At 69.2% G+C, this 228,513-nt stretch carries 210 protein-coding genes, 1 tRNA gene and 1 rRNA gene (1 of these 212 only partly in view); 135 read left to right on the forward strand and 77 right to left on the reverse strand.

The annotated features are described in order from the left end of the window. Positions 1-91: ribosomal RNA gene (gene rrf / locus AB0N59_RS13540) — 5S ribosomal RNA — on the forward strand; the annotation flags it as partial. Between the two features lie 335 nt (positions 92-426). On the opposite strand, the gene AB0N59_RS13545 is transcribed toward rrf, so the two are convergent. Continuing rightward, positions 427-1,215 carry an IclR family transcriptional regulator gene (locus tag AB0N59_RS13545; RefSeq protein ID WP_363484289.1) on the reverse strand — a complete coding sequence of 263 codons (789 nt, stop codon included), beginning with the start codon at positions 1,213-1,215 and terminating at the stop codon, positions 427-429. Positions 1,216-1,266: 51 nt separating this feature from the next. Here AB0N59_RS13545 and hutH point away from each other — a divergent pair, with 51 nt between their 5' ends. From hutH to AB0N59_RS13570, 5 genes are all read left to right on the forward strand, one after another. Beyond that, positions 1,267-2,808 carry a histidine ammonia-lyase gene (hutH, locus tag AB0N59_RS13550; RefSeq protein WP_363484292.1) on the forward strand — a complete coding sequence of 514 codons (1,542 nt, stop codon included), beginning with the start codon at positions 1,267-1,269 and terminating at the stop codon, positions 2,806-2,808. Further along, positions 2,801-4,480: a urocanate hydratase gene (gene hutU / locus AB0N59_RS13555; protein WP_363484295.1), complete on the forward strand. Its 1,680-nt coding sequence runs from the start codon at positions 2,801-2,803 to the stop codon at positions 4,478-4,480. The genes hutH and hutU overlap by 8 nt, the downstream gene beginning before the upstream one ends. Then, positions 4,477-5,643 (forward strand): imidazolonepropionase, encoded by a 1,167-nt coding sequence (hutI, locus tag AB0N59_RS13560; protein WP_363484298.1) that lies wholly within the window; start codon positions 4,477-4,479, stop codon positions 5,641-5,643. Before hutU ends, hutI begins: the two co-directional genes overlap by 4 nt. A 27-nt stretch (positions 5,644-5,670) precedes the next feature. Then, the gene (locus AB0N59_RS13565; RefSeq protein ID WP_363484301.1) at positions 5,671-6,570 is read left to right on the forward strand and encodes an arginase family protein; all 900 of its coding nucleotides are present in this window, start codon (positions 5,671-5,673) and stop codon (positions 6,568-6,570) included. Between the two features lie 63 nt (positions 6,571-6,633). Next, a complete protein-coding gene (locus tag AB0N59_RS13570) occupies positions 6,634-7,278 on the forward strand; it encodes an NAD(P)H-binding protein (protein WP_363484304.1) in 645 nt (214 codons plus the stop codon). Between the two features lie 20 nt (positions 7,279-7,298). On the opposite strand, the gene AB0N59_RS13575 is transcribed toward AB0N59_RS13570, so the two are convergent. Beyond that, positions 7,299-8,582: a DUF445 domain-containing protein gene (locus AB0N59_RS13575; protein WP_363484307.1), complete on the reverse strand. Its 1,284-nt coding sequence runs from the start codon at positions 8,580-8,582 to the stop codon at positions 7,299-7,301. 34 nt (positions 8,583-8,616) lie between these two features. On the opposite strand from AB0N59_RS13575, the gene AB0N59_RS13580 reads away from it, so the two are divergent. The 6 genes from AB0N59_RS13580 (at position 8,617) to AB0N59_RS13605 (ending at position 14,817) form a co-directional block, all read left to right on the forward strand. Then, positions 8,617-8,889 (forward strand): metal-sensitive transcriptional regulator, encoded by a 273-nt coding sequence (locus AB0N59_RS13580; RefSeq protein WP_204974246.1) that lies wholly within the window; start codon positions 8,617-8,619, stop codon positions 8,887-8,889. A gap of 133 nt (positions 8,890-9,022) precedes the next feature. Then, on the forward strand, positions 9,023-10,192 hold the full coding sequence (locus tag AB0N59_RS13585; protein WP_363484310.1) for an ABC transporter ATP-binding protein: 1,170 nt from the start codon (positions 9,023-9,025) through the stop codon (positions 10,190-10,192). A 49-nt stretch (positions 10,193-10,241) separates the two neighbouring features. Beyond that, a complete protein-coding gene (locus tag AB0N59_RS13590) occupies positions 10,242-11,420 on the forward strand; it encodes an extracellular solute-binding protein (RefSeq protein ID WP_363484313.1) in 1,179 nt (392 codons plus the stop codon). Further along, complete coding sequence (locus AB0N59_RS13595) at positions 11,413-12,297, forward strand: ABC transporter permease (protein ID WP_363484316.1); 885 nt, start codon at positions 11,413-11,415, stop codon at positions 12,295-12,297. Before AB0N59_RS13590 ends, AB0N59_RS13595 begins: the two co-directional genes overlap by 8 nt. Then, positions 12,294-13,157, forward strand: coding sequence for an ABC transporter permease (locus tag AB0N59_RS13600; protein ID WP_363484319.1), 864 nt, complete (start codon positions 12,294-12,296; stop codon positions 13,155-13,157). The genes AB0N59_RS13595 and AB0N59_RS13600 overlap by 4 nt, the downstream gene beginning before the upstream one ends. A gap of 1 nt (position 13,158) precedes the next feature. Then, positions 13,159-14,817, forward strand: coding sequence for an amidohydrolase (locus tag AB0N59_RS13605; protein WP_363484322.1), 1,659 nt, complete (start codon positions 13,159-13,161; stop codon positions 14,815-14,817). Between the two features lie 19 nt (positions 14,818-14,836). Here the strand turns inward: AB0N59_RS13605 and AB0N59_RS13610 are convergent, their stop codons facing one another. From AB0N59_RS13610 to AB0N59_RS13625, 4 genes are all read right to left on the reverse strand, one after another. Beyond that, complete coding sequence (locus AB0N59_RS13610; protein WP_363484325.1) at positions 14,837-16,204, reverse strand: aspartate aminotransferase family protein; 1,368 nt, start codon at positions 16,202-16,204, stop codon at positions 14,837-14,839. Between the two features lie 72 nt (positions 16,205-16,276). Continuing rightward, positions 16,277-17,452, reverse strand: a complete 1,176-nt coding sequence (locus AB0N59_RS13615; RefSeq protein WP_363484328.1) for an acyl-CoA dehydrogenase family protein — start codon at positions 17,450-17,452, stop codon at positions 16,277-16,279. Then, positions 17,449-18,198, reverse strand: a complete 750-nt coding sequence (locus AB0N59_RS13620; RefSeq protein ID WP_363484331.1) for an alpha/beta hydrolase — start codon at positions 18,196-18,198, stop codon at positions 17,449-17,451. Before AB0N59_RS13620 ends, AB0N59_RS13615 begins: the two co-directional genes overlap by 4 nt. A gap of 9 nt (positions 18,199-18,207) precedes the next feature. Next, on the reverse strand, positions 18,208-19,416 hold the full coding sequence (locus tag AB0N59_RS13625; RefSeq protein WP_363484333.1) for an MFS transporter: 1,209 nt from the start codon (positions 19,414-19,416) through the stop codon (positions 18,208-18,210). A gap of 376 nt (positions 19,417-19,792) precedes the next feature. On the opposite strand from AB0N59_RS13625, the gene nrdH reads away from it, so the two are divergent. The 7 genes from nrdH (at position 19,793) to AB0N59_RS13660 (ending at position 27,471) form a co-directional block, all read left to right on the forward strand. Continuing rightward, a complete protein-coding gene (nrdH, locus tag AB0N59_RS13630; protein ID WP_182253815.1) occupies positions 19,793-20,026 on the forward strand; it encodes a glutaredoxin-like protein NrdH in 234 nt (77 codons plus the stop codon). A 10-nt stretch (positions 20,027-20,036) separates the two neighbouring features. Continuing rightward, on the forward strand, positions 20,037-20,471 hold the full coding sequence (gene nrdI / locus AB0N59_RS13635) for a class Ib ribonucleoside-diphosphate reductase assembly flavoprotein NrdI (protein WP_363484337.1): 435 nt from the start codon (positions 20,037-20,039) through the stop codon (positions 20,469-20,471). After that, the gene (gene nrdE, locus AB0N59_RS13640) at positions 20,453-22,612 is read left to right on the forward strand and encodes a class 1b ribonucleoside-diphosphate reductase subunit alpha (protein ID WP_363484340.1); all 2,160 of its coding nucleotides are present in this window, start codon (positions 20,453-20,455) and stop codon (positions 22,610-22,612) included. The genes nrdI and nrdE overlap by 19 nt, the downstream gene beginning before the upstream one ends. Before the next feature lie 37 nt (positions 22,613-22,649). After that, on the forward strand, positions 22,650-23,630 hold the full coding sequence (gene nrdF, locus AB0N59_RS13645) for a class 1b ribonucleoside-diphosphate reductase subunit beta (protein ID WP_101188904.1): 981 nt from the start codon (positions 22,650-22,652) through the stop codon (positions 23,628-23,630). Positions 23,631-23,978: 348 nt separating this feature from the next. Continuing rightward, positions 23,979-25,373: a flavin monoamine oxidase family protein gene (locus AB0N59_RS13650; protein ID WP_363484344.1), complete on the forward strand. Its 1,395-nt coding sequence runs from the start codon at positions 23,979-23,981 to the stop codon at positions 25,371-25,373. A 74-nt stretch (positions 25,374-25,447) separates the two neighbouring features. Beyond that, a complete protein-coding gene (locus AB0N59_RS13655) occupies positions 25,448-26,707 on the forward strand; it encodes a helix-turn-helix domain-containing protein (RefSeq protein WP_363484347.1) in 1,260 nt (419 codons plus the stop codon). 74 nt (positions 26,708-26,781) lie between these two features. After that, entirely contained in the window at positions 26,782-27,471 is a 690-nt protein-coding gene (locus AB0N59_RS13660; RefSeq protein ID WP_363484350.1) for a hypothetical protein, read from the forward strand. Positions 27,472-27,510: 39 nt separating this feature from the next. On the opposite strand, the gene AB0N59_RS13665 is transcribed toward AB0N59_RS13660, so the two are convergent. Beyond that, positions 27,511-28,260: a cache domain-containing protein gene (locus AB0N59_RS13665; RefSeq protein WP_363484353.1), complete on the reverse strand. Its 750-nt coding sequence runs from the start codon at positions 28,258-28,260 to the stop codon at positions 27,511-27,513. A 2-nt stretch (positions 28,261-28,262) separates the two neighbouring features. Next, positions 28,263-29,063 (reverse strand): GntR family transcriptional regulator, encoded by an 801-nt coding sequence (locus tag AB0N59_RS13670; protein WP_363484356.1) that lies wholly within the window; start codon positions 29,061-29,063, stop codon positions 28,263-28,265. Positions 29,064-29,234: 171 nt separating this feature from the next. On the opposite strand from AB0N59_RS13670, the gene AB0N59_RS13675 reads away from it, so the two are divergent. The 5 genes from AB0N59_RS13675 (at position 29,235) to AB0N59_RS13695 (ending at position 34,750) form a co-directional block, all read left to right on the forward strand. Next, a complete protein-coding gene (locus AB0N59_RS13675) occupies positions 29,235-30,272 on the forward strand; it encodes an ABC transporter ATP-binding protein (RefSeq protein ID WP_363484359.1) in 1,038 nt (345 codons plus the stop codon). A 70-nt stretch (positions 30,273-30,342) separates the two neighbouring features. After that, complete coding sequence (locus AB0N59_RS13680; protein WP_363484362.1) at positions 30,343-31,521, forward strand: extracellular solute-binding protein; 1,179 nt, start codon at positions 30,343-30,345, stop codon at positions 31,519-31,521. Positions 31,522-31,595: 74 nt separating this feature from the next. Beyond that, positions 31,596-32,504 (forward strand): ABC transporter permease, encoded by a 909-nt coding sequence (locus AB0N59_RS13685; protein ID WP_363484365.1) that lies wholly within the window; start codon positions 31,596-31,598, stop codon positions 32,502-32,504. Positions 32,505-32,518: 14 nt separating this feature from the next. Further along, the gene (locus AB0N59_RS13690; protein ID WP_363484368.1) at positions 32,519-33,325 is read left to right on the forward strand and encodes an ABC transporter permease; all 807 of its coding nucleotides are present in this window, start codon (positions 32,519-32,521) and stop codon (positions 33,323-33,325) included. 48 nt (positions 33,326-33,373) lie between these two features. Continuing rightward, positions 33,374-34,750, forward strand: coding sequence for an aldehyde dehydrogenase family protein (locus AB0N59_RS13695; RefSeq protein ID WP_363485003.1), 1,377 nt, complete (start codon positions 33,374-33,376; stop codon positions 34,748-34,750). Between the two features lie 39 nt (positions 34,751-34,789). On the opposite strand, the gene AB0N59_RS13700 is transcribed toward AB0N59_RS13695, so the two are convergent. After that, on the reverse strand, positions 34,790-36,292 hold the full coding sequence (locus AB0N59_RS13700) for a helix-turn-helix domain-containing protein (protein ID WP_363484371.1): 1,503 nt from the start codon (positions 36,290-36,292) through the stop codon (positions 34,790-34,792). 143 nt (positions 36,293-36,435) lie between these two features. Here AB0N59_RS13700 and AB0N59_RS13705 point away from each other — a divergent pair, with 143 nt between their 5' ends. Together AB0N59_RS13705 and AB0N59_RS13710 are read left to right on the forward strand one after the other, a co-directional pair. Next, positions 36,436-37,548, forward strand: a complete 1,113-nt coding sequence (locus tag AB0N59_RS13705; RefSeq protein WP_363484374.1) for a Zn-dependent alcohol dehydrogenase — start codon at positions 36,436-36,438, stop codon at positions 37,546-37,548. 54 nt (positions 37,549-37,602) lie between these two features. Continuing rightward, positions 37,603-39,051, forward strand: coding sequence for an APC family permease (locus tag AB0N59_RS13710; RefSeq protein ID WP_363484377.1), 1,449 nt, complete (start codon positions 37,603-37,605; stop codon positions 39,049-39,051). 75 nt (positions 39,052-39,126) lie between these two features. On the opposite strand, the gene AB0N59_RS13715 is transcribed toward AB0N59_RS13710, so the two are convergent. After that, positions 39,127-39,651, reverse strand: a complete 525-nt coding sequence (locus AB0N59_RS13715; protein WP_363484380.1) for an Lrp/AsnC family transcriptional regulator — start codon at positions 39,649-39,651, stop codon at positions 39,127-39,129. A 226-nt stretch (positions 39,652-39,877) separates the two neighbouring features. Here AB0N59_RS13715 and AB0N59_RS13720 point away from each other — a divergent pair, with 226 nt between their 5' ends. From AB0N59_RS13720 to AB0N59_RS13780, 13 genes are read left to right on the forward strand one after another with little or no spacing between them, the layout of a single operon-like run. Further along, on the forward strand, positions 39,878-40,921 hold the full coding sequence (locus AB0N59_RS13720) for a hypothetical protein (RefSeq protein ID WP_363484383.1): 1,044 nt from the start codon (positions 39,878-39,880) through the stop codon (positions 40,919-40,921). Between the two features lie 46 nt (positions 40,922-40,967). Next, entirely contained in the window at positions 40,968-42,500 is a 1,533-nt protein-coding gene (locus AB0N59_RS13725) for a pyruvate carboxylase subunit B (protein ID WP_363484386.1), read from the forward strand. Next, entirely contained in the window at positions 42,500-43,039 is a 540-nt protein-coding gene (gene accB / locus AB0N59_RS13730) for an acetyl-CoA carboxylase biotin carboxyl carrier protein (RefSeq protein ID WP_363484389.1), read from the forward strand. Before AB0N59_RS13725 ends, accB begins: the two co-directional genes overlap by 1 nt. Further along, complete coding sequence (gene accC, locus AB0N59_RS13735) at positions 43,036-44,388, forward strand: acetyl-CoA carboxylase biotin carboxylase subunit (RefSeq protein WP_363484391.1); 1,353 nt, start codon at positions 43,036-43,038, stop codon at positions 44,386-44,388. The genes accB and accC overlap by 4 nt, the downstream gene beginning before the upstream one ends. After that, a complete protein-coding gene (locus tag AB0N59_RS13740) occupies positions 44,385-45,731 on the forward strand; it encodes an aminotransferase class III-fold pyridoxal phosphate-dependent enzyme (protein ID WP_363484394.1) in 1,347 nt (448 codons plus the stop codon). Before accC ends, AB0N59_RS13740 begins: the two co-directional genes overlap by 4 nt. Positions 45,732-45,756: 25 nt before the next feature. Further along, entirely contained in the window at positions 45,757-46,509 is a 753-nt protein-coding gene (locus AB0N59_RS13745; RefSeq protein ID WP_363484397.1) for a 3-oxoacid CoA-transferase subunit A, read from the forward strand. After that, the gene (locus AB0N59_RS13750) at positions 46,506-47,171 is read left to right on the forward strand and encodes a 3-oxoacid CoA-transferase subunit B (RefSeq protein WP_363484400.1); all 666 of its coding nucleotides are present in this window, start codon (positions 46,506-46,508) and stop codon (positions 47,169-47,171) included. The genes AB0N59_RS13745 and AB0N59_RS13750 overlap by 4 nt, the downstream gene beginning before the upstream one ends. Next, complete coding sequence (locus AB0N59_RS13755) at positions 47,168-48,343, forward strand: thiolase family protein (RefSeq protein WP_363484403.1); 1,176 nt, start codon at positions 47,168-47,170, stop codon at positions 48,341-48,343. The genes AB0N59_RS13750 and AB0N59_RS13755 overlap by 4 nt, the downstream gene beginning before the upstream one ends. A gap of 25 nt (positions 48,344-48,368) precedes the next feature. Then, positions 48,369-49,004 carry a biotin transporter BioY gene (locus AB0N59_RS13760; protein WP_363484405.1) on the forward strand — a complete coding sequence of 212 codons (636 nt, stop codon included), beginning with the start codon at positions 48,369-48,371 and terminating at the stop codon, positions 49,002-49,004. Further along, entirely contained in the window at positions 49,001-50,101 is a 1,101-nt protein-coding gene (locus AB0N59_RS13765; protein ID WP_363484408.1) for a class I adenylate-forming enzyme family protein, read from the forward strand. Before AB0N59_RS13760 ends, AB0N59_RS13765 begins: the two co-directional genes overlap by 4 nt. Continuing rightward, positions 50,091-51,215: a thiolase family protein gene (locus AB0N59_RS13770; protein WP_363484411.1), complete on the forward strand. Its 1,125-nt coding sequence runs from the start codon at positions 50,091-50,093 to the stop codon at positions 51,213-51,215. Before AB0N59_RS13765 ends, AB0N59_RS13770 begins: the two co-directional genes overlap by 11 nt. Next, a complete protein-coding gene (locus AB0N59_RS13775) occupies positions 51,212-51,892 on the forward strand; it encodes an ABC transporter ATP-binding protein (protein WP_363484414.1) in 681 nt (226 codons plus the stop codon). Before AB0N59_RS13770 ends, AB0N59_RS13775 begins: the two co-directional genes overlap by 4 nt. Then, positions 51,886-52,497 carry an energy-coupling factor transporter transmembrane protein EcfT gene (locus tag AB0N59_RS13780; RefSeq protein WP_363484417.1) on the forward strand — a complete coding sequence of 204 codons (612 nt, stop codon included), beginning with the start codon at positions 51,886-51,888 and terminating at the stop codon, positions 52,495-52,497. The genes AB0N59_RS13775 and AB0N59_RS13780 overlap by 7 nt, the downstream gene beginning before the upstream one ends. Positions 52,498-52,530: 33 nt before the next feature. Here AB0N59_RS13780 and AB0N59_RS13785 read toward each other — a convergent pair whose 3' ends face one another. Then, entirely contained in the window at positions 52,531-53,775 is a 1,245-nt protein-coding gene (locus tag AB0N59_RS13785; RefSeq protein ID WP_363484420.1) for a helix-turn-helix domain-containing protein, read from the reverse strand. Between the two features lie 173 nt (positions 53,776-53,948). Here AB0N59_RS13785 and AB0N59_RS13790 point away from each other — a divergent pair, with 173 nt between their 5' ends. The 5 genes from AB0N59_RS13790 to AB0N59_RS13810 are packed head-to-tail and all read left to right on the forward strand — an operon-like array spanning position 53,949 to position 59,828. After that, positions 53,949-55,469 (forward strand): NAD(P)/FAD-dependent oxidoreductase, encoded by a 1,521-nt coding sequence (locus AB0N59_RS13790; protein ID WP_363484423.1) that lies wholly within the window; start codon positions 53,949-53,951, stop codon positions 55,467-55,469. Next, the gene (locus tag AB0N59_RS13795) at positions 55,462-56,394 is read left to right on the forward strand and encodes an alpha/beta fold hydrolase (RefSeq protein ID WP_363484426.1); all 933 of its coding nucleotides are present in this window, start codon (positions 55,462-55,464) and stop codon (positions 56,392-56,394) included. The genes AB0N59_RS13790 and AB0N59_RS13795 overlap by 8 nt, the downstream gene beginning before the upstream one ends. Beyond that, entirely contained in the window at positions 56,378-57,754 is a 1,377-nt protein-coding gene (locus AB0N59_RS13800) for an FAD-dependent oxidoreductase (RefSeq protein WP_363484429.1), read from the forward strand. The genes AB0N59_RS13795 and AB0N59_RS13800 overlap by 17 nt, the downstream gene beginning before the upstream one ends. After that, positions 57,751-58,446 (forward strand): hypothetical protein, encoded by a 696-nt coding sequence (locus AB0N59_RS13805; RefSeq protein WP_363484432.1) that lies wholly within the window; start codon positions 57,751-57,753, stop codon positions 58,444-58,446. Before AB0N59_RS13800 ends, AB0N59_RS13805 begins: the two co-directional genes overlap by 4 nt. Then, positions 58,443-59,828: an FAD-dependent oxidoreductase gene (locus AB0N59_RS13810; RefSeq protein WP_363484435.1), complete on the forward strand. Its 1,386-nt coding sequence runs from the start codon at positions 58,443-58,445 to the stop codon at positions 59,826-59,828. Before AB0N59_RS13805 ends, AB0N59_RS13810 begins: the two co-directional genes overlap by 4 nt. A gap of 46 nt (positions 59,829-59,874) precedes the next feature. Here the strand turns inward: AB0N59_RS13810 and AB0N59_RS13815 are convergent, their stop codons facing one another. Continuing rightward, entirely contained in the window at positions 59,875-60,333 is a 459-nt protein-coding gene (locus AB0N59_RS13815; RefSeq protein WP_363484438.1) for a hypothetical protein, read from the reverse strand. A gap of 91 nt (positions 60,334-60,424) precedes the next feature. Here AB0N59_RS13815 and AB0N59_RS13820 point away from each other — a divergent pair, with 91 nt between their 5' ends. The 3 genes from AB0N59_RS13820 to AB0N59_RS13830 all read left to right on the forward strand — a co-directional run bounded on the left by AB0N59_RS13820 (position 60,425) and on the right by AB0N59_RS13830 (position 62,682). Next, positions 60,425-61,078, forward strand: coding sequence for a hypothetical protein (locus AB0N59_RS13820; RefSeq protein ID WP_363484441.1), 654 nt, complete (start codon positions 60,425-60,427; stop codon positions 61,076-61,078). A 318-nt stretch (positions 61,079-61,396) separates the two neighbouring features. Then, the gene (locus AB0N59_RS13825) at positions 61,397-61,573 is read left to right on the forward strand and encodes a hypothetical protein (RefSeq protein WP_363484443.1); all 177 of its coding nucleotides are present in this window, start codon (positions 61,397-61,399) and stop codon (positions 61,571-61,573) included. A 137-nt stretch (positions 61,574-61,710) separates the two neighbouring features. Next, complete coding sequence (locus AB0N59_RS13830) at positions 61,711-62,682, forward strand: NAD-dependent epimerase/dehydratase family protein (protein ID WP_363484446.1); 972 nt, start codon at positions 61,711-61,713, stop codon at positions 62,680-62,682. Positions 62,683-62,897: 215 nt separating this feature from the next. Here AB0N59_RS13830 and AB0N59_RS13835 read toward each other — a convergent pair whose 3' ends face one another. From AB0N59_RS13835 to AB0N59_RS13845, 3 genes are read right to left on the reverse strand one after another with little or no spacing between them, the layout of a single operon-like run. Beyond that, positions 62,898-64,421, reverse strand: a complete 1,524-nt coding sequence (locus AB0N59_RS13835) for a helix-turn-helix domain-containing protein (protein WP_363484449.1) — start codon at positions 64,419-64,421, stop codon at positions 62,898-62,900. Then, positions 64,418-65,500, reverse strand: a complete 1,083-nt coding sequence (locus AB0N59_RS13840; RefSeq protein WP_363484452.1) for a DUF917 domain-containing protein — start codon at positions 65,498-65,500, stop codon at positions 64,418-64,420. Before AB0N59_RS13840 ends, AB0N59_RS13835 begins: the two co-directional genes overlap by 4 nt. Beyond that, entirely contained in the window at positions 65,484-66,770 is a 1,287-nt protein-coding gene (locus AB0N59_RS13845; RefSeq protein WP_363484455.1) for a hypothetical protein, read from the reverse strand. Before AB0N59_RS13845 ends, AB0N59_RS13840 begins: the two co-directional genes overlap by 17 nt. A 211-nt stretch (positions 66,771-66,981) precedes the next feature. On the opposite strand from AB0N59_RS13845, the gene AB0N59_RS13850 reads away from it, so the two are divergent. The 6 genes from AB0N59_RS13850 to AB0N59_RS13875 all read left to right on the forward strand — a co-directional run bounded on the left by AB0N59_RS13850 (position 66,982) and on the right by AB0N59_RS13875 (position 74,738). Further along, positions 66,982-67,302 carry a hypothetical protein gene (locus tag AB0N59_RS13850; RefSeq protein ID WP_363484458.1) on the forward strand — a complete coding sequence of 107 codons (321 nt, stop codon included), beginning with the start codon at positions 66,982-66,984 and terminating at the stop codon, positions 67,300-67,302. A gap of 33 nt (positions 67,303-67,335) precedes the next feature. Beyond that, positions 67,336-68,367: a sugar ABC transporter substrate-binding protein gene (locus AB0N59_RS13855; protein ID WP_363484461.1), complete on the forward strand. Its 1,032-nt coding sequence runs from the start codon at positions 67,336-67,338 to the stop codon at positions 68,365-68,367. A 4-nt stretch (positions 68,368-68,371) separates the two neighbouring features. After that, a complete protein-coding gene (locus AB0N59_RS13860) occupies positions 68,372-69,898 on the forward strand; it encodes a sugar ABC transporter ATP-binding protein (RefSeq protein WP_363484464.1) in 1,527 nt (508 codons plus the stop codon). Further along, complete coding sequence (locus tag AB0N59_RS13865) at positions 69,895-70,878, forward strand: ABC transporter permease (protein ID WP_204974226.1); 984 nt, start codon at positions 69,895-69,897, stop codon at positions 70,876-70,878. The genes AB0N59_RS13860 and AB0N59_RS13865 overlap by 4 nt, the downstream gene beginning before the upstream one ends. Before the next feature lie 103 nt (positions 70,879-70,981). After that, complete coding sequence (locus AB0N59_RS13870; protein WP_363484467.1) at positions 70,982-73,030, forward strand: hydantoinase/oxoprolinase family protein; 2,049 nt, start codon at positions 70,982-70,984, stop codon at positions 73,028-73,030. A 1-nt stretch (position 73,031) separates the two neighbouring features. Then, complete coding sequence (locus AB0N59_RS13875; RefSeq protein WP_363484470.1) at positions 73,032-74,738, forward strand: hydantoinase B/oxoprolinase family protein; 1,707 nt, start codon at positions 73,032-73,034, stop codon at positions 74,736-74,738. An 82-nt stretch (positions 74,739-74,820) separates the two neighbouring features. On the opposite strand, the gene AB0N59_RS13880 is transcribed toward AB0N59_RS13875, so the two are convergent. Continuing rightward, positions 74,821-75,888, reverse strand: a complete 1,068-nt coding sequence (locus tag AB0N59_RS13880; protein WP_363484473.1) for a LacI family DNA-binding transcriptional regulator — start codon at positions 75,886-75,888, stop codon at positions 74,821-74,823. A gap of 182 nt (positions 75,889-76,070) precedes the next feature. Between AB0N59_RS13880 and AB0N59_RS13885 the strand changes: the two genes are divergently transcribed. The 6 genes from AB0N59_RS13885 (at position 76,071) to AB0N59_RS13910 (ending at position 81,565) form a co-directional block, all read left to right on the forward strand. Next, positions 76,071-76,940 (forward strand): ABC transporter substrate-binding protein, encoded by an 870-nt coding sequence (locus AB0N59_RS13885; RefSeq protein ID WP_363484476.1) that lies wholly within the window; start codon positions 76,071-76,073, stop codon positions 76,938-76,940. A gap of 60 nt (positions 76,941-77,000) precedes the next feature. Further along, positions 77,001-77,789 (forward strand): amino acid ABC transporter permease, encoded by a 789-nt coding sequence (locus tag AB0N59_RS13890; protein ID WP_363484479.1) that lies wholly within the window; start codon positions 77,001-77,003, stop codon positions 77,787-77,789. After that, positions 77,786-78,556, forward strand: a complete 771-nt coding sequence (locus AB0N59_RS13895) for an amino acid ABC transporter ATP-binding protein (protein WP_363484482.1) — start codon at positions 77,786-77,788, stop codon at positions 78,554-78,556. The genes AB0N59_RS13890 and AB0N59_RS13895 overlap by 4 nt, the downstream gene beginning before the upstream one ends. Further along, on the forward strand, positions 78,556-79,635 hold the full coding sequence (locus tag AB0N59_RS13900) for a Gfo/Idh/MocA family oxidoreductase (protein ID WP_363484484.1): 1,080 nt from the start codon (positions 78,556-78,558) through the stop codon (positions 79,633-79,635). The genes AB0N59_RS13895 and AB0N59_RS13900 overlap by 1 nt, the downstream gene beginning before the upstream one ends. 2 nt (positions 79,636-79,637) lie before the next feature. Next, positions 79,638-80,813 (forward strand): FAD-binding oxidoreductase, encoded by a 1,176-nt coding sequence (locus AB0N59_RS13905; protein WP_363484486.1) that lies wholly within the window; start codon positions 79,638-79,640, stop codon positions 80,811-80,813. A gap of 119 nt (positions 80,814-80,932) precedes the next feature. Beyond that, positions 80,933-81,565, forward strand: a complete 633-nt coding sequence (locus AB0N59_RS13910) for a flavin reductase family protein (protein WP_363484489.1) — start codon at positions 80,933-80,935, stop codon at positions 81,563-81,565. Between the two features lie 120 nt (positions 81,566-81,685). Here AB0N59_RS13910 and AB0N59_RS13915 read toward each other — a convergent pair whose 3' ends face one another. Further along, entirely contained in the window at positions 81,686-82,066 is a 381-nt protein-coding gene (locus AB0N59_RS13915) for a VOC family protein (RefSeq protein WP_363484492.1), read from the reverse strand. 95 nt (positions 82,067-82,161) lie between these two features. Further along, the gene (locus AB0N59_RS13920; RefSeq protein ID WP_363484495.1) at positions 82,162-83,619 is read right to left on the reverse strand and encodes an amino acid permease; all 1,458 of its coding nucleotides are present in this window, start codon (positions 83,617-83,619) and stop codon (positions 82,162-82,164) included. A 172-nt stretch (positions 83,620-83,791) separates the two neighbouring features. Between AB0N59_RS13920 and AB0N59_RS13925 the strand changes: the two genes are divergently transcribed. Continuing rightward, on the forward strand, positions 83,792-84,919 hold the full coding sequence (locus AB0N59_RS13925; protein ID WP_363485006.1) for an acyl-CoA desaturase: 1,128 nt from the start codon (positions 83,792-83,794) through the stop codon (positions 84,917-84,919). 58 nt (positions 84,920-84,977) lie between these two features. On the opposite strand, the gene AB0N59_RS13930 is transcribed toward AB0N59_RS13925, so the two are convergent. Together AB0N59_RS13930 and pgi are read right to left on the reverse strand one after the other, a co-directional pair. Further along, the gene (locus AB0N59_RS13930; protein ID WP_363484498.1) at positions 84,978-85,589 is read right to left on the reverse strand and encodes an NAD(P)H-dependent oxidoreductase; all 612 of its coding nucleotides are present in this window, start codon (positions 85,587-85,589) and stop codon (positions 84,978-84,980) included. Positions 85,590-85,674: 85 nt separating this feature from the next. Then, positions 85,675-87,357, reverse strand: a complete 1,683-nt coding sequence (gene pgi / locus AB0N59_RS13935) for a glucose-6-phosphate isomerase (RefSeq protein ID WP_363484501.1) — start codon at positions 87,355-87,357, stop codon at positions 85,675-85,677. A 109-nt stretch (positions 87,358-87,466) separates the two neighbouring features. On the opposite strand from pgi, the gene AB0N59_RS13940 reads away from it, so the two are divergent. Both AB0N59_RS13940 and AB0N59_RS13945 read left to right on the forward strand, forming a co-directional pair. Beyond that, on the forward strand, positions 87,467-88,396 hold the full coding sequence (locus AB0N59_RS13940) for an aldo/keto reductase (RefSeq protein ID WP_363484504.1): 930 nt from the start codon (positions 87,467-87,469) through the stop codon (positions 88,394-88,396). Positions 88,397-88,413: 17 nt separating this feature from the next. Then, a complete protein-coding gene (locus AB0N59_RS13945; RefSeq protein WP_363484507.1) occupies positions 88,414-89,238 on the forward strand; it encodes a sulfurtransferase in 825 nt (274 codons plus the stop codon). 25 nt (positions 89,239-89,263) lie between these two features. Here the strand turns inward: AB0N59_RS13945 and AB0N59_RS13950 are convergent, their stop codons facing one another. Then, positions 89,264-89,746: an Lrp/AsnC family transcriptional regulator gene (locus tag AB0N59_RS13950; RefSeq protein ID WP_363484510.1), complete on the reverse strand. Its 483-nt coding sequence runs from the start codon at positions 89,744-89,746 to the stop codon at positions 89,264-89,266. Between the two features lie 147 nt (positions 89,747-89,893). On the opposite strand from AB0N59_RS13950, the gene AB0N59_RS13955 reads away from it, so the two are divergent. The 3 genes from AB0N59_RS13955 to AB0N59_RS13965 all read left to right on the forward strand — a co-directional run bounded on the left by AB0N59_RS13955 (position 89,894) and on the right by AB0N59_RS13965 (position 92,242). Then, positions 89,894-90,268 carry a PLDc N-terminal domain-containing protein gene (locus AB0N59_RS13955; protein WP_363484513.1) on the forward strand — a complete coding sequence of 125 codons (375 nt, stop codon included), beginning with the start codon at positions 89,894-89,896 and terminating at the stop codon, positions 90,266-90,268. A 106-nt stretch (positions 90,269-90,374) separates the two neighbouring features. Further along, positions 90,375-91,004 carry a helix-turn-helix domain-containing protein gene (locus AB0N59_RS13960; RefSeq protein ID WP_363484516.1) on the forward strand — a complete coding sequence of 210 codons (630 nt, stop codon included), beginning with the start codon at positions 90,375-90,377 and terminating at the stop codon, positions 91,002-91,004. Further along, a complete protein-coding gene (locus tag AB0N59_RS13965; RefSeq protein ID WP_363484519.1) occupies positions 91,001-92,242 on the forward strand; it encodes an MFS transporter in 1,242 nt (413 codons plus the stop codon). Before AB0N59_RS13960 ends, AB0N59_RS13965 begins: the two co-directional genes overlap by 4 nt. A 6-nt stretch (positions 92,243-92,248) precedes the next feature. Here AB0N59_RS13965 and AB0N59_RS13970 read toward each other — a convergent pair whose 3' ends face one another. The 6 genes from AB0N59_RS13970 to AB0N59_RS13995 all read right to left on the reverse strand — a co-directional run bounded on the left by AB0N59_RS13970 (position 92,249) and on the right by AB0N59_RS13995 (position 99,990). Further along, positions 92,249-93,196, reverse strand: a complete 948-nt coding sequence (locus AB0N59_RS13970) for a DUF1731 domain-containing protein (RefSeq protein ID WP_363484522.1) — start codon at positions 93,194-93,196, stop codon at positions 92,249-92,251. After that, positions 93,193-93,813 carry a DUF4166 domain-containing protein gene (locus AB0N59_RS13975; protein WP_363484525.1) on the reverse strand — a complete coding sequence of 207 codons (621 nt, stop codon included), beginning with the start codon at positions 93,811-93,813 and terminating at the stop codon, positions 93,193-93,195. The genes AB0N59_RS13970 and AB0N59_RS13975 overlap by 4 nt, the downstream gene beginning before the upstream one ends. A gap of 18 nt (positions 93,814-93,831) precedes the next feature. After that, positions 93,832-95,574, reverse strand: a complete 1,743-nt coding sequence (locus AB0N59_RS13980) for a serine hydrolase (RefSeq protein WP_363484528.1) — start codon at positions 95,572-95,574, stop codon at positions 93,832-93,834. Between the two features lie 11 nt (positions 95,575-95,585). Next, positions 95,586-96,905, reverse strand: coding sequence for a DUF1343 domain-containing protein (locus tag AB0N59_RS13985; RefSeq protein WP_363485008.1), 1,320 nt, complete (start codon positions 96,903-96,905; stop codon positions 95,586-95,588). Positions 96,906-96,910: 5 nt separating this feature from the next. Further along, a complete protein-coding gene (locus tag AB0N59_RS13990) occupies positions 96,911-98,716 on the reverse strand; it encodes a glycoside hydrolase family 3 protein (protein ID WP_363484531.1) in 1,806 nt (601 codons plus the stop codon). Between the two features lie 119 nt (positions 98,717-98,835). Beyond that, positions 98,836-99,990, reverse strand: coding sequence for an ROK family protein (locus AB0N59_RS13995; protein WP_363485010.1), 1,155 nt, complete (start codon positions 99,988-99,990; stop codon positions 98,836-98,838). A 165-nt stretch (positions 99,991-100,155) separates the two neighbouring features. Between AB0N59_RS13995 and AB0N59_RS14000 the strand changes: the two genes are divergently transcribed. From AB0N59_RS14000 to AB0N59_RS14035, 8 genes are all read left to right on the forward strand, one after another. Further along, a complete protein-coding gene (locus AB0N59_RS14000; protein WP_363484534.1) occupies positions 100,156-101,265 on the forward strand; it encodes a Gfo/Idh/MocA family oxidoreductase in 1,110 nt (369 codons plus the stop codon). A gap of 43 nt (positions 101,266-101,308) precedes the next feature. Further along, entirely contained in the window at positions 101,309-102,793 is a 1,485-nt protein-coding gene (locus AB0N59_RS14005; protein WP_363484537.1) for a GMC oxidoreductase, read from the forward strand. A 72-nt stretch (positions 102,794-102,865) separates the two neighbouring features. Then, the gene (locus AB0N59_RS14010; protein WP_363484540.1) at positions 102,866-104,143 is read left to right on the forward strand and encodes a sugar ABC transporter substrate-binding protein; all 1,278 of its coding nucleotides are present in this window, start codon (positions 102,866-102,868) and stop codon (positions 104,141-104,143) included. 8 nt (positions 104,144-104,151) lie between these two features. Further along, positions 104,152-105,111: a sugar ABC transporter permease gene (locus AB0N59_RS14015; protein WP_363484543.1), complete on the forward strand. Its 960-nt coding sequence runs from the start codon at positions 104,152-104,154 to the stop codon at positions 105,109-105,111. After that, the gene (locus AB0N59_RS14020) at positions 105,108-105,935 is read left to right on the forward strand and encodes a carbohydrate ABC transporter permease (protein WP_239527967.1); all 828 of its coding nucleotides are present in this window, start codon (positions 105,108-105,110) and stop codon (positions 105,933-105,935) included. The genes AB0N59_RS14015 and AB0N59_RS14020 overlap by 4 nt, the downstream gene beginning before the upstream one ends. Before the next feature lie 37 nt (positions 105,936-105,972). Further along, a complete protein-coding gene (locus AB0N59_RS14025) occupies positions 105,973-106,920 on the forward strand; it encodes a sugar phosphate isomerase/epimerase (RefSeq protein ID WP_363484547.1) in 948 nt (315 codons plus the stop codon). Between the two features lie 7 nt (positions 106,921-106,927). Then, on the forward strand, positions 106,928-108,181 hold the full coding sequence (locus AB0N59_RS14030; RefSeq protein WP_363484550.1) for an MFS transporter: 1,254 nt from the start codon (positions 106,928-106,930) through the stop codon (positions 108,179-108,181). After that, on the forward strand, positions 108,178-109,191 hold the full coding sequence (locus AB0N59_RS14035) for a sugar phosphate isomerase/epimerase (protein ID WP_363484553.1): 1,014 nt from the start codon (positions 108,178-108,180) through the stop codon (positions 109,189-109,191). Before AB0N59_RS14030 ends, AB0N59_RS14035 begins: the two co-directional genes overlap by 4 nt. Before the next feature lie 39 nt (positions 109,192-109,230). Here the strand turns inward: AB0N59_RS14035 and AB0N59_RS14040 are convergent, their stop codons facing one another. The 5 genes from AB0N59_RS14040 to hrpA form a co-directional block, all read right to left on the reverse strand. Further along, positions 109,231-110,136, reverse strand: coding sequence for an NYN domain-containing protein (locus tag AB0N59_RS14040; RefSeq protein ID WP_363484556.1), 906 nt, complete (start codon positions 110,134-110,136; stop codon positions 109,231-109,233). A gap of 1 nt (position 110,137) precedes the next feature. Next, complete coding sequence (locus AB0N59_RS14045) at positions 110,138-111,136, reverse strand: Gfo/Idh/MocA family oxidoreductase (protein WP_363484559.1); 999 nt, start codon at positions 111,134-111,136, stop codon at positions 110,138-110,140. Positions 111,137-111,178: 42 nt separating this feature from the next. Next, on the reverse strand, positions 111,179-112,519 hold the full coding sequence (locus AB0N59_RS14050; protein WP_363484562.1) for an aminotransferase class V-fold PLP-dependent enzyme: 1,341 nt from the start codon (positions 112,517-112,519) through the stop codon (positions 111,179-111,181). Between the two features lie 86 nt (positions 112,520-112,605). Further along, the gene (locus AB0N59_RS14055; protein ID WP_363484565.1) at positions 112,606-113,550 is read right to left on the reverse strand and encodes an NADP-dependent oxidoreductase; all 945 of its coding nucleotides are present in this window, start codon (positions 113,548-113,550) and stop codon (positions 112,606-112,608) included. Positions 113,551-113,573: 23 nt separating this feature from the next. Beyond that, the gene (hrpA, locus tag AB0N59_RS14060) at positions 113,574-117,593 is read right to left on the reverse strand and encodes an ATP-dependent RNA helicase HrpA (protein ID WP_363484568.1); all 4,020 of its coding nucleotides are present in this window, start codon (positions 117,591-117,593) and stop codon (positions 113,574-113,576) included. A gap of 56 nt (positions 117,594-117,649) precedes the next feature. On the opposite strand from hrpA, the gene AB0N59_RS14065 reads away from it, so the two are divergent. From AB0N59_RS14065 to AB0N59_RS14085, 5 genes are all read left to right on the forward strand, one after another. Continuing rightward, entirely contained in the window at positions 117,650-119,065 is a 1,416-nt protein-coding gene (locus AB0N59_RS14065; protein WP_363484571.1) for a heparan-alpha-glucosaminide N-acetyltransferase domain-containing protein, read from the forward strand. Further along, positions 119,062-119,898 (forward strand): aldo/keto reductase, encoded by an 837-nt coding sequence (locus tag AB0N59_RS14070; RefSeq protein ID WP_363484573.1) that lies wholly within the window; start codon positions 119,062-119,064, stop codon positions 119,896-119,898. The genes AB0N59_RS14065 and AB0N59_RS14070 overlap by 4 nt, the downstream gene beginning before the upstream one ends. A 70-nt stretch (positions 119,899-119,968) precedes the next feature. Beyond that, positions 119,969-121,744: a DUF255 domain-containing protein gene (locus AB0N59_RS14075; protein ID WP_363484576.1), complete on the forward strand. Its 1,776-nt coding sequence runs from the start codon at positions 119,969-119,971 to the stop codon at positions 121,742-121,744. Between the two features lie 170 nt (positions 121,745-121,914). Continuing rightward, complete coding sequence (locus AB0N59_RS14080) at positions 121,915-123,324, forward strand: amino acid permease (protein ID WP_363484579.1); 1,410 nt, start codon at positions 121,915-121,917, stop codon at positions 123,322-123,324. Positions 123,325-123,431: 107 nt separating this feature from the next. After that, positions 123,432-124,358, forward strand: coding sequence for a DUF808 domain-containing protein (locus AB0N59_RS14085; protein WP_363484582.1), 927 nt, complete (start codon positions 123,432-123,434; stop codon positions 124,356-124,358). A 21-nt stretch (positions 124,359-124,379) separates the two neighbouring features. On the opposite strand, the gene AB0N59_RS14090 is transcribed toward AB0N59_RS14085, so the two are convergent. Both AB0N59_RS14090 and AB0N59_RS14095 read right to left on the reverse strand, forming a co-directional pair. Further along, complete coding sequence (locus AB0N59_RS14090; protein WP_204974184.1) at positions 124,380-124,598, reverse strand: hypothetical protein; 219 nt, start codon at positions 124,596-124,598, stop codon at positions 124,380-124,382. A 2-nt stretch (positions 124,599-124,600) separates the two neighbouring features. Beyond that, a complete protein-coding gene (locus AB0N59_RS14095) occupies positions 124,601-126,172 on the reverse strand; it encodes a phospholipid carrier-dependent glycosyltransferase (RefSeq protein ID WP_363484587.1) in 1,572 nt (523 codons plus the stop codon). Positions 126,173-126,231: 59 nt separating this feature from the next. Here AB0N59_RS14095 and rsmI point away from each other — a divergent pair, with 59 nt between their 5' ends. The 5 genes from rsmI (at position 126,232) to AB0N59_RS14120 (ending at position 131,087) form a co-directional block, all read left to right on the forward strand. Continuing rightward, entirely contained in the window at positions 126,232-127,053 is an 822-nt protein-coding gene (gene rsmI, locus AB0N59_RS14100) for a 16S rRNA (cytidine(1402)-2'-O)-methyltransferase (RefSeq protein WP_363484590.1), read from the forward strand. A gap of 94 nt (positions 127,054-127,147) precedes the next feature. Next, positions 127,148-127,759, forward strand: coding sequence for a class I SAM-dependent methyltransferase (locus AB0N59_RS14105; RefSeq protein WP_363484593.1), 612 nt, complete (start codon positions 127,148-127,150; stop codon positions 127,757-127,759). Between the two features lie 208 nt (positions 127,760-127,967). Continuing rightward, the gene (gene metG, locus AB0N59_RS14110; protein ID WP_363484596.1) at positions 127,968-129,545 is read left to right on the forward strand and encodes a methionine--tRNA ligase; all 1,578 of its coding nucleotides are present in this window, start codon (positions 127,968-127,970) and stop codon (positions 129,543-129,545) included. 13 nt (positions 129,546-129,558) lie between these two features. Continuing rightward, a complete protein-coding gene (locus AB0N59_RS14115) occupies positions 129,559-130,434 on the forward strand; it encodes a TatD family hydrolase (RefSeq protein ID WP_363484599.1) in 876 nt (291 codons plus the stop codon). A 68-nt stretch (positions 130,435-130,502) separates the two neighbouring features. Beyond that, on the forward strand, positions 130,503-131,087 hold the full coding sequence (locus AB0N59_RS14120) for a GNAT family protein (RefSeq protein ID WP_363484602.1): 585 nt from the start codon (positions 130,503-130,505) through the stop codon (positions 131,085-131,087). Between the two features lie 9 nt (positions 131,088-131,096). Here AB0N59_RS14120 and AB0N59_RS14125 read toward each other — a convergent pair whose 3' ends face one another. After that, complete coding sequence (locus AB0N59_RS14125; protein ID WP_363484605.1) at positions 131,097-132,368, reverse strand: MFS transporter; 1,272 nt, start codon at positions 132,366-132,368, stop codon at positions 131,097-131,099. A gap of 44 nt (positions 132,369-132,412) precedes the next feature. Between AB0N59_RS14125 and rsmA the strand changes: the two genes are divergently transcribed. Genes rsmA through AB0N59_RS14140 form a run of 3 tightly spaced genes read left to right on the forward strand, consistent with a single transcriptional unit; the run spans position 132,413 to position 135,268 of the window. Next, the gene (rsmA, locus tag AB0N59_RS14130) at positions 132,413-133,279 is read left to right on the forward strand and encodes a 16S rRNA (adenine(1518)-N(6)/adenine(1519)-N(6))-dimethyltransferase RsmA (protein WP_363484608.1); all 867 of its coding nucleotides are present in this window, start codon (positions 132,413-132,415) and stop codon (positions 133,277-133,279) included. 4 nt (positions 133,280-133,283) lie between these two features. After that, complete coding sequence (gene mgrA, locus AB0N59_RS14135) at positions 133,284-134,348, forward strand: L-glyceraldehyde 3-phosphate reductase (RefSeq protein ID WP_363484611.1); 1,065 nt, start codon at positions 133,284-133,286, stop codon at positions 134,346-134,348. Continuing rightward, entirely contained in the window at positions 134,348-135,268 is a 921-nt protein-coding gene (locus AB0N59_RS14140) for a 4-(cytidine 5'-diphospho)-2-C-methyl-D-erythritol kinase (protein WP_363484614.1), read from the forward strand. Before mgrA ends, AB0N59_RS14140 begins: the two co-directional genes overlap by 1 nt. A 33-nt stretch (positions 135,269-135,301) precedes the next feature. On the opposite strand, the gene mmsB is transcribed toward AB0N59_RS14140, so the two are convergent. From mmsB to AB0N59_RS14165, 5 genes are all read right to left on the reverse strand, one after another. Further along, complete coding sequence (gene mmsB, locus AB0N59_RS14145) at positions 135,302-136,516, reverse strand: multiple monosaccharide ABC transporter permease (protein ID WP_204974176.1); 1,215 nt, start codon at positions 136,514-136,516, stop codon at positions 135,302-135,304. Next, the gene (gene mmsA, locus AB0N59_RS14150; RefSeq protein WP_363484618.1) at positions 136,503-138,047 is read right to left on the reverse strand and encodes a multiple monosaccharide ABC transporter ATP-binding protein; all 1,545 of its coding nucleotides are present in this window, start codon (positions 138,045-138,047) and stop codon (positions 136,503-136,505) included. Before mmsA ends, mmsB begins: the two co-directional genes overlap by 14 nt. 93 nt (positions 138,048-138,140) lie before the next feature. Further along, entirely contained in the window at positions 138,141-139,262 is a 1,122-nt protein-coding gene (gene chvE / locus AB0N59_RS14155) for a multiple monosaccharide ABC transporter substrate-binding protein (RefSeq protein ID WP_363484621.1), read from the reverse strand. Between the two features lie 50 nt (positions 139,263-139,312). Further along, on the reverse strand, positions 139,313-139,765 hold the full coding sequence (locus tag AB0N59_RS14160; protein ID WP_363484624.1) for a class II aldolase/adducin family protein: 453 nt from the start codon (positions 139,763-139,765) through the stop codon (positions 139,313-139,315). A gap of 189 nt (positions 139,766-139,954) precedes the next feature. Then, positions 139,955-140,959: a LacI family DNA-binding transcriptional regulator gene (locus AB0N59_RS14165; protein WP_363484627.1), complete on the reverse strand. Its 1,005-nt coding sequence runs from the start codon at positions 140,957-140,959 to the stop codon at positions 139,955-139,957. Between the two features lie 78 nt (positions 140,960-141,037). On the opposite strand from AB0N59_RS14165, the gene AB0N59_RS14170 reads away from it, so the two are divergent. Further along, entirely contained in the window at positions 141,038-142,429 is a 1,392-nt protein-coding gene (locus AB0N59_RS14170; RefSeq protein WP_363484630.1) for a threonine/serine exporter family protein, read from the forward strand. Between the two features lie 40 nt (positions 142,430-142,469). Beyond that, positions 142,470-144,272 (forward strand): ABC-F family ATP-binding cassette domain-containing protein, encoded by a 1,803-nt coding sequence (locus tag AB0N59_RS14175; RefSeq protein ID WP_363484633.1) that lies wholly within the window; start codon positions 142,470-142,472, stop codon positions 144,270-144,272. A gap of 18 nt (positions 144,273-144,290) precedes the next feature. Here the strand turns inward: AB0N59_RS14175 and AB0N59_RS14180 are convergent, their stop codons facing one another. Beyond that, entirely contained in the window at positions 144,291-145,295 is a 1,005-nt protein-coding gene (locus AB0N59_RS14180) for a LacI family DNA-binding transcriptional regulator (protein ID WP_363484636.1), read from the reverse strand. 116 nt (positions 145,296-145,411) lie between these two features. Between AB0N59_RS14180 and AB0N59_RS14185 the strand changes: the two genes are divergently transcribed. The 4 genes from AB0N59_RS14185 to AB0N59_RS14200 are packed head-to-tail and all read left to right on the forward strand — an operon-like array spanning position 145,412 to position 148,881. Then, positions 145,412-146,290, forward strand: coding sequence for an ABC transporter substrate-binding protein (locus AB0N59_RS14185; RefSeq protein WP_363484639.1), 879 nt, complete (start codon positions 145,412-145,414; stop codon positions 146,288-146,290). Next, on the forward strand, positions 146,287-147,390 hold the full coding sequence (locus AB0N59_RS14190; RefSeq protein ID WP_363484642.1) for an amino acid ABC transporter permease: 1,104 nt from the start codon (positions 146,287-146,289) through the stop codon (positions 147,388-147,390). Before AB0N59_RS14185 ends, AB0N59_RS14190 begins: the two co-directional genes overlap by 4 nt. 4 nt (positions 147,391-147,394) lie before the next feature. Then, complete coding sequence (locus tag AB0N59_RS14195; RefSeq protein WP_363484645.1) at positions 147,395-148,138, forward strand: amino acid ABC transporter ATP-binding protein; 744 nt, start codon at positions 147,395-147,397, stop codon at positions 148,136-148,138. Positions 148,139-148,143: 5 nt separating this feature from the next. Then, positions 148,144-148,881 (forward strand): type 1 glutamine amidotransferase, encoded by a 738-nt coding sequence (locus AB0N59_RS14200; RefSeq protein ID WP_363485012.1) that lies wholly within the window; start codon positions 148,144-148,146, stop codon positions 148,879-148,881. Here AB0N59_RS14200 and AB0N59_RS14205 read toward each other — a convergent pair whose 3' ends face one another. Genes AB0N59_RS14205 through idi form a run of 7 tightly spaced genes read right to left on the reverse strand, consistent with a single transcriptional unit; the run spans position 148,882 to position 154,415 of the window. Next, the gene (locus AB0N59_RS14205) at positions 148,882-149,742 is read right to left on the reverse strand and encodes a prenyltransferase (RefSeq protein ID WP_363484648.1); all 861 of its coding nucleotides are present in this window, start codon (positions 149,740-149,742) and stop codon (positions 148,882-148,884) included. It lies immediately after the preceding gene. Further along, on the reverse strand, positions 149,732-150,043 hold the full coding sequence (locus AB0N59_RS14210; RefSeq protein ID WP_363484651.1) for a lycopene cyclase domain-containing protein: 312 nt from the start codon (positions 150,041-150,043) through the stop codon (positions 149,732-149,734). Before AB0N59_RS14210 ends, AB0N59_RS14205 begins: the two co-directional genes overlap by 11 nt. Then, on the reverse strand, positions 150,040-150,369 hold the full coding sequence (locus AB0N59_RS14215) for a lycopene cyclase domain-containing protein (RefSeq protein ID WP_363484654.1): 330 nt from the start codon (positions 150,367-150,369) through the stop codon (positions 150,040-150,042). The genes AB0N59_RS14210 and AB0N59_RS14215 overlap by 4 nt, the downstream gene beginning before the upstream one ends. After that, positions 150,366-151,943 carry a phytoene desaturase family protein gene (gene crtI / locus AB0N59_RS14220; RefSeq protein ID WP_363484657.1) on the reverse strand — a complete coding sequence of 526 codons (1,578 nt, stop codon included), beginning with the start codon at positions 151,941-151,943 and terminating at the stop codon, positions 150,366-150,368. Before crtI ends, AB0N59_RS14215 begins: the two co-directional genes overlap by 4 nt. Then, positions 151,940-152,812 (reverse strand): phytoene/squalene synthase family protein, encoded by an 873-nt coding sequence (locus AB0N59_RS14225; RefSeq protein ID WP_363484660.1) that lies wholly within the window; start codon positions 152,810-152,812, stop codon positions 151,940-151,942. The genes crtI and AB0N59_RS14225 overlap by 4 nt, the downstream gene beginning before the upstream one ends. Continuing rightward, positions 152,809-153,855 carry a polyprenyl synthetase family protein gene (locus tag AB0N59_RS14230; protein ID WP_363484663.1) on the reverse strand — a complete coding sequence of 349 codons (1,047 nt, stop codon included), beginning with the start codon at positions 153,853-153,855 and terminating at the stop codon, positions 152,809-152,811. The genes AB0N59_RS14225 and AB0N59_RS14230 overlap by 4 nt, the downstream gene beginning before the upstream one ends. Beyond that, positions 153,852-154,415 carry an isopentenyl-diphosphate Delta-isomerase gene (idi, locus tag AB0N59_RS14235; protein WP_363484666.1) on the reverse strand — a complete coding sequence of 188 codons (564 nt, stop codon included), beginning with the start codon at positions 154,413-154,415 and terminating at the stop codon, positions 153,852-153,854. Before idi ends, AB0N59_RS14230 begins: the two co-directional genes overlap by 4 nt. A gap of 76 nt (positions 154,416-154,491) precedes the next feature. Between idi and AB0N59_RS14240 the strand changes: the two genes are divergently transcribed. From AB0N59_RS14240 to AB0N59_RS14255, 4 genes are all read left to right on the forward strand, one after another. Next, on the forward strand, positions 154,492-155,040 hold the full coding sequence (locus AB0N59_RS14240; RefSeq protein WP_363484669.1) for a MarR family transcriptional regulator: 549 nt from the start codon (positions 154,492-154,494) through the stop codon (positions 155,038-155,040). 72 nt (positions 155,041-155,112) lie between these two features. Continuing rightward, positions 155,113-156,015 carry a MetQ/NlpA family ABC transporter substrate-binding protein gene (locus AB0N59_RS14245; protein WP_363484672.1) on the forward strand — a complete coding sequence of 301 codons (903 nt, stop codon included), beginning with the start codon at positions 155,113-155,115 and terminating at the stop codon, positions 156,013-156,015. A 118-nt stretch (positions 156,016-156,133) separates the two neighbouring features. Further along, complete coding sequence (locus AB0N59_RS14250) at positions 156,134-157,177, forward strand: methionine ABC transporter ATP-binding protein (protein WP_363484675.1); 1,044 nt, start codon at positions 156,134-156,136, stop codon at positions 157,175-157,177. Continuing rightward, positions 157,177-157,836 carry a methionine ABC transporter permease gene (locus AB0N59_RS14255; RefSeq protein ID WP_204974155.1) on the forward strand — a complete coding sequence of 220 codons (660 nt, stop codon included), beginning with the start codon at positions 157,177-157,179 and terminating at the stop codon, positions 157,834-157,836. The genes AB0N59_RS14250 and AB0N59_RS14255 overlap by 1 nt, the downstream gene beginning before the upstream one ends. On the opposite strand, the gene AB0N59_RS14260 is transcribed toward AB0N59_RS14255, so the two are convergent. Continuing rightward, a complete protein-coding gene (locus AB0N59_RS14260; protein ID WP_363484678.1) occupies positions 157,823-158,764 on the reverse strand; it encodes a pseudouridine synthase in 942 nt (313 codons plus the stop codon). The genes AB0N59_RS14255 and AB0N59_RS14260 overlap by 14 nt on opposite strands. 5 nt (positions 158,765-158,769) lie before the next feature. Next, the gene (locus AB0N59_RS14265; RefSeq protein ID WP_363484681.1) at positions 158,770-159,264 is read right to left on the reverse strand and encodes a MarR family transcriptional regulator; all 495 of its coding nucleotides are present in this window, start codon (positions 159,262-159,264) and stop codon (positions 158,770-158,772) included. Positions 159,265-159,376: 112 nt separating this feature from the next. On the opposite strand from AB0N59_RS14265, the gene AB0N59_RS14270 reads away from it, so the two are divergent. From AB0N59_RS14270 to AB0N59_RS14295, 6 genes are all read left to right on the forward strand, one after another. Further along, positions 159,377-159,448 (forward strand) — tRNA-Gln (locus AB0N59_RS14270). 1 nt (position 159,449) lies between these two features. Next, entirely contained in the window at positions 159,450-160,880 is a 1,431-nt protein-coding gene (glmU, locus tag AB0N59_RS14275) for a bifunctional UDP-N-acetylglucosamine diphosphorylase/glucosamine-1-phosphate N-acetyltransferase GlmU (protein WP_363484684.1), read from the forward strand. Between the two features lie 9 nt (positions 160,881-160,889). Next, positions 160,890-161,924: a ribose-phosphate diphosphokinase gene (locus AB0N59_RS14280; protein ID WP_363484687.1), complete on the forward strand. Its 1,035-nt coding sequence runs from the start codon at positions 160,890-160,892 to the stop codon at positions 161,922-161,924. Between the two features lie 63 nt (positions 161,925-161,987). Continuing rightward, on the forward strand, positions 161,988-162,431 hold the full coding sequence (locus AB0N59_RS14285; RefSeq protein WP_363484690.1) for a hypothetical protein: 444 nt from the start codon (positions 161,988-161,990) through the stop codon (positions 162,429-162,431). A gap of 6 nt (positions 162,432-162,437) precedes the next feature. Continuing rightward, positions 162,438-163,343 (forward strand): FAD:protein FMN transferase, encoded by a 906-nt coding sequence (locus AB0N59_RS14290; RefSeq protein ID WP_363484693.1) that lies wholly within the window; start codon positions 162,438-162,440, stop codon positions 163,341-163,343. 25 nt (positions 163,344-163,368) lie between these two features. Then, positions 163,369-164,898 (forward strand): flavodoxin reductase, encoded by a 1,530-nt coding sequence (locus AB0N59_RS14295; protein ID WP_363485014.1) that lies wholly within the window; start codon positions 163,369-163,371, stop codon positions 164,896-164,898. On the opposite strand, the gene AB0N59_RS14300 is transcribed toward AB0N59_RS14295, so the two are convergent. The 3 genes from AB0N59_RS14300 to AB0N59_RS14310 are packed head-to-tail and all read right to left on the reverse strand — an operon-like array spanning position 164,892 to position 167,983. After that, positions 164,892-166,427, reverse strand: a complete 1,536-nt coding sequence (locus AB0N59_RS14300; protein WP_363484695.1) for an ATP-binding protein — start codon at positions 166,425-166,427, stop codon at positions 164,892-164,894. The genes AB0N59_RS14295 and AB0N59_RS14300 overlap by 7 nt on opposite strands. Before the next feature lie 3 nt (positions 166,428-166,430). Continuing rightward, the gene (locus AB0N59_RS14305) at positions 166,431-167,159 is read right to left on the reverse strand and encodes a response regulator transcription factor (protein WP_363484698.1); all 729 of its coding nucleotides are present in this window, start codon (positions 167,157-167,159) and stop codon (positions 166,431-166,433) included. Between the two features lie 44 nt (positions 167,160-167,203). Continuing rightward, positions 167,204-167,983, reverse strand: coding sequence for an FCD domain-containing protein (locus AB0N59_RS14310; RefSeq protein WP_363484701.1), 780 nt, complete (start codon positions 167,981-167,983; stop codon positions 167,204-167,206). Positions 167,984-168,116: 133 nt separating this feature from the next. Between AB0N59_RS14310 and AB0N59_RS14315 the strand changes: the two genes are divergently transcribed. The 6 genes from AB0N59_RS14315 to manD all read left to right on the forward strand — a co-directional run bounded on the left by AB0N59_RS14315 (position 168,117) and on the right by manD (position 174,229). Further along, positions 168,117-169,427 carry a sugar ABC transporter substrate-binding protein gene (locus tag AB0N59_RS14315; protein ID WP_363484704.1) on the forward strand — a complete coding sequence of 437 codons (1,311 nt, stop codon included), beginning with the start codon at positions 168,117-168,119 and terminating at the stop codon, positions 169,425-169,427. Between the two features lie 61 nt (positions 169,428-169,488). Further along, positions 169,489-170,415: a sugar ABC transporter permease gene (locus AB0N59_RS14320; protein ID WP_363484706.1), complete on the forward strand. Its 927-nt coding sequence runs from the start codon at positions 169,489-169,491 to the stop codon at positions 170,413-170,415. After that, the gene (locus AB0N59_RS14325) at positions 170,412-171,293 is read left to right on the forward strand and encodes a carbohydrate ABC transporter permease (RefSeq protein ID WP_363484708.1); all 882 of its coding nucleotides are present in this window, start codon (positions 170,412-170,414) and stop codon (positions 171,291-171,293) included. The genes AB0N59_RS14320 and AB0N59_RS14325 overlap by 4 nt, the downstream gene beginning before the upstream one ends. Before the next feature lie 2 nt (positions 171,294-171,295). Next, positions 171,296-171,823 carry a gluconokinase gene (locus AB0N59_RS14330; RefSeq protein ID WP_363484711.1) on the forward strand — a complete coding sequence of 176 codons (528 nt, stop codon included), beginning with the start codon at positions 171,296-171,298 and terminating at the stop codon, positions 171,821-171,823. Further along, positions 171,820-172,968, forward strand: a complete 1,149-nt coding sequence (gene dgoD / locus AB0N59_RS14335) for a galactonate dehydratase (RefSeq protein WP_363484714.1) — start codon at positions 171,820-171,822, stop codon at positions 172,966-172,968. Before AB0N59_RS14330 ends, dgoD begins: the two co-directional genes overlap by 4 nt. Before the next feature lie 22 nt (positions 172,969-172,990). Continuing rightward, positions 172,991-174,229 carry a D-mannonate dehydratase ManD gene (manD, locus tag AB0N59_RS14340; RefSeq protein ID WP_363484716.1) on the forward strand — a complete coding sequence of 413 codons (1,239 nt, stop codon included), beginning with the start codon at positions 172,991-172,993 and terminating at the stop codon, positions 174,227-174,229. Positions 174,230-174,291: 62 nt separating this feature from the next. Here manD and gndA read toward each other — a convergent pair whose 3' ends face one another. Both gndA and AB0N59_RS14350 read right to left on the reverse strand, forming a co-directional pair. Beyond that, complete coding sequence (gene gndA / locus AB0N59_RS14345) at positions 174,292-175,740, reverse strand: NADP-dependent phosphogluconate dehydrogenase (RefSeq protein ID WP_363484719.1); 1,449 nt, start codon at positions 175,738-175,740, stop codon at positions 174,292-174,294. Between the two features lie 128 nt (positions 175,741-175,868). Then, complete coding sequence (locus AB0N59_RS14350; RefSeq protein ID WP_274606813.1) at positions 175,869-175,994, reverse strand: hypothetical protein; 126 nt, start codon at positions 175,992-175,994, stop codon at positions 175,869-175,871. A 213-nt stretch (positions 175,995-176,207) separates the two neighbouring features. Here AB0N59_RS14350 and AB0N59_RS14355 point away from each other — a divergent pair, with 213 nt between their 5' ends. Both AB0N59_RS14355 and pth read left to right on the forward strand, forming a co-directional pair. After that, positions 176,208-176,834, forward strand: a complete 627-nt coding sequence (locus AB0N59_RS14355) for a 50S ribosomal protein L25/general stress protein Ctc (RefSeq protein WP_363484723.1) — start codon at positions 176,208-176,210, stop codon at positions 176,832-176,834. A 104-nt stretch (positions 176,835-176,938) separates the two neighbouring features. Next, a complete protein-coding gene (gene pth, locus AB0N59_RS14360; protein ID WP_363484726.1) occupies positions 176,939-177,517 on the forward strand; it encodes an aminoacyl-tRNA hydrolase in 579 nt (192 codons plus the stop codon). Between the two features lie 17 nt (positions 177,518-177,534). Here pth and AB0N59_RS14365 read toward each other — a convergent pair whose 3' ends face one another. From AB0N59_RS14365 to sdhC, 8 genes are all read right to left on the reverse strand, one after another. Beyond that, entirely contained in the window at positions 177,535-178,107 is a 573-nt protein-coding gene (locus AB0N59_RS14365) for a hypothetical protein (RefSeq protein ID WP_363484729.1), read from the reverse strand. A gap of 8 nt (positions 178,108-178,115) precedes the next feature. Further along, entirely contained in the window at positions 178,116-179,120 is a 1,005-nt protein-coding gene (gene trpS, locus AB0N59_RS14370; protein ID WP_363484732.1) for a tryptophan--tRNA ligase, read from the reverse strand. A gap of 83 nt (positions 179,121-179,203) precedes the next feature. Further along, on the reverse strand, positions 179,204-180,097 hold the full coding sequence (locus tag AB0N59_RS14375) for an exodeoxyribonuclease III (RefSeq protein WP_363484735.1): 894 nt from the start codon (positions 180,095-180,097) through the stop codon (positions 179,204-179,206). A gap of 10 nt (positions 180,098-180,107) precedes the next feature. Continuing rightward, positions 180,108-181,190: a YihY/virulence factor BrkB family protein gene (locus tag AB0N59_RS14380; RefSeq protein WP_363484738.1), complete on the reverse strand. Its 1,083-nt coding sequence runs from the start codon at positions 181,188-181,190 to the stop codon at positions 180,108-180,110. Between the two features lie 68 nt (positions 181,191-181,258). After that, positions 181,259-182,026: a succinate dehydrogenase iron-sulfur subunit gene (locus tag AB0N59_RS14385; protein WP_363484741.1), complete on the reverse strand. Its 768-nt coding sequence runs from the start codon at positions 182,024-182,026 to the stop codon at positions 181,259-181,261. 2 nt (positions 182,027-182,028) lie between these two features. Then, positions 182,029-183,834 carry a succinate dehydrogenase flavoprotein subunit gene (sdhA, locus tag AB0N59_RS14390; protein ID WP_363484744.1) on the reverse strand — a complete coding sequence of 602 codons (1,806 nt, stop codon included), beginning with the start codon at positions 183,832-183,834 and terminating at the stop codon, positions 182,029-182,031. A gap of 17 nt (positions 183,835-183,851) precedes the next feature. Beyond that, on the reverse strand, positions 183,852-184,295 hold the full coding sequence (locus AB0N59_RS14395; RefSeq protein ID WP_363484747.1) for a succinate dehydrogenase hydrophobic membrane anchor subunit: 444 nt from the start codon (positions 184,293-184,295) through the stop codon (positions 183,852-183,854). Further along, positions 184,295-184,729: a succinate dehydrogenase, cytochrome b556 subunit gene (gene sdhC, locus AB0N59_RS14400; protein WP_338041480.1), complete on the reverse strand. Its 435-nt coding sequence runs from the start codon at positions 184,727-184,729 to the stop codon at positions 184,295-184,297. Before sdhC ends, AB0N59_RS14395 begins: the two co-directional genes overlap by 1 nt. A 189-nt stretch (positions 184,730-184,918) precedes the next feature. On the opposite strand from sdhC, the gene AB0N59_RS14405 reads away from it, so the two are divergent. From AB0N59_RS14405 to AB0N59_RS14445, 9 genes are all read left to right on the forward strand, one after another. Then, entirely contained in the window at positions 184,919-186,031 is a 1,113-nt protein-coding gene (locus AB0N59_RS14405; protein WP_363484751.1) for a mannose-1-phosphate guanylyltransferase, read from the forward strand. Between the two features lie 157 nt (positions 186,032-186,188). After that, on the forward strand, positions 186,189-187,289 hold the full coding sequence (locus AB0N59_RS14410) for a BMP family ABC transporter substrate-binding protein (RefSeq protein WP_363484754.1): 1,101 nt from the start codon (positions 186,189-186,191) through the stop codon (positions 187,287-187,289). Between the two features lie 66 nt (positions 187,290-187,355). Beyond that, positions 187,356-188,909 carry an ABC transporter ATP-binding protein gene (locus AB0N59_RS14415; protein WP_363484757.1) on the forward strand — a complete coding sequence of 518 codons (1,554 nt, stop codon included), beginning with the start codon at positions 187,356-187,358 and terminating at the stop codon, positions 188,907-188,909. Continuing rightward, positions 188,906-190,204 carry an ABC transporter permease gene (locus AB0N59_RS14420; protein WP_363484760.1) on the forward strand — a complete coding sequence of 433 codons (1,299 nt, stop codon included), beginning with the start codon at positions 188,906-188,908 and terminating at the stop codon, positions 190,202-190,204. The genes AB0N59_RS14415 and AB0N59_RS14420 overlap by 4 nt, the downstream gene beginning before the upstream one ends. Then, entirely contained in the window at positions 190,201-191,493 is a 1,293-nt protein-coding gene (locus AB0N59_RS14425) for an ABC transporter permease (RefSeq protein ID WP_363484762.1), read from the forward strand. Before AB0N59_RS14420 ends, AB0N59_RS14425 begins: the two co-directional genes overlap by 4 nt. Positions 191,494-191,501: 8 nt before the next feature. Further along, positions 191,502-191,900: a cytidine deaminase gene (locus tag AB0N59_RS14430; RefSeq protein WP_363484765.1), complete on the forward strand. Its 399-nt coding sequence runs from the start codon at positions 191,502-191,504 to the stop codon at positions 191,898-191,900. Beyond that, a complete protein-coding gene (locus tag AB0N59_RS14435) occupies positions 191,897-193,231 on the forward strand; it encodes a thymidine phosphorylase (protein WP_363484768.1) in 1,335 nt (444 codons plus the stop codon). Before AB0N59_RS14430 ends, AB0N59_RS14435 begins: the two co-directional genes overlap by 4 nt. Before the next feature lie 16 nt (positions 193,232-193,247). Next, positions 193,248-194,333, forward strand: coding sequence for an adenosine deaminase (locus tag AB0N59_RS14440; protein ID WP_363484771.1), 1,086 nt, complete (start codon positions 193,248-193,250; stop codon positions 194,331-194,333). Positions 194,334-194,340: 7 nt separating this feature from the next. Then, positions 194,341-195,186 carry a PfkB family carbohydrate kinase gene (locus AB0N59_RS14445; RefSeq protein ID WP_363484774.1) on the forward strand — a complete coding sequence of 282 codons (846 nt, stop codon included), beginning with the start codon at positions 194,341-194,343 and terminating at the stop codon, positions 195,184-195,186. Positions 195,187-195,188: 2 nt separating this feature from the next. Here AB0N59_RS14445 and AB0N59_RS14450 read toward each other — a convergent pair whose 3' ends face one another. The 4 genes from AB0N59_RS14450 to AB0N59_RS14465 are packed head-to-tail and all read right to left on the reverse strand — an operon-like array spanning position 195,189 to position 199,227. Then, positions 195,189-195,872 (reverse strand): alpha/beta hydrolase, encoded by a 684-nt coding sequence (locus AB0N59_RS14450; RefSeq protein ID WP_363484777.1) that lies wholly within the window; start codon positions 195,870-195,872, stop codon positions 195,189-195,191. Beyond that, complete coding sequence (locus AB0N59_RS14455; RefSeq protein ID WP_363484780.1) at positions 195,776-196,723, reverse strand: sulfite exporter TauE/SafE family protein; 948 nt, start codon at positions 196,721-196,723, stop codon at positions 195,776-195,778. Before AB0N59_RS14455 ends, AB0N59_RS14450 begins: the two co-directional genes overlap by 97 nt. Further along, on the reverse strand, positions 196,724-198,397 hold the full coding sequence (locus AB0N59_RS14460; protein WP_363484782.1) for a phospho-sugar mutase: 1,674 nt from the start codon (positions 198,395-198,397) through the stop codon (positions 196,724-196,726). It lies immediately after the preceding gene. After that, on the reverse strand, positions 198,394-199,227 hold the full coding sequence (locus tag AB0N59_RS14465) for a purine-nucleoside phosphorylase (protein ID WP_363484785.1): 834 nt from the start codon (positions 199,225-199,227) through the stop codon (positions 198,394-198,396). Before AB0N59_RS14465 ends, AB0N59_RS14460 begins: the two co-directional genes overlap by 4 nt. 48 nt (positions 199,228-199,275) lie before the next feature. Here AB0N59_RS14465 and AB0N59_RS14470 point away from each other — a divergent pair, with 48 nt between their 5' ends. Next, positions 199,276-200,724, forward strand: a complete 1,449-nt coding sequence (locus AB0N59_RS14470) for an NAD(P)H-quinone dehydrogenase (protein ID WP_363484788.1) — start codon at positions 199,276-199,278, stop codon at positions 200,722-200,724. Between the two features lie 68 nt (positions 200,725-200,792). On the opposite strand, the gene AB0N59_RS14475 is transcribed toward AB0N59_RS14470, so the two are convergent. Both AB0N59_RS14475 and AB0N59_RS14480 read right to left on the reverse strand, forming a co-directional pair. After that, on the reverse strand, positions 200,793-202,562 hold the full coding sequence (locus AB0N59_RS14475) for a biotin carboxylase N-terminal domain-containing protein (protein ID WP_363484791.1): 1,770 nt from the start codon (positions 202,560-202,562) through the stop codon (positions 200,793-200,795). Between the two features lie 67 nt (positions 202,563-202,629). Beyond that, positions 202,630-203,277, reverse strand: a complete 648-nt coding sequence (locus tag AB0N59_RS14480; RefSeq protein ID WP_363484794.1) for a Maf family protein — start codon at positions 203,275-203,277, stop codon at positions 202,630-202,632. A gap of 50 nt (positions 203,278-203,327) precedes the next feature. On the opposite strand from AB0N59_RS14480, the gene AB0N59_RS14485 reads away from it, so the two are divergent. From AB0N59_RS14485 to AB0N59_RS14500, 4 genes are all read left to right on the forward strand, one after another. Then, entirely contained in the window at positions 203,328-204,527 is a 1,200-nt protein-coding gene (locus AB0N59_RS14485) for a TRAM domain-containing protein (RefSeq protein WP_363484797.1), read from the forward strand. 68 nt (positions 204,528-204,595) lie between these two features. Continuing rightward, positions 204,596-205,258 carry a response regulator transcription factor gene (locus tag AB0N59_RS14490; protein WP_363484800.1) on the forward strand — a complete coding sequence of 221 codons (663 nt, stop codon included), beginning with the start codon at positions 204,596-204,598 and terminating at the stop codon, positions 205,256-205,258. After that, positions 205,248-206,486, forward strand: coding sequence for an ATP-binding protein (locus tag AB0N59_RS14495; protein ID WP_363484803.1), 1,239 nt, complete (start codon positions 205,248-205,250; stop codon positions 206,484-206,486). Before AB0N59_RS14490 ends, AB0N59_RS14495 begins: the two co-directional genes overlap by 11 nt. Beyond that, on the forward strand, positions 206,483-207,481 hold the full coding sequence (locus tag AB0N59_RS14500) for a hypothetical protein (protein WP_363484806.1): 999 nt from the start codon (positions 206,483-206,485) through the stop codon (positions 207,479-207,481). Before AB0N59_RS14495 ends, AB0N59_RS14500 begins: the two co-directional genes overlap by 4 nt. A gap of 285 nt (positions 207,482-207,766) precedes the next feature. Here AB0N59_RS14500 and AB0N59_RS14505 read toward each other — a convergent pair whose 3' ends face one another. Then, positions 207,767-207,985: an acyl-CoA carboxylase subunit epsilon gene (locus tag AB0N59_RS14505; RefSeq protein ID WP_363484809.1), complete on the reverse strand. Its 219-nt coding sequence runs from the start codon at positions 207,983-207,985 to the stop codon at positions 207,767-207,769. Beyond that, positions 207,982-209,580, reverse strand: coding sequence for an acyl-CoA carboxylase subunit beta (locus AB0N59_RS14510; RefSeq protein WP_363484812.1), 1,599 nt, complete (start codon positions 209,578-209,580; stop codon positions 207,982-207,984). Before AB0N59_RS14510 ends, AB0N59_RS14505 begins: the two co-directional genes overlap by 4 nt. Positions 209,581-209,910: 330 nt before the next feature. Here AB0N59_RS14510 and AB0N59_RS14515 point away from each other — a divergent pair, with 330 nt between their 5' ends. Next, a complete protein-coding gene (locus tag AB0N59_RS14515; RefSeq protein WP_363484815.1) occupies positions 209,911-211,146 on the forward strand; it encodes a hypothetical protein in 1,236 nt (411 codons plus the stop codon). A gap of 40 nt (positions 211,147-211,186) precedes the next feature. On the opposite strand, the gene AB0N59_RS14520 is transcribed toward AB0N59_RS14515, so the two are convergent. From AB0N59_RS14520 to AB0N59_RS14530, 3 genes are all read right to left on the reverse strand, one after another. After that, entirely contained in the window at positions 211,187-211,492 is a 306-nt protein-coding gene (locus tag AB0N59_RS14520; protein ID WP_363484818.1) for a hypothetical protein, read from the reverse strand. Between the two features lie 77 nt (positions 211,493-211,569). Continuing rightward, positions 211,570-212,478, reverse strand: coding sequence for a hypothetical protein (locus tag AB0N59_RS14525; RefSeq protein ID WP_363484821.1), 909 nt, complete (start codon positions 212,476-212,478; stop codon positions 211,570-211,572). Positions 212,479-212,573: 95 nt separating this feature from the next. Next, positions 212,574-213,266: an NTP transferase domain-containing protein gene (locus AB0N59_RS14530; RefSeq protein ID WP_363484824.1), complete on the reverse strand. Its 693-nt coding sequence runs from the start codon at positions 213,264-213,266 to the stop codon at positions 212,574-212,576. A gap of 246 nt (positions 213,267-213,512) precedes the next feature. Between AB0N59_RS14530 and AB0N59_RS14535 the strand changes: the two genes are divergently transcribed. From AB0N59_RS14535 to AB0N59_RS14545, 3 genes are all read left to right on the forward strand, one after another. Continuing rightward, positions 213,513-215,657, forward strand: coding sequence for an ATP-binding cassette domain-containing protein (locus tag AB0N59_RS14535; RefSeq protein ID WP_363484827.1), 2,145 nt, complete (start codon positions 213,513-213,515; stop codon positions 215,655-215,657). Further along, positions 215,633-217,198: a hypothetical protein gene (locus AB0N59_RS14540; protein WP_363484830.1), complete on the forward strand. Its 1,566-nt coding sequence runs from the start codon at positions 215,633-215,635 to the stop codon at positions 217,196-217,198. The genes AB0N59_RS14535 and AB0N59_RS14540 overlap by 25 nt, the downstream gene beginning before the upstream one ends. A gap of 67 nt (positions 217,199-217,265) precedes the next feature. Continuing rightward, a complete protein-coding gene (locus tag AB0N59_RS14545; protein WP_099195834.1) occupies positions 217,266-217,532 on the forward strand; it encodes a DUF3039 domain-containing protein in 267 nt (88 codons plus the stop codon). A 12-nt stretch (positions 217,533-217,544) separates the two neighbouring features. On the opposite strand, the gene AB0N59_RS14550 is transcribed toward AB0N59_RS14545, so the two are convergent. Then, the gene (locus AB0N59_RS14550; RefSeq protein ID WP_363484833.1) at positions 217,545-218,864 is read right to left on the reverse strand and encodes a nicotinate phosphoribosyltransferase; all 1,320 of its coding nucleotides are present in this window, start codon (positions 218,862-218,864) and stop codon (positions 217,545-217,547) included. Between the two features lie 85 nt (positions 218,865-218,949). On the opposite strand from AB0N59_RS14550, the gene AB0N59_RS14555 reads away from it, so the two are divergent. The 6 genes from AB0N59_RS14555 (at position 218,950) to AB0N59_RS14580 (ending at position 224,636) form a co-directional block, all read left to right on the forward strand. Beyond that, complete coding sequence (locus tag AB0N59_RS14555; RefSeq protein WP_363484836.1) at positions 218,950-220,416, forward strand: glycoside hydrolase family 3 N-terminal domain-containing protein; 1,467 nt, start codon at positions 218,950-218,952, stop codon at positions 220,414-220,416. Between the two features lie 45 nt (positions 220,417-220,461). Beyond that, entirely contained in the window at positions 220,462-221,397 is a 936-nt protein-coding gene (gene murQ / locus AB0N59_RS14560) for an N-acetylmuramic acid 6-phosphate etherase (RefSeq protein WP_363484839.1), read from the forward strand. An 11-nt stretch (positions 221,398-221,408) separates the two neighbouring features. After that, positions 221,409-222,251: a glutamate racemase gene (murI, locus tag AB0N59_RS14565; protein ID WP_363484842.1), complete on the forward strand. Its 843-nt coding sequence runs from the start codon at positions 221,409-221,411 to the stop codon at positions 222,249-222,251. A gap of 40 nt (positions 222,252-222,291) precedes the next feature. Then, positions 222,292-223,038 carry a ribonuclease PH gene (rph, locus tag AB0N59_RS14570; protein WP_363484845.1) on the forward strand — a complete coding sequence of 249 codons (747 nt, stop codon included), beginning with the start codon at positions 222,292-222,294 and terminating at the stop codon, positions 223,036-223,038. Beyond that, entirely contained in the window at positions 223,035-223,625 is a 591-nt protein-coding gene (rdgB, locus tag AB0N59_RS14575; RefSeq protein ID WP_363484848.1) for an RdgB/HAM1 family non-canonical purine NTP pyrophosphatase, read from the forward strand. The genes rph and rdgB overlap by 4 nt, the downstream gene beginning before the upstream one ends. 90 nt (positions 223,626-223,715) lie before the next feature. Beyond that, positions 223,716-224,636, forward strand: coding sequence for a cation diffusion facilitator family transporter (locus tag AB0N59_RS14580; RefSeq protein ID WP_363484851.1), 921 nt, complete (start codon positions 223,716-223,718; stop codon positions 224,634-224,636). Between the two features lie 18 nt (positions 224,637-224,654). On the opposite strand, the gene AB0N59_RS14585 is transcribed toward AB0N59_RS14580, so the two are convergent. After that, entirely contained in the window at positions 224,655-227,159 is a 2,505-nt protein-coding gene (locus tag AB0N59_RS14585; protein WP_363484854.1) for an ATP-dependent DNA ligase, read from the reverse strand. Between the two features lie 67 nt (positions 227,160-227,226). On the opposite strand from AB0N59_RS14585, the gene AB0N59_RS14590 reads away from it, so the two are divergent. Continuing rightward, positions 227,227-228,135, forward strand: coding sequence for a Ku protein (locus tag AB0N59_RS14590; RefSeq protein ID WP_363484857.1), 909 nt, complete (start codon positions 227,227-227,229; stop codon positions 228,133-228,135). Between the two features lie 42 nt (positions 228,136-228,177). Here the strand turns inward: AB0N59_RS14590 and AB0N59_RS14595 are convergent, their stop codons facing one another. Then, positions 228,178-228,513, reverse strand: the end of a protein-coding gene (locus tag AB0N59_RS14595; protein WP_363484860.1) for a VTT domain-containing protein. Its footprint extends 429 nt past the window's final position; 336 of the gene's 765 nt are visible here — the last part of the coding sequence; its start codon lies off the right edge, out of view — the gene reads right to left on this strand; its stop codon occupies positions 228,178-228,180.

Here is a 228,513-nt window from a genome sequence, read left to right on the forward strand (position 1 = left end):
GCCCGGTCACATTCCGAACCCGGAAGCTAAGCCTCACAGCGCCGATGGTACTGCAGGGGGGACCCTGTGGGAGAGTAGGACACCGCCGGACTTCTTCTGTGAAAGAGCCACCCATTGTTGGGTGGCTCTTTTGCGTTAACGCCCCTTGATTTGACTTCCCTGCAGGCCGGGCTATGGTCAGAGGTCAACCGAACCCGCCAGCCGAAGAGGGGAAGCGAGTCCTATGTCTGGAAAGACGCCGCAGTCACGAGCAGGGAAGAAGGCACCCCAGCTCTCACTCAAGGAGAAGAGAGCTGAGAAGCGCGCGAAGCGCGAACCAGAAGCCTTTCTCAAGCCTCGAAAGGGCGCAGCGGGCTGATCCCGCAGACCGATAAGGCGTCGTCCGGACCCCGCAGAGCGGAGACCGGACGACGCCTTCTGCATATGTCAGCGCCTGTCGTATCCGAGGCGGCTCTGCAGCATCCGGGCGGCGTCGAGCACCTCCTGCGCAGGGTCGCTCGCGCGCTCGCCCTCCCACGTCACGGCCACTGCGGCGACCGGCCAGCCGGCATGGTCGTGCACTGCTGCGGCCACCGAACGGAACCCGGGCGTGACCTCACCGTCTTCGCTCGCGATCCCTGCCTGCCGCACCTCGCGCAGCAGCTCTCTCAGCTCGGCGGGACGAGAGGGTCCTCTGCCCGTGCGATCGGTGAACGATGCGGCATCCGGGTAGAGCGCACGCACCTGCGCGCGGGGGAGCGACGCGAGCATCGCGCGACCCGTTGCCGTGAGATGCGCCGGCAGCCGCACGCCCACGTCCGTCACCAGGGCCGGGCGGCGTACGGCCCGTTCCTCGACGATGTACAGCACGTCGCGACCGCTCATCACGGCCAGATGCGCACTCTCTCCGATGCGGTCAGCCAGGGCGGCGAGCAGAGGTCGCCCGAGCCGCGCCAGCGGTTCCTGGCGGGCATAGCCGCCGGCGAGCTCGAATGCACTGGTCCCCAGACCCCAGCGGCGCTCCTGCGGCAGGTGAACGACGAACCCGTGCTCCTCGAGAGTGGCCAGCAGGTGGTAGACCGTCGACCGGGGGATGCCGAGGTCACGGGCGAGCGCCGTCGCGGCGATCGGCGCCGGTCGTCGCGCCAGGTGCCGGAGGATGCGCAGCGTCTGGTCGGCTGCGGGCACCTGAGGACGGCTCGACCCGGCATCCGGTTCGTCTGGGATCACAGACACAGTCTGTCACTCCGGCCCCCGCGGCGGCAGCCGAGGGTGTGGAATCGAGTCATGCCTGAAACTTCTCCCGTGATCGTCGGCGCGGCCCCGCTGTCGCCGGCCGACGTCGTCGCCGTCGCCCGCCATTTCGCCCCCGTCGCGATCGCCGATTCCGCCCGCGAGCGCGTCGCCGCAGCCCGTACCGTCATTGACGGCATGGCCGCCGATCCGAACCCGCACTACGGCGTCTCGACGGGCTTCGGCGCCCTCGCCACCACCTTCATCGCACCCGAGCGCCGCCGTCAGCTGCAGCTCAGCCTGATCCGCTCGCACGCCGCCGGCACCGGAGCCGAGGTCGAGACCGAGGTCGTCCGCGCTCTGCAGCTGCTGCGCCTGCAGACCCTGGCATCCGGCCACACGGGCGTTCGCCCGGTCGTGGTCGACACGTACGCCGCGATGCTGAACGCCGGTGTCACGCCCATCGTCCGCGAGTACGGCTCGCTCGGCTGCTCGGGCGACCTCGCCCCGCTTGCCCATGTCGCGCTCGCCTCGATGGGCGAAGGAGACGTCCGCAACCCCGACGGCGAGCTGGTCGCCGCCGCCGACGCCCTCTCGGCCGCCGGCATCGAGCCGCTCGTGCTCGTCGAGAAGGAGGGGCTCGCCCTCATCAACGGCACCGACGGAATGCTCGGGATGCTGCTGCTCGCCCTGCACGACCTCGAGACGCTCGTCACGACCGCCGACCTCTCGGCCGCGATGTCGATCGAGTCGCAGCTGGGCACGGATGCCGTGTTCGCCGCCGACCTGATGGCGCTTCGCCCGCAGGTGGGCCAGGCCATGTCGGCGGCGAACCTTCGCGCCTTCCTCGGCGAGTCGCCCATGGTGCAGAGCCACAAGGGCCCCGAGGACGGACGCGTGCAGGACGCCTACTCGCTGCGCTGCTCGCCGCAGGTGCACGGCGCCGTGCGCGACACCATGGCCCACGCAGCCACGATCGCCGAGCGCGAGCTGGCGTCGGTGGTCGACAACCCCGTGGTCACCAGCGATGGCCGCATCGAATCCAACGGCAACTTCCATGGCGCGCCGGTCGCTGCGGTGCTGGACTTCCTCGCCATCTCGGTGGCAGACCTGGCATCCGTCTCCGAGCGGCGCACCGACCGCGCCCTCGACCCCGCCCGCAGCCACGGACTGCCGCCCTTCCTCGCGCATGAGGTGGGCGTGGACTCCGGCCTGATGATCGCGCAGTACGCTGCGGCAGGAATCGTCTCCGAGCTCAAGCGCCTCGCCGTGCCGTCGTCTGTCGACTCCATCCCGTCGTCGGCCATGCAGGAGGACCACGTGTCGATGGGTTGGTCCGGCGCCCGCAAGCTGCGACGCGCGATCGACGGCCTCACCCGGGTGCTCGCGATCGAGATCCTCACGGGAGCCCGCGCGCTCGACCTGCGCGCTCCGCTCGAGGCCGGCCCCGCCACCGGCGCGGTGCGCGACCTCGTCCGCACCGTGGCCGCCGGCCCCGGACCCGACCACTTCCTCTCACCCGACATGGAGGCCGTGACCGAGCTCGTCCGCTCGGGCGCCGTCCTCCGCACTGCGAAGGAGCACGCGAATGTCTGAACCCACTCTCCACGACCCCACCCGCAGCATCCGCGCCGCGCGCGGAAACCAGCGCACCGCCAAGAGCTGGGGCGCGGAGGCCGCCAAGCGGATGCTGATGAACAACCTCGACGCCGAGGTCGCCGAGCACCCCGAAGACCTCGTCGTCTACGGCGGCACCGGCCGCGCCGCGCGCAGCTGGGAGGCGTACGACGCGATCGTGCGGACCCTCGACGAGCTCGAGCCCGACGAGACGCTGCTCGTGCAGTCCGGCAAGCCGGTCGGCGTGTTCCGCACCCACGAGTGGGCGCCGCGCGTGCTCATCGCGAACTCGAATCTCGTCGGCGACTGGGCCAACTGGCCCGAGTTCCGCAAGCTCGAGGCCGAGGGCCTGATGATGTACGGCCAGATGACCGCCGGCTCCTGGATCTACATCGGAACCCAGGGCATCCTGCAGGGCACCTATGAGACCTTCGCGGCCGTCGCGCGCTCGCTGGGCAAGGACTCGCTCAAGGGCACCCTCACCCTCACGGGCGGCGCCGGAGGCATGGGCGGCGCGCAGCCGCTGGCCGTCACGCTCAACGACGGCGTCGTGCTGATCGTCGACGTCGACGAGTCGCGTCTGTCGCGCCGCGTCGAGCACGGCTACCTCGACGAGTACACCACCGACCTCGACGCCGCCGTCGCTCGTGTCATCGCCGCGAAGGAGGCGGGCGACGCCCTGTCGGTGGGCGTCGTCGGCAACGCCGCCGAGGTGTTCCCCGAGCTCAAGCGCCGTCAGGACGCCGGTGAGCTGACGATCGACGTCGTGACGGATCAGACGAGCGCGCACGACCCGCTGGCCTACCTGCCCATCGGCATCTCGGTCGCGGACTGGAAGGCCGAGGCCGAGCGCGACCCCGAGGAGTTCACCCGTCGCTCCCGCGAGTCGATGGCGGCGCACGTCGCCGCCATGGTCGCCTTCCAGGATGCGGGCGCCGCCGTGTTCGACTACGGCAACTCGATCCGCGCCGAGGCCGTGCTGGGCAGGTTCGACCGCGCCTTCGAGTTCCCGGGCTTCGTGCCTGCGTACATCCGTCCGCAGTTCGAAGAGGGCCGCGGCCCCTTCCGCTGGGCTGCTCTCTCGGGCGACCCCGAGGACATCTACAAGACCGACCGGGCGATCGCAGAGCTCTTCCCGGAAGACAAGGCGCTGCACCGCTGGCTCGACAAGGCTGGCGAGAAGGTGCACTTCGAGGGCCTCCCCGCGCGCATCTGCTGGCTCGGCTACAAGGAGCGCCACCTGGCAGGCCTCAAGTTCAACGAGATGGTCGCCTCCGGTGAGCTGTCGGCGCCGATCGTGATCGGCCGCGACCACCTCGACTCCGGCTCGGTCGCATCGCCCTACCGCGAGACCGAGGCCATGAAGGACGGCTCGGATGCGATCGCCGACTGGCCGCTGCTGAACGCCCTGCTGAACACGTCGTCTGGTGCGAGCTGGGTCTCGCTGCACCACGGCGGCGGCGTCGGTATCGGTCGTTCGATCCACGCCGGTCAGGTCACGGTCGCCGACGGTTCGGACCTGGCCGCCGAGAAGCTCGAGCGCGTGCTGACGAACGATCCGGGAACCGGCGTCATGCGTCACGTCGACGCCGGCTACGAGCACGCCCGCGACATCGCTCGCGAGCGCGGACTCAAGGTGCCGATGCTGTGAGCAGCACGCTCATCACGAACATCGGGGAGCTGACGACCAACGTCGGCTCCCCGGGGGACCGGTTCGGCACGCTGGCCGACGCGGCCGTCCTCATCGAGGACGGCCTGATCTCGTGGGTCGGCCCGTCGGTCGACGCGCCGACGGCCGACGAGACGGTGGATGCCGGTGGGCGTGCCGTCATCCCGGGCTTCGTCGACAGCCACAGCCACATCGTCTTCGGCGGCGATCGAGCCGCCGAGTTCGAAGCGCGCATGGCGGGGCAGAAGTACGCCGCGGGCGGCATCCGCTCCACCGTCGCGGCCACCCGCGCGGCGACCGACGCCGAGCTGCGCACCCGAGTGCGCGGGTTCCTCGACGAGATGCTCGCGCAGGGCACGACGACGGTCGAGATCAAGAGCGGGTACGGGCTCGACGTCGAGACCGAGGCGCGCCTGGTGCGTCTCGCCGCCGAGGTGACCGAGGAGGTCACCTATCTCGGTGCGCATGTCGTTCCCGCGGAGTACGCCGACCGCGGCGACGCCTATGTCGACCTCGTGATCGGCGAGATGCTGGATGCCTGCGCACCGCACGCCAAGTGGATCGACGTGTTCTGCGAGACCGGGGCGTTCAGCGTGACGCAGTCGCGCCGGGTGCTCGAGGCCGGCATCGCACGCGGACTGAAGCCGCGGGTGCACGCCAGCCAGCTCGGACCAGGAGAGGGCGTGCAGCTCGCGATCGAGCTCGGTGCCGCATCGATCGACCACGGCACGTACCTGACCGATGATGACGTGACCGCGCTCGCCGCATCCGACACCGTGCTCACCCTGCTGCCCGGCGTCGAGTTCTCGACCCGCCAGCCGTACCCCGACGCCCGGCGTCTGATCGACGCGGGCGTCACGGTCGCGATCGCCTGCGACACGAACCCGGGGTCGAGCTTCACCTCGTCGATGCCGTTCTGCATCGCCGTCGCGGTGCGCGACATGGGCATGACGCCCGCCGAGGCGGTCTGGGCCGCGACGGCCGGGGGAGCGGCTGCGCTGCAGCGCTCGGACATCGGCGTGATCGCGCCCGGCGCGCGGGCGGACCTCGTGCTGCTCGACGCGCCGACCCGCGTGCACCTGGCGTACCGGCCCGGTGTGCCGCTGGTGAAGACGGTCTGGAAAGACGGCGTCGCGACCCGCTGACGCGGGGCGATGATTCAGGAGGACGACATGGCACTCTCACACGACGAGCTCTGGCCGCGCGCCGGGTCCTGGCCTGCGCCCGTGGCGGGCGAGAAGGCAGACGCCGCGATCCTCGGCATCCCGACCTGGCGCACCTCGCTGTCGCCGACCGGCGCGCATGCGACGCCGGCGGCGATCCGCGACGCGCTGCCCCGCTACAGCGCCACGCTCATGGGTCCGCCGGCCGTCGACCTGAACCAGGTGCTGCGCATCGTCGATGCCGGAGACGTGCACGAGCCCGACGGCGACGAGGGCGTGGAGCGCGCCGTCGCGGCGGTGCGTGAGCTCGCCGAGCAGACGCGACTCGTGATCGCGCTCGGCGGCGACAACTCGCTCACCTACCCTGCCGCGCGCGGCGCCGGTGCCGATGGGCTCATCACCCTCGACGCGCACTTCGATCTGCGCGACGGCGTGTCCAACGGCACGCCGGTGCGGCGGCTCGTGCAGGACGCACCCGACGGTGAGCGGATCGACCCGACCCGCATCGTGCAGATCGGCATCGCCGACTTCGCGAACTCCGCGGCGTATGCGCAGCGCGCAGCGGAGTGGGGCATCCGGGTCATCACGCTCGACGAGGTGCGCGAGAAGGGCGTCGCGGCCGTGGTCGCCGAGGCGCTCGCCGTCGCTGGCGCCGGCTCGCGCATCCATCTCGACATCGATGTCGACGTGGTCGACAGATCGATCGCACCGGGGTGCCCGGCGAGCGTGCCCGGTGGCCTCGCCGCCGGGGAGCTGCGTGCGCTCGTGCGCGCGATCGCGGCCGACGAGAAGGTGGTCAGCGCCGACATCGCCGAGGTGGATGCCACAGCGGACGCCGACGACGCCCGCACCGTGCGCCTGGCCGCCCTCTGCGTGCTGGAGCTGCTCGCCGGTCTCGCCTCTCGCTGAGGCCGCTCCATGTCGGTGCGGCGGAGCGGCCCCGCACCCGCGAAGGGCGCGTAGCGTGGAGGCATGTCCAGAATCGTGATCTTCGGCGGCCACGGAAAGGTCGCCCTGCTGCTCGCTCCTCTTCTCTCGGCTCGCGGTGACGAGGTGACCGCCGTGATCCGCAACCCCGACCATGCCGACGACGTGCGGGCGACGGGTGCACAGCCCGTGGTGTTCGACGTCGAGCACCAGGATCGGGCGGCGATCGCCGAGCTGCTCTCCGGCCACGACGCGGTCGTGTGGTCGGCCGGAGCAGGCGGAGGCGATGCGGCGCGCACCCAGGCCGTCGATCATGAGGCCGCCGTGCGGTCGATGGACGCGGCGACGGATGCGGGAGTGCGCCGCTACGTCATGGTGTCGTACTTCGGCGCATCGCCCGACCACGGCATCCCGGCCGACGACCCCTTCCACGCCTACGCCGAGGCCAAGGCGGCCGCCGACGAGCATCTGCGGGCATCCGGACTCGACTGGACGATCCTCGGGCCCAGCCGGCTCACCCTCGGAGAGGCGACGGGGCGCATCGATGCCGCCGCTGACGAGTCGGGCGAGGTCTCACGCGCCGACGTCGCGCAGGTCATCGCAGAGACGCTGGTCGCCGATTCGACGATCCGCCGCACCGTCCGCTTCAACTCCGGCACGACGCCGATCGCCGACGCGCTCCGCGACTGATCCGGCCCGAGTCGGCGACCTCAGCTCAGGCCGACGGGGATGAGGGCGTGGGCGACGGCGTAGATCGCCAGGCCGGCGAGGGCTCCCACGACGGTGCCGTTCAGCCGGATGTACTGCAGGTCGCGGCCGACCATCAGTTCGATTTTCTCGGTGGTCTCGGCCGGATCCCACTTCTCGACGGTCTCGGTGATGATCGACGCGATGTCATGACGGTAGCGGTCGACCAGGAACACGGCGGCATCGGTGACCCAGCCGTCGACGCGGGACTGCAGGGCCGGCTCGGTGGCCAGGCGGTCGCCGATCTCGGCCACGGCCTGTGATGCACGCACCCGCAGTCCGCTCTGCGGATCCGCGAGAGCGGCGAGCAGGCCGGTCTTCGCCGTGTTCCAGAGCTGCGCCGCGAGTTCGCCGACTCGGGGGCTGTCGAACAGGGCCGCCTTCGCGCCCTCGAGTCGCGCCTGGATCGCGGGGTCGTTCTGCAGCCCCTCTGCGAGGCGGGTGAGATATCCGTCGATCGCCCGGCGGGCGGGATGCCGGGGATCGGCGTGCACGGCGCGGACGAACTTCAGCGCCTCGCTGTACGCCGTCTCATCGACGAAGCGGTGCGCGAGGCGCGGCACCCATGACGGAAGGCGCCGCGAGATGAGTCCCTGGAAGGCGACGGCGTTGTTCTCGAGCCACGCGCCGATGCTGTCGACAGCCAGATCGACGGCGCTGCGGTGAGCGTCGGCCTCGACGATCCGCTGCAGCCAGCCGCCGGCCGTCGGCGCCCAGTCCGGCTCGATCAGGTGCTCCCGAGCCAGGTCGGCGATCAGGCCCTGCACGTCGTCGTCACTGAGCGCGTGCAGCACAGCGGTGGCGGCCGTCGACGCCTCGGCGGTCACGCGCTCCGCGTGCGAGGGCACGCGCAGCCACTCGCCGAAGCGCTGTGAGAGCGCCGTGCGCGACAGCTTGTCGCGCACGATGTCGGCCGCGAGGAAGTTGGTCTCGACGAACTCGCCGAGCGTGCGGCCGATCTCGTCTTTGCGGTTGGGGATGATCGCGGTGTGCGGGATGGGGAGGCCAAGCGGACGCCGGAACAGCGCGGTCACGGCGAACCAGTCGGCGAGGGCGCCGACCATGCCGCCCTCGGCGGCGGCGCGGACGTAGCCGAGCCACGGATGCCTGGATTCGAGCCAGAACGAGATGACGAAGACGACGGCCATGAAGATGAGCGCGCCGAGGGCGACGGCCTTCATGCGACGCAGACCGCGCAGTCGCTCCTGATCGGCGGGCGAGAGCAGCGCCATCGGTGTTCGCGACATGCCGACATCCTTTCACGGTGACTACGCTTGAGGGGTGATCGACGACATCAAGAAGCGTGCCCTGCACCGCACCAGCATCCTCGAGGGTCAGCTGCGCGGCATCGCGCGGATGATCGAGAGCGAGGAGTACTGCATGGACATCATCACGCAGTCTCGTGCCGTGCAGCGCTCGCTCGAATCGCTGAACCGTCTGCTGCTCGAGAACCACCTGCGCACGCACGTCACGCACATGTTCGAAGAGGGCGGCGACGAGCGCGAGCAGGCGGTGGGTGAGCTGCTCAAGGCCTTCGACTTCGACCGCAAGTAGACCATATCCGCAGGAAGCGCACCTCTTGACGACGGATATCGTCGCTGGGTTCGTCACATTCTTCGCTTTTCGCTGTACCTCACCGCGTGACTGTGCTTGACTGACGTCAGTCAGAACTCAACGTGGAGGTTTCATGGCACAGCCCGCACCCGCGGCCCCCACCCCGGCCCCCGTCCCGACCGTCGAACCAGGCACCGGCGGCGTCGACATCGTCTCGGTCACCAAGCACTACGGCGACGCGACCGCTGTCGACGACCTGTCCCTGTCGATCCAGCCGGGGGAGTTCCTGTCGCTGCTCGGGCCCTCCGGCTGCGGCAAGACCACGACGCTGCGCATGATCGCCGGCTTCGAGCATCCCGACAGCGGCGACATCCGCATCTCGGGCCGCAGCGTGCTCGGCCTGCCGCCGCACCGGCGCGAGGTGAACACCGTCTTCCAGGCATACGCGCTCTTCCCGCACATGACCGTCGCCGAGAACGTCGCGTACGGTCTGCAGCAGCGCCGGGTGCCCAAGGCTGAGCAGCGCGAGCGGGTCATCGCCGCTCTCGACATGGTGCAGCTGCGCCGCTTCGCCGATCGCAAGCCGACCATGCTCTCGGGCGGTCAGCAGCAGCGCATCGCCCTGTCGCGCGCACTGATCAACCGGCCCAGCGTCCTGCTGCTCGACGAGCCGCTCGCCGCGCTCGACCGGCAGCTGCGTGAGGAGATGCAGGTCGAGCTGAAGCTGCTGCAGTCCCGCCTGGGCACGACCTTCGTGTTCGTCACCCACGATCAGGGCGAGGCGCTGTCGATGAGCGACCGGATCGCCGTCATGCGGGCGGGCCGCATCGAGCAGCTCGACGCTCCCGACCGCATCTACGCGGCACCCGCATCCGCGTACGTCGCCTCGTTCATCGGCCAGCAGAACTTCCTCAGCGGCACCGCGCAGGGTGAGGCGGTGGACACGGGCGTCGGCCTGATCCACGGGCGATGGGGAGCGCAGCAGGTCACGGCGGGCGAAGCGGCTGTCGCGGCCATCCGCCCCGAGTTCATCCGCATCGAGTCCGCTGACGCCGAGGGGTTCGGAGTCGACGGGCGCGTGCTCGGCGTCTCGTACCTCGGCGAGACCCTGCAGGTGGTCGTCGGCATCGCCGGTGATCAGACCCTGCTGGTGCGCACCCCCGCGCCCACCGCCCCGCCCGTGGCGGTCGACCAGCGCGTGCGCTGCACCTGGTCGCCGTCCGACGTTCGCCTGTTCGCCGCCGAAGGCGCGCCGACGGCCGCCACCCATGTGATCGCGCTACCCGACCGGGCCGCTCGCTGAGCCGCATCCACCACCCGCACCGCACCGCACCGCACGAAGGAGTGCTCTCATGAACGACAACAGCATCCGCATCCTCGCCGACAGCAGCATCGCGCCGGTCGTCCGCCACCAGCTCACCCGCCGCGGCTTCATCGGGGTGGTCGCCGCGCTCGGCGCCGCCGGCGTGCTCACCGCCTGCTCGCCCGGCGGTTCGGGCAAGCCCGCCCCCGGCGCCACCGGCGGCGCCGTCGAGGACAAGCTGTCGATCTACAGCTGGGGCGAGTACGACGCCCCCGAGGTCATCGAGGCGTTCACGAACGACGAGGGGGCGAAGGTCGTCATGGACACCTTCAACTCGAACGAGGAGATGATCGCCAAGCTCGTCGCCGCCAAGGGCACCAGCGGATACGACCTCGTCGTGCCGACAGGCGTGTTCATCCCGCAGATGATCGAGAACGGCCTCCTCGCGAAGCTCAACCTCGACCTCATCCCCAACATCAAGCACATGGACCCGGCCTTCCTCGGCCGCGAGTGGGATCCGAAGAACGAGTACTCCATCTGCAAGGCGTGGGGCACCACGGGATTCGTGTACGACAAGACCGTCATCACCCGAGAGCTGAAGACGTGGAACGACTTCATCGACGCGGCCAAGAACGAGGCGTCGGGCAAGACGTCGGTGCTCGACGACCCCGCCCCCCTCGGCGGCATCTACTACTGGGCCAACGGCATCGACTGGAACACCACCGACCCCGAGCATCTCGACGCGTGCGAGAAGTTCCTGGTCGACGAGCTCGCGCCGCACATCTCGGCGTTCGACTCGTACCCGGGCGGTGCGGCGATCCCGCAGGCCTCCCACGTGCTGATGCAGTCGTGGAACGGCGATGCGCGCATCGGCATCCAGGAGTCGCCCGACCCCGACCGCTGGCAGTGGGTGCTCGGCGCGCCCGACACCGAGCTGTGGATGGACAACTGGGCCCTCGTCGAGGGTGCGCCTCACCCCGAGGCCGCCCACGCCTTCCTCGATTACATCCTCACGCCCGAGAACCAGCTCGCGCAGGTCGACTACATCGGCTACGACACGGGTGCGAAGGGCATCCGCGACGCTGCCGAGGAGGCCGGTCTCGAGATGCTCGACATGGTCTTCTTCGACGAGGCGCAGGTGAAGACCATGCACGAGGGCAAGGTGACCGAGGCGCAGGAGCGGATCGTCGAGATCTGGAACAAGACCAAGGCCGCCGCCGGTGCGTAGTCCTCGCTTCGGGCTGGCCGTTCCCGCGTGGGTGTGGCTGGCGCTGTTCTTCATCGCGCCCATCGCGATGGTCGTGTGGTTCAGCTTCGGCTACAAGCCGGGCATCTTCGGCACGCACGCCAACGATGTGCTGTCATTCGACCGCTATGCCGAGGCGATGTCGCCGACGTTCTTCGCGACCTTCCAGAACACGCTCTGGGTCGGCATCCTCGGCACGGTGCTGTGCCTGCTGATCGGCGGGCCGGTGGCGTACTGGATGGCGGTGAAGGCGCCGCCGTCGCGCCGCGGCCTGCTCATCGCGCTCGTGATGGTGCCGTTCTGGACGAACTTCCTCGTGCGCACCCTCGGCTGGCAGGTGATCCTCTCGCCGGAGGGGTGGCTGTCGTCGCTGCTGCAGGGGGTCGGCGTCATCGACGGCCCCATCGAGGTGCTCTACACCCGCACCGCTGTGCTGATCGGCGTGGTCTACAACTACCTGCCGCTGATGATCCTGCCGCTCTACGTCGCCTTCGACCGCGTGGGAACCCCGCTTCGCGAGGCCAGCAAGGACCTCGGGGCGGACGGGCTGCGCACCTTCCTGCAGGTGACCGTGCCGCTCGCGCGACCAGGGATCGTCGCCGGCGTGCTGCTGGTCTTCATCCCGCTGATGGGCGACTACATCACCGCCACCGTGCTCGGCGGCGCACAGGGCAACATGATCGGCCAGCTGGTGGCCAGCCAGTTCGGCACCGCCCAGAACTGGGCGCTCGGCTCGGCGATGGCGGTGCTGCTGATCCTCGTGATCATGCTGACGATCGCGGTCGCCGCCGGCATCCTGTGGCTGATCTCGCTGCCCTTCAGAAACCGCAGCCGACTCGTCCTCGGAGAGGCATCATGAGCGACACCCGCACACGCCGACGCGGCCCCGCCGTCGGCGACCGCATCCTCGGCATCTGGTCGATCGCGGTCTACGCGTTCCTCTTCCTGCCGATCATCGTCATCATCATGGCGTCGTTCAACTCCGGCCGGCTGCTCGTCGCCTGGGACGGCTTCAGCTTCGCGCCGTTCGCGGCCCTGGTCGAGAAGCCGGTGATCCGCGACGCGGTGATGGTCTCTCTGCGCACCGGGCTGATCGCGGCGCTGTTCGCCGCGGTGCTCGGCACGCTCGCCGGCATCGCGATGGCGCGGCGGCCAGGCAAATGGGTGTGGTGGTTCCTCGGACTGCTGCTGCTCGTCTCGGTGACACCGGAGATCGTCGACGCCGTCGCGCTGCTGCCGTGGCTCGTCTTCCTCGGACAGGACCTCGGGCTGTCGATGTTCAACGACGGCACCGTGCGCCTGGTCGTCGGCCACTCCCTCTTCTCGATCGCGATCGTCTCGTACATCGTGCGCGCTCGGCTGGTCGGTCTCGACGCGAAGCTCGAAGAGGCCTCGGCGGACCTTTACGCGCCGCCGGTGCGCACCTTCCTCAAGGTCACCCTGCCCCTGGCGATGCCCGCCGTGCTCGCCGGGTTCCTGCTCTCGTTCACGCTCAGCCTCGACAACACGGTCGTCTCCGCGTTCGTGCAGGTGTCGGGCACGACGCCGTGGCCGGTGTACGTGCTCAGCTCGCTGCGCAGCGGCCTGCGGCCCGAGATCGCGGCGGTGTCGACGGTGATGCTGCTGCTCACGCTCGTCTCGCTCGCGCTCGTCGCGTACGTGCTGAAGCGGGCGGGCGACTCGACCACCGAGATCGCCCGCACGATGGCGGGAGGATGACATGACCCACGCCGACATCGTCTTCACGGACGGCGCGTACGGCGGCCGCGTGTTCGTCTCCGACGCGTCGCGCTCCCGCGCCGACTCCGTCGCCGTGCGCGACGGCCGGATCGTCGCCCTCGACCGGGAGGCGCTCGCGCTGATCGGTCCCGGCACCGAGATCGTCGACCTCGAGGGCCGGATGCTGGTTCCCGGATTCCAGGATGCTCACGTGCATCCGCTCTGGGGCGGGCTCGACATGCTGCGCTGCGACCTCGCCGACCTGTCGACCCAGGACGAGTACCTGGCGAGGATCGCGGAGTACGCGGCCGGGCATCCGGACGACGGATGGGTGCTGGGCGGCGGCTGGCAGATGTCGGCCTTCCCCGGCGGCACGCCGACGGCCGACGCGCTGGACCGCGTCGTGCCCCATCGACCCGCCTTCCTGCCCAACCGCGACGGACACGGGGCGTGGGTGAACTCCCGCGCGCTGGAACTCGCGGGCGTCACGCGAGACACCCCCGACCCCGATGACGGACGCATCGAACGCGATGCGTCAGGTGCCCCCTCGGGCACGCTGCATGAGGGCGCGATGTCGCTCGTCAACCGGTTGCTGCCCGCCGAGCCGCACGAGCGGCTGCGCGAGGCGCTCGCCGTCGGGCAGCGGCACCTGCACTCGTTCGGGATCACCGCCTGGCAGGATGCGATCGTCGGCACGCAGTACAGCGACGCAGGCGACCCGCTGCCGGTGTACATCGCCGCCGACCGGGCCGGCGAGCTCACCGGACGCGTGGTCGGATCGCTGTGGTGGGACCGCACGCGCGGGCTCGAGCAGATCGACGACCTCGTCGCGATGCGCGAGAGCGCCGCGGGCGGACGTCGTTTCGCCGCGACGAGCATCAAGATCATGCAGGACGGCGTGGCCGAGAACTTCACGGCGTCGATGCTCGAGCCGTACTGCGACGGACACGGGCATCCCACCGAGAACGCCGGCATCTCGTTCGTCGATCCCGAGGTGCTGAACGAGGCCGCCGCGCAGCTGGACGCGCTGGGTTTCACACTGCACTTCCACGCCATCGGCGACAGAGCGGTGCGCGAGTGCCTCGACGCGGTCGAGACCGCGCTGCGACGCAACGGACCGCTCGGCAATCCGCACCACATCTCGCACATCCAGGTCGTGCATCCCGACGACGTGCCGCGGTTCCGCCGGCTCGGCGTGACGGCGAACATGCAGATGCTGTGGGCGACCCTCGAGCCGCAGATGGTCGACCTCACGCTGCCCTTCCTCGGCGAGAAGCGCTCCAGCTGGCAGTATCCGTTCGGCGACCTGCTGCGTTCGGGCGCCGCGCTCGCCGCGGGCAGCGACTGGTCGGTCTCGACCCCCGATCCGATGGCGGCGATCCACACGGCCGTCAACCGGCGCTCGGCTCCGTCGGAGTGGGAGGGCGACTACCCGCCGTTCCTGCCGGAGCAGGCGCTCGATCTGGGCACGGCCCTGCAGGCGTACACCGCGGGGTCAGCGCGGGTGAACAGCCTGCCCGAGACCGGCGTGATCCGCGTCGGGATGCTGGCCGACCTGGCCCTGCTCGACCGCGACCCGTTCGAGGGCGAACCAGAGCAGATCGGCGACACCCGCGTGCTCGGCACCTGGGTCGACGGCGTTCGGGTCTTCGAGGCCTGACCCGGCGGGGCCGCGCGCATCAGACGATGCGGGCGGCCTCGCCCAGCACTCCACGCAGGATGTCGCCGATCTCACGGAACTCGGCGGGACCGACGGTCAGCGGCGGCGCGAGCTGGATCACGGGGTCGCCGCGGTCGTCGGCGCGGCAGTACAGGCCGGCGTCGAAGAGCGCCTTCGACAGGAATCCGCGCAACAGCCGCTCGGACTCGTCGGCGTCGAACGTCTGCTTGGTCGCCTTGTCCTTCACCAACTCGATGCCGAAGAAGTAGCCCTCACCGCGCACGTCGCCGACGATCGGCAGGTCGAGCAGGGTCTCGAGCTCTGCGCGGAACAGCGGCGAATTCTCGCGCACGCGGGCGTTGAGCCCCTCCTCCTCGAAGATGTCGAGGTTCGCCATCGCGACGGCGGCCGACACCGGATGCCCGCCGAAGGTGTATCCGTGCGGGAAGAACGTGTCGCCCTGCGCGAACGGCTCGTAGATGCGGCTGGAGATGATGGTCGCGCCGATGGGGGAGTAGCCGCTCGTCATCCCCTTCGCGCAGGTGATCATGTCGGGCACGTAGCCGAACGCGTCGCATGCGAAGGTGTGGCCGACGCGACCGAACGCGCAGATCACCTCGTCCGACACGAGCAGCACGTCGTGGCGGTCGCAGATCTCGCGCACACGCTGGAAGTATCCGGGCGGCGGCGGGAAGCATCCGCCCGAGTTCTGCACCGGCTCGAGGAAGATCGCGGCGACCGTGTCCGGCCCCTCGAACAGGATCATCTCCTCGATCCGATCCGCCGCCCACTTCGAGAAGGCGTCGGGGTCGGTCGGCGCACCCATCTCGTCGGCACGGTAGATGTTGGTGTTCGGCACGCGGAAGCCGCCGGGGGTGACCGGCTCGAACATCTCCTTCATGGCCGGGATGCCCGTGATCGCCAGGGCCCCCTGAGTCGTGCCGTGGTACGCGATCGCCCGCGAGAGCACCTTGTGCTTGCCTGGCCTGCCGCGCAGGCGCCAGTACTGCTTGGCGAGCTTGAACGCGGTCTCGACGGCCTCGCTGCCGCTGGTCGAGAAGAACACCCGGTCGAGGTCTCCAGGCGCCTCGGCCGCGAGCCGGTCGGCGAGTTCGATCGCCGCGGGGTGCGCATACGACCACAGCGGGAAGAACGCCAGCTCCTGGGCCTGCGCGGCCGCCGCCTCGGCGAGACGGCGCCTGCCGTGCCCGGCGTTCACGACGAACAGTCCCGCGAGACCGTCGATGTACCTCTTGCCCGTCGAGTCCCAGATGTGATGACCCTCGCCTTTGACGATCACCGGAACATCGGATGACGCCATCGTCGACTGACGAGTGAAGTGCATCCAGAGATGATCCTTCGCTTTCCGCTGCAGTTCGGTATCCATGTGTCGATATTGACACCGAATGACGGCGAAGACAACAGAATTCGAAGGCTGAGGGCTCTGTTGACCCCGTTCTCAGCGCTCGATCGGCCCCAGCCATGCGGATGCGGCGGTGGAGTGCGCCGACTCGGGATCCGAGGGGTGGAACATGCCGGCCAGCACATCGCGGTACAGCCGGGAGAGCTCGTTCGACGAGAAGTACGACCCGCCGCCCGCGACGAGCATCGCCTCATCGACCACCTGCTTCGCCATCACGACGGCGCGGTGCTTCAGCCCCGAAAGCAGCGTGAACCAGCGCGGACCGTGATCGGCGAGCTCGTCGACGTCGCGAGCGAGAGCGGAGATCTGCGGCGGAAGCGCGTCGTACGCAAGGGCCATGTCTGCGATGCGCCAGCGGATGTCGGGATCCTGACTGTACGACATGCCGGTCTTCTTCGAGCGCCGGCTCTTCGCGGCCTCGACGGCGAGGTCGAGGCCGCGCCGCGCGATGCCGGTGTAGACGGATGCGAGCAGGATCTCGAACACGCTGAAGATGCCGAACACGATCGGGTCCGGATTGGGGCCGGGGTCGATCCGGCGCACCACGTGCCCGGGTGCGGCGACGGCCCCGCTCAGGCGGGTCGTGCGGCTCTGCGTGCCGCGCATGCCGAGAGTGTCCCAGTCGTCGCTCGTGGTCACCGCATCGGTGCGGTCGATGAACGCGAACACCAGCTTCGGGGCATCCGCACTCGTCGTGTCGAGGCCGTGCAGGCCCAGCTTCGTCCAGACCGGCGCGAGCGAGGTGAAGATCTTCGTGCCCGTGAACGCGTAGCCGCCGTCGCCGTGAGGGACCGCCGACGTGTCGCTGCCGAACAGCACGAGATCGTTGCCGCCCTCGCTGATCCCGAAGGCGAAGACATCACCGGCCACGGCGCCCCGCTGCACGAACTCGAGGCCGGGGACCCCGCGGTCGCTGAACACCTTCGCCACACCCGTCCACACCAGATGCATGTTGATCGCGAGCGCCGTCGCCGGTGCGGCCGACGCCAGGCGCTGCTGCAGCACGGCGGCCTCGGCGAGGCCGAGGCCGGCGCCGCCGAGCTCACGGGGGACGAGGATCGACAGGTATCCGGCCTCGCGCAGCTCGTCGAGGTCGTGCTGCGGGAACGTGTTCTCGCGGTCGTGCACGGCAGCCCGCTCGCGGATGCGCTCGAGCAGCTCATCGGGCAGATGGCGAGCGGGGTCGAAGCCGTCGCGTTCGGGTGCGCTCATGAGATTGCCTCCAGGATCTGCCGGATCGTCTCCTCTGGGCGATCACGGTGAGGGGAATGGCCGGCATCCGGCACGACCGACATGGTGATGTTCGGGTTCTCGAGCACGGACTCGGCCAGTTCGCCGGTGAACAGGCTGTAGACGCCGGGGTCGGCACCGACGATGCGGGTCGGGATGCTGAGCCTCGCAGCCTGCGCGCGCACGTCCCACGGATCGTTCTGCGCGCTGGTCTGCTCGACCGCCCAGCGGCTCGCCCGCAGCACGGCGTCCACCTTCAGCTCCACGTCATGAGGGTGCCAGTCCGGGTGCTCGGCGCGCACCGACTCGACGTCGGGCGAGGCGAAGGCGCGCTTCTGGCTGCGCCGGATGATCCCCTCGTCGCGTCCCGCGACGTGGATCGCCGGGTCGATGAGCACGAGTCGTCTCGCCCATCCGGATGCCGTGGTCGCCGCCACCACAGTCGCCGCGCCGCCCAGGGAGTGGCCGATCACGGCATCCCACTCACCGCCGCCTTCAGGACGCACGGCGGCGACGTCTGCGCCGTACGCGGCGACCGTGTAGTCGAGCGCGCGAGGTGCGTCGCCGTGACCGCGCAGATCGACCGCGGTGGCCTGCCACCCGGCATCCGCCAGCGCGGATCCGATGCGCCACATCAGCGCTGCCGATGATCCGAGACCGTGGACGAGCAGGGCGCGACGGGGGCCGCCGCCCCAGACCAGGCGAGGAAGGGTGAGGGGTGCAGGCACGCCACCAGCCTAGAGGCGGGCGGTCTGGATCGGCTCGGTGTCGGGGTACGGCGCGGGGTCGCGGTGACGCAGGTCGGGGAACGCCCGGACGAAGACGATCGAGACCACGAGTCCGACCGCGGCGAACAGGGCGGCAGCGAGGTAGGCGCCCTGCGGGCCGGACTGGTCGATGAGGATGCCGGCGACGGCGGAGCCAGCCGCGGCTCCGATGAGCTGACCCGTGCCGGCCCAGCCGAACGCCTCGGCCGTCTCGCTGAACTTGACGCTCGCGGTGGTGATCGCGAACAGCACGGCGAGGGCCGGCGCGATGCCGACGCCGGCGAGCACGAGCGTGCCGCCCAGCCAGAAGATGTTCAGCGACACCATCGTCAGGGCCAGGCCGACCGTGACGATGAGCAGGCGGCGGGCCATCGCCCAGGGGCCGATCGGGATGTGGCCGAACGCGAGCCCGCCCACCAGGCTGCCGACCGAGAAGACGGCGAGCACCAGGCCCGCCTCGAGCCCGCCGTGCCCGAACGTCGCGACGACTCCGACCTCGACGGCTGCGCACGCGCCGATGAGCAGGAATCCGATGACGGTCGCGAGCATCACCGGCGGCTTCAGCACGACGCGTCCGAAGGCGCGGCGGCTTCGCGGGATGCGCACGCGGCCGACCTCGGGGGAGAGGATGAACCACGAACCGCCCATCACGAGGATCGCCGCGACCAGCAGCAGTCCCTGCACGGTGCCGATCTGGGTCGAGACGACCGTGATCACGACCGGCGCGACGATCCAGATGATCTCCTGCAGCGAGGCGTCGAGCGAGAACAGGGGCGTGAGCTGGCCGGCGTTGACGAGCTTCGGGTAGATGGTGCGCACAGCGGCCTGCACGGGCGGGGTCGAGAGCCCGGCGAGCAGCGCGAAGACCATGTACCCGGCCAGGTTCAAGGGCAGCAGGGCGAGGCAGAGCACCGCGACGATGCATACGGCGAGGGTCAGCGTGAGCACGCGTCGCATGCCCCAGGCGCCCATCCAGCGGCTCGTGACGGGGCCCGCCACCGCCTGGCCGACGGAGGCCGCGGCGAGCACGATGCCCGCCGCGCCGTACGAACCCGTCTGCTGCTCGACGTGCAGCAGGATCGCAAGGCTCGTCATGCCGTTGGGGAAGCGCGCGACGAGCTGCGCGGCGATCATGCGCGCCACGCCGGGAGTGCGAAGAAGGTCACGATAGCCAGCCACCAGACGAGGCTATCCGGGGCCGAGCGGCCGACGCGAGGAGGCGCTGCGGCGACACGCCGCGACACGCCGAAGACGCTTCTCCACAGGAAATCGGATGTCGGTGGCCAGGCGTACGGTCCTGGCTGTGGATGGATCCGGAGAGAGCTCACGCGAGCCGCGTGAATCCGCGGTCCGACCCGGTTCTGCGAGAGCGCCGGGCTGTGGAAGAAAGCGTGGACAACCTGTGTTGTATCTGGGGAAGGCAGTGGAAAACTACACGGATGTAACTACTACCCCTTGTGGTCGCTTCCAATGTCCGTCCCCATATGTAGTATTGAAGTCCCGGCGGGGGCCTGCCGGGAAAACCACCTGGATTAGAGGGGAATCAGACATCACCATGTCGATCACGGTCTACACCAAGCCTTCCTGCGTGCAGTGCAACGCGACCTACCGCGCCCTCGACGCCAAGGGCATCGAGTACGAGATCCACGACCTCTCGGAAGACGCGTCGGCGCTCGAGCAGGTCAAGGCGCTCGGCTACATGCAGGCGCCCGTCGTCGTCACCGACGAAGACCACTGGTCGGGCTTCCGTCCCGACAAGATCGACGAGCTCGCAGCCCGTCTCGCGTAAGCCGCCGACCATGAGCGCTGTCGCGACCGCGGTGCCGCTCCTGGTCTACTTCTCGAGCGTGTCCGGCAACACCGCACGATTCATCGAGAAGCTCGGACTGCCCGCCTGTCGCATCCCCCTGCACCGCATCGAGGATCCGCTCGTCATCGACGAGCCGTTCGTCCTCGTCACCCCGACCTACGGGGGCGGGCAGGGGCGCGGCGAGGAGAAGGGGGCGGTCCCCAAGCAGGTCATCCGGTTCCTCAACGATGAGCGCAACCGGCGCCACATCCGCGGAGTGATCTCCGCGGGCAACACGAACTTCGGCGAGGCGTTCTGCCTCGCCGGCGAGATCATCAGCCGTAAGTGCAACGTGCCGCACTTGTATCGGTTCGAGGTATTCGGCACGCAGGACGACGTCGATCGCGTAAGCGACGGATTGGAACGATGGTGGAAGCGACAGTGACAGACGCAGTCGAGTTCAAGATGAACCCCGCGTACGAGGGGCTCGACTATCACGCGCTCAACGCGATGCTCAACCTGTACGACGCGAACGGCAAGATCCAGTTCGACGCCGACAAGCGCGCCGCACGCGAGTACTTCCTGCAGCACGTCAACCAGAACACGGTGTTCTTCCACTCCCTCAAGGAGCGCCTGGACTACCTGGTCGAGAAGCAGTACTACGAAGGCGCTGTCATCGAGCAGTACTCGTTCGACTTCATCCAGAAGCTCAACGACCTGGCCTACTCGAAGAAGTTCCGCTTCGAGACCTTCCTCGGCGCGTTCAAGTACTACACGAGCTACACGCTGAAGACGTTCGACGGCAAGCGCTACCTCGAGCGCTTCGAGGACCGCGTCGTGATGACCGCCCTCGCGCTCGCCGAGGGCGACGAGCAGGTCGCCATCGACCTCGTCGAGGAGATCATCTCGGGCCGCTTCCAGCCCGCCACCCCGACGTTCCTCAACGCCGGCAAGGCGCAGCGCGGCGAGCTCGTCAGCTGCTTCCTGCTGCGCATCGAAGACAACATGGAGTCGATCGCCCGCGGCATCAACTCGTCGCTGCAGCTGTCGAAGCGCGGCGGCGGCGTCGCACTGCTGCTGTCGAACATCCGCGAGTCGGGTGCCCCGATCAAGCAGATCGAGAACCAGTCGTCCGGCATCATCCCCGTGATGAAGCTGCTCGAAGACAGCTTCAGCTACGCCAACCAGCTGGGTGCCCGTCAGGGCGCCGGTGCCGTGTACCTCAACGCGCACCACCCCGACATCATGCGCTTCCTCGACACCAAGCGCGAGAACGCCGACGAGAAGATCCGCATCAAGACGCTCTCGCTCGGTGTCGTCGTGCCCGACATCACGTTCGAGCTCGCCAAGAAGGGCGAGGACATGTACCTGTTCTCGCCGTACGACGTCGAGCGCGTGTACGGCGTGCCCTTCGGCGACATCTCGGTGACCGAGAAGTACCACGAGATGGTCGACGACTCGCGCATCAAGAAGACGAAGATCAACGCGCGCGAGTTCTTCCAGACCCTCGCTGAGATCCAGTTCGAGTCGGGCTACCCGTACATCATGTTCGAGGACACGGTGAACAAGGCGAACCCGATCAAGGGCCGCATCAACATGTCGAACCTGTGCAGCGAGATCCTGCAGGTGAACACCCCGACCTCGTACAACGACGACCTGTCGTACGACCAGATCGGCAAGGACATCTCGTGCAACCTCGGCTCGATGAACATCGCCCTGGCGATGGATGCCGATGACCTGGGCAAGACCGTCGAGACGGCGATCCGCGCGCTGACCGCCGTCAGCACGCAGAGCCACATCACCTCGGTGCGCTCGATCGAAGACGGCAACGACCGCTCGCACGCCATCGGCCTCGGCCAGATGAACCTGCACGGCTACCTCGCTCGCGAGCGCGTCTTCTACGGTTCGGAAGAGGGCATCGACTTCACGAACATCTACTTCTACACCGTGCTGTTCCACGCGCTGAAGGCGTCGAACAAGCTCGCCATCGAGCGTGGCGAGACCTTCGACGGCTTCGAAGACTCGACCTACGCGTCGGGCGCCTTCTTCGACAAGTACATCGACCAGGCGTGGGCGCCGGAGACCGAGAAGGTCAAGGAGCTCTTCGCCGGCAAGTTCATCCCGACGCAGCAGGACTGGATCGAGCTGCGCGACAGCATCCAGAAGCACGGCATCTTCAACCAGAACCTGCAGGCTGTGCCGCCCACCGGATCGATCTCGTACATCAACAACTCGACGTCGTCGATCCACCCGATCGCGTCGAAGGTCGAGATCCGCAAGGAAGGCAAGCTCGGTCGCGTCTACTACCCGGCGCCGTTCATGACGAACGACAACCTGGAGTACTACCAGGACGCGTACGAGATCGGCTACGAGAAGGTCATCGACACGTACGCCGCCGCGACGCAGCACGTCGATCAGGGCCTGTCGCTGACGCTGTTCTTCAAGGACACCGCCACCACCCGCGACATCAACAAGGCGCAGATCTACGCATGGCGCAAGGGCATCAAGACGATCTACTACATCCGTCTTCGCCAGCTCGCGCTCGAGGGCACCGACATGACCGAGTGCGTCAGCTGCATGCTGTGATCCGCTGATCCGGGATTTTGAGAACAGGAACGATGAATTGACTCCCTCACCGAAGCTCACGCTGGTCGACCACGTGCAGGCGATCAACTGGAACCGCATCGAGGACGAGAAGGACCTCGAGGTCTGGAACCGGCTCGTGAACAACTTCTGGCTGCCCGAGAAGGTGCCGCTGTCGAACGACGTGCAGTCGTGGAACACGCTGACGCCCGACGAGCAGCTGCTCACCATGCGGGTGTTCACGGGACTGACGCTGCTCGACACGATCCAGGGCACCGTGGGGGCGGTCTCGCTGATCCCCGACGCGATCACCCCGCACGAAGAGGCGGTGTACACCAACATCGCGTTCATGGAGTCGGTGCACGCGAAGAGCTACTCGTCGATCTTCTCGACCCTGTGCTCGACGAAGGAGATCGACGAGGCGTTCCGCTGGTCGGTCGAGAACCAGAATCTGCAGAAGAAGGCGCAGATCATCGTCGACTACTACCGTGGCGACGACCCGCTCAAGCGCAAGATCGCATCGACGCTGCTCGAGTCGTTCCTGTTCTACTCGGGCTTCTACCTGCCGATCTACTGGTCGTCGAAGGCGAAGCTGACGAATACGGCCGACCTCATCCGCCTCATCATCCGTGACGAGGCCGTGCACGGCTACTACATCGGCTACAAGTTCCAGAAGGGGCTCGAGAACGAGACCGAGGAGCGCCGTCAGGAGCTGAAGGACTACACCTTCAACCTGCTGTTCGAACTCTACGAGAACGAGGTGCAGTACACGCAGGACCTCTACGACGGCGTCGGCCTGACCGAGGACGTCAAGAAGTTCCTGCACTACAACGCCAACAAGGCGCTGATGAACCTCGGCTACGAGCCGATGTTCCCCTCGACGGTCACCAACGTGAACCCGGCGATTCTCTCGGCCCTGTCGCCGAACGCCGACGAGAACCACGACTTCTTCTCGGGGTCGGGTTCGTCGTACGTCATCGGCAAGGCCGAGGCCACGGAAGACGACGACTGGGACTTCTGAATCGCGTGTGCGGCGTCACCTGCGACGACCCACTCCCCGTCTGACGTGAGATAAGCAGAGCAGCGCGCGGCTCCGGCCGACCTAAGCCCAGGTCGACCGGAGCCGGCGTCGTCTCGCCTTGCGCGGCTCCGCTCGTTTGAGACTCTCGACGGCTCTGCATGCTCTCGCTGGCTGTCCCCGCGCGCTGGCGACACTGATCTGTGGTGCAGTCTGCACCACAGATCGAGACGATCGGTGCGGAACCGCCCTAGTCGGGCTGTGCCGCGCTCGGGAACATGGATGGAGACCGATGCGATATCGCACCGACCGGCCCTGAACCTCAGGACGCCGGCCGACGAAGGAGGAACCATGGCATCTGCACCCATCCGTCACCTCGGCCACGACGATCTCGACGTCATCATCATCGGCGCTGGGTTCGCGGGCCTCACCGCTGCCACCCTGCTTGCGGAGCAGGGTCGATCCGTACTCGTACTGGAGGGCCGGAACCGCGTCGGCGGCCGTGCCTACTCCGGCGAGGTGGCAGGCGTCACGGTCGACCTCGGCGCCACCTGGGTGGCAGAGCGCCACGAGGCCGTGCTCGAACTCGCTCGCTCTGTAGACTGCGTCACGACTCCGCAGTACCACTCTGGCGCCAACCTGCTCTCGATGCATGGGGAGCGCGTCGTCTGGTCCGGTGCCATGCCGCTCAGCGGCCCGATCGATGCCGAGGACGCCGCCCGGGTGCTGGAGGAGTTCAGTGCCCTGGTCGAGACCATCGACGTTGAAGCCGCCTGGGACTCGCCCCGCGCTCGGGAGCTGGACGCGATCTCTTTCGGGGCCTGGCTGGACACCCTGGAGGCCGGGGTCAGCACCCGGGCGCTGATGGGCGTGGTGGCACGGGTGCAGTGGGGCTGCGGCCCCGGGGACGTGTCCTTGCTTCACGCTCTGCGGTATGTTCACGCCGGCGGCGGGCTCGAGCACATGCTCGCCGTCGAGGGGGGTCAGCAGCAGGATCGCATCGCCGGTGGCACCCAGCAGATCGCAACCCGCCTTGCCGACCGGCTCGGCGACCGTGTTGTGCTCGGTGCTGTCGTCGAGGCGATCGAACAGGACGAGGAGCGAGGCACTGTGACCGTGCGCACCTCGCTCGGTGATGCAACCGCGCCGTATGTCATCTCGACCACCGCGCCGGCGCACCGCACTGCCATCGACTTCCGCCCCGAACTTCCGCCACAGGCGCAGGGCCTGGCCCGCACGTGGACCATGGGGTCGCTAAGCAAGGCATTCGTGGCCTACGACCGACCCTTCTGGCGGCAGGAGGGCCTATCGGGAGAATCCATCACCGACGGCGGCACCTTCTTCATCACCTTCGACGTGTCCCCTGGCGATGACGGCCCCGGCGTGCTGATGACGTTCTGCGATGACCGGCTGTACGACGCCTTCACGTCGGACGACCGCCGCGACCGGGTCATCCGTCAGCTGACAGAGCTGTACGGACCGCAGGCCGAGCAGCCCGTGGACTACGTGGACCACTGCTGGGGGACGGACTCCTTCGCGCCAGGCGGTCCCAACCCATCGATCGCCCCCTTTGCGATGACCAGTTACGGCCCCGCGCTGGCACAGCCGCACTGGCGCATCCACTGGGCGGGGAGCGAGACTGCGGGCGCCTGGGCCGGGACACTGAACGGCGCCGTGCTTAGCGGCCGACGCGCGGCCGAGGCGGTCTCTGAACTGCTGGGTGCGGCTCCCGCCGCCCAGGACTGAAGCCACCCGGGCCGTCGCCCCGCGGGGCGACGGCCCGGGTCACCACCGAGACCGGGACACGGCAGACTTGATTCATGGACGAGCCATGGCCGGAGCTCAGCCCGCGGGTGGCCGCGGCGATGAGGGAGCTCTGCGAGACCCTGACCGCCGAGGCAGACGACCTCACCGCCTCCCTGGCCCCGCCCGCGCGGCGCGCCCAGATGGACCCCGGGCTGCGCGCCGACGCCACGCTCGGCGAGGAGGACCGTCGCCTGGACAGCGCGGATATCCTGCACTGGCTGTCCTCGAACATTCAGCATCCGGGACAGCGCGTGGAGCCGCACCTCAGCGCACGCTCCGCGGACTACATCCGAGACCTCGCAGCACGGGGCATTTCCCCCGACTTCGCCGAAGGATGGCGTGTGGCATTGGGGATCGGCTGGCGGCGCTGGGTGGAGAGATGCGTGGCCAGGCACGCGGGGGAGCCGGAGCTGATGGTCGAGCTGCTGGACCTCGCCGCACGGTCGATGATCCAGTATGGGATCGATTCGGTGACGATGTTGCAGCAGGCGCAGGCCACGGCCGCTCGAGATGCTGCGGAACGGGACGAGCTCGCCCTGCTGCAGCGGATCGTCGAGGGGGATGCACCGCCCGAGGAGACCGCCGAGCGTCGTTTGGGGTACGTGTTGCGCCGGGAGCACCGCGGGTGCGTGCTCTGGGCCGAGTCGCCGGACGACGCTCTTGCTCTCGAGGCTGTCGTCGTCGCCGTCCGCGCTGCCGTGCCAGCCGGGACGCTGCTCGCGGTCCCTGCCAGCCGCACCGCCCGCTGGCTGTGGCTTTCAGGAGGCAGCGCGCCGGACGCCGCACGGGTCGAGGACCTGCTGAGGCGACACACCGGCCGCATCCGCGCCGCCGTCGGTCGCCCCGGGAAGGGGATCGACGGATTCCGCGAAAGCCTGGGAGACGCGCTGCGTGCCCAGGCATTCGCGATTCGACTGGGTACGCGTCGCGCCCTGACCTTCTCGGCAGACGTGGAGTTGATCGACCCTCTCACGCAGGACATCGACAGCGCGCGGCGTTTCGTGCACTCGACCCTAGGCGAGCTGGCCCGGGCGGAAGCGGAGCTGCGCCGCACCTTGCTGGTGTATGTGGAGAGCGGGCTCAGCAGCACCCGCGCCGCCGGCCGGCTGTACACTCACCGGAACACCGTTGAACGGCGAGTTTCCCGAGCGAAGGCACTCTCCGGGGTGTCCGTCGACGGAAATCCCACCCAGGTGGCGGTGGCGCTTGCCGTGCTGGAGCAGGTTCCCGACCTGCTGGGCCCGAGCAAGGGGGGACCCCAGGTGCGCCGGTAGACGGCACGCTAGGGTGTGAACAGGGTGCGTCGCCACCGAGCGTCTCGGCCCCGAAAGGCATCGTCGAAGAGACGATGCGCGTCCGCTTCTTTGCGGGGGAGGATCAGCCCAACATGGCCGCGAACCCACACTCGCCGCCGGCAAGCGTCTCGCGACGACACCGTCGTGCCCAGATCATCACGCTTGCGCGTACGGCACTGCCAACCTGGGTCGGGTCCCTTCAAGAACTGATAACGGATCTGCGTAGGGAGACCGGCCTCAGCGAGGGCGCCTTCCGCACTCTGTTCGCTGACGACCGAGACTTGCTTCGCGCAGTCGATCACGAGCTGATCGAAGAGTGCGCACAGCGGGTGCGGTCAGCGGCCATGGCGTTCGACCCCGATCAGCATCCCGAAGAGGCGCTCGAGACCGCCATCTCTGTGGCACTCGCCCGCGCACGTCCGCTCGATTGGAGCTCGCTGACGATCAGGTTGCGGGAGCGTCAGCTCGCCGCATCCACTGGGGCCCGCAGCGAGGATGTCATCGCGTCCGAGCGTGCCTTCCTGCCTGCGCTGCTCGAGGCGTTCGAACTGCTGCTCTCGCGGATCGGCCGCGAGTTCGAATGGCAACCGGCTCTTGCCGTGAGGGTCGTGATCCTGACTTATGAACGATCCTTCGAGTCCTGGATCCTCTCGGGCGGCAGCGAGAGTTCGTTCTCGGAATCCAGCTACATCAACAACACCCTCCCGGCGCTTCTGCTGGGCGTGAGCCGACGGCGCCAGTGATCGGCGCGCCAGCGGTCGACCGAAACGCGCTGCTCGGTGTCAGACCGCCGGAGCGACGACGGCGAATGGGTGATCCGCACTCCGACGGACGATCCAGTGCGCCCCGAGGTCATCCAGCGTGTCGGCAGCGCCCATGTCTGCAAGACGATCCCCGGTCTCGTAGTCAGGATCGGTCGAGATGACGACCCTGCCGTGCTCGTTGACGAGGGTCATCCGGTGCGTCCCGGTGAAGCGGGGGAGCAGTGCCCGCTCGAACTCGCTCACCAGGACATCGGCGCCGGCGATCCCCACGACTCTGCCGTCGACGGTGATCGGCATCGAGACCGTGAGGTTCAGCTGGTTCGAGCAGAGATAGTCGACGAACGGCCCCGCGATGTGCCGTCGACCGGTGGTCTGGGGCACGCGGTACCACTCGAGGCCGTACAGGCTGATCGCCGTGTGACCGGAGCCGAAGATCGATGAGGCGATCAGGGTGCGGTCCTCACCCTGCCACCATGCCAGCGGGCTGCCGTCGCTGATCAGATCGGTGCCGAGACAGAAACCCGCCCCGTACAGCGGCCGCTCCGTCTCGGTCAGTATCGCCAACGTGCGATCCGCGACCATCGACACCAGCTGGGGGCCTGAGAGCGGACCGCTCGTGAGGCGTTCCACGAGCTCGGCGCTGAGCGAGGGCGCCCACGCGTCGAACGGCTCGAACACCCCGGCGAAGAACTCGTCGACGGCCTCTATGGCTTCGGTGAGAGTTCGGGCGTCGCGGTCGTCGCGGTCGTGGCGGAGAGTCGCTTCCATGATCACGCTCCTCGATCAGTGTGCGCGGGGTGCTGCCCGCGGGCGTCATCGGCCGCGAGCAGCCGGCTGCGATACTCGACGAGCCAGCGCACCGAATTGCGGATGGCGGTGCGCACAGCGGATGTGACGACGACCACCTCGCCGCGACGGGTCGCCTCCAGCTGTGCGATCACCTGTTCGTGGGTGAAGCGGCGCTGGAGTCGATCCGAATCCTGAAGCGCCAGAAGCGGAGTGAACTCGGACTGCAGTCGCACGTGGTCGGCGGTGAGACGAACGGACTGGCTGAGCGCCGCCAGCTCGAGTTGTGCGGCGGTGATCCGCTGACGCCAGGCATCGGGAGGGAGCTCCCAGGCGTCCTGCAGAATGCGCTCCACGGTATCGAGGTCTTCAGAGGTGGCCCTGCGGCACGCGTACTCGGCACATCCGGCGGAGACGATCTCGTACTCGGCGCCCAGATCGGACAACTCAAGGCGCGTCATTCGGAGCAGCGCGCGAGTGTTGAAGGCTTCGACCGCACCCGCGCTCGTGCTCACGAAGCTGCCGCCGGTGCGACCGCGGCGGGTCTCGATGAGACCCGCGGAACGCAGCAGTCCCAGCGCTTCGCGCACCGTGTCGACCGACACCCCGAGGTGCCGCGACAGCTCGCTCTCGCTGGGCAGGCGCTCGCCCTCCCGGAACGCGCCCGTGGAGATCGCCTGGACGAGTCGTCCCTCGACGAGTTGGACGCGCCCTTCGTCTCCGATGGGGGCGAAGGCGGCGCTGCGCAGACGATGGGGCGTGAATGTCACCTCGGAGATGCTCATGCGTCCCGGCCCCCTCGTTCGTCGCCGCTTCCCTGCGCGATTGCACCAGTCTTGCACGGCGCGGACGGGCGCTACCGCCGGCGCGACGGAGCCCGCCGTGGAGAAGAGTCATTTAAACATCGGAAAGCCTATGTTATGTTTTCTGCGTCCACCGCATCAAAGGAGATGCCCATGACCGAATCACCGCCGGCAATCCGGCTCCGCGGGCTCACCCGCGCTTTCGGCTCTGTCACAGCCGTCGATCACGTCGACCTCGAGATCGGCCGCGGCGAGTTCTTCTCCATGCTCGGCCCGTCGGGGTCGGGGAAGACCACCGTGCTCCGACTCATCGCAGGCTTCGAGCAGCCGACCTCCGGCAGCATCGAGCTGTTCGGCGACGATGTCACGGCGCGAGCGCCTTTCGACCGCGACGTGAACACCGTGTTCCAGGACTATGCGCTCTTCCCGCACATGAGCGTGCTGGAGAACGTGGCATACGGATTGCGCGTGCGCGGCGTCGGCCGCAGCGAGCGTCAGGGTCGCGCGATGAAGGCGCTCGAGTCGGTGCGCCTCGACCACGTCGCGTCGAGGATGCCTGCACAGCTCTCGGGCGGGCAGCGCCAGCGCGTCGCCCTCGCACGCGCGACGGTGGTGCAGCCGAAGGCACTGCTGCTCGATGAACCGCTCGGCGCGCTCGACCTCAAGCTCCGCGAGCAGATGCAGGTCGAACTCAAGCAGATCCAGCGGGAGCTCGGCATCACCTTCATCTTCGTCACCCACGACCAGGAGGAGGCACTGACCCTGTCGGATCGGATCGCTGTCTTCAGCGCGGGGCGGATCGAGCAGCTCGGCACACCGCAAGAGCTCTACGAGCGACCCGCTTCACGATTCGTCGCCGACTTCGTCGGCACGACGAACCTCTTCGACGGCGCGATCTCGAAAGCGCTCCTCAGCCGCGACGGCGAGCACTCGATCCGCCCGGAGAAGATGCGCCTGTCAGACCAGCCCGCCACGCAACGGGGAATGCTCAGCGCTCCGGGCACCGTTGCAGAGGCGATCTACCTCGGCAACTCCACCCGCATCATCGTCGACCTCGACACCGGCGGACGCGTGAGCGTTCTCGAGCAGAACGCGCACAGCGACCAGACCGACACGCGAGGCAGACGAGTGTTCGTGCGCTGGAGCGAGAGCGCCATCGTGCCCTTGGCTGCACAGGCATCCGCGGCCTGACTTGCCCCGACCCCATCCCCGCACCACCGGTTCAGCAGAGTCGCTGAACCGACGACATCAAGGAGAGAGAATGATCCGCACCATGACCCGAGGCCGCGCCGCGGCCGTCATCGCGGGAGCCGCCGCCCTGAGCCTCGTGCTCGCGGGCTGCGGCACCTCGAACGGCGGAGGCAAGGGCGGCGAAGCCGTCGAGAAGCTCGGTGAGAACGAAGGCAAGATCTCCATCCTCGCCTGGCCGGCACTCGCCGAAGACGGCACGAACGACCCGAGCGTCGACTGGGTGACGCCGTTCGAGGAGGCGACGGGCTGTCAGGCCGAGATCAAGACCTTCGGCACGTCGGACGAGGCCTTCAGCCTGATGAAGACCGGCAGCTACGACGTCGTCTCGGCATCGGGCGACGCGTCGCTGCGCATGGTCGCTGCCGGGATCGTCCAACCCGTCAACACCGATCTGCTGAAGAACTACGACGGCATCTACGACTATCTCAAGGACAAGCCCTGGAACACGGTTGACGGCGAGTCCTACGGCGTGCCCCACGGCTACGGCGCCAACGTGCTGCTGTACGACAAGACCGCCTTCCCCGAGGCTCCCACCTCCTGGGACGTCGTCTTCGACAAGGCGTCACAGAATTCCGGCAAGATCACCGCCTACGACTCGCCGATCTACATCGCAGACGCGGCCGTGTACCTGATGGCGCACCAGCCCGAGCTCGGCATCGAGAACCCCTACTCGCTCGATCAGAAGCAGTTCGACGCAGCGGTCGACCTGCTCAAGCAGCAGCGCGCGCACGTATCGGAGTACTGGGCCGACTATCTCAAGGAAGTGCAGTCGTTCCAGTCGGGCGCCACCGTCGCCGGCACGAGCTGGCAGGTCATCCAGAACACCCTCGACGCCGAGGGCGGCAATACGGCCGTCACTCTTCCCGAGGAGGGTGCCACCGGATGGAGCGACACGTGGATGATCTCGTCGAAGACCGAGGCGCCGAACTGCTCGTACGCCTGGCTCGACTACATCGCCAGCCCCGAGGCGAATGCGGCTGCGACCGCGTACTTCGGCGAGGCGCCCTCGAGCCAGGCCGCCTGCGACTTCCGTGACGACTGCGAGCTCTATCACGCCGGAGACGCGGAGTACGCCGACCAGATCTGGTACTGGACCACGCCGATCGAGGAGTGCCTCGACGGGCGCACCGACGTGACGTGCGTCGACTACGCGGCGTGGACCAAGGCCTGGCAGGAGATCAAGGGCTGATATCGATCGCGTGCCGGTGGGACGGAGACGCTCCGCCCCACCGGCATGGGACGAGCCGCGAAGAGGATCTGAACATGACCAGCACCACCACGGCGCCGCCGACTCACCGTGACACGAGTCCTGCGAGGCGCGTCTCGTCCTTCCTGCACGCTCACCCCGGGGTGAGGCTCACCCTGCTGCTCACGGCGCCGCTGACGTGGCTCGGTGTCGTCTACATCGTCGCCCTGGCGCTGCTTCTCGTCACCGCGTTCTGGAGCACCGACAGTTTCACCGGCGACATCGACACGTCGTTCACACTCGAGAACATCGTCAGTCTGTTCACCGAGTCGCTCTATCAGACCGTCACCCTGCGCACCCTCCTCGTCGCCATCGCTGTGACGGCGATCGACGTGATCGTCGCGCTTCCCATCGCCTTCTACATGGCCAAGGTCGCGTCGCCGCGCACCAAGCGGATGCTCATGATCCTCGTGCTCATGCCGCTGTGGGCGTCGTACCTGGTCAAGGTGTACGCCTGGCGCTCGGTGCTGGCTGAGAACGGTCTGCTCTCCTGGCTCGTCGCCCCGGTCGGAGGCGACACTCCCGGCTACGGGGTGACGGCGACGATCATCGCGATCTCGTATCTCTGGCTGCCGTTCGTCATCCTGCCCATCCAAGCGGGTATGGAGCGCGTGCCCGACTCCCTGCTCGAGGCGTCGAGCGACCTCGGCGCGCGCAGCTGGCGCACCTTGTTCTCGGTGGTGCTGCCTCTCGCGGTGCCTGCGATCATCGCCGGCACGATCTTCAGCTTCGCCCTGACGCTCGGCGACTACATCACAGTGCGCATCGTCGGGGGCACAAGCCAGATGCTCGGCAACCTCGTCTACGACAACGTCGGCGCCGCGAACAATCTGCCGCTCGCATCCGCGATCGCGCTCATCCCGATCGCGATCATCTTCCTCTACCTCTTCATCGTGCGGCGCTCCGGTGCGCTGAACAACCTCTGAAGGAGGCCGTCGACATGCGACTGTCCAAGTCCGCGCGAGTCACGCTCGCCATCATCACCGGGGCGATCCTGGTGATCGTCTACGTGCCTCTGCTCGTCGTCGTGCTCAACTCGTTCTCGACGTCGAAGTCCCTGACCTGGCCCCCGCCGGGGTTCACCCTCGAGTGGTGGGGGCGTGCGTTCACGAACCCCGGTGCGATCCAGGCGACACTCACCAGCGCAGTGATCGCGGCGATCGCCACGGCGATCGCCCTCGTGCTGGGCACACTCGCGGCGTTCGCTCTGCAGCGCTTCGAGTTCTTCGGACGTGAGTCCGTGAACCTGCTCGTCATCCTGCCGATGGCGCTTCCAGGCATCGTCACCGGTATCGCGCTGAACAACTTCTTCCGTACGATCATCGGGATCGATCTATCGCTGTGGACGATCGCCGTCGCGCACGCCACGTTCTGCATCGTCACCGTGTTCAACAACGTCCTCGCGCGCCTGCGCCGCACGGGAACGAACCTCGAAGAGGCGTCGTCAGACCTTGGTGCGGGCGTCTGGACGACCTTCCGCCTCGTGACCTTCCCGCAGCTGCGCTCAGCCCTGCTGGCAGGCGGGCTGATGGCCTTCGCGCTGTCGTTCGACGAGATCATCGTGACCACGTTCACCGCAGGGCAGGGCGTCACGACGCTGCCGATCTTCATCCTCAACAACATGCTGCGCCCGGGACAGGCTCCCGTCATCGCGGTGATCGCCGTCGTGCTCATCGTCGTCTCGATCGTTCCCATCGCGATCGCCCAGAGGCTCGGCGACGGCGCGGAAGAGCGTGCGACGAGATAGCGCGACCACCACAGCCCGAATACACCACAGAGAAACAGGAGCATGAGCATGTCGAAGTACCGCGTCCAGAACCCCGCGACAGGTGAGGTCACCGAGTCGTTCGAGTCCGCGACAGATGCACAGGTCGAGGAGGCGCTCGCCGCGGCTGACGCCGCCTACCGCGAATGGCGCGAGCAGGGCGTTCAGCACCGGGCAGGCGTCGTGCGGCGGATCGGCGAACTGTTCACCGAGCGTCGTGACGAGCTCGCGAGAGCCATCTCGATCGAGATGGGCAAGTCCATCGAAGCCGCACTCGAAGAGGTCGATTTCGCCGCATCGATCTTCGACTACTACGGCGTCTACGGTCCGGGCTTCATCACCGACTACGAGATTCCAAGCTCCGTGCCTGGGCGCGCGGTGATGGAGCAGCTGCCTCTTGGCGTGCTGCTCGGCGTGATGCCGTGGAACTTTCCGTACTACCAGGTGGCGAGGTTCGCTGGACCGAACCTCGTGCTGGGCAACACCATCCTGCTCAAGCACGCCGACATCTGCGCGCGCTCGAACCTTCTGATGCAGGAGATCATGGAGCAGGCCGGCGTCCCCGTCGGCGGGTATCAGGCGATGTTCGTGTCGCACGATCAGATCTCGACGATCATCGCCGACGCGAGAGTGCAGGGCGTCTCACTGACGGGGTCTGAGGCGGCCGGAGCCATCATCGGGGCGCAAGCAGGCGCGAACCTGAAGAAGTGCGTGCTCGAGCTGGGCGGTATCGACCCGATGGTCGTGCTCGACTCGGACGACGTGCCTGGTATCGCCCGAGCCGCATGGGAGAACCGCATCTACAACGGCGGTCAGGTCTGCAACTCCAACAAGCGTCTGATCGTGATGGACGACATCTACGACGAGTTCGTGGCCGAGCTCGTGAAGCTCGCCGAGGGGCTCGAACCCGGCGATCAGCTCGACCTCCGAGACGGGGAGTTCACCCCGCTGTCGACGCGCGCGGCCGCGGAGACGGTCGACGCCCAGGTGAAGAGAGCGGTATCGGAGGGGGGTCGGCTGCTCGCCGGAGGCGTGCTCTCGGACGGACCTGGCGCCTACTACTCGCCTGCCGTGCTCGTGGATGTTCCGCGCGACTCCGCCTCGTACCGTGAGGAGATCTTCGGACCGGTCGCCCTGGTCTACCGCGTGCACAGCGACGAGGAGGCGCTGGAGCTCGCGAACGACTGCGCACTCGGTCTAGGCGGCTCGGTGTTCTCGACAGATCAGGCGCGGGCCGCCCGAGTGGCGTCCCGCCTCGAGGTCGGCATGGCGCACGTCAACATCATCGCCGCAGAGGGCGCGGACATCCCTTTCGGAGGTGTGAAGCGCTCGGGCTTCGGCCGCGAGATGGGGCCGGTCGGCATCGGTGAATTCGCCAACAAGCGGCTGTACTTCATCGCCGAATGAGATGGGCGGCGCCGCGCCCGTCGGTCAGGTGCGGCGCCGTCACCGCCCCAGGGTGATGCCGAGCGCGCGCAGCGCGAGCCAGGCGGCAGCGCGGTCGTCGGCACGCTCCATCGAGAGGCCGGTCAGGTGCTCGATTCGGTGGATGCGCGAGATGAGCGTCTGACGATGGATGCCAAGGCGTGCGGCGCTCGTGGCCTGAGCGCCGTTCTCGGCGAGGAACACCCGCAGCGTCTCGGTGAGAGCGCCGTGCTCGCCTCTGGCATCGCGCAGGTCGTCCAGCGCGGCCGAGAGGTGGGCCGAGCCATCGCCGCCCAGAGCACCGAGCACGAGATCGACAGTGGGCAGCTCGGTGTAGCGCAGAACCTTGTGGCCGTCCTCGATCGCGGAATCCAGCGCCTGCTGGGCCTGGATCGCACTGCGCCGCAGCAGCTCCGCCGGTGCGGGAAGCCCCAGGCCGAGATGCGCCGTCCCGCTGCCGAGGGGAGTGAAGGCCGTGACGCGCGCCGCGAGCTCTTCGCTGAGATGGTCAGGCAGGAAGCCGCGCACGCGCCCCGGTTCGCCGACGAAGATGTGCTCGATGCTCAGCTCGTCGAACCATCGCGCCACGAGCGGCTCCGGATCGATCGTGCGTGTCCTCGTGCCGAACTGGAACGCCGTGAGTCCGCTCTCGCGCACGCCCCAGCGCCGCAGAAGCGCCGTCGCCGCTGGGCCCCCTTCGAGCAGCACGCCGAGGAGCGCCTCGCGTCCGAGGTGCTCGGTCAAGGACGGATCACGCGTGCGAAGCAGCAGATCGAACAGTGCAGCCGACTGAGACGCGAGGTCGCGGCTGCGGCTGATCACCCGCGACCTGGTCGCGATCACGAGATAGCCGGAGAGGTCGCGGTCGGAGCCGACCTGATGCACCTGAATGCCAGGGTGTCGCACTCGCACGGGTCTGCCGAGCGCTGCGGCGACGGCGTCGTCGACGTGGAGGCGGCCGGCGCCTGCACTCGCGATGAGCTGGCCGTGCGGGTCCAGCAGCACTGCCCAACCGTCGATGCGATGCGCGAGCTCTGCGATGACGGCGGTGACTCCGCCGCGTCTGGCGACCTGAGTGAGGACTTTGGTGCCCGTGGTGACGATGCGGTCGGCGGCGGCCTGGTCCTCGGCGATGAGCGCCGACAGGCGAGCGTGCAGCGCGGCGTCGACGATCGCGGGGTCGGCGGCCGTGTCGGCGCCGACTGCGCTCCAAGCCGGCCCGATCCGCGTCGCGCCGAGGATGGCGGTCATGCTGTGCTGAGCCGTCATCGCCCGCAGCTCGTCGTCGTCGGCGCTGCTGATGTAGACCGCCCGAGTCGTCACCTCGGTGACATCGCCACCCGCGGCGAGGCGAGCGCGCAGCTGCGCAGGGGGTCCGATAAGGAGGGTGACGAAGTCACTGCTGCCGGCGACGACGTACCCGTCGAGCGCGGCGACTCCGTCGACGGGCGTGCGGGCGCTGACCCCGTGCTCGAGGCACTCACCGCCGACTGCGCGGGCGATGGCTCGCAGGTCCAGGCTCATAGCGAGAGTGTACAGAAAGTAGTGGTCCCGAGCCGCTTTTCGACATCTTCGACAATGACAGGCCGTGTCTCCCGTCCTTAGCATCGCTGTAGCCCTCACGTGCGGCCGCTGTTCGCACACCGCCATTCGAAGGAGAAGAAGCCATGAAGGCAGTCGTGTTCCGCGACCCGCAGACCCGCGTCGTCCTCGCAGACGTCGAACTCGCAGCACCGAAGGCCGGCGAGGTGCGGGTCAAGATCGCCGCAGCCGGCGTGTGCCACTCCGACCTGCACGTACGCCAGGGTGACTGGCCGGCTCCGGTGCCGATGGTCATGGGCCATGAGGGCTCCGGCATCGTCGTCGAGCTCGGCGAGGGTGTCACTTCCCTCGCGGTCGGCGACCACGTGGTGCTCAGCTGGGTGCCGCCGTGCGGCGAATGCCGATACTGCCTGCAGGGCCACGAGGCGCGGTGCCAGAAGGTCGCGACGGTCGTGGCCCCGAAGGGCGTGCTCTTCGACGGCACCTCGCGACTCAGCATCGCCGACGAAGACGGCGACGACGAGACGGTCCACCACTATCTCGGCGTCTCGTCGTTCGCGGAAGAGGTCATCGTGCCGGCATCCGGAGCGATCAAGGTGCGCGACGATGCTCCCCTCGATGTCATCGCCGTCGTCGGCTGCGCCGTCGCGACCGGTGTAGGCGCCGTCACCAACACCGCAGCCGTCGAGCCCGGATCGACCGTCGCGGTGATCGGATGCGGAGGTGTGGGGCTCAATGTCGTCCAGGGCGCAAAGCTCGCCGGAGCCGAGCGGATCGTCGCGATCGATGTGGTCTCGGACAAGACCGACATGGCGATGCAGTTCGGTGCGACCGACCGCATCGACGCATCGAATGGCGACGCGGTCGAGCAGCTGTTCGCGCTGATCCCCGACGGCGTCGACTATGCCTTCGACGCGATCGGCCGCACGTTCACCACCGAGCAGGCGATCAGCATGCTGGGCCTCGGCGGGGCCGCGGTCATCGTCGGCCTTCCGCCGACGGGGGCGAAGGCGTCCTTCGAACCCCTCGTGCTCGCCGAAGCGGACCAGCGCATCCTCGGCTCGAACTACGGCTCGGTGCGCCCCTCGATCGATATCCCCGCGCTCGTCGATCGGTACATGGACGGGCAGCTCAAGCTCGACCCGCTCATCTCGGGGCGTCGCCCCCTCGCCGAGGCTGCCGAGGCGCTCGAAGACCTCCAGGCCGGCGGCGTGCTGCGCACCCTGCTGATCCCCTGACCCCGACCTGCTGCCCGATCCATACCCTGAAACGCCAGCTCAAAGGAGAGCATCATGTCCACTGAAACGTCTGCCGCGGCGCCGGCGCCGTCGCATTCCGAGAACGCGCTGCACCGCGGGCTCGGTGTCTCGTCGATCGTGGCGATGGTGGCCGCCGGTGCGGCCCCACTCGCCGTGGTCGCCCTGACGACCCCGATCATCATCGCCCTGAGCGGGAGCGTCGCGGCGCCTCTGCTGTTCATCGTGGCGGGCATCGTGCTGCTGCTCTTCTCGGTGGGCTTCACCTCGATGAGTCGTCATGTGCGCAACTCCGGGGCGTTCTACTCGTACATCCAGGCGGGCCTCGGCCGCATCGTCGGCATCGGAGCAGCGGTGCTCGCTCTCGTGTCGTACTTCCTGCTGCAGGTGGGCCTGTACACGTACGTCGGTGTGGCCGTGACCGGCGCGATCAGCCGGTTCTCGGGGGTGGAGACACCGTGGTGGCTGTGGACGCTCGTGTCGTTCGTGATCATCAGTGCCCTCGGTTACCGCGACATCGAGCTCAGCTCGAAGATCCTGCTTGTCGCTCTCGTCGCCGAGGCGGGCGTGGTACTGATCCTCGACGCGTCGATCTTCTTCCGAGGTGGCGCCGAAGGGCTGTCGGCCGCGCCGCTGAACGCCGCGGACCTGCTCGCCGGCACGCCCAGCATCGGTCTGATGTTCGCCTTCTTCTGCTTCATCGGCTTCGAGGCGACCGCGGTCTTCCGCAACGAAGCCCGCGATCCCGATCGCACGATCCCGCGCGCCACCTACATCGCCGTCGGAATGATCGCCGCCCTCTACGCCGTCTCCGCGTTCGCACTGGTCATCGGCGTCGGTCCCTCGCGTGCACTGGATGTCGCCGCGAACGACACGGCGAACATGACTCCAGACCTGTTCATGCAGTACACCGGCGTCGTCGTGCACGACATCACGAACGTACTGCTGGTGACCAGCACGTTCGCCTGCGCTCTCACGTTCCACAATGTGCTGACCCGCTACCAGTACACCCTCGGCTCGCTCAAGGTGCTCTCCCCGCGTCTGGCCGAGGTGCACCCGAGGTTCCGTGCACCATCGTTCTCATCGATCGTCGTCACGATCATCACGGGCATCCTGGTGCTCGCTATGACGATCACCGGGCTCGATCCCATCAACGAGATCTACACCTGGTTCTCTGGCGCGGCCACCCTGGGACTTCTCACGCTGATGACGCTGACCAGCATCGCCGTCGTGGTGTTCTTCCGTCGTCACGACGACCGGCGCATCACCCGCACGGTCATCGCGCCGATCATCGCCGCGTTGGCCCTGGCGACCGTGGTCATCATCGCCCTGGCCAACATCGAGCTGCTGATCCCCGATTCGGTGGCCACGGGCATCCTGCTGACCCTCCTCGTGCTCGCCTTCATCGCCGGCACCATCCTCGCCGTCCGCATGAGGCGCGCCAAGCCCCAGGCCTATGCCCGCCTGCACGACCAGGAGAGCTGACCAGCACCCGCACGCAGAGGCGCCCGGGATCCCGTCAAGACGGGACCCCGGGCGCCTCTGCGTGCGAGGTCGCAGTCACTCGAGAGGGCGTTCGCCGCGCATCACAGGGAATCCGTCCACGTGGTCCATGTGCTGCGCCGCGATGAGGTGCTCGAACACGATATGGGCCTGCGCAGAGGCTACCACCGGATCGGCGGCGATCTTCTGCGCGACGAGTTGCTGCAGCTGATCGCTCGAGGTGCATGCGACGTGCACCAGCAGGTCGTAGGAGCCGCCCATGAGGAAGACGTTGATGACGTTCACGAAGGTCACGGCGCGTTCCGCGTAGTCACGGCTGCTGCTCTGTGCGCCGGGCTTCAGGCGGACGAAGACGATCGCGTGCAGGTCGAGCCCTAGGGCGGTCATGTCGTACTGCGCGTGGGTCGAGGTGATGATCCCGGATTCGCGCAGGGAGCGCAGCCTGGTCAGTGCGGTGGACGGGGACACGTTCACTCGCGCGGCCAGTTCGTTGTTGCTGATGCGCGCCTCTCGGCGAAGCTCCCACACGATCTTCTCGTCGATGGAGTCGAGGGTGCGATCGCCACGTCTGCGCTGGGTCATGGAGGTCTCCGAAGATATTTCGATAGGGCCGGGGCAGCAAGCTGCGGTTCAGAAAAAAATGCGGCACATGAGCCGTTCAAAGAATTATCCCGCAGACAATCGTCTTTGCATAGAATTTTTTGAGCCAAAAGGCGAGACTCGACGCATCACGTTCCACCTCGACGATGACGGGAACCCCCGGCCGTTCCGCCGCCCGCACCGTCGATGCCCATCACAAGGAGCCGTCGTGCGCGCATTCGACACCCCCACCGTCCTGCTCATCGGCCTCGGTGCCGTCGGTCGGGCGGTCGGCGGCCGTCTGGCCGCCTCAGCAAGCGCTGAGATCATCGGCGCCGTCGACCTCGCTCCGGCCCTGAACGGGGCGGAACTCGCATCGATCGTCGAGGGCGCCGCTCCGGGTGCGCGTGTGTCGACATCCATCACCGATGCACCGGATGCCGACGTCGCCTTCGTCGCCACGACGTCGTTCGCCGCGCAGGTCGAGCCGATCATCGCCGAGCTGCTCGATCGCGGAATGAACGTCGTCACCATCTGCGAGGAGCTCGGCTACGGCTTCTACGACCACGAGCCGATCGCGCGGCGTCTGGACGAGCACGCGCGCCGCGCGGGTCTCACCGTCCTCGGCACCGGCTGCAACCCGGGCATCCTGCTCGACACGCTCCCGCTGCTCCTCAGCAGCCTGACCCTCGGGGTCGACCGCATCACCATCCGCCGCACCGCCGAGATGTCGGGCTATGGCGGAATCCTGTCGAAATTCGGCTTCGGACTCGACGCCGACCAGTTCGCGCAGCGGCGTGAAGCGGGAGAGGTCATCGGGCACGTCGGCTTCCGGGAGTCGATCGCGGCCCTCGCCGGCGGACTGGGCTGGGCGCTCGACGAGATCGTCGTCGACGCTCCGGAGCCCGTGCTCTTCACGTCACACGAGCGCACCACCTCACAGGTCGTCCTCGCCGCAGGCACGATCGCCGCTCTGCGGCATGCCGCCCGGGGCATCGTCGACGGTCGTGTCGTGGTGGACACATCCATCGACTTCGGCATCTTGGAGCCCGCAGACGGCTTCCCCGACGGCGACCGCTGGATGATCGAGAGCGGCGCCCAGACGCTCGAGTTCTCCAGCAGCCGCATCGACAGCGCGAGCTCCACAGTCGCCGTCGCCTCGAACGTCATCCCCTCGGTCCCCGCAGCCCTTCCGGGGCTGCTCACCATGGCGGATCTCCCGCCCAGGCACGTCGCTGCCCGAGCGCATACCGCCGGTCGAGCCGGCCGCTGATGCGGCATCTCCAACGTCACCAACAGCAAGCAGAGGAGCTGAGCACATGACCCAGACCCCACCGGTCAACATCGCCGAGGTGATGAGTCTCGGCGGGCGCCCCCCGGGCAGCCGCCGCGAGATCAAGATCATCGACACCACGCTGCGCGACGGTCACCAGAGCATCTGGGCGACGCGCATGCGCACCTCGCACATGCTCGAGATGATCGAGGACTTCGACGCTGCCGGGTTCGAGCACGTCGACCTCGTCGCGCCGATCCAGTTCGACGTCGCGGTCCGCTACCTCAAAGAGGACCCGTGGGAGCGGGTGCGCCTGATGCACAAGCACGCGCCGAACACGACGTTCCGTGCGCTGATCCGCTCGAAGAACCTCGCGACTTTCGACTTCCTTCCCGATGACGTCATCGCTGCATGGGTCGATCGCCTGGTTGCGAACGGCTTCCGGGAGATCGGCGCCTTCGACGGCCTGAACGATGTCGACAACATCTCGACTGCGCTGCTGCGCGCCAAGCGCCTCGGTGCCGAGACCTTCGGTGCCGTGTCGTTCTGCGAGTCGCCCGTGCACACCGACGAGCTCTTCGTCGCGAAGGCTCAGGAGCTGATCGAGAAGGCGGATGTCGACCGGATCATGCTCAAGGACGCCGGCGGCCTGCTGACCCCCGACCGCATCCGCACCCTCGTCCCGGCGCTCAAGGCCGTCATCGGCGACCGCCCGCTCGAGGTGCACACCCACAGCCTCACGGGCCTCGCGCCGCTGGTCTGCCTCGAGGCGGTGGAGCTCGGCGCCGACTCGCTGCACACCTCGATCGCTCCGCTGGCGACGGGCAATGGCCAGCCGTCGACGCAGGGGATCGTGCGCGACCTCCGCGCGCTCGGGTACACGGTCAACGTCGACGACGAGCGGATCGCGTCGATCAGCCGCAAGCTCCTCAAGATCACCGAGGAGGAGCCGGACAAGCCCGTCGGCGTGCCGCACGAGTACACCGGGCTGCACTACATGCATCAGACGCCGGGCGGAATGCTCTCGAATTTCAAGTCCCAGCTCGAGGCAGCCGGGCTCGCCGACCGCTTCGACGAGCTCATGCTCGAGGTGGCGCGCGTGCGCGCCGAGCTCGCCTACCCGATCATGATCACCCCCTTCGCCCAGCATGTGGGCACCCAGGCGGTCATGAACGTGATGAGCGGAGAGCGCTACAAGGTGGTGCCGAACGAGGTCAAGAAATACGCCCTCGGCTACTACGGAAAGCCCCTCGCCGCCCTCGACCCCGAGGCGCTCGAGAAGATCCTCGCGAACGGCTCCGCGAACATCGCGGAGGAGCCGGCGCCCATCCCGCCGATGATGCCGTCTCTGCAGGAACGGTACCCGGACGAGGACATCGACCTCTGGCTGCTGCGTGCGCAGTTCGCCGGCACCCAGGTCGACGACATGAAGCGAGTGATGGCAGAGGGCGGGGCTGAGCGCGAGAAGCGGATGCCCACGCTCGACCTCATCACGTCGCTGTACGACAGCACCCCGGCAGGTCGGCAGGTGCTCAGAAGCGGTGATCTGCAGATCACTCTGGAAAAAGGAGAGAAGTGATGGCTGACAACCTGCCCGACATGCGCGAGCTCAAGGCGATCGTCGACTGGGTGAACCTCGCGAAAGACGTCCGTGAGCTGTCGCTGAAGGTCGGCGACGTCGAACTGCACGTCTCGCGCGACAACGGCGCCCCCGCAGCCGCTCCCGCCCCCGCCGCCGCGGCGGCTCCGGCTTCGGCCGCTGCTCCCGCAGCCCAGGCGCCCGCGGACGCAGCGGCGGCAGCCGCTCCGGCTCCGGCTCCGGCCGCGACGCCAGCCGCGGCGCCGCAGGAGGATGCCGCTCTCGCGGCCGACGAGGTCATGATCACCGCGCCCATGCTCGGCACGTTCTACGCGTCGCCGCAGCCCGGCGCGCCCGCCTTCGTCTCGGTCGGTGACGCCGTGCAGCCGCACAGCGTGCTCGGCATCGTCGAGGTCATGAAGCTCATGAACAACATCGAGGCCGGCGTCACCGGCACCGTCGTGCGGGTCCTCGCCGAGAACGAGGCCGTCGTCGAGTTCGGCCAGCCGCTGATGGTCATCAAGAAGGACTCGGCATGACGCTGTCGAGCGTGCTGATCGCCAACCGCGGGGAGATCGCCCTGCGGGTGATCCGCGCGTGCAGGGAACTCGGCATCCGCAGCATCCTCGCCCACTCCGAGGCGGACCGCGACTCGCTGCCAGTGCGCCTCGCCGACCAGGCGATCTGCATCGGACCCGCGCCGGTCAAGCTCAGCTATCGTGACTCGGCGGCCATCGTGACGGCCGCGCAGCTCACCGGCGCCGATGCGATCCACCCCGGTTACGGCTTCCTCTCGGAGAACTCCGACTTCGTCGCGCTCTGCGAGGCGGAGAAGGTGGGCTTCGTCGGGCCGTCGTCCGAGGTGATCCGCCGCATGGGCGACAAGATCGAGGCGAAGAAGATCGCCCGACGTGCCGGGGTCCCCACGGTCCCGGGCTCCGACGGAGCCATCGCGGACCAGGACGAGGCCTTCCGCGTCGCCGAGCAGGTGGGCTTCCCCCTGCTCATCAAGGCGGCAGCGGGCGGCGGTGGGCGAGGCCTGCGCGTCGTGCGCAGCGCGGACACCCTCGCCGCAGACCTCTCGGCCATCATGGCCGAGGCCGAGGTCGCCTTCGGGGACCCGTCGGTGTACATCGAGCGGTACCTCACCGACATCCGCCACATCGAGATCCAGGTGGTCTCCGACGGCACCACCGTGCTGCACTTCGGCGAGCGCGACTGCACCGCGCAGCGGCGCAACCAGAAACTCGTCGAAGAGGCGCCGTCGCCGGTGATCGACGCCGCGACCCGTGAGGGGCTGGCGCAGGCCGCGATCGCGCTGTGCCGCGAGGTGGGCTACGTCAACGCCGGAACCGTGGAGTTCGTCTACGACAACCCGACGGGCGAGTACTACTTCATCGAGATGAACACCCGCATCCAGGTGGAGCATCCGGTCACCGAGATGATCACGGGCGTCGACCTGATCAAGCTGCAGCTGCGGATCGCCGGAGGTGAGTCGCTCGACATCACCCAGGACGAAATCGAGATCCGCGGTCACGCCATCGAGTGCCGCGTCAACGCCGAGGACGCCGATCAGGGCTTCGCGCCGAGACCCGGCACCATCCGCGAGTTCCGTGCCCCCGGCGGGTTCGGCGTGCGGCTGGACACCCACCTCGAGAGCGGCGCGAGCATCCCGCCGTTCTACGACTCCATGGTCGGCAAGCTGATCTGCTGGGGTCGCGACCGCGACGAGGCCATCGACCGCGCGCTCCGAGCGCTGGGCGAGATGCGCATCGAGGGCGTCGTGACCACGGCCGGCTTCCATGAGCAGGTCATCGACAGCGCGAAGTTCCGCAGCGGAGTCTTCAACACCGGATACATCGCAGAGTTCATGGAGGAGCGGTCATGACCATCGCTCAGAGCACCCTTCCCACGACGGTGCCGCAGACGCGGCACCTCGAGACGGAGATCCCCGGACCGCGGTCGCGGGAGCTCATGGAGGATCGTCGAGCGCAGGTGTCGAACGGCATCGGCGCGCAGCTGCCGGTCTTCATCGAGCGCGCCGACGGCGGCATCCTGCTCGACCTCGACGGCAACCGCATCGTCGACCTGGCCTCGGGTCTCGGCCCGACGGCGCTGGGCGCGTCGAACCCGCGGGTGCGCGAGCGCATCCTCACCCAGCTCGACCGGTTCACGCACACGTGCTTCATGACCACGGAGTACGAGAGCTACGTCGACGTGTGCCGCTGGCTGAATGCGAACACCCCCGGCGATCACGAGAAGCGCTCCGCGCTGTTCACCACCGGGGCCGAGGCCAACGAGAACGCGGTGAAGATCTCGCGCTACGTGACCGGCCGCCGCAAGGTCATGGCGTTCACGGGCGCCTACCACGGCCGCACCCACATGACGATGTCGCTCACCTCGAAGTCGCACCCGTACAAAACCGGCTTCGGCCCGTTCTCCGACGACGTTGTGCACGCTCCTGTGCCGACCTCGCCTCGCAACGACCCGAGCGAGGTCGGCTCGTACCTCGAGCAGGTGCGCGCGGTGCTCGCCGAGAACGATCCGTCGAGCTTCGCCGCCATCATCATCGAGCCGATCCTCGGCGAGGCGGGATGCCTGATTCCGCTGCCTGGATTCCTCGCCGGCCTGCGCGAGATCGCCGACGAGTTCGGCATCTTCCTCATCGCCGACGAGGTGCAGAGCGGCATGGGCCGCACCGGCCGCATCTGGGCGATCGAGCACGAGGGCGTCGTGCCCGATCTGCTGGTCGCCGCGAAGGCGCTCGCCAACGGGATGCCGCTGAGCTCGGTCACCGGACGCGCCGAGCACATGAACGCCATCCACTCCGCCGGGATCGGCGGCACCTACATCGGCAATCCGCTCTCGTGCGAGGCGGCGCTCGCCGTGTTCGAGCAGATCGACTCCGACGGAGTCCTCGACAGGGCTGCGGCTCTGGGCGAGATCGCGATCGAGATGCTGCGACCGCTGGTCGGCTCGGGGGTCGGAGTCATCGATGTGCGGGTGCGCGGCGGGATGATCGGCATCGAGTTCGGCGCAGACGAGACCTTCGAGCCTTCGGGCGAGCGGGCCAAGGCCGTGACCCGGTACTGCCACGCCAACGGCGTGCTCGCGCTCACCAACGGCGTGCACGAGAACGTCATCCGATTGCTGCCGCCGGTGGTCATCGACCACGACCTGTTCCGCGACGGCCTGCAGGTGATCATCGACGGCATCCGCAGCACCATCTGAGACACCACCCGACGGAAGGCAGAAGATGATCGACAAGACCGTTGAGACACTGCAGGACGCTGTCGACGGCATCGCCGACGGGGCGACCGTGATGATCGGCGGCTTCGGCCGCGCCGGTCAGCCGGTCGAGCTGATCGACGCGCTGATCGCGCACGGTGCGGGCGATCTCACGATCGTCAACAACAACGCCGGCAACGGCCGCACCGGCCTCGCTGCGCTTCTTGCGGCCGGACGGGTGCGCAAGATCATCTGCTCCTTCCCGAGGCAGTCCGACTCGTGGGTCTTCGACGGTCTCTACCGCGAGGGCCGGATCGAGCTCGAGCTGGTGCCGCAGGGCAATCTCGCCGAGCGCATCCGCGCCGCCGGTGCCGGCATCGGGGCCTTCTACACCCCGACCGGCGTCGGCACGCTGCTCGCCGAGGGCAAGGAGATCCGCGAGATCGACGGGCGCACCTACGCGCTCGAGTACCCGATCAAGGCGGACTTCGCTCTGATCAGCGCCCTGCGGGCCGACCGATGGGGCAACCTCGTCTACCGCGAGACGGCCCGCAACTTCGGACCGATCATGGCGACGGCCGCCCAGACCACGATCGCGCAGGTCGACGAGACCGTGGAGCTGGGATCTCTCGACCCCGAGACCGTGGTCACCCCCGGCATCCACGTCGACCGGGTGGTCGCCGTCGGCCCACGCCGCTGGCTGCGTGACGGCGCGTTCGTGGGCGGAGTGGACCTCGACGGCACTGCGCTGCCGTCCGACATGGAGGAGGCTCTCCGATGAGCACCCGGATCAGCAGACAGGCACTCGCCGCACTGATCGCGGCCGACATCCCCGAGGGCGCGGTCGTCAACCTCGGCATCGGCGCACCCACACTGGTCGCGGACTTCCTGCCGCAGGACGAGGAGATCATCCTCCACACCGAGAACGGGATGCTCGGCATGGGCCCCGCACCGGCGAGGCGCCAGGTGGACCCTGACCTCATCAACGCCGGCAAACAGGCGGTGACCGCGCTGGCGGGGGCCGCGTACTTCCACCACGCCGATTCGTTCGGCATGATGCGCGGCGGGCACCTCGACGTCTGCGTCCTCGGCGCCTTCCAGGTCGCTGAGAGCGGCGATCTCGCGAACTGGTCGACCGGCGCCCCGGATGCGATTCCCGCCGTCGGCGGAGCCATGGACCTCGCGATCGGTGCCAAGGCGGTCTACGTGATGACCGATCTGCTCACCAAGCAGGGTGAGTCGAAGCTGGTGCAGACCTGCACCTACCCGCTCACGGGCGTCGGCTGCGTCTCGCGGGTGTACACCGACCACGCCGTGTTCGACGTGACGCCGGACGGATTCGCGGTGCGCGACGTGTTCGGCGAGAACACTGTCGAGCTGCTGCGCGAACTCACAGGACTCGCGCTGGTCGACACGACGGATGCCGGGGAGGCGCACTCGTGAGCGGCACCTACATCTACGACGCTGTGCGCACCCCCTTCGGACGGGCCGGCGGGACGCTGTCGGCGGTTCGACCCGACGATCTCGCCGCCGTCGTGATGCGGGCGGCGGTCGAGCGGACCGGGGTGGATGCCGAGCGCATCGCCGACGTCATCTTCGGAGACGCCAATCAGGCGGGGGAGGACAACCGCAACGTCGCCAGGTTCGGGGCGCTGCTGGCCGGGTTCCCCACCTCCGTCACCGGCGTCACGGTCAACCGTCTCTGCGCCTCCTCGGTCGAGGCGGTGATCCAGGGCGCCAGGGCCATCGAGTCGGGCGATGCCGAGATCGTGCTCGCCGGCGGTGTCGAGTCGATGTCTCGTGCACCGTTCGTCGTCGAGAAGTCGGCGAAGCCGTGGCCGGCTGTCGGCAATCAGACCATGTGGAACACCTCGATCGGCTGGCGCATGGTCAACCGCGCTCTGCCGAAGCCGTGGACCATCTCGAACGGGGAGTCCGCCGAGAAGATAGCCCGAGAGTGGGACATCTCCCGCGAGCAGCAGGACGAGTTCGCCGTGCGATCGCATCGGCTCGCCGCTGAGGCATGGGCTGCCGGTCGCTACGACGCCGAGATCGTGCAGGTGCCCGATCACGAACTCGCCAGAGACGAGGGGATCCGCGACGGCAGCACCGTCGAGAAGCTCGCCGGTCTCGATGCGCTCTTCGCGTCCGATGGCGCAGGCACCGTGACGGCGGGCAACTCCTCGTCGATCAACGACGGCGCCTCGGCCGTGCTGCTGGGGGCGGAGGGCGCGATCGACGCCGAGCCCCTCGCCAGGATCACGGGTCGCGCGGCGCACGGCGTCGATCCCGATGTCTTTCCCATCGCTCCGATCGACGCAGCGAACAAGGCGCTTGCCCGGGCGGGACGCACGTGGGCGGATGTCGACCTCGTCGAGCTCAACGAGGCGTTCGCCTCACAGTCGCTCGCCTGTCTGAAGGGCTGGCCGGAGCTGGACCCGGCGAGGCTCAACGCCGACGGCGGGGCGATCGCCATCGGGCATCCGCTCGGGGCATCGGGCGGGCGCATCATCGGCCATGCCGCGCACGAACTGAAGCGCCGCGGCGGACGAGTCGCCGTGGCCGCGATATGCATCGGCGTCGGACAGGGCCTCGCGGTCGTGATCGAGCGCTGACCCCTAGACCATCGAGAGGATCATCATGACCAGCACGACATCCGCCAGCGGCGAGCAGGCGCGCGACCACGCCTTCGACGCGACCGCACTGGCTCGCATCGCAGTCTTCGCCGCGATCATCGCCGTCCTCGGGCTGCCCGGCGGCTTCACCGTCTTCGGCGTCGTCCCGATCACCGCGCAGACCCTCGGTGTGATGCTCGCCGGGGCCATCCTCGGGCCTCGGCTCGGGGCGGCGTCGGTCGCCGTTCTCCTCGCACTGGTCGCGGTGGGCCTGCCCCTGCTGGCGGGCGGGCGCGGAGGCGTCGGGGTGTTCTTCGGCCCCTCGGCAGGCTACCTGCTCGGCTGGCTCGTCGGGGCGGCGGTGATCGGGCTCATCGTGCATCGCGCAGGTCGCAGGCCCACGCTGTGGCGCACCGTCATCGGCATGCTCGTGGGCGGCATCGTGGTCGTCTACGCACTGGGCATCCCCGTGCAGGCACTCATCACCGGTCTTCCGCTCGGGGCGACCGCCCTGACGAGCCTGGCCTTCCTGCCGGGTGACCTGCTGAAGGCGGCGCTGGCCACGGCCATCGTGCTCTCGCTGGTGCGCGCCTACCCGCGGGCGTTCGGCCGCGGGTGGACCCCGCGCGCGACCCGCCAGGATCTCACCCGCCTGCCATGATCGTCGTCCTCGGCGGTGAGACCCCCGGTCTGCTGGAGCGGATCAGGGAGGTTCGCGCCGCCGGCGACGCACCTCTCGTCGGGGACCCGCGCTGGTCGCCGGCGCAATGGGAGGCCGTGACCCGGGCGGCCGCCCGTGCCGGGGATCTGCCCGGCGTGGCGTGGGCGACGCTCACCTCCGGCAGCTCCACCAGTCCCCGGATCGTGCTGCGCCGCGCCGCGTCGTGGGAGGAGTCATTCGCCGCCGTGGCCGAGGCGATCACGATGCAGGACGGCGACGTGATCGCCCTCCCGGCGCCTCCCGCATCATCGCTGACGATGTTCTCGCTCGCTCACGCGCTCGGCGGCGGCCCGGCACCGGCGCTGGGCGCCGACGTGCTCCGGCGGCACGACGTGACCTGCATGCACGGCACCCCTCAGGCGCTGCGGGTGGCGCTCGAGGCGGGCCGTCCGCCCCGGCTGCGCACCGCCCTGGTCGGCGGCTCTCACCTGGACGCCCGCCTTCGCACGCAGGCGAGCGATGCGGGCATCCGACTCGTCTCCTACTACGGAGCTGCGGAGCTGTCGTTCGTCGCGATCGACCACGGCGACGGACTGCGTGCGTTTCCCGGGGTGGACCTCGATGTACGCGACGGCGTGCTGTGGGTGCGCTCGCCGTTCATCGCCGCCGGGTGCCTGGGCAGCGACGGCTCGCTGCGCCGCGACGGCGCATGGGCCACGGTCGGCGACCGGGCGGAGCTCGTCGGCGGGAGGCTGCGGCTGCTCGGTCGCGCCGACGACGCCATTCTCAGCGCGTCGGCGACGATCGTGCCGGAGGAGGTCGAGGAGACACTGCGCGCGATCCCCGGCATCCGGGATGCGGTGGTCTTCGGGCTGCCCAGGGAACGCGTCGGCGCGCTCGTGGCCACTCTGATCGAGTTCGACGACGAGCATCCGCCGGCACGGCTGCGCGACGTGATCCTCGATCGCCTCGCCCCCGCACACCGCCCCAAGCAGTGGTTCTGCGGAGAGCTGCCGCGCACCGCTGCGGGCAAGCCCGCGCGCGCCGAGGCGCTGCGCCGCGCACTGGAGGGCGAGGTGACGCGCCTTGAACTCTGATCGCGACCCCATCATCATCTCCGCCCGTCGCACGCCCATCGGAACCCGGGGCCGCGCGCTGGCCGGTCTCGACGTTGGCGCGCTCGGCGCCGCAGTGATCGATGCAGCGCTGACGGACGCGAACGCGGCGTCGGGGTCGCCGCTCACCATCGCCGACGTGCTGCTCGGCAACTGCATGGGCCCAGGTGGGAACCCCGGGCGGGTCGCGGCGCTCGGCGCGGGCCTCGGCCACGAGGTGCCCGGCGGCACGGTCGACCGCCAGTGCGGCAGCGGGCTCGCCGCCGTGCTCGATGCCGTGCAGGCCATCAGAGCGGGGGATGCCCGTCCTCGCGTGGCTGGGGGCGTCGAAAGCGCCTCGACGGCACCCATCCGCAGCATCGGGGGCACAGCATACGACCGGGCTCCCTTCGCGCCGCCCGGCTTCGCCGACCCGGAGATGACGAGCGCTGCAGAACACCTCGCGGCTCTCGATCACATCGACCGGGCTCGTCAGGATGCCCATGCTGCCCGCAGCCACGCGCGCGCCGCCAGCGCCCTTGCGGTCGGCCGGTTCGAGGCCGAGCTGGTGCCTCTCGCAGGCCTGCGTCATGACGACTCGATCGGCAGGGCCGAATCCCTGCTGGCGCGCCTGCCGGCACTCTTCCCGCACGGCACGGTCACCGCCGGCACCTCGACGCGCGTGAGCGACGGGGCGGCAGCCGTCGTGATCGCCCCCGCCAGCACCGCGCCAGGACTCGCTGTCAGAGCCGCCGCGATCGTCGGCTGCGAACCAGGCCTTCCCGGAATCGGCGCGGCACCCGCCATCCTCGCCGCGCTCGGCTCAGCGGGCAGGACCGTCGCCGAGATCGAGGCGTTCGAGATCGTCGAAGCGTTCGCCGCGCAGAGCCTCGCGGTGCTGGGGCGGATCGGCCTCGCCGACGACGACCCGCGCGTGTGCGCCGACGGCGGGGCTCTCGCACTCGGGCACCCCTGGGGCGCCAGCGGCGCGATCGCGGTGGTGCGCCTGTTCAGCCGGCTCGTGCGCGCAGGACGACCGGCGGGCTCCCTCGGAGTCGCCGCCGCGTCGGTCGGCGGCGGGCTGGGCGTGGCCGCGCTGGTCGAGGTGGTGCGATGACCATCCGTATGGACGCGGCGCGCGTGCGTCTCGGTGACGCGGACGTGCTGCGCGACGTGTCGATCGAGCTGACCGGCCGCACGATCGCCGTGCTCGGCGAGAACGGCTCGGGCAAGTCGAGCTTCGCGCGGGTGGTGGCCGGCCTTCTGCGTCCCACGTCGGGCTCGGTGAGCGTCCTCGGGCTCGACGCCGACAAGCAGGCGAGCGAGCTGCGTCGCCGCACGGCCATGGTGTTCAGCAACCCCGACGCGCAGATCCTCATGCCGACTGTCGCCGAGGACGTCGCGTTCTCGCTGCGCGGCGAGAAGCGGCGGGCCGACGAGGTGCGCGAGACTGTCGCGGCAGCGCTGGCTGAGTTCGATCTCGCGGCGCTGGCCGATCGCTCGGCGCACGACCTCTCGGGTGGGCAGAAGCAGCTCCTCGCACTGTGCGATGCGCTCGTGCGCCGGCCCGACCTGGTGATCGCCGACGAGCCGACGGCCTACCTCGACGCTCGCAACGCCGCCCGCGTCGCCGACCATCTGTTCGACGGTCGACATCGGCTGCTGCTCGTGACGCATGATCTTGTGCTCGCCGAGCGGTGCGATGAAGCCGTGCTGTTCGTCGGCGGGCGGATCGTCGCGGCGGGCGATTCGCGGTCGATCGTGGCGCAGTACCAGGAGAGCCTGCGATGCTGACGCTCTACAACCCTGGCGACGGGTGGCTGCACCGGATGCCGGCCGGCCGCAAAGCACTGCTGCTGATCGCCGTCATGCTCGGGGTGCTTCTGCTTCCGCCGCGCTGGTGGGCGGTCGGCGTGATCGCCGGAGTCAGTACGGGGGCGTACCTCGCCGCCGGTCTGCGCGATCGAGCGCACGGACTGCACGAGCTCGGCCGGCAGGTATGGAGCCTGCGCTGGGTTCTGATGATCACGCTCGCAGGGCAGCTGGTGTTCCTCGGCCCCGAAGCCGCCGTGTCCAACTCCGCGCGCGTCGCAGGGGCGCTGGCGCTCGCCGGGCTGCTCGTGCTCACGACCCGCATCACAGATCTGCTCGACGCCTGCGAGCGGGCGCTGAGCCCCCTGCGATGGGCGGGTGTCGACGCTGAGCGCGTGTCGTTGCTGCTCGCGGTCACCCTCGGCACAGTGCCTGTCATGTCGAGGCTCGCCGGGATGGTGCGTGATGCCCAGCGAGCGCGCGGCGTGAGGGCGAGCGCTCGCACCTTCATCGTGCCGTTCCTCGTCGTCGCACTCAAACATGCGGACGAGCTCGGTGACGCGCTCGCCGCGCGCGGAGTGCGCTGAAGGGGGATGCGTCCCCTGAGTGAGCAGACGGCCTTAGTGCTGGGAGCGGGGGCTCGAGGGGAGGAGATCGGGAACGAGGTCGAGCACGAGCAGGGCCGCCGACACATGGACAGGGCTGTCGTCCAGCTTGACGACGGACAGCTCGTCCGCCTTCGACACTCGACGCTCGATGGTGTTTCGGTGCAGGTAGAGGCGGGCCGCAGCTCTCGTGGCGCTGAATCCGCACTGCACGTACGTCAGAAGGGCCTGCCGCAGGGTCTCGTCCGCATCGGCCAATGGGCCCAGCGTGTTGGCGACGAAGCGCGCGGCGCTCTCCCGATCCTGGGTCAAGGCGTCCACCAGCTCGAGTTCGGCGTACCGGATGAACCGACGCTCAGACCCCAGACGGGTGAGCAGCGCCTGACCGGACAGAGCGTCCTGATAGCTCGAGCGGAAGCCGTCGAGTCCGGCACCGGTTCTGCCGACGGATGCGCGGACGTGAGGGATGCCTGTGACGACTGGTTCCAGAACGTCCAGGTCGGGGAGATTGGGCTCAGACAGCCAGACCCACCTCGCGGCTGCGCTCGCCCGGGCCACAAGAGTCGTTCGAGCCGCTCTGCCATCGCGCAGCGCGGTCACGGCCTCATCGACGGCATCGGCGTCATCCGGGTCGTCCACCCAAACGACCACGGCGGTGTGCCGGCGTTCGAGCCGGTAGCCCAGGCGGTCCTCCGCGAAGTCCTGCGAGAGCGGCGTGCCGCCGGCGATCAGCTGGATCATCTCGAGAGCGTCAGCTCCCGCGTTGCCCATCGCCGATGACAGGCTCACCTCGCGCAGGATCGATACGGAATCAAGTGCGTACTGCATCAGGGAGTGCGTTGAGACCTCCAGCACCTCGGTGAGGACCGCGCGGTCGTCGATGCTGTCGAGGCAGCTCTCGAGCCAGTGACGCCAGCCCACCACCAGGGCCGCACGCCAGCCCGCCCCGAACTGCGGGGCAATCCCTCGCGAGACCAGGTCGCCGATGTACGCGACCGTTCGAGGGCTGATGTATGGCTCGACGCGGGATCCGGGATGCTGGATGTTCGCCGTCAGCCACTGGAGAAGGTCTGAGCGGTTCAGCGCCCGATCCTCGGCGAGCAGAGAGGCGTCGCTGAGCAGCTCGGGCTGTGCCTGCGCGACGACGGCGGACTCGGCGATCACCTCTGCCAGCTCGCCGGCACGGGCGAGAAGTGCCTCGCAGACCGACCGCATCGCGGCGGCAGCTGCCGGACCCGGCGGCTTCCACAGTTCATCCATATGGCGAGTCTGCCCTCGTCCGGCCTCCCTGTCAGTGAGATGAAGCGAATCGGAGTGTCAGATGGTGCACAGTGCACCGGAAACACCGAAGATCGGTGCGTGCTGGCGTAGCCCGCGAGGCAACGTGCTGACGACACTGAAGGATCAGCTTTCTCAAGGATGAGGAGTCATTGATGACCAGTGAAGCTGTCGAGCAGTTCGACATCGTCGTGATCGGCGCGGGAATCTCCGGAATCGGCGCCGCGACTTATTTCAGCCGGGAGCTGCCCGCCAAGTCTTTGGTCGTGCTCGAGGGTCGTGAGAGCATCGGCGGCACCTGGGATCTCTTCCGCTACCCGGGCATCCGCTCCGACTCGGATCTGCACACCTTCGGGTACGAGTTCAAGCCCTGGCGTCACGAGAACGCGATCGCCGACGCCCCGCTGATCCTCGACTACCTCCGCGAGACCGTGGACGAGAACAGGCTCGACCGTTTCATCCGCACCGGCCACCGTGTCACGCGGGCCGAGTGGTCGTCGGACGAGGCTCTGTGGACGCTGACCGTCACGGTGACGAACCCGCGCACCAGCGAGACCAGCACCAAGACCGTCAAGGCCGGGTGGGTCTTCGCGGCATCCGGGTACTACAGGTACGCCGAGGGCTACTCGCCCGCCTTCCCCGGCAGCGAGGACTTCGAGGGCACGCTCGTGCACCCGCAGCACTGGCCGGAGAACCTCGACTACCGCGGCAAGCGCGTGGTCGTCATCGGCAGCGGGGCGACCGCGGTCACGCTGATCCCCGCGATGCTCAAGGGGCCCGGGGCAGCGGCGCACGTGACGATGCTTCAGCGCACCCCGACGTACATCGTGCCACTGCCGCGCGTCGATCGGGTGGCGCTGGCTCTGTCGAAGCTGCTCGGTGAGCGCCGGGGCTATGCGGCGACTCGCTTCAAGAACATCTGGACCGAGCATTTCCTCGTCGAGTGGCTGAGGAGATTCCCGCGAGCGGGGCGGCGATTCGTCCGTTCCGAGAACATCAAGCAGCTCGGCCGCGACTTCGACGTCGACAAGCACTTCAACCCGCCTTACGACCCGTGGGACCAGCGCCTCTGCGTCGCCCCCGACGGCGACTTCTTCGCTGCGATCAAGTCCGGACAGGCGTCGGTGGTGACGGACACGGTGACCCGGTTCAGCAGGCGCGGCGTGATCCTCGGCTCAGGCGAGGAGCTCGAAGCCGACGTCATCGTGACCGCCACCGGACTGAACCTGCAGCTCTTCGACGGGATGCCCATCGTCGTCGACGGCACGCCGATCCAACTCGTCGACACCATCGCCTACCGGGGCACCCTGCTCAGCGGCATCCCGAACTGGGCGATGGCGATCGGGTACACGACCTCGTCGTGGACGCTGAAGGTCAGTCTGCTCTGCCGCTACTTCATCGACCTGATCCGGCACATGGACGCGCATGGCTATGACACCGTCGTACCCGTGGCGACGCCGGGCATGCAGACACGACCCGTCATGGACCTTCAGTCGGGTTACGCCAAGCGCGGTGAGGGCCGGCTTCCACGTCAGGGTGCCGAGAAGCCGTGGCGCACGATGATGTCGTACCCGCAGGATGCGAAGGCGCTGCGCGGGCCCGTCGTCGACGACAACCTCCGGTTCGGAGTCCGCCCGACGCGCGTCCGAGATGACGAGAGCGTCGCTCATGCCTGACACGGCGGGGGCCGAGGCGGATCGCTTCGCCATCCTGCCCTCGGGCATCCGGATCTGCTACCGGGATGCCGGAAAGCGCGGCGCTCCGGTCATCCTGCTCATCCCCGGCATGGGGGAGGACCTCACCTACTGGACCGATTCTGTGCTCGACGCCTTCGTCGAGCGCGGCTTCCGCGTCATCTCGATGGACAACAGGGACTCGGGCCGGTCGACCTTCATGCGCACGCCGCCCCCGGCGGTCTGGCGGCAGGTCATCGCACGCCCGCGGCCGGACGGCTACACGCTCGCCGACATGGCGACGGACGTCGCCGACCTGCTCGATCATCTCGGCATCGACCGCGCGCATCTCGTCGGTCGTTCGATGGGCGGCATGATCGCCCAGACGGTCGCCGCCGCCGAGCCCGAACGGGTGCTCACGCTGTCGTCGCTCTACTCGACGACCGGGCACCGCAAGGTCGGGCAGCCCGCATGGTCGACGATGAAGATCCTCGCAGGTCCCGCCGCACGCAGCCGCACAGACGCCGTGCGCGCCCACCTGCTGATCACCAAGCACATCGCCGGCGCAGCGTACCCGATCGACGACGCCGCCGAGGCCGCGATCGCAGCGAATGCCTGGGACCGCGCCGCGGGGGACATCGCAGCCGGCTCCGCCCGTCAGATCCAGGCCATCCAGCTCTCGGGCGACCGTACCGAGCAGCTTCGGCGCATCAACGCGCCGACGCTGGTCATCAACGGCGACCGTGACCTGCTCGTCTCTCCGAGCGGGGGAGCGGCGACTGCTGCAGCGATCCCATCCGCGCAGCACATCGTCGTCCCGGGCATGGGGCATCACCTGACCGAGGCGCTCGTCACCCCCATCACCGATCACATCGCTCGTCACATCGAGCGTCAACGCCATGGAGGCGCACATGTCCGGCACCCCTGAAGCTGAACGGACCGACGTCGACGTCGTCGTCATCGGGGCAGGTCTCTCCGGCCTGAGCGCGGCGGATCGCCTCGCGAGCATGGGGCTCTCCGTGCTCATCCTGGAGGGCCGCGACCGAGTCGGAGGGCGCGTACGAAGCGGCGAGATCGCCGGCGTACCCGTCGACTTCGGCGGCACGTGGGTCTCTCCCAAGCACACCGCCATCAGAGAACTCGCCCGACGGGTCGGGTGCACGATCACCCCGCAGTTCCACGAGGGACGCAACACCCTGTGGATCGCGGGAAGGCGCCGCACCTACAAAGGCACGATTCCCCCGGTGTCGCCGCTGGCGGTCGTCAACATGGCCCGCGTGCAGATGGCACTCGAGAAGCTCGTGCGCACGATCGATGTCGACTCGCCGTCGTCGTCGCCCGACGCCGCTGAACTGGACTCCATCACCTTCGGATACTGGCTGGGGCAGCAGCGTGCGTCGACGGCGACCCGAATGCTGATGAACGTGATCAGCCGCGTGCAGTGGGGAGCCAGCTGCGACGACCTGTCGATGCTGTCGGTGCTCGCTTACATCCGTGGGGCGGGCGGCGTCGATCACATGCTCGACGTCGAGAACGGCATGCAACAGGACCGCATCACAGAGACGACCCACGAGATCGCCAAGCGCGTTGCCTCACAGTTCGACGATGGTCGCCTCCTGCTCAGCACACCTGCACGACGCATCGTGCAGGACGACACCGGGGTGACGGTGAGCGCTGACTCGCTGACAGTCACTGCGCGCTACGCCATCGTGACCGCCGCCACGATGCACCGCAAGGACATCGAGTTCGAGCCCGCCCTCTCGGAGCAGGCGAAGAGCCTCTCGAACTTGTGGCGGCTCGGCGGGCTGAGCAAGGCGTACGTCGCATACGAGAAGCCGTTCTGGCGTGAGGAGGGCATCTCGGGTGAGGCCGTCGCCGACACCGGCGCCGTCTTCATCACCTTCGATGTCGGACCGGAGCACGGGCCCGGCGTGCTCCTCGGATTCTGCGACCCCGTGCAGTTCGACGGCTTCGACGCCGAGCACCGGCGCGAACGCATCATTGAGCAGATGGTCCAGCTGTACGGGCCGAAGGCGCAGCACCCCATCGACTACGTGGACCACTGCTGGCTGCTCGAGGACTTCGGGGCAGGCGGACCGAACCCCGCGCTGCCTCCGTTCGCGCTCACCGCGTACGAGGCCGAGCTGCGCAAGCCCCATGGACGAGTCGAGTGGGGAGGCACGGAGACGGCCGGCGAGTTCTCGGGGTCGATGAACGGAGCCGTTCTCACCGGGCAACGGGCCGCCGAACGCGTGGCCGCAAGGATTCGAAAGGACTCACAGCGATGAACGAGATCCTCTTCCTGATCGCCGATCTGTGGCTGATATTCGCCGGCTTCTTCTTCGGCTGGCGATTCATCCGCCGCTATCAGAACTACTTCCTCGGCATCGAGTGCCTCGTCGTGGCGACGTCGGCGACCAACTTCCTGCTCTGGTCGCTGCTGAGCGGGGACCCGGACAACCCGATGTACACGATTGCGTACTTCCTCGACGCGTTCTCGCGCTCGTTCGGGTTCACGCTGGTGCTCATCCTCGGCCTCATGATGGTGACTCACCGGTACCGCCCGCGTCTCTGGCACGAGATCGGCGCGTTCGCCCTCGCCTTCCTCGGCGGCTTCGTGCTGATCGCGCTGCACCAGGACGGCGTGTACGGGGTGGGACCGGCGACGTTCTTCCTGGTGACGAACGTGATCGCATCGCTCTTCGTCCTCTACTTCGCCGTCCGGGTCTGGCAGGCGGGAGCCCGGGGGTGGGCTGTGGCGACAGTGATCATCACCGTCGTCGCGATGTATATCGCCCTGATCTACGACTTCTTCCCCTGGCCGTTCGACGACGCCCAGCGAACACTGTTCTACGCGGCCGCTCTCGCGACCTGGGGAACCCAGGGATTCGTCTACTACTACGCCTACAGGGCGCTGCACGCCCACAACGCGCGAGTCGGCACGCGGCGGGCGGCGCGTCCGGAAGCAGCACGAGCATGAACCCCAGGTACCGAGACGTCGAGTACACGAGCTTCTCGGGCTGGATCGACCCGCCCACCGACCTGGTCGCTCCCGTGCAGGGCACGGTGCAGTGCGACGTCGCGGTGGTCGGCGGGGGCGTCGGCGGCATGGCCACCGCCCTGAGACTGGCCGAGCGCGGTGTCGACGTCGCGCTCATCGAGTCGGAGTTCTGCGGTTACGGCGCGAGCTCACGCAACGGCGGCCAGATCGCCTCGGCACCCGGGGGAGATCTGCGGATGCTGAAGGTGCTCAGCCCGAAGAAGCTGCCCGGCATGGTGCGCTTCGCCGACAACGCTGCCAGCTACGCCGAGAAGCTGATCGAGGATCATCGAATCGACTGCGACTACGAGCCCAACGGCATGGTGTGGGCTGCCGTCTCACCGATTCAGATGCTGCGGGTGAAGACGTTCGCCGCCATCCTCTCGTCGCTGGGTGTGCACGGCGAGCTCGGCACCGCGAAGGAGATCGGGATCCCGGAGGCCTTCGTCGGCGGCATGCGGGAGCGCCGGGGAGGGATGCTGAACCCGGGCAAGCTGAGCCGAGGCCTGCGTCGCGCGGTGATCGATTCTTCCGTTCGGCTCTTCGAGCAGTCCCGCGTCGTCGACGTGCAGCGGCGCGACGGCATGGTCATCATGACGACCACCGGGGGCGAGGTCATCGCGAACAGCGCCATCCTGTCGACCAACAGCTACTCAGGCGAGTGGGACATCATCCCGAAGAACTTCACCACTCCGGCATGGATCATCGAGGTCGAGACCGCTCCGATCGATCCGGAGCGCATCGCCGCGCTGGGGTGGACGAGCCGATCGGGGATGGTCACTCAGCACCAGATCATGGAGAACTACCGGCTCACGGCGCACAACACCATGGTGTTCGGTGTGCGCCGACTCGAAGCCGGAGGGCAGACGTATCCACTGCTGCCGAGGAATCCGGATCCCGGGATGATGCGCGAACTGGCCGAGACGTTCTACAAGCGCTTCCCGACCCTGTCGGACGTGCCCATCGCCCGATGCTGGGGAGGCTGGATCTCGTTCTCGTCCTCTTGGACCACGGTCGCAGGCCGAGTCGGAGACAACGTCTACTACTCGTCGTCATGCAACGGGCACGGTCTCGCGCAGGCCGCGTACCTGGGGTCGCTGCTCGCCGATGCCGCGGTCGACGGCACGCGGTCGGAGGACCTCGACTCGGTGTGGGAGGTGAAGGGCAGCTATATGCCGTCCCCGGCCATCAGGCCGATTCCGCTTCGAGCTGTCTGGCTCTTCGACCGGATCAGCGACGTCTTCAACGGCGGTTACCGCCGAGCCCGTCGCGCCGCGTCCGCGGCTCGATCTTCGGACGCCGGTGCGGGTCCGGTCGCATGAGTCGGGCCGTGTGATCGGAGGAACGCGAACGTGCGGGACGGCGCCGTCATCGTTGCGGCTCTGTCGGTGCGGTTGCGCTGCCATCGCCGCTCACGCTGTCGCGGATGTCCGACGATGCCTCGCGCGCCAGAGCCTTCACCAGTCGCCGGTTCTCGGCGACCCGCCTCTGGAACACGAGCTCCATGACGAACGCGACGGTGGCGGCGCCGAACACCTCGATCGAGACGGAGAACAGCACGTTGGTCAGCAGATCGTGCACCACCACGAACTGCTCGAGAACGCGGGTGTACTCGATCGTCTTCGACGCCAGGGCCATCGCCAGCGCGGTTCCGAACAGCACGTACAGGTAGCGCTTCTTCACCTCGAGAGGGTCGGAGAGCTTGCGCAGCACCTGCGGGTTGCGTCGGGCGAACTGCACATCGTCGTCACTGAAGTCTGTTCGATCGCCGGTCAGGTCGCGCGTGACGAGCCTGTCGATGAAATCGTCGCCGCTGTCTCGCCCCATGTGCTCAGTGTACGAGCGGAGACGGGCAGTAGCCTGGGGCGCCACTGGGTCGATGCGCCTCGTCGGCGCTGTACATGAACGGAGACGACGCATGGAACTCGCCCTCGAAGATGCGACGGTCATCCTCCTCGGCGTCGGCGACGAGCTGGATCGAGTGGTGCTGCGAACCCTGGCGTCCGAAGGAGCGTGGACGTACGCGACCAAGCCGAGCCGGTCCACGGCCGACCTGACTCAGCACGGCGACGCATCCAGCCATTGGGTGAGCGTCGAAGACCACCTCACCCTGTCGACCGTCACCCGCATCGAGGACTTCCTGCATGAGCGGGGGCGGCCGGTCACGACGATCGTCCTGCACATCGACGTGATCGCTATGGCGACCTCGCAGGGACCGCTCCGCTGGTGGCGGCTGCGGTCCGAGGCGAAGAAGGTTCTGCGCTCGGCGACGGACATCCTCGGCACGGCCACCCCCGCGCGTGGCCAATCGCTGCTGCTGCTGTATCAGCTTCACGACCACACGGAGCTGAAGTCCGCGTCACGATGGATGCGACGCACCATCTCGGCCATCGCGAAGCGGGCCGGGGCAGGTGCACGGGTCAACGGCGTTCTCGTCGGGCCAGGGGACGTCGATTCGAATGCCGCCGCGATGATCGCGGTGTTCTGCTCATCGGTCACCGAGCGGATCACCGGCGCCCTTATCCCGATGGACGACGGCATGCTGGTGAACGATCTGCCACCCGAGCCATGAACCCAGCTCATCTGGATAGAGCGCGCGTCACACGATCTTGTGGACTCTAGTGCCGCTGGACGAGCGTGACCTACGTGTGCGAACACAAGGTCAAGTTGTGTGATCGGATGCTGGTGCCGACTCTCGCAATCGATCACGTGTTTCCGCGGGTCAACTATCTGATCCTGGATCATCCGCTTTGCGAACGTACAATCGCGTGTAGTTTCGGCTGAGATCCTTAAAAAGCCATGTGCGATCTTGCAAGGGCCGCGGAGCACTTCAATTCCGCGGCCCTTCTTGCACCTTCAGCGGAGGTGTCGTTCGCTGCACAGCCACTTCGTGTGGCTCTCGCCCGATGAGCTCAGCGGCACCACGAAGGTCGAGGCTCTGGCGATGCCCGAGCACACCTCATCGGACGTCGTGAGCGCCGTTCGCGAACACATCGCCGACCGCAAGGTCAACAACTCCCGACCCGTAGACACCACTGACCCCTCTCTTCTGCAGCCGGTCGGCTGAGCGATTAGTGCCGCGTCGGATGGCGCCGATCGGTACAGATCCCGCCCGCGCTGGATATGCTTCCGACACCACCGTCCGTCCTGCAAAGGCCGCGGACGACGACGCCATCCCCGCGACGAACCAGTAGGAGACAACTCATGCGTGTGCTGGTCATCGGTGGCTCGGGCCACATCGGTTCTTTCCTCGTCCCTCGCCTTGTGCGAGCCGGACACGAGGTGATCAACATCAGCCGAGGCACCTCCGTGCCCTACACGGACTCCGCCGAGTGGCGGCACGTTGCCCAAGTGGCCGCAGACCGGGAGAAGGAAGACGCGCAGGGCGTATTCGCCGACCGTGTCGTCGAGCTGAGCGCCGACGTCGTCATCGACCTCGTATGCTTCACGCTCGAATCCGCCACGACGCTCGTGGAGCGCTTGCGCGGAAACGTCGGCCACTACTTGTTCTGCGGATCCATCTGGCGAGCCGGTCCCAGTCACGTGCTTCCGATGTCCGAGGACAACGCCCCCGCGCCGTTCGGCGAGTACGGCGTTGCCAAGCACGACATCGCTCGCATGCTCAAGGCAGAGACCGCGGAGAGCGGAGTGGCCACAACAACCATCCATCCGGGCCACATCAGCGGGCCCGGCTGGGCGCCCATCGGACCGACCGGAAACCTGGACGCTCGCGTATGGCAGAAGCTCGCCGCCGGCGAAGCGCTGCCCATCCCTGGGCTCGGTGCGGAGTCGATGGCACACGTGCACGCCGATGACGTCGCCCTCGCTTTCGAGCTCGCCGTGAACAACCGCGAGGCGGCTTCGGGAGAAGACTTCTTCATCACCGCGAACGACGCCCTCACCGTCCGCGGCTACGCGGAGGCGGCAGCCACCTGGTTCGGCAGGTCCGCGACGCTGGAATCCGTCACCTGGGACGAGTTCCGAGCCGATGTCGGGGCGGAGAACGCGGGCCTCAGCTGGGACCATCTCGTCCGCAGCCATTTCATCAGCACCGAGAAGGCACATCGCCTCCTCGGGTACGTCCCTCAGCACTCCGCCGCCGACACGGTGTTCGAGTCCGTCAGATGGCTCATCGACAACGACAAGGTGGAGGTCTCCTCACCTCTGGTCGACTGACCGCTCTAGGGGCGGCGTCGATCAACGACGGCATCATCGATTCTCTCGTCACACGCCGACCATCTCGGGCCGAGCCATACACGGGGCCGATGTTCGTGCTCGGCTGGACTGTGCACAGAGGGCAGCGGCAGAGCGGTCTGCTCCATGCCGAGATGCGTCAAGACCGGCAGCTCTCGAACTCGGTACCCAGGTCTAAGCCACCCCGAAGCTCGCGCTCAGCGGTCGCTCTCGAGAAACGGCGACTCATTGCGCCGGACGGCCTCGAAGAGCAGGTGGATCGGCAGCACGTTCGCTGGCTCGGTGAGGTCGACGTCGAGCTCTGCCGCGCGGTGGAGCCTCGACTGCACGGTGTTGCGGTGCAGGCCGAGGCGTGCGGCGGCGGTCGACACCGACCCGTTCGCCGACAGGTAGCCGATCACCGCCTCGATGAGGCGAGGCGCCGAAGGGTCGGCGAGCAGGCGGGGGAACAGCGCTGCGACGAGCTGCTCGGCGAGGTCGAGCGGAACGAGGCGGCTCAGCAGGCGGAGAGGTGCGGACTCGAATTCCACGAAGGCATCGGTGCCCGGCCCGTCGGCCGCCGCCGTGCGGGGGTCTGCCAGTCGCGCAGCCAGCCACGCCTCTCGGACGGCGTACCGCGCCTCGGCAGGGGAGCGGTGGATGCGCGAAGAGCCTCCGGTGATCGGGACTCCCGCGGCGCGCACGAACCCGCTTCTCACTCTCTCCAGTGCCCTGGTGCGCTGGCTGGGATCCTCCGCGGGCAGGAACCCGATCCAGCCACCGTCGAACCGGGCGAGCGGGGCTTCGGGGAAAGCCATCAGCCAGATCTGATGGACGAGTGCGCCCACGCGGTCCGGCTCGGACGTGAGCAGGCATACCGCGAAGAAGGAACCGTCGAGGGGCGCCTGTGGCCAGGCTGTGGTCTTTCCCGCCTCCGGTTCCTCGAATGACGTGACGGAAGCGGAGCCCGTGAGGGCGGTGATCGAGATCGCCGGCAGCGACGAGCGGGTCGCCGTGAGTCTCTGCTCGAGCAGCAGCGCCCTGACCGAGGGCGCTGCTCCGGCGAGCAACTGCTCGCCGAACACCACGGCCTGTGCGGGGACCCTGGCCAGAAGCAGGTCGGAATCCGCGTCCGGCCCCTCTGCGCCCATCCCGAGGCGCGCCCTCACCAGCGGTGCACGCTGCGATGCGGAGTCGATGCTCGCTGGCGTCGGCGATGCGAGGGTGCGAGCCCCCGACGATTCGATCCACACCTCGGCACCACCGAGCTCGTCCGAGAGCAACGCGATCGCCTGCGCGGGGCCGGGCACATCGGCCAGGCGGTCGACGACGGCACGCACACGCACCATCACCTCGGCTCGTGCGGCGCCGATCCGGATGGCCGCGTCGATCGCGAGGCGGGTCATGTCGCGACGGGTGGTGAGCAGTGAGACCTCCAGCCGCTTCGCCAGTTCGATGACGGATGCGGTGAACGGCTGCTCGGGGACGATGAGCGCGCATGCCCGCCGCTCCCACGCGTAGCGCAGGGCCGCCGAGATCATCCAGCCTCCGCGCGCGGCGCCTCGCGCGAGCAGCACCACCGTGTCGGGTCCGACCGCTCCGATGTCCTCGAAGTCGGAGACCAGGGCCAGGTCTCGAACGGGACTGCGTTCCGAGACGAGGTGCAGCACAGAGAGTCCGGTGAGCTCGCGGGCATCGATCAGGTCGCGCAGCTCGACGGCTCCCGCAGACGATCGGTTCATCTCGGGCCTCTTCCGCGGTCGGGGAGCAGCGAATGCAGTGTCTCTGGAGCGGCCAGGCGGCGGCCCTCCGGCGTGTACCACTGTGCGGCGGCCGGGAGGACGACGAGGTCGAGGGTGTTGCCCACCCACAGATCGTCGAGGCTGGCGACGCGACCGTCATCCGGATGCAGCATCGTGATGATGTCGGGGATCACCGCCTCCGGCGTGCCGTCGACCATGAGCAGAAGCAGCTCGTTCTGGATCTCCAGCTGCACGAAGCGACCCTGTGACTCCTCGATGAGCACGACGCTGGAGGGATGGTCGGGCTCGCCGGCGGGCGCGGGACGGGAGAGCCCCGCGACATCTGCGACCCGCGCCCGGATGATCCGGCGCACGCCCTCGCTTCGGCGGAGCTGCTGGTGCTTCTCGCCCGTCGTCGCGTCGGAGTCGAGGATCCTCCCGATGCGCACCATCCGCGACACACTGCCGAGCACCCCCGTCCGCGCAAGATCCCTTGCGGTCATGGGGTAGAGCGCCGTGGCCGACCACCCCCCGAACTCCTCGGCCAGCGCTCTGACCAGACGCTCCGCCCGTCGCGGCTCGCGCACCCGGAGGAGCGCCGATTCGCCGACGGGCCCCGTCGCGGCCAGCGGGCCCGCAGGAAGGCCGGCAAGCGTGAACACCGACTGGAACAGCAGGGGGAAGACCCGGCCCATCGGATCGGCATCCACGACGGGACGCCCGAGCTGCATCCCGGTGAGCAGAGGAACCATCGAGTTCACATTCGCCGCCGCGAGCGGGAACAGGCCCTCGATGCGCTTCCCCAGCTCGCGTTCGAGCAGCTCGACGCTGCTGACGAACTCGTCGCCGGCCGGGCGCAGCTCCGACAGCGGGAGCCCGTTGTTGACGAAGCCGACGGCGGCGACGAGCGCGTCCCCGGCGAGGTCCTCGACGCCGAGCAGCTCTGGTGCCTCATCGCCGCTCGCCATGCGCGCGAGGATCCGATCCTGCTGCTCATCGCACCACTCAGGATCGGCCGCGCAGGCCAGGAAGAGTGCGCCGGTGCGCAGGTGCCGGACGTCGTCAGCGCTGAGCTGCACGGCGCACCCCCCTGTCGAGCAGGCCTCCCACGGGATCTCCGGCCACGCCCCTGACGCGCACCGAGACGACCCGCGCGTGCTCGTAGGTCGTGGCCACGAGCTGCGACTCCAGGATGCGAACGGACGAAGGCAGCGCCCCGAACGCTGCGAGCCTGCCACGGACCCGTGCTTCGGCCGCCTGCAGTTCCTGCGCCATCTCTGCCGCGTTCACGGCGCCGACGGTCCCTAGTGCCCAGTCGGAGAGCGGCGCGCAGGCGGCTCCGAGCGCCCGCAGGTCGTCGTCGGTCTCCACCGCTCCTTCGTCGTCGAGCCAGATGGGCAGCGGCGCTCCGGCCACGCGGACGAGCCGGGGAGCTGGCGTCCGTCCGTGGAGCAGGATCTCGGTCGCTGGAACGAGGTGCGCGGCCTGCGTCGACAGGCGGGTGTGATCCCAGCGCAGCCGCGGAATCACGGCGGGGGCACCCGCGCGCAGCGTCCCCAGGGTGAGGCCGTCCTCGGTCGCGAGCAGAAGATCGCCGTCATCGAGCCCGCAGAGCGCCGCCGCCCCGAGGAACTCGACCGGAGCGCCCGAGAAGGCCGAGTGGATGGGCTCGGCCGGGAGCCGGCTGAGCGGCACACGGCCGCCGTCGTTCCGCGTGACGGAGAGTCGGGCCTCGGGGAACCGACGCCCTGAGACGAGAGCGAGTGAGGTGGCGAGCGTCTCGGCGTCGGGCACGAGCGCGTCGTTGAGGATCGCGGTGTGCTCCCGCGTCGCGAAGGAGTTGCTGTCGAAGGCGTGCGAGAACACCACGTTCAGTGGTCCCCCGTGTTCGAGCAGGATCTCTCCGGCGGCGAGTTCGTGCGAGGGGTTCACGAGCGCGCCGACGCTCGTGATCACGACGCGGGAGCCTGCCGGGATCCCTGCGGCGGCCGCCCGGAAGCCGTCCGTGTCGAACGGCGCGAGCTCCTCGCCGAGCGTGGTGTGCCCACCGCGGACATGAAGGATGGGCGCATCGCCGGCGCGAGGCTCATCTTCGAGGGCCACAGGCGGCCTCGGCGCGATGCGGACGAGGGCGAGCGGCGCGCCCTCCGTGCGGTGCAGCACGTCGCTCAGGTCGAACGCGATCGACGACACCGTGTCAGCAGAGTGCGCGATCCGACCGAGCAGCCGGTCGACGGACCGCTCGATCCCGGCGCCGGTGACGGCGTCCACCAGCATCGAGTGCGATCCGTCGGGGCGCAGCAGTGCGGCGGCTACGCGCCGTTCCTGCACTGCGATCCCGACGCGCATGCATCCGCTCCCTTGCGATTCTTGTTTCGGGCGACGGTAGGTCCGCCCGAGACTCAGCGATTTCATTCTTTTGCATTTCGAGATGCCTCCGCAATATGCAACATGCACAGAGGCCCGAAACGGAGGGTGGATAGTTTCATGGGGCAGCGTCGCGGATCGACCGAGCCGCACCGCCGCACCAGACGATCGAGACAATGGAGTACGAGACCTGATGATCCGCTCAGTCCTGACCCTGCATACCTCACCAGAGCAGGCGGATTCCGTGCTGGGGCTCTACCGCCGCGAGGCGATTCTGCAGGAATCACTCGACCTGACCCGTGCCGTCAGCTCGGAGATCGCCACGGCGATCGACGGATCGGGCGAGATCATCGTGACGGCTGTGTGGCCCGATGAGGCCGCGTATCAGGAGTGGCTCGACCACCCGAATCGCGGGCGCACCGCCCCTGAGCTGTCGGCGCTGCTCGCCGACGCCCGGATCGGGGTCGGGCGGCTGTACGAGGTCGACCACCGCGCATCCAGAACCGAGATCTGAGCCCACCCGAACCCCTCACGAAAGAAGAATGCAATGACGCACCTCCCACGGATCATCGCCGGCGCCGGCGTGCTCGCGCTCGGCGTCTCCCTCGCCGCCTGCAGTGCTGACGGCGGCGGGGCCGGTGACGGCGACGGCTTCTCGATAGTGTTCCTCGCGTCCTCGTCTCAGAACGGCTACAACCAGGCCGTGTACGAGGGTGTGCAGAACAAGGCGAAGGAGCTCGAGAAAGAGCTCGGCATCAGCATCACGACCAAGATCCAGGACGGCCAGTTCGACGCCAACACGCAGCTGTCGCAGTTGCAGAATGCCGGGACGACCGGTCAGGCGAGCGGCGTCATCGTCGTGCCGCAGGACGGGCCGGGCCTCGCCGCAGCGTTCCCACTGGGCAATGACATCCCCGTCGTCTCCGTACTGAACCCGATCGGCCCCGACATCGACAAGATGGAGCCGCAGACCGAGGGAGTCGTGTCGACCGTGGCATCGCCGCCCTCGGCGGGGGCCGAGCGCCAGGCGGAGACCGTCGTCGAGTACTGCAAGGACATCGATCCGTGCAAGATCGGCCTGCTGGCGGGACTCCTGAACTCGCCGCTCGACGTCGCTCGCATCGCGGCGTGGAAGGACGTGCTCGGCGCGCACGACAACATCGAGATCGTCGGCACCGTCGAGGGTGCATATGATCGCGACAAGTCGCTCACGGCCGTGTCGAACCTGCTGCAGGCGAACAAGGACATCAACGGCATCCTGAGCAACGCCGATCAGCAGACGATGGGCGCGCAGATCGCCCTGGAGAACGCAGGAATCGACCCGTCCTCCATCTTCCTCACCGGCGGAGGCGGCACCACCGAGGCCGTGAAGGCGGTGCGCGAGGGGAAGTGGACGAACGACTACCTGAACTACCCGGTGAGCATGGGCGAGGCGGCGCTCGAGCAGCTGATCAACAAGCTGCGCGGAGAGAAGGTCGAGGCCGTCGTCGACGCGGACACGCTCGTCGACCTCCCGCCGATGGTCACCAAGGAGGACCTCGAGGCGGCGCCCGACTTCACCGGTGAGTGGAACGGCTGATCCGATGCAGGATGCTGCCAGCGGGCCGATCCTGGTCGAACTGCGCGGAGTGGGCAAGCGGTTCGGCGCGACCCAGGCGCTCGACGGTGTGTCTCTCGAGGTCCGCGGGGGTGAGATCCACGCCTTCGTCGGCGAGAACGGTGCAGGCAAGTCGACTCTCGGCAAGGTGATCGCCGGCATCTATGCGGCCGACCACGGCGAGGTCGTGGTCGACGGCGCCGTGGTCGACCGATGGAACCCGGCGATCGCTCAGCGGCGGGGGATCGTGATGATCGCGCAGGAGCTCGCGCTCGTGCCCGACCTGACCGTAGGACAGAACGTCTTCCTGGGTGCCGAGGAGCACCGCTTCGGGATCGAGCGACGCAACGTCGCAGAGCGATTCGAAGCGCTGGACGCGCAGGTCGGATTCGGCCTGGACCCGGGGGAGAAGGTGCGTGACCTGCGCATCGCCGACCAGCAGAAGGTCGAGATCCTTCGAGCCCTCGCCCGCGACGCACGGATCATCGTGATGGACGAACCCACCTCATCTCTGACTGCGCACGAGATGGAGCAGCTCGAGGACCTGATGCGGACGCTGCGTGATCGCGGCTGCTGCGTGATCTACGTCTCGCATTTCCTCGACTCGGTTCTCGGGGTCGCCGACCGCATCACGGTGATGCGGGACGGTCGCCGCATCGAGACCGTCGACGCGACGTCGGTGTCGAAGCAGGAGCTGGTGACCTCGATGCTGGGCCGGGAGATGGATCAGGCGTATCCGGATCGCCCGCCACGACCCCAACTCGTCGACCCGCTCGTCTCGGTGCGGGAGCTGCGCACCGCGACGGGCGTCGAGCGGATGAGCTTCGAGGTGCGCCCCGGTGAGATCGTCGGGATGCTCGGTCTCGTCGGCAGTGGGCGCACCGAGTGCCTGCGTGCGGTGTTCGGCCTGGACCCGGTGGTCTCGGGCGAGATCCGCTTCGACGGCCGCGACTGGGGTCGCCGAACACCGAAGGAGTCCATCGACGCGGGTCTGGTGCTCGTCTCGGAGGACCGCCATAAGGACGGCCTGGTGCTGCAGCGATCGGTGCGCGAGAACATCGGGCTCTCGAGCCTGCCGGCCCGCGCGCGTGGCGGGATCATCGACCGGAGGAGCGAGAAGCGCATTGCGCGGGATCTCGCTGAATCGCTCGAGATCCGGCCGCCTGACATCGAGCTGCCCGTCGGATGGTTCTCGGGAGGCAATCAGCAGAAGGCCCTATTGGGGAAGGCGCTCGCCGCGCAGCCGAAGCTGATCATCCTCGACGAGCCGACACGCGGCGTCGATGTCGGCGCGAAGCGGACGATCTACGAGCTCATCGTCCGGCTCGCAGCGCAGGGCATCGGGGTGCTGCTGATCTCGTCGGAGCACGAGGAGATCATGGAGCTCGCCCACCGCGCCTACCTGGTCTCGGAAGGCCAGACCTTCGGGGAGATCGTCCCCGAGCAGACCACTGTGGAGGAAGTGCTGTTCCGGCTCTTCCACGTGACCATCGGAGAGGAGCCGGCAGCATGACGGAAGCCGCAAACACCACCGTGACGCGAACCCGCGCCCGCAGGAAGTTCTCGGCGAAGGAACTCGTCATCGAGTACGCGGTGCTGCTGCTGCTCGCCGTCGTGCTCGTTGCGCTCGCGATCCTGTCGCCGTCGTTCTTCACCTTCGGCAACATCGTGAACATCCTGAACCAGAACGCACCGCTCGTGATCATCGCCGCGGCCGGGACGTTCGTGATCATCTCGGGGAACTTCGACCTCTCGACCGGCGCGATCTACAGCGTGGCCGGCGTCGTGGCCGCGTGGCTCGCGGTGACCACGGGCAATGTGGCGCTGGCCCTCGGCGCGGCGCCCGTGATCGGCATCGTTCTCGGGGCCTTCAACGGCACGGTCATCACCCGCCTTCGAGTGCACTCGTTCCTCGCGACGCTCGCGTCGTCGATGATCTTCACGACGATCGCCGTGCTCATCACCGGAGGCAGCCTGATCACCGTGACGACACCCGGGTTCACCGCTCTCGGGCGCAACCGTGTCGGCGGCGTCTTCATCGCGGTGCTGGTGATGATCGTCGTGGTGGCGATCCTCTGGTTCGTGCTGTCGCGGACGCTGTTCGGTCGCCGCGTGTACGCCGTCGGCGGCAACGCGGAGGCGGCTGAGCTCTCCGGCATCCACGTGGATCGCACGCGCATCCTGGTCTTCGTCATCAGCGGTCTCGCGGCCGGCACGGCCGCGGCGATCGGTGTCTCGCGGATCGCATCCGGACAGCCGCTTGCCGGCGCCGGTCTCGAGCTGAGCGCGATCGCGGCGGTGATCCTCGGCGGGACGAGCATCTACGGCGGCATCGGCGCGGTCTGGCGGTCGGTGGCTGGCGTCTTCCTCATCGCCCTGATCGGCAACGGCTTCGATCTGCTGAACCTGAACCCCCAGCTCAAGGACATGGTGACCGGCTTCATCATCCTCGCGGCGGTCGGCCTCGCCGCGGCCGGGCGAGGCAAGCGCTAGCAGCACCACCTCCTCGCAGCTCTGCCGGAGACGGCCCGGGTCACCCCGGGTCTCCACGGGCTGCCCGAAAACATCACCCATCCCTCACGGAAGGACCCCTGCAATGTCCGAGAACGTCCGAATCGCCATCGATGTCGGAGGCACATTCACCGACGTGGTGAAGCTCGTGCCCGAGACGGGCGAGCTCCGCTTCGAGAAGGTGCCGACCACGCCGAGCGAACCGACGGCCGGGGTGCTCGCCGCGTTCGAGAAGGCCGACGCCGATCCGGCCGTGGTCTCGACGTTCAACCACGGCAGCACCCTGGGACTGAACTCCCTGCTGACCCGCACGGGTGCGCGCATCGCGACGATCGCGACGCGCGGCTTCCGAGACGTCTACCTGCTCGGACGAACGGACCGGCGGGTGATGTACGACATCGCCTACCGCAAGCCGGAGGCTCTGCTCGAGCGGTACGACACCTTCGAGGTGACCGAGCGCAGCATGTTCGACGGCTCGGTCGCGACGCCGTTCGACGACGACGACGCCCGCGATGTCGCTCGTGAGATCCTCCGTCGCGGGTACGACGCGGTGGCGGTCGCCTTCCTGCACGCGTATGCGAACCCCGCTCACGAGCTGCGCATGCGCGAGATCCTCGTCGAGGAGGCACCGGGAGTCGAAGTCACCCTGTCGCATGAGCTCTCGCGCGAGTACCGGGAGTACGAGCGCACGAGCACCGCCGTGCTGGATGCCTACATCAAGCCCATCATGCGCAGCTATCTCAAGGCGCTGGAAGGCGAGCTCGAACGGCGCGGTTTCGACGGGCGCTTCCTCATGTCGCGCTCCGGAGGCGGGGCGATGACCGCGTCGGCCGCGCGCGAGCAGCCCGTGAACCTGATCCTCTCGGGTCCTGCCGGCGGTGTCGTCGGTGCAGCCGCCTTCGCGAAGCTGATCGACAGGCCCAACCTCATCACGATCGACATGGGCGGCACCAGCCTCGACGCGTCGCTGGTGCAGGACGGCAGCCCCGTTCTCTATCACGGTGCGGAGTTCGAGGGGCTCCCGATCAATACGCCTTCGCTCTACATCCACACGATCGGGGCCGGCGGCGGGTCGCTCGGCTACCTCGACGAGGCCGGCGCCCTGCAGGTCGGGCCGAAGAGCGCCGGCGCCATGCCTGGACCGGCCGCGTACGGCCGTGGCGGTACCGAGCCCACGTTCACCGATGCCGCGCTCGCCATCGGCTACCTCGGAACGGACACCCCGCTCGGCGGCGAGCTCACGCTCGACCGGGAGAAGTCGCTGACAGCGCTCAGCCCGATCGCCGAGGCCCTGGGGCTGAGCGTCACCCAGCTGGCGCGGGGCATGGTGAAGATCTCGAACACCAAGATCATGGGCGCGGTACGCGCGATCACCATCGAGCTCGGACACGACCCCAAGGACTTCGCACTGCTGTCATTCGGCGGCGGCGGTGGCTTGGTCGCCGTCGACGTGGCGCGTGAGCTCGGGATTCCAGAGGTGATCGTCCCGCCGGGGCAGGGAGCCTTCTCTGCGCTCGGGATGCTGATGGCCGACGTGCAGCACGACTACTCGCGCACGAGCCTGCAGGCTCTCGACGAGCTCGACGCCGACGCGGCCGATGCGCTCTACGCAGGCATGGAGGCGGAGGCGCGTGAGACGCTGCGCGCCGAGGGCTTCGACGACGCGCGCATGCTCTTCCATCGGGTCGTCGCAGTGCGGTACTCCGGGCAGGAGCACTCGGTCACGGTCGATTACCCGGACGACAGCACGGACCCCCGAGCGGCCATCCGCTCGGAGTTCGACCGCCTGCACCTGCGTCAGTACGGCCACACCATGGACGACCCGATCGAGACGACGACGCTGCGCCTCGGCGCGGTCGGCGTCGTCGACAAGCCGGATCTGCCGAAGGCGGCGCGTCGTCCGGAAGGCGGAAGGCCCGAGCTGCGAACGCGCACGGTCGTGCTCGACGGCGACGAGACAGCGGAGTACGGCCTGGTCTCGCGCGAGGAGCTCTTGGCCGGGGACGTCATCGAAGGGCCTGTGGTCGTGACCGAGCACACGGCGACCACTGTGCTGCACGCCGGCGACCGAGTCGAGGTCGGCGCATACGGCGAGCTCATCATCTCGATCCAGTACGCGAAGAAGGGGGCCTGACGTGGCCGACGCCATCACCACCGAGATCATCAGGCACGGCCTGCTGGCCGCCGCGGAGGAGGTCGCGCGCAACCTGTGCCGCACCGCCTACAACACCGTTGTCTACGAGATCCACGATTACGGGATCGGGATCCACGACGCCAACGGCGACGTGGTCGCGGACGCGCCGGGCATCGCGGTCTTCACCAGGGGCAACGATGCCGGCATCAAGCACTCGGTCGAGTTCCTCGGCGCCGACGCGATCGAACCAGGTGACGTCTTCATCATCAACTTCCCGTACTGGTCGAGCGCTCACACCCTCGACCCGCTCGTCTTCGCCCCGATCCATGTGGACGACGAGCTGATCGGGTTCGCCTCCTGCCGTGTGCATGTGACCGACCTGAATCAGAAGGATCCGGGGTACGTCCTCGACTCGACCGACCGCTCGCAGGAGGGGCTGATGCTGCCCGCCTCGAAGCTGTACCGACGGGGGGAGCGCAATGAGGACGTGTTCAACATCATCCGGTTCAACAGCCGCATGCCGAAGCACACGATCGGCGACATCCAGGCGCAGGTGTCGGCGTGCGTGACGGGCGTGCGCCGCACGCAGGAGCTCGCGGACAAGTACGGCGTCCGAACGCTCACCGAGGCGATGGTGACCATCAACGAGCACGGTGAGAGGCTCGCCAGGCTGGCGCTCGCCAAGCTGCCCAAGGGTACCTGGAGCGCGGTCGACTACGTCGACGACGACGGCATCAACAAGGACGACCTCGTCAAGCTGCAGTGCACAGTGACGGTCACGGACGAGGAGATGATGGTCGACTGGACAGGCAGCGCCGAGAACGTCGAAGGCCCCATCAACCTGCCGCCCGGCCAGACCGAGGCGTTGTCGAGCCTCATCTTCAAGTCGCTCACGACTCCGGACTCCCCGGTCGTCGCGGGAAACTTCGCCCCGTTGCGGGTGGTCACGGTGCCGGGGTCGGTGATGCACGCCGTGCCGCCCATGCCGACCTTCACCCTGTGGACCGGTCTGCTCGCCGGCGAGGTCATCCTGAAGGCCCTCGCCCAGGGCATGCCGGAGCTGGTTCCCGCCTGCTCGGGCGGTGACGTGTGCTCGATGATGGGCCTCGGCGTCAACCCGCGCACCGGCGAGCCGTGGCAGGAGGCGACCAATGAGGCGGTCGGCTTCGGCGGCACCGCGCACCACGACGGCGAGGACGGGATCATGCACCTCTCGGAGCCGGGCTGTCGCAACAATCCGGTCGAAGTGCTGGAGGCGAAGTCCTCGATGATCATCGATCACTACGGCTACCGCCCTGACACAGGTGGTGCCGGGGAGCACCGCGGCGGGGTCGGCGTGAGCCGGTCGTATCGCTTCACAGCCCCCGCCACGGGCATCTGCCTCGTCTACAAGACGAAGACGGAGCCCTGGGCCATCGACGGCGGGTCGGAGGGCAAGCCGAACAGGGTGGTTCTCAACCCCGGCACGGACCGGGAGGTCGTGCAGGGCGGCAGCTACAACCGGCTCGCCGCGGGAGATGTGCTCGTCAACCAGACGGGCGGCGGAGGCGGCTACGGCGATCCGCTGCGGCGAGACCCCGCTGCCGTCGCGCACGACGTGCGCAACGGCTTCGTGTCACGACGGTCGGCCGAGCAGGACTACGGCGTGGTGGTGACGGACGATTTCACGGTCGACGCACCCGCGACGGCGGCCATCCGAGGCAGATGAATGGTCGAAGGCGGTGCGCTCGCAGATGCCGGCGCGCCGCCTTCGTTCCATGCCCCGCTCCGTCCGCCACGCGGGGCGCGTCTCAGTCCTCCGGCGGTGCCGCCACCGACCCGCGCTCGACGAGGGTCTGAGGCAGCACGGTCGTCTCGGGAGGGCGACCGTCGCCGCGGATGCGGTGGAGCAGGGTGCGCGTCGCCTGCGCGCCGATCTCGTGGATCGGCTGCTCGACCACGGTGACGCCGGGGGTGGTCAGGCTCATCCACGGAGCGTCATCGAACCCCGCGAGCGACAGCTGCTGGGGGATCAGGACACCACGCTCCTGTGCGGCCTTGAACACCGCCAGCGCGATCAGGCTGTCGGATGCGATGATCGCGGTCACCGCGGCTTCGCCGTCGAGCAGCCGGGCGGCGAGCACGTCGACACCGTCGCGGCGAGCGTTGAGGTGGACGAAGGATTCCGGGTGCGCGATGCCCGCGGCGGCCAGAGTCTCGACGAAGCCGATGACGCGGTCGGCCACCGCCGATGACGACAGCTCTTCTCCGGCGCGGAAGGCTCCGTCGTGGGCGAGCGTGGAGATGAACGCTATGCGGCGGTGGCCGGCGTCGAGCATGAGCTCTGTGAGCTGCCGCGCGCCCGCGCGGTTGTCGGTGATCACCGCGTCGACGTCGACGCCGGGCACCGTGCGGTCGAAGAGCACGAGTGGTCGGCCCGCGTCGAGCACGGGCTGCAGATTGCCGGGCTCGAGCGACGATGCAGGTGCGATGAGAAGACCGTCGACCTGCTTGGCGAGCTGCACGGCGACGGCCTTCGCCTCGACCGACGGCTCTTCGTCGGAGTTCGACAGGATGAGGTCGTAGCCGGCCTCGGCGGCGACATCCGCCGCCCCGCGGGTGGCCTTGGCGAAGAACGGGTTCTCGATGTCTCCGATGATGATGCCGAGAGTGTTCGACCGTCCGGTGCTCATGGTGCGTGCGAGCGCATTCGGCCGGTAGCCGAGCTCATCCGCCGCCTTCTGCACCCGGTCGCGTACGGCATCGCTGACGGCGCCGTAGTCGCCGAGCGCCCGTGCCGCCGTGGCCTTCGATACCCGCGCGACCCGAGCGACATCGCTGACCGTGGCCTCTCGGCGCCCGGTTCCCGTTTCGCTCATGTCGTCCTCTCGTGTCTCCGCGCCAGCGGTGGATCGCTCTCGAACCTATCGGTTGACGTCGCGTCGGAAGCCGTGTAGCGTCCATCGAAACGAATTGAGACCGGTCTCAATCTAGCAGTTTGAGACCGGTCTCACCACAAGCCCCCTCCACCCCGTGGATCTGCAGTTCAGAGAGGAACACCATGAGCATCCGCTCCACCCTCCGCCGCACGGCGCTCGCCGCCGTCGCGGCCACCGCCGCGATCGCGCTCGCCGCGTGCTCGCCCTCCGCCGCCACCGGCGGCGACGGCGCCGATGCGTCGGGAGACAACCCCTACGGGCTCATCACCCCCGGCGAGATCCGCGTCGCCAGCCTCGGCGACTCCAAGCCCTACACGTTCACCGACGAGTCCGGCGAGTTCACCGGCTTCGACGTCGAGCTGTTCACCGACGTGGCGAAGCGCATCGGCATCGACAAGGTCGTCTTCACCGGTCAGGACTTCTCGGGCCTGCTCGCCGCCGTCGCGAACGGCCAGTTCGACGTCGGCGTGGCCGCGATCGGCATCACCGACGAGCGCAAGCAGACGGTCGACTTCTCGGACGGATACCTCGCCGGCTACCTCACGGTGATGGCGAGCCCCGACAGCGACATCACCGACGAGGAGAGCCTCGCCGGCAAGCGTCTCGGCGTGGTGCAGGGCACCCTGCAGGAGGCCTACGCCGTGAAGAACTTCACCGACACCGAGCTCGTCCGCTTCCCGGACAACAACTCGGCGATCTCCGCAGTCAACAGCGGCTCGATCGACGCGCACTTCCTCGACTACGAGGCCGCCAAGGAGTACGCCGAGCAGTACGGCCTCGAGAACGCGATCGACATCCCGTCGTTCGACGCGCCGGCCGGCTTCGCGATCGCGAAGGGCAAAGACGAGTTCAAGGAGGCGCTGAACGACGCCCTGCACGACGCGATGGAGGACGGCACCTGGAAGGAGCTCTACGAGAAGTGGTTCCCGGGCTCCCCGATGCCCGACCAGTATCTGCCCAGCGACGAGCAGGGCGAGGGCGACGGCGAGTAATCGCCTCGTCGGTGCGGGGCCTCGGGCGACCGTGGCCCCGCACCTCGAACAGGAGATCCCATGGACTGGCTCGACAAGCTCATCAAGACGTTCCTCGACTTCGAGGCGATGTGGAAGGTTCTTCCGCAGCTGCTCGGCACGGGGCTGGTGAACACCCTGATCATCTCGGTGGCCGCCACCGTGCTCGGCATCGTCATCGGCATGATCCTCGCGGTCATGGGCGTCGCCCGCACCGCGTGGCTGCGCGTTCCCGCCCGTATCTACACCGACGTCTTCCGCGGGCTGCCCGCGATCCTGACGATTCTGCTGATCGGGCAGGGCTTCGCCTCGATCAGCCGGCAGATGTTCGGTCCCTCGCCGTACCCGCTCGGCATCCTGGCCCTGAGCCTGATCGCGGGCGCGTACATCGGCGAGATCTTCCGCGCCGGCATCCAGTCCGTCGAACGAGGTCAGCTCGAGGCCTGCCGGGCTCTCGGCATGAGCTACGGCTCGGCCATGCGCCTGGTGGTGGTCCCTCAGGGCATCCGCCGGGTCCTGCCGGCGCTGGTGAACCAGTTCATCGCCATCGTGAAGGACTCCTCGCTGGTGTACTTCCTCGGGCTGCTGGTGACGGAGCGGGAGCTGTTCCGCGTCGGCCAGGATGCCGCAGTGCTGACCGGCAACCTGTCACCGCTGGTGATGGCCGGCATCTTCTACCTCGTCATCACCGTGCCGCTGACCCACCTGGTCAACTACTTCGACAACCGGTTCCGCACCGGCCGCCGCAAGCCCACCCCGCCCAAGAGCGGCCTGGAAGAGGTCGCCGAGCAGTCCCTCAGCCCGGTCTACACCCGTGGAGAGAACACATGACCTACACCTCGCCCCTGCCCGTCACCGAGGGTCGCTTCTACGAGGGCTCCCGGCTTCGGATCGAGAACCTCCGCATGGCGTACGGCGACATCGACGTCATCAACGACGTCTCGCTCACCGTCGAGCCCGGCACCACGACCTGCATCATCGGACCCTCGGGATCGGGCAAGTCCACGCTGCTGCGGGGCGTGAACCGCCTCCACGAGCCCAAGGCCGGCCAGGTCCTCCTCGCGGACGACGACGCGCTGACCCTCAAGCCCGACGTGCTGCGCCGCCGGGTAGGACTCGTCTTCCAGCACTTCAACCTGTTCCCCGACCACACCGCGCAGCAGAACGTCGCTCTTGCACTGCGCAACGTGAAGCGCCTCCCGAAGGGCGAGGCCGAGCGCATCGCCCTCGCCAGGCTCACCGAGGTCGGCCTGGCCGAGCGCGCAGATCACCGACCCCGAGACCTCTCGGGCGGGCAGCAGCAGCGCGTCGCGATCGCCCGTGCCCTGGCCATGGAGCCCGAGGTCATGCTCTTCGACGAGGCGACCAGCGCTCTCGACCCCGAGCTGGTCAAGGGCGTGCTCAACCTGATGGCTGAGCTCGCCCAGCGCGGCATGACGATGCTCGTCGTGACGCACGAGATGGGCTTCGCACGCAAGGTCGCCGACCAGGTCGTCTTCATGGACGAAGGGCGAGTGGTCGAGGCGGGCACGCCCGAGCAGATCTTCGACGATCCCCAGAGCGACCGCCTGCGCCTCTTCCTCTCGGAGGTGCTGTGATGGCGACGACGTCAGCCGACCCGATCCGCACCGCCGTCATCGGCTACGGAGTCTCCGGCCGCGTGTTCCACTCGCCGTTCCTCGACGCCGATCCGGCGTTCTCGCTCGGTGTCATCGTCACCGGCGACGCGGGCCGCGCGGCGGATGCCGCAGCGCAGCATCCGGATGCCCGGGTGCTCGCATCCGTCGAGGAGATGCTGGCGGGCGCAGGCGACCTCGACCTGGTCGTGATCGGCACGCCGCCGGCCACGCACGCCGGCATCGCGACCGCCGCGCTCGATGCAGGCCTGGACGTCGTCGTCGACAAGCCGTTCACGCCCACCTCGGAGGAGGGCCGCGCGCTGATCGCGCACGCCCAGAGGCTCGGCCGCCGGATCACGGTGTTCCAGAACAGGCGCTGGGACGGCGATTTCCAGACCGTCCGCGAGCTGACCGAGACCGGTCGCCTCGGCGCGGTGCGTCGCTTCGAGTCGCGCTTCGAGTGGTACAAGCCCGAGGTGCGGGCGAGCTGGAAGGCCGAGGCGTCAGCGGCTCAGGGCGGCGGCATCCTGTTCGATCTCGGCACGCACCTCATCGATCAGGCCGTGCAGCTGTTCGGGCCGGTCGCCGAGGCGAGGGCCGAGCTGGCGGTGAACAGGCCAGGCGGCCTCGCCGATGACGACGCTTTCGTCGCGCTGCAGCACGAGTCGGGCACCATCTCGCACCTGTGGATGAACTCTCTCGCGCCGCAGTTCGGGCCTCGATTCCACGTGCTCGGCTCGCTCAGCGGGTACACGAGTCATGGCCTGGACGGGCAGGAGGCCGCGCTGGGCGCCGGAGCCTCGCCCGCCGACGAGGACTACGGCGTCACGCCGGCCTCGCGATGGGGGCTCTTCGGTGTGGAGGGCTCGCTGGAGCCGCTGCCGATGCGCCGCGGAGACTATGGCGCCTTCTACCGCGCCCTCGCGGACGCGCTCCGCCACGACGCCGACCTGCCGGTCGACCCGGCCGACGCCGTCGCGGTGCTCGAGATCATCGAGCGTCTGCACGCCGAGACGCCCCTGCGTCGCCCCGACCTCTCCGAACAGAACGAAGGATGAAGATGACCAACTCGCAGCCACTGCACGTCGTCGTGATCGGCGCCGGGATCCTCGGCGCGTCGACCGCAGCGCACCTCGCGCGCTCCGGCGCCCGGGTGACGCTCGTCACCGCCGGGAAGCCGGGCGACGGGGCATCCGGTCGCTCGATCGCCTGGCTGAACTCCTCGGGCGCGCGCTCAACGGAGTACCGCTATCTGCGCCTGATAGGGCTCGACCGCTACCGCACCTGGCGGGAGCGGCACCCCGACAGCTCCTCTTACCTGCGCTTCGACGGGGCTCTGAAGTGGGGCGGCGAGGATGAGAGCTTCCGCGACACGTTCGACTACGAGCGCGCGGGCGGCTATGACTCGCAGTGGCTCGACAAGGAGCAGATCGCGATTCTGGCGCCCGATGTGGATGCCGATGCGGTCTCGAGTGAGGGCGCGATCTTCAACAGGGGAGAGGGCTGGGTGAACCTGCCCGACCTCATCGCCGCCCTGCTCGCTGAGGCGGCAGCGGACGGGGCGGAACTGATCGAGAACGCCGGAGAGGTGCGCGTGGATGTGCGCGATGGCGCCGCTGCCGGCGTCGTCCTCGGCGACGGCACTCCGCTGGCGGCCGACCGGGTGGTGCTGGCCACCGGCGGCGACGTTCCCGCCCAGCTCGCGGCCCTCGGCGTGACGGTGCCCGACGCCACCCCCGCGGCGTTCGTCGTCATCACCGAACCGGTCGAGCCTCGGGTGAGGACGGTGCTGAACACCCCGCGCGTCGCCGTGCGCCCCATGCCCGACGGACGCCTCGTGCTCGACGCCGACTGGGCCGAGCGGTCGATCGTCGTGGAGCCCGACGGATCGCTCACCGTGCCCGAGGAGTCGGTGCGCGGTCTGCTCGACGAGGGATCGCGCGTGCTCGCCGGCCACCCCACGCTCGTCGCACAGCGCGTGGCGGCCGGCCTGAAGCCCATCCCGGGCGACGGCGAGCCCGTGGTCGGGCCGGTGCCGGGCATCGACAACCTCTCCACGCTGTTCACGCACTCGGGCGCCACCCTCGGGCTCATCCTCGGGGAGCTCGTCGCAGAGGAGATCGTCACGGGCAAGCCATCGCCGGTGCTCGACGCCTTCCGGCTGGACAGGTTCGCCGCGGGTGCCGAGCTCGACGAGGTGGGCATCGGCGCGTGGGCGCCGGTCACCAGCTCCTGATCGGAACGGGCGGAAGAGGGCGGATGCTGTGCAGCATCCGCCCGCTTCGCGTCTGAGAGCCGCGACTGCCGAACCCGTGCGCGTCCTCGGCCGACGCGGCGCTGGCCGAGAATGGAGGGATGGAGAGAACCAGGAATGTCGATCTGCCGGTGCTGTACTTCGGGACACCTGTCGCCTTGATCACCACGGTCAACCCGGACGGATCGTCGAACATCAGCCCGATCTCATCGGCATGGGCCCTGGGCGATCGCTACATGCTCGGACTGGGCGCGGAGGGTCAGGCATACGCCAACCTGCAGCGCGTCGGCGAGCTCGTCATCAACCTGCCCTCGGCCGACCTCGCGCCTGCCGTCGAGGCGATCGCCCCGACCACGGGCCGCACGCCCGTTCCCGACGAGAAGAAGGCGAGCTATCGTCACGAGAGCGACAAGTGGAGCCTCGGCGGCTTCACGCGCGTCGGCTCGCAGGACGTCCTTCCAGCTCGGATCGGCGAATGCCCCGTGCAGATCGAGGCGCGCGTCGCGCAGCTCATCGAGATCGACGGCGGCAGCGCGGTCGCCGTCGAGGCCGAGATCCTGCGTGTTCACGCGTACGAGAGCATCCTGAGGCCTCAGGGCCCCGATCGCGTGGACACCGACAAGTGGCAGCCGCTGTACTACAGCTTCCGTCACTACTTCGCCCAGGGGCCCCGTGTGGGCTCGAACTTCCGCGCCCCTCTGCTCGACGAACCCGCGCCCGTCACCAGCTCCTGATCGAGCCCGGGCAGAAGAGGGCGGATGCTGTGCAGCATCCCCCTCTTCTCGTCCGCGCCCTGCGGCTGCTCAGCCCTGCGCGCCGTAGTCGGGCAGCTGCTGCAGCCGCCCTGCGGCTGCTCAGCCCTGCGCGCCGTAGTCGGGCAGCTGCTGCAGCGTCCAGGTGTTGCCGTCGGGGTCGTCGAAGGTCACGAAGCGGCCCCAGGCGAGCTCATCGACACCGCGAGCGTCGACGCCGACCGACCGCAGGTGCGCCAGCGCCTCATCGGCATCAGGCACGACGACCTGGATCGTGTTCTGCTGCCCGGGTTCGAGGTCGACGCCGAGGCCCGTGCCGAAGGCGATCGAGCACGCCGACCCCGGCGGGGTCATCTGCACGAAGCGCAGCTCGTCGTTCACCTGCTGATCGTGGTCGGGGTTGAAGCCGATCTTGACGTAGAACTCCTTCGAGCGGTCGACATCGGTCACCGGTACGAAGATGAGCTCGATCTTCCAGTCCATGCTGCTGCGCCTTCCTCGAGATCGCGGGAGCACGCGCCCCCGTCGTCACGCTACGCCTGGCCACCGACATCGGACGCAGAGGGCGCAGGCCGGGATCAGGCGCTCGGCACCCCGGCGTCGGCCGCCGCCCTGCGCTTGCGCAGGTTGCGCCTCACCAGCGGCCAGACCGCGATGAGCACGCCCGTCGCGATCAGGCTCGTCCACACCTGGGTGCGTCCCGCCTCGGTGGTGAGCATGACGACGAAGACGGCGGCGATCGCGACGATGAGCAGGATGTTCAGCCACGGGTGCAGCCACATGCGTAGCTTCAGGCCGGCGACCTCCTCGGGAGTCATCTTCTGGCGGAGACGCATCTGGGTGAGCGCGATGAAGACGTACACGAACAGCGCGACCAGGCCGGCCGAGTTCATGATGAAGTCGAAGACGCCCGAGGCGGGGGCCGCGAAGTTCACGATCGTGGCGACGACAGCGCCGCTGGTCGACGCGACCAGGGCCCACAGCGGCACGCCGTTACGAGACCGCTTGGCGACGAACCGCGGTGCGAAGCCCTGATCGGCGAGCGCTGCGAACATGCGCGATGCCGAGTACAGGCCCGAGTTGAGCACCGAGATCACGGCGGTGAAGATCACGAGCTGCATCACGACGGCGGCGCCGGGCAGCCCCAGCAGCGAGAACACCTGCGTGAAGGGCGCGGCCGCCACGTTCACGGGCTCGGGAAGCTCGTTCCACGGGATGACCATGGTGATGATCAGCACAGCGCCGACGAAGAACAGCAGGATGCGCCAGATCACCGTGCTCGTCGCCTGGCGGATGCCCTTGGCGGGATCCTCCGACTCGGCGGCGGCCATCACGGCGATCTCGGTGCCGAAGTACGAGAAGATGACGAGCGCCACTCCCGTCAGCGCCACGCCGATGCCGTTCGGGGCGAAGCCGCCGTGCTCCCACAGGTTCGGCACGGAGAAGGAGGCGTTGGGCCACAGGCCCAGAGCGAACAGCAGACCTGCGCCGAGGAACACCACGATGGCGATGACCTTGATGCTCGCGAGCCAGAACTCGACCTCGCCGAAGGTGCGCACCGAGATGGCGTTGGTGCCGATGAAGATGAGGATCAGCAGCAGCGACCACGCCCACGACGGGAGGAAGGCGAACCACTCGTGCAGGGTCTCGCCGCCGAGCACCGCCTCGTACGCGAGGACGCCGACCCAGAAGTACCAGTACAGCCAGCCCACGAGATAGGCGGCCCAGTCGCCCAGTCCGACGCGGGCGTACTCCATGAACGACCCGATGGTCGGACGCGCCGCCGCCATCTCGCCCAGCATGCGCATGGCGAGGAACACCAGCAGGCCGCCGAGCAGGTACGAGAGGATGGCCGCCGGCCCGACCGAGCGGATGACATTGCCGGAGCCGACGAAGAGGCTCGCGCCGATGATCCCGCCCAGGGTGATCATCATCACGTGACGGGAGCGGAGCTTCTTGCCTGCAACCGCGTGGCCCGCCGACGTCTCGGGAGAGACGGGTCGCGAGTAGGGGGAGGACGGGGAGTCGTCGGTCATCCGAACAGTCTTCCTGCTCGCCGCCGCGATCACCAAGTCCGTGTCCGCCCCCGGAGAAAGATGACGACGTATGCGCCCGCACGCATACCGACCCGCGTAGCGTGGGCACCAGCGATCGGCATCCGCCTTTGGCTGACGCAGCTCAAGGGCATCCGATCGGCAGGAGAGCATCATCAGTTCCACCCACATCGACACCGACGTCGACAGCGGCGCAGCGATCCTCGGACCGGTCCGCCAGACCTACTCGGGCACGGCCGAGTTCCCCCCGATGGCACACGCCTACAAGCAGGTGTCGCAGGTCGTCCGCGAGACCGGACTGCTGCAGCGCGCCTCCTGGTTCTACATCCTCGTCGCCGCCGGCATCGCCCTCGCGCTGGGTGGAGCCGTCACGGGGTTCATCCTGCTCGGCGACAGCTGGTTCCAGCTGCTGATCGCCGGAGCACTCGGCATCATCTTCACCCAGATCGCCTTCCTCTCCCACGAGGCCGCCCACCGGCAGATCCTGAGCTCGGGGCCGGCGAACTTCCGGCTCGCCCGCATCCTCGCGGGCTCGATCGGCATGAGCTACTCGTGGTGGGACTCCAAGCACACCAAGCATCACGGCAACCCGAATCAGGTCGGCAAGGACCCCGACATCGAGGTCGACACCATCTCGTTCCTCGAAGAGGACGCCGCGAAGTCGCGCGGACTGATCCGCCTCATCACCCGCAAGCAGGGGTGGCTGTTCTTCCCGCTGCTGACGCTCGAAGGCCTGAACCTCCACTACATCGGGCTGAAGCACCTCCTGACGAAGAAGAAGGTCAAGGGACGCTGGACCGAGCTCGCCATCATCGCCGTGCGCTTCGCGATCGTGCTGATCCCGGTGTTCATGATGCTTCCGCTCGGAATGGCGTTCGCGTTCATGGGCGTGCAGCTGGCTGTCTTCGGCGTCTACATGGGGGCGTCTTTCGCGCCGAACCACAAGGGGATGCCGATCATCGACCCGAACGCCCGCCTGGACTTCTTCTCGAAGCAGGTGCGCACCTCTCGCAACATCCGCGGCGGCTGGTGGGCGACCGCGCTCATGGGCGGTCTCAACTACCAGGTGGAGCACCACCTGTTCCCGAACATGCCCCGCCCGCACCTCGCGAAGGCACGCGAGATCGTTCGCGACTACTGCCTCTCGAACAACGTCCCGTACACCGAGACGAGCCTGGGCCGCTCGTACGCGATCGTCATCGAGTACCTGAACCGCGTCGGCCTCGCCGCCGGGGCCGACCCGTTCGACTGCCCGGCGGCCGCGCAGCTGCGCCGCGCCTGACGAACGGAGGAAGGCGGATGCCCACGGGCATCCGCCTGCCTCTGTCTCTGCGTGGCGATCAGGCCTTCGGGTACGCCTGCTCCTTGAGCATCCGGGCCAGGTGCGCGGCGTTCGCCGCCGCGGTCGTGATCGTCTGCGCGACCTTCTCGGGCGTCTCGTCGAGGTCCTTGTAGTCGGTCGAGCCCATCGCCTCGCCGTTCCAGTAGATCGAGCCCTGCGCGGGAATCGTGAAGCCGACGTCGTTCAGCGACTGGAACAGGATCGCCGCGATGTGGTGCGCGCCGTCTTCGTTGCCCACGATGACGGCGAGCGCCACCTTGTCGAACAGCGTCGGGCGGCCCTGCTCATCGGTCTCGCTGAGCTCGGCGTCGAGCCGCTCGAGCACGCGCTGCGCGACGCTCGAATGCTGACCCATCCACGTCGGCGTCGCGAACACGAGGATGTCGGCCGCGAGCACCCGCTCTCGCAGCGAAGGCCACTGATCGCCGTCGCCCATGTCGGCCTGAACGCCGGGCCGGATGTCGTGGTCGACCGCGCGGATGCGGTCGGCGGTCACCCCGTGCTCGGCCAGGGCGTTCAGCACCTGCTCGCCCAGAACGTGGGTGCTCGAGCCGGAGGGCGACGGCTTGAGGGTGCAGTTGATCAGAAGTGCGCTGAGCGTGTCATCCATGCACCGCACGGTACGCGCGGCGGCTGCCGTCGAGCAGGGGGTTCCGGATGCCCGGCTGCTGCGCTACGGGCATCCGGTGCGGGAATCAGCGGGCGCGGTTCGCCTGGTAGTAGGCGAGCAGGGCCTTGGTCGACGGGTCCTGCGCCGCGAGGGCCTCTTCGTCGCCCTCGATAGCCGGGGCGATCTGCATGGCCAGCTGCTTGCCCAGCTCGACACCCCACTGATCGAAGGAGTTGATGCCCCAGATCACGCCCTGCGTGAACGTGATGTGCTCGTACAGCGCGATGAGCTGGCCGAGCACGGCCGGCGTGAGCGCGGGAGCGAAGATCGACGTCGTCGGGCGATTGCCGGGGAACGTCCGCGCGGCGACGAGGGCACCGGTCGTGCCCTCGGCCTCGACCTCTTCGGCCGTCTTGCCGAACGCGAGGGCCTTGGTCTGCGCGAGGAAGTTCGCCAGGAACAGGCCGTGCACGTCGGTGCCGCCGTCGGTCAGCGGGTAGGCGGGGTTCACGAAGGCGATGAAGTCGGCCGGGATCAGACGCGTGCCCTGGTGGATCAGCTGGTAGAACGCGTGCTGGCCGTTCGTGCCCGGTTCGCCCCAGAACACCTCGCCGGTGTCGGTCGTGACGGGCGTGCCGTCCCATCGCACAGACTTGCCGTTCGACTCCATCGTCAGCTGCTGCAGATATGCGGCGAAGCGGCTCAGCTGCTGCGCGTAGGGGAGCACGGCGTGCGACTGCGCGCCGAGGAAGTTCACGTACCAGACGTTCAGCAGCCCCATCAGCACCGGCACGTTCTGCGCCAGCGGCGTGGTGCGCACATGCTCGTCGACGGCGTGGAAGCCGGCGAGCAGCTCGCGGAAAGCGGATGGTCCGAAGACGATGGCGAGCGACAGCCCGATCGCCGAGTCGACCGAGTAGCGGCCGCCCACCCAGTCCCAGAAGCCGAACGCGTTCTTCGGGTCGATGCCGAACGCCTCGACCTTGTCGAGGGCGGTCGAGACCGCGACGAAGTGGTGGGCGACGGCGCCCTTGCGGCTCGCGTCGTCGTCATCCATCACACCGGATGCCGAGAGCCCGGCCCACAGCCAGTCGCGCGCGAGGCGCGCGTTGGTCAGCGTCTCGAGCGTCGTGAAGGTCTTCGATGCCACGATGAACAGAGTCGTCTCGGGATCGAGGTCGGTCGTCTTCTGCGCGATGTCGGTCGGGTCGATGTTCGACACGAACCGCGCCTCGATCCCGGCATCGGCCAGCGGCTTGAGCGCCTCGTAGACCATGACGGGGCCCAGGTCCGAGCCGCCGATGCCGATGTTCACGACGTGCGTGACCTTCTTGCCCGTGACGCCGGCCCAGTCGCCTGAGCGCACCCGGTCGGCGAACGCCGACATCGAGGCGAGCACGGACTGCACGTCGTCGTCGACGTCCTGCCCGTCGACGACCAGCGCAGGAGACGCGCCCTCAGGGCGACGCAGCGCCGTGTGCAGCACAGCGCGGTCTTCGGTGGTGTTGATGTGCTCGCCCGCCAGCATCGCCGCATAGCGCTCGGCGACACCCGTCTGCTCCGCCAGCCGCACGAGCGAGGCGACGATCTCGTCGGTCACGAGGTTCTTCGACAGGTCGACGTGCAGATCGGCCAGCGGCAGCGAGAGACGCTCGACGCGGGTCGGGTCGTCGGCGAACCAGCCGCGCAGGTCGGGTGAGAACGAGTCCCGGATGGCCGACAGCTCAGCCCAGGCGGACGTGGACGTGGGATCGATCGGTGCGCTCATACACGCAACGTTAGCGTCGTGTCCGAACCGCTGCGCGGCCGATGTCGCACCCCAGGGGCCGGGTGTCGACGGTGGCGGGTAGCGTGGTCACCGGACCTCAGGAGGAACGATGAAGACAGTGCCGTTCGGAAACCGCACCGCCCCCGCGGTGATCGCCGGGATGATGCGCATCCCCGACAAGACCGATGTCGAGGTCCGCGAGCTCTACGACACCGCGCGTTCGGCCGGTGTCGACTTCTTCGATCACGCAGACATCTACGGCGGCGCCATGCACGTCTGCGAGGCGCGCTTCTCGTCGGCCCTGCAGCTCAGCGCCGCGGAGCGATCCGAGATCGTGCTGCAGACCAAGTGCGGCATCGTGCCGTCGCAGCAGATGTTCGACTTCTCGTACGAGCACATCACGACCCAGGTCGAGGGCTCGCTGAAGGCCCTGCGCACCGACTACATCGACGTTCTGCTGCTGCACCGCCCCGACGCGCTGGTCGAGCCGGATGAGGTCGCCCGAGCCTTCGACGAGCTCGAGGCCGCAGGCAAGGTGCGCGCGTTCGGCGTCTCGAACCACACTCCCCGTCAGATCGATCTGCTCCGCACGGCGGTGAGCCAGCCCCTCATCGCGAACCAGCTGCAGCTGTCGATCACCCACTCGCCGATCATCGCGCAGGGGATCGCCGCGAACATGGCGGGGGAGGAGCAGAGCGTCGTCCGCGACGGCGGGGGCATTGTCGACTACTGCCGCATCAACGGCATCACGGTTCAGGCGTGGTCGCCGTTCCAGGCCGGGTTCTTCGACGGGGTCTTCCTCGGCAATCCGAAGCACCCCGAGCTGAATGCAGTCATCGACAGGCTCGCCGCGAAGTACGACGTCGCCCCGATCGCCATCGCCACGGCCTGGATCACGCGCCACCCGGCGAAGATGCAGGTCGTGCTCGGCACGACCACCCCGCAGCGCGTCGCCGACGCCGCCGCCGGAGCAGACGTCGAGCTCACCCGCGCCGAGTGGTACGAGCTGTTCCGCCTCGGCGGCCACATCGTCCCCTGACCGGAGGAACGCTCGCCATGCATCCGATCATCTCCGCCGCCGAGCTGCGCGAGCGGCTCGACACCGTGCATGTGCTCGACGCCCGCTGGTCGCTCGGCCGCACCGACGGTCACGACCAGTACCTCGCCGGGCACATCCCCGGAGCGGTCTTCGTCGACGTCGAGCGTGACCTCACCCGTCACGGGGAGCCGCACGAGGGCCGTCACCCGCTGCCCGACGACGCCGCGCTCGCCGCGGCCGCGCGCCGGTGGGGTGTGCGGCAGGGTGCGTCGGTGGTGGTCTACGACGACGACCGGATGCTTCCCGCGTCCCGCGCCTGGTGGGCCCTGCGACGCGCGGGGCTGGAGGTGCGGGTGCTCGACGGCGGCTGGCAGGCCTGGCTGAGCATCGGCGGGGAAGTCGAGACGGGTGAGGTCGTCGTGGCCCCGGGGGACATCGTTCTCGGGTCGCCGGGCGACGACGGCGTGATCGACACCGAGGCCGCCGCCGGCTGGCCAGACAGGGGCACGCTGCTGGATGCCCGGGTCGCTGAGCGCTACCGCGGCGAGACCGAGCCCATCGATCCGATCGCCGGGCACGTCCCTGGCGCGAAGAACCTGCCGATCGGGCAGCTGCTCACCGATGATGCGCGATTCCGCCCGGCATCCGACATCGCGGCTGCTTTCGACGCCGTCGGAGCCACGGCCGGCACGGCGACCGCCGCGTACTGCGGGTCGGGCATCACCGCAGCCCAGCTGGCACTCGCCGGCGCGATCGCCGGAAGAGACGTGACGGTCTACCCCGGCTCATGGAGCGCGTGGTCGAACACCCCGGGGCGGCCGGTCGCGACCGGCGCGGAGTGACAGGCCGGCCGGCTCGGCGGGGTGATCAGAGGCCCCTCGCGCCCGGCGCCTGAGCGAAGATCAGGCTCGTGCTCGTCGACGCGACTTCGGGGCGGAGGCTGATCGTGTCGGACACCAGCTCGCGCAGGACGGTCGCATCGGCTACGGCCACGTGCACGAGGAAGTCGCGGTCGCCCGCCAGGAAGTAGACGCGCTCGGTGGCGGGCAGGTCCTCGAGATAGGACTGGAACCGACGAAGATCGCCCCGGGCGTGCGCGTGCAGCCGGATCGAGATGAGCGCTTCGAGGTGCAGCCCGATGGCCGCCGGGGAGATCTCGGCGTGGAAGCCGACGATGACCCCGTTGGCCTGCAGTGCCCGCACGCGCTTGAGGCAGGTCGACTCGGCGACTCCGACGATCGCCGCGAGATCCGAGTTGGAGATGCGGCCGTTCCGGCTGAGCTCAGACAGGATGAGGCGGTCGGTGGCGTCGAGCTCGTTCCTCGGGGCCGCGGATGATGCGACGGGCATGGGGCTGCTCCTGGGGTGTGCGCGAAGATCATGGTCGATGCACGACGATCCTATGCACGATCTTCGGCCTGCGCGCTTCTGCGTCGACGGATCTGCGACGTCGATGCCGGAGGGTCCCGTGCGCCGAGGACGGTCTAATCTGAGATCATGCCGTTCCTGTTCACGCTGATCACCATCGCCCTGATGGTGTTCGCGCTCGTCGACATCATCCGTCGCGACGACAGCCAGGTGCGGTTCATGCCGAAGTTCGTCTGGCTGCTGCTGGTGATCCTGCTGCCGCTCATCGGCAGCGTGCTGTGGTTCGCGATCGGCCGTGAGTATCCGGAGGGCGGGATCCGGATCGGTCGGCCCGCGCGACTCGATACCTCCGCCGCGCCCCCGGTTGCGACAGCCCCTCCGGCCGATTCGCGCACGACGGAGCAGCAGATCGCCGACCTCGACCGCGAGATCGAGGAGTGGCGGCTTCGGCAGGAGATCGAGAAGCGCAAGCGGGAGCGCGGAGACGACCTCGGCGACGCCTGAGGCCGCGCCTGATCCTCCGGATGCCGGCTCCACCGACGTCACCACTGTGCATAGAAACTATGCAAAGAACTTGTGCATACCGCGGGTGGGCTGACACCATGGGTCTATGACTGAGGACGAGGGTCGCGGGATCCGTCTCGATGAGAAGCAGATCCGGGTGCTCGCGCATCCGCTGCGGGCGCGCATCCCCGGACTCCTGCGGATGCGCGGTCCGGCGACCGCGACGGACCTGGCGCGCCTGCTCGACACGAACTCGGGGGCGACCAGCTACCACCTCCGGCAGCTGGCCGAGGTGGGCCTGGTCACGGACACGGGGGAGGGTGTCGGCCGGCGCAGAGAATGGCGGGCGACGAGCGACTTCCACTCCTGGTCGCCATCCGACTTCGACGATCGACCCGACGCCGCAGCCGCCGTCGGCTGGCTTCAGCGAGCGTACCTGCGGGACTTCGTCGAGCGCGCCGAGCGGTGGGAGGAGGCCGCTCCGGGCTGGTCGGCCGAATGGCGCGATGCTCTCGGCCTCAGTGACACCGTGGTGGAGGTGACCCCGGAGCAGGCCCGGGCGATGCACGCCGAACTGGCCGAGGTGCTCGACCGCTATCGCACCGTCGGCGCCGGTGACCAGGACGCGGTCCGGCTGCACGTCACCACCCACGCCGCCCCCTTGCAGTTCTCGTCGGGCGGCCGTCCGGCAGGCCCGCCTCCCCATGAGGCCGGCCAGGGTCCGACCCGACCATGAGCGCGCTCACGCTGCGCCAGGCCGAGCGGCGATTCGTCCTGCTCACCGCGATGCGCTGGCTGCCGGCGGGTCTCACGTTCGGCATGATCGTCCTGCTGCCACTCGAGCGCGGACTCAGCCTCGCCGAGATCGGCGTGCTGATGTCGCTGCAGGGATTCGTGGTGCTCGGCCTCGAGCTTCCCACCGGAGGACTGGCGGATGCCATCGGCCGCAGGCCGCTGCTGCTCGCAGGCGCCGCCATCGCCGTCGCATCCACCTGGGTGTTCCTCATGGCCGAGTCGTTCGTCGTCTTCGCCGTCGCGCTCGTGCTGCAGGGTCTGTTCCGCGCGCTGGACTCGGGCCCGCTCGAGGCCTGGTTCGTCGACGCCGCGCTCGCCGACGATCCGGATGCCGAGCTCGACAGGTCGCTCGGCCGGGCGGCCGCGGCGCTCGGTACGACCATCGCCCTCGGCGCAGCAGCCGGCGGCGCGCTGGTGGCCTGGCATCCGATCGCGGGCTCTTCGGCGCTCGTGCTGCCGTACATCGTCTCGGCCGCCGTCTACGCGCTGTTCGGCGTGCTGGTGGCGCTGCTGGTGCGCGAGCCGCACCGCGAGCGTGCGTCGCTGGCCTTCGCCGTCCGCGAGACGCCGCTCGCGATGCGCGGGGGGCTCAGGCTTCTTCGCGGTTCGCGGGTGCTGCGGGGGCTCGTGCTCGTCGAGGTGTTCTGGAGCATCGCCATGATCGCGTTCGAGTCGCTCGCACCTGTGCGTCTCACCGAGCAGTTCGGCAGCGAGAGCGCGGCGGCCGCCGTGTTCGGGCCGGCCTCCGCCGTCGCGTGGGGACTGTTCGCCGTCGGCTCGTCATCGGTCGTCTTCGTGCGACGGCGGCTGGGACCCGCAGGAGCGGCGATGCTCGTGCGGCTCCTCAACGGCGCCGTCGTGGTGGTGATGGGCGTCGCCGCAGGACCGGTCGGTCTGCTGATCGGCTACGGGTTCGCGTACCTCACGCACGGAGCGGCGGGGCCGCTGCACAACGCCCTGCTGCACAGGCAGAGCGGCCCGGAGACGAGGGCGATGGTGCTGTCGATCAACTCGATGATCGCCGGCGGCGCATACAGTCTCGGACTGCTCGCGCTCATGCCGCTCGCCCAGTCGACGAGCACCATCATCGCCATCGTCGCGGCCGGCGCCTTCAGCATGCTCGGCGTCGTGGGCTACCTGCCCGCCTTGCGCCAGCAGCGGGCCGCTGGCGCCGACTGAACCGGATCAGACGAGGGAGGCGCGCAGCGCTCCGTCGAGATCCGGATGCCGGAAGACGTAGCCGGCGGCGATGAGCTTCTCCGGCAGCACCCACCGGCTCTTGAGGATCAGCTCTGTCTCGGTGCGGATGCCCATGGCGCCCAGCTCCAGCATCCACCGAGGCAGGGGAGGGCCGATGCGTGCGCCGACGGCGCGGCGCACCGCAGCCATGAAGGTGCGGTTGTCGGCCGGGTTCGGCGTGCAGGCGTTGATCGGACCGTCGAGATCGGGATGCCGTTCGACGAAGTCGATGATGCCGAGCACATCGTCGACGTGGATCCAGCTGAACCGCTGCCTCCCGCCGCTCGCACCCGGAAGGTGCGCAGTGCCCGCCGCCCGTCGTGCGGCCGAGACCGGCCACCGGCCGTCGAGCTGCGTGCCGCCGAGGCCCAGCCGGGCGAGGTTCCGCAGCGGGCCGAGCACACCCGCGTCGCCGAGCACGATCGCGGTGCGCAGCGCCACTCGGCGGGTCGCCGGAAGGACATCCGCCATCAGCGCCCGCTCCCACGCCCTCGCGACCTCCACCGAGAATCCGGTGCCGAGCTCGCCGCCGGATTCGGTCATCGGGCGGTCTTCTGCGTGCCGGTAGATCGTCGCCGTCGAAGAGTTCACCCACAGCGCCGGAGGCATGGCCGCCCGACGGATCGCCGTGCTGAGCGCGGCGGTCGTGTCGATCCGGGAACGGAGGATCTCCGCGCGGTTCTCGGGCGTGTACCGGCAGCTCACGCTCTTGCCGGCGAGCCCGATCACGAGAGCCGCGCCGTCGACGGCCGCGTCGATGCCGCCCTGGTCGCCCCAGGTCAGATCTGCGCCGGACCGCGAGATCGTGATGACCTCTCGCCCTTCCGTGCGGTACTTCTGCAGAAGGTGCCGACCGATGAAACCCGTCGATCCGCCGACGACGACGCGCGTCACTCCCGCTCCTGCTCGATGCGGAACGAGAACGTGCCCGAGTACTCGTAGATGCGGCCGATCAGCGGCACATCGACCGTCAGCTCGATCCGCTGCAGACCCGCCTGCTTCTCGGCGCTCTCGCGCAGGCGCACGACCGGCGCGGCGATGCGCGGGATGCGCACGCGGGCGCCCGCGAGGCGCACGCCGACCGCTCGGCTGCGCAGGGTCAGCGCATGCTCGGCGATCGCGACGTCGAACGCGACAGCCAGCGCCGTCGGCTCGCCGATCTGATCGATGACCCGCCCGCCGGGGCGCGCGGTGACGGTGTCCTTCATGACCCAGTCGCCGTCGGGCAGGTGCAGGGTTCGCACGCTGACGGCCCGACCGGCGATCGTGCGGTTGCGGATGGTGAACGGCACGTTCTCGTGCCATCCGGAGAGCACGGCCCCGCTGCCCTGCAGCACCCGCAGCACGGGCCACAGCCAGCGCCGCGGCGTGCCGACGCGCTCGAACACGCCCTCGCCGATGCCGACGCTTCCGCGCGGCACCGGCGAGAAGTACGTGTGCAGGGCCGGGTGCAGACCCGGCCGCTGCTCGCCCAGGGCCCGCAGATACGGGGACTGGGGCACGTGATCCATGCTTCGACACTACCCGCGTCAGCGGTCGGTCACGATGAAGCCCTCCGCGACGAAAGCGTCGGGCGACGCCTCTCCGTTGACGACGACCTTCCTGCCCTGACGCAGCTTGACGCCGTCGACGTACAGGCCACGGCCCTGGGTGTTCGCATCGGTGGTGTAGCGCCAGCGCAGCACCGTGGTCCCCGCGGGAACGGCCGCCTCGGCTCTGCCCCACGTGCGCGCACCCTGGTTCTCATAGGTGCCGTCGGTGGTGATGGATGTGCCGTCGCGCCGCACCGTGAACGGCAGCGGCGACCAGGTGCGGCCGCCGTCAGCAGAGCCCTCCAGAGCGAACACGTCGGTGGCCTCGATGTCGGCGAACACATCGAACTCCAGCGTGCCTGCCGCGGCGTTCGGCACGTCCAGCGAGAGGGTGTGCTCGGCCGCGTCGTCGGTCCCGCCGAACCACGCCGTCCTTCCCTTCTGCGGTGAGACCGCGAGTGCGAGCGCGAGCCCCTGCGCCGCTGCGCGGCGGGCGGGATTGTTCGAGCCCCAGCTGCGACTGGGATGCACGCGGTTGGTGAGCAGCACGACGAACGACCGCGACGTGAAGTCGATCACGAGCGATGTGCCGGTGTAGCCGGTGTGCCCTGCGGTCGACGGCGCCGCGAGGCCACCCATGTACCAGAGCTGGTTCAGCTCGAACCCCAGTCCGTGCGAATCGCCGGGGAACTCGGTGTTCTCGTCCGTCACCATCGCCAGGACCGACGCCTCGGAGAGGATGCGGCTGCCGCCGTAGACGCCTCCGTTGAGCATGGTCTGCGCCAGCACCGCCATGTCGCGCGTGGTCGAGAAGATGCCGGCGTGGCCCGCGACGCCGCCCAGGCTCCAGGCGTTCTCGTCGTGCACCTCGCCCCAGACCATCCCGCGATCGGGGGAGGACTGGAACTCGGTCGCCGCGATCCGCTCGCGCTGAGACGCGTCGGGGTTGTACCCCGTGTCGCTCATGCCCAGCGGTGCGGTGATGCCCGCCTCGACCAGCTGATCGAGAGTCGAGCCGGTCAGCCGCTCTGCGAGCACGCCGAGGGAGATGAGGTTGAGGTCGGAGTACTCGTACACCGTTCCCGGCGGGTTCTTCACCTTCACGTCCATCACGGCGCCGATCCGTGCGGCCTTGTCGTCGTACGCGCTCCACAGCGGAAGCCACGAGACCAGGCCCGAGGTGTGCGTGAGCATCTGCCGGACGGTGATGGTCTCCTTGCCGCCGTTCGCGAACTCGGGCACATAGCTGCCATAGGTCGCGTCGAGATCGACCAGGCCCTTCTCGACGAGCTGCATGATCACGATCGAGGTGAAGAGCTTGCTCACCGATGCCATGTCGTAGATCGTGTCCTGCTGGGCGGCGATCCGCTCATCGGCCGGCAGCTTCGTGTCGGCGTCGGCGTAGAGCAGCGAGTACCCGGTGTGGTGCTCGCTGACGATGCGCCCCTGATGGCCCATGACCCCCACGGCTGACGCGTACATCGGCTTGGTGCCGGGCGTCGACGGCGACGCGAAGGCGTCAATCGATGCCCACGCCGCGTCGATGGGCGCCGGATCCAGACCCAGCGCGGCAGGCTCTGCCTGCTGCAGCACCGTGCGTGCGTCCATGAACCCTTCGGCCGGCGCGTCGTACTGGCCGGTGCGACCGCCGGCGCCCGCGGCGTCGGCGTACGCCGGGGTGAGGCCACCGGCGATGAGGAGGCCTGCTGTCGTGACGCAGACGAGGCCCAGACGTGTCACTCGCGGCCGCATCATTCGCGCGGTCCCGGGTAGAGCAGGAACGGTTCCGTGTCGTCCCGGAAGCGAGCGAGCTCGGGCTGCCAGGCCGCGATGATCTCCTCGGCCGATGCGCCGGCTTCGAGCTGCTGCTGGAAGCGTCCCGACCCGGTGAGCAGGCCGATCCACCTGCCGCCGTCCCCGCGCCATGCGAAGTCGGGGTAGAGGCGACGCGCCTCGACCAGCATGTGGGTGGCCACGGCGATGGCATCCACCTTCTCGGCATCCATGATGTGCACCTGCACGCCCGCGCACACCTTGTTGGCGTTCTTCGAGAACGTCGGCGTGAAGTACGCCTCACGGAACTCGACGCCGGCCAGCTTGCGCTCGTTGAGAGCCGCCGCCCACCGGTAGTCGAGGTACGGTGCTCCGATCAGCTCGAACGGGCGCGTCGTACCCCGCCCCTCCGACCAGTCGGTGGCCTCGACCATCCCGGTGCCGGGATAGAGCACGGCCGTCTGCGGCGTCGGCATGTTCGGCGACGGCGGGATCCACCGCTCGGCCTGGTCCGGCCCGACCATCTGACGGCGCCAGCCCTCGGCCTCGACGACCTGCAGATCGGTCAGGGGCTTCTGGCCGGCGCGCTGCATGAACGTCGCGTTGAAGTAGCGCGCGAGCTCGCCCACCGTCATGCCGTGCTGCTGCGCGATCTCCAGCAGCCCGACGCCCGAGGTGAAGCCGGGCTGCAGCACCGGGCCGCGAGCCCGGCCGCCGAGCGGGTTCGGGCGATCGAGCACCACGAAGCGCAGGTCTCCCGCCTGCGCGGCCGCCTGCATAGCCGTCCACATGGTCCAGATGTAGGTGTAGAACCGCACGCCGACATCGCGGATGTCGAACACGACGGTATCGACCTCGGCCTGGGCGAAGAAGCCGGCGAACTTCGCGACCGTGGCACCGTACGCGTCGTACACCGTGACTCCGGTGCGGGGGTCGACCGAGGTCTCCTCGGCCTCGCCCGCCTGGGCCGTGCCGCGGAAGCCGTGCTCGGGGCCGAACACCGCACGCAGGTCGACGTCGTGAGCCACCATGTCGTCGACGATGCTCGTGAAGTCCTCGAGCACGCCCGTGGGGTTGGTGATCACGCCGACCCGTCGTCCGGCGAAGATCCGCCAGCGATCGGCGGCCGCGATGTCGGCTCCGTTGCGAACCGGACGACCCTTGCCGGGCTTATCCGGCTTTCCGGGCTTGTCGGGCTTGCCGGCGGCGAAAGCCGATCCGCCGGTGGCGACCACTCCCGCCGCGCTCGCCGCGGCGATGCCGGCGGCACGGAACACTCCTCGTCTGCTGATGACCATCGTGCTCACCACCCCAGTCCGTGGCCGAACGGGTAGAGGACCTCACCCGAGCCGGCGCTGCTGTAGATGTCGACCGGCAGCTTGCCCTGCGGCTCGATCTCGCCCGTGATCAGCTTCGCGAGCGACGCGAGGGCGGGGGTCGCGTACGAGTACGTGGCGATGAAGTTGTCGACGCCGGGCAGCTGGTTGACGTCGTAGGGGTTGCGCACCCCGGCAACGACGAGGTGGGTGTCGGTGCCGTCGAGGGCGGCGACGAGCTGCTTCTGCCTGCTCGTCGCGGTGACGCCGTTGGTGAGCACCACGGTGACGTCGTGCTCTGCGGCGGCCGCGGTGGCCTGGTCGATGAGACCCGCCGAGGGGGCGGTTCCGGTGGGGAGAGTCGTGACGGTCGCGCCGCGAGCGGTGAGCTCGGCGGCGAGCGTGCGTCCGGTCGCCTCTCCGTATCCGGTGACGAGCACCGACTTGCCGTCGACCGCGACCGGCAGTGCGTCGTTCTCGTTGCGCACGAGGGTCGTGGTGCGGTCGGTGATCTTCTCGGCGGCACGCAGGCTTCCCTGGCGCCCCACGACGTTCATCACCTTGTCGACCTCGACGGTGGGACGCTTGATGACGCCCTGGTCGTACTTCATCTTCAGGATGCGGGCGACCGACTCGTCGATCCGCTCTTCGGTGAGACGTCCCGAGTCGAGCGCCTGCTCGACGGCCGCGTACGCGGCGGGCGGGTCGGCGGGAAGCAGCAGCTGGTCGACTCCGGCTTCGATCGCGCGCACCGCGACCTCGCCGTCGCCGTACTTCTGCCGCACGGCGGCCATCTCGAGGCCGTCGGTGACGATGACCCCTTCGAATCCGAGCGCCTCGCGCAGCTGACCGGTGACGATCTTCTTCGAGAGGGTGGCGGGGTCGCCGCTGTCGTCGAGCGAGGGCACCACGATGTGGGCGGTCATGATCGAGTCGACCCCGGCCGCGATGGCGGCTTCGAACGGCGGTGCGTCGATCCGCTGCCACTCCTCGAGGGTGTGGGTGATCACGGGCAGGCCGGTGTGGGAGTCGGTGGCGGTGTCACCGTGACCGGGGAAGTGCTTGGCGGTCGCGACGATGCCGGCGTCGTCCTGATAGCCGCGCACGGCTGCGGCGGTGAGCTGTGCGACGAGGTCGGGGTCGGACGAGAAGCTGCGGACGCCGATCACAGGGTTGTCGGGATTGACGTTGACATCTGCATCGGGGGCGTTGTTCTGGTGGATGCCCATGGCGAGCAGCTCCTGGCCGGTGATGGCGGCGGCGCGGCGGGTGTCCTTCGCGCTGCGGCCGGCGCCGAGGGCCATGTTGCCCGGGAAGAGCGTCGCGGGTGATCCGATGCGGGTGACGAGACCCTGCTCCTGGTCGGTGCTGATCAGCATCGGGATGCCGGCGCCGGCATCCGCGGCTGCCGCCTGCAGGCCGTTCGAGAGCGTGGCGACCTGCTCGGGGTCGGTCACGTTGTCGCGTGCCGAGAACAGGATGAAACCACCGGGCTCGTACTCGTCGACGATCTCGGCGGCACTCGCCTCGCCGTACATCTTGGTGTTGCGCGGGTCTGCCGTATCGGCCGACGGGCCGTAGGCGAAGAGGATGAAGAGCTGTCCGATCTTCTCCTCGAGCGTCATGGACTCGAGAGTCCGGTCGACGTACTGCTCTGCCTGGCGCTCCTTGCCCGGAGGGGCATCGCCTGCGCCCCTGCCCTGCGCGGCCGATGCGGCGGCCGGTGTCAGAGTGGCGGTGAGCGCTACGGCCGCAGCGGCGGCCACAGCGCGATGAGCAGGTCTTCTCAGCATGACGTCTCCTCCTTGAGTCGCGTCCCCGGCTTCGTCCCCCCAGACGTGCCCGCCAGCCTAGCAACGCACTCGGCCGAGCGACAGGGTCAGCCGCTGCGCCCGTCTGCGGGACGCGATTCTCAGCCGGCTCTGCTCGCGCCGCGCGCGACGAGGGCGTCCACGTTCGCGGGGGACAGCACCTCCCGGGCGACCATGATCGCGGCGCCGAGCACACCGGCGCGTTCGCCCGCCTGCGTCTGCACGATCGCCAGGTGCTGCGTGGCGAGCGGAATGGAACGCCGGTACACGACCTCGCGTACGCCGGCCAGCAGATGCTCTCCGGCCCGGGCGACGCTGCCGCCCAGCACGATGATCGACGGATTGAGCAGGTTCACGACCGTCGCGAGCACCTCGCCGACCTCGCGTCCCGCCTGCCGGGTGGCGTCGATGGCGGCCACGTTTCCCGAGCGGACGAGCTCGACGACGTCTGCGCTGCTCTCCGCCTCGAGACCCTGCGCGCGCAGCGCCCCTGCGATGGCGGTTCCGCTGGCGAGCTCTTCCAGCTCCCGCTCGTCGCCTGGCTGCAGCGAGGAATCGGGGGAGTAGGGCACGCGCACGTGGCCCAGGTCGCCCGCCGACCCCTTGGCGCCGCGCTGCAGCTGACCGCCCGAGATGATTCCCGCTCCGATGCCCGTCGCGACCTTGACGAAGATGAGGTCCGAGGCATCCGGAAAGCTCATCGCCTGCTCGCCGAGCGCGAGGATGTTGACATCGTTGTCGACGAGCACGGGCACGTCGAAGGTGCGCTGCACGTATCCCGGCACGTCGAATCTGTCCCAGCCCGGCATGATGGGCGGGTTGTACGGGCGTCCCGTCGAGTGCTCGACCGGGCCCGGCACGCCGATGCCGACTCCGACGACCGGCATGCCGGCCGCGCTCATCTCATCGAGCAGCAGCGCCCAGTCCGACAGCGCCGCCTCGAGCACGGCCGTCGGCCCCGAGGCGATGTCGATCTGCCGCGTGCGCGATGCGAGGATGCGGCCGCTGAGATCGGCGACGGCGGTGGTCGCGTGCGAGGCGCCGAGATCGGCTGCGAGCACGGCGCCGGCCTGCGGATTGAACGCGACGCGCGACGGCGGGCGGCCGCCGGTCGAGGCGCCTTCGCCTGCGGGCGTGATCAACCCGGATGCCAGCAGCGCGTCGACCCGTGAGGAGACCGTCGACCTGGCCAGCCCGGTGAGGTGGACGAGATCGGCCTTGGTGCGCGCTCGCCCGTCCAGCAGCGTCTGCAGCATGTCTCCGGCACCTGGCGCGGCGCTCGCGGAAAGCCTCTCGACGTCACTCACGGAGTCAGTAAAGCACACGCTTCCGTGCAGAACAGGACCGACATATGACGACGACAGAAATACTTTTGATTTTGATCTAGCAAAAGTGTGTCGAGTCGTGTCAGAATCATCCACATGACAACGGATGTCACAGCAACAGGCGTCGGAACGATCCGATCCGGTTTCCTCGGCGGGGGCTTCATGGCCCAGGTGCACAGCCGCGCGGCACGCGCGGCCGGTGCGATCACAGCCGTTCTCGCGAGTTCGACTCCCGAGCGCGGTTTCGCGGCGGCGCAGGATCTCGGCATTGCGAGGGCCGCCGCCGACATCGCGGAACTGCTCGCGGACGACATCGACATCGTGCACGTCTGCACGCCCAACGCCACGCACGCCGAACTGGCCCTCGAGGTGATCCGGGCCGGCATCCACGTGATCTGCGAGAAGCCGCTGGCGACCCGTGCGGAGGACGCGCGCGCTCTCGCGGCCGCTGCCGAGGAGCGCGGCGTCGTCGCCGCTGTGCCGTTCGTCTACCGCTACCACCCCATGGTGCGCGAGGCGCGCGCGAGAGTCGCGGCCGGCGAGATCGGCGAGCTCCTCACTGTCGACTGCGGGTACCTGCAGGACTGGATGCTGCGACCCGGAGACGACGACTGGCGTGTCACAGCGGCCGACGGAGGGCCTTCCCGCGCCTTCGCCGACATCGGCTCGCACCTGTGCGATCTGCTCGAGTTCGTGGCAGGCGAGCGCATCGCGCGGCTGACCGCACGCACACGCAGGGTGTACGACGAGCGAGGCGGTCGTCCGGTCACCAACGAGGACGCCGTCTCGATCCTCGTCGAGATGGCCTCGGGAGCGATCGGCACGCTGCTCATCTCGCAGATGGCAGCCGGCCGGAAGAACGCGCTCACCCTCGAGCTCCACGGCGCCCACGCGAGCATCCGCTTCGATCAGGAGCGTCCGGAGGAGCTGTGGGTCGGTCAGCGGGAGGGCAGCAGACAGCTCTTCCGCGACCCCGAGACCGCCCACCCCGGAGTGGCTCGCTTCTCGACGGTGCCCGCCGGTCACGCCCAGGGCTACCAGGACGCATTCAACGGTTTCGTCGCCGACGCGTACGCGGCCATCCGGGGCGACGAGCTCCCCGACGGCCTGCCGACGTTCCAGGACGGCGTCCGCGCCGCCCAGCTCACCGAGGCGGTGCTCCTCGCGGCCCATGAGGAGCGCTGGGTCGACACCCCGGTCTCCTGAGCACACGCAGCGCTTCCTGATTCAACGCAGACAAGGAACACAGATGACAGAGAACTACGACCTCGTGATCGTCGGCTCCGGCCCGAACGGCGCGATCATCGCCCGCGAGGTGCACGAGCGCAGGCCCGAGGCCCGCATCCTCGTGCTCGAGGCCGGCTCCCGCATCACGGGCGTCGACGGCGAGCACCTCGTCGAGGTCGACGAGAACGCGATGAACGCCTCGTACGAGGACCTCATGCGCCGCGCGCGGCAGATCGAGTACGTCAAGGGCGCTGCCTCGATGAACAGCATCGAGGGCGACAGCTGGGACCCGTCGTCGACCGGCGTGTTCCCCGCCGCGTTCTTCGGACACAACTTCGCGCAGTTCCCCGGCGCCTCGCTGGCGTGGAACATCGGAGGGATGGGCGTGCACTGGACCGCGGCCACGCCCTGGCCCTACGCCGAGGAGATCCCCGACTTCCTCCCGCGGGCGGAATGGGATGCCGACCTGGAGACCGCTCGCAGCCTGCTGCGCACCTATGTCGGACCGCTCGTCGAGAACCCCTTCACCGAGCCGATCTTCGAGGCGATCCGTGCCGCGGTGCCCAGCCCCGACCCGGAGCGCGAGTTCGGATACATGCCGATGGCCGGCATCCCGCACGTCGACCGGCCGTTCGCCCGCACCGGCCCGCGTGACATCACCCCCTCCCTGTTCGACGCCAGCGAACCAGCGCTGCAGCTGCGCACCGGGGTGTTCGTCACCCGCCTGGAGCACGACGGCTCCCGCGTCACCGGCGTCGTCGGCCGCGACCTCGCCAGCAGCGAGGAGACGGTCTTCTCGGCGCGCGAGGTGCTGGTCGCAGGCGACGCCCTGCGCACGCCGCAGCTGCTGTGGGCATCCGGGATCCGGCCCGAGGCGCTGGGAGTGCGCCTCAACGAGCACGCCTCCATCGACGGCGACGTCGTCATCGACGCCGCGCGCCTGGGGCTCAGCGACGCCGACATCCCGAAGCCGCCGGCGGGCGAGCCGTTCATCGGCTCGTACTGGAGCCCCTCTATCGGAGCCGAGCGGCCCGCGCACGGGCAGCTCATGGAACGCGAATTCGACGGACAGCATGTGCTGGGCGTCGGCTGGTACTGCGCCACGGAGATCCGGCCCGAGAACCGGATCGAATTCTCGGACGAGCTCACCGACACCCTGGGGATGCCGCACATGACCGTGCACTTCTCGTACTCCGAGAAGGACATGGAGGTGATCCGCCAGACCATGCAGGTGCAGCGGGCCGCCGCGAACGCCATCGGCTCGTTCCCCGACGGAGACTCCGAGATCCTGCCTCCCGGCGCCTCTCTGCACTACACCGGCTCCGTGCGCATGGGCGCGGAGGACGACGGCACCAGCGTCGTCGACACCGACGGTCGCGTCTGGGGCTTCGACAACCTCTTCCTCGCCGGCAACGGCGTGATCCCGACGGCGCTCACCTGCAACTCGACGCTGACCGGCGCCACCCTCTCCGTGCGGATCGCCCGCGCGGTCGCCGCTTCCCTCTGACCCGACGCACCACCCAACACCAAGGAGATGATCGCGATGTACCCCCTTTCCCCTTCGCGACGCCGAGCGACGATGCTCGGGATCGCACTTCTGACATCCAGCGCCCTGCTGCTCACCGGCTGCGGCCGCGCGGCGGAAGACGGCGGGACGGCCGGCGGCGACGCCATGACCGTCGACGAGAAGCCGGCCACCGGGACCATCGAGATCTGGACGCAGGGCGCCGACGGTGCTGAGCTGCCCCAGATGTTCGACGAGTTCAAGAAGGACAACCCCGACGTCGAGATCAACATGACGCAGGTGCCCGAGGCGGAGTTCGCATCGAAGATGACGGCGGCGATCACGGCCGGCACGGTGCCGGACCTGATCTACGCGTTCACCGAGACGCAGTCCTCACTCATCGCGACCGGCGGCTTCGACGCCGTGCCGGAGAAGCTGGTCGATCCGGACGACTTCTTCGAGGTCATCTGGGACAACTCGGTCTACGACGACGTCGCGTACGGCGTGCCGTGGTACGCCTATGCGAACATGCAGATCATCCGCACCGACCTCGCCGAGAAGGCGGGTGCCGAGGTGCCCACCGACTGGGACAGCCTGCGCACCTTCGCCGAGAAGCTGAAGGACGCCGGCACCGAGTACCCCCTCGCGCTGGACTCGAGCTACGACGCCTACACGGCGCGCCAGCTGCTCGCGTTCTCCGTGCAGAACGGCGGCGGCTTCATCTCCGACGACCTCTCCACCTGGACGATCAACTCGGAGGAGAACGTCGAGGCCCTGGAGTTCCTCTCCGGCCTCAAGACGGATGGACTCGCGTCGTCCGACGGCCCCGCGTTCCTCGACACCGTTCCCTGGACGAGCAGCGGCAAGAACGCCGAGATCGTCGACGGCGGACCCTGGTTCATCAGCTGGTTCGACGACGCGAACGGCGCCGGCTGGTCGGACGAGCACCTGACGCTCGCCCCGATGCCGACCGGTCCCGACGGCGACGCCGCGACCACGGTCGGCGGCGGCAGCTGGATGGTCCCCTCCGACTCCGAGAACAAGGACGGCGCCTGGAAGTTCGCGCGCTTCATGTCCGAGCCCTCGAGCCAGGTCAAGTGGTTCGAGATCTTCAAGAACATGCCCGCAGTGAAGGCGGCATGGGAGGACCCCGCGCTCGCAGACAACCGCGTGCTCGAGACGGTCGAGAAGGGCCTCGAGTCGGGCGTCAACCTGCCCAAGGTCTCGACCTGGACACAGGTCGGCACCGTGATCGGCGAGCAGATGGAGAAGGTCGTCCGTGGGGGTGCATCCGCGCAGGAAGCGCTGGACGCGGCGCAGGCACAGGCCGAGTCCATCGGGATGGGCAACTGACTCCGATCATGACCACCACCACCTCTGCGACTCGCACTGTGGTCACCCCGGGGGCGCCGGCACGGCGTCCCCGGGGGGTCCGGAAGGCGCACGAGGGCTCGCGGGCGGAGGCCACCACCGCGTGGCTCTTCCTCGCTCCGTTCCTCGTGATCTTCCTCCTGTTCACGGGTGTCCCGGCTGTCCTCGCCATCGGCGCCAGCCTGACGGACATGTCCGCGCGGGACATCCGCGACCCGCTCAACGTCAACTTCACCGGTTTCGACGGGTTCGCCGCCATCATCGGGAACCCGGGATTCCAGAGCGCCTTCCTCAACACCGTGCTCTTCGTGGTGCTGTGCGTGCCCATCAGCATGGGGCTGGGTCTCGCTCTCGCGCTCATGCTGAACAACGGCATCCGCCGGCTGAAGACGTTCTTCCGCGCTGCCGCCTACATCCCGGTCATCACGAACATCGTGGCGGCCGCCGTGATCTGGCAGTACGCGTTCTCGATCACCGGCCCGGTGAACAGCGTGCTCGGCAGTCTCGGGCTTCCCGAGCCGAACTGGCTGGGCGACCCCGGCTGGGCGGTCACCACCGTCGTCGCCATGGGCGTCTGGCGCACCACCGGCACCTGCATGATCCTCTTCCTCGCCGGCCTTCAGGCGGTTCCGGAGGAGATCTACGAGGCCGCAGCCACCGACGGCGCCGGCCCGTGGCGCCGCCTGTGGTCCATCACCCTGCCGCTGCTGCGCCCGACCACCCTGCTGGTCACGGTGCTGCAGACGGTGTCGTTCCTGAACATCTTCGAGGAGCCCTATCTGCTGACCAAGGGCGGTCCGCTCGGCTCCACGAAGTCGATCGCTCTGTGGGTCTACGAGCAGTTCGGCTTCGGCAACGTCTCCGCCTCGATGGCGGGGTCGGTGCTGCTGCTGGTGCTCGTCGGCGTCGTCGCGATCGTCCAGTTCCGAATTCTGAGGCCGAAACATTGAAAACCCTGTCTCCGACGCGTCAGGCGCTCAACTACACCGCCCTCGCCGTCATCACCGTCTTCATGCTCCTGCCGTTCGTCTGGGTCTTCTTCGGCTCGTTCAAGACGCAGGGCGAGTTCCTCGCGAACCCGGGGGCATGGTTCCCCGAGACCTTCCAGATCGACAACTACATCCAGCTCTTCCGTGACCGCGGATTCGGCGACTACATGATGAACAGCTTCATCGTGTCGAGCGTCGCGATCGCAGGCAACGTCGTCTTCAGCGCGATGGCGGGGTACGCCCTGGCGAAGCTGCGCTTCCGCGGCAAGAACGTCGTGTTCCCGCTGGTGATCGCCTCGATGATCGTGCCCTACGTGGCACTCTTCGTGCCGCAGTTCGTGATCGTCGTGCAGATGGGCCTGGTCGACTCGCTGATCGCCATCATCCTGCCGGTGCTCACCCTGCCGCTGTGCGTGTTCATCATGCGTCAGTTCGCGCACGGCGTGCCGTACGAGCTGATGGAGGCGGCGCGCCTGGACGGCGCGGGGGAGGGCCGGATCTTCTTCAGGGTGTTCCTGCCGCTCACCGGGCCAGGGCTCGCGACCGTCGCGATCCTGTCGTTCCTCACCTCCTGGAACAACTTCCTCTGGCCGCTCGTGGTCGCCCAGTCGCAGGACACCTACACCGCCCCGGTGGGGCTGTCGGTGGCCTCCCAGGCATCCAACTCCATCTCCTTCGGCCTGCTGCTGGCCGGAGCCATGGTCGTGCTGCTGCCGATCCTCATCCTGTTCCTGTTCCTGCAGAAGTACTTCATCCAGGGCGTCGCCGCCACGGGTCTGAAGTGACCACCTCCCTCTGACGAGAAAGACAAGGACCATCGCAATGCCGCTCTCGGAACTGAAGTTCGCTCTCAACGCCATCCAGTGGATCAACGTGAAGGAGGATCCTGACGACCTCGACAGCGCGAGTCTGTGGCGGTTCGCCGACCCGGCCTTCGTCGCCGAGTACCCCGAGGTGCTCCGCGCGATCAAGGACGCCGGGTTCGGCGCCACGATGATGGAGGTCCTCGACACCCAGACGCTGCAGAGCTACGCCGCGATGGTGGCCGACTCCGGCCTCGCTCTCGCCCCTGGCTACGTGCAGGTTCCGCTGGCGAGCGACCATGGCGGACGGCTCGAGCGCGGCACGTTCGAGCGCATCCACTGGTTCGACGGCGTGCGCCGCAAGGCCGAGGAGTCGAACTACTTCGGTCTGAAGACCGTCTTTCTCGCGGCCGAGGTCGACCAGACCGCCATCCGCTGGACGAAGCCGGCGGTGGGACACGATTTCCGCCAGGACCGCCTGGACGAGCTCACCGACCTCATCGACGAGGCGGTCGACGTGCTCAACGCCGAAGGCGTGAAGCCCGGCCTGCACAACCACGTGGGCACCTGGATCGAGACGCAGCACGAGTACGAGCACGTGCTGAACGCCATCGACGCGTCGCGCCTGGGCGCTGCTTTCGACATCGGCCACCTGGAGTGGGCGGGGATCAGCGCGAAGGATGCGATCGCGACCTGGGCGGACCGGGTGCAGGACCTGCACCTGAAGGATCTCGACCTCGACCTCGCCCGCCGCACCCGTGACGGCGAGCTCACCTACGAGCGGGCAACCGATCTCGGCCTCTACCGCGAACCGGGCCTCGGCGACCTCGACCTCACCGGCACGCTCGCCGCGCTGCCGGACGGCTGGGACGGCTGGGTCATCATCGAGGTCGACCGCGCCAGCATGGACCCGTTCGAGAGCGCCCACCACACCGCCCGCTGGGTCGCCGACGTCACCGGGCGCTGACGCGTCCATGACGCCCCCGACCTCCGCCTTCGGCGAGCTGCGCACCGCGGCCGGCTGGCACTTCTTCGTCATCGCCTTCCTCGGTCGCCTGCCGGTGGCGATGAACGTCGTCGGAGTGCTGACGCTGGTGGCCGTGGCGCGCGGATCGCTGGCGGAGGCCGGCATCGCATCGGCCACGCTCGGCATCGCCTCCGGAATCGGCGCACCGCTGCTCGGCGCCGCGGCCGACCGCTGGGGGCAGCGGCCGGTGCTCACCGCGGTCGCGCTCGTGAACACCGCCGCGCTGATCGGCGTCGTCACCGCCGCCTTCGCCGAGGTGCCGCTCGTCGTCCTCTCCGCTGCGTGCCTGCTCGCCGGCGCGACGATCCCGCAGATCTCGTCGATGGCGCGCACCCGCTGGATGGCGCTGCTCGTGGGCGACGACCGCAGTCGCAGGCGCATGTCCGCCGCGATGAGCTACGAGGGCATGGCCGACGAGCTGTCGTTCGTCGGCGGTCCTGTGCTCGTGGGCATCCTGGGTGCGGGCTTCGGCCCCGCCGTGCCGATGCTCACCGCAGCGGCGATCACCCTGGTGTTCGTGCTCGCGTTCGCCTGGCACCCGACGGCGGCGGCTGTGCGTCCGCATCCGCACGCGACGGCACCGGAGCGAGGGGGACGACCGCTGCTGCTGCGCCCCCTCGTCGCGCTGCCGATCGGCGGCATGTTCTTCATGGGCGCATTCTTCGGCGCTGCGCTGGTCGCGCTCACCGCATTCCTTCGCGCTCAGGGCCTCGAGGAGCAGACTGGCCTGGTGTACGGCTGCATGGGAGTGACCAGCGCTGTCTCGGCGATCGCGCTGGTCGCGCTGCCCGAGCGGGTCGCTCTCGCGACACGCTGGGCCGTGTCCGCCTCGGTGCTCGTCGTCGCGGCCGTGTGCATGTCGTTCGTGAATGCCGTGTGGAGCATGATCCTCGTCCTCCTGCTCGTCGGGGCCGCCGCCGGCGCCCTGCTCGTCACCCTCAACAGCGCGGGTGCGGCCGCTGCTCCGCCCCGCCGCATGGCGACCACCATGACGCTGCTCGCCAGCGGCATCATCGTCGGCCAGGCGATCGCCTCAGCCGTCACCGGCGGGCTCGCCGAGCACCTCGGCTTCGCCGCAGCCGTCGGCTGCCTGCTCGCCGCCGCCGTCGGCGGTGTGCTCGTCGCAGCACTGAACATCCTCGTCGTCCGGCGCACCCGCGCGTCCGCATCGTCCGATCGTCTCGAAGGAGAACCCGCATGACCGCCAGCACGCACCCCGTGACCCTGTTCACCGGGCAATGGGCAGATCTGCCGTTCGAGGAGGTCGCGCGTCTCGCCGCCTCGTGGGGCTATGACGGCCTGGAGGTGGCTGCATCCGGCGATCATCTCGATCTGAAGCTCGCCGACGAGGACGACGCCTACGTCGCGTCGAGGAAGGAGATCCTCGACCGTCACGGACTGCAGATCTTCGCGATCTCGAACCACCTGGCGGGGCAGGCCGTCTGCGACGCCCCGATCGACTTCCGGCACCAGGCGATCCTGCGCGACTACGTGTGGGGGGACGGCGAGGCGGAGCGCGTGCGGCAGCGTGCCGCCGACGACATGAAGCGCGCGGCGCGCGTGGCGCGCAAGCTCGGCGTCGACACGGTGGTGGGCTTCACCGGATCGTCGGTCTGGCCCTATGTGGCCATGTTCCCGCCCGTACCGGCATCGGTCATCGAGAGCGGCTTCGAGGACTTCGCGAACCGGTGGAATCCGATCCTCGACGTGTTCGACGCCGAAGGCGTGCGGTTCGCCCACGAGGTGCACCCGGGCGAGATCGCCTACGACTACTGGAGCTCGGTTCGCGCCCTGGAGGCGATCGAACACCGCGAGGCCTTCGGCTTCAACTGGGACCCGTCGCACATGATGTGGCAGAACATCGACCCGGTCGGGTTCATCTGGGACTTCAAGGACCGGATCTACCACGTCGACTGCAAGGACACCCGCATGCGTCCGCACAACGGCCGTGCCGGCGTGCTCGGCTCGCACCTGCCGTGGGGCGACCCCAGACGCGGCTGGGACTTCGTGTCGACCGGACACGGCGACGTGCCCTGGGAGGACTCCTTCCGGGCCCTCGACGCGATCGGGTACACCGGGCCGATCTCCATCGAATGGGAGGATGCCGGCATGGACCGCCTGCACGGCGCTGCGGAGGCCGTGAAGTACGTGCGCTCGCTGCTGTGGCCTCAGCCGCAGGCGTCGTTCGACGCCGCCTTCAGCAATCAGTGAGCGGCGGAGGGGCGGGAAGCACCGCGCCGCCCGCGAGCGTCACGCCTCTTTGAGGCGCACGAGCCGCTCGTGACCGCTCTCCTCGAGCTCGGCGGCGTCGTCGCGCGAGCGCAGGAAGTCATTGAACGAGCGGTACCCGAGGGCCTTCTCGCTGAACGAGGGATCCATCCGGCGCATCTGCGTCTTCACGGCAGAGGCGTGCAGCCATTCGTCGGAATCGGTCTTGTCATGGCCCAGGCGCAGCGCGCGCACGAGCAGCGAGGTCGCCTCGGACTGCTCATCCTGCTTGGGCGCCGTGGTGCGTGCGCGCCGTGTCTTCGTGGCGCTCTTCGGCTCGGGCTTGTCCTTCGTCGACGCGGCGGCCGGGGCATCCGGGGTCGGACGGACGACGCCGGGAAGCGAGTCGTACGATTCGAACTCATCGCAGGCGGCGGCGAGCGACTTCGCCGTCGAGCCGGCGACCCCCACGCCGATCACGTAGCGGCCGAGCCGCTTGCAGCGCTGCGCGAGCGGCACGTAGTCGCTGTCGCCGGCGACGATCACGACGTGAGTGAGATCGGGCAGACGGAACATGTCTTCGACGGCGTCCACGGCCAGTCGGATGTCGGCGCCGTTCTTGGCGTACGCCGCTGCGGGGAACAGCTGCACGAGATCCACCGCGCGGGCGACGAGCTGCGAGCGGTACTCCGCGTTCACCGGAGACGACCAGTCGGCGTAGGCGCGGGTGAGCACCAGCGTGCCGAACGACGACGCGTAGTCGATGATCGCGCCGACCTCGATCGTCGCCTGCTTGAGGCGCTCGGCGACCCCGGCGTCGTGCGGGTCGTCGATGATGCGCTGGCGGTCTTTGCCGTAGGCGTTGCGACCGTGCACCCGGTCGTACCAGGAGATCACGATGTTGTCGAAGTCGAGGTAGACCGCCACGCGGCCCGATGTCTCAGCCATGTCAGCTCTCGCTCGGGTAGACGACGCCGATCTGCCGGCGGACCTCATCGAGGGTGCCCATGATGGCCACGGACTCGGCGGTGGGGAGGGCGAGCTGCGAACCGTCGGTGTCGCCCGCCGCGACGGCGCGCTCAGCGGCCAGCGCCTGATAGTGCATGCCGCGGCCCTCACCGTCCTTCATGCTTCCGTCGAACTCCTCGATGACCGTTCCATCCGGGGCGATCACGCGCACCGCGCAGGGAGCGAGGAAGAACGGTCCCACCTCGATCCGGGCCTCGGTGCCCAGCACCACCGCGGCGCTCGGGCCTGCGGCGCGCGACGACGACAGCGAGGTCGAGATCACGCCGCCGGCATGGGTCATGATCGTCGCGACCTCGGCATCCGCCCCCGTCTCGAGCAGACGGCCGGTCGCGGTGATGTCGACGGGCTCGCCGAGCACGTCCCAGATGAACGAGATCGGGTAGATGCCCAGGTCGAGAAGGGCTCCGCCGCCGAGTGCGAGATCGTTGAGCCGGTGCGCTGGGTCGGTCGGCAGATTCTGCGTGTGCTCGGCCGACACCGAGCGGATCTCGCCGAGCGTGCCCTCGGCGATGATCTCGCGGACGCGGATCATGTGCGGAAGGTAGCGCGTCCACATCGCCTCCATGGCGAGCAGGCCCTTCTCGGCGGCGAGGGACTGCAGGTCCTCGGCCTCTGCGCGATTGACGGTGAACGCCTTCTCGACGAGAACGTGCTTTCCGTTCTGCAGGGCGAGACGCGCATCCTCGTGGTGCATGGGATGCGGTGTGGCGACGTAGATGATGTCGACGTCGGGGTCTTCGGCGAGGCCGGCGTACGAGCCGTGCGCGCGGGGGATGCCGAAGCGCGCGGCGAACGCGTCAGCCGATTCCTGCGAGCGCGAGCCCACCGCGACGAGGTCGAGACCGGCGGCGCGCAGGTCGGATGCGAAGGCGGTGGCGATGCCGCCGGTGGCGAGGATGCCCCATCGGAGTCCGGTCATGCCTTCAGCGTATCGGGGCCCCGGACATCGTCGGCGCTCGTGTCAGCGTGCGCCGACGAGAGCATGCTCCCGCAGTGGCGCGAGCACGCGGTCGAGGTCGGCGATGAGATCGGCGGGGTCTTCGAGCCCCGCCGAGACGCGCACCGTGTTCAGCGAGATCCCCGCGGCCTCCCGCTGGGCCGCCGTCAGGTGCGAGTGGGTCATCGACGCCGGATGGGCGACCATGCTGCGCGCGTCGCCGATGTTCGCGATGAGACGGAAGACCCGCAGCTCATCGACGACGCTCGCCACACGGGCGAACGCATGCTCATCCTCGGCGCCGACGAGGTCGAACGAGAAGACCGACGGGGCACCTCTCGGCAGATACCGCGAGGCGAGCTCGTTCCACGGGTTGCCGCCGAGCGAGGGGTGATGCACCCGGGCGACGGCGGGATGCTGCGCCAGGTGCTCGGCGAGCAGGCGCGCGGTCGCCGACTGCCGTGCGACCCGCAGGTCGAGCGTCTCGATTCCCTGCAGGATCTGCCAGGCGTTGAACGGCGATAGCGACGGGCCGAGATCGTGCACGTACTTCGACTTCGCGAGGGCGGCGAATGCGCCTCCGCGGCCGAAGCGCTCCCACAGCACGAGGTCACCGAAGCGCGTGTACGGTCCGGTGAACTGCGGCCAGCGCTCGGGCTGCGCACCGAAGTCGAAGCTGCCCTGATCGACCACCACGCCGCCGAGAGAGCTGCCGTGCCCCGACAGGAACTTGGTGGCCGAGTGCACGACGAAGTCGGCGCCGTGCTCGCCGGGGCGCACGAGATGGGGAGTTCCCACCGTGTTGTCGATGACGAGCGGCACGCCGGCCTCGTGCGCGATGTCGGCCACCGCCCGGATGTCGAGCACCTGGGCGATCGGGTTCGCGACCGACTCGGCGAACAGCAGGCGGGTGCGCGGGGTGATGGCATCGCGCCAGGCGCCGAGGTCGTCCTGGTCGACGAAGGTCACCGAGATGCCGAAGTCGTCGAGCGTCTCCTGCAGCAGGTCGATCGTGCCGCCGTACAGCTGGTCGGCTGCGACGACGTGTCCGCCGCGGTGCACGAGCGCGAGGATCGTGACCGCCACGGCGGCCTGGCCGGAGGCGACGGCGACTGCGCTCGCCCCGCCCTCGAGCAGCGCGACCCGCTCTTCGAGGATCTGCTGGGTCGGATTGGCGTTGCGGCTGTAGATGATGCCCGTCTTGCGCAGGGCGAACAGGTCGGCCGCCTCGGCGAGCGAGGAGAACTCGTACGCCGCTGTCTGATGGATCGGCGGGACGGCGCTGATCACCCCGGTCGGCTGGTAGCCGCCCTGCACCTGCGCGGTCGCGAAAGCCGGCGTCGTCTCGGCACCAGGGGAAGTCATCTGCTCATGATGCTCCGCCGGGGCTCCGCCGTGCGCGTCGTGTGTCGAACTGTTGCGGCGTGCGACGCAGTGCGTCTGCGATCGGCTCAGGGGACGAGGATGATCTTGCCCTCGGCGGCATGCCGCTCGATCAGCTCGTGCGCTCTGGCCGCCTCGGCCAGAGGCAGCTCGGGGCCGAGCTCGACCTGGAAGTCGCCGGCTTCGATGAGGTTGATCGTCAGCGGGATCGCCTCCTGCCGCCACGCCTGCTCCTCTTCCGTGAGAGGGACGGGGCTGCCGCCCGAGAACGCGCGGATGCCGAAGTCGGCCGCGTCAGGGCCCCGGACGATCGTCGCGATGCGATCGCGGTCGTCGACGAGGTCGAGCGAGGTGCGGATCGCCTCATCGGTGCCCGCGCAGTCGAGGGCCACAGTGACGCCGTCGGGGGCGACCTCGCGCACGCGCTCGGTCAGTCCCTCTCCGTACGCGACGGGCTCGGCGCCGAGCGCGCGCAGCTGGTCGAATCGCCCCGGGCTGCCGGTGGCGATGACTCTCGCACCCCACAGCGCGGCGTACTGCACGGCGGCCTGGCCGACGGCTCCCGACCCCGCGTGCACAAGGAGGGTGTCGCCCTTCGCCACCTCGAGCGAGCGCAGGCACTGGTAGGCGGTTCCGACCGGTATGCCGAGCGCGGCGCCCTCGGCCATCGTCACGCCGTCGGAGAGGCGGAAGAGCTTCGAGACGGGAACAGCGAGGGCGCTCGCGTAGGTGCCGAGCACGTTGTCGACGACGACGCGGTCGCCGATCGCGAAGCCCGAGACGCCCTCGCCGAGGCCCGCGACGACACCCGCTCCGTCGAAGCCGACGCGGCGCGGCTCGACGATGGGGGGCGAGGGTCGGGCGCCGCGGCGCAGCTTGGCATCCAGCGGATTCACTCCGGCCGCCTCGATGCGCACGACCACCTCGCCGGGGCCCGCGACGGGCTCGGGGATCTCGGTGAGGTGCAGGACGTCAGGCGTGCCGATCTCGGTGTAGACGATTGCGTGAGCCATGCGCCCCACGCTACCTCGACGCATCAGGCGCGGGACGCGAGGGCCTTCACGATGCGCTGCGGCGAGACCGGCTGCGCCGTGCCGAGCCGCTGGGCGAAGACGCTGACGCGGTACTCCTCGAGCAGCCAGCGCACCTCGACGAGGTCGGCCGGAGCATCCGGGCCGAGCGGCACGGTTCCGCCGACGTCGGCGAACGCCTTCGCGACCCGCTCGTACTCCGTCATCCGCGTGCGGTCCCTGCCCGGTTCGTTCGCGAGGGTCTTCAGCCGCTCCAGCATGCCGTCGAGGTAGCGGGGCAGGTGAGCGAGCCGCTCGACGCCGGTCGCCGAGATGAAACCGGGACGGATCAGCGCGCTCAGCTGCGAGCGGATGTCGTTCAGCGGACCGAGCAGAGCGAGCGAGTTCTGCGACTTGATGCCGCGCTCGACGTCACGGCTCTTCGTGAGGATCTTCGCGACGAGCGACACGCAGGCGAAGAGCCTGTCGACGAGCTCGGCGTTCACCTCGTCGCGCACCCGGCGGAACTCCGCCTCGGCACGGATCACCCCGCCCGGCACACGTGCGTCGATGAGCGAGCGCACCACGGCCGTGCGCGCGTCCTCGATGAGCGCGGCGACGTTCTCATACGGCGATGCGGCGAGCGCGAGCTTCTCAGGGGCGGTCAGGTGGTTCTGCACATACGAGGCGGGGGAGGGGATGTTCAGCAGCACGAGGCGCAGGACGCCCGCACGAGTGGCCGCGGCCGCGGCATCCGCCGTCGCCTCGACCCGAACCGAGACCGACTTCCCCCGGTCGACGATCGCCGGGTACCCGCGCACGGTGCCACCGGCGACACGGGTGTCGAGCACCTCGGGCAGGTCGCCGAAGGTCCAGTCGGTCAGGTCGTCGCGCTCGATCGGACCACGGGTCGACGCCGCTGCGACGCGCTCGGCCTCACGTCGGGGGCCGGCGGTGCGGCCCTGATCCGGCCGGTTCAGCGAGCGGGTCACGCTCTGCCGCGACCGATCAGACAGGCGCTGCTGCAGGGCCTGCAGATCGCGGCCGGACCCGGCGATGCGGCCCCGTTCGTCGACGGCTCGGAAGTTCACCAGCAGGTGACCGGGCACCCGTGCGTCGTCGAAGTCGGTGGCCGAGACAGGCTGGTTGGCGAGCGGCTGGATGAGCTTCGCCAGCGCCTCTTTGAGCGTGCGCGCAGGCACGCCGGAGTGGTGCTCCGGACCCTCGGCGGCGAGCTGCTCGCCGAACTTCTCCGCCCAGTCGGCGGCAGGCACGACATGGCGGCGGATCGCCTTGGGCAGGGCGCGCAGCAGCGCGGTGATCAGCTCGGCGCGGAGCCCCGGCACCTGCCAGTCGAAGCCGGCGTCGCGGATCTGCTGCAGCAGCGCGAGCGGCATCACGACGCTGACGCCGTCGTCTTCGGCACCGGGCTCGAAGCGGTACGCGAGGCCGAGCACCTGGTCGTCCTGCTGCCACCGGGTGGGGAACTCGCTCTGATCCGAGCGGCTGTCGTCGTCGACGAGGTCGCTCTCGCGCATCACGAGCAGCTTGGGCGTCTTCTGCAGCGCGTCGCGCCACCACTTCTCGAAGGAGCGCACGTCGAACACCTCGCGCGGGATGCGCTCGTCGTAGAACGCGAAGACCGTCTCGTCGCCCGCCAGGATGTCGCGGCGGCGCTCGCGCTCCTCGAGCTTCTCGAGCCGGCGGCGCAGCTCGGCGTTCGCCCGCCAGAACGCGCTGACACGCTTGTCGATCCGCGACGGATCCCATTCGCCCTCGACGAGCGCGTGACGCAGGAACAGCTCGCGCGCACCTGCGCGATCGATCCGCGCGAACTGCACTCGTCGCTTCGGGATGATCTCGACCCCGAACAGCGTCACCTTCTCGTAGGCGACCGCGGCACCTGCGTCCTTCGACCAGTGCGGCTCGGTGACCTGTCGCTTGGCGAGATCGCCGGCGAGAGCCTCGGCCCACGCCGGATCGATCGCCGCGACGGTGCGCGCGAAGGTGCGCGAGGTCTCGACGATCTCAGCGGCCATCACCGCCTGCGGCGACTTCTTGCGCAGGCCCGAGCCCGGGAAGATCGAGAACCGGATGCCGCGGGCGCCGCGGTACTCGGCGATGCGGCGCTTCTCGCCCTTGGCCTTGTTGGCGCTCGGCGAGGCGGTGCGCTCGTCGAGGATGCCGATCTGCGAGAGCAGCCCGGCCAGGATCGCCCGGTGGATGGCATCCGGGTCGGTCGCACCCTCGCCCCGTGCCGTGCCCTTCGGGGCCTTCACGAGCGTGCGCAGCTGACGGTGCACGTCGAACCACTCGCGCACGCGCACGTAGTTCAGGTGCTCGCTGCGGCACATGCGGCGGAAGGCGCTCGAGCCGAGCTCCTTCTGCTGCTCGCGCAGGTGGTTCCACAGGTTCAGCAGGGTGAGGAAGTCGCTGGTCGGATCGACGAAGCGCGCGTGCATGCGGTCGGCCTCGTCGCGCACCGACTGCGGGGCATCGGCGCTGGGGCGCTCGCGAACGTCCTGGATCGACAGCCCGGCGACGATCGCCATCACGTCGGCGAGCACCTGACCGCCCGAGCGCGTGGCCTCGATCAGCATCCGCGCGAAACGGGGATCCATCGGCATCCGGGAGATGTCACGGCCGATCCTCGTGAGACGGGGCTGCCCGGATCCCGAGCCCGATGGAGAGCGCGTGAGATCGACGGCGCCGATCTCGGTGAGCAGGTCGAGAGCGGCCTTCACGCCGCGGGAGTCGGGCGGGGTGAGGAAGGGGAACGCGGCGATGTCGCCGAAGCCCAGCGACAGCATCTGCAGCACGACCGACGCGAGCGAGGTGCGCAGGATCTCGGGCTCGGTGAACTCCGGCCGCTTCTCGAAGTCGTCCTCGCCGTACAGGCGGATCGCGATGCCGTCGCTGGTTCGGCCCGCGCGGCCGGAGCGCTGATTCGCGGATGCCTGCGACACGGCCTCGATGGGCAGCCGCTGCACTTTCGAGCGGGCGCTGTACCGCGAGATGCGGGCGGTGCCGGTGTCGACCACGTACTTGATGCCCGGCACGGTGAGGCTCGTCTCGGCGACGTTGGTGGCCAGCACCACCCGGCGACGCACACCGGCGACCTTCGACGGCTCGAAGACCCGGTGCTGCTCGGCGGCCGAGAGGCGGCCGTACAGGGGCAGCACCTCGACGGGCGATGTCGACGAGCGGTACGCGCTGCGCACGGCATCCGCCGCATCGCGGATCTCGGCCTCGCCGGGCAGGAACACGAGCACGTCGCCCGGCGCCTCGCGGTCGAGCTCGCGCAGCGCCGACACGATCGCCGCGACCTCGTCCTCCGGCTCGGGGGTGCTGCCGTCAGAACTCCGGAGATTCGTCGACGAACCGCGCCGCTCGGGTCGTCCCGCTCCCGATTCGCGTGGTTCTTCCGGAGTTGTGACGTCGTCGACCAGCGGCCGGTACCTGACCTCGACCGGGTAGGTGCGGCCGGAGACCTCGATGATCGGCGCGGGCTCGCCGTCGGCGTCGGCGAAGTGCGCCGCGAAGCTCTCGGGATCGATCGTCGCGGAGGTGATGATGACCTTGAGGTCGGGCCGTTCGGGCAGGATCCGCCGCAGATAGCCCAGCAGGAAGTCGACGTTGAGCGAGCGCTCGTGCGCCTCGTCGATGATGATCGTGTCGTAGCGGCGCAGCAGCCGATCGCGATGGATCTCGTTCAGCAGGATGCCGTCGGTCATCAGGGCGATGCGCGTGGCATCCGACACCTGGTCGGTGAAGCGCACCTTGTAGCCGACCAGGTCGCCGAGCTCGACGTGCAGCTCCTCTGCCACGCGCTCGGCGATCGTGCGGGCCGCCAGGCGCCGCGGCTGGGTGTGGGCGATGCGCTCGCGTCCGAGCTCGAGACAGATCTTCGGCAGCTGGGTCGTCTTGCCCGACCCGGTCGCACCCGCGACGATCACGACCTGGCTGTCGCGGATCGCCGCGGCGATCTCGTCGCGCGCCGCGCTGACCGGCAGCTCGGGAGGGTAGGTGATGACGGGCGAAGACATAGCCCTCCATCGTATCGCCGCCGACCCGGGTCGCGACCGGTCGCTACGATCAGTGAGTGACCGCTGCGCCGCCCGTCTCCCAGCCGGAGTCGCCCTTCGCCCGCCTGTCCGCCCTCTCGGCTCTCGCACGGTGGTGGCAGGGCTTCGGCCGTGCTCCGCGCATCATGGGACTGGACGTCGCGCGTGCGCTCGCCGTCCTCGGCATGGTGGGCGCGCACGTCGCGACCACGGCAGAAGAGGTGCGCGTCTTCGAACCGGACACCTGGAACGCCCTCGTGCACGGGCGCTCCTCCATTCTGTTCGCCGTGCTGGCCGGCATCTCGATCTCGCTGATGACGGGACGCACCCGCATCCCTCGTCGCGACGACCTGCCCCGCCTGCGGCTGAACCTGATCGGCCGCGGGGCGGCAGTGTTCGTCATCGGCATCGCCCTCGAGCTGCTCGGCACGCCCGTGGCCGTCATCCTCACCGTGTACGGGCTCGTCTACGTCGCGGCGATCCCGATGCTCAGATGGCGTGTGCGGCACCTGCTGCTGGCGGCGGGCGTCCTCGCGGTCGCCGGACCGCCTCTGCTCGCCCTCGCACGCGTGCTGTCGCTGGGCGCGACGGGACCCGGCACCGACATGGTGCTGTTCGGCACCTACCCGATCACCGTCTGGATGGCGCTCGTGCTGGTGGGGATGGCGATCGGGCGCCTGCGGGTGGATACGGCGCGCACAGCCGGAGCCCTGCTGGTGGCCGGCATCGTCTTCGCCGTCGGGGGATACGGTCTCGGTGCGCTGGGCGGCGCTCTGCAGCCGGCCGACGGCGACGAGGGCTCGAGCATCGTCGACGGCAGCGGCTCCGAGGAGATGCCCGCACCGATCCCCGCCTCGGAGGTGGACTTCGGCGACGCGGTCTGCGACTCCTGGGGCGACGGGGAGTTCTCCTGCTACCCCCAGCCGTCGCAGAGCGAGCTCGACGCTCCGCCATCCGGCTCGCCGTCGAGCTCCGAGATCGACGAGGGGTACGACGGCGGAGGCGGCTGGTCCTCATACCCGCAGGCTCTCGCCGAGCAGCTGCCCGGGGAGGCGGTCGTGAGCGCGCTCGTCTCGTCGGGCCCGCACTCCGGCGGCACGGCCGAGATCCTCGGGTCGGGTGGCTTCGCCGTCGCGGTGATCGGGGCGTGCCTGCTTCTCAGCCGCCCGCTGCGCTGGGTGCTGCTGCCGTTCGCGGCGCTCGGCTCGATGCCCCTGACGGCGTACTCCGCCCATATCGTGGCGATCGTCGCCATCGCCGGCCCCGCAGGGCTGCCCGACGGCGAGCACGCCTGGGGCTGGTTCTCCCTGTCGCTGCTGGTGGCGACGACCGGCTGGGCGATCATCGTCGGCCAGGGGCCGCTCGAGAGGCTCGTCGCCCGCGCGGCCGCGGCCATGTCGGCGGGTGCCGCCCCCGCGCCCGCAGCACCGGACCGACCTAGGGTGGATGCATGACGATCCCCACTCTCGAACTCAACGACGGAAACACGATCCCCCAGCTCGGCTACGGCGTCTTCCTCGTGCCCGCCGATGAAGCGGAGCGCGCGGTGAGCGAGGCTCTCGAGGCCGGCTACCGCCACATCGACACCGCGGCGATCTACCGCAACGAAGAGGGGGTGGGCGCCGCGATCGCCAAGAGCGGCATCCCGCGCGACGAGCTCTTCATCACCACCAAGCTGTGGAACGACCGCCACGACGGCGACGAGCCCGACCGGGCGATCGACGAGAGCCTCGAGAAGCTCGGTCTCGACGCCGTCGATCTCTATCTCGTGCACTGGCCGACGCCCGCGAACGACAACTACGTCCACGCGTGGGAGAAGATGATCGGCATTCGCGAGCGCGGCCTGACCCGCTCGATCGGCGTCTCGAACCACCTCGTGCCGCACCTCGAGCGCATCGTCGCCGAGACGGGCGTCACCCCTGCGGTCAACCAGATCGAGCTCCACCCCGCCTACCAGCAGCGCGACATCACCGACTGGGCCGCCGCGCACGGCGTGCGCATCGAGTCGTGGGGCCCGCTCGGGCAGGGCAAGTACGACCTGTTCGGCACCCAGCCGATCGCGGATGCCGCTGCCGCCACCGGCCGCACCCCTGCCCAGGTCGTGCTGCGCTGGCACCTGCAGAAGGGATTCATCGTCTTCCCGAAGTCGGTGCGCGCCGAGCGCATGCGCGAGAACCTCGACGTGTTCGGCTTCGAGCTCGACGAGCAGCAGATGGCGGCGATCGACGGCCTCGACCCGCTCGACGGCTCGGGCCGGGTCGGCACGCACCCGAACGACCTGAACTGACGCGCATCCCGAGACCCCCTGCCCCCGCCTCACGGCCCCTGGGCAGGGGGTCTCGGCGTAGCGTGGGGGAATGACGAACCGGCTCGCCGACACGCTCAGCCCCTACCTTCGCGCACACGCCGACAACCCCGTCGACTGGCATCCGTGGGGCGACGAGGCGTTCGCCGAGGCGCGGCGCCGCGATGTCCCGCTGCTCATCTCGATCGGCTACTCGACCTGCCACTGGTGCCACGTGATGGCGCGCGAGTCGTTCGCCGACGAGGCGACCGCCGCGCAGATCAACGCGGACTTCGTCGCGGTCAAGATCGACCGCGAAGAGCATCCCGACGTCGATGCCGCCTTCATGGCCGCCGCGTCCGCCTTCACCCGCAGCCTCGGCTGGCCGCTGACCGTCTTCACCACGCCCGCCGGGCGCGCCTTCTACGCCGGCACGTACTTCCCGCCGCAGGCCCGCGGCGGGATGCCGTCGTTCCGCGACGTGCTGACGGCGGTCAGCGAGGCGTGGACCGATCGCCGCGGCGAGGTGAACGAGTCGGCGGATGCTGTGGCCGACGCCCTGCGGCACGCGGCGGCCGGTGACGCCGGCGGCATGCCCGATGCGCCCGCGCTGCAGGCTGCGGCCGCGACGATCCTGCAGCGCGAGGATCGCGTGCACGGCGGCTTCGGCGGGGCGCCCAAGTTCCCGATGGCGACGACGCTGCGGTTCCTCCAGCATCCGGTCGCGGACGGCGCGGATGCCGCTCGCCGAGCCCTCGACGCGATGGCCGCGTCGGAACTGCGCGACCAGGTCGACGGCGGCTTCTTCCGCTATGCGACGCAGGGCGACTGGACGGTGCCGCACTACGAGCGGATGCTGATCGACAACGCCCAGCTGATCGACGTCGCGCTCGCCGCCGGGCGTGACGACGTCGTGCGCGGCATCGCGGGGTTCCTGCTCGGCGTGCTGCGCCGCGACCAGGGCGGGTTCGCGGCAGCGCAGGACTCGGAGTCGTGGATCGACGGCCGGCGCAGCGAGGGCGGCTACTACCGCGCGGACACCGCGACGAGGGCATCCCTCGCCCCGCCCGCCGTCGACGGCAAGGTGCTCACGGGCTGGAACGGCCTCGCGATCGGCGCGCTGGCCCGCGCCGGGGCGCGGCTGGGGGAGCGGGAGTGGGTGGACGCGGCGGCCGCGGCGGCCGAGCACGTGCTGCGGGTCAACCGCTCGTCGGCGGGGGCGATCGTGCGCTCCTCGCTCGACGGCGTCGCGGCGTCCGCCGTCGCCACCGCGGCCGACATCGGGCTGCTCGCCGACGGGCTGTTCTCGCTGGCGCTCGCCACCGGCGACGCGAACTGGGCGACGAGGGCGCTCGCGGTGCTCGACGAGCCGCTCGCCGCCGACCCCGTGCTCTCCGCGCAGGGGCTCGCGGCTGCCGGTGACGACAGCGACGGAGATCTGCCTTCGGGGCCCGCGGCGCGCGCATCCGCTCATCTCAGCGCATGGCTTCTCGGCGCGGGCGACGAGCACCGCGAGCGGGCCGTCGCGCTGTGCGCGCCGCTCGTCGGGCGCGCCCTGCAGCATCCGCTGGCGTACGGCACCCTGCTGCGCGTCTCGGCGGCGCTCGCCGGGCCCTCCCGTCAGGTCGTCGCCGTCACCTCTCGCGGCGGGGCACTCGCAGATGCCGCTCACGCGGTCGACGCCGATGTGGTCGCCGTGGTGACGCCGGCTCAGGCTCGTGCGTTCGCGGATGCCGGGTTCGCGCTCTTCGAGGGCAAGAACGCGACCGACGGTGTCGCCTACGACTGCCGCGACTTCGTATGCCGGCTTCCCACCGCGCGGCCCGAAGATCTGGCGTCTGCTCGATAGCGACCGCGGGTGCGCATTCTGATCATTGGAGGACGCGCACGCCGTGCCGCAGCGCGCACGGTGCGCGCTGATCTGGCGGCATTTTGCATCGAGGCGGCGCGCCGTTCTAGTGTTGCGCTTCGGAGCGACGCGCACGCCGCGCTTCCCGCGACCGGACGAGGAGGTCCGCCATGGCCGAGGTGCCACTGACCACGACGACCACGAAGGGCCTGCATCCCGGGCTCACCCGCCGGCAGATCTCGATGATGGGCCTCGGCGGCGCCATCGGCGCCGGTCTCTTCGTCGGGTCGGGTCAGGCGATCGGCATCGCAGGACCCGCCGTGCTCGTGTCGTACCTCATCGCCGGCACCGTCGTCATCCTCATCATGGCGATGCTGGCCGAGATGGTCGCCGCTCGCCCCAGCTCCGGCGCCTTCAGCTCGTTCGCGCAGCGCGCCATGGGCCGCAGCGCCGGCAGCGCCGTCGGGTGGCTCTACTGGATCCAGCTCGTGGTGGTGATCGCCGCCGAGGCGACGGGCGCCGCGGGCATCATCGAGGGCTGGGTTCCCGGCATGCCGGCCTGGCTGTGGGTGCTCATCTTCGTCGCCGCACTGACCGCGGTGAATCTGTTCGGCGTGCGCAACTACGGCCGCTTCGAGTTCTGGTTCGCGGCGATCAAGGTGTTCGCCATCATCGCGTTCCTCGTGGTGGGCGCGTGCGCGATCCTCGGCTTCATCCCCGGCGTCGCCGCGACGGGCATCGGCAACCTCGTCGACCACGGCGGCTTCGCACCGCGCGGCATCGCCGGAATCGCCGCCGCGCTGCTGGTCGTCGTCTTCGCCTTCGGCGGCACCGAGGTCGTCGCGATCGCCGCCGCCGAGTCCGACGACCCGGCGCGCAACATCAAGCGCATCGTGCGCGAGGTCATGGTGCGCATCCTCGTGTTCTACCTGGGCTCGATCTTCGTGATCGTCGCCGTGCTGCCGTGGAACTCGCCCGAGGTGCTCGACGGTCCGTTCTCGGCCGTGCTGTCCACCCTGCGCGTGCCCGGCGTCGACCTCGTGATGTCGCTCATCGTCGTGATGGCGCTGCTGTCGGCCATGAACGCGAACATCTACGGCGCCTCGCGCATGGCCTACTCGCTCGGCGAGCGGGGGCTGGCGCCGCTGGCATCCACCCGCACGAGCGCCGCCGGCGTGCCCTACGTCGCCGTGCTCGCGTCGGTCGCCTTCGGCTTCGTCACCGTCGTGCTCAACTGGGCCTTCCCCGAGACCGTCATGGGGCTGCTGCTGAACATCGTCGGATCGACCGTGCTCATCATCTGGACCGCGACCGCGGTCTCGCAGATCATCCTGCGCCGCCGCGCCGACCGCGACGGCGAGGCGCTGCCGATGCGCATGTGGGGCTTCCCGTGGCTGTCGTGGGCTGCGCTCGTGCTGCTCGCGCTGATCATCTCGCTCGCGATGATCGATCCGGCGGCGCGCACCCAGCTGCTGCTCACGCTGGCGCTCACGGCGGCTCTGCTCGGCCTCTCCCGGCTGACGAGGGGGCGCTCGCGCCAGGGCGTGATCAAGCAGACCGACGACACGTCGGCCGGCTAGGCGACCCGCGGGGCCGCCCGTCCGCGGCGATTCTCCTGGCGGCCGCGCGAGCACAGTAGTCTTGCAGGCCGGAGCGCGCTCACCGAGCGTGCGGGGGAGGAGCCCGAATGTCGGTTGGTCTGCTGGCGGTCGTCGACGACATCCTGAGCGCCGCGATGAAGGCGTCCGCGAAGGCTGCGGGCGTCGTCATAGACGACGCCGCCGTCACGCCGCAGTACGTGCAGGGGCTGACGCCCGCGCGCGAGCTGCCGGTCGTGGGCAAGATCGCCCTCGGGTCGATCGCGAACAAGTTCCTCATCATCATCCCCATCGCGATGCTGCTGACCGCCTTCGCGCCGTGGGTGCTGCCCTATCTGCTGATCATCGGAGGCACGTACCTGTGCTTCGAGGGCGCCGAGAAGGTGCTCGAGTGGTTCGGCTTCGGTCACGGGCACGACGACGAGGGGGCGCGCGATGAGAAGCGGCTGGTGTGGGGTGCGATCCGCACCGACCTGATCCTGTCGACCGAGATCATGCTCATCTCGCTCGCGAGCCTCGATCCCGGTCTGGGCATCTGGCAGACCCTGGGCGTGCTGGCCGTGATCGCCCTGCTGATGACGGGAGTCGTGTACGGGGCGGTCGCCCTGCTCGTCAAGCTCGACGACATCGGACTGCGCATGGCGAAGAACCCTGCGCGCAATGTGCGGCACACGGGCACCCGCATCGTGCGGTCGATGCCGGCCGTGTTCCGCGTGATCAGCGTCGTCGGCACGGTCGCGATGCTGTGGGTGGGCGGTCACCTGGTGGTCGTGAACCTCGGGGAGGTCGGGTGGCATGCCCCCGCCGACCTGCTGCACGGCGTCGACGAGCTGCTCGCCTCGCTGGGCGGCTTCGTCGTCTGGCTCGGCAACACCGCGATGTCCGCCGTCGCCGGCATGCTCGTCGGCCTGGTGGTCGTCGGCGTGGTGCTGCTGATCGGCAGGCTGATGGGCAAGCGGCCCACGTTCGACGAGGCGCACCGCGCGGGCCACACAGCCCCTGAGACGGTGGCCTGACCGAGCTCGGCTCGGCCCGGCTCAGCCGGCGTTGCGCGGATGCCGCCGAGCGGCCCGCTCGTTGCCCCGGCGGTAGTCGCCGGTGAGACGGGCCATCAGCAGCTGCGGATCGTCCGTCTCGACGCGGCTGAGGAAGTCGGCCGCTCGCGCGCCGCGCAGGGTGGCCGCCCGGATGCCGTGATGCAGGATCACGACCTCGTCGCCTCGGACGCGGTGCTCGAACCCGTGCGGTGAGGGCATGGTCAGATCCAGCCGGGAAGCCAGTTGTGGATGAGCCAGAACGGGTAGGGCACACTCATGCCCGTCCACACGGGGTAGAAGAACGCCGAGACGAGCACGACCACCACCAGATACACCGCCACGATGTGCTGACCGGCCTTCCGGCGGTGCAGCGGATCGGTCCGCCGTCCGGCGAGATCGCGCAGCGCGACGGCGAGCGCGAGGACGACGAAGGGCAGCATCACGACCGTGTAGAACTGGAAGATCGTGCGGTTCGGCACGAGCAGCCACGGCACATAGGTGGCCAGCAGGCCCACCAGAGCGGCCGTGTGCAGCGGGCCCGCCGGCGCACGGTCGATCAGACCTCGCACGAAGCGGTACAGCAGGTAGACGGCCGCGATGACGCCGCCGTACCAGATGAGCGGATTCGGCACCGACGAGATCACCGCGATGCAGTGATCGGTGCCGCAGTCGGCCGGCTCCGAGCCGACCCAGATCGCGGTCGGGCGCAGCAGCAGAGGCCACTGCCACGCCGGGCTGGCATAGGCGTGCGGCGTCGCGAGCCCGATGTGGAAGCCGTACATCGACGCGTGATACTTCCAGAGCGCCACCAGGGGGTTGGCATCGGCGCCGCGGTCGTAGCCGCCCGACGTCACGAGCCACCCGCTCCACGAGACCAGGTACGTCAGCATCGCAGGGCCCACCATCAGCAGGAACGACACCGGACCCTGTCGCAGCACGGCGTCGGTCGGCCACAGCGGAACGTTCGCGCGGCGACGGGCCAGGGCGTCGCTGACCACGGCGTAGAGGCCGAACACGGCGAGTGCGTACAGACCCGACCACTTCACGGCCGACGCGGCTCCCAGTGCGACGCCCGCGGCGATCAGCCACGGCCTCGACCACAGCACGGGCCCGATCAGCCGCTCGGGTGCATCATCGGCATCCGCCCTGCGCTGGGCGACGATCCGCGCGTCGAGCAGCGGCAGCGACCGGTTGCGATCCAGCAGCACGAACAGGAAGCCGACCAGGATGAAGAAGGTGAGGGCGCCGTCGAGCAGCGCGATTCGGCTCAGCACGATGCCGAGCCCGTCGACGGCGAGCAGGCCGCCCGCGATGGTGGCGAACACACGGGAGCGGGTCAGGTGCAGGGCGACCAGATACAGCACGAGCACGGTCAGCGAGCCGAGCACGGCCGTCGTCAGCCGCCAGCCGACGCTCGAACCGGGACCCAGCAGGGCCATGCCGATCGCGATGATCCACTTGCCGAGCGGCGGATGCACGACGTACGAGCCGGCGGTCTGCATCGCGGAGTCGTCGCCCTTCGGCAGCGCGGCGTCGGCGCCGTCGCCCCACTTGCCCTCGTAGCCGAGGTTCCACAGCGACCAGGCGTCTTTCACGTAGTACGTCTCGTCGAACATGATCTCGTGCGGGTGGCCGAGGTTCGTCAGACGCAGCACGGCGGCGAGAAGGGTGACGAGCAGAGGGGCGAGCCAGCCGAGAGCTCGGGCACGCGCGGCATCCGCACGGCCCCAGGCCGCGACGCGCTCTCCGCGCGTCGCGGGGCGAGACGGCGTCGACGGTGCGGGCAGGGTCACCTGATCAGCCTAGGCAATCACCTTCGGATCGGCCGACGGCGCCCGCCTAAGCTGGTCGGGTGATCATCCTCGCGGCGACCCCGATCGGCAATCTCGGCGACGCCTCCCGCCGTCTGATCGAGGTGCTCGAGAACGCCGAGGTCGTCGCCGCAGAAGACACCCGCACGACCCAGCGGCTGCTGCAGGCGCTGAAGATCGAGAACCGTCCTCGGCTGATCGCGCTGCACGACCACAACGAGAAGCACAAGGCCGCCGAGCTGGCGCAGCTCGCCGAGCAGCAGGATGTGGTGGTCGTCAGCGATGCGGGGATGCCCGCGGTGAGCGACCCCGGCTACGGGGTCGTCGCCGCCGCGGTCGAGCGCGGCGTGACCGTCACGGCGATCCCCGGGCCGAGCGCGGTGCTCATGGCCCTCGCGATCTCGGGGCTGCCCACCGATCGCTTCACGTTCGAGGGTTTCCTTCCGCGGAAGCCGGGGGAGCGCCGCTTGATGCTGGGCGCGCTGGCGAGCGAGCCGCGCACGATGGTGTTCTTCGAGTCCCCTTCGCGGCTCGCGTCTTCGCTCGCCGACATGGGAGCGGCGTTCGGCGCGGACCGGCGCATCGCGGTCTGCCGGGAGCTCACCAAGCTGTACGAAGAGGTGCGCCGCGGCACCGCGTCGGACCTCGTCGCCTGGGCCGAGCAGGGCGTCAAGGGCGAGATCGTCGTGGTCGTCGACGGCGCGGCCCCTGTCTCGGTCTCGGCGGACGACGCGCTGGCGCAGGTGCAGGCGCTCGTGGCATCCGGCACCCGGCTCAAAGACGCCTGCGCCGAGGTCGCCGCCGCCACAGGCCTGTCGTCGCGCGACCTGTACCAGGCAGCCCTCGCCGCGAAGCGGGCATGAGGCGCAGTGTGCTGAGCGCACCGCATCGCGTCGGGCGCACCGCCTGCCGACGCCGGCATGTGGTGCACTCGACGGCAACCGGTACGGTCGGCGCGTGACCGATGAGATGATCTCCGCCGCGTACGACGCACGAGCGGAGGAGTACGCCGCGCTGATCGGCGACATCGCGCAGACGGATGCCCGTGACCGTGCGCTCATCGCCGCGTGGCGCGATGCGACGCAGGGGCGGCTGCTGGATGCGGGATGCGGGCCGGGTCTGTGGACGCGGTTCCTCCACGACGGCGGCCGCGCCGTGCTCGGCGTCGACCTGTCGGAGGAGTTCGTCGCGCGGGCCCGCCTGCGGCATCCGGACCTCGAGTTCCACCACGGCTCGTTCGCCGCACTCCCGCTGGCAGACGCGTCGCTCGGCGGCATCCTCGCCTGGTACTCGCTGATCCACACGCCTCCCGAGGCGCTTCCCGCGGTCCTCTCCGAGTTCGCCCGGGTGACGGCGCCCGGCGGCAGCATCCTGATCGGCTTCTTCGACGGACCGGCGCGCGAGTCGTTCGACCACGCCGTCACGACGGCGTACTACTGGACCCCGGATGCCCTGCAGCCGCTGCTCGCGCAGGCGGGCTTCACCGTCACGGTCGCCGAGCGCCGCGCGCGCACTCCCGGCGAGCCCAGCGCTCGTCCGCACGCCTCCCTCACCGCCACCCGCACCTGACCCGATCGTCTTCGTGCGGTTCGCGCGGAGATGTGCGCTCCGCGCGGATGAATCAGCGCATTCTCTCCGCGGCAGGCGCACATCTCCGCGGCAGGCTCGCACACCCTGCGCCCGGCACCCGCCCCGCAGCGCTCCGGCCACGAGCATCCGGATTCCTAACCAGGTCACGAATCAGAACGGCCCGCCGTTCCCGCCTAGAATCGATCGCATGCCCGCAGGCGAATCGTTCTACATCACCACGCCCATCTACTACCCGTCCGACGTGCCGCACATCGGCCACGGGTACACGACGGTGGCCGTCGACACCCTGTCGCGCTGGCACCGCCAGGCGGGTGATGACGCATGGATGCTGACCGGCACCGACGAGCACGGTCAGAAGATGCTGCGTGCGGCCGCGGCGAACAACGTCACCCCGCAGGAGTGGGTCGACAAGCTGGTCGGCGAGAGCTGGTTCCCGCTGCTCGAGACCCTCGACGTCGCGAACGACGACTTCATCCGCACCACGCAGGAGCGGCATGAGAAGAACGTGCAGGTCTTCTTCCAGAAGCTGTACGACGCGGGCTACATCTACGCCGGCGAGTACGAGGCGCTGTACTGCGTCGGCTGCGAGGAGTTCAAGCCCGAATCCGAGATCGTCGACGGCACCGGGCCGTTCGAGGGGCTGAAGGTCTGCGCGATCCACTCGAAGCCGCTCGAGCTGCTGCAGGAGAAGAACTACTTCTTCAAGCTCAGCGAGTTCCAGGACCGCCTGCTCGAGCTGTACAAGACCCAGCCCGACTTCGTGCGCCCCGACTCGGCGCGCAACGAGGTCGTCTCGTTCGTGAGCCAGGGTCTGAAGGACCTGTCGATCTCGCGGTCGACGTTCGACTGGGGCATCCCGCTGCCGTGGGACGAGTCGCACGTCATCTACGTGTGGGTCGACGCTCTGCTCAACTACGCCACCGCCGTCGGCTACGGCGAGGACGACGAGAACTTCGCCCGTCGCTGGCCCGCGTACCACGTGGTCGGCAAGGACATCCTGCGCTTCCACGCCGTCATCTGGCCCGCGCTGCTGATGGCCGCAGGGCTCGAGGTGCCGAAGGGCATCTTCGCGCACGGCTGGCTTCTGGTCGGCGGCGAGAAGATGTCGAAGTCGAAGCTGACCGGCATCGCGCCCACCGAGATCACCGACGTGTTCGGATCGGACGCCTACCGCTTCTACTTCCTCTCGGCGATCGCGTTCGGGCAGGACGGCTCGTTCTCGTGGGAGGACCTCTCGGCCCGCTACCAGGCGGAGCTCGCCAACGGCTTCGGCAACCTGGCTTCGCGCACGGTCGCGATGATCCAGAAGTACTTCGACGGCGTCGTGCCGGCGCCGTCCGAGTACACCGAGCGCGACCTCGTGGTGCAGAAGAAGGTGGCGGATGCCGCGGCCGCGGCCGATGCGGCGATCGAGAGCTTCCGCATCGACGAGGCCATCGACGCGATCTGGACGATCGTCGACGACCTGAACCTGTACATCACCGAGAACGAGCCGTGGGCCCTGGCGCGCGACGACGAGCAGCGTGAGCGTCTGGGCACCGTGCTGTACACCTGTGCGGAGGGGCTGCGTGCGCTGGCCGTGCTGCTCTCGCCGGTGATGCCCCAGTCGACCGCGAAGCTGTGGGGCGCCCTCGGCGTCGAAGGCTCGCTCGGCGAGATCACGGCTCAGCCGATCCGCGAGGCGGGCACCTGGGGTGCGCTGCAGCCAGGCACGACCGTGTCGACGCTCGCGCCGCTGTTCCCGCGCGTCGAGCAGACCGCCTGACCAGCGAGGCGAGATGGCCGACACGTACGTGCAGCGCCGCGATGCCGACGGCCGCAAAGACCTGCGTTACCCGCCGGCTCCCGAGCCGCTGACCGTCGCGGTCTACGACAACCACGCGCACCTCGAGATCACCGACGGCGTCGAGCCGCTCTCGCTCGCGGAGCAGCTGGATCGCGCGGCCGAGGTCGGCATCGCCGGCGTCGTGCAGGCGTCGGGCGACATCGAGTCGTCGCGCTGGGCGGTGGAGGCCGCCGCATCCGACCCTCGGGTGCTCGCAGCCGTCGCCATCCACCCGAACGACGCGCCGACGTACTCGGCTGAGGGCCGCCTCGATGAGGCCATCTCCGTGATCGACGAGCTCGCGGCGCATCCGCGCGCCCGTGCGATCGGCGAGACCGGGCTCGACTACTTCCGCACCGACGAGGCCGGTCGCCCCGCGCAGCACGAGTCGTTCGAGGCCCACATCGCGCTGGCGAAGAAGCACGGCATCGCGATGCAGATCCACGACCGCGATGCACACGACGACGTGCTCGAGACCCTGGCGCGCGTCGGCGCACCAGAGAAGACGGTCTTCCACTGCTTCTCGGGTGACGATGCGATGGCGCGGATCGCTGCGGATGCCGGATACTGGCTCTCGTTCGCCGGCAACGTCACGTTCAAGAACGCCCAGAACCTGCGCGATGCGCTCGCCGTCACACCGCTCGATCGGATCCTGGTCGAGACCGACGCGCCGTTCCTCACTCCGGTGCCGCTGCGCGGCCGCCCCAACGCGCCCTATCTGGTGCCGATCACGGTGCGCTTCATGGCTGCCGAGCTCGACGTCGACGTCGATGAGCTGTGTGCGCAGCTCGCCGCCAACACGCTGGCGGTGTACGGCTCGTTCGCGTGACCCCGGCGGTCGCACCCGCGCGGCAGGCGTGGCAACGGCGTGAAGCACCCGTCCCGTAGCCTGGACGGGTGCGCTTTGCCGATGAGATCACCCTGGATGACGGACGCGTGCGGCTCGAGCCGCTCGGCCACCAGCACGCGGACGACCTGAGCCGAGCCGCGGCGACGCTCACCCCCGCCTGGTACACCTCGGTGCCGAGCGCCGACGAGGTGCCGGCCGAGATCGACCGCCGGCTCGCACTGCGCGACGCGGGAGCGATGAACCCGTTCGCCGTCCGCCGGCTGCAGAGCGGAGAGGTCGTCGGCATGACGACGTTCTGCACCATCGATCAGCCGAACCGCCGGGTCGAGATCGGCTACACCTGGCTCGGCGCCGCCGCGCAGGGCACCGAGGTGAACCCGGCCATGAAGCGCCTCATGCTCGGGCACGCCTTCGACGCATGCGACGCGATCGCCGTGTCGCTGCTGACGCACTTCCACAACAGGCAGTCGCGTGCCGCGATCGAGCGGCTCGGCGCCAAGCTCGACGGCATCCTGCGCAATCACCGCATCATGCCCGACGGATCGCTGCGCGACACCGCGAACTACTCGATCCTTCCGCACGAGTGGCCGGCGGTGCGCAACGGCCTCGACGCGCGGCTCGCGGGCCGCTGAGCGACGAGCTCACGCCGTCGCGGCGGCTCCTTCATCGAGCGCCGGCTTCGCGGCGGCGATGTGCGAGATCTGCCGCCACATCAGCAGCAGCGTGATCGCCGAGCCCGCGAACGCGAACCACCACGGGGCGGTGAGCCCCCAGGTCTGCGCCAGCACGCCGCCGAGCGCCTGGCCGAGCACCATGCCGCCGAAGACCCCGACCATGTTCACCGAGCCCACCCGGCCCTGCAGCTCGTGCGGCACCAGCCGCTGCCGCACGGTCGTCGAGATCGTGCCCCAGACGAAGGCGTACGCCCCGAACCCGAACATGATCACCAGGGCGACGACGCCGTTCGTGGTCAGCGCGAACGCGAGGTGCATGAGAACCTCGAGCGACAGACACACCTTCATGATGGTGGCGAACGAGACGTGCCTCTCGAGCCATCCGAAGCTCAGCGTGCCGAGCAGGCCGCCGATCGCCGAGGCGGTCGTCAGCGCGCCGAAGCCCACCGGGCCCATGCCCAGGTGCTCTGTGGCGTAGAGCACGAGGATGCCCCAGGGCGCAGCCCACGTGACGTTGAACGCGAGGATGATGACGATCAGCGTGCGCACGGGCTTGTTGTGCCACGCCCAGCGCAGCCCCTCGCCGATCTCGGTGTGCACGGGCTTCTTCTCGGCCGTCTCGACCGCACCCGATCGCGGAGGCACCGGCTGCCGGGAGATCCGCGAGATCAGCACGAGCGCCATCGACACCGCGAGCACCTGCGCGAGGAAGGGCCAGAACGATCCGACGGCGAACAGGAAGGCCCCGAGAGGCGGACCGGCCAGCTGATTCGCGACGAGGAACCCGGCCTGCAGGCGCGCGTTGCCGATGCCGAGGTCGGCCGGCTTCACCATCATCGGCAGCAGCGTGCTCGTGCTCGTGTCGGCGAAGACCTCTGCCGTGCCGTACAGGAACGACACGACCAGCACGATCGCGATGTTCGCGGTGCCGGTCACGAGGAAGGCGACGAGACCGGCGACGACGAGGGCCCGGATGCCGTGCGCGAGCATCACGAGCATCCGCCGCTCGACGCGGTCGGCGATCGCGCCCGCGTGCAGACCGAACAGCAGCCACGGCAGGAACTGCAGCATGGCGCCCGAGGCGACCAGGACGGGCGACGAGGTCATCGAGGCGATCAGCAGGGGAGAGGCGGCGAGGGCGATGCCGTCGCCGATGTTGCTCGTCCACGCGGCCGACATCAGCCAGCGGAAATCGCCGCCCAGGCGGCGCGGGGCGATGAGCTCTCCGAGTGCGGTCACTCGCACGATCTTAGGGGCGGGGCGGGATGCGCGAGAATGGACGCATGACCGTCTCCCTGCTCGGCGCCACCGAGATCCGCCGTCTTGCCGCCGAGCTCGACGTCACCCCCACGAAGAAGCTGGGGCAGAACTTCGTCGTCGACGCGAACACGGTGCGCAAGATCGTCACCGCGGCGGGCGTGCAGGCGGGCGAGCGCGTCGTCGAGATCGGTCCGGGGCTCGGTTCGCTGACCCTGGCGATCCTCGAGACCGGAGCATCCGTCACCGCCGTCGAGATCGACCATCGTCTGGCCGAGCGGCTGCCGCAGACCGCCCGGGAGCGGGGAGTGGCCGACGGCGCCCTGACAGTGGTGGATGCCGACGCCATGCGCGTCACCGAGCTGCCCGGCGAGCCCACCGTGCTCGTCGCCAATCTTCCCTACAACGTCTCGGTGCCCGTGCTGCTGCATTTCCTCGAGACGTTCACCTACCTGCAGCGCGGCGTCGTGATGGTGCAGGCCGAGGTCGCCGAGCGCCTCGCCGCCAAGCCCGGTTCGAAGATCTACGGCGCCCCGAGCGTCAAGGCCGCCTGGTACGGACCGTGGCGGCTGTGCGGCACCGTCTCCCGTCAGGTTTTCTGGCCGGTGCCGAACGTCGACAGCCTTCTCGTCGGCTTCGTGCGCGATGAGCTCCCGCGCGGCGATGAGGACGAGCGCCGGCGCACCTTCGAGATCGTCGACGCGGCCTTCAACCAGCGGCGCAAGATGCTGCGCCAGGCGCTCTCGGGTCTCTACGGCGGGTCTGCTGCGGCATCCGCCGTGCTCGAAGCGGCCGGCGTCGCCCCGACCGCCCGCGGTGAGGACCTCACGGTCGACGACTACCACCGCATCGCGCGCGTCCAGCCCGATGCCGTCCCCGTGCCGATAGCCTGACAGCGTGACCGAACCGCGCTTCCGCCCCGACGTCCCCGAGATCCACCGGCCGTATGTCGCTGCCGCGGATCGCTACCAGCGCTTCGAGTACCGCCAGGTCGGCACGAGCGGACTCTACCTGCCGCCGATCGCGCTGGGCCTGTGGTGGAACTTCGGCGACAACATCCCCCTCGACAACCAGCGCGAGCTGCTTCGCCACGCGTTCGACAGCGGCATCACGCACTTCGATCTGGCGAACAACTACGGCCCGCCGTACGGCTCGGCCGAGAAGAACTTCGGTCGCATTTTCGCAGAGGACCTGCGGCCGTACCGCGACGAGCTGATCATCTCGTCGAAGGCCGGGTGGGACATGTGGCCGGGGCCGTACGGCGACCTCGGCAGCCGCAAGTACATCCTCGCCAGCGCCGAGCAGTCGCTCACCCGCATGGGGCTGGAGTACGTCGACATCTTCTACTCGCATCGGGTCGACCCGGTGACCCCGGTGGAGGAGACGATCGGAGCGCTCGACACGCTCGTGCGTCAGGGCAAGGCGCTCTACGTCGGCATCTCGTCGTACAGCGCCGAGCGCACCGAGGCGGCGGTCGCCGTGGCCCGCGAACTCGGCACGCCCCTGGTGATCCACCAGCCCTCGTACTCGATCCTCAACCGCTGGATCGAGGACGGTCTCACCGACACCCTGCGCTCGACCGGCGTGGGCGCGATCGCCTTCACGCCCCTGGCCCAGGGACTGCTCACCGGCAAGTACCTCGGTGACGGCACGGCCGAACGGGCTCAGAAGCGCAGGTCTCTGCCCGACCGACCCCTCTCGGAGGAGGGGCTGGCCGTGCTCAGGGGCTTGAACGACATCGCCGCGGATCGCGGGCAGACGCTGGCGCAGATGGCGCTGCAGTGGACGCTGCGCGACCCTGTCGTCGTCTCGGCGCTCATCGGCGCCTCGCGCCCCGAGCAGCTCGACGAGAACATCGCGGCGCTCGACGGCCCGGAGTTCAGCGACGATGAGCTCACGGCGATCGATGTCCTCGCGCACGGGGTCGACGTGAACCTCTGGTCCGTGTCGTCGGAGCTGTGATGGCATCACGACCCGTGCACGTGCGGGCCCCTGGCAAGATCAACGTCTACCTCGGTGTCGGTCCTCGCCACGACGACGGCTACCACTCGCTCGCGACGGTCTTCCAGGCGGTGTCGCTGTACGAGGACGTCTATGCGAGCCCCTCGGACGCCTTCACCCTCGAGGTCGACGGAGACGTCGACGTCTCGGGTGTGCCCCTCGACGACCGCAACCTGGCGATGCGCGCGGCGAAGCTGCTCGCGCAGACCGCGGGGGTGGATGCCGGGGTGCACCTGCGCATCCGCAAGGGCGTGCCTGTGGCGGGCGGAATGGGCGGCGGGTCGGCCGACGCCGCCGCCGCGCTGGTCGCGTGCGACGCGCTGTGGGGGACCGAGCTCGGCGCCCACCGGCTGCATGAGCTGGCCGCGCGGCTCGGCGCGGATGTGCCGTTCGCGCTGTACGGCGGAACCGCGGTCGGCGCCGGCCGAGGCGACGAGCTCACGCCCGCGCTGGCCCGCGGGCGGTTCGACTGGGTGCTCGTGCTGAGCGAGCAGGGCCTGTCGACCCCGGCCGTGTACGGCCAGCTCGACCTCCTGCGTGCGCAGGACGGCGCCGTGGCCGACGATCCGCCGATGTCGCTCGACGTGCCGCTTCCCGTGCTGCAGGCGCTGCGTGCGGGGGATGCCCGTGATCTCGCCCCCGCTCTGCTGAACGATCTCGAGGTCGCGGCGGTGGTCGACCGGCCCGACCTCACGTCGACCCTCGTCGACGGCATCCGGTTCGGCGCCCTGGGCGCGATCGTCTCGGGCTCCGGCCCGACGATCGCTCTGCTGTGCGACGGGCCGGATCAGGCGCGTCTGGTGCAGGATCTGCTGCGCGACACCAGCCGCACGGCGCTGCACGTGCACGGGCCGGTGCCCGGCGCCCGCCTGATGGGGTGATCGCCGGGCACCGGCCCGTGAGTGCGCCGCGCGTCAGACGCGCTGGCGGCGCTTGTTCCAGACGTCGAACGCGACGGCCAGCAGCAGCACCATTCCCTTGATGAACTGCTGCGAGTCGGTGCCGACGCCCAGCAGTGACATGCCGTTGTTCAGCACGCCCATGATCAGGCCGCCGGTGATCGCGCCGATGATGCGGCCGACGCCGCCCTGCACGGCTGCTCCGCCGATGAAGGCTGCGGCGATGGCATCCAGCTCGAACAGGTTTCCCGCACCGGGGCCGGCCGAGTTCAGGCGGCCCGTGAAGACGAGGCCGGCGAGGGCCGCAAGCACTCCCATGTTCACGAACAGCCAGAAGTCGATCCGGCGGGACTTGATGCCCGACAGGTCGGCCGCGTGGCGGTTGCCGCCGATCGCGTAGATGTGCCGGCCGAAGACGGTGCGCCCCATCACCATGGTGTAGCCCACGATCAGCGCGGCGAGCACGATCAGCACGATCGGGGTGCCGCGCGAGCCGTCGGCCATGCCGAGCAGGTAGGTCAGGTACCCCAGCAGCACCACGCCGCCGATGAGGCGGACGAGGAACCAGGTGCGCGCCTCGGGCTCCAGGCCCATCTTCCGCACCTTCGCGCGCTCGCGCAGCTCGTAGCCGACGAAGAGCACGAGCGTGAGCACACCCAGACCGAGCGTGATCCACTCGACCGGTGAGGTCGATGCGGGGAACAGCTGGGGGAAGAGATAGCCGCCGCCCAGCTGGCGGTACTCGCGAGGGAACGGGGTGATCTGCGTGTTCGAGAGCACCATCTGGGTGAGACCGCGGAAGATCAGCATGCCCGCCAGCGTGACGATGAACGCCGGGATGCCCACCACGGCCACCCAGAAGCCCTGCCAGGCTCCCACGAGTGCACCGACCAGCAGGGCCGCGATGATGCCGATCCACCAGGGCCAGCCCCAGTGCACGACCATCACGCCGGATATGGCGCCGACGAACGCCGCCACCGAGCCGACCGAGAGGTCGATGTGCCCGGCGATGATGATCATCACCATGCCGATCGCGAGGATCAGGATGTAGCTGTTCTGGACGATGATGTTCGCGACGTTGCCTGCCGTGAGCAGCTTGCCGCCTGTCACGACCTGGAAGAACACGACGATGGCGATCAGGGCAAGGAAGATCCCGATCTGACGCATCCGTGAGGTCAGCTGGGAGAGCACCTCGTTCGCACGGGGCGCGGTCTCGCTACGGGTGGACATGGTCGGGTTCCTTCTCCTTGGTCATGTAGTGCATGAGGGTCTCGGGGGTGGCGTCGGCGATGGCGACCTCCCCGGTGATGCGCCCTTCTGACAGGGCGTAGATGCGATCGCAGATGCCGAGCAGCTCGGGCAGCTCGGAAGAGATCACGATGACGCCCTTGCCCTGAGCGGCGAGGCGGTTGATCAGCGAGTAGATCTCGTACTTCGCGCCGACGTCGATGCCGCGCGTGGGCTCATCCAGGATGAGCACCTCGGGGTCCGAGAACAGCCACTTCGACAGCACGACCTTCTGCTGGTTGCCGCCCGAGAGCTTGCCGACGACGGAGGCGACAGACGGAGCCTTGATGTTCATGCTCTTGCGGTAGCCCTCGGCGATCACGACCTCTTCGTGGCTGTTCACCCAGCCGCCCCTGGCGATCTTGCCCAGCGCGGCCACCGAGATGTTGCGCTTGATGTCCTCGATGAGGTTGAGGCCGTAGCGCTTGCGGTCCTCGGTCGCGTAGGCGATGCCGGCCGCGATGGCGCTCGACACGGTGCGCGTGTTCACCTCACGGCCGCGCACGTAGACGCGCCCGGAGATGTTGGTGCCGTAGCTGCGGCCGAAGACGCTCATGCCGAGCTCGGTGCGTCCTGCGCCCATGAGTCCGGCGATGCCGACGACCTCTCCGGCCTTCACGGTCAGGTTGGCGCCATGGATGACGGTGCGGCTCGGATCGGCCGGGTGGTGCACCCACCAGTCCTCGATCCGGAACACCTCTTCGCCCACGTCGACCGACCGGTCGGGGTAGCGGTGCGCGAGGTCGCGCCCGACCATGCCCTTGATGATGCGGTCCTCGCTGATCTCCTCGCTGGTGAGGTCGAGCGTCTCGATCGTGCGGCCGTCGCGGATGATCGTGACCTTGTCGGCGATGTCCTTGATCTCGTTGAGCTTGTGGCTGATGATGATCGACGTGATCCCCTGGCCCTTGAGGTGCCGGATCAGATCGAGCAGGTGCGCCGAGTCGTCGTCGTTGAGCGCGGCCGTGGGCTCGTCGAGGATGAGGAGCTTGACCTCCTTCGACAGGGCCTTGGCGATCTCGACGAGCTGCTGCTTGCCGACGCCGATCTCGTTGACCGGAGTGGACGGGTCGTCGCGCAGCCCGACGCGAGCGAGGAGCTTCTGCGCCTCGAGGTTGGTCGCGGCCCAGTCGATGACTCCGCGCCTCTGCCGCTCGTTGCCGAGGAAGATGTTCTCGGCGATCGACAGGTAGGGGCTCAGCGCGAGCTCCTGGTGGATGATGACGATGCCGTGGCCCTCGGAGTCGCGGATGTCGCGGAACTGGGCGACCTCGCCTTCGAAGACGATGTCACCTCCGTAGGTGCCGTGCGGGTACACACCGGAGAGAACCTTCATGAGCGTGGACTTGCCGGCGCCGTTCTCGCCGCAGATGGCGTGCACCTGCCCGCGCTCGACCTCGATGGTCACGTTCTGCAGCGCCTTGACGCCGGGGAACTCCTTCGTGATGTCGCGCATCTCGAGGATCGTGCTCATTCGCTCTCCTCCCTTCTGCCTGTTGGTTGCGTGATGGACTGGTGATGGATGCCCGGTTCGGGCCCGCCGCGAGGGCGGGCCCGAACGCGGAGGTCACTTCAGATCGTCCTCGGTGTAGTAGCCGCTGTCGACCAGGACCGACTTGTAGTTGTCCTTGGTGACGATGACCGACTCGAGCAGGTACGACGGCACGACCTTGACCGTGTTGTCGTAGGTCTCGGTGTCGTTCACCTCGGGCTCCTCGCCCTTGAGGATGGCGTCGACCATCTCTGCGGCGACCTTGCCGAGCTCGCGGGTGTCCTTGAAGATCGTCGAGTACTGCTCGCCGGCGATGATCGACTTCACGCTGCCGGCCTCGGCGTCCTGGCCGGTGACGACGGGGAGGTCGCTTGCCGCGTATCCGCCCGAGGTCAGAGCCGAGATGATGCCGATCGACAGGCCGTCGTACGGCGAGAGCACGCCGTCGAGCGTGGTGCCGCCGATGACCGTGAGGATGTTCTCCATGCGCTTCTGCGCGGTCTCGGGCAGCCAGCGCAGGATCGCAGCCTGCTCGAAGTCGGTCTGGCCGGACGGAATGGTCAGCACGCCCTTGTCGAGGTACGGCTTGAGGGTGTCCATCGCGCCGTCCCAGAAGAACTTCGCGTTGTTGTCGTCGGGGCTGCCGGCGAACACCTCGATGTTCAGCGGGCCCTCGACGCCGGTGTCCTTGCCGTTCTCGTCGAGCACTCCCAGGCCGGTCAGCAGGCTGGTCGCCTGCTGCACGCCCACCTGATAGTTGTCGAACGTCGTGTAGTAGTCGACGTTCTCGGTGCCGTTGATCAGACGGTCGTAGGCGATCACGGGCACGTCGTTGTCGGCCGCCTGCTGCAGGACGTCGGTGAGCGTGGTGCCGTCGATCGAGGCGACGATCAGGGCGTCGGCACCGGTCGAGACCATGTTCTCGATCTGCGAGACCTGGGTGGGGATGTCGTCGTTGGCGTACTGCAGGTCGACCTTGTACCCCATCTCCTCGAGGGTCTTCTTGACGTTGTCGCCGTCGGCGATCCAGCGCTCGGACTGCTGCGTGGGCATTGCGACGCCGACGGTGAAATCGGACGCGGGCTTGTCGCCGGCGCCGTCGCCGCCGTCTCCGCCGCCGCCGCGCGTGCCGCTGCAGCCGGCCAGGACGAGGGCGGCCGTGGCGGCGATGCCGACGAGCGCGAGAGACCTCTTCATCTTCACTGTGTGCTCCTTCATTGGGTGGTCGGGTGAGTGAGGACCCGGGATTACGGGTGGTGCGGAGTCCTGCTGGACTCGTTCGGGGGCGCTGTGCCCCCGGGGTCCGCCACGGCTTCGAGAGCGGCGGCGGGAGTCTGGCCGTGCACGACGTGGCCGTCGCGACTGGCGACGGCGGGGGCCTGAGTCGTGCGGTGTGCGCCGGCGTGCTGCGCGGTGGCGGCGGATGCTCGCGTGCGGCGGTCCCAGGCTGCACTCACGACCCGGCCGTCGAGGTCGGCCAGCGAGGTCTGGGCGGGGCCGACGCTCGCGAGGTCGGCGGTGTCGGGCGTGATCACGAAGAGCTCGGTGCCGTCGACGCGCAGCGAGAGGGCGGTCGGGCCGGCGACGACGGGTGCCGCTGCGCACGCCTCGCAGAGCTGCTCGCGCGTGCGGGCGATGATCACGGCCGCGACGGCCGCGCGCGCGTCGCCGCGGTCGCGGGAGGCGGGGGCGTGCGGCATCGTGGACTCCATCGTCGTTCTGCAGGCGGCCGTTTCGGGGCTGCGGACTTTGTGACCGTTCACAAGTCGTGCTTGATAGTAAATGTGAAACGGTCACATCTGTCAAGAGGGGAATGTCGCTCCGACGAGCCGCTCAGTGACCGAGCATGATGATCTTTCGCGCCGGCCGTGATCCGGGGCGCCGCGAGGTCACGCTGACGGGGGTGCCGTCGAAGCGCGGCGCACGAGCTCGGGCGTGATCCGCGAGGGGGCCGCATCGCCGCCCGCGATCAGGTCGAGCAGCATGCTCATGGTGCGCCGGCCGATCTCGGCGAAGTCCTGCCGCACGGTCGTCAGAGGCGGTGCGTAGTGCGCGGCCTCGGGGATATCGTCGAAGCCCACCACGCTGATCTCCCGCGGTGCGTCGATGCCGAGCTCGCGACACGCGTGCAGGAATCCGAGCGCCATCTGGTCGTTGCCCGCGAACACAGCCGTGAAGTCGCGGTAGCGCAGCAGCTCCATGCCCGCGTAGTAGCCGAACCCCGCACTCCAGTCGCCGAGGATCGGCGCCCTGGTGCGCAGGTCGGCATCCGACAGCGTCTCGAGGTAGCCCTGCATCCGGGCATCCGCCTCGATCCAGTCGCGGGGGCCCGCGATGTGCACGATGTCGGTGTGTCCGAGGTCGATCAGATGCTGGGTCGCCAGCCGGGCCCCGGCGACCTGGTCGACGCCGACGCTGTGGGCCTTGGCGCGCCCGCTCGTGTCGAGCGTGATCGTCGGTATCGACATCGCGACGTCGTCGAGAGCGTGCACGATGCGCTCCTGCGGTGCGATGACGACGAGAGCCTCGATGTTCTGCGACATCATGAAGTCGAGACTGCTGCGCACCGAGGCGTCGTCTCCCGTCGCCAGTGTCGTCAGGCTGATGCGATAGCCGGCCTCGCGGGCCGAGACCTCGAGGGCGTTGATCGCGGTGGTCGGACCGTAGTGCACCGACATCGAGGTCAGCACGCCGATCGTGCGCGAACGGCTCGTGACGAGCGCGCGGGCCGCCTGATTCGGGCGGTAGCCGAGCTCGTCGATCGCGGCGAGCACGCGATCCTTCGTCGCCGAGCGGATGTTGGGGGAGTCGTTCAGCACTCGCGACACCGTCTGATACGAGACGCCGGCGAGGCGTGCGACATCGCGGATGTTCGGTGCACGGACGCGATCCACGTGTCGGCCTCCCTGATGTGTACGTTCACACGGTGATCTCCATTATGAAGGTCAGGCTCGTCCTGTGAGGATGGACTGATGGCTGCACAGAAGAACTGGCGCGTGCGTCTGGTCGAGGCCATCCGCGTCGACGCCTCGTCCCGCCCTGAGACCCAGGCGATCCTGTCGGTCGACGAGATGTATGCCCGACGCGTGATCGAACTCGCGATGCGCATCGCGGAAGCGCTCATCGCGGTGGGTGCGGCGGCCAACGAGGTGGTGCTCTCGGCGACCCGCGTGGCCGCGGCGCTCGGCATCAGGCCGGTGCACGTCGACATCACGTTCAACTCCATCGCGGTCTCGTACCAGGGCGGCGAGTCCGACCCGCCGTTCACGGCGATCCGGGTCGTCCGGGCGCCGGTTCCCGACCACGCCAAGCTCCAGCAGCTGCAGGCGCTCGTCGTCGAGATCGAGGGCGGTCTCGCCCTGCCCGAGGCGCGCGTGCGCTTCCATGCCATCCGGCGCATGCCTTTCCGCTACCGCCCGACGGTGATCGTCCTCGCGCAGGCGCTGCTCGCAGTGGGCGTCTGCCTGCTGTACGGAGCGTCGTGGGTCACGACGCTCATCGCCTTCCTCGCGGCGTGCGGTGCCGCGCTCACCCAGCGGTGGATGGCCCGCATGCATGTGCCGTTCTTCTTCTCGCAGGCCGGAGGAGCGCTCGTCGTCACCGCGTTCGCCGCGGCCACCAACGCGCTGCGCAGGAGCGGGGTCGCACCCTTCGACGAGGCCAGCATCGCCGTGATCGTCGCCGCCGGGATCGTGCTCATGCTCGCCGGGATGTCGGTCGTGGGAGCGGCGCAGGACGCCATCGACGGCTTCGCGCTGACAGCGGGCGGACGCATACTCGACCTCGCCCTGCTCACCCTCGGCGTCGTGATCGGCATCGTCGGCGGGGTCGCCCTCGCGCAACGGCTCGGAGTGGGCTTCCCGCTGTCGACCGAGCCGCCGGCCCTCGGGCCATGGGCCATGCAGGTGGTGGGTGTCGTTCTGATCGCCGTCACGGTCGCGGTGTGGAACGGGGCGACGTCGCGCACGATCCTCGTCTCGGCCGCGCTCGGTGCGATCGCCTGGGGCGGATTCAGTGCCGCCGCGGCGGGCGGGTTCGGCGTGCCGATGGCGAGCGCCGCCGGCGCCCTGATCGCGAGCTTCGTCGGCACCTTGATCGCGCACAGGCTGCACGTGCCGTCCATCGCGGTGACCACGGCCGCGATCGTGCCGATGGTGCCGGGATCGGTCGTGTACCGCGGCCTGCTGGGCATCGTCGAGGCGGAGCAGGACCCGATCGGCCTCATCCTCGGCTTCGCCGACCTCATGCAGGCCGGTGCGGTCGGCCTGGCGCTCGCGTCCGGGGCATCCCTCGGCCTCGTCCTCGGCGCACCCGTCCGCGACACGCTGCAGAGCGTCGTGCGCCGCCGCGGCCGCATCCGCTGAGAATCCCGGCGGCCCGCCGTCGCCTACCCTGGAAGGCGACATGGCACATCTTCTCGGAGCCGAAGGGCTTCATCTCGAGTTCCCCACCCGCGTCGTCTTCGACTCCGTCACCATCGGCATCGAGGAGGGCGATCGCATCGGCATCGTCGGCCGCAACGGCGACGGCAAGTCGAGCCTGCTCGGCATGCTCGCGGGCAGGCGAGAGCCGGATGCGGGGCGCGTGACCGTCCGCGGCGGCACGACGATCGGCGTGCTCGACCAGGCCGACACCCTCGACGACGACCTCACCGTCGGACGCGCCGTCGTCGGCGACACCCCCGAGCACGAGTGGGCGGGCGACGCGAAGGTGCGCGACGTCATCGCCGGACTCGTGTCCGACCTCGACTGGGACGCCTCGGTGGCCTCGCTCAGCGGCGGCCAGCGGCGCCGCGTCTCGCTGGCGAAGCTGCTCGTCGGAGACTGGGACATCATCGCCCTCGACGAGCCGACCAACCACCTCGACGTCGAGGCGATCACCTGGCTCGCGGCCCACCTCAAGAGCCGCTGGGCGAAGACCGCGGGCGCTCTGCTCGTGGTCACGCACGACCGCTGGTTCCTCGACGAGATCTGCACCGCCACCTGGGAGGTGCACGACCGCATCGTCGAGCCCTTCGAAGGCGGCTACGCCGCGTACATCCTGCAGCGGGTCGAGCGCGACCGGATGGCCGCGGCATCAGAGGCCAAGCGGCAGAACCTCGCCCGCAAGGAGCTCGCCTGGCTGCGCCGCGGTGCCCCCGCCCGCACGAGCAAGCCGAAGTTCCGCATCGACGCCGCGAATGCCCTGATCGCCGACGTGCCGCCGATCCGCGACACGGTCTCGCTGCAGTCCCTCGCCGTCTCGCGGCTGGGCAAGGACGTGGTCGACCTCCTCGACGCCGGCGTCTCCTATGGCGACCGGGTCGTGCTCACGGACGTCGAGTGGCGCATCGCGCCGGGGGAGCGCACCGGGATCCTCGGTGTGAACGGCGCGGGCAAGTCCACCCTGCTGGGGCTCGTGGCCGGCACCGTCGAGCCGACGAGCGGTCGCGTCAAGCGCGGCAAGACCGTGCAGGTGCGCACCCTCACCCAGCGGATCGACGAGCTCGAGCAGCACTGGAACGATCCGGTGCGCACGGTCATCAACGGGCTGCGCACCTCGTACACCTTCGGAACGGGCTCCAAGGCGGCCGAGCTCACCCCGGGGCAGCTGCTCGAGCGACTCGGATTCACCTCGGCGCAGCTGTCGACTCCGGTCAAGGACCTCTCGGGCGGACAGCAGCGCCGCCTGCAGCTGCTGCTCGTGCTGCTCGACCAGCCCAACGTGCTGATCCTCGACGAGCCGACCAACGACATGGACACCGACATGCTCGCCGCGATCGAGGACCTGCTCGACTCGTGGCCGGGGACGCTGCTCGTGGTCAGCCACGACCGGTACTTCCTCGAGCGGGTCACCGATCAGCAGTACGCCGTGCTGCGCGGGCACCTGCGGCACCTGCCGGGCGGCATCGACGAGTACCTGAGACTGCGCGATCTCGAGAAGCACGACAAGACCGTCGCCGGCGTGGCGGGCGGGCAGTCCGCACCGGCGAAGGCATCCGGACTGGAGGGCGCGGCGCGGCGAACCGCAGAGAAGGAGCTCTCGGCCCTCGAACGGCGCATGCAGAAGCTGAACGATCAGATCGACAGGGCCAAGCACGCGCTCGCCGATCACGACCAGTCCGACTACACCGGCCTGGGCGAGCGGATGCAGAAGATCCAGGCGCAGCAGGACGAGGTCGACGAGCTCGAGATGCGCTGGTTCGAGCTGACCGAGCAGCTCGACTGACGCCGCGCGACGGCGGGATCAGGCGCTCGCTCGTGCGTTCAGAACCCGCACGGGGAGCAGCTGATCTGCGGGGGAGCGCCCCTCGATGAGATCGATGAGCAGCCGCACGCACGTGGCGCCCGACTCCACGGGATCCAGGGCGAGGTAGACGAGCCTCGGATCGACCGCGGCCTCGTGCGCCTCCGCGGCCGCGGCGACGTGCAGGCGATCGGGGATGCCGAGCCCGAGCTCGGCGGCGGCAGCGACGGTCGCGCTGCCGTAGGTGTTGTTCAGGCAGTAGACGGCGTCGAGCTCTCCGAGCTCTCCTGACAGCAGGCGGCGGGCGCCGTCGATGGGCCGATGGTCCTCGGGCAGGGTGTACTCGATCGGGTCGACGGCGTGAGCCGTGCACCACGCGCGGTACGCGTGCAGGGACAGCTCGGTGTAGAGGTCGTCCGATGGTCCGCGGAAGAACGCGGGACGGCGAGCCCCCTTCTCACGGAGCTCATCGAGCACCAGGGGGACGCCGGTCTCGACATCAGCGCGCACGGAACGGATCCGGCCCTCGGGCTGATCGCCCAGGCATCCGCCCTCGGCGATCACGGCGATGCCCTGCGAGAGGGCCAGCGTGACGGCGGGGTCGTCGCGCCGCGGGTCGACGATCACCATGCCGTCGAGAGAGAACCTGTCGTCGAACGATCCGTCGGCCGCCACGCGCACGGCCGTCACCGTGTAGCCGTGATCCAGGGCCTCCAGAGCGGCTCCCGCGATGATGCCCCGGTAGTAGGGCAGGTACGTGCGCTCCCACGCGCTCGTCGTGCCGTGCTGAACCGCGATGCCGAGGATGTTCGTGCGCCCCGAGCGGAAGACCTTGCTGATCCAGCCCGGCTGGTAACCCAGGCGCCGACCAGCCTCGAGCACCCGCTCACGCGTGGCAGCGGCGACCTCGCCCTTGTCGTTGTAGACGAGCGAGACCGTCGCGGGCGACACGCCTGCGGCGGCGGCGACGTCTCGGATCGTGATCTTCCCTGAGGTGCTGGTCATGGCATCCTTCGCAGCGCTGCCCGCGGGATTGACACCCGCGGGATTCGTCCCATACTATCGCCGAGTGCTTAAACCGGTTTAGGTCGACACGCACACTCATCCGAAAGAGGTTTTCAATGAAGAAGCGCATTCTTGTCGGGCTGGTCGCCGTCAGCTCCGTCGCCGCCCTCCTGACCGGCTGCACGGGCACGTCGGGAGACGCAGCGGGCGGAGCCGACGCCAAGCCGTACGGCGACTGCGAGGTGTCGGGCAAGAAGGGGGAGTTCACCCTTCAGACGCTCGAAGAGGGCAAGCTCACCGTCAAGGCCGACCTGCCCAGCCGCGGCTGGTACAACGGCGACACCGTCGACTCGATCAAGGACGGCGTGGACTACTGCATCCTCGCCAACATCGCCTACCGCTCCGGCATCGACGAGATCGACCTGCAGAACTCGTCGTTCGACGGACTCATCGCCGGCAAGGCGGGCGACATGGATCTCACGCTGAACCAGATCACCATCACCGACGAACGTGCCGAGATCTTCGACTTCTCGGAGCCCTACTTCTCGTCGACCGCCGGCGTGGTGGTCAAGAAGGGCGCGGATCTCGACGCCGACTCGCTGCGCGACGCCAAGATCGGCGTCAAGCAGGGCACGACGGAGCAGATCTTCGTCGAGAGCACGCTGAAGCCATCGCAGCAGGTGTCGGTCTTCCCCGGCGACCCCGAGCTCGACGCCGCTGTCGCAGCCGGCCAGATCGACGCCGCAGTGCAGGACCTCAGCGTCGCCCTCGGATCCGCGACGGCCTCGAACGGCGCGATCGAGGTGATCGGGCAGTACGACAGCGGGCAGAGCATGGGCGTGCTGCTGCCCAAGGGATCGCCGAACACCGCCGTGGTCAGCGAGATCATCGAGCAGATGAAGCAGGACGGGACGATCGACGAGCTCTCATCGAAGTACCTCAGCGTCGCGTACGGCGTCGACCCGACCGAGATCCCCCTGTGGAGCATCGAATGACCCTGAGCTCGGCCACGCAGCCGGTGCGCGTGCGCGAGCGCATCACCTCCGAGCACGACACCTCCGGCACGGCGCTGCTCGTCGGCGCCCTGGTGTGGGCATCGGCGGTCGCGGCCTCGACGATGACGGCGCTGACCCTGCCCGCCGTCGCCACCGGAGTGTGGTCGCTGATCATCGGCGGCGTGCTCTGGGCCGTCGTCGCCCTCGCGCTCGCCGCGGGCCTGCCTCTGGCGCGGGGCCTCGCGGAGCGAGGACGCGCTGCCCGTGCTCGCAGCGCAGGCGACGAGACGGTGGCGCGCGCCGCACGCCACCGTGCGCGCCAGGCGGGATGGATCGGGGCCGGATACTCGGTGCCGATCCTTCTCGTGACCGTGTTCGCGCAGTTCCTCGCCGCGAACGACCACGCGGTGCAGACCACGTTCTTCGACGTGCCCTTCATGCTCAGGAGCCTGGGCGACATCGCCGTCGGATTCTGGCAGAACGTGCAGATCGCGGTCATCGCCGAGGTGCTGGTGCTGGTCTGGGCCATGCTGATCGCGCTCGGCCGGATCCTTCCCGGTCGGGCCGGCCGCCCCATCCGGTGGCTCGCGACGGCGTACATCGACATCTTCCGCGCGGTGCCGTCGATCATCGTCATCTACCTCGTCGGCTTCGGCCTGCCGCTCGCCGGCATCCCGTTCTTCAGCGACCTGGGTCCGTTCTGGTCGTCGATCCTCGCCCTCACGCTCACCTACGGCGCCTACGTCGCCGAGGTGTACCGGTCGGGCATCGACAGCATCCACTGGTCGCAGGTGGCGGCCGCCCGCTCGCTCGGGCTGAGCTACGGCAAGACCATGCGCTTCGTCGTGCTGCCGCAGGCGGTCCGTCGGGTCATGCCGCCCCTGCTGAACGACTTCATCGGACTGCAGAAGGACACCGCGCTGGTCACGATCATCGGCATGGTCGATGCGTTCACGCAGGCGAAGATCCTCTCGAGCAACTACTTCAACCTGTCGTCGGTGACCGTCGTGGCGATCCTCTTCATCATCATCACCATCCCGCAGACGCGGTTCGTCGACCGTCTCATCGAGCGCGACAACCGCGCCAAGACCAGGAGCTGATCCCGTGGCCTTCCTCGAACTCAACGGCGTGCGAAAGTCGTACGGCGACCACCAGGTGCTGCGCGGCATCGATCTGCACGTCGAGCAGCACCAGGTGGTCTGCCTGATCGGCGCATCCGGATGCGGCAAGTCGACCCTGCTGCGGACCATCAACGCCCTGGAGGACATCCAGGACGGAGAGATCCGCCTCGACGGCGAGACCGTCTCGGGCGAAGGCGTGGATCTCGATCGCCTTCGCACGCGCATCGGCATCGTCTTCCAGAGCTTCAACCTCTTCCCGCACATGACCGTGCTCGAGAACGTGATGCTCGCGCCTCGCAGAGTGCTGGGGGTCGACGCACGCGAGGCGGAGACCTTCGCCCGCAAGCTGCTCTCGCGCGTGGGACTGGAGGAGAAGGCGGATGCCTATCCCGACCAGCTCTCGGGCGGACAGCAGCAGCGGGTGGCGATCGTGCGCGCGGTGGCGATGAACACCGACGTGCTGCTGCTCGACGAGATCACCTCCGCTCTCGACCCCGAGCTGGTCGCCGAGGTGCTCAACATCGTCAAGGACCTCGCGGCAGACGGACTGACCATCCTCATGGCGACGCACGAGATGAACTTCGCGCGCGAGGTCGCCGACTCGATCGCCTTCCTCCATGAGGGACGCGTGCTCGAGCAGGGGCCGCCCGAGCAGATCTTCGGCGCTCCGCGGGAGGAGCGAACCCGGGAGTTCCTCGGGCAGATCGTCGCGGCGGGCCGGCTGTGAGCGCCATGCGGGTGCTCGTGGTCGAGCACGAGGCCGACACCGGCATCCAGCGTGTGGGCAGGGCGCTCACGGCCGAGGGCGCTGACCTCGACATCGTGGGCCCTGAGGTCGGAGCGCCTCTGCCCGCCGACCTGCGCGGCTACGATGCGCTCGTGGTGCTCGGCGGTTCGCCGGGGCCCGAGGACGACGATATCGCGCCGTGGATGCCGCAGACGCGGGAGCTCGTGCGGCAGGCGCTGGAGGCCGAGATGCCGTATCTCGGCATCTGCCTCGGCGCGCAGGTGCTCGGCGTCGTGGCGGGGGGCGCGGTCGGCGATGCCGTTCAGCCCGAGGTCGGGCTGTGCGAGTTCGAGCTGACACCCGCCGCCGCCGACGACCCGCTGCTGAGCGGACTGCAGGAGGATGCCGGTCGGCTGCGCGCCCTGCAGTGGCACTTCCTGGAGGTCACCCGGCTGCCAGGGGGCAGCGTCTCGCTCGCGCGCAGCGGCGCGTGCGCGAATCAGGCGTTCCGCGTGGGGCGCAATGCGTGGGGACTGCAGTTCCATCTCGAAGCAGACGCGGAGATCGCCCGGGGCTGGGCCGAGCCCGAGAGCACGAAGCTCGCGGGACTCGGTCTGACCGCTGACGAGATCGTCGACGGGATGGCCGCAGACGAGGAGTGGCTGGAGAGCACATGGGGCGGCGTCGCCCGCCGCTGGCTCGCCATCGCTCGCGCGTCGGCTCCCTCCGTGACGCGGAGCTGATCAGCCGGCGTCGAGCGCGTAGACGATCAGCAGCATGGTCACCACGAAGCCGCAGGCGTAGTTGATCCACAGGAAGTGCCGCCATCCCCGGTTGGCGGTGCCGGAGTCGGCGTCGGACACCGAGCGGAAGGGCGCGGCTGCCCAGAGATAGGGCAGCGCGAGCACGGCGGCCAGAGCGCCGGGCCAGCCCGTCAGCAGCATCAGCAGGCCCGCCGCGGTCCAGCATGCGAGTGCAAGGCGCACGGTGCGAGCAGCCCCCAGTGCGGTGGCGATCGACGAGATCCCGCCCTCGCGATCGGGAACGACGTCCTGCACCGCGCCGAACGCATGGCTCGCCACCCCCCAGAGGAAGAAGGCGCTCAGCAGCGCGACGAGCCCCGGTGTGACCTCGCCGCCCGCCAGGGCGAACCCGTAGACGGCCGGGCTCACGAAGTGCACGCTCGACGTCACGGAGTCGAGTACAGGGACCTCTTTGAAGCGGAACGGCGGTGCCGAGTAGGCGATCACCGCGAACAGGCTGATCGCGAGGATCAGCCACGACACCGGGGAGCCCCATGCGACCAGCGCCACGACGAAGGGCACGCACAGCGCGACGGAGGTGACGAGCACGGTGCGGTGCCGCTGCGGAGAGAGCAGGGCCCCCTCGACGCCGCCCTTGCGGGGGTTGGCGAGGTCGGAGGCGTAGTCGAAGACGTCGTTGATGCCGTACATCGCGAGGTTGTACGGCACGAGGAAGAACAGCGTGCCGATCACCCAGCGGGCGTCGACGCCGCCCGCGACGAGCAGATACGCGGCGGCGAACGGGTACGCCGTGTTGATCCAGCTGAGCGGCCGGGACGCCGCGAGCAGGTCACCGATCATCGTCCGCCTCCTTCCTGCGCAGTCGCGACCACAGCGCCGGCAGCAGGATCACTGCGGCGAGAGGGTAGGCGAAGTCCTCGATGGGGGCTTCGCCGATCCGGATGCCCGAGATGTGCGCACTCGAGTAGTCGAAGAGCCCTACGGCGATCATGACATTGTCGAACACCGCGGTGAGCAGCACGAGGACACCGGCCGCCGCCGCCAGCGCGGCGGGGGAGGGCATGCGGTCGCGGCGCCGCACGACCAGAGCGATCGCTCCGGCCGCGACGAGGAACGCGGCGCACAGCAGCACGTAGCTCATGCGTCGTCCCTCCGTCGCGCCGCCAGCAGCTTCTCGGCGCCGCACACGAGAACCATGGTGAGCTGGCACAGGAAGAGCAGGAAGATCGGCTCCTCGAGCGGCAGCTCGGGGGCCAGCAGGATGCCGGTGGCGAACTCCCCGTCGTCGCGGAAGAAGATGCCGAGCCCGATGCCCGCGACATCCCAGAGCAGGAAAAACACGGTGCCCGCGGCCAGCACGATCGCCGCGCGCAGCGGATCCCTGCCGAGGAACAGACGGTGACGCACGTCGAGAAGCACCATGCCCGCGAGCGAGACCAGCAGGGCGATCAGGTAGGCGGCGCTCACAGGCGCCCCGCCACCGGCTCCGTCAGCGGCTCCGCCAGGGGCCCGGCCGACACGTCGCCGCGCAGGCGCTTGACCACCAGCTCGGCGCTGATCAGGCACATCGGCAGACCGATGCCGGGGATCGTGGTGGCGCCGGCGTAGAGCAGGCCGTCGACCTTCGACGAGGTGTTCGCGCCGCGCAGGAAGGCGCTCTGACGCAGCGTGTGCGCGGGGCCGAGCGCGCCGCCGCGCCAGGCTCCGAACTCGCGCTCGAAGTCGGCCGGCCCGACGGTGCGCCTGACGACGATCCGCTCCCGCAGATCGGCGATGCCGCACCAGCCGGCGATCTGATCGATCGCCGCATCGGCTGCGCGCTCGACGCGGTCATCGCCTGCGCCGTCGACGCCACCAGCGCCGATCGAGGTGTCGGCGGGCACGGGGATGAGCACGAACAGGTTCTCGTGCCCCTCGGGCGCCACGTCGTCGGTCGCGCTCGGGCGGCACACGTAGAGGGAGGCGGGATCGGGGATTCGCTTGCCCGCACCGCGCCTGCCTCTGCCGTAGATCGCGTCGAAGCCCTCTTCCCACGCCTCCGTGAACAGCAGCGTGTGGTGCGCGAGCTGCGGCAGCTCGCCGCGCACGCCGAGCAGCGCGAGCACGGCCCCCGGCCCGGGGTCGCGGCCCTCCCACCAGCGCTCCGACCGCGTGCGGTGCTCGGGCGACAGCAGCTGCTGCTCCGTGACGTGCAGGTCGGCTGTCGAGACGACCACGTCGGCGGGCAGCAGCTCGCGCGAGCCGTCGGCGAGCTCGACCTCGACCCCCGTGGCGGCGCCGGCCTCGACCGCGATGCGGCGGGCCGGGCATCCGGTGCGGATGTCGACCCCTTCAGCGGCTGCGAGCCGGGCGATGGCGGCGATCACCTCGGCGAAGCCGCCTCTCGGGTACAGCACTCCCTGTCCGACGTCGAGGTGGCTCATGAGGTGGTACATGCCCGGTGCCTTCGCGGGCGACGTGCCGAGGAACACCGACGGGTAGCCGAGGATCTGCTGCACGCGCGGCTCCCGGCTGTGCCGGCGGATGCGCCGATCGAGCGGCTCGGCCAGCAGACGGGTCAGCGTCGGCAGCCCGCGGACGGTGCGCGGAGTGAGCAGCGGACGCAGCGACTCGTAGGTGCTGTACAGGAAGGTCGAGGTCGCGAGATCGTACGTGTCGGCGGCCGACTCGAGGTAGCGGTCGAGCTGCTGCTCGGCCGCGGGGTCGAGCGCGACGAGGGCATCCCTTGCGCCCTCCGCAGGCAGATCGAACGGCGCATCCTCGCCCTCGAAGTAGACCCGGTACGCGGGGTCGAGACGGACGAGGTCGAGCTGCTCCGCCGACGACGTGCCGAGCAGGCGGAAGAAATGATCGAACACCTCGGGCATCAGGTACCACGAGGGCCCGGTGTCGAAGCGGAAGCCGTTCGACTCCCAGCTGCCGGCACGACCGCCGAGCTCGTCGCGCGATTCGACCAGGGTCACGGAAGCGCCCTCGCGGGCGAGCAGAGCGGCGGTGGCGAGCCCTGAGATGCCGCCGCCGATGACGACCACGCGCCTCATACGGCCGTCCTGCCGGTCGCGGCGCCGAGCAGGATGGCCAGCTTGCGCCGGAGCGGCACCGAGACGCGCGTGGTGCGCAGCCTCGATGCGGGTGTCTCGCGCAGCTGCTCGTTCAGACGACCGAACAGCGCGGCGGCCGCGGTCGTGGCCCGCCGAGCCCCGCGGGGCAGGCGTGCGATCGCCGATCGGGCGATCGCGAGGTCCTCGGCGATCTCATCCACCACGGCCTCCTTCTCCTGGTCGGTGAATGTCCTGGGGTCGAGTCCGGGGATGTACGAGCGGCCGAGACGCCCGGCATCGTCGGCGAGATCGCGCAGGAAGTTCACCTTCTGAAAGGCGGCCCCGAGGCGACGGGCGCCCTCTTCGAGGTGCTCATCGAGCACCATCCCCGGCTGCTCCAGCGCGAACACGCGCAGGCACATCGAGCCGACGACCTCGGCCGAGCCATGGATGTAGCGGCGATACTCGTCTCGGTCGAAGCGCGTGTGCGCGGTGGCGTCGACGCGCATCGACTCGAAGAACGGCCGGATCAGATCCTCGCCGATCCCCGTCCGCCGCGCGGTGTCGGCGAAGGCATGCACGACGAGGTTCGCACTGAATCCGCGATGCAGGGCGGCGAGCGTGTCGCGTTCGAGCTCATCGAGGATCGCCACGACCTCGGGCCGCTCGAGACCCGCCTCTGCGGCCGGGCCGTCGACGATCTCGTCTGCGACGCGGACCAGCGCGTACACGTCGGCGATCCCCGCGCGCACCTCGCGCGGCAGCAGCCTGCTGGCATAGCCGAACGACGTCGAGTAGCCGCTGATCACGTGGGCCGACGCCGCGTGCGCCGTGCGCGTGTACAGGTCGAGGGCAGGAGCCGGCCTCATGACTGCCGCTCCGCGCATCTCTCGGCGATGAGCGCGAGCTCGGCCCGCAGCCCGGTGGGCAGCGGGGCGATCGCGACCTCGTGCAGCACCTCGCGCAGGACCTCGTCGATGATCCGCTGCATCCTGTCGACGGCTCCGCACGCGATCAGCGCGGCGCGCAGCCTGTCGGCATCCGCGGCGTCGAGCGGAGCCTGCCCGAACAGCGGCCGCACGGCCTCCCACTCCTCCGTGCCCTCGGCGAAGGCGACGAGCATGGTGCGCTTGCCCTCGCGCAGGTCGCCGATGACGCTCTTGCCCGTCGTGCTCTCGGCGCCGAACACGCCGAGAGCGTCGTCGCGCAGCTGATACAGCAGACCGAGACGCGACCCGATCCGCTCGAGGGCCTCGACGACCTGGTCGGTGCCGCCGGCGAGCAGCGCCCCTACACGCAGCGGGGCGGCGAACGAGTACGCGGCGGTCTTCTGCTCGATCATCCGGAGGATGTCGTCGGGGTCCGCGGGCATGATGCCCTTCGCGTAGCCCACGTCGGCGTGCTCGCCGGCCGCCGTCAGCATCAGGGCGTCGTCGACCACGCGGTGCAGTGCCGCGGCCGCCGGGTGGGTCACCTCGGACACGAGCACGTGCGCGCCGCTGATCAGCAGATCGCCCGCGAGCAGCGCAGACGCCTCGCCCCATGAGGTGGAGGTCTCAGGATCCAGTCCGTCATCGAGCGCGGCTGCGGCGAAACGGCCCGCGAGGTTGGGCTGGCCTCGGCGCACGAGGTCGCGATCGAGCACGTCGTCGTGCATCAGCAGGGCGGTGTGCAGCACTTCGAAAGCCGCCGCGGCGTTCAGGGCCGATGCGTCCTCGACGCCGCCGAGCCGGTCGTGCGCGAGCAGCAGCATGCGCGGGCGCAGCCGCTTGCCGCCCTGGGTCGCGTCAGCCGCACGCCGCCACAGCTCGCCGTAGCGGCCGCCCATGGCATCGGCGCGCGCGATCCGGGTGGTGAAGAAGCGGTCGATGATCTCGTCGAGTCGCGGATCGACCGCCGTGTCGAGTCTCACGCGACGCTCCGCCACGCGGTGGCCTGGATGGTCCCCGCGGTCGCCGAGAGCTGCTGCGCCTGCAGCACCAGCCAGGGGCTGAACGCCCACGGCGCGGCGGTCAGGGCGTCGGCGAGGTCTTCGGGGCTGACCCACCTGGCATCCATCGCCTCGGCAGGGTTGAGCGAGGGCTGGCCGACCGCACGCGCGGTGTAGACCGGGCAGATCTCGTTCTCGACGATGCCCGAGGCGTCGATCGCGCGGTAGCGGAAGTCGGGCAGCTCGAGCTGCAGGTCGGTGATCTGCAGGCCCAGCTCCTGCTGTGCGCGGCGATGCACGGCATCCGGGATCGCCTCGAACGGTCCCGGGTGTCCGCAGAACGCGTTGGTCCAGGTGCCCGGCCAGGCGCGCTTGCTGAGCGCGCGGCGGGTGAGCAGGAGTCGTCCCTCGTCGTCGCGGACGTGGCATGAGAACGCGAGGTGCAGAGGAGTCGTCTCGTGGTGCACTTCGTCTTTGCGGGCGACTCCGCGGGGATTCCCGTCGTCGTCGAGAAGGATCACGCGCTCGGGGGAGTGGGACACTTCGACCTCCTGGTTGATTGCTAGAAAGGCTAGCTTTCAACTGGAGAAATATCCAGACGCGACATAAAATCGATCCATGCCTCAGGAGAAGCCGCGTCAGGCGCGGATCGTCATGCACGATCCGCGCCTCAACGACCCGGCGCAGGAGATCGTGCGCACCGGCGATCTCGCCGCGGGCGAACTCGAGAGCGTGCTCGAGGTGCTCGAGGCGATGCGTCGCTGGCGCGAGGCCGAGCGCGAGACGAGCGAGGCCTCGCAGCGGTACATGAAGCTCGGCGCCAGCGACATGCGGGCGCTGCGCATGCTGATAGCCGCAGGCAATCAGGACGTGCCGATCACGCCCAGCACCATGGCCGGGCACCTCGGCATCTCGGCCGCGTCGACCACCAAGCTCCTCGACCGTCTCGAGCGGGGCGGCCACATCGTGCGGCTCGCCCACCCCGACGACCGCCGCAGCCTCGTCATCCAGGTGACGGAGCACACCCGGCACGCCGCCCGTGCCACGGTCGGCAGGGAGCACGCCAGGCGCTTCGACGCGATCGCCGCGCTCAGCTCCGAGCATCGCCGGGTCGTCGCCGACTTCTTCGACGCGATGACCGCGACGGCTCAGCGTGACGCTGTGTGACGATGCGATTCTGAGCGCCACCACCTCGCCGCGTACGTTTTCGGAGTCCCCCACGAGAGGAAGAACCCGAAAATGTCCCGCCGTTTCACCACCCTCGCAGCCGCAGCCGCAGCGGTCGCCCTCGCAGCCGGCCTCGCAGGCTGTGCCTCCGCCGACGCCGACAAACCAGCCTCGGGTGCCGACGGCGATGTCATCAAGATCGGCGTGGTCGGCAAGAGCGACCCCCAGTGGCCGGCATTCGAGAAGGCCGCCGAGGCCGCGGGCATCGACATCGAACTCGTCGACTTCGGCTCCTACGAGCTGCCCAACCCGGCACTGACCGAGGGCGAGATCGACCTCAACCAGTTCCAGCACGTCATCTACCTGGCGCAGTACAACCAGGCATCCGGCGAGGACCTTGCCGCCATCGGATCGACGCAGACCTACCCGCTCGGGCTGTACTCGTCGAAGTACGACGACGTGAAGGACATCGAGAAGGGCGAGACCGTCGCCGTCCCGGACGACGCGTCGAACCAGGCCCGCGGGCTGCTCGTGCTCCAGTCGGCGGGTCTCATCGAGCTCAAGGACGGCGGATCGCCGTTCTCCGACCTCAACGACGTCGACGAGGCGAAGTCGAAGGTCAAGGTCACCGCCCTCGAGGCGGCGCTCACCCCCGAGGCTCTGCCCGACGTCGCCGCGGCGATCATCAACAACGACTTCGTCGAGCAGGCGGGTCTCACGTTCGACGACGCGCTGTTCACCGACGACGCCTCCGACCCGGCCGCCGCGCCCTACGTCAACATCTTCGCCTCGCGCGCAGAAGACGTCGACAACAAGACGTACCTGAAGCTCATCGAGATCTTCCAGACCGACGAGGCGGTCCAGAAGGGCCTCTCGGAGTCGTCCGGTGGAACCGGCGTCACGGTCCAGCTCCCGCAGGCCGACCTCGAGAAGACGCTGGCGAAGGTCCAGAAGGACGTCGCGGACAACAGCTGATCCAGGTGGGTCTGAGAGAATCGGGCGGCGCGATCTGCGCCGCCCGATTCTCCGTGTCGCACGACAGCCGCCTGCCCCTGCTCGCATCCCGCACCCATCCGAAGCCGGAGTGAAACCCATGCCCATCGTCTCGCTCGAGAACGTGTCGAAGCGATACCCGTCCCCGCAGAGCGCGGGAGACCAGGTCACCGCCGTCGACGACGTCACCCTGCACATCGAGAAGGGAGACGTCTACGGGATCATCGGCTACTCCGGCGCGGGCAAGTCGACTCTCGTGCGCCTGATCAATGCGCTCGAGCCGGCGACCGCCGGCCGGATCACGGTCGGCGACATCGAGATCACCTCCCTCGGCGAGCGGCGGCTGCGCGAGGTGCGCAGCGGCATCGGCATGATCTTCCAGCAGTTCAACCTGTTCTCGGCGAAGACCGTCAGGGCGAACATCGCATACCCCCTCAAGCTCGCCGGCTGGTCGAAGGCCGACATCGACGCGAGGGTCACCGAGCTGCTCTCGTTCGTCGGCCTGAGCGACAAGGCGCGGTCGTACCCCGAGCAGCTCTCGGGCGGGCAGAAGCAGCGCGTCGGGATCGCGCGTGCGCTCGCCACCCGGCCCGCGATCCTGCTCGCCGACGAGGCGACCAGCGCGCTCGATCCCGAGACGACGCACGAGGTGCTCGCGCTGCTCAGGCGCGTCAACGAGGAGCAGGGCGTGACGATCGTCGTGATCACCCACGAGATGGACGTGATCCAGACGATCGCGACCAAGGTCGCCGTCATGGACCGCGGTCGCGTCATCGAGCACGGCGATGTCTTCGACGTGTTCTCCGCGCCCCGGCATCCGGCTTCGCAGCGTTTCGTCGGAACGGTCGTGAAGGGCATCCCCTCGCCGTCCGAGAGAGCGGTGCTGCGCGAGCGGCACAGCGGGCGTCTGGTGACGTTCTCGTTCCGCGACGGAGGCTCGTCTCAGGCGCAGCTCTTCGTCGACCTCGCCGAGGCCGGTCTCGACTTCGAGCTGGTGTTCGGCGGCATCAACGACATCCGAGGGCGCGCCTTCGGCCATCTGACCCTCGCGATCCGCGGAGACGAGCAGCGCATCGACGCCGCGCTCGCACGCATCGCCGAGCAGGTCGAAGTGACCGACATCGATCGGGAGGAGGAGCGCTGATGGATCGTCTCATCGAGCTCTCGCCGGAGTTCTGGCAGGCAGCGGTCGAGACGCTGTACATGGTGTCGCTGACGCTGCTGTTCGGCGGCATCCTGGGCGGGCTGATCGGCGTCGGCCTCTACCTGACCCGACCGGGCGGGATGCTGCAGAACCGGCCGGTGTCGTTCCTGCTCAACCTGTTCATCAACTTCTTCCGCCCGATCCCGTTCGTGATCCTCATCACCGTCCTGATCCCGTTCTCGCGCCTGGTCGTGGGCAGCGGCATCGGCACGAACGCGGCGATCGTCGCGCTCGTGGTGGCATCGATGTTCGCGATCGGCCGCATCGTCGAGCAGCATCTGGTCGGCGTGTCACCCGGCGTGATCGAGGCGGCGCGCGCGATGGGGGCCGGTCCGTGGCGCACGCTGTTCACCGTCGTGATCCCCGAGGCGCTCGGCCCGCTGGTGCTCGGCTACACCTTCGTCATCGTGGCGCTGATCGACATGACGGCGATGGCCGGCTACATCGGCGCGGGCGGACTGGGCAACTTCGCGCTCACCTACGGGCGTCGTCAGTTCGAGCCCGTCGTGATGTGGGCTGCCGTGCTGCTCATCGTGGTCTTCGTCCACCTGGCGCAGACGCTGGGAACATGGCTCGCCAGGCGGATCATGCGCCGATAGGCGCGAAGCGCAGGGTGCGCCGGGTGGTGAACTCGCGCGGCGCGCCGCTGAGCGGGTCGGTGAACCGCAGCTCGCGGGCGAGCAGCTGCAGCGGCCTGTCGAAGTCGTCCGGAGCCTCGGGCAGCAGGTCGGGGTAGAAGCCGTCGTGCAGGATGCCCGCGCCGAGGGCTGCCAGATGAACCCGCAGCTGGTGCATGCGCCCCGAGTGCGGGCGCAGCAGCGTGTGCACGACCCGATCGTCGAAGCCTCGCAGCTCGATGAGGGTCTCGGAGTTGGGCTCACGGGTGTCGTCGACCTTCACGCACACGTGCGCGCGCAGCTTCTCGATGTGGTTGCGGTGCACGATCGGGAAAGGACGACCGGCGAGAGAAGGGGATGCCGGATCCCACTCCGCGGGCAGCGCCGAGACAGCCTCGTACACCTTCTCGACCTGCCGGCGCTCGAACAGCAGCTGGTAGGCCCCGCGGGTCTCCGGCCTGGTCGAGAACATCAGCAGCCCGGCGGTCGCGCGGTCGAGGCGGTGGATCGGGGTCAGCTCGGGGATGCCGAGCAGGTTGCGCAGCCGGACCAGCGCCGAGTTCTGCAGGTACTTGCCGCCGGGAGTGGTCGGCAGGAAGTGCGGCTTGTCGGCGACGACCAGGTCGCGGTCGTGATGCAGCACCTCGATCTCGAACGGGATCTCGCGCTCGACCGGCGGCTCGCGGTAGTACCAGACGAACTCGTGTGCCCCGAGGGGGGTCTCGCGGTTCAGCGGCGTGCCGTCGCGGGCGACGATCTCGCCGCGGTCGAACCTGGCCAGCAGCCGTTCGGGCTCGAGGTGGAAGAAGCGCTCGGCCATGTATGCGCCGACCGTCGCCCAGGGGCCCGACATCGGCAGGTGCAGCCGTGTCGCGCCGACGCCGTCGCGCACCGGCAGAGGCGATGCCATCGCCATCAGGAATCGAAGCTCAGGCTGAGCTTGCGCAGCAGACCGGCGAGCCGCTCGCGGTCGCCGCGGGGGAGGGCACGCAGCAGCACAGCCTCGGCGTCGACGAGGCGGGTGATCGCGGCATCCACTCGAACCCGTCCGTCGTCGGTCAGGGTCACCAGCACGCTGCGGCCGTCCTGCGGGTCCGACTCGCGGCGGACGAAGCGGCGACCGACGAGACGGTCGATGCGGTTGGTCATGGTGCCGCTCGAGACCAGCGTCTGCTGCAGCAGCTGCTTGGGGGAGAGCTGGAAGGGTGCCCCCGCTCGGCGCAGCGCCGACAGCACGTCCCACTCCCACGGCTCGATGTCGCTGCGGCGGAACACGTCTCGCCGTGCGCGGTCGAGATGCCGCGAGAGACGGTCCATGCGCGAGAGCACCTCGAGCGGCGAGAAGTCGAGGTCGGGGCGCTGGGTGTTCCAGGCGCCGACGATCCGGTCGACCTCATCCGCCTCGCTCATCCGTCCATTATCGCGTGCCGCCGCTGCCGCCCGCTCCGTGCACGGCGGGGGCGTCAGGTGCGCCGTGGCAGAATTGACGAGCGGTCGCCGTCTCGGGCGGCAGAGACCGTGGTCCGCCGTGGTGTAACGGCAGCACGACAGCCTTTGGAGCTGTGAGGTTCAGGTTCGAATCCTGGCGGCGGAGCATGACGCAGAACAATCTGGCCATCGTCGTGCTCGCCGCAGGGCAGGGCACGCGCATGAAGTCCCGTCGTCCGAAGGTGCTGCACGAGATCGCCGGGCGCCCGCTCGTCGGTCACGTGCTCACCACCGCGCGCTCGCTCGGCGCCGCGCACATCGAGGTCGTCGTGCGGCACGAGCGCGAGCAGGTCGTGAGCGCTCTCGCCGCCGACTATCCCGACGCGATCTTCGTCGACCAGGACGACGTGCCCGGCACCGGTCGCGCCGTGCAGGTGGCGATAGATGCGCTGCCCGCCGACTTCGACGGCGACGTGCTCGTGCTCTCGGGCGACTGCCCGCTGGCCGACGCCGACACGCTCTCGGCCTTCCTCGACGAGCACCGCGCCTCCGGCGCGCCGGCGACCCTCATGACCGCCGTCGTCGACGACCCGACCGGGTACGGCCGGGTGATCCGCGACGCCGACGGCGGCGTCGACCGGATCGTCGAGCAGAAGGATGCCAGCGACGACGAGGCAGCGGTCAGCGAGATCAACGCCGGCATGTACGTCTTCCGCTCGGAGACGCTGCGTCGCTACCTGCCCGAGATCGGCGTCGACAACGCGCAGGGCGAGATGTACCTCACCGATGTGCCGGGGCTTCTCCGCCGTGACGGCGACCGCGTCGCGGCATCCGTCGTGTCCGACGTCTCGGTCACCTTCGGCGTCAACGACCGCGCTCAGCTCGCGCTCGTGGGCCGTCTGCTCAACCAGCGCATCGTCCGTCGCTGGCAGCGCGAGGGCGTCACGATCGTCGACCCCGAGACCACGTGGATCGACGACGACGCGAAGCTCTCGGCCGATGTGACGATCCTGCCCAACACCCAGATCCTGCGCGCCACGGTGATCGCGGCAGGCGCGACGGTCGGCCCCGACACCACGCTGGTCGACTGCGAGGTCGGCGAGGACGCCGTGGTCAAGCGCACGGATGCGAACCTCGCGGTCATCGGCGCGAACGCCACCGTGGGCCCGTTCTCCTTCCTGCGGCCGGGCACCGTGCTCGGCGCGGGCGGCAAGATCGGCGCCTACGTCGAGACGAAGAACGCCGAGATCGGCGAGGGCAGCAAGGTGCCGCACCTGTCCTATGTGGGCGATGCCACGATCGGGCGCGGGGTGAACCTCGGCGCCAGCACGATCACCGCGAACTACGACGACGTGAACAAGCACCGCACCGTGGTGGGCGACGAGGTGCACACCGGCTCGCACACGGTGCTTGTCGCGCCCGTTAGGCTGGGAGCCGGTGCGAAGACCGGTGCCGGCGCCGTCGTCCGCAAGGACGTCCCCGCGGGTGCCCTGGCCATGAGCGTCGCCCCCCAGAGGAACATCGACGGGTGGGTCGAGAAGAACCGAGCAGGCACGGGGGCAGCGGACGCTGCCGCCCGGGAACGATCAGCAGAATAGGCGACTGGCATGGGGCGCAAGAAGAAGACGGCTGCACTCGACCGTGAGAAGGGCGTCGCACCCGGACTCATCGCGAAGACGAAGAAGCGGCTGGTCGTCGCGGGCGGACGCTCGCATCCCGAGCTGACCGCGGCCGTCGCCGCGGCTCTCGGCCAGGAGGTCGCTCCCGTCGAGCACCGCACCTTCGCCTCGGGCGAGATCTACGCCCGGTTCGAGGTCTCGATCCGCGGCTGCGACCTGTTCATCGTGCAGTCGTTCGGTGAGCCGGTGAACGAGTGGCTCATGGAGACGCTGATCATGCTCGACGCGGCCAAGCGCGCGTCGGCGAAGCGGATCACCGTGGTCGCGCCGTACTATCCGTACTCGCGCCAGGACAAGAAGGGCCGTGGCCGCGAGCCGATCTCGGCCCGTCTCGTCGCCGACATGCTCAAGGTCGCCGGCGCCGATCGCGTCATGAGCGTCGACCTGCACGCCGCGCAGATCCAGGGCTTCTTCGACGGACCGGTCGATCACCTCTTCGCCAAGCCCGTGCTGCTCGAGCACTTCGAGGGAACCCTCACCGCCGAAGACCGCGAGACGCTCACGATCGTGTCGCCCGACATGGGCCGCGTGCGCGTCGCCGACACCTGGTCGGACAGCCTCGGCGCCCCGCTCGCGATCATCCACAAGCGCCGCGACCCGAAGGTCGCCAACCAGGTCTCGGTGCACGAGATCGTCGGCACCGTCGACGACCGCACCTGCCTTCTCGTCGACGACATGATCGACACCGGCGGCACCATCGTCAAGGCCGCACAGGCGCTCAAGGCGAACGGCGCCCGCAAGGTCATCGTCGCCGCGACGCACGCCGTGTTCAGCGACCCGGCATCCGAGCGCCTGCAGGACGAGTCGATCGACCAGGTCGTCATCACCGACACCATCCCGCTCACCGAATCGCGTCGCTGGGAGGGGCTCACGATCCTGCCGATCGCGCCGCTGCTCGCGACCGCGATCCGCCAGGTCTTCGAAGACGGCTCGGTCACGAGCATGTTCGGCGGAGACGCCTGAGTTCTGCTGCAACGCATATCGGGCACCCGGAATCCTCATAGCCGGATGCCCGAAGCTGGAGGCATGAACCAGCATCCCGTCGCCCGTACCGGAACCGCTCTGCTCGGCATCGCCGGCGCCCTCGTGCTCGCGGGATGCTCCGGCGCGGCAGACGCCGAGACGGGCGACGCGGCTCCGGGCACGTCGAGCGACGTGACCGCGCCGTACGCCGACGGCACGTACACGGCCGAGGGGTCGTATCAGACGCCCGAGACGGTCGAGACGATCGAGGTGACCCTCACGATCGCCGATGATGCGGTCAGCGATGTCACGGTGGTCGGCGACCCGATCGCCCCTGAGTCGAAGAACTACCAGGGGCAGTTCATCGCGGGCATCTCGGACGAGATCGTCGGAGTCAAGGTCGACGATCTCGACGTCGACCGCGTCGCCGGGTCGTCGCTCACGAGCGAGGGCTTCGACCAGGCTCTCGCGAAGATCAAGGACGAGGCCGCCGCCGCGGCCGAGTGAGACCGCATGCACGCCTGGCGGTTCGACGCCATCGGGACGCGCTGGGAGATCGAGACCGTCGACCCGCTCGACGACGGCGATCGTGCCCGGGTGCAGAGCATCATCGGCTCGTTCGACGAGACCTGGTCTCGTTTCAGAGACGATTCGGTCGTCTCTGCGCTGCGGGAGCGGGGCGGATCCGCGCCGCTGGATCCGGATGCTGCCGCCGACGCCCAGGAGATGCTCGACGTCTACCGTGAGCTGGATCTCGCGACGCACGGCGCGGTCAATCCGCTGATCGGCGCGGCGCTCGAGGCGCTCGGCTACGACGCGGCTCTGAGCCTGGAGCCAGGCCCCGCGCGGGAGGCGCCGGGCGACTGGCGCACTCGACTGCGTGCCGACGACGGGTCGCTGATGCTGGACGGCGCTGCCGTCATCGACGTCGGGGCGGTGGGGAAGGGCCGGCTGGTCGACCTGATCAGCGACGCGCTCGATGGCCTCGCCGGGCGGGTCACGGTCGACGGCAGCGGCGACCTGCGCGTCCGAGGCGGGGCGGCACGGGTGGCGCTGGAGCACCCGTACGATCCGAGCTCGGCGATCGGGGTGGTGGAGGTGGCGGATGCCGCCCTGTGCGCTTCCGGCGTCACGCGTCGCTCCTGGGCCGGCGGGCTGCACCACGTGCTCGACGGGCGCACGGGCCTGCCCGTTCGCACCTGGGCTGCCACCTGGGCGCTCGCGGGCGACGCGCTGCACGCGGATGCCGCGGCCACGGCGCTGTTCTTCGACGGGGGCGCGCCGCTCGCCGATCGATGGGGCGTCGAATGGGTGAGGATGTCGACGGACGGGCGCGTGGAGCGTTCGGCCGGATTCCCCGGTGAGGTGTTCACCGCGGGTGGTGGGCGGCGCCGGCGCCGTGAGGATACGGAAGAGTAGAACGGTGATCACTGCGTTTCTCGCCATGCGGCAGCGGGTGCTGGCCGTGCTGGGCGCCATCTCGATGTACCGTCTCGTGCTCTTCGCTCTCGCCGCACTGGCGGTGATCGCCCTCGGGCTCTCGCTCGCGGGTCTCGTCGGGCCCTCGGCGGGCGAGATCCTCGCGTCGTTCGCGGTGCTGACCGTGGCCATCTCCGTGGTCGACGCGGTCGCGCAGCGCGTGCTGCGCCTGCCGTGGCGCATCGAGTCGTCACTGGTCACCGCGCTCATCCTGCTCTTCGTGCTGCAGCCCTCGCTGACGCTCGCGGGTCTCGGCGGCACGGCGCTCGCCGGCGTGCTCGCCAGTCTCTCGAAGTACCTCATCGCGTGGCGCGGGCGCCACATCGTCAACCCGGCCGCGTTCGGCGCCGCGGTCGTGACGATCCTGGGGCTCGGTACCTTCTCCGCCTGGTGGGTGGGCACGCCGTGGCTGTCGCCGTTCGTCGCGCTGCTCGGACTCGTGGTGCTGTGGCGTACCGAGAAGGTGCGCCTCGTGCTCGTCTTCCTGGCCGTGGTCGTGATCGTCTCGGTGGTGCGCCAGGTGGTGCAGGCGCAGGCGTTCGGCGTGCCGTTCGACGCGGGCGATGCGCTCGTCAGCGCGGTGACGCAGACCCCGTATCTGTTCCTCGGGGCGTTCATGCTCTCCGAGCCGCTCACCCTGCCGCCTCGGCGGTGGCAGCAGTTCAGCGTCGCAGCGCTCGTGGGCGTGCTCGCCGGCTGGCCGATCGCGGTCGGCACGCTCTTCACTCTGGGGCAGGAGCGCGCGCTGCTGATCGGCAACCTGCTCGCCTTCGCCTTCGCGCTGCGCGGCTCGGTGCGTCTCATCCTCACCAAGCGCGAGTTCATCACCCCCACCGCACAGGAGCTCACCTTCCGGGCCAAGGGCCGCGTGCGGTTCATCGCCGGACAGTACGTCGAGCTGGAGGTGCCGCATCGCAATCCGGATGCCCGTGGCACGCGCCGCGAGTTCAGCATCGTCTCCGCTCCTGCCGACCTCCCGACGCTGCGCATCGCCTACAAGGACGGCGACCAGAAGCATCCCTCGAGCTACAAGCGAGCGCTCAAGGCGGCTGAGCCGGGGGCGGCGCTCGCGGTCACGGGCACCTGGGGCGACTTCGTGCTGCCGCGTGGCTCGTCACCCGTGCTCATGGTCGCCGCGGGCATCGGCGTGACGCCGTTCGTGTCGCAGCTGCGGCAGCTGCAGGCCACCGGCGTGAAGCGCGATGTCGTGCTGGTCTACGTCGCATCGGAGGCGGCAGAGCTCGCCTTCCGTGACGAGCTCGCCGCGACCGGTGCGCGAACGATCGTGTTCACGCGCGACGAGCCGGTCGATCTGCCGGCCCATTGGACCTGGGCGCAGGGCATCCGCCTCGACGCCGAGGGCCTGCAGCGCGTCGTGCCCGACCTCGCGAGTCGCCATGCGTTCATCTCGGGACCGCCGCGGCTCATCGCCGATCTGGCACCGGCGCTGCAGAAGGCGCGCGGCGTCACCACCGACGCGTTCGCCGGCTACTGAGGCTCCTGCCGCGGTCGCCCCGCCGCGCCCGCCTGCTCGGGTGCGAGCGGCTCTCGCGAGTCCGCGGTTCGCGGCAGGCGCACGGTGAAGACCGTGTCGCCGGGCTCGCTCTCGACCGAGATGGTGCCGCCGTGGCCCTCGACGATCGCCTTGGCGATCGCGAGCCCCAGCCCCGTGCCGCCCGTCTGGCGTGCGCGTGAGACGTCGCCGCGGGCGAAGCGGGCGAAGAGCTCTTCGCGCACGGCCGGGTCGATACCGGGCCCGTCGTCGTGCACGCGCAGCTCGGCTCCCGTCGGGGTGGCCGACACCGAGAGCGTGATCGTCGTGCCCTCGGGAGTGTGGGTCCGGGCGTTCGCGAGCAGATTGCCGACGACCTGATGCAGGCGACCCACATCGCCGGTCACCGTGATGGGCTCGCCAGGGGTCTCGAGCTTCCAGTGGTGGCCGGGGGCGGTGGGCTGCGCATCGGCGAGCGCCTCGACGGCGAGCTGTGAGAGGTCGACCTCGCCGTGCACGAGCTCCGCGCCCTCGTCGAGGCGGGCGAGCAGCAGCAGATCCTCGACGAGCCGGGTCATGCGCAGCGACTGCGCCTGGATGCGCTCCAGCGCCGAGGTCGTGTTCTCGACCGCGGGCGCGTCCTGCGACTGCCTGAGGGCGCGCAGCGACAGCTCGGAGTACCCGCGGATCGATGCCAGCGGCGTGCGCAGCTCGTGACTGGCGTCCGCGACGAACCGGCGCATGCGCTCCTCATTGCGCTGGCGAGCGGCGAGCGACGAGTCGACGTGGTCGAGCAGGGTGTTCAGCGCAACGCCCACCCTGCCCACCTCGGTGCGGGGGTCAGCCTCGTAGTCGGGCACGCGCTCGGTGATGCTCACCTCGCCTCGGTCGAGTGGCTGTCCGGCGACCCGGGATGCGGTGGCCGCGACGGCGCGCAGGGGGCGCAGCCCCATGCTGATGGTGAGCGCGGTCGTCAGCGCGAGCAGGATGAGCCCGCCCAGGGTCGCGAGAGCGATCACGGTGAACAGCGAGGTCATGGTGCGCTGCACCTCGGCCCGGGGGAGCCCGGTGATGACGACCACGTCGTTCTCGGTGCGGTCGACCGTCACACGGTACGAGCCGAAGTCGGGCAGGATGACGGTCGCGGATGTGGAGTCGTGCAGCGCCGAGGTGAGGGTGAGCAGGTCGGCTGCCGGAAGGCTCCGGCGGGTGTCCGGTGTCGCGATGACGCCGGAGGCGGCGGCGCTCGGCGGCAGCACGGCCACCAGCAGGCTGCCGTCGGAGACGATGCCGCCCTGGATCGCGGTCTCGGCCGTCAGCGCCTCGCCGCGCAGCGCGGCCCGCTGCGCGCGGTCGGTGACCAGCGCGGTCGTGACGTTCGACGTCGCGTCGAGCTGCTCCTGCAGGCCGTCCTCGAGCGTCTTGCCCAGCGTGGCGCTCGTGATGATGGCGACGATCACCAGGATGAGCGAGACGAACCCGATCACCGCGGCCATCAGCCGCGCCTGCAGGCTCAGCGGGTGGGGGAGCATGGGCTACTGCGGTGACTTGATCATGTAGCCGACCCCGCGCACGGTGTGCAGCAGGGGAGTGCGTCCGGCATCGATCTTCTTGCGCAGGTACGAGATGTACAGCTCGACCACCGACGACTTGCCGCCGAAATCGTAGCTCCACACGCGGTCGAGGATCTGCGCCTTCGACAGCACGCGCCGCTCGTTGCGCATGAGGAAGCGCAGCAGCTCGAACTCGGTCGCCGTCAGCTCGATCTCGTCGTCGCCGCGCATGACCTCGTGACTGTCCTCGTTCAGCGACAGGTCGGCAACGCGCAGGATCGACTGCTCGTCGTCTGCGTGGACCTGGCCGGAGCGGCGGATCACCGCGCGGAGCCGCGCGATCACCTCCTCGAGGCTGAACGGCTTCGTGACGTAGTCGTCGCCGCCGGCGGTGAGCCCGGCGATGCGGTCGGCGACGGCGTCCTTCGCGGTGAGGAAGACGACCGGCACGAGATTGCCCGACTCGCGCAGCCGGCGCAGCACGCTCATGCCGTCCAGGTCGGGCATCATGACGTCGAGCACCAGGGCATCCGGTTCGAACTCGCGCGCGACCTGCAGGGCCTCGAGTCCGGATGCCGCTGTGCGCACCTCCCAGCCCTCCATGCGCAGCGCCATGGCGAGCAGGTCGGTGAGCATCGGCTCGTCGTCAACGGCGAGGATGCGCAGCGGGGTTCCGTCAGGGCGACGAAGGTCGGGGTGCTCGGTGCTCATGCGACCATTCTCCGGTGCGTTTCATCGAGAATCCATAGGTTTTGCTATGAGCGCTCTGAGTCCGACTCGGTCGAAGGCAGCTCGGTCGCCTGCTGCTCCCATATCGAGCGCATCTCGTTCATGGTCCGCTCCATGATCGCGATCATCGCGGAGGCGGCCTTCTCGGCGTTGCCGGCCTGGATCGCGGTGGCGATGTCGACGTGCATCTGCAGCGCCTCGTGAGCGGGGTACTGGGGCATGAGCCCGTAGTGCGTGCGCCCCGAGAGCACCTCGTCGACGAGGTGATGCATCTTGGCGAACATCTCGTTGCCGCTCATCTCGAGCACCAGCGCATGGAACTCGCGGTCGAGCTGCAGGAACCCCTCGGTGTCGCCCTCGCGGCCGGCCGCCCACAGCCTGCCGGAGAGCCCGACGAGCTCGCTGGCCTGATTGAGGGGCGCTCGCAGGGCCGCGAGCCGAGCGGCAGCCGGCTCGATGGCGCCGCGCAGCTCGGTCAGCGAGCGCAGCTGAGCCACTCGGCTGGGGCCCGCCAGCCGCCAGCGGATCACCTGGAGGTCGTAGACGTTCCACTGGGCGAGCGGCTGCACGCGCACGCCCACCCGTCTCTTCGACACGACCAGGCCGAGGGCCTCGAGGGCCCGCAGGGCCTCCCTGACGACCGGGCGGGACACCTGGAAGCGGCCTTCCACCGACTCCGTGGTGAACGTGGATTCGGGCCCGATGGCTCCCGAGCAGATCTCGCGGCCGAGGGTGTCGAGCACGAGGTTGCGCAGGTCGCCCGTGACAGCGAGGGGCACGTGCGGCGGGGTCAGAGACGACGGCATGTGTAGAGCATATCTTTTCGGCAACAGGGGTTGAATAGTCATACTTTTGGTGGTTATCGTGTCAATAGGGCAGATGTAACCCCGCATCTGAACAGTGCCGCAGCGAGGAAGCCCGGCACAGGATGGAGTCACAGTGAAGTACGGATCCAAGCCCGCCCGCGTCATCGCGGCGGCAAGCATCGCCATGGTGGCAGGAGCGCTGGCAAGCTGCAGCTCCGCACCCGAGGTCGACCCGGAGGCCGGTATCGAGGGTCAGACGATCAGGGTCACTCTCGCCAACCACGTCTGGACCGAGAGCATCAAGGAGCTCATCCCGGAGTTCGAGAAGGAGACCGGCGCGAAGGTCGAGATCACGCAGCTCGCCGAAGACCAGCTCTCCGACCAGTACAACGTCAAGCTCAACGCGGGAACCGACGAGATCGACGTGATGATGTACCGGCCGCTGCAGGAGGGCAAGCTCTTCGCAGACAACGGCTACCTCGCCGACCTCACCGACCTCGCGGAGGGCGACAAGGAGTGGGACTGGTCCGACTTCCAGAAGGGCCCGGCCGAGCTGACGACCTACGATGACGAGATCGTGGGCGTGCCGATCATCACCGAGCGCACGGTGCTGTACTACCGCAAGGACCTGCTCGAGAAGGCCGGCCTCGAGGTGCCGACCACGCTCGAGGAGCTGGACGCGGCCGCGGCCAAGATCCACGAGCAGAACCCCGACATCGCCGGATACATCGGTCGAACCGGAAAGTCCGCCGCGGTCACCCAGTTCAGTGCCTTCCTCTTCAGCTTCGGCGGCAAGTGGATCACCGACGACGGCGAGTCCGCGATCGACAGCGACGAGGCGCGTGCCGCGTACAAGTTCTACGGCGACCTCATCAGCACGCACACCAGCGCGACGGTCAACCCCGAGATGAGCTGGCCCGAGGCGTTCGCCGTGTTCCAGCAGGGCAAGGCCGCGTTCATCGCCGACGCGGACAGCCTGTACAAGAACATGACCGATCCTTCGCAGTCGACCGTCGCGGACAGCGTCGGATTCGCGGCGTTCCCCGCGGGCGACGCCGGTGCGAAGCCCTACAACATCGCATCGTGGGGCCTCGCGATCAACGACGCCACCGAGAAGAAGGACGCCGCCTGGCAGTTCATCGAGTGGGCGACCTCGAAGCAGACGATGCTCGAGATGTCGAAGCTCGGCGTCTCCGGATCGCGCACCTCCGTCTGGGATGACGCGGATGCCACGGCCGACTACCCGGAAGAGCTGATCGAGGCCATCAAGATCAACGGCGAGAACGGCGTCGGCCAGGATCGCCCCCTGGTCATCCAGGTCGCGCAGGCGCGTGAGATCGTCGGCGACCCGATCGTCACCGCCATCGCCGGCGGCGACGTCGACGCGGCCGTAGACACCGCTGCCAAGGCCTTCGACGAGTTCCTCGCCGAAGACGCCGAGTAACGATCCGATCCCGCACCGCCCCGCCGTCGCGGGGCGGTGCGGACCGACCTTTGGACGCATCATGACCGCATCCCCGACCGTTCCCGAGGTGGGCGCTCGCGAGCGCTTCAGCCGCTGGGCCGACCGTCATCGCAAGTGGGTCCTCGCCGGCCCGTCGATGGTCTTCACCCTGCTGATGCTCGCCATCCCGCTGGGATGGACCATCTACCTCGGCTTCACCGACTCGAAGCGCTCGGTCCGCCGCGACTTCGACTTCATCGGCTTCGAGAACTACGCGGAGGCGCTGACCGACACCGAGCGCTTCTGGCCCTCGGTGGGCCGCACGGTGTACTTCACGGCCGGCGCCCTCTTCTTCGAGCTCATCCTCGGCATGATCATCGCCCTGCTGCTCTGGAAGCCGTTCCGCGGTCAGGGCGTGGTCCGCACGATCGTGCTGCTGCCCCTCGTCGCCACCCCCGTCGCCGTGGGCATGATGTGGCGCCTGCTGTTCGAGCCCAACATCGGGTTCGTCAACGAGATGCTCTCGTGGGTCGGCATCCCCCCGCAGCCCTGGCTCGCCGATCCCGCCACCTCGCTGTCGACCCTGATCTTCGTCGACGTCTGGCAGTGGACGCCGATGGTCGCCCTCATCCTGCTCGCCGGTCTCACCGGACTGCCCGAGGAGACGCAGGAGGCAGCCCGCGTCGACGGCGCGAACGCCTGGCAGCGCTTCTGGTTCGTCACCGTTCCTCTGATGCGTCCCGTGATCATCGCGGCCGTGCTGCTGCGCGGGATCGACGCGCTGAAGACGTTCGACATCCTCTACGCCACCAAGGGCAAGGGCGGCGGGTCGTCGCACGACGTCGAGACCCTGAACGTCTACGCGTACGGCCTGAGCTTCGACTACAACGAGTACGGCCTCGCCTCGGCGGTGCTGATCCTCTTCTTCCTCATCATCCTCGCTGTCATCTGGGTGCTGCAGATGCAGAGAAAGGGCCGGGAGTCATGACCTCCGCCACCCACACCCGCGCACTGGTCGCACCCGGGCCCGCGCCGCTGATCCGTCGCCGCAGGTTCCGCTGGAGCTCGGTGGGCCGCTTCGTCGGACTCGCCCTCATCGTGCTCGCCTTCCTCGGCCCCATCGTGTGGATGGTGCTCGCGAGCTTCAAGCTCAACGTGCAGATCTACGACGCCAGCCAGGCGCTGCTGTTCGAGCCGACGCTGCAGAACTACGACACGGTGTTCGACCCGAGCCGCGGCAACTACCTCGTCTACATCTGGAACTCGTTCTTCGTCGCGTTCATGGCGACGGGGCTCTCGCTGCTGCTCGCGGTGCCGGCCGCGTACGCCATGAGCCGGTTCCTCATGAACCGCTCGGCGCTGGTCGTGCTGCTGGCCCGCATCATCCCCGGCGTCAGCCTGCTGGTGCCGTGGTACTTCATCTTCGCCCAGCTGAAGATGACCGGCGGCTACCTGCCGCTGATCCTGTCGCACATGTTCGTGTCGCTGCCGCTGATCCTCTACATCATGATGTCGTTCTTCGACCAGCTCCCCGAGGAGCTCGAGGAGTCGGCGCAGGTCGACGGACTCACGGCGATCGGCGCGTTCTACCGCATCACGCTGCCGCTGTCCGTGCCCGGCATCGCGACCGCGACGATCCTGTCGTTCATCTTCTCGTGGAACAACTTCATGTTCGCGCTCGTGCTGGCCGGGCAGTCGACCAAGACGCTGCCCGTGGCGATCTTCGACTTCATCGGGTACGCCTCGATCGACTGGGGCGCGCTGATGGCGGCATCCGTCGTCGTCACCACTCCGATCATGCTGATCGCGCTGTTCACGCAGCGCTACATCGTCTCGGGCCTGACCGCCGGCGCGACGAAGGGATGACCATGTCGCACAGACCACCCGTCGCCATCGTCGTCATGGGCGTGCAGGGAATCGGCAAGACCACCACGGGACGGATGCTCGCGTCCCGCCTCGGGGTGCCGTTCACCGACGGCGACAGCCTGCACCCCGCCCGCAACGTCGCGCTGATGGCAGCCGGAACGCCGCTCGACGACGCCGACCGTGAGCCGTGGCTGCGGCTCGTCGGCGACACCATCGCCTCGCACGCCGCCACGGGCGGAGTCGTCGTCGCCTGCTCCGCGCTCAAGCGGGCGTACCGCGACACGCTGCGCGCTCATGCGCCCTCGCTGTACATCGTCGAGCCGTGGGGGCCCATCGAGCTGATCGCCTCGCGCATCGCGGCGCGCAGCCACGAGTACATGCCGCCGACCCTGCTGCAGTCGCAGTACGACACGCTCGAGCCCCTCGAGCCCGACGAGCGCGGCATCCGGGTGAGCGTCGAGCAGAGCCCGGATGACGTGGTCGAGGAGATCCTCTCCGACTACCTCGCACACGCGGGGGAGGCGGCATGAGCGCCATCGCCAGGGTCGAGGCGCTGCCGGTCGCGCCCCGCTGGCTGTTCGTGAGAATCGAGACCGATGACGGCCTCGTGGGCTGGGGAGAGGGCTCGCTCGAAGGGTACGCGGACGTCGTCGCGGCCGCTGTCGTCCAGTTCGCCGGCTATCTCGTCGGCAAGGACCCCGATCGCATCGAAGACCACTGGCAGGTGCTCACCAAGGGGCAGTTCTACCGCGGAGGAGCCGTGCTGGCCAGCGCGGTCGCCGGCATCGACCAGGCGCTGTGGGACATCAAGGGCAAGCGCCTCGGGGTGCCCGTGCACGACCTGCTCGGCGGCGCCGTGCGCGACCGCATCCGCGCCTACGGCTGGGTCGGAGGAGACGACCCCGACGAGGTCGCCGATCACATCTCCGCGCAGGTGGCCGTGGGTCTCACCGCCGTGAAGATGAACGCCTCGGGCCGGATGAGCAGAAACGGCTCCGTGGCCGAGCTCGATCGCGTCGTGGCCAGGGTGGCCAGCGCCCGCGAGGTGCTCGGCCCGGATCGCGACGTGGCGGTCGACCTTCACGGACGCTTCACGATCGCGACGGCCCGCCGGCTCGCGCCGCTGCTCGAGCCCCTGCATCCGTTCTTCCTGGAAGAGCCCGTCGTGCCTGAGAACACGCACATGATCGAGCGGATCGTGGAATCGACCAGCATCCCGATCGCGACGGGGGAGCGGCTGTACTCCCGCCAGGAGTTCATCCCGTCACTGCAGGCGGGCGTCGCCATCCTCCAGCCCGACCTGTCGCATGCCGGCGGCATCTCGGAGGTGCGCCGCATCGCGGCGATGGCGGAGGCCTTCGATGCGATGATCGCGCCGCACTGCCCGCTCGGCCCCATCGCGCTGGCGTCGTGCCTGCAGGTGGCGTTCGCCGCGCCCAACCACCTGATCCAGGAGCAGTCGATCGGCATCCACTACAACCAGGGCGCCGAGGTGCTCGACTACGTGGTCGACACCGAGCCGCTGCGCTTCGTCGACGGCTGCTTCGAGCGACTGACCGCCCCTGGGCTCGGCATCGAGGTCGACGAGAGCGCGGTCCGCGACGCGACATCCCGCTGGCAGCCATGGCAGAACCCCCTCTGGCGTCATCCTGACGGATCGGCGGCGGAGTGGTGAACGAACGAGAGGACAACCCGCAGTGATCATCGACAAGGCCGAGGTGATCGTCACCAGCCCCGACCGCAACTTCGTCACGCTCAAGCTCACCACCGACGACGGTCTGACGGGCCTGGGCGACGCCACCCTCAACGGACGCGAGATGGCCGTCGTCTCGTACCTGACCGAGCACGTCGTCCCGCTGCTCATCGGCCGGGACGCGCATCGGATCGAGGACACCTGGCAGTTCCTCTACCGCTCGGCGTACTGGCGCCGCGGCCCGGTCACGATGGCGGCCATCGCCGCCGTCGACGTCGCGCTGTGGGACATCAAGGCGAAGGCCGCAGGGATGCCGCTGTACCAGCTGCTGGGCGGAGCGAGCCGAACGGGTCTGCTCGCCTATGGGCACGCATCGGGGAAGTCGCTGCCCGAGCTCTTCGACAGCGTCCGCAGCCACCTCGACCAGGGCTACCGCGCGATCCGCATCCAGACGGGTGTCCCGGGTCTGAAGTCGATCTACGGGATCGCCTCGAACGCGACCTTCGAGGCGAACGCCGGCACGCGGTACGACCACGAGCCCGCCCAGCGCGGCGCCTACCCGTCCGAAGAGGACTGGGACACCCGCAGCTACCTGCGGCACGTGCCGACCGTCTTCGAGGCCGTGCGGAACGAGTTCGGTCCCGAGCTGCCGCTGCTGCACGACGGCCATCACAGGATGACCCCGATCCAGGCCGCGCAGCTCGGCAAGTCGCTCGAGCCGTACGATCTGTTCTGGCTCGAGGACTGCACGCCCGCTGAGAACCAGGAGGCGCTCCGCCTGGTCCGTCAGCACACCACGACCCCGCTGGCGATCGGCGAGATCTTCAACACCGTCTGGGACTATCAGCAGATCATCCGCGAGCAGCTGATCGACTACGTGCGCAGCGCGGTCACCCACACCGGCGGCATCAGCCACCTCCGACGCGTGCTCGACTATGCGGCGCAGTACCAGATCCGGTCGGGCATGCACGGGCCGACCGACATCTCGCCGGTCGGCATGGCGGCGGCGATGCACCTCGGCCTGGCGATCCACAACTTCGGCATCCAGGAGTACATGCAGCACGGCAGCAGGACCGATGCCGTGTTCCAGCAGTCGTTCACCTGGCAGGGGGGAATGCTGCACCCCGGCGACGAGGCCGGGCTGGGGGTGCAGCTCGACCTCGATGAGGCGGGGAAGTACCCGTACCAGCAGGCCTACCTGCCCTACAACCGTCTCGCCGACGGCACCGTGCACGACTGGTGAGCTGAGACAGAGAGAAGGGGGCCGCGGCGATGCCGCGGCCCCCTTTCTGCTCAGTGCGTCGCTCAGTGCGTGTCGACCGCCGGGATCTCGGTGCGGTCGCCCGACCACAGGGTGTGGAAGGTGCCGTCCTTGTCGATGCGACGGTAGGTGTGCGCGCCGAAGAAGTCGCGCTGGCCCTGCACGAGCGCCGCAGGCAGGCGCTCCGCGCGGATGCCGTCGTAGTACGACAGCGACGACGAGAACGCCGGAGCAGGGATGCCGGCCTGAGCCGCTGCGATGACCACGCGGCGCCACGAGGCCTGACCCCGCGAGAGGGCCTCGGCGAAGTACGGTGCGGTGAGCAGCGCGGGCAGGTCGGGCTCGCCCGCATACGCCTCCGCGATGCGGTTGAGGAACTGGGCGCGGATGATGCATCCGGCCCGCCAGATCTTCGACACCGCGCCGAGGTCGATCGTCCAGCCGTACTCGACGGCGCCGGCGCGGATCTCGTCGAAGCCCTGGGAGTACGCGACGATCTTCGACGCGTACAGCGCCAGGCGCACGTCCTCGATGAAGGCATCTGCGTCGTCGACGACGAAGTCGCCCTCCGGGCCGGGCAGGTGGGCGGCGACGGCGCGCTGCTCGGGGTGCGATGAGAGGGAGCGGGCGAAGGTGGCCTCGGCGATGCCCGATACAGGCACGCCGAGAGCGAGGGCGGTCTGCACGGTCCATGCGCCGGTGCCCTTGGCGCCGGCCTGGTCGACGATCACGTCGACCAGCGGCTGACCCGTCTCGGCGTCGATCTGACGCAGCACCTCGGCGGTGATCTCGATCAGGTACGACTCCAGCTCGCCGGTGTTCCACTCGGCGAAGATGTCGGCGATCTCGGCGGGCGACTTGCCCGTGCCGCGACGGATGAGGTCATAGGCCTCTGCGATGAGCTGCATGTCGGCGTACTCGATGCCGTTGTGCACCATCTTCACGAAGTGGCCGGCACCGCCGTGTCCGACGTGCGTCACGCAGGGCTCGCCCTCGGCGACTGCGGCGATCGACTTGAGGATGGGGCCGAGGGTCACCCACGACTCGTCCGACCCGCCGGGCATGATGCTCGGGCCCAGCAGGGCCCCCTCCTCGCCGCCCGAGATGCCCGCACCGACGAAGTTGATGCCGGTCTCGCGCACCGCCTGCTCGCGACGGATCGTGTCGGGGAAGTAGGCGTTGCCGCCGTCGACGATGATGTCGCCTGGTTCGAAGACCCGCACCAGCTCGTCGATGACGGCGTCGGTTCCGAGTCCGGCCTTGACCATGATGATCGCGGTGCGCGGCTTCTGCAGCGACGCGGCGAACTCCTCATAGGAGAACGTCGGCACGAAGCCCGCCTCCGGATGCAGCGACACGAGCTCGTCGGTCTTCGCCCGCGAGCGGTTCAGGACCGCCACCGTGTTGCCCTCGCGGCTGGCGAGGTTGCGGGCCAGGTTCGAACCCATGACGGCGAGTCCGACGACTCCGATGTTGGCTGCGGCTGTGGGCACAGGGATCTCCTCGGTGGTGAAGGGGTGATCCCAGAGTATCGGTGCTGAACGGTCGGGATCCGTTCGTTTCATCGGCTCGCGCGCACGATCGGCGCATGGGCCGTGAGGCGGAGCCGGCCGCCCGGCGGTCAGTCCTTGCGGTAGCCCGAGCGTCCCATCGAGAACATCGCGGCGAACGAAGACACGACGCCGCAGACGGCGATCGCGCCGATGATCCAGAGGACGACGTGCGAGAGGAAGGCGGCATCGAGCATGCCCACAGCCTATCGACCTTTCGGGTACCATGGAGGAGTTCCTCGGCGAGGGAGCGCGCTCATGCGCGCATCCGTTATCGACGCGGTGACGTGAGCCCGGTGGTCGGCTGGATATTCAGCCGCACAGCGTCTCGCCTCCTCGTGTCCGCACCCGAGGCTTCCGAGACCATGACCATCGCGCGGCCCCGTCCCGCGTGCCTGAAGGAGAACAACATGTCTGACGAGAACAAGGTCGTCGCCGAGACCCGCACCAGCTTCGGCAAGGGCTTCGCCCGCCGCCTGCGCGCTGCAGGCAAGATCCCCGCCGTCATCTACGGCCACGGCACCGAGCCCGTGCACGTCGCGCTGCCCGGCCACCAGGTGTCGCTCATCATCCGTCGCGCCAACGCGCTGCTCGACCTCGACATCGACGGCACCTCGCAGCTCGCCCTCGTGAAGGACGTGCAGAAGGACCCGGTGCACCAGATCATCGAGCACATCGACCTCCTGGTCGTGAAGAAGGGCGAGAAGGTCTCGATCGACCTGCCCGTCGTCGTGACCGGCGAGTCGTTCGCGGGCACCATCGCGACCCTCGACGCCACGACCCTCGCGGTCGAGGCGGAGGCCACGCACATCCCCGAGAACGTCGAGGTCTCGGTCGAGGGCCTCGAGGAGGGCGCGCACATCACCGCCGCCGACGTGAAGCTGCCCAAGGGCGTCACGCTCGTCGCCGACCCCGAGACCCTCGTGGTCGCCGTCTCCGTCCCGGCTGCACCGGTCGAGGACGAGGCTGAGGGCGACGCCGAGGCTCCGGCCGAGGACGCCGCTGAGGCTCCGGCCGAGGAGGCCGCCGCGGAGTGATCCGCTGACGAACCTGACGGAGGGGGCGCGATCTGATCGCGTCCCCTCCGTCATATCCCGCAGTCCTCCACCATCCCCGATCCGCCCGCCCGAGAGGAACAGGCATGACCACCACCTGGCTGATCGTCGGCCTCGGCAACCCCGGCCCGCGCTATGCGCCGACCCGCCACAACATCGGGCAGATGGTCGTCGACGAGCTGGCCGATCGTCGCGGTGAGCGGTTCCGCGAGCACAAGGCGGGGGCACGTGTCGTCGAGACGCGTCTTCGGCCAGGCGGCGATCGCATCGTCCTCGCCAAGCCCAACTCCTACATGAACACGTCGGGCACCCCGGTCGCTGCGCTCGCACGCTTCTACTCGGTCGAGCCCGAGAACGTGATCGTCGTGCACGACGAGCTCGACATCCCGTTCGACAGCATCCGCCTGAAGATCGGGGGCGGCCATGGCGGGCACAACGGGGTGCGGGACATCGCGCGCACCCTCACGACACCCGACTTCCTGCGCGTGCGCGCGGGCATCGGCCGTCCGCCCGGCAGGCAGGATCCTGCAGACTGGGTGCTCGCGCCGTTCGGCTCAGTGGAGTCGAAGACCCTGCCGATCTTCATCTCCGACGTCGCGGATGCCGTGGAGCAGCTCGTCGAGGATGGTCTGCTGGCGGCCCAGCAGCGGCATCACTCCCGCTGAGCCGCGTCGCCCGACGGTCAGATCGTCGAGCCGAAGGCGATGCCGTTGCCGATGCCGTACATGAGGGTGACGGCGAGGAAGAAGAGCACCGGCCCCAGTGCCGCGATCACGATCGCGGCGATGCCCATCCCTCGTCCGCGGCGGCGCGCGATGGCGATGATCCCGGCGACGATGGCGAAGATTCCGAGCGCCGTGCCGAGCCAGAACATGATCTCCGCCCACAGCGTCTCGATGCGGGCGGGGGAGAGGGCGGCGATCACGACGTCCCCCGTCACGCTGACGAGTTCGTCGACCGAGACGAGGAGTCCGATCTGCAGGGCGAGCACGCCGGCGACGATCGGGGTCACGAGGGTCGCGACGATCGCAGAGGCGAGCGCCAGCGCTCCCGTCCGGCGCGACGGGCGCACCGGCGCGGGCACCGCGTAGCCGCCGATCGGAGCGTGGTAGCCGCCGACCGGAACGCGGTACGCGCCCGGCGGCGGCGCCTGCGGCACAGGCGCACCGGAATCGATCGTCGGCCCCTGCGGCGTCGGCCGAGCTCCGTCTGCCGACGGCAGAGGCCCTCCGGGCGGAACGAACGGATCGGACATCAGGCTCCTCAGACGCGGCGCAGCAGGCCGACGCGGTCGTAGACGTCGGCGAGGGTGGCGTCTGCAACGGCGTCGGCCTTGGCGGCGTTCACCGCGAGCAGACGGTCGAGCTCTGCGGGGTCATCGAGCAGTGCGTTCGCGCGCTCGCGCACAGGACCGAACTCGTTCACGACGACCTCGGCCAGGCCCTTCTTGAAGTCGCCGTAGCCGCGGCCCGCGTACTCGTCCTCGATCGAGCCCACCTGGCGCCCGGTGAGGGCGGCGTAGATCGTGAGCAGATTCGAGACGCCCGGCTTGTTCTCGCGGTCGAACCGCACCGATCCCTCGTTGTCGGTCACGGCACGCATGATCTTCTTCGCCGACTTGGCGGGATCGTCGAGAAGCCACAGCACTCCCGCGTCGCTCTCGGCGGATTTCGACATCTTGGACGTGGGGTTCTGCAGGTCGTAGATGCGCGCAGTGTCCTTCTGGATCACCGGGGTGGGAACCGTGAAGGTCTTGCCGAACCGGCTGTTGAAGCGCTCGGCGAGATCGCGCGTGAGCTCGACGTGCTGCTTCTGATCGTCGCCGACTGGCACCAGCTCGCTCTGGTAGAGCAGGATGTCGGCGGCCATCAGCACCGGGTAGGTGAACAGGCCCACCGAGGTGGAGTCCTGCCCGTACCGCTGCGACTTGTCTTTGAACTGCGTCATGCGGCCGGCCTCGCCGAACCCGGTGATCGTGCTGAGGATCCAGGCCAGCTCTGCGTGTGCGCGCACATGCGACTGCACGTAGAGGGTGGACTTCGACGGCTCGATGCCCGCGGCGATGTACTGCGCTGCGGTGCGGCGCGTCTTCTCGCGCAGCTCTTCCGGGTTCTGCGGCACGGTGATCGCATGCAGGTCGACGACCGAGAAGAACGCGTCGTACGAGCTCTGCATGTCACGCCACTGCAGAAGCGCCCCGATGTAGTTGCCGGCCTGGAGGGAGTCGGCGGAGGGCTGCATTCCTGAGTAGAGGCGTGGTTTCGTCACGGGTCAATCCTATGGGGCGGTGTCGTGCGCTTCCGCGCGGCGGCGGGCACCGTGCAGCGCTCGCAGCCGTGATCGTGTGGTGATCAGTACGTGTAGTCGACGATCACGGGCGCGTGATCGCTCCAGCGCTCGGCGTAGGTCGCGGCGCGCGCGACCGTGTAGCCGGTGGCGCGTCCGGCGAGGGGCGGCGTGGCGAGGTGATAGTCGATCCGCCATCCGCTGTCGTTGTCGAATGCCTTGCCGCGCATCGACCACCACGTGTACGGGCCGGGCACCGGACCGTGATGCGCTCGCCCCACGTCGACCCACCCGAGGCCGAGACCGCCGCCCTCCGTCGCGAACGAGCGGGTGTCGCTCAGTTCACCGACCATGCCGCGGCCGATTCCCTCCTGCCCGAGCACGACCTCGCCTGCTGCCCCCAGGAAGCGATCGAAGTACGCCCGCTCGCGCGCGAGGAAGCCGGACTTTTTCACGTTGCCCTTCCAGTTCAGGATGTCGAAGGGCTGGTGGCCCACGTTGAGGTCTCCCGTCACGAGCGCGTGCGCGTCATCGGCGCCCAGCTGCGCCATGCGCGACCCCATCGCGTCGAGGAACTTCCACTTCTCGATCTGCTTGGGGGTGTCTGCCTCGCCGGAGTGCACGTAGGCGCTGACGACGGTCAGCGGCACACCGCCGATCTCGAAGTCCGCCTCGAGCCAGCGGCCGGCCGAGTCGAAATCGTCGGGACCCAGCGCAGTGCGGGAGGCGAGTGCGGGGGTTCGGCTGAGCACGGCGACGCCGGCGCGGCCCTTCGCGGTGGCGGCGTCGTGGAGCACCGACCAGTCGGGGAACGCCTCGAGAAGATGCTCGTCCTGGCCGCGCACCTCCTGCAGCGTCAGGATGTCGACGTCGGCTGTCTCCAGCCAGGAGTGCATCCCGTTGCGCACGGCCGCGCGGATCCCGTTGACGTTGACAGAGGCGATACGCAGATGGGGCATGGCATCCAGCCTAATGAGGGCTGCCGACACCGCGGCTCTGCTCCGCCTCGTCCAGCTCGGCCGCCGCATCCGCCCACTCCGCCTGCGCGGTGAGCAGCTCGGCTCGTCGCGCTCGGCGCCGCCACCATGACGCCCGCTGCAGCTCCGCGCCGGCGGCCCGCACCCGCTCACGGGCCCGACGCTCGGCCTCGACCAGCCGGGCTCTCTGCTCCGCAGCGGGATCCGGTCGCTCGAGCGGCTCGTCCCGATCGTGCGCACTGAGCGCGATCCACGTCGCCGCCAGCAGAATGAGCACCGCGACGATCCGGCACCACAGCAGCAGCGCCACCATCACGGCGAACGTCGCCAGCAGCGGATTGCCCGGACTGTGCGCGAACAGCAGGCCGGCGCCGAGCTGCGACGCGGCCACCAGGACGCCGCCCAGTGTCGCCCCCGGCCAGATCCGTCGCCAGCGGATCGAGGTCCCGGTCAGGAATCGCACGAGAAGAGCGATCGCGGTCGCGTCGATGCTCACGATGACGAGCACCGACGAGGCGCGCACGAGGGCTGCGTACGGCACGCCGCCGAGCTGCCAGCCGAGCAGCTCGAGCAGGCCGCCCAGCGCCCACACTCCGGCGACAGAGAGCACTGCACCCGCGAGCAGGGCGATGCCGAATGCGAGCGCGCCGAGCGCGTCGCGCAGCTTGAGCAGCAGGTAGCTGCGCGAGTCGAAGGGAAGGCCGAACATGTTGCGCACGGCGCGGCGGGTGAAGGTGACCGCGCCGATCGCAGCCCAGATCGACACGGCGGCCGCGATCGCGCCGGTGACGGTGAAGCTGCTGGTCGCCGCCACGGCGATCTCGCGCACATCGTCGGGCGTGGCGAGGCCCGTGCCCGCCTCGTCGATGATGCCGGGCAGGTAGCTGTTCGCGATCCGGATCAGCGCCTCTACGGCGGGTTCGCTGCCGCCCAGCCATACACCCACGACGGCGAACGTCACGTAGATCAGCGCCGACAGCGCGAACAGAGCCTGATAGGCCATTCCGGCCGAGAGCAGGAACCCGTTGCGGCGCAGGAAACGGCGCCAGACGCGCACGGGGAACAGCGCGGCCACCCGACGCGCCCATACAGCAGCGCGCCCGGCTGAACGAGTCAGTCGGGCGCGCACGGTGCTGTCTGCGCTCAGCGGCCGCCGCCGCGCAGCACTGCCTGCTTGACCTCGGCGATCGCCTTGGTCACCTCGATGCCGCGGGGGCATGCCTCGGTGCAGTTGAAGGTGGTGCGGCAGCGCCACACCCCCTCCTTGTCGTTGAGGATGTCGAGACGCACGTCTCCGGCGTCGTCGCGCGAGTCGAAGATGAAACGGTGGGCGTTCACGATCGCCGCCGGGCCGAAGTACTGGCCGTCGGTCCAGAAGATGGGGCACGACGAGGTGCACGCGGCGCACAGGATGCACTTGGTAGTGTCGTCGAAGATCGCGCGGTCGGTGATCGACTGCACGCGCTCCTTGCCCTTCTCGGGGGTGGAGTTCGCGATCAGGAAGGGCTGCACCTCGCGGTAGGAGGCGAAGAACGGCTCCATGTCGACGATGAGGTCCTTCTCGAGCGGCAGGCCCTTGATGGCCTCGACGTAGATGGGCTTCGAGATGTCGAGGTCCTTGATGAGCGTCTTGCAGGCCAGGCGGTTGCGGCCGTTGATGCGCATGGCGTCGGAACCGCAGATGCCGTGCGCGCAGGAACGACGGAACGAGAGCGAGCCGTCGACCTCCCACTTGATCTTGTGCAGAGCGTCGAGCACACGGTCGGTCGCGTAGAGCTCGACGTCGTAATCCACCCAGCGCGGCTCCTCGTCGACCTCGGGGTCGAAGCGGCGGATGTTGAAGGTGACCAGGAAGGACTGCACCCCCGAGTCGTCGGCGGCGTCGGCTGGTGCCTCTACGACATCGGTCATGATCAGTACTTCCTCTCCATGGGCTGGTAGTTCGTGACGACCACGGGCTTCCAGTCCAGCTTGATGTGGTCCGAGGCGTCGGAGGAGTGCGCGTCTCCCACCAGGTACGCCATCGTGTGCTTCATGAAGTTCTCGTCGTCGCGCTTCGGGAAGTCGTCGCGCATGTGGCCGCCACGGCTCTCCTTGCGGTTGCGGGCGGCGTAGACGACGACCTCGGCGATGTCGAGCAGGAAGCCGAGCTCGACGGCCTCGAGCAGGTCGGTGTTGAACCGCTTGCCCTTGTCGTCGACGTGGATGTTCTTGTAGCGCTCGCGCAGCTCCTCGATGACGCCGAGCACGTGGGTCAGCGACTCCTCGGTGCGGAACACCTGGGCGCCCTTGTCCATCTCGTCCTGCAGCTTCTTGCGCAGCACGGCGATGCGCTCGGTGCCCTGGTTGTTCCGGAGACCCTCGACCATGTCCTTGACGAATCCGGCGGGGTTCTCGGGCAGCGGCACGAAGTCGGCGGTCTTGACGTACTCGACCGCGTTGCGCCCTGCCCGCTTGCCGAACACGTTGATGTCGAGCAGGGAGTTGGTGCCGAGGCGGTTCGAGCCGTGCACCGACACGCATGCGCACTCGCCGGCGGCGTACAGGCCTGGGACGACTGTGGAGTTGTCGGAGAGCACCTCGGCGTCGTTGTTGGTCGGGATGCCGCCCATCGCGTAGTGCGCCGTCGGCATCACGGGGACGGGCTCGACGACAGGGTCGACACCGAGGTAGGTGCGCGCGAACTCGGTGATGTCGGGGAGCTTGGTCTCGAGCACCTCGGCGCCCAGGTGCGTGCAGTCGAGCAGCACGTAGTCCTTGTGAGGGCCGGCGCCGCGTCCGTCGAGCACCTCCTGCACCATGCTGCGCGCGACGATGTCTCGCGGGGCGAGGTCCTTGATGGTGGGGGCGTAGCGCTCCATGAAGCGCTCACCCGAGGCGTTGCGCAGGATCGCGCCCTCACCACGGGCGCCCTCGGTGAGCAGGATGCCGAGGCCTGCGAGGCCCGTCGGGTGGAACTGGAAGAACTCCAGGTCCTCGAGCGGCAGCCCCTTGCGCCAGACGATGCCGACGCCGTCACCGGTGAGGGTGTGCGCGTTCGACGTGGTCTTGAAGATCTTGCCGAAGCCGCCGGTCGCGAAGATCACGGCCTTGGACTGGAAGACGTGGAGGTCGCCGGTGGCGAGGTCGTACGCGACGACACCCGCGACCTGCGTGGCGCCCGATGCGTCCTTCACGGTGATCAGGTCGAGGACGTAGAACTCGTTGAAGAAGTTGATGCCGAGCTTGACGCAGTTCTGGAACAGGGTCTGCAGGATCATGTGACCCGTGCGGTCGGCTGCGTAGCAGGCGCGGCGGACCGGGGTCTTGCCGTGCTCGGCCGTGTGGCCGCCGAAGCGGCGCTGGTCGATCTTGCCGTCGGGCGTGCGGTTAAACGGCAGACCCATGTTCTCGAGGTCGATGACCGCGTCGATGGCCTCCCTTGCGAGGATCTCAGCCGCGTCCTGGTCGACGAGGTAGTCGCCGCCCTTGACGGTGTCGTAGGTGTGCCACTCCCAGTTGTCGTCCTCGACGTTCGCCAGGGCCGCAGCCATGCCGCCCTGCGCCGCGCCGGTGTGCGAGCGCGTGGGGTACAGCTTGGTGATGACGGCCGTTCTGGCGCCGGGGCCGGCCTCGATGGCGGCGCGCATGCCGGCGCCGCCGGCGCCGACGATCACGATGTCGAACTGGTGGTAGTGCACGCCGTCGCGCACGACGGAGTCAGAGGTCTGCGTAGTCAATGATCTGCCTTCTTCGCTTACTTGCCCAGTGCCTGGCAGGTCTCCCACATCGAGCCGTCCTCGAGGACGCCCGCGCAGGGGTCGAACGTGAACACCACGAGGGTGCCCAGGATGATGAGGAGCGCCGCCGCCAGGCCCAGCGCCCAGACGAGCGCCTTGCGGGCCTTCTCGTTGGTGACGTAGTCGTTGACGATGGTGCGCATGCCGTTGGAGCCGTGCAGCAGCGCCAGCCACAGCATCAGGACGTCCCACCACTGCCAGAACGGCGTGGCGAACTTGCCGGCGATGAACGCGAAGTCGAGCTGGTGGATGCCCTCGTCGACCATGAGGTTCACGAACAGGTGGCCGAAGATCAGCACGACGAGCAGCACGCCCGAGCCGCGCATGAACAGCCATCCCCACTTCTCGAGGTTGACTCCGCGCTGACGACGGGCGACGGGCACAGCGGTCTGCGTGGTCATCAGTGACCCCCTCCGAATCCGGCGAACGCGAGCGACAGGTGACGCGGCACGAAGCCGAGCATCACCACCGCCCACAGCCCGAGCACGATCCAGAACAGCTGACGCTGGTACTTCGCGCCCTTCGACCAGAAGTCGACGATGATGATGCGCAGGCCGTTGAACGCGTGGAACGCGATGCCGGCGACCAGCACCACCTCTCCGAAGGCCATGACGGGGTTCTTGTAGGTGCCGATCACCGCGTCATACGCCTCGGGCGACACGCGGATGAGCGAGGTGTCGAGGACGTGCACCAGAAGGAAGAAGAAGATCGCGACGCCGGTGATGCGGTGCAGCACCCACGACCACATGCCTTCGCGGCCTCGATACAGTGTGCCGCGCGGGGACCGTGAGGTGGTCTCCGAAATCGACGGTGTCAAGCGTGTGCTCGTGGACACGTCGTCCTCCCTGATCGATGAGACGTCGTGCATGCATCCGGGCACGCCCGACCTCACTCATCCTATTCCTGTCAGAAGGCTGGGTGCGACGAAGGGCACCCTTAGCCGCCGATCCCTGTCTCACGGCCGGGGGTCAGGCGGACGGGCGCTGCGAAGGGCGCCCCCAGCGGCCCGGCTAGGGTGTGAGGCATGTCGCGAATCGATGACTTCTACGCGGTGATCCCCGCGGGCGGGATCGGCAGCAGGCTGTGGCCGCTGTCGCGCGCGGATGCCCCCAAGTTCCTCCACGACCTGACGGGCTCGGGCCACTCGCTGCTGCGCGACACGTGGGACCGGCTGGCTCCGCTGGCGGGGGAGGACCGCATCGCGGTGGTGACGGGGCGCGCGCACCGCGCCGCGGTGGAGGCGCAGCTGCCCGGCATCCCGGACGCGAACGTGTTCCTCGAGTCCGAGCCGCGCGAGTCCGCCGCGGCGATCGGGCTGGCCGCCGCCATCCTGCACCGGCGCGATCCGGATGTGATCATCGGCTCATTCAGCGCCGACCACGTCATCCGCGGCACGCGCGTGTTCGAGTTCGCCGTGCGAGACGCCGTCGAGGTGGCCCGCGAGGGGTACATCTGCACCATCGGGATCACGCCGACCGAGCCCGCCGTCGGCTTCGGGTACATCGAGAAGGGGGAGGAGCTCGTCGTCGACGGCGCGCGCGAAGCCGCCCTCGTGAAGCGCTTCGTCGAGAAGCCCGACCTCGAGACGGCGAAGGCCTACGTGGCCGATCGCGCCCACCTCTGGAACGCCGGCATGTTCATCGCCAAGGCGAGCGTGCTGCTCGACGAGCTGCGGGAGAACGAGCCGGAGCTCCACGCCGGCCTCATCGAGCTGGCCGAGGCCTGGGACGACCGCGAACGCCGCGGGCCCGCGGTCGACCGCATCTGGCCGAGGCTGAAGAAGATCGCCATCGACTACGCCGTCGCCGAGCCGGCCGCGGAGCGCGGGCGTCTCGCCGTCGTCCCCGGCCACTTCGACTGGGATGACGTGGGCGACTTCGCCTCGCTCACCAAGCTCATCACCAACGGTCGCAAGAACGACCTCGCCGTGCTCGGACCGCGAGCTCGGGTGCTGTCGGATGCCGCGAGCGGGATCCTCGTGTCTCAGACGACGCGCGTGATCAGCCTCGTCGGAGTGCAGGACATCGTGGTGGTCGACACCGACGACGCCCTGCTGGTCACGACCGTCGAGCACGCCCAGCGGGTCAAGGGGGTCGTCGAGTCGCTCAAGCTCACCGGTCGGGATGACGTGCTCTGACCCGCGGCTGTGAGGCACGTCCAAGCGCTCTCGCCAGTCATGATTGCGGATTTGTAACCTTTCGCCAGCACTTCCGGGCCGGGCGTGCACGAATCCCGTAACACTGGGTAACCTCGATCGATCCGCGATGTCCGCGGAACTTTCCCGGGAGGCATGAGTGTCCATCTCCATCACCAAGAAGCTGCTCGGCGTCACAGTCGCCGCCGGTGTCGTTCTGAGTCTCGCCGCGTGCGGCCAGGCTCCCGCTGACAAGCCGGCAGGCGACGGCGACAACCCCGCCGCATCCGACTTCCTGCCCTGCATCGTGTCCGACATGGGCGGCTTCGACGACAAGTCCTTCAACCAGCTCTCGTTCGAGGGTGCGAAGAAGGCCGCCGACGAGCTCGGCGTCGAGCTCAAGGACGTGCAGTCGAACGCCGAGACCGAGTACGGCCCCAACGTGACCAACCTGGTCGACGAGGGCTGCGACGCGATCGTCGCCGTCGGCTTCGCGCTGTCGCAGGCGACCGTCGAGGCGGCCACCGCGAACGAGGACATCGACTTCATCCTGGTCGACGACGCGGCCGACAACGACTTCAACGGCGAGAAGGACGCGGCCAACGTCAAGCCGCTGCTCTACAACACGGCTGAGGCCGCGTTCCTCGCGGGCTACCTCTCGGCCGGCTACTCGAAGACCGGCAAGGTCGGCACCTTCGGCGGCATGGAGTTCCCGACCGTCACGATCTTCATGGACGGCTTCAAGCAGGGCGTCGACCACTACAACGAGGTCAAGGGCAAGGACGTCAAGGTCGTCGGCTGGGACGGCAAGACCGGCTCGTTCACCGGCGGCTTCGAGGCCAACCCCGACGCCAAGCAGGTCGCCGTCAACATCCTCAACCAGGGTGTCGACGTGATCCTGCCCGTCGGCGGCCCGATCTACCAGTCGGCACAGCAGGCGATCAAGGAGTCCGGCAAGGACATCGCCCTGATCGGCGCGGACGCCGACCTCTTCGTCACCGACCCGAGCACCAAGGACGTCGTGCTCACGTCGGTGCTGAAGGCCATGGACCTGTCGACCTACCAGGCCGTGCTCTCCAGCGGTGAGGGCGAGTTCGACGCCGAGGCGTACGTCGGCACGCTCGAGAACAAGGGCGTCGGAATCGCCGAGCTGCACAACTTCGCAGACAAGGTCGACTCGGGCCTGCAGGACGAGGTCACCCAGCTGCAGCAGGACATCATCGACGGCAAGGTGAAGGTCACCTCGTACCTGAGCAAGTAAGACCGTCCGGATCGGGGAGGTCGGCGAATGCCGGCCTCCCCGTTTCTGCCTGAATAGGATCAGAACATGAAGCTTGAACTGCGCGGCATCACGAAGAGGTTCGGCGCGCTGACAGCCAACGACCACATCGATCTCACCGTGGAAGCGGGTGAGATCCACTGTCTTCTCGGTGAGAACGGCGCCGGCAAGTCGACGCTGATGAACGTGCTCTACGGCCTCTACCAGGCCGACGAGGGCGACATCCTGCTGGACGACGTCGTCCAGCACTTCGCCGGCCCCGGCGACGCGATGGCGGCGGGCATCGGCATGGTGCACCAGCACTTCATGCTCATCCCCGTCTTCACCGTCGCCGAGAACGTCATGCTCGGCAACGAGCAGACGACCTTCGGCGGGCGTCTCGACCTGAACGCGGCACGCGCCCGGGTGCGCGAGATCTCCGACCGATTCGGCTTCGACGTCGACCCGGACGCCCTCGTCGAAGATCTGCCGGTCGGCGTGCAGCAGCGCGTCGAGATCATCAAGGCCCTCTCCCGCGAAGCGCGCGTGCTCGTCTTCGACGAGCCGACCGCCGTGCTCACGCCGCAGGAGACCGATGAGCTGATGGCGACCATGCGCCAGCTCAAGGAGCAGGGCACCTCCATCGTCTTCATCACGCACAAGCTGCGCGAGGTCCGCGAGGTCGCGGACCGCATCACGGTCATCCGGCTCGGCAAGGTCGTCGGCGAGGCGTCGCCGACCGCCTCGAACGAAGAGCTCGCCTCGCTCATGGTGGGTCGAGCCGTCGAGCTGACCGTGCACAAGGAGACGCCGTCCGTGCGCGGCAACGGGCTGGTGGTCAGCGACCTCACGGTCACCGACCCGGCCGGAACCGTCGTCGTCGACGGCGCCTCGTTCGAGGTGCGCGGCGGCGAGGTGCTCGCGATCGCAGGCGTGCAGGGCAACGGTCAGACCGAGCTCACCGAGGCGATCATCGGCCTCCAGGACAACGTCCGCGGCAGCATCCGCCTCGACGGGCAGGAGCTCGTCGGTCGCAGCGTGCGGCAGATCCTCGATGCGGGCGTCGGCTTCGTGCCCGAGGACCGCAGCATCGACGGTCTGGTCAAGGAGTTCTCGATCGCCGAGAACCTCATGCTCGACCGCTCCCACGGCGCCCCCTTCGTCAAGGCCGGCACCGTGCAGCGCTCGCTGCTGCACGACTTCGTCCACGACCGGATCGCCGAGTTCGACATCCGCACGCAGGGGCCGCACCAGGCTGCGGGGCGCCTCTCCGGCGGCAATCAGCAGAAGGTCGTGCTGGCTCGCGAGCTGAGCCGCGATCTCGCGCTGTTCGTGGCCGCACAGCCCACCCGCGGCGTCGATGTGGGCTCCATCGAATTCATCCACAAGCGCGTCATCGAGACGCGCGACGCAGGGGTGCCGGTGATCGTCATATCCACCGAGCTCGACGAGGTGGCCGCCCTCGCCGACCGCATCCTCGTGATGTACCGCGGCCGGATCATGGGAATCGTCCCCGGCGACACGTCGCGCGAGAAGCTCGGTCTCATGATGGCCGGCATGTCCGAGACGGCGGCCGCGACCACGGCGAGCCCGATCACCTCCACGAACGGAGAGAGCGCATGAGCGCGACCCAGACGCCGGCACCGCAGACGCCGGCCCCGCTCGCCGAACCCGAGACCAAGGTCGCCCCCTCGCGCTGGCAGACGGCGCTGCAGGCGATCGTCACGGGCAACGGCATCATCTCGCTGCTGGCCGTGCTGCTCGCGGTGATCGTCGGATCGATCATGATCGCCGCGACGAACGAAGAGGTGCAGGCCGCATCGGGCTACTTCTTCGCGCAGCCCGGAGACACCTTCGCCGCCATCTGGGAGGCCGTCACCGGCGCGTACGCCGCGCTGTTCCGCGGTGCGATCTACAACTTCAACGCCGAGACGTTCGACAAGGGCATCCGGCCCCTCACCGAGACGCTGAAGTTCGCCACCCCGCTGATCGCCGCCGGTCTCGGCGTCGGTCTCGCGTTCCGCGCCGGGCTCTTCAACATCGGCGGCCAGGGGCAGATGCTGATGGCCGCAGCCGCCGCAGGCTACGTCGCCACGGCGATGGATCTGCCTATGGGCCTGCACCTCATCGTCGCGATCGTCGCCGGCCTCGTGGCCGCGGCGATCTGGGCGGGCATCGCAGGTCTGCTGAAGGCCCGCACCGGTGCGCACGAGGTGATCACGACGATCATGCTCAACCACATCGCGTTCTACCTGCTGGCGTGGATGCTGGCCACCCAGGGTCTGCTGCAGGCGCCTGGTTCGAGCAACCCGAAGACCGCTCCGATGGCCGAGACCGCAGTGCTGCCGCAGCTTCTCGGCCCCAGCTACAAGCTGCACGCCGGCTTCCTGCTCGCGCTGATCGCCGTCGCGTTCACCTGGTGGCTGCTCGAGCGCTCGTCTCTCGGCTTCCGATTCCGTGCGGTGGGAGAGAACCCCTCGGCGGCGAAGGTCGCCGGCATCGACGTCGGGCGCATGTACTTCGTCGTCATGCTCATCGCCGGCGCGCTCGTCGGCATCGCCGGCGTCAGCCAGGTCCTGGGCACCGAGGTGCGGGGCTTCAGCGGCGGCATCGACGCGGGCATCGGCTTCGACGCCATCACCGTCGCGCTGCTCGGGCGCTCCTCGCCGATCGGCATCCTCTTCGCCGGTCTGCTGTTCGGCGCGTTCAAGACCGGTGGCTTCACGATGCAGTCCTCGCAGGGCATCCCGGTCGAGATCATCCTCGTCGTGCAGTCCCTGATCGTGCTCTTCATCGCCGCGCCGCCTCTGGTGCGCGCGATCTTCGGACTGCCGCAGCCGGGCCGTCCGAGCCGCAAGGCCAAGCGGATCGCCAAGGCCCGTCGCAACCAGACCGAGGGAAAGAAGGTGTCGGCATGAGCATCACCGCTCCCGTGACCGGTGCGCCGCAGGGCGACATCGACCAGCCGCGCGTCGTCACCGTCGTCTCGTGGAAGGCGCCGATCATCTTCGGCATCTTCACCGTGCTGTTCGCCCTGCTGCCGCTGCTCGTGCCGCGGCCGGGTGACACGACGTTCCGGCTCGCCGAGCAGAACGCCGCGATCGCCGTGCCGGACGTGCTGCTGCCCGCCACCCCCACGGCGTGGATCGCGGTGCTGCTGCTGGCGCTGTGCACCGGGTATGCGGCCATTACGGTCAAGGCGCACCGTCGTCTGCCGCTCTGGCTGATCGTCGTCTACGTCGCGGTGCTGCTGATCGGCTTCCTCGCCTGGGCAGGCGCCGGCGCGACGCTGCCGATGATCGGACTGCTGGCCGGAGCCCTGGCGCTCGCGACTCCGCTCATCTTCGGTGCCCTCGGCGGCGTGATCGGCGAACGCGCGGGCGTCGTGAACATCGCCATCGAGGCGCAGATGCTCGCCGGTGCCTTCACCGCCGCTGTCGCCGGCTCGCTCGCGGGCACGCCATGGGCCGGTCTGGTCGCCGCGATGCTCGCGGGTGTGCTCGTCGCTCTCGTGCTCGGCGTCTTCACGATCACGTACTACGTCGACCAGGTCATCGTCGGCGTGGTGCTGAATGTGCTCGTGATCGGCATCACCACGTTCCTGTTCCGTCAGGTGCTCGCGCCGAACACCGAGACCATGAACAGCCCCGACACCTTCTCGGTGGTTCCGATCCCGGTGCTGAGCGAGATCCCCCTGATCGGTCCGATCCTGTTCCAGCAGTCGTTCATCGTCTACCTCATGTACGCGGTCGTGGCACTGGTCTGGTTCGGCCTGTACCGCACCCGGTGGGGTCTGCGGCTGCGCGCCGTCGGCGAGCACCCGCAGGCGGCCGACACGGTGGGAATCAAGGTCGCGGCGACCCGCTACCGCGCGGTGCTGCTCGGCGGTGCCGTGGCCGGTCTCGGTGGGGCTTTCTACACGCTCGTGTCGGTTCCCCGGTTCAACCAGGAGATGACGGCTGGTGCGGGTTTCATCGCCCTCGCCGCCGTGATCTTCGGCAAGTGGGACCCGATCCGCGCGACCCTCGCGGCGCTGCTGTTCGGCTTCGCCACGAACCTGCAGGGCGTGCTCAGCGTCATCGGCTCGCCGGTGCCCAGCCAGTTCATGCTCATGCTGCCGTACGTCGTGACGATCTTCGCCGTGGCCGGCCTGGTCGGGCGCTCCCGCCCGCCCGCAGCCGACGGCGAACCGTACATCAAGTCATAGGAGAAGACGTGACCGACATCGATTGGGACGAGCTGAGACAGGTCGCCACCGAGGCGATGCACAAGGCGTACGCCCCGTACTCGCGCTACAAGGTGGGAGCGGCGGCGCTCGTCGACGACGGACGACTCGTCTCCGGCTGCAACGTCGAGAACGCCTCGTACGGCGTCGGACTCTGCGCCGAGTGCGCTCTCGTCGGCGATCTGCACATGTCGGGCGGCGGCCGGCTCGTCGCGTTCGTGTGCGTGAACAACGAGGGGCAGACGATCATGCCGTGCGGCCGCTGCCGTCAGCTGCTGTTCGAGCACTCCAGCCCCGAGATGCTGCTCGAGACGGTCTCGGGCATCCGCACCATCGATGAGGTGCTGCCCGACGCCTTCGGCCCGCGCGATCTGGAGGATGTCCGATGAGCACGCAGGAACCGCTCGCGCCGAGTGAGCGCCAGGCAGTCGAGGCCTTCGACGCGATCGACGTCATCCGCGCGAAGCGCGACGGCGGGACCGTGCCCGAGAGCGCACTGCGCTGGATGGTCGACGCCTACACGCGCGGGTACGTCTCCGACGCGCAGATGGCATCGTTCGCGATGGCGGTGTTCCAGCGCGGCATGCAGCGCGACGAGATCCGCGTTCTGACCGACGCCATGATCGCGTCGGGGGAGCGGATGAGCTTCGCCACCCTGGGCAAGAAGACCGTCGACAAGCACTCGACCGGTGGTGTCGGCGACAAGATCACGCTTCCGCTGGCACCGCTCGTCGCCGTGTTCGGGGTCGCGGTGCCTCAGCTCTCTGGGCGCGGTCTTGGTCACACCGGCGGCACGCTCGACAAGCTCGAGTCGATCCCCGGATGGCGCGCGGCGCTCAGCAACGACGAGATGTTCGCGCAGATGCAGAGCGACGTGGGCGCGGTGATCTGCGCCGCCGGATCGGGCCTCGCCCCGGCCGACAAGAAGCTCTATGCGCTGCGCGATGTGACCGGCACGGTCGAGGCGATCCCGCTGATCGCGTCGAGCATCATGTCGAAGAAGATCGCCGAGGGCACCGACGCGCTCGTGCTCGACGTCAAGTTCGGCAACGGCGCGTTCATGCAGGACATCGACCGCGCCCGTGAGCTCGCTCGCACGATGGTCGAGCTGGGCACCGACTCCGGAGTCGCGACCACCGCGCTGCTCACCGACATGAACGTCCCGCTCGGTCTCGCGATCGGCAACGCCAATGAGGTGCGCGAGTCGGTCGAGATCCTCGCCGGCGGCGGCCCCGCCGACGTGCGCGAGCTGACGATCGCTCTCGCTCGCGAGATGCTCTCCCTGGCTGGTCAGCCGGATGCCGATGTCGAGGCCGCTCTCGACGACGGCCGCGCGATGGACAGCTGGAAGGCGATGATCCGCGCGCAGGACGGCGATCCGGATGCCGCGCTTCCGACCCCACGCGAGACGCACGTCGTCACCGCCGACCGCGACGGCGTCGTGACCCGGATGGACGCTCTGCCGTTCGGCATCGCGGCCTGGCGTCTCGGCGCCGGTCGTGCGCGCGCCGAGGATCCGGTGATCTTCGCCGCCGGCATCGACCTCGCCGTCAAGCCGGGCGAGCGGGTCACCGCCGGTCAGCCCCTGTTCACGCTGTCGGCAGACGACGACGCCCGGTTCGCCCGCGCGCTCGACGCCCTCGAGGGCGCATACGAGATCGGCGACCCCTCGGCGGCGCCGACCGCTCAGCCCATCGTGCGCGAGCGCATCACTGCCTGAATCCCGGAGGATCACCATGAAGATCGACGAACTGCGCGCTCTGCCGAAGATCTCGCTGCACGACCACCTCGACGGCGGCGTGCGCCCCGCGACGATCCTCGAGCTCGCCGACGCGGCGGGGATCGAGGCCCCGGCGCAGGATGCCAAGGGCCTCAGCCGCTGGTTCGCGAAGCAGAGCGACGCGGGCTCCCTCGTCGAGTACCTGAAGACGTTCGACCTCGTCACCTCTGTGATGCAGACCGAAGCGGCCCTGACCCGGGTCGCGCGCGAGTTCGTCGCCGACCTCGCCGCAGACGGCGTGATCTACGGCGAGATGCGCTGGGCGCCCGAGCAGCATCTCGCCGGCGGCGTCAGCCTCGACGACGCGGTGCGCGCCGTGCAGCGCGGCATCGAGCAGGGTGAGGACGAGGCGGATGCCGCCGGCCACAGCATCCGGGTCGGGCAGATCCTCTCGGCGATGCGTCAGAACGAGCGCGTTCGCGACATCGCCGAGCTCGCCGTCCGGCACCGCGAGGCGGGCGTGGTCGGCTTCGACACGGCGGGCCCCGAGGACGGCTTCCCCGCATCGCAGCACCGCGAGGCGTTCGACTACCTCGCCGGCGAGTTCATGCCCGTCACCGTGCACGCGGGCGAGGCGGCCGGACCGGCATCCATCCGCTCGGCCCTGATCGACGGGCGTGCGCTGCGTCTGGGCCACGGAGTGCGGATCGCCGAGGACCTGCAGGTGATCGAGCGCGAGGGCGACGAGGTGCAGGTGCAGTTCGGTGATCTGGCGCGCTGGGTGCGCGATCGTGAGATCCCGCTCGAGCTCTCGCCGTCGTCGAACCTGCAGACCGGGGCGATCGCGCAGTGGGGCGACGAGCTCGCCGACCACCCGTTCGACCTGCTCTATCAGCTGGGCTTCTCGGTCACCGTGAACGTCGACAACCGCACGATGAGCGGCACCTCGCTCACCCGTGAGCTGTCGCTGCTCGTCGACGCGTTCGGCTACGACCTCGACGACCTCGAGGCATTCCAGTTCAACGCCGCCTCGGCCGCCTTCCTGCCGGTCGAGGAACGCGAAGAGCTCGTCGAGATGGTGGCCGAGGGCTTCGAGCGCTGAGCCGCAGATGAGCTCGGTCTTCATCGCGGGCCCCGCGGCGTGGAACACGCTCGTCGTGCTCGACAGGCTTCCCGAGCCGGTGCCGCACATGCAGTTCGCCGAGGACTCGTGGGAGACCGTCGGCGGCACGAGCGCGGGTAAGGCACTGAGCCTCACCGCCCTGGGGCGCGAGGTCCTGCTGTACGCGACGAGCGCGGAGGACGCTCCCGGTATGCGGGTGCGCGCGGCGCTGGCGGATGCCGGGGTCCCCACCCTCTGGGCCGACGGAGAGGTCACCGAGCGGCACCTCAACCTGATGACGCGAGGCGGCGAGCGGGTGTCGCTCTACCTCGCGTCGCCGCCGCCGGCCGATGGTGCGGACGACGCGGCGATCGAGGCGGCCATGCGGGCCGCTGACGCGCTCGTGCTCGATCTCGCCGCCGAGCCTCTGCGGCTTCTGCCGCTCGCGCAGCGCACGGGCCGTCCCATCTGGGTCGATGTGCACGACTACGACGGCGAGGCGGAGTTCCACAGACCGTTCCTCGCTGTCGCCGACGCGGTGTTCTGCAATGCCGATCGGCTCGGCGACCCGCTCGCCTTCCTGCGGTCGCGGGTGGCGGCGGGCGCATCGCTGGCGGTGTGCACGCTCGGCGCCGATGGTGCGGTGGCCATCGACTCCGACGGCGAGGAGCATCGCGTCCGTGCGGTGCCGGTCGATGTCGTCGACACGAACGGCGCGGGCGACGCCTTTCTGGCGGGCGTGCTCGACGCGCGCCTGTCGGGTGCGACGGTTCCGCAGGCGCTGTCGGCGGGTGCCCGCTCAGCATCCGCCGTGCTGGCCTCCCGGAATCTGCACCCGCTGCTCGACGCCTGACGTCAATCGAGTCCGGCCGCGAGGGCCCCGACCGACTCGGTGATCTGCGCGCGCACATCGTCGTCCGGAATCGTCGGAGTGCCGTCGCCGGCCTGCGGGCCGTAGGCTCCGAAGGATGCGTGCGACGCGCCGTCGATCTCGATGAGCTCGGCGCTCTCGGGCAGCAGGTGCCTGGCATCCGCGATCTTCTGCGGCGTCGACAAGCCGTCTTCACTGCCCGACAGGCTCAGCACGGGCAGCGCCGACGCCGACAGGTCGTTCGCACAGTACGAGGCGAAGAGAGCCAGCGCATCGGCATCCGGGGCCAGCTGGCAGGCGCGCACTCCGCCCAGGGAATGCCCGCCCACGATCCAGGTGCCGATCTCGGGTGCGGCCGACGTGAAGGCGTCCAGCCCTCGCGGGTCGAAGAAGGCGAGGTTCAGCCACGGCCGCGTGATGACCACGGTGATGCCGTCGTCTGCGGCGAGACCCTGAAGCGTCGAGATGTAGCCCTCGGGCTGCACCTTCGCGCCGGGGACGAACACCAGGCCGACCTCCGAGTCGCCGTCGGCGGGGGAGATCACGACGCCTTCCGGCGTCTGCTCGATCGTCACCGCGGAGTTCTTCTCCGCTTCTGCGAGCGGGCCCGGCTCGGCGCCCATGACGCCGACCTGGCTCCACACGATGGTGCCGACGACGAGAAGCACGACGAGGGCCCCCAGAGACCACACGACGCGGAGGAGTATGCGCTTCGAGCGCGTGCGGGCCATGGATAGAGACTATCGTCGTGCGACGCCGTGGCAGGGTGCCGCCCCAGAGGCACGCCGATGAGTGGATTCAGGCGAGCAGAGACGCGGTCGCACGCGCGAGCATGACGAGCGTGCCGGCCCACGCGCACAGCAGCATGACCCGGCGGGCGAGCGCGAGCGGCACCCGTCGTGCGATCAGCCCGCCGAAGCAGGATGCCACCGGCCGTGCACGCTCCCAGCACCGACAGCTCGGGCGGCGGTGACCCCGGAAGCCCGCGCAGAGCGACCGACACCAGTCCGTAGCCGAGGAAGACCACCTGAGCGCTCGCCGCGAACCGGCGCTGCGGCCAGTCGTCGCCCAGGGCGAAGGATGCCAGTGCCGGCCCCGACAGACCGCTCGACGCATGCATGAACCCGGCCAGCGCGCCGGCACCGATCGCACCGGGTCGACCGCGAACATGCCGGGCGATCGCGCCCAGCCGCTGCACACTGAGCGCGAGCACGCCCATCGCCCCGATGAGGAGCAGAAGCGCCGTCTCAGGAAGGACGGCGGCCGTGAGCGCGCCGATGGGCGCGGCGGCGAGTCCGGCGCCGAGCAGCCACAGTGTGCGCGGCCAGTCGACGTCGCGCCACGCGCCCGGCACCGCGAAGAGCGAGGCGATCACCGCGAGGAACACGGCGACCGTCACGCCCTCCACGGGGCCGTACACGAGTACGACAGGCCCGATGAGCACCAGCACGAACGCCAGCCCCGTGACGCGCTGGATCACCGCCGCGACGACGGTCGCGGCGGCGACGACGACCAGCACTCAGCGACGCTCGGAGAGCAGATCCCGCACGGCGGACTCGAGCTCGGCGACGGCGGCCGCCGCTGCCGCCGGGCTGTCGCCGCGAGCGTCGATGTACACCTTGAGCTTGGGCTCGGTGCCGCTCGGGCGGACGATCACCCGCGATCCGTCGTCGAGCCGGTAGCGCAGCACATCGCCGGCCGGCACACCCGCGTCGCCGGCGGCGAGGTCTTCGGCGGATGCGACGGCCCGAGTGCCGAACGACGCCGGCGGCTGCGATCGCAGGGAAGACATCGTTCCGGCGATCAGCGAGAGGTCATCGACACGCACCGACACCTGGCCGCTCGCGAAGTGCCCGATCTCGGAGCCCAGCTCGTCGAGCAGGCCGGCGATGCTGCTCTCGCGCACCCTGGCCTCGGCGGCGAGTCCGAGCAGTGCGACCGCGGCCGAGATGCCGTCCTTGTCGCGCACCGTGCCCGGGTTCACGAGATAGCCGAGCGCTTCTTCGAAGCCGAACACCATGCCGGGCGCACGCGAGATCCACTTGAATCCCGTCAGCGTCTCGTGGAAGCCGAGCCCGTACCGCTCGGCGACGGCCCCGAGACCGGGCGACGAGACCAGCGAGCAGGCGAGGGATGCGCCCTCTTGCCCCTGGGCCGCACGAGCAGCGCGCCACCCGAGAAGCAGACCGACCTCGTTGCCGGTGAGGCGGCGCCAGCCGCCGTCAGCGGAGGCATCCGGAATCGCGACCGCGAGACGATCGGCATCGGGATCGTTCGCGATGATGAACTCCGCGTCGGCCTCACGCGCTCGGGCGAAGGCGAGATCCATCGCGCCCGGCTCCTCGGGGTTCGGGAACGAGACGGTGCGGAACGTCGGGTCGGGATCGCGCTGCGCGTCGACCATGCGCGGCGCCGGATACCCGGCCGCCTTCACGACGCGCGAGAAGGTCTCCCAGCCCACGCCGTGCATGGCCGTGTACACCCAGCGCATCTCCTGCACGCCGAATGGCGCTGGTGCCACGGCGGCGGTTGCGGCGATGTACGCCTCGACGACGTCCTCGCCGGCCACCTCATAGGCATCCGAACGGGGAAGCAGCCCGACGTCTCCGGCGTCGGCGACGCGCTGGATGTGGGCGGCGATCTCGGCATCAGCGGGTGCGACGATCTGGGATCCCTCGTCTGCGCCGCCGAGGTACACCTTGTAGCCGTTGTCGTTCGGCGGGTTGTGGCTCGCGGTGACCATGACTCCGGCATCCGCCTGCAGATGCCGCACAGCGAAAGCGAGCACGGGAGTCGGCAGCAGCCGGGGCAGCAGGACGGCGCGCAGACCCGCGCCGGCGAAGATCTCGGCGGAGTCGAGGGCGAAGCGGCGCGAGTTGCGGCGTCCGTCGTAGCCGATCACCACGGTCGGGCGTGGCCCGGTGCCCGAGCCTCGCTGCAGCAGATAGCCCGCGAAACCGGCCGCAGCCTGCGTCACGAGCACCCGGTTCATGCGGTTGCTGCCGGCGCCGAGCTCACCGCGCAGGCCGGCTGTGCCGAAGGCGAGGCGGCTGCCGAAACGGTCGTCGAGATCCGCTGCGGCGGCGGGGTCGCCGCTCGCGGCGCGGGTGATGATGCCGGCGAGCTCGTCGCGCGTCTCAGCATCCGGATCCTGTCGCAGCCAGGCGCGCGCCTGGGAGAGGCGCTCGTTCACAGCGCCTCGATCACCCGGGCGAGCAGCGCCGAGATCACCGGCTCCGCCTCACGGCCCGCCTCGATGACCTCGTCGTGGCTCAGCGGGGTCTTCTGGATGCCCGCGGCCAGGTTCGTGATGAGTGAGAAGCCCAGGATCTCCATGCCGGCCTGGCGGGCCGCGATGGCTTCGAGGGCGGTCGACATGCCGACGATGTGGCCGCCGATCGCCTTCGCCATCTGCACCTCGGCCGGGGTCTCGTAGTGCGGACCGCGGAACTGGGTGTACACGCCCTCGTCGAGGGTGGGGTCGACCGTTCGCGCGATCTCACGCAGGCGGGTCGAGTACAGGTCGGTCAGATCGATGAACGTCGCGCCCTCGAGCGGCGAGTCCGCGGTGAGGTTGATGTGATCGCTGATCAGCACCGGCTGGCCCGGCTTCCACGTCTCGCGGATGCCGCCTGCGCCGTTGGTGAGCACCATGATCCTGGCGCCGGTGGCCGCGGCGGTGCGCACTGAGTGCACGACGCGGCGCACGCCGTGGTCTTCGTAGTAGTGGGTGCGCGCGCCGATCACGAGCACGTTCTTCCCATTCGGGGTGCGGATGCTGCGCAGTGTGCCGACGTGGCCCTCGAGAGCGGGCTTCGAGAACCCGGTCACCTCGGTCGCGGGGACCGTGGCGACGGTCTCGCCGATCAGCTCAGCGGCCTTGCCCCAGCCGGAGCCGAGGGTCAGGGCGATGTCGTGGTGGTCGACCCCGGTGAGGCGCGCGATGTCGGCGGCCGCATCGGCTGCGACGGCGAAGGGATCCGCCGTCGGGTCGTCCAGTGGGTTCAGGGTGGTGTCACGCATGAGTCCACTCTAGGAAGGTGGCAGGGCGGGTGCCAGGATTGCGGAAGAATGGAGTTCATGTCTCAGACTTCCTTCGCGAACAGGCAGTGCGTCGCCGTCCTCGGCGGCGGCCCCGGCGGATATGAGGCGGCGCTCGCCGCCGCCCAGCTGGGAGCGGATGTGACGCTCGTCGAGCGCGTCGGGGTGGGCGGCTCGGCCGTGCTCACCGACGTCGTGCCGTCGAAGAGCCTCATCGCGACCGCCGACGCAGCGGTCGCCATCGCCGGGGCGAGCGACCTCGGCGTGCAGTTCTACGCACGCGGCGCGAACGACAAGCCGCTCAAGCCCGAGATCGCGATCAACCTCGCCGCCGTCAACAAGCGTCTGCTGGCCCTCGCCGGCCAGCAGTCGGAGGACATGCGCGCCACCCTGCTCGAGGCCGGCGTGCGCATCATCTCCGGCCACGGCCGCCTCGAGGGTCCGAACGCGATCGTCGTGGCCACCGGGCCCGGCGGCACCGACTTCGACCGCGTCGAGGCCGACACGGTGGTCGTCTCGGTGGGCGCGTCGCCGCGCGAGCTGCCTTCGGCGAAGCCGGACGGAGAGCGGATCCTGACGTGGACGCAGCTGTACGACATGAAGGCGCTGCCCGAGCACCTCATCGTCGTGGGCTCGGGCGTCACCGGTGCGGAGTTCGCGTCGGCGTACATGAACCTCGGCGCGAAGGTCACTCTCGTGTCGAGCCGCGACCAGGTGCTTCCCGGCGAGGATCAGGACGCCGCGAAGGTGCTCGAGAAGGTCTTCACCCGAGGCGGCATGCAGGTGCTCTCGAAGGCGCGTGCCGAGAGCGTCGAGCGCACCGACGACGGCGTTCTCGTCACCCTGGCCGACGGGCGCACGGTCGAGGGCAGCCACTGCCTGATGGCGGTCGGATCGATCCCGAACACCGCCGGGATCGGTCTCGAGGAGGCCGGCATCGAGCTGACCGAATCCGGTCACGTGCGCGTCAACCGTGTCGCACGCACCTCCGTGCCCAACGTCTACGCCGTCGGCGACTGCACGAACTTCTTCCCGCTGGCATCCGTCGCGTCGATGCAGGGCCGCACGGCCGTCTTCCACGCCCTCGGCGACATCGTGATCCCGCTCGAGCAGCGCAAGATCACCGCGAACATCTTCACGGCTCCCGAGATCGCGACGGTCGGCTTCTCGGAGCAGGACATCGAGAACGGCGAGGCCGACGGCATCGCGCACAAGCTGCCGCTCGCCGCCAACCCGCGTGCGAAGATGCTCGGCATCAAGGACGGGTTCGTGAAGGTCATCGCGCGCCGAGGGTCGGGAACCGTCATCGGAGGCGTGATCGTCGCGCCTCGGGCATCCGAGCTCATCTACCCGCTCGCCATCGCGGTCGAGCGGCGCATGACGGTCGACCAGGTCGCCCGGGTCTTCGCGGCCTACCCGTCGCTCACCACGAGCATCACCGACGCGAGCCGGGCCATGCACGCGGTCAGCGCGGTCTGACTCCGCACCACCAGACGCAGAAGGCGCGTCCCCGATCGGGGACGCGCCTTCTGCGTCTGGTGGTCAGGTCAGCTGATCGTGAGCAGCTGGTGCCCCGCCGACACGGTCGCACCGGGCGTGGCGTCGATGTTCCCGACCACGCCGTCCTTGTGCGCCTGCAGCGGCTGCTCCATCTTCATGGCCTCGAGCACGATCACGAGATCGCCCTTGACGACCTGCTGGCCCTCTTCGACGGCCAGCTTGACCACGGTGGCCTGCATGGGCGACTTGACGGCGTCACCCGAGGCGCCCGCGTTCGCGGTGGCGGTGTGGCTGCGACGCGACGGCGGCACGGCCGCCGGACGACCTGCGGTGCCGGCGACGGGAGCGGCGACGCGGTCGGGCAGACTCACCTCGAGGCGCTTGCCCGCCACCTCGACGACGACCGTGTGGCGGCCCGGCGCTGCGGCAGGGTCTTCCAGCTCGCCGTCCCACGCGGGGATGTCGTTGACGAACTCGGTCTCGATCCAGCGCGTGTACACGCCGAACTCGCCGTCGGCCGCGACGAAGGCCGGGTCGTTGACGACCTTGCGGTGGAAGGGCAGCACGGTGGGCATGCCGGAGACCTCGAACTCGTCGAGGGCGCGACGCGAGCGCTCGAGCGCCTCGGCGCGGTCGCGACCGGTGACGATGATCTTCGCCAGCAGCGAATCGAAGGCGCCCGAGACGGCGTCGCCGGCGGTGACGCCGGAGTCGAGGCGGATGCCGGGGCCGCCGAACGTCTTGAAGACGTTGATCGGGCCGGGCTGGGGGAGGAACCCGCGGCCCGGATCCTCGCCGTTGATGCGGAACTCGATCGAGTGGCCCTGCGGGGCCGGGTCGTCGTAGTCGATGGTGCCGCCGGCGGCGATGCGGAACTGCTCGCGCACCAGGTCGATGCCGGTGACCTCTTCCGAGACCGGGTGCTCGACCTGCAGGCGGGTGTTGACCTCGAGGAACGACACGGTGCCGTCGGCGCCGATGAGGAACTCGCACGTTCCCGCGCCGACGTAGCCGACCTCCTTGAGGATGGCCTTCGACGCCGAGTACAGCAGCTCGTTCTGCTCATCGGTCAGGAAGGGCGCCGGCGCCTCTTCGACGAGCTTCTGATGACGACGCTGCAGCGAGCAGTCGCGGGTGGAGATCACGACGACGTTGCCTGCGGAGTCGGCCAGGCACTGGGTCTCGACGTGGCGCGGCTTGTCGAGGTACTTCTCGACGAAGCACTCGCCACGGCCGAAGGCGGCGACCGCCTCGCGGGTGGCCGATTCGAACAGCTCCGCGACCTCGTCGAGCTCGCGCGCGACCTTCAGGCCGCGGCCTCCGCCGCCGTAGGCCGCCTTGATGGCGATCGGCAGTCCGTGCTCCTTCGCGAACGCGATGACCTCGTCGGCGCCGTCGACCGGCCCTGGCGTGCCGGGGGCGAGAGGTGCACCGACCTTCTCGGCGACGTGACGGGCGGTGACCTTGTCGCCGAGTGCCTCGATGGCCTCGGGCGACGGACCGATCCAGGTCATTCCCGCACCGATCACGGCCCGGGCGAAGTCGGCGTTCTCGGCGAGAAAGCCGTAGCCGGGGTGCACGGCGTCGGCACCGGCACGGCGTGCGACCGAGAGGATCTTGTCGATCTGCAGGTAGGTCGTCGCGCTGGTCGACCCGTCGAGGCTGTACGCCTCGTCGGCGAGACGCGCGTGCATTGCGTCGCGATCCTGGTCGGCGTACACGGCGACAGAGGAGATTCCGGAGTCCCGGGCGGCGCGGATGATGCGTACGGCGATCTCGCCGCGGTTCGCGATGAGCACCTTGGCGATATCAGGCATGGGCTTCAGCCTAGCGAGGTCGACGCCGATCTTTTTGACGACTCTCCACAAGAAATGCGCGAATCCGTTAGGCAGCCGACCACAAATCAGTCCAGACCACGCCGAGCTCCCTGGCCAGGTGTCGCAGAGTCGACAGCGACATGCCCACCACGGTCGACGGGTCGCCCTCGACGCGGGCGATGAACGCGCCACCCAGGCTGTCGACCGTGAAGGCGCCGGCAACGTGCAGCGGTTCGCCGCTGCCGATGTACGCCTTGAGCTCGGCATCGGTGACGTCGTCGGCGAAGGTGACCGACGCCTCGGCCACGGCTGTCGCCTCGACCGGCTCGGCCCCCGGCGAGACGCGGAACACGGAGTGTCCCGAGTGCAGGATCCCGGTGGCGCCTCGCATCTGCTGCCAGCGCTCACGGGCGGCCTCCGGCGTGTACGGCTTGCCGTGCACCTGCCCTCCGATCGCGAACATCGAGTCGCCCCCGATGACGATGCCGTCGAAGCCGGGATGCTCGTCATGGATGCGATGCGCGACCTCGGCCGCCTTGGCCCTGGCGAGCAGCAGCACGAGCTCGTCGGGAGGGAGGGCGGCGCCGCGCTCGGCGCTCGCCGCGGCGGCCACGGCGTCTTCGTCCACCGCGGGGGAGAGGGTGAGCGGTTCGATACCGGCCTGCCGCAGCAGCATCAGACGAGCGGGAGAGGTGGATGCCAGGCACACGCGCATGAGTCAACGCTAGCCCGTGGCGTGGCGGCGCCGTGTGGGATCCTGGAGGGATGACCTCTTCAGCGCGCACGCTCGACCTCGACATCACCGGTATCGCGCACGGCGGCACCTTCATCGCACGGCATGAGGGGCGCGTCGTGTTCGTGCCCGATGCCATCCCCGGCGAGCGCGTGCGCGCGGAGGTGACCGAGGGCGATGACGGCAAGCGATTCTGGCGAGCCGAGACGCTCGAGGTGCTCGAGGCGTCGCCGCACCGACGCGACCACGTGTGGGCAGAGGCCGGCATCTCGCGGTCGCCCGCGGATCGCGTCGGCGGCGCCGACCTCGGACACATCGCGCTGGATCACCAGCGCGTGCTCAAACAGCAGGTGCTGCAGGAGGCGCTCGACAAGTTCACGGGCCCTGGGCTCGCCGCTCCCTCGGTGGAACCGGTCGATCAGGGTGACGGCACCGGCTGGCGCACCCGCGTGTCGCTGCACGTCGACGCCGACGGACGCGTCGGCCCGTACGCCGCGCGCAGTCACCGCGTGATCGACGTCGCCACGCTGCCGCTGGCGCGTCCTGCCGTGGAGGCCGCGGCGCTCGGCCTGCGTTCGCAGAAGCCGGGCCGCGTCGACATCGTCGAACCGGCCGATGGCAGGGCCCGCGTCCTGCCGCGCCCGGAGGGAGCGCGGCGTGGTCGACCCGAGGTCGTGTTCGAGCAGGTCGGCGGCCGCCGTTTCCAGCTCGACGCCGGGGGATTCTGGCAGGTGCACCCGCGCGCCGCCGAGACGCTGCACGATGCGGTCGGTCAGGCGCTCGCCGGTCGGGTCGATCCGGATGCCACCCACTTCGACCTCTACGGCGGAGTCGGCCTGTTCGCCTCGACGCTCGCCGAACAGGGAGCCACCGACATCGTCACGGTCGAGTCCGACCGCCGCGCGACCGAGCACGCGAGTGCGAATCTGGCCGACGTCGATGTGCACGCCGTCACCGCCCGCGTCGACCGGTTCCTGACAGGCATCCCCGACGGCACCCGCGCCGGCGCCCTCGTGCTCGACCCGCCCCGCGCCGGAGCGGGCAGAGGCGTCGTCGAATCGATCCACGCACTCGATCCCGAGGCCGTCGTCTATGTCGCCTGCGATCCGGTCGCGCTCGCCCGTGACCTCGGCACGTTCCGCGAGCTGGGGTGGGATGTCGCATCGCTGCGCGCATTCGATCTGTTCCCCCATTCGCACCACTTCGAGGCCGTCGCCCTGCTCTCCCGCTGAGGCGTCGTGCCACGTCGGCATCGGACCGATATACCGGGAGACCCCGTCGTACTGGGTAGGCTGGCGGGATGAGCACCGTCGCCCTCATCGACGACCACGAGTCCGTACGTCTCGGCCTGGAGGCCGCGTGCATGCGCGACGGGGAGCAGCGCGTCGTCTTCTCAGGCGGAACGGTCAAGGAGTACCTGACCTGGCGCGCCTCTTCCGCCGAGCCGCCTGTCGACGTGGTCGTGCTCGACCTCACACTCGGCGACGGAACGACCGTGACCGAGAACGTGGCCACTCTCGTCGCCGATGGCGCGAGCGTCGTGATCCACAGCGTCGCCGACCGCCCCGCCTCCGTTCGCGAGGCGCTCGCCGCAGGAGCGGCCGGCGTCGTCAGCAAGTCCTCCGCCCTCGACGACGTGCTCGACGCGATCCGCACGGTCGCGCGCGGCGAGGCTCTGAACAACGTCGAGTGGGCGAGCGCCGTCGACGGCGACCGGGAGTTCGCCGACGCGCAGCTGTCGAGCCGTGAGCGCGAGGTGCTGCGGCTCTATGCCGCCGGGCTGCCGCTGAAGGCGGTCGCCGAGCGGCTCGGGGTGGCCTACTCCACCGCGAAGGAGAACATCACGCGCATCCGGGTGAAGTACGTCGAGGTCGGGCGTCCGGCGCCCACCAAGGTGGATCTCCTGCGTCGCGCCATGGAGGACGGCATCGTCGCTCCGGACGGTGTTCCCAGTGGCGGCTGACGACCGCACCCTGAAGGAGGCGTGGAGCAGCATCCCGTCACAGGGCGAGGTCGGCATCGGGCTCGAGCGCTTCACCGGTCAGCGCATGGAGCGGATCCTCTCGACGGTCGGCGCCATCGGATCGGCCGCCCTCGGAGCACAGGCGCTGACGGCGGCGGTGACCCGGCTCGACCAGGCCGACGCCGCTCGCCTCGGAATGATGGCGCTGGTCTTCGTGCCCCTGCTGTGGATGATCGTCGCGTGCCTGATCGGCAAGGGGGTCAAGCCGGCCGCCGGCACCTTCACGGTCGCCTATGCCGTCGCGCTCGCACTCTGGCCCGTCGTGGTCGACCGCACGGTTCGCGAGCCGGCGGACCAGCCGTGGATCTTCTTCCTCGTGAACATCGGGGTGGTTGCGGCGATGCTCGCCTTCAGGCCGAGTGTGCAGCTGATCTGGGCGCTCACGCTGCCGATCCTCTACGGATGGGTTCGGCTGGTGCAGGGGGGTTTCGAGCAGAGCTGGTGGATCAGCACGGGATTCGACGTGACGTTCACCATCATCCTCGGTTCGGTGATCATCTCACTGGCGTGGATGTTCCGTCAGGTGGCGGCCGGCGTCGACGAGGCTCGGGCGCAGGCGGTCGAGGGCTACGCGTCCGCGGCTGCGGCGTCGGCGGCCGAGGAGGAGCGCGTGGCGATGTCCGCCCTCATGCATGACAGTGTGCTCGCCGCGCTGATCGCCGCCGAGCGCGCCGGAGGAGAGCGCGAGCGGGCGCTCGCCGTCGCGATGGCCCGAGAGGCGCTCACCCGCCTCGCGAACACTGAGGCGTCGATCGCACAGGAGGGCAGCGACGCCCCCGTCTCGCGGGCGCAGATCGTCGCGGAACTGCGGCGCACCCTGTCGGAGCAGGGCGTCGACGCCGTGGTCGAAGAGCGCGGGTCGGCCGAGGCGGAGGTGCCGGGCAAAGTCGCACGGGCGATCGTGCTGGCCGCACGTCAGGCGATCGGAAACGCCCTCACCCACGCGGGTGGCAGAGGCCTGCACATCCTGGCCGAATCGCCCTCGGCGGATCGGCTCAGCATCACCGTGATCGACAGTGGGCCTGGTTTCGACCCGGATGCCATCGGCGAGGACCGTCTGGGCATCCGCGCGTCGATCATCGCCCGCATGGCAGCCGTCGCCGGAGCCTCTCGAATCGACTCGGATGCCGAGGGCACGACGGTCGTCCTCTCCTGGGAGCCGTCATGAGACGTTCGGTCCGCAGCATCACGACCGCGCTCGCCCTCGGGTTCGCGCTGTACTTCGCCGCGCGGGGGATCTGGTGGACGGTGCAGCCCGATGCCCCGCTTCTGATCGTCGCCGCGATCGCGTTCTATCTCGCGTCCGTGCTCACGGCCGTGCTCGGCGCCCCTCGAGAGGTGCGGATGCCGGTGGGCTCCGCTGTGCTCGCTCTCGCGAGCAGTGCGATCGTGCCGGTGCTGGTCAGTCTCGCTCTGGAGCCGTCGCTTCGCGGCGCCGGGTTCGCGACCTGGTACATCGGCGCCACGGGCCTTCTCGCTGTCGTCTGCATCGTGCGCAGGCGCCCGCTCGTCGGGTGGGCGATGCTGGTGACCCTCATCGTCGCGGCGTGTGCGTTCATGGGCATCGGTTCGGCCTTTACCCTCGGGCTGGTCGGCTCGATCACGTGGGTGGTGGTCGCGCAGCTGCTGGTGTTCTTCTGGGATCGCGCGGTGCGCGACACCGAACGGCTCGCAGACGTCCAGCGCGCCGTGTCGGCCTGGCACGCGACGCAGCTCGTTCGCCAGCGCGAGCGCCGGGTGCGGGCGCAGCGCGCGCTGGCGGTCGCTGGTCCGGTGCTCAGCCGCACGATCGCGGTGCGCGGACAGCTCTCGGAAGACGAGCGACTGCAGGCAAGGCTGGCCGAGGGGACTCTGCGTGACGAGCTGAGGGGCGGCGACCTGATGAGCGAAGCCGTGCGCGAGGCGATCACCGACGCGCGTCGGGCGGGCGCCACCGTGACGGTGTTCGACGAAGGCGGGCTCGAGGGGATCGATGAGGAGCGGCTCGACGAGATCCGCGCCGAGCTGGCAGGGGTGCTGGCGCGCGCGCGCTCGAACCGCCTCATCATCCGCGCCGGACGCGACGAGACGAACGCCGTGACGGTCGTCGGGCGCACGGCGGGCGGTGCCACCGACGATGACGCGGTCGAGCTCTGGCACGAGATCCGTCGCGTGGCCGAATGACGCCGAGGCGCCGGCACGTGCGACACGCATGAGAAAGGCGAGGGGCGGCATGTGTGCCAGCCCCTCGCCATGTGCGGAACAGCTACCCGAAAACTGTCCGCTGGTGGGCGGTGCTGCGTCTGCCTACCCTGGGGACAGAGCAGCCGCCTAACGCGAAGCGTCCCTATCAGTGTCGCGCCGGCGCAAGCTATCTGTCTGTAGGTATTTCGGGGGACACGCTTTTGTGCTAGTCGACGTTCCGACTTCAGGCATCAACGACGGACGTCGCCGCGGTGAGCGATGCTGTCAGCCGGAGTAGCGGCCCCAGGGGATGTCGCGACGCAGCGGCCGGCGCATCGCTCTCTGCGTGCGCTGCCACGCCGAGACGTGCGGCACATCGGCGACGGCTTCGGCGGACTCGTGCGAGTACGCCTCGGCGACGACCGCGATGAGAGCGGCGAGCTCTTCCTCGGTCGGGTTGCCGCGCACGATCTCCATGCGCGGGGTGTCATCGGCCTCGGTCACAGCGGGATGTTCCCGTGCTTCTTGGGCGGCAGCTCGGCGCGCTTTCCGCGCAGCGCGCGAAGTGCCTTCGCGATGGCGACGCGAGTGGCCGAGGGCTCGATGATGCCGTCGATCTCACCCCGCTCGGCGGCGAGGAACGGGCTGGTGACGCCGTAGGTGTACTCGGCGGCGAGTCGGCTGCGCACGGCGGCGACGTCTTCACCGGCCTCCTCGGCCTTCTTGATCTCTCCGCGGTAGAGGATGTTGACGGCACCCTGGCCGCCCATCACGGCGATCTCGGCGGTGGGCCACGCGAGGTTGATGTCGGCGCCGAGCTGCTTCGAGCCCATGACGATGTACGCGCCGCCGTACGCCTTGCGCAGGATCACGGTGACCATCGGCACGGTGGCCTCGGCGTAGGCGTAGATCAGCTTCGCGCCGCGGCGGATGACGCCGGTCCACTCCTGGTCGGTGCCGGGCAGGTAGCCGGGAACGTCGACGAGGGTGACGATCGGGATCGAGAACGAGTCGCAGAAGCGCACGAATCGGCTGGCCTTCTCGCCCGCTTCGATGTTCAGCGTGCCGGCCATCTGCGAGGGCTGGTTGGCGATGATGCCCACAGAGCGTCCCTCGACACGGCCGAAGCCGATCACGATGTTCGGTGCGAACAGCGGCTGCACCTCGAGGAACTCCCCGCCGTCGACGACGTGCTCGATCACCGTGTGGATGTCGTAGGGCTGGTTGGGGGAGTCCGGGATGATCTTGTTCAGCACGTGATCGGCATCCGTCGTCTCCCACTCGAAGTGCGAGTCGTAGGCGGGGATCTCGGCCATGTTGTTGTCGGGCAGGTAGCTGAGCAGGGTGCGCGCGTAGTCGAGCGCGTCGTCCTCGTCCTCGGCCAGGTAGTGGGCGACACCCGAACGGGTGTTGTGCGTGAGGGCGCCGCCGAGCTCCTCCATGCCGACGTCCTCGCCCGTGACGGTCTTGATGACGTCGGGGCCGGTGACGAACATCTGGCTGGTCTTGTCGACCATGATGACGAAGTCGGTGAGAGCGGGTCCGTAGACGGCGCCGCCGGCTGCCGGACCCATGATGATCGAGATCTGCGGGATGACGCCCGACGAGCGGGTGTTGTGCCGGAAGATCTCGCCGTACTTGCTGAGCGCGAGCACGCCCTCCTGGATGCGGGCTCCGCCCGAGTCGAGGATGCCGATGATCGGCATCCCGTTCTGCAGGGCGAACTGCATGATCTTGATGATCTTGTCGCCGGCCACCTCGCCCAGGGAGCCGCCGAAGGTGGTGAAGTCCTGCGAGTACACCGCGACAGTGCGACCGTGGATCGTCGCGACGCCCGTGACGACCGAGTCGCCGTAGGGGCGGTTGCGGTCCATGCCGAACGCGGTGGTGCGGTGGCGCACGTACTCGTCGAACTCGACGAAGCTGCCGTTGTCGACCAGCAGCTCGATGCGCTCGCGAGCGGTCATCTTGCCCTTGGCGTGCTGCTTCTGCTGGGCGATCTTCTCGGGCTCGACGACTGCATCGTTGAAGCGGTCGCGAAGGTTCGCGATCCTGGCGGCCGTGGTCGAGAGGTCTGGCTTGTCGGTCACGGATTCCACACTAGCGCCGGGGTCGGCTCTGCTGTTGGATGCTCGCCACAACGGAATCGGAGATCCTTTGGGTGGGAGTGCTCACGGCCGGTCATCGCGGCGTCGGCGCAGGGTGACTCGCCTCTGCTGTTCCTCTGCCCCCGCGAAAGGTGTCAGCACCTGCCGGACCGCTCCGCCCCTCAGGTCACCCTGATCCGCGGGATTGCAAGGGCCCACCCGAGCAGGCAGGCGGCGCTGACGTCGGCGAAAGGTGATGGGTCTTCGGGCGCGACAGCTGTGCGGGATCCGGTAGCTAGGCTCACCGAGATGCGACCATACTCCGCCGCCAAGAGGCTGGCCATGGGTGCTGTCGGCGTCATCCTCATCCCTCTTGCCGGGTTCTTCCTTCCCTCGGACAGTCAGGAGATGGCGTACTTCTCCCTGGGGCTGCTCGGCGTCTGCTGGGGCCTGATCGCGCCGCTGCTGCTGTTGGGGGCGTTGATGGCGCTGACGACGGGGTTCCTCCGCGCGCGATCGGACGCCGGCCCCGGGCGGTCGCCGGCTCCGCTGATGGTGTGGGCTTGGAGCGGCGTCGCTGTGCTGCTGACGACTTTCTGCTACCCGCTCATAGCCGCGGACGTCGGCCTGTCCGCGGCGATCCTTCCGGGTGTCGCGGTGGCGTTTCTCCCGGTCGTGCTGACGCGCAGCAGGCGCCGAGGCGTTGTCGTGGCGCCAGGGAAGGCCCGACGTGGTGGACGAATGGCTGGAGCCCAGAGCGTCGTGGTTGCCGTCATCGTCATCGCGGCACCGTTGGCGATGCTGCACGCGAACAGCCTGCGCGAATATCGCTATGCCTACCTCGGGTTGCACGAGGCGAAGGCCAGCGTGGTCAACAGCCTGCTGGCCACCCCTGCGTATCGCGCGCTGGCCTGCCATCGACACGCGTCGACCGTCGTCGAGCTCGAGAGTGGCGAGCGCGTTCTCTCGAAGCTGCGGCCGCCGATACTGCCGCAGAGCACCATCGACGATGTGGCGTCGGCATTCGCCCGAGCGCGTATCGCAGCCGTCGATGACTACGAGCCATCGGCGTGTGAAGACGAGGCGCGGGAGTTTGCAGAGAGGCTGACTGCCCGGGGCGTTGCCGTGGCCGGTTACGACTGGGCCAGAGTCGACACAGCGCAGCTTCTCGAAGACGTCGGGACGCCGTACCAGGAGACCGGTGTGGTGAACGGCAGGCACTACCCGGACCGGCTCTCGGACTGGGAGGTGAACGTCTTCACGCTTGCCGGCACCGAGCGTGAGCGCGATCGTGCGTGGGCGCAGACCCGGGTGCACGCCGCCGAGCACGAAGCGGCGGAGCGGCTCTATGACAGCCAGCGCCTGATCGAGCTGCGTCAGAGTATCGAGGTCGCACTGCGTTCGGCACCGGAGGCTGCAGAAGAGATCCTCGAGATGGCAGAGACGACGGACGCGCAGTCGCAGGAGCTGCTGATCGACAGTGCACGTGCCGCCTACGGCTCGAATCCGGCGGAGGCGCTGACTCGTCTGGACGCCTACGTCACCGTCGCAGATGGGGTCGTGAACGAAGGCGACTGACGGGCCCGCACCTCCGTGGCCTGCAGCCTTGGGCCGACCCTCACACGACGAAACGCCACAGGTACTCCAGCCCGTCGAACTGCCGGAACCAGGCGACCGAGACCGCCACCTCGTCGGGGTCCGACGCACACAGGCACAGCTCGACCGTCTCGCCGGGCAGCACCTGCCCCCACAGGTCGACCACCTGCCTATGGTCGGCATCCTCGCGGAAGGCCCTCACGAAATCGACCGGCTCGCGGCCGGCGTTGAGCACGACAGGGTGGGCTCGGTCGCGTCGGACGATCACCCACGGCACGCAGTACGCGACGGGGGGAGCGGGTCGTTCCGGATCGTGGGGACGCTGCATCCCGTCACGATAGGAAGGAGCTCAGACCTCCCGGTGGCGGCTGTGACGACCCCACCTGATCCGTGCACAACCTGCGCTCACTCCGTGTCTGTGGAGGACGATGATCCCGGCGCCGAGGCAGACCGCTCCGCCGACGAGGACTCGACCTCACGCGGTGTGCGCCGCAGCTTCGATCCGATGAACCGGGCGCCCTTCAGCATCCGGGCTTCCAGCCTCTCGCTGCCCGGCGTCGGCTCGAGCTCGACCGGCAGCACTACAGGCGCGAGTCCGAACGCCCGTCGTGAGGTGGTGAGCACGCGCCGTCCGAGCATGTGGTTGCCGGCTCCTCCGACGACCGCGCCGACGCCGAACGGCAGCGCCTTGCCGAGGAACGAGGCGCCGCCGCGCTTGGCGAACTGGCGGATGAACTCCGATTTCAGCCGATCGACGATCGGTCCCATCGCCGCCTTCGGCAGCGACTTGGTCACCATCTCTCCCCAGTACGACGAGCGCGTGCCGCCCCTGCCGGTCGCCTGCTTGGCGAGCTGGGAGACGAGATCGACGCCCTCTTTGCCGAGCATCAGCGTCATCACGAGCGCGCGGGCGCGCTCGGGGTTGTCGATCGCGATGCCATGCACCTCGGCGACCGACTGCGCGAACAGCGCCGTCGACTCCATGAACCCGATCGTCTCGACCCCCGACAGCGCCAAGGTGATGCCCGTCCCGATGCCGGGAACGACGGCCGTCGCTCCGACCGCCGCGCCGCCCGCGGTGACTGCGGCGAGATAGCGCGCCTCGAGGATCCGCACGATCTGCTCAGGGGTCGCGTCGGGATGACGGCGGCGGATGCTGCGGATGTGCGCCACGACCAGCGGGCGCTGCACGTCCATCACCCGATCGAGGCTGCGCACGCTGAGCGGGTGCTCGCGAGAGCCCACCGGAGGGACGGGCTTGTCCCACGGCGAGTCCTCCGAGAGGGAGTGGATCTTGTGGACCTTCTCACGCATGCGCCGATCTTATGCAGGGCATCCGCGAGAATGCCGAAAGCCCCGCTCCCCTTGACAGGGGCGGGGCTCTCGTGACGCGTGTCAGTCGAAAGGGGTCACACGAACAGGTTCGCGCGCTCCAGGTCCTCTGCGAAGTCGACCTCGACCGCGTAGAGGTCGGAGACGTCCATCGGCTCGAGCAGCAGGCCGTCTTCGGCGATCGACAGTTCGAGACCGCGCTCGAAGTAGTCCTGGTCGTCGACGCGCTGCAGCTGGCGCATGAAGGCCTTCTTGTCGCGCGACGAGATGTAGTTGATGCCGACGGCCTCGCCGAGGCCGCCCTTGACGGTCTTCGAGAGCTCGTCGATGTACCCCTCGGCGGTGACCGTGTACTTCACCTCTTCGTCGCTCACCTTCGAGGTGTTGACGGTGACGAACGACTGGTCGCGCTCGATGTACTCGATGGCGCGGCCGAGGATGCGCGGGTCGAAGACCACGTCGCCGTTCATCCAGAGCACGCCGCCCTTGCCGGTGGCGCTCAGCGCGCGCAGCAGGCTCTTCGAGGTGTTGGTGACGTCGTAGCGCTCGTTGTGCACGTACTTCGCCGACGGGAAGGCCTCGATGATCGTCTCGGCGCGGTAGCCGACGACGGTCGTGATCCGGGCGTCGTCACCGAACGCCGCGCGGATGTTGTCGTGCTGCTGGCCCATGATCGTGCGGCCGTCGCTGAGCTCGGTGAGGGGCTTCGGCAGGGCGCGGCCCAGGCGCGAGCCCATGCCGGCTGCGAGGATGACGGTCTGAAGAGTCACGGAATCTCCTAAGAAAGAACTGTGTTCACTGTCGGTTCACCGACGGGACACCTCTTCGTGCCTCCGCAATGGTACCGATCGTGACTGAGAGACGTCGGGAGGTGGCGGTCCCGTTGCGCTTTCGTGACCGATTCCACACGTTACTCCCAGCGTCATGCGAGGGGGTTGCTTTCGCGATTTTCCTTGGGATGCCCTTCGGAGTCGGTGCCCCTGAGCGCTGTCAGGAGCGATTGATACCGTAGGGGAGTGACTGCCGCGCGTGACTCAGAGGATGCCCTAATCGACGACCCGCCCCGAATCGACGGCGAGCTTCGCGTCGAGGGCAGCCAGAGCACGCTCGTCGAACCCGCAGACACGCCCGCCGAGCAGAAGAAGCCTGCTCGTGCGCCGCGCAAGACGGCGGCATCGAGCGCAGCCAGGACCGCGGCGGTGAAGAAGGCCGCGGCGTCGACTGCGGCTGCGAAGACCGCTGCGGCGAAGAAGGCGGCAGAGGCGGATGCCGGCCGCGCGGCCGCGGTGAAGAAGGCGAGCACCAGCGCCGCAGCGGCGAGGTCGACCAGCCGGGCGACCGCCGCGCAGAGTGCCGCCGAGAAGGCAGCAGCCGCGAAGCGCAGCGAGGCCGCCAAGAAGGCCGCTGCGACGGTGCGGGCGAGGAAGGCGGCAGCGGCGAAGGCGGCGCTGGCGGAGACGACAGGGGGCGAGACCCCCGCTCCCGACGTCACCGGTTCCGAGACGACCTCGGGAGCCATGGGCGCTGGGGCCGACCGCGTGGCGGGCAAGTCCTCCGCAGCGAAGCCCGCCGCCGCGAAGTCCGCCGCCGCCAAGAAGACCACGGCGGCCAAGAAGACCACGGCGGCCAAGAAGACCACGGAAACCAAGAAGACCACGGCGGCCAAGAAGACCACGGCGGCCAAGAAGGCCCCCGGCGCCACGAAGAGCACCGGTGTCACGAAGAGCACCGGCGTCCAGCAGGGCACCGCCGCCACATCTGCGGCCGCCGAGAGCGCTGCCGCCGAGAGCACGACTGCCGCGCCCGCGGCGAAGGCGACGGCCGGGGCGTCGACAGCCACGAAGACGGCGCGCCCGAAGACGACGGCGGCGAAGCGCACGCCGGCGAAGCCGACAGCGAAGCGGGCACCCGGTGCGGCGTCCGACGCACCCGTCGGAGAGATCGCGCCGTCGATGCCGGAAGTGACCGCAGATGCGGCGATCGCTCTGGAGCCCGAGCCCGCGCGCAGACTGGTCGCAGCCTCGAACAGCGCGGATCTCGCGGAGGCCAGGCCTCCTCGCAGAGGCACTGCGGCATCCGCCACCATCGTCGACGACCCGGCGGCTGACGCGTCCGTCGCGCCCGCATCCGATTCGTCCGCACCGGACGCGAAGAAGCAGGAGGCGCCGACGCCCGACGCCTCCGCCGCCGGCGCCACGACAGACGACGCGTCAGGAACCACCGCCCTGGCCTCCGAGGCCGCAGACCTTGCCTCGACCGAGGCATCCGCAACGGACGTCCCTGCCGACGCCGCTCCGCGCGCGGAGACAGCAGACGAGATCGCTGTGACCCCCGGCGTCGATCTGCCCGCGCTCGACGCCGGTGCGATCGCAGCCGAGTCCGCCGACGGCCAGCCCGCGGCCCGAGAGGCGATCCGCATCCGCGGCCTGGTGAAGCGCTTCGGCGACACGAACGCCGTCGACCATGTCGATCTCACGGTGCCCGCGGGGTCGTTCTACGGTCTCGTCGGGCCGAACGGCGCGGGCAAGACAACGACGCTGTCGATCATCGCGGGACTGCTGCGCCCTGATGCGGGCACGGTGCACATCAGCGGCATCGACCAGCGCGAGAAGCCGCTCGAGGCCAAGCGCGTCATGGGAGTGCTTCCCGATCGCCTCCGCACGTTCGACCGGCTGACCGGACGCCAGCTTCTGCACTACTACGGTCAGCTGCGCGGCCTCGATCGCGCCGTCATCGAGAAGCGCACCGCCGACCTCGCGCGCGCGTTCGACCTCAGCGAGGCGCTCAGCCGAGTGGTGTCCGACTACTCGGCCGGCATGACCAAGAAGGTGATGCTCGCAGGCGCCCTGATCCACTCGCCGCGCGTCCTCGTGCTCGACGAGCCGTTCGAAGCGGTCGACCCGGTGTCGTCGGGGGTGATCCTCGACATCCTCCGCTCGTACGTGTCGCACGGCGGCACGGTGATCCTGTCGAGCCACGGCATGGATCTCGTCGAGCGCGTGTGCTCGCGCGTGGCGGTGATCGTCGGCGGCGAGGTGCTCGCCGAGGGCACCATCGACGACGTGCGCGCGGGACAGACGCTCACGGAGCGGTTCATCGAGCTCTCGGGCACCGGCGGAGAAGTGGAGGGCCTCGAGTGGCTGCACACGTTCTCCGACTGAGGCTGGCGCTGCTGGTCGGCGCGCTGCGGGGAGAGCACGGTGTGCGCGCCGCCATCGCTCTGGCCGCATCCATCGCCGCCACAGTCGCCGTCTGCATCGCCATCCTCGGGCTCGGCCAGGCTCCGCTGCCCACCGCCGAGACAGTCATGGTCCTCGGCGCCGCGGCGCTGATGCTCGCCTTCTTCGTGGGTCCGATGCTGACCGGCACTCCCGACCAGCTCGACCCGCGGCGCTTCTGGCCGTTCGGGCTCGACGAGCGTCGCCTCGGCTGGACGCTCGTGCTGGCTTCGCTGATCAGCGTGCCCAGCCTCGCGCTGATCGCCGTGACGGCGTGCGTCGTGGTCGTCGCGGTGCAGGCCGGAGTGGCGTGGGGTGCAGCTGTGCTGTTCGGCGCGATCGGCGTCATCTCCATCGCGCTTGCCGCCCGCATAGGCATGGCGATCAGCGCGATCCTGCTGCCCGAGCGCCGTTCCCGGGAGCTGACCGTGCTGTTCACCCTCCCGGTGATCGTCATCGCGTTCCCCGTCGCCGCCTACTTCGCGTCGCTGCGGTGGGACGGACAGGTCCCCTCTGCCGTGCACACCGCGACGAGCATCGTCGGGTTCTCGCCGCTCGCCGCGCCTCAGGCGTTCCTGTTCCACGTCGCAGCCGGCGAGGCGGCGGCGGCCTGGGTGAGCGGACTGGTCGCGCTGGCGACCATCGGCGGGATGCTGCTGATCTGGAATCTTCTCGTGCGTCGCCTGCTCACCGCGTCAGAGCGGCCGTACGCGACCCGTGAGCGCTCGGGTCTCGGGTGGTTCGGCTCGCTGCCCGCCAACGCCTTCGGCGCCATCGCTGCTCGCAGCCTCGTCTACTGGCTGCGTGACCGCCGCTACATCGTGAACCTGCTGGTGGTCCCCATCGCCGGTGTGCTGACCGTGTTCCCGCTGCTCGTCGCCGGGGTGCCGCTGTGGATCGCGGCGCTGGTGCCGGTGCCGCTCATGGCGCTGTTCTTCGGCTGGCTGCCGCACAACGACGTCGCCTACGACTCCACCGCACTCTGGATGCACATCGCCAGCGGCGTGCGCGGGCTGCCCGATCGCTTCGGCAGGCTGGTGCCCGTGCTGCTCGTGGCACTGCCCGTGCTCGCGATCGGCATCTCGGTCACCCTCGCCGTGATCGCGGACTGGCATCTCATGCTGCCGCTCATCGGGGTCACGGCCGCGCTGCTGCTGACCGGTCTCGGCATCTCGAGCGTCGCCTCGGTGGTCGCCCCCTACGCCGTCTCGCGCCCGGGTGACAGCCCGTTCCAGCAGCCGCAGCGCTCGTCATCGCACGGATCGTACGGAGCCGCCCTGACGTTCATCGGCGCTCTGCTGGCCAGTGCTCCGACGATCTGGCTGTTCGCGCTGACGCTCATCGAGGGCGAGCAGCACGCGATGTCGACGTTCTGGGTCGGCGTGCTCTCCGGCGTGGGAGTGCTCTTCGGCGGCGCGGCGATCGGGGCGGCGATCTTCGAGCGCAGCGGCGAGCGGTTGATGGAGTTCGTCGAGACGACCTGACCCGCCTGTGCGTGCGCCGTCTCGGGAACCGGGCCCCGACGCGCGAGGCGGCGGATAGAATCGCGGCATGAGTACTCCGCTGGACAGCCCCGATCAGGGTGGCGTGGCAACACTTGATCGCGAGCTCGAAGAACTCCTCCGCGAGGAGCACCTCGAGCCCGGCGACCACGAGCGCTTCTCTCATTACGTGAAGAAGGACAAGATCCTCGAGTCGGCGATCACCGGCAAGCCGGTGCGCGCCCTCTGCGGAAAGAAGTGGACCCCGGGTCGAGACCCGGAGAAGTTCCCCATCTGCCCGACCTGCAAAGAGATCTACGAGAGCATGGTCTCCTGACGCGGACCCGCGTCAGCCGGCGTCGACGAAGAGGGTCGGGATCGCCGGATCGGACTTGCTGAGCGCGAGCGCACGCACCGGAAGCTCCTCGCGCACGCGCAGGTGATGGTCGCGAGCGGATGCCGTTCCCGCCGCTCCCTCGTGCGCGGCGTCGATCTCGCCACGGTCCACGAGCACGACCTGCAGCGCGCGAGCGTCGGGGTGCTCGGCGGCGGTGTCGACCTGCTCGAAGCCGTCGGCGACCGACACGGTCTCGGCCACGGCGACGCCGTTATCCAGCGTGCGGAAGGCGGCCTTGCGCCCACCCTTCGAGCCCTTGTCGGTCGAGGCCTTGGCCACGGCGACCCAGCGCCCGGCGGAGTCCTGTCTGGCGACGAGCTTGTACACCATGCTCGCCGTCGGGTAGCCGGAGCCGGTGACCACCGAGGTGCCGACGCCGTAGAAGTCGACGGGCGAGGCGGCCAGAGCGGCGATCGCGTACTCGTCGAGATCGCTCGTCACGGTGATCTTGGTGTCGGTGGCGCCCAGGTCGTCGAGCTGCTGGCGCACGGCTGCGGCGACGAGCGGAAGGTCGCCCGAGTCGAGGCGCACGCCGCCGAGACCCGTGCCGGCGACCCGGATGGCCGTCTCGACGCCCTTCTCGATGTCGTAGGTGTCGACGAGCAGCGTCGTGCCGGCGCCCAGGCTGTCGATCTGCGATCGGAACGCGTCTTCCTCGGAGTCGTGCAGCAGGGTCCACGAGTGCGCCGCCGTGCCCATGGTCGGGATGCCCCATCGACGGCCGGCCTCGAGGTTGCTCGTCGATCCGAATCCCGCGATGTATGCGGCGCGCGCCGCGGCCACCGCCGACTGCTCGGCCGCGCGACGCGAGCCCATCTCGGCGAGGGGGCGCTCGCCGGCGGCGATGCTCATGCGGGATGCCGCGGTGGCGACGGCGGAGTCGTGGTTCATCACGCTGAGCGCCAGCGTCTCGAGCACCACGGCGTCGGCGAAGGTGCCCTCGACGGTGAGGATGGGTGATCCCGGGAAATACAGCTCGCCCTCGCGATAGCCGAGGATGGTGCCCGTGAAGCGGTAGTTCTCGAGATACGCGACGGCCTCGGCATCCACCACGTGGTTGTCGCGCAGGTACCGCAGTTCGTCTTCGCCGAACCGGAAGTCGCGCAGCAGCGTGAGCAGCCGGCCCGTGCCGGCGACGACGCCGAAGCGCCGACCCCCGGAGAGGCGACGCGAGAACAGCTCGAATACGCTGGGCCTCGATGCCGTGCCGTCGCGCAGCGAGGCTGCGAGCATGGTCAGTTCATAGCGGTCGGTGAGGAACGCGGAGCTCATCCGGCCAGTGTATCCAGGCGCCGGATCCGGAATACTGAAGGGCGGAGCCGCGCTCCGCACCGACCCGATCATGGAGGATTCCCGCATGCCCCAGGCCGATGAGCTGACTCGACTCGTGAACGGCGTGCTGTGGCCCGGATTCCTGGGATCCGAGATGCCGGAGTGGCTCGGGACGGCTCTCGACGACGGTCTGGCCGGCGTCGTGTACTTCGCGCAGAATCTGCACGGAGACACCGCCGCGCTCAGCGCGGAGATCCACCGCCGGGCACCCCGGGCGCTGATCGGCATCGACGAGGAGGGCGGCAGCGTCACCCGGCTCGAGACCGACACGGGCTCGACGGTGCCGGGAGCGGCTCAGCTCGGAGTCGTCGACGATGTGGACGCGACCGAGGCGACAGGCTACGAGATCGGCCGTCGCGTCGATGCGATCGGCGCCGACGTCGTGATCGGCCCTGTGGCCGACGTGAACACGGATCCTCGCAACCCGGTGATCGGCGTGCGCGCGTTCGGAGACCGCACCGACCTCGTCTCACGGCACACGGCCGCCGCTGTGCGGGGGATCCAGCGGGCGGGAGTGGCGGCGTGCGCCAAGCACTATCCCGGCCACGGCGACACCCACACCGACTCGCACCACGACCTGCCGGCGCTGACTCTCTCTCAGGAGGAGATCGACGCGCACCACCTTCCGCCGTTCTCGGCGGCCACAGACGCGGGCGTGCACGCGATCATGACCGCGCACATCTGCGCCCCGCAGTGGGGCGACGCGCCGGCCACGCTCAACAGCGATGTGCTGGGGCGGCTGCGCGCAGACGGATTCGACGGCGTGATCATCACCGACGCGCTCGACATGGCGGCGATCCGCGAACGGGTGGGCATCGGCGGGGGAGCGGTGCGCGCTCTCGCCGCCGGGGCCGATCTGCTGTGCATCGGCAACCCCACCAACCCGGGAGCGGCGATGCTTCCCGACCAGGACGAGATCGACTACCTCATCGCCCGAGACGCGATCGTCGCCGCGATCCGCAGCGGCGAGCTCCCGCACGAGCGGGTCGCTGAGGCCGCGGGTCGCGTCGCGGCGATGGCGGATGCCGTGCGCCCCCGCTCCGCGGCAGCAGAGGCGCCCTTCGACGCCGACTCGATCGCCGACAGAGCCGTGCGCGTGCACGGCGACCTGCCGGCCTTCGCCGACGAGCCCACCACGGTGATCGACCTCCGCCGCGCCTCGAGCCTGGCCGTCGACAGCGCCGCGTCTCACGTCGCCCTGGCGCTCGCCGCGGGCGGCGACATCATCAGGATCGACGCCGAGTCCGCAGACGATGCCGAGGTCGGGGCCGTGGCGCAGCGTGCGGGCGCCGCTCAGACCATCGTGCTCGTCGACCGCGTCGACGAGGGCACTGCGCAGCGCCACGTGCTCGACAGCATCCGGTCGGTCGCACCGCGCGTCGTCGCCGTCAACGTCGGTCTGCCCGCGCACGCCGAGGGGGCCGTCGTCTCGTCTCCGGCCGCCAGCCTGCTGGCCGCTAGGGCAGCACGACGCGCTCTGCTCGCCCACTGATCGTCCTCACCAGGCATCCGCCGCAACGCCGAAGGAAGAAACGACATGTCTGACCGCGAAGAGCTGCGCTCCACCCTCGAGACCCTGTCGACCGAGCGCGTCGACCCCGCGTTCGCCGACCTCGACCTGCTGAGCACCGTCGACCAGGTCGCCCTGATGACCGAGCAGGGGATCGTGGCGGCGCAGGCCGTCGCCGCCGAGGGCGCCAGCATCGCCCGCGCGATCGACGGGATCGTCGACCGGCTGCACCGCGGCGGCCGGCTCGTGTACATCGGCGCCGGCACGGCGGGGCGGATGGGGGTTCTGGATGCCAGTGAGATCCCGCCCACGTTCGGCACCGATCCCTCGCTCGTGCTCGGCGTCATCGCCGGCGGCGAGCACGCGCTGCGCAGCGCCGTCGAGAATGCCGAGGACGATGTCGAGGCCGGCGCCGAGGCAGCGAGCCGGCTCGGCCCTGATGACGCCATCGTGGGCATCTCGGCGTCGGGTCGCACGCCTTACGTGAGCGGCGCGCTGCGCGCGGCGCGCGAACGAGGTGCGTTCACCGTGAGCCTGGCGTGCAACCGCGACGCGGAGATCTCGCAGGGCGTCGACGTCGCGATCGAGGTCGTCGTCGGTCCCGAGGTGGTCGCCGGTTCGACCCGCCTCAAGGCGGGCACCGCCCAGAAGCTGGTGCTCAACGCGATCTCGACCGTCGCGATGGTGCAGTCGGGCAAGGTGTACGGCAACCTCATGGTCGACGTGCAGTCGACCAACGAGAAGCTACGGGCCCGCGCCGAGCGCACCGTCATGCACGCGACCGGCTGCTCGCCGGAGAAGGCAGCCGAGGCACTGAGCACCGCAGGCGGGTCCGTGAAGCTCGCGATCGCGCTCGTCGAGACCGGTGTCGATGCCGACGTCGCGCGCGCCGCCCTCGAGCAGGCGGGCGGCAACCTGCGCCAGGCGCTCGCCGCGGCCCGGGGCGAGCACGCCGCCGAGTAGGCTTGGGCATCATGAACGACGCGCCCATCGGCATCTTCGACTCCGGTGTGGGCGGACTGACCGTCGCGCGCGCGATCCGCGCGCAGCTGCCGCAGGAGTCGCTCGTCTACATCGGAGACACGGCGCACTCGCCGTACGGTCCCAAGCCGATCGCCGACGTCAGGCAGTACAGCCTCGAGGTGCTCGACACGCTCGTCGATCAGGGCGTGAAGATGCTCGTGATCGCGTGCAACACGGCATCCGCCGCCGTTCTGCGCGACGCGAGGGAGCGCTATGACGTGCCCGTCGTCGAGGTCATCGGCCCTGCGGTGCGCCGCGCCGTCTCGACGACCCGCAACGGCCGCGTCGGCGTGATCGGCACCGTCGGAACGATCGGATCCCGCGCCTACCAGGACATGCTCGAGGTGAACGAGCGCCTGCAGGTGTTCACCGCCGCGTGCCCCCGCTTCGTCGAGTTCGTCGAGGCGGGCATCACCGGCACGCCTGAGGTGCTCGCCGTCGCCGAGGAGTATCTCGCGCCGCTGCGCGAGGCCGAGGTCGACACGCTCGTGCTCGGATGCACGCACTACCCCTTCCTGCGCGGTGCGATCAGCTACGTGATGGGTGACGGCGTCTCGCTCGTGTCGAGCGACGACGAGACCGCCGCCGACGTCTACCGTCAGCTGGTCAAGCGCGGCGAACTCGCCTCGCCCGGCGCTGTCGCCAGCTACGTATACGAGGCGACCGGGGCATCCGCCACCGACTTCGCCGTGCTCGCCAACCGCCTCATGGGGCACGAGGTGCGCGACGTGCAGCTCGTGCAGACCGGCGTCCTCGAGCTGCCGTACCTGCGCGACGCAGACCACCAGCCCTGAGAGCCGACACCCTCAGCCCTCAACCCTCCGAGAGGACACCATGTCAGACATCGTCCGCGCCGACGGCCGCAGCACCGACCAGCTTCGCGAGGTCACGATCGAACGCGGCTGGTCCGCTCACGCCGAGGGATCTGCGCTGATCAGCTTCGGCGGCACCAAGGTGCTCTGCACGGCGTCGTTCACCAACGGCGTTCCCCGCTGGCTGACGGGCAAGGGCAAGGGCTGGGTCACCGCCGAGTACGCGATGCTGCCGCGCGCCACGAACTCGCGCAACGACCGCGAGAGCGTCAAGGGGAAGATCGGCGGCCGCACGCACGAGATCTCGCGACTGATCGGCCGTGCGCTGCGCGCCGTCGTCGACACCAAGGCCCTCGGCGAGAACACCATCGTCATCGACTGCGATGTGCTGCAGGCCGACGGCGGCACCCGCACGGCGGCGATCACCGGCGCTTACGTCGCCCTCGCCGACGCCATCGAATGGGGGCGAGCGAAGAAGTTCATCGGCAAGAACTCGACCCCGCTGCTCGACACGGTCGCGGCGGTCTCGGTCGGGATCATCGACGGCGAGCCGATGCTCGACCTCGCCTACGTCGAGGATGTGCGGGCTGAGACCGACATGAACGTCGTCGTCACCGGCCGCGGACTCTTCGTCGAGGTGCAGGGCACCGCCGAAGGAGCTCCCTTCGACAAGCGCGAGCTCGATGCCCTGCTCGACCTCGGCGTGAACGGCTGCGCGACGCTGCAGCAGCACCAGCTCGCGGCACTGTCCGAGGGCGGTGCCGAGTGAAGGTCGTCCTCGCCACGCACAACCCGCACAAGGTCGCCGAGTTCCAGCAGATCGTGGCCGCAACGCGGCCCGACCTCGAAGTGATCGGCTACGACGGCCCCGAGCCCGTCGAAGACGGCGTCACCTTCGCTCAGAACGCGCTGATCAAGGCACGAGCCGCGTTCGCGCACACCGGGCTGCCGTCACTCGCCGACGACTCGGGCATCTGCGTCGATGTCCTCGGCGGGTCACCCGGCGTGTTCTCGGCGTACTGGGCCGGGCAGAAGAAGGACGCGACGGCGAACCTCGAGCTGCTGCTCGATCAGCTCCACGACGTCGCCGACCCCCACCGCGCCGCGCAGTTCCACTCGACCATCGCACTCGTCACCGCCGAGAGCGAGCGCACGGTCGAGGGCATCTGGCCAGGGCGCCTCGCGCACCGGGCATCCGGGGCCGGCGGATTCGGCTACGACCCCATCTTCATCCCCGACGGTCAGGACCCGGACGCCGAGCGTTCGGTCGGCGAGTTCACCGACACCGAGAAGCAGTCGCAGTCGCATCGTGCCAGGGCCTTCCAGGCGCTGATCCCGCTGCTCGCCGCGCTCTAGCATCCGCGCTTCTCGCTATTGAGAAGCGTTACCGTTCCCGACTACCCGGATCCGGGCTTGCCGGGCGATCGCCCGGCCTAGCCTGGATGCATGCACGACCACGCTCCTGCCCGCGGAGGGATCCGCGACGCCGGCCACCGGCGCCTGCTGGCGATCTCGCTGACGCTCACCGCCACCGTGATGGTGGTGCAGGTGATCGGCGCGATCCTCTCGGGCTCGCTGGCCCTGCTGGCCGACGCCGCGCACATGTTCACCGACTCGTCTGCGCTCGTGATCGCGCTGATCGCGACCGCGGTGGCCGCGCGCCCCGCCGATGACCGGCGCACCTTCGGGTACCAGCGCGCAGAGGTGTTCGGGGCGCTGATCAACGCGATCATCCTCATCGTGCTCATGGTCGTCGTCGCCGTGCAGGGAGTCCAGCGCCTGATCGATCCTGGTGAGGTCGAGGTGGCAGGACCGCTCATGCTCACGGTCGCGGTCATCGGCATGATCGCCAATGCGGTCGCGATGTGGGTGCTCAGCCGCGCTCAGAAGACCAGCATCAACGTGCGCGGCGCGTACCTCGAGGTGATGGGCGACCTCATCGGCTCGGCGATGGTCATCGTCGCGGCCGTGGTGATCGTCACCACGGGATGGATGCCGGCCGATGCGATCGCCTCGCTGCTGATCGCGGTGCTCATCCTGCCCCGTGCCGTCTCTCTGCTGAGGGAGGTGTTCTCGGTGCTCGCGGAGTCGGCGCCGGAGGGCATGGCCGTGAGCGAGATCCGCGATCACCTGAAGGTGTATCCCGGAGTGGTCGATGTGCATGACGTGCATGTCTGGCAGCTGACCCGTGGCGCACCCGTGTTCACGGCGCACGTGACGGTCGAGCCGGCGGTGCTGGCGGCGGGCGGATCGTCGAAGCTGCTGCAGGAGCTGCAGGGGTGCCTGGCCCACCACTTCGACGTCGAGCACTCGACCTTCCAGCTCGAGCCGGCCGATCACGACGAATGCGAAGCGGCGCACGCCTGACCGGAAGGGCGGTCGCGGTCACTGCTCGAGCCGCACCTCGTCGGGAGACTTGTCGGGGCGCAGCCCGCGCCAGCGGGAGTGACGAAGGATGCCACCCGGCGACCAGTTCGCGAACTCGACCTCGCCGACCACTTCGGGTCTGACCCACAGCGCGTCGGATGCATCGGGGGAGGGCACCTCGAGCGGTGCCGCCTTCACCCGGAGCGGCTCGAGCTGCGTCGCGAGGTCGCGCAGCATCCGGTCGGTGAAACCCGTGCCGACGCGGCCGACGTAGCGCAGCCCGCCCTCGGCGGTGGGGACGGCGAGCAGCAGCGAGCCGATCCCGCTGCGCCGATTGCCCTGACCAGGGCGGATGCCGACGATCACCACCTCCTGCGTGTGCGTCTGCTTGAGCTTCAGCCAGGAGCCGGTGCGGCGCCCGGGGCGGTACTTCGAATCGGGGTCTTTCGCGACGACGCCCTCGAGCCCGAACTCGCGGCTCGCGTCGAGCGCCGCCTCGAGGTCGTCGAAGACGGGCGGCACCTGCACGGGGGCGTCGAGATCGGTCGCGAGCTGCTCGAGCAGCTCGCGCCGCTGACGCAGGGGCATGTCGGTGAGGTCGTGCCCGTCGAGGCGAAGCAGGTCGAAGAGCATGTACACGATCGGGGTGCGCACCACTTCACGCTCGATCTCACGCCCCTTGGTCAGATGCATCCGGTTCTGCAGCCGAGCGAAGCTGGGCCGGCCGTCGCGGTCGAAGGCGACGATCTCGCCGTCGACGACGGCATCGGATGCCGGGAGATGGGGGGCGCCGTCGGAGGTGAGCTCGGGGTAGCGGGCGGTGATGTCGGTGCCGCTGCGGGCCCGCAGCGTGAAGCGACCGCCACCCTCGTCGGTCTTCTGCCAGGTGCCGACCGCGCGGATGCCGTCCCACTTGATCTCTGCCCAGGAAGGATCGCTGAGCGAGCGGGCGAGACCCGGCGTCCCCGACTCCGACAGCATCGGCGGGATGAACGACGCGGGCGCGGCCGCATCCGGCGGCGTCACAGCGCTGCCCGGTGCGATGCGCCCCGGCGCCTCTGAGCGGGCGGTCTCTGAGCGCGGGGGAGCAGGGCGCGAGGGAGCAGGGCGCCGAGACGTCGCACGCTCGGGGGCAGAGGTGTCGTCCTTCATGCGATGCAGCAGCCATTGCGACTTCTCGCCCTCACCGCTGGTGCGGATCAGCGCGAGCCGGGCGGAACCGAGCCGCCCACCCGTCTGGCCCGTGAACGTGCCGATCACCTCGTCGTCGCGCCATTTCTCGAGCGCGACCGTGCCGGTGTCCCAGACGGTCATCGATCCGGCGCCGTACTCGCCCGCAGGGATCTCGCCCTCGAAGGTCAGGTACTCCAGCGGATGCGGCTCGGTCATCACGGCGAGGTGATTGCGCTCGGCGGTCTCGGGAACGCCCTTCGGGACCGCCCAGCTGATGAGCACGCCCTCGCGCTCGATGCGCAGGTCGTAGTGCAGTCGGCTGGCGTGGTGCTCCTGGATCACGAAGCGCGGCGCGCCGCCGGAACTCGCGTATGCCGTGCGCGGCATGGGCTCCGGCGTCTTCGCCGAGTCGCGCTTCGCGAGGTACGAGGTGAGAGCGGTGCTGGCCGGCGCCAGCGCGGCGAGCGGGTCGATCCCCGCCTCCATCCGCTCGAGCACCTCGTGGTACTCCAGGTGCCGCAGATCAGGGTCGTCGAGCTCGTCCCAGGTGCGCGGGGCGGCGACCCAGGGCCGTGAGCGGCCCCGCAGCGAGTAGGGCGCGATGGTCGTCTTCGAGGCGCTGTTCTGGCTCCAGTCGATGAACACCTTGCCGCCGCGCTGCGACTTCGCCATGACGTGGGTCGCGAGATCGGGATGATCCGCCTCGATCAGACGGGCGAGCTCCTTCGCGACCGCCGATACGTCGTCGCTCGTCTGCAGACCCGTGCCGTCGTCGGTCGTCGGCAGCCGGGCGTAGAGATGGATGCCTTTGCTCCCGCTCGTGACCGGCATGGGCCCCAGGCCCATCCCGCCCAGGATGCCGCGGGCGATCCGCGCGATCTCCGCGCACTCCGCGAGTCCCACCCCGGGGCCGGGGTCGAGGTCGAGCACCAGGCGATCCGGCATCCCGCGGCCGCCCGAATGGGTGAACCGCCACTGCGGCACATGCAGCTCGAGGGCGGCGATCTGCGCGAACCAGACGAGAGACGCGACGTCGTCGGCGAGCGGGTACTCCTTCGGTCCGTCGGAGTGCTCGATCGGCATCCGCCTGAGCCAATCAGGCGCACCTCGCTCGAGCTGCTTGGTGAAGAAGCTCTCAGCCGGGGCATCCGCTGTGCCGACGCCGTCGACCCACCTCTTGCGGGTGACCGGGCGTCCGCGCATGTGCGGCAGCATGAGCGGCGCGATCTGCGAGTAGTAGGCGATGACCTCGCCCTTGGTCGTGCCCGTCTCGGGATACACGACCTTGTCGAGGTTGGTGATGCGCAGGCGGCGGCCGTCGATCTGCACGACCTGCTCGCCGGATGCCATGGGGCCAGGCTAGCGGTGATCCGCAAGCCCCTCGCCGCAGGCGGGGCGGCTGGTGTTCACTAGGGGCATGAGAAGCATCTGGAAGGGCGCCCTGACGTTCGGTCTCGTGAACGTCCCGGTCAAGGTGTACTCCGCCGTCGAGGATCACGACGTGCCGCTGCATCAGGTGCACGATCAAGACGGCGGGCGCATCCGGTACCAGCGCACGTGCGAGGTGTGCGGCAAGGTGATCGCCTACTCCGACATCGATCGCGCCTACGTCGACGACGGCCAGACGATCGTGCTCACGAAAGACGACCTCGCCTCGCTTCCGGCCGAGAAGAGCCGCGAGATCGATGTCGTCGAGTTCGTGCCGACCGAGCAGATCGACCTGCTCACGCTCGACAAGCCCTACTATCTCGAGCCCGACTCGAAGTCGCCCAAGGCATATGTGCTGCTGCGCAAGACCCTCGAGCAGACCGATCGCACCGCGGTCGTGCGCTTCACGCTGCGCCAGAAGACCAGGCTCGCGGCCCTGCGCGTGCGCGGCGATGTGCTCGTGCTGCAGACGCTGCTCTGGTCTGACGAGGTGCGGGAGGCCGCCTTCCCGGCCCTCGATGAGGACGTGAAGATCAGCAAGAAGGAGCTCGAGATGTCGGCCGCGCTGGTCGAGAGCTACTCGAGCGACTTCGATCCAGAGGAGTTCGTCGACGAGTACCAGAAAGAGCTGCGCACGCTCATCGACGCGAAGATCGAGGCGGGCGAGGGCTTCGACGTGTCGGAGACGTTCGGCGACGAGGCCAAGGCAGAGAAGGGCGGCGAGGTCATCGACCTCATGGAGGCCCTGCGGGCCAGCGTCGAGCGCACGAAGGCCGCTCGCGCGGGCGGCGGCAAGACCGCGGCGAAGCACGCTGACGACGATGCCGATGGCGAAGCGGACGACAAGAAGTCGGCGTCGAAGCCCAAGAAGACGACGGCGAAGAAGAAGGCCGGCTGACGCGCGACGCCTCAGCCGCTCCCGGATCGGTGCTGACCGAGGTCAGTGCTTGCCGTCTCCGTCGATGTCGGGTGCGCGGTCGAAGACCTCGGGGTCGAGCTGCAGCGCCTTCGCCTCGGAGGCGTCGGTGTCGACGTCCTGCCCGGCGGCCGCGGCCTTCTTCGCCTTGTACCGCTCGACGAGGTAGTGCCAGAGCGTGACGATGGCGGTGCCGCCGACGGCGATCAGCAGGATCACGTCGATGTAGTCGACGACCAGGTCGCGGATCCACGGGATGTAGGCGATCACATAGCCGACCATGGTGAGGCCGAAGCCCCAGAGCAGGGCGCCGATGAGGTTGTAGAGCGAGTATCGCTTCCACGGCATATGTCCGACGCC

This window comes from Microbacterium sp. NPDC089321, from assembly GCF_040684935.1.
Classification (GTDB): domain Bacteria; phylum Actinomycetota; class Actinomycetes; order Actinomycetales; family Microbacteriaceae; genus Microbacterium.

Bases quoted from the DNA above. Each gene is read 5' to 3' on its own strand.
- hutH (WP_363484292.1), top strand. From the start codon at position 1,267: ATGCCTGAAACTTCTCCCGTGATCGTCGGCGCGGCCCCGCTGTCGCCG.
- hutU (WP_363484295.1), top strand. From the start codon at position 2,801: ATGTCTGAACCCACTCTCCACGACCCCACCCGCAGCATCCGCGCCGCG.
- AB0N59_RS13565 (WP_363484301.1), top strand. From the start codon at position 5,671: ATGGCACTCTCACACGACGAGCTCTGGCCGCGCGCCGGGTCCTGGCCT.
- AB0N59_RS13570 (WP_363484304.1), top strand. From the start codon at position 6,634: ATGTCCAGAATCGTGATCTTCGGCGGCCACGGAAAGGTCGCCCTGCTG.
- AB0N59_RS13575 (WP_363484307.1), bottom strand. From the start codon at position 8,582: ATGTCGCGAACACCGATGGCGCTGCTCTCGCCCGCCGATCAGGAGCGA.
- AB0N59_RS13585 (WP_363484310.1), top strand. From the start codon at position 9,023: ATGGCACAGCCCGCACCCGCGGCCCCCACCCCGGCCCCCGTCCCGACC.
- AB0N59_RS13590 (WP_363484313.1), top strand. From the start codon at position 10,242: ATGAACGACAACAGCATCCGCATCCTCGCCGACAGCAGCATCGCGCCG.
- AB0N59_RS13600 (WP_363484319.1), top strand. From the start codon at position 12,294: ATGAGCGACACCCGCACACGCCGACGCGGCCCCGCCGTCGGCGACCGC.
- AB0N59_RS13605 (WP_363484322.1), top strand. From the start codon at position 13,159: ATGACCCACGCCGACATCGTCTTCACGGACGGCGCGTACGGCGGCCGC.
- AB0N59_RS13610 (WP_363484325.1), bottom strand. From the start codon at position 16,204: ATGGATACCGAACTGCAGCGGAAAGCGAAGGATCATCTCTGGATGCAC.
- AB0N59_RS13615 (WP_363484328.1), bottom strand. From the start codon at position 17,452: ATGAGCGCACCCGAACGCGACGGCTTCGACCCCGCTCGCCATCTGCCC.
- nrdH (WP_182253815.1), top strand. From the start codon at position 19,793: ATGTCGATCACGGTCTACACCAAGCCTTCCTGCGTGCAGTGCAACGCG.
- nrdI (WP_363484337.1), top strand. From the start codon at position 20,037: ATGAGCGCTGTCGCGACCGCGGTGCCGCTCCTGGTCTACTTCTCGAGC.
- nrdE (WP_363484340.1), top strand. From the start codon at position 20,453: ATGGTGGAAGCGACAGTGACAGACGCAGTCGAGTTCAAGATGAACCCC.
- AB0N59_RS13650 (WP_363484344.1), top strand. From the start codon at position 23,979: ATGGCATCTGCACCCATCCGTCACCTCGGCCACGACGATCTCGACGTC.
- AB0N59_RS13655 (WP_363484347.1), top strand. From the start codon at position 25,448: ATGGACGAGCCATGGCCGGAGCTCAGCCCGCGGGTGGCCGCGGCGATG.
- AB0N59_RS13660 (WP_363484350.1), top strand. From the start codon at position 26,782: ATGCGCGTCCGCTTCTTTGCGGGGGAGGATCAGCCCAACATGGCCGCG.
- AB0N59_RS13665 (WP_363484353.1), bottom strand. From the start codon at position 28,260: ATGGAAGCGACTCTCCGCCACGACCGCGACGACCGCGACGCCCGAACT.
- AB0N59_RS13670 (WP_363484356.1), bottom strand. From the start codon at position 29,063: ATGAGCATCTCCGAGGTGACATTCACGCCCCATCGTCTGCGCAGCGCC.
- AB0N59_RS13675 (WP_363484359.1), top strand. From the start codon at position 29,235: ATGACCGAATCACCGCCGGCAATCCGGCTCCGCGGGCTCACCCGCGCT.
- AB0N59_RS13680 (WP_363484362.1), top strand. From the start codon at position 30,343: ATGATCCGCACCATGACCCGAGGCCGCGCCGCGGCCGTCATCGCGGGA.
- AB0N59_RS13685 (WP_363484365.1), top strand. From the start codon at position 31,596: ATGACCAGCACCACCACGGCGCCGCCGACTCACCGTGACACGAGTCCT.
- AB0N59_RS13690 (WP_363484368.1), top strand. From the start codon at position 32,519: ATGCGACTGTCCAAGTCCGCGCGAGTCACGCTCGCCATCATCACCGGG.
- AB0N59_RS13695 (WP_363485003.1), top strand. From the start codon at position 33,374: ATGTCGAAGTACCGCGTCCAGAACCCCGCGACAGGTGAGGTCACCGAG.
- AB0N59_RS13700 (WP_363484371.1), bottom strand. From the start codon at position 36,292: ATGAGCCTGGACCTGCGAGCCATCGCCCGCGCAGTCGGCGGTGAGTGC.
- AB0N59_RS13705 (WP_363484374.1), top strand. From the start codon at position 36,436: ATGAAGGCAGTCGTGTTCCGCGACCCGCAGACCCGCGTCGTCCTCGCA.
- AB0N59_RS13710 (WP_363484377.1), top strand. From the start codon at position 37,603: ATGTCCACTGAAACGTCTGCCGCGGCGCCGGCGCCGTCGCATTCCGAG.
- AB0N59_RS13715 (WP_363484380.1), bottom strand. From the start codon at position 39,651: ATGACCCAGCGCAGACGTGGCGATCGCACCCTCGACTCCATCGACGAG.
- AB0N59_RS13725 (WP_363484386.1), top strand. From the start codon at position 40,968: ATGACCCAGACCCCACCGGTCAACATCGCCGAGGTGATGAGTCTCGGC.
- accB (WP_363484389.1), top strand. From the start codon at position 42,500: ATGGCTGACAACCTGCCCGACATGCGCGAGCTCAAGGCGATCGTCGAC.
- accC (WP_363484391.1), top strand. From the start codon at position 43,036: ATGACGCTGTCGAGCGTGCTGATCGCCAACCGCGGGGAGATCGCCCTG.
- AB0N59_RS13740 (WP_363484394.1), top strand. From the start codon at position 44,385: ATGACCATCGCTCAGAGCACCCTTCCCACGACGGTGCCGCAGACGCGG.
- AB0N59_RS13745 (WP_363484397.1), top strand. From the start codon at position 45,757: ATGATCGACAAGACCGTTGAGACACTGCAGGACGCTGTCGACGGCATC.
- AB0N59_RS13750 (WP_363484400.1), top strand. From the start codon at position 46,506: ATGAGCACCCGGATCAGCAGACAGGCACTCGCCGCACTGATCGCGGCC.
- AB0N59_RS13760 (WP_363484405.1), top strand. From the start codon at position 48,369: ATGACCAGCACGACATCCGCCAGCGGCGAGCAGGCGCGCGACCACGCC.
- AB0N59_RS13765 (WP_363484408.1), top strand. From the start codon at position 49,001: ATGATCGTCGTCCTCGGCGGTGAGACCCCCGGTCTGCTGGAGCGGATC.
- AB0N59_RS13775 (WP_363484414.1), top strand. From the start codon at position 51,212: ATGACCATCCGTATGGACGCGGCGCGCGTGCGTCTCGGTGACGCGGAC.
- AB0N59_RS13780 (WP_363484417.1), top strand. From the start codon at position 51,886: ATGCTGACGCTCTACAACCCTGGCGACGGGTGGCTGCACCGGATGCCG.
- AB0N59_RS13785 (WP_363484420.1), bottom strand. From the start codon at position 53,775: ATGGATGAACTGTGGAAGCCGCCGGGTCCGGCAGCTGCCGCCGCGATG.
- AB0N59_RS13790 (WP_363484423.1), top strand. From the start codon at position 53,949: ATGACCAGTGAAGCTGTCGAGCAGTTCGACATCGTCGTGATCGGCGCG.
- AB0N59_RS13795 (WP_363484426.1), top strand. From the start codon at position 55,462: ATGCCTGACACGGCGGGGGCCGAGGCGGATCGCTTCGCCATCCTGCCC.
- AB0N59_RS13800 (WP_363484429.1), top strand. From the start codon at position 56,378: ATGTCCGGCACCCCTGAAGCTGAACGGACCGACGTCGACGTCGTCGTC.
- AB0N59_RS13805 (WP_363484432.1), top strand. From the start codon at position 57,751: ATGAACGAGATCCTCTTCCTGATCGCCGATCTGTGGCTGATATTCGCC.
- AB0N59_RS13810 (WP_363484435.1), top strand. From the start codon at position 58,443: ATGAACCCCAGGTACCGAGACGTCGAGTACACGAGCTTCTCGGGCTGG.
- AB0N59_RS13815 (WP_363484438.1), bottom strand. From the start codon at position 60,333: ATGGGGCGAGACAGCGGCGACGATTTCATCGACAGGCTCGTCACGCGC.
- AB0N59_RS13820 (WP_363484441.1), top strand. From the start codon at position 60,425: ATGGAACTCGCCCTCGAAGATGCGACGGTCATCCTCCTCGGCGTCGGC.
- AB0N59_RS13830 (WP_363484446.1), top strand. From the start codon at position 61,711: ATGCGTGTGCTGGTCATCGGTGGCTCGGGCCACATCGGTTCTTTCCTC.
- AB0N59_RS13835 (WP_363484449.1), bottom strand. From the start codon at position 64,421: ATGAACCGATCGTCTGCGGGAGCCGTCGAGCTGCGCGACCTGATCGAT.
- AB0N59_RS13845 (WP_363484455.1), bottom strand. From the start codon at position 66,770: ATGCGCGTCGGGATCGCAGTGCAGGAACGGCGCGTAGCCGCCGCACTG.
- AB0N59_RS13850 (WP_363484458.1), top strand. From the start codon at position 66,982: ATGATCCGCTCAGTCCTGACCCTGCATACCTCACCAGAGCAGGCGGAT.
- AB0N59_RS13855 (WP_363484461.1), top strand. From the start codon at position 67,336: ATGACGCACCTCCCACGGATCATCGCCGGCGCCGGCGTGCTCGCGCTC.
- AB0N59_RS13860 (WP_363484464.1), top strand. From the start codon at position 68,372: ATGCAGGATGCTGCCAGCGGGCCGATCCTGGTCGAACTGCGCGGAGTG.
- AB0N59_RS13865 (WP_204974226.1), top strand. From the start codon at position 69,895: ATGACGGAAGCCGCAAACACCACCGTGACGCGAACCCGCGCCCGCAGG.
- AB0N59_RS13870 (WP_363484467.1), top strand. From the start codon at position 70,982: ATGTCCGAGAACGTCCGAATCGCCATCGATGTCGGAGGCACATTCACC.
- AB0N59_RS13880 (WP_363484473.1), bottom strand. From the start codon at position 75,888: ATGAGCGAAACGGGAACCGGGCGCCGAGAGGCCACGGTCAGCGATGTC.
- AB0N59_RS13885 (WP_363484476.1), top strand. From the start codon at position 76,071: ATGAGCATCCGCTCCACCCTCCGCCGCACGGCGCTCGCCGCCGTCGCG.
- AB0N59_RS13890 (WP_363484479.1), top strand. From the start codon at position 77,001: ATGGACTGGCTCGACAAGCTCATCAAGACGTTCCTCGACTTCGAGGCG.
- AB0N59_RS13895 (WP_363484482.1), top strand. From the start codon at position 77,786: ATGACCTACACCTCGCCCCTGCCCGTCACCGAGGGTCGCTTCTACGAG.
- AB0N59_RS13900 (WP_363484484.1), top strand. From the start codon at position 78,556: ATGGCGACGACGTCAGCCGACCCGATCCGCACCGCCGTCATCGGCTAC.
- AB0N59_RS13905 (WP_363484486.1), top strand. From the start codon at position 79,638: ATGACCAACTCGCAGCCACTGCACGTCGTCGTGATCGGCGCCGGGATC.
- AB0N59_RS13910 (WP_363484489.1), top strand. From the start codon at position 80,933: ATGGAGAGAACCAGGAATGTCGATCTGCCGGTGCTGTACTTCGGGACA.
- AB0N59_RS13915 (WP_363484492.1), bottom strand. From the start codon at position 82,066: ATGGACTGGAAGATCGAGCTCATCTTCGTACCGGTGACCGATGTCGAC.
- AB0N59_RS13920 (WP_363484495.1), bottom strand. From the start codon at position 83,619: ATGACCGACGACTCCCCGTCCTCCCCCTACTCGCGACCCGTCTCTCCC.
- AB0N59_RS13930 (WP_363484498.1), bottom strand. From the start codon at position 85,589: ATGGATGACACGCTCAGCGCACTTCTGATCAACTGCACCCTCAAGCCG.
- pgi (WP_363484501.1), bottom strand. From the start codon at position 87,357: ATGAGCGCACCGATCGATCCCACGTCCACGTCCGCCTGGGCTGAGCTG.
- AB0N59_RS13940 (WP_363484504.1), top strand. From the start codon at position 87,467: ATGAAGACAGTGCCGTTCGGAAACCGCACCGCCCCCGCGGTGATCGCC.
- AB0N59_RS13945 (WP_363484507.1), top strand. From the start codon at position 88,414: ATGCATCCGATCATCTCCGCCGCCGAGCTGCGCGAGCGGCTCGACACC.
- AB0N59_RS13950 (WP_363484510.1), bottom strand. From the start codon at position 89,746: ATGCCCGTCGCATCATCCGCGGCCCCGAGGAACGAGCTCGACGCCACC.
- AB0N59_RS13955 (WP_363484513.1), top strand. From the start codon at position 89,894: ATGCCGTTCCTGTTCACGCTGATCACCATCGCCCTGATGGTGTTCGCG.
- AB0N59_RS13960 (WP_363484516.1), top strand. From the start codon at position 90,375: ATGACTGAGGACGAGGGTCGCGGGATCCGTCTCGATGAGAAGCAGATC.
- AB0N59_RS13965 (WP_363484519.1), top strand. From the start codon at position 91,001: ATGAGCGCGCTCACGCTGCGCCAGGCCGAGCGGCGATTCGTCCTGCTC.
- AB0N59_RS13975 (WP_363484525.1), bottom strand. From the start codon at position 93,813: ATGGATCACGTGCCCCAGTCCCCGTATCTGCGGGCCCTGGGCGAGCAG.
- AB0N59_RS13985 (WP_363485008.1), bottom strand. From the start codon at position 96,905: ATGGTCATCAGCAGACGAGGAGTGTTCCGTGCCGCCGGCATCGCCGCG.
- AB0N59_RS13990 (WP_363484531.1), bottom strand. From the start codon at position 98,716: ATGCTGAGAAGACCTGCTCATCGCGCTGTGGCCGCCGCTGCGGCCGTA.
- AB0N59_RS13995 (WP_363485010.1), bottom strand. From the start codon at position 99,990: ATGCTGCAGACGCTGCTGGACGGGCGAGCGCGCACCAAGGCCGATCTC.
- AB0N59_RS14000 (WP_363484534.1), top strand. From the start codon at position 100,156: ATGACAACGGATGTCACAGCAACAGGCGTCGGAACGATCCGATCCGGT.
- AB0N59_RS14005 (WP_363484537.1), top strand. From the start codon at position 101,309: ATGACAGAGAACTACGACCTCGTGATCGTCGGCTCCGGCCCGAACGGC.
- AB0N59_RS14010 (WP_363484540.1), top strand. From the start codon at position 102,866: ATGCTCGGGATCGCACTTCTGACATCCAGCGCCCTGCTGCTCACCGGC.
- AB0N59_RS14015 (WP_363484543.1), top strand. From the start codon at position 104,152: ATGACCACCACCACCTCTGCGACTCGCACTGTGGTCACCCCGGGGGCG.
- AB0N59_RS14025 (WP_363484547.1), top strand. From the start codon at position 105,973: ATGCCGCTCTCGGAACTGAAGTTCGCTCTCAACGCCATCCAGTGGATC.
- AB0N59_RS14030 (WP_363484550.1), top strand. From the start codon at position 106,928: ATGACGCCCCCGACCTCCGCCTTCGGCGAGCTGCGCACCGCGGCCGGC.
- AB0N59_RS14035 (WP_363484553.1), top strand. From the start codon at position 108,178: ATGACCGCCAGCACGCACCCCGTGACCCTGTTCACCGGGCAATGGGCA.
- AB0N59_RS14040 (WP_363484556.1), bottom strand. From the start codon at position 110,136: ATGGCTGAGACATCGGGCCGCGTGGCGGTCTACCTCGACTTCGACAAC.
- AB0N59_RS14045 (WP_363484559.1), bottom strand. From the start codon at position 111,136: ATGACCGGACTCCGATGGGGCATCCTCGCCACCGGCGGCATCGCCACC.
- AB0N59_RS14050 (WP_363484562.1), bottom strand. From the start codon at position 112,519: ATGACTTCCCCTGGTGCCGAGACGACGCCGGCTTTCGCGACCGCGCAG.
- AB0N59_RS14055 (WP_363484565.1), bottom strand. From the start codon at position 113,550: ATGGCTCACGCAATCGTCTACACCGAGATCGGCACGCCTGACGTCCTG.
- hrpA (WP_363484568.1), bottom strand. From the start codon at position 117,593: ATGTCTTCGCCCGTCATCACCTACCCTCCCGAGCTGCCGGTCAGCGCG.
- AB0N59_RS14070 (WP_363484573.1), top strand. From the start codon at position 119,062: ATGACGATCCCCACTCTCGAACTCAACGACGGAAACACGATCCCCCAG.
- AB0N59_RS14075 (WP_363484576.1), top strand. From the start codon at position 119,969: ATGACGAACCGGCTCGCCGACACGCTCAGCCCCTACCTTCGCGCACAC.
- AB0N59_RS14080 (WP_363484579.1), top strand. From the start codon at position 121,915: ATGGCCGAGGTGCCACTGACCACGACGACCACGAAGGGCCTGCATCCC.
- AB0N59_RS14085 (WP_363484582.1), top strand. From the start codon at position 123,432: ATGTCGGTTGGTCTGCTGGCGGTCGTCGACGACATCCTGAGCGCCGCG.
- AB0N59_RS14090 (WP_204974184.1), bottom strand. From the start codon at position 124,598: ATGCCCTCACCGCACGGGTTCGAGCACCGCGTCCGAGGCGACGAGGTC.
- metG (WP_363484596.1), top strand. From the start codon at position 127,968: ATGCCCGCAGGCGAATCGTTCTACATCACCACGCCCATCTACTACCCG.
- AB0N59_RS14115 (WP_363484599.1), top strand. From the start codon at position 129,559: ATGGCCGACACGTACGTGCAGCGCCGCGATGCCGACGGCCGCAAAGAC.
- rsmA (WP_363484608.1), top strand. From the start codon at position 132,413: ATGACCGTCTCCCTGCTCGGCGCCACCGAGATCCGCCGTCTTGCCGCC.
- AB0N59_RS14140 (WP_363484614.1), top strand. From the start codon at position 134,348: ATGGCATCACGACCCGTGCACGTGCGGGCCCCTGGCAAGATCAACGTC.
- mmsB (WP_204974176.1), bottom strand. From the start codon at position 136,516: ATGTCCACCCGTAGCGAGACCGCGCCCCGTGCGAACGAGGTGCTCTCC.
- mmsA (WP_363484618.1), bottom strand. From the start codon at position 138,047: ATGAGCACGATCCTCGAGATGCGCGACATCACGAAGGAGTTCCCCGGC.
- chvE (WP_363484621.1), bottom strand. From the start codon at position 139,262: ATGAAGAGGTCTCTCGCGCTCGTCGGCATCGCCGCCACGGCCGCCCTC.
- AB0N59_RS14160 (WP_363484624.1), bottom strand. From the start codon at position 139,765: ATGCCGCACGCCCCCGCCTCCCGCGACCGCGGCGACGCGCGCGCGGCC.
- AB0N59_RS14170 (WP_363484630.1), top strand. From the start codon at position 141,038: ATGGCTGCACAGAAGAACTGGCGCGTGCGTCTGGTCGAGGCCATCCGC.
- AB0N59_RS14175 (WP_363484633.1), top strand. From the start codon at position 142,470: ATGGCACATCTTCTCGGAGCCGAAGGGCTTCATCTCGAGTTCCCCACC.
- AB0N59_RS14180 (WP_363484636.1), bottom strand. From the start codon at position 145,295: ATGACCAGCACCTCAGGGAAGATCACGATCCGAGACGTCGCCGCCGCC.
- AB0N59_RS14185 (WP_363484639.1), top strand. From the start codon at position 145,412: ATGAAGAAGCGCATTCTTGTCGGGCTGGTCGCCGTCAGCTCCGTCGCC.
- AB0N59_RS14190 (WP_363484642.1), top strand. From the start codon at position 146,287: ATGACCCTGAGCTCGGCCACGCAGCCGGTGCGCGTGCGCGAGCGCATC.
- AB0N59_RS14200 (WP_363485012.1), top strand. From the start codon at position 148,144: ATGCGGGTGCTCGTGGTCGAGCACGAGGCCGACACCGGCATCCAGCGT.
- AB0N59_RS14205 (WP_363484648.1), bottom strand. From the start codon at position 149,742: ATGATCGGTGACCTGCTCGCGGCGTCCCGGCCGCTCAGCTGGATCAAC.
- AB0N59_RS14210 (WP_363484651.1), bottom strand. From the start codon at position 150,043: ATGAGCTACGTGCTGCTGTGCGCCGCGTTCCTCGTCGCGGCCGGAGCG.
- crtI (WP_363484657.1), bottom strand. From the start codon at position 151,943: ATGAGGCGCGTGGTCGTCATCGGCGGCGGCATCTCAGGGCTCGCCACC.
- AB0N59_RS14225 (WP_363484660.1), bottom strand. From the start codon at position 152,812: ATGAGGCCGGCTCCTGCCCTCGACCTGTACACGCGCACGGCGCACGCG.
- AB0N59_RS14240 (WP_363484669.1), top strand. From the start codon at position 154,492: ATGCCTCAGGAGAAGCCGCGTCAGGCGCGGATCGTCATGCACGATCCG.
- AB0N59_RS14245 (WP_363484672.1), top strand. From the start codon at position 155,113: ATGTCCCGCCGTTTCACCACCCTCGCAGCCGCAGCCGCAGCGGTCGCC.
- AB0N59_RS14250 (WP_363484675.1), top strand. From the start codon at position 156,134: ATGCCCATCGTCTCGCTCGAGAACGTGTCGAAGCGATACCCGTCCCCG.
- AB0N59_RS14255 (WP_204974155.1), top strand. From the start codon at position 157,177: ATGGATCGTCTCATCGAGCTCTCGCCGGAGTTCTGGCAGGCAGCGGTC.
- AB0N59_RS14260 (WP_363484678.1), bottom strand. From the start codon at position 158,764: ATGGCATCGCCTCTGCCGGTGCGCGACGGCGTCGGCGCGACACGGCTG.
- AB0N59_RS14265 (WP_363484681.1), bottom strand. From the start codon at position 159,264: ATGAGCGAGGCGGATGAGGTCGACCGGATCGTCGGCGCCTGGAACACC.
- glmU (WP_363484684.1), top strand. From the start codon at position 159,450: ATGACGCAGAACAATCTGGCCATCGTCGTGCTCGCCGCAGGGCAGGGC.
- AB0N59_RS14280 (WP_363484687.1), top strand. From the start codon at position 160,890: ATGGGGCGCAAGAAGAAGACGGCTGCACTCGACCGTGAGAAGGGCGTC.
- AB0N59_RS14285 (WP_363484690.1), top strand. From the start codon at position 161,988: ATGAACCAGCATCCCGTCGCCCGTACCGGAACCGCTCTGCTCGGCATC.
- AB0N59_RS14290 (WP_363484693.1), top strand. From the start codon at position 162,438: ATGCACGCCTGGCGGTTCGACGCCATCGGGACGCGCTGGGAGATCGAG.
- AB0N59_RS14295 (WP_363485014.1), top strand. From the start codon at position 163,369: ATGCGGCAGCGGGTGCTGGCCGTGCTGGGCGCCATCTCGATGTACCGT.
- AB0N59_RS14300 (WP_363484695.1), bottom strand. From the start codon at position 166,427: ATGCTCCCCCACCCGCTGAGCCTGCAGGCGCGGCTGATGGCCGCGGTG.
- AB0N59_RS14305 (WP_363484698.1), bottom strand. From the start codon at position 167,159: ATGAGCACCGAGCACCCCGACCTTCGTCGCCCTGACGGAACCCCGCTG.
- AB0N59_RS14310 (WP_363484701.1), bottom strand. From the start codon at position 167,983: ATGCCGTCGTCTCTGACCCCGCCGCACGTGCCCCTCGCTGTCACGGGC.
- AB0N59_RS14320 (WP_363484706.1), top strand. From the start codon at position 169,489: ATGACCGCATCCCCGACCGTTCCCGAGGTGGGCGCTCGCGAGCGCTTC.
- AB0N59_RS14325 (WP_363484708.1), top strand. From the start codon at position 170,412: ATGACCTCCGCCACCCACACCCGCGCACTGGTCGCACCCGGGCCCGCG.
- AB0N59_RS14330 (WP_363484711.1), top strand. From the start codon at position 171,296: ATGTCGCACAGACCACCCGTCGCCATCGTCGTCATGGGCGTGCAGGGA.
- dgoD (WP_363484714.1), top strand. From the start codon at position 171,820: ATGAGCGCCATCGCCAGGGTCGAGGCGCTGCCGGTCGCGCCCCGCTGG.
- AB0N59_RS14350 (WP_274606813.1), bottom strand. From the start codon at position 175,994: ATGCTCGATGCCGCCTTCCTCTCGCACGTCGTCCTCTGGATCATCGGC.
- AB0N59_RS14355 (WP_363484723.1), top strand. From the start codon at position 176,208: ATGTCTGACGAGAACAAGGTCGTCGCCGAGACCCGCACCAGCTTCGGC.
- pth (WP_363484726.1), top strand. From the start codon at position 176,939: ATGACCACCACCTGGCTGATCGTCGGCCTCGGCAACCCCGGCCCGCGC.
- AB0N59_RS14365 (WP_363484729.1), bottom strand. From the start codon at position 178,107: ATGTCCGATCCGTTCGTTCCGCCCGGAGGGCCTCTGCCGTCGGCAGAC.
- AB0N59_RS14375 (WP_363484735.1), bottom strand. From the start codon at position 180,097: ATGCCCCATCTGCGTATCGCCTCTGTCAACGTCAACGGGATCCGCGCG.
- AB0N59_RS14385 (WP_363484741.1), bottom strand. From the start codon at position 182,026: ATGACCGATGTCGTAGAGGCACCAGCCGACGCCGCCGACGACTCGGGG.
- AB0N59_RS14395 (WP_363484747.1), bottom strand. From the start codon at position 184,295: ATGACCACGCAGACCGCTGTGCCCGTCGCCCGTCGTCAGCGCGGAGTC.
- AB0N59_RS14405 (WP_363484751.1), top strand. From the start codon at position 184,919: ATGTCGCGAATCGATGACTTCTACGCGGTGATCCCCGCGGGCGGGATC.
- AB0N59_RS14415 (WP_363484757.1), top strand. From the start codon at position 187,356: ATGAAGCTTGAACTGCGCGGCATCACGAAGAGGTTCGGCGCGCTGACA.
- AB0N59_RS14420 (WP_363484760.1), top strand. From the start codon at position 188,906: ATGAGCGCGACCCAGACGCCGGCACCGCAGACGCCGGCCCCGCTCGCC.
- AB0N59_RS14425 (WP_363484762.1), top strand. From the start codon at position 190,201: ATGAGCATCACCGCTCCCGTGACCGGTGCGCCGCAGGGCGACATCGAC.
- AB0N59_RS14435 (WP_363484768.1), top strand. From the start codon at position 191,897: ATGAGCACGCAGGAACCGCTCGCGCCGAGTGAGCGCCAGGCAGTCGAG.
- AB0N59_RS14440 (WP_363484771.1), top strand. From the start codon at position 193,248: ATGAAGATCGACGAACTGCGCGCTCTGCCGAAGATCTCGCTGCACGAC.
- AB0N59_RS14445 (WP_363484774.1), top strand. From the start codon at position 194,341: ATGAGCTCGGTCTTCATCGCGGGCCCCGCGGCGTGGAACACGCTCGTC.
- AB0N59_RS14465 (WP_363484785.1), bottom strand. From the start codon at position 199,227: ATGCGTGACACCACCCTGAACCCACTGGACGACCCGACGGCGGATCCC.
- AB0N59_RS14470 (WP_363484788.1), top strand. From the start codon at position 199,276: ATGGAGTTCATGTCTCAGACTTCCTTCGCGAACAGGCAGTGCGTCGCC.
- AB0N59_RS14475 (WP_363484791.1), bottom strand. From the start codon at position 202,562: ATGCCTGATATCGCCAAGGTGCTCATCGCGAACCGCGGCGAGATCGCC.
- AB0N59_RS14480 (WP_363484794.1), bottom strand. From the start codon at position 203,277: ATGCGCGTGTGCCTGGCATCCACCTCTCCCGCTCGTCTGATGCTGCTG.
- AB0N59_RS14485 (WP_363484797.1), top strand. From the start codon at position 203,328: ATGACCTCTTCAGCGCGCACGCTCGACCTCGACATCACCGGTATCGCG.
- AB0N59_RS14490 (WP_363484800.1), top strand. From the start codon at position 204,596: ATGAGCACCGTCGCCCTCATCGACGACCACGAGTCCGTACGTCTCGGC.
- AB0N59_RS14500 (WP_363484806.1), top strand. From the start codon at position 206,483: ATGAGACGTTCGGTCCGCAGCATCACGACCGCGCTCGCCCTCGGGTTC.
- AB0N59_RS14515 (WP_363484815.1), top strand. From the start codon at position 209,911: ATGGGTGCTGTCGGCGTCATCCTCATCCCTCTTGCCGGGTTCTTCCTT.
- AB0N59_RS14520 (WP_363484818.1), bottom strand. From the start codon at position 211,492: ATGCAGCGTCCCCACGATCCGGAACGACCCGCTCCCCCCGTCGCGTAC.
- AB0N59_RS14525 (WP_363484821.1), bottom strand. From the start codon at position 212,478: ATGCGTGAGAAGGTCCACAAGATCCACTCCCTCTCGGAGGACTCGCCG.
- AB0N59_RS14545 (WP_099195834.1), top strand. From the start codon at position 217,266: ATGAGTACTCCGCTGGACAGCCCCGATCAGGGTGGCGTGGCAACACTT.
- AB0N59_RS14550 (WP_363484833.1), bottom strand. From the start codon at position 218,864: ATGAGCTCCGCGTTCCTCACCGACCGCTATGAACTGACCATGCTCGCA.
- AB0N59_RS14555 (WP_363484836.1), top strand. From the start codon at position 218,950: ATGCCCCAGGCCGATGAGCTGACTCGACTCGTGAACGGCGTGCTGTGG.
- murQ (WP_363484839.1), top strand. From the start codon at position 220,462: ATGTCTGACCGCGAAGAGCTGCGCTCCACCCTCGAGACCCTGTCGACC.
- murI (WP_363484842.1), top strand. From the start codon at position 221,409: ATGAACGACGCGCCCATCGGCATCTTCGACTCCGGTGTGGGCGGACTG.
- rph (WP_363484845.1), top strand. From the start codon at position 222,292: ATGTCAGACATCGTCCGCGCCGACGGCCGCAGCACCGACCAGCTTCGC.
- AB0N59_RS14580 (WP_363484851.1), top strand. From the start codon at position 223,716: ATGCACGACCACGCTCCTGCCCGCGGAGGGATCCGCGACGCCGGCCAC.
- AB0N59_RS14585 (WP_363484854.1), bottom strand. From the start codon at position 227,159: ATGGCATCCGGCGAGCAGGTCGTGCAGATCGACGGCCGCCGCCTGCGC.
- AB0N59_RS14590 (WP_363484857.1), top strand. From the start codon at position 227,227: ATGAGAAGCATCTGGAAGGGCGCCCTGACGTTCGGTCTCGTGAACGTC.